We start from the raw sequence: 183,294 nt of genomic DNA, 5'->3' as shown, positions 1-183,294 counted from the left end.
GCCGTTGACGTTCTCGGCGTTGCAGGCCGGCACGATCTCGTGGCAGCACGCGAGGATCATGGTCGATGAAACCGTGAACCTGGACCCTGCCGGCAAGCRCGCGTTGGAGGCGCATTTCCTGGATCCTGACGCGGTGAACAGGGCCCGGGGTGGCCYGGCCGGGGAAATGGTCCCAGGCCGGTTCCGKSMYAAGGCMCGGRCCTGGCGGGAACGGCATCATCCGGTCAGCATCGAAAAACGCCACACCCGCAGCGCCGCTGASCGGCGGGTGGAGTAYKCCCCGGACCGGGACGGCATGGCCTGGCTCTCCGCCTACCTYCCYGCCGATCAGGCAGCCGGGATCTGGAACCGSACCACCACCGCAGCCCGSGCCCTGCAGGGCCCCGACGAATCCCGGACCCTCACCCAACTGCGGGCGGACGTGGCCGCTACCTGGCTCCTCGGCAACAACATCGCCGGCGCCGGCGCCGGAACCGGTGGCATGACGGACGTGACCGGCGGAACCGGTGATGCAGCCGGGGAAAGGAGCAGCGGTCTTGCCGATGTTGTTCCCTCACCGAAGGCGCAGGTCCTCGTCACGGTCCCGGTCCTCTCGCTGCTGGGCCTCACCGATGAACCGGCCATGCTCGACGGGTACGGGCCGATCCCGCCGTCCATGGCCCGGCAACTGATCGCMGACGGCGCGGAGTCCTTCCACCGGGTCCTGACCGACCCGCGCGACGGGGCGCCGCTGGAGATCGGGCGGACCAGCTACCGGGTCACCAAAGCCCAACGCCAATGGCTACGGCTGCGCGACGGAAAATGCCCGTTCCCCGGCTGCAGCAACCAATCCCTGGACAACGAAGCGGACCACCTCCTCGCCTGGGCCCACGGCGGCACCACCGGAATCTCAAACCTCGGCCAGCCGTGCCCACGCCACCACAGACTCAAACACACCACAGCCTGGAAACCCACCACCGCCACTAAGAACGAACCACCCGGCTGGATATCACCGTCCGGACGGCACTACACCAGCGAACACCCCGACTGGGAACCACCCCACTGGCCAGCCAACATCCCCATGCCCGGCGCCGGCGCCGGCACCAGCACCGGTTCGGTCCTGGACGCGGACCTGGACCTGGACCTGGAACTCGATCTGGACCTGGACCTAGGCCCGGGCCTGGACCTGGGCCTACCACCGGCACGGAGCTGAATCGCGTTTCGGTTACTGGGCCGTTCCCATCGCCAGGGCCAACAACGTCGCGCGGCTATGGACGCCGCACGTATCGAAAATCTGTTTGAACTGATCCTGAACGGTGTACGCCCCAATCCCCAAGGCAGCCGCCATCGCATTGGTGTCGGCGCCACTGGCAGCAAGCTCAAGCAATTCCCGCTGCCGCGTTGTCAGCCCGAAACTCCGGGCGAACATGTCAAGCCTCGCCTCCGGAGGGCATGCCTGGATGGTAACGGCCAACGGCGGAATGGCCGCTTTGCCGGTGGAGTCGATCCGGCTGGCCTGGAGTATGGCCCATTGGCCCGATCCTATGTGCACACGAGCCGAGGCAGGATGATGATCCACGCCAGCCTCACGCGCCAGCAACTGGGCAGCGACGTTGAGGACCTCGGCCGGGACCCGTTCAAAGGGTCGCGGGCCAGCCTGAAGCAGTCCCAGCCATTCCTCCACAGAAGCAGTTCCACCCACAACCGACATATGCGCATCCAGAGTCAGCACAGCCTGCGGTGGCAGATCCGGCCTCGGACCTCCGCCGGCGTCTGACTCCCGCGCCCGGATTACCTCGTGTCCTACGGGGTGGGGTCCGCCGGCCACATCCCTGAGAAACTGCCGGGCTATCGACCAACGAAGAGCCGGCGTCACTTCGTGCACCACGGCAGCGACGTATCCCACTTCATCGACAGTAAAGGGATCGTCCGGATCCGTTCGCCAGAGGTCAAGCCAACCCCAGCAGCCCTGTTTGTCTGCCAGGACTGCGAACAGGACATCGGTCACTCCGTAGCGCTTCATCAGGCCATCCCATATCAGGCTCCGTGATGGATTGCCGGCAGTTTCGCGCAGCAGCGTCGTCACCGGCGACGGGCTGATCGCCAACTGCGTCCACCGACCTGCCAGCGTCAGATACTTGAGCCTGATCAGCAACGGCAGTTCCTCCGGGCACGGAATTCTGGCAATGGGCGACATGCCCGTCGCCGTCAGCGGATCTGAGAGCGGCCACACGAAAGCACTGAACGGAAGCACCCGGCCCAACTCAGCGAGCGCGGCAGTGCGTAACGAGTGGTGATTCGGGGCGGAGTCGCCGATGAGCCGGATCCGTTCAAGGCTCCTGGTCCAGGGCGCGCCGGGGGTCATTCCCCCAGTATGCCCTCTGTGGACAGCGCCGGGGTTTTCTACCAAGACCCCAGATTTCTGGGATACCCGCCATCTCGTCCAGTGGTTACCGTGACAGGACCGACTGACTAAGGAGAGACCTCCGCAGCGCCAGCCTTGAACGGCGCACCGCGGACAAGGATTCTGGAATCAGCCGGCTGACGGTCCGAATTCTGCATGGCCCCAAGTGTCCGTTCGCGCGGCAGGTGGGACGAAGTCGGGATGGGGTCAGACGCGGCGGCACTCGGAGGTCATGAACGGGACAAAGTCCTGGCCGTCGCCGAGGCGCAACTCGGCGGTGTGGATCAGCACGTCGTTGTCCACTCGGAAAGTATGGCGGGCAGTCCCCCGGTCACTGTGGCGCTCGACGCGCAGCACACCGTCCACCCATGTGCAGCGGGCCGGGGCTCCCGGCGGCAGGCCCATGCTGTCCACGTGGTACCAGAGGATGTCGTTGTGGTCACGGTCGACAGTAAAAACGCCGTGGCCTTCAAAGTGCGTGCCATCGGCTTCGGTGTGTCTGTAACTTTGCACGACGGCGTAGCCCCCGGCAGCCCGGGTGTAACTGATTTCCGCCGAGGCCGTGCGCTTGGGCCCCCAGGCCGACGCGTCCAGCCGGGTGGTGCCGCGCCAATGGCCCAGGAAGTTCTCCAGGACGGCGTGCACCGTGCCCGGCTGCGGAAAGTTCATAGGTTCATTATGGCGGGCGCAGGCCTGCCGGTCAGAGACCGAAGGTTTCGGTCTCCTCGAATGGGCCCACCACGGTGACAGTCCGCGGGGCGGCTGCCAGTTCCCTGGCAAGCTCCTGGACCTCCTGCGCAGTGACCGCCTTGATCTGGCGCAAGGTCTCGTCGATGTCCTGGTATTCACCGGACACGAGTTCAGCACGGCCAAGGCGGGACATGCGGGAACCCGTGTCCTCCAGTGCCAAGACAATTCCACCGCACAGCTGGCCCACGGCCTTGCGCAGTTCGTCGTCGGAGATGCCGCCTTCGGCAAGCTTGTCCAGCTCGAGCCCCAGCAGGTCCAGCACCTGGCGGACCTTGGACGGAGTGCATCCTGCGTACATCCCGAAGTAGCCGGCGTCCGCGTAGGAGGAGGCAAAGGAGTACGTGGAGTACACCAGACCACGCTTTTCTCGGATTTCCTGGAACAGCCGTGAGGACATCCCGCCGCCCAAGACGGCGTTGAGGACGCTCATGACGTAGCGACGTTCATCCGTGGCCACAATCGTGGGGCAGCCCATGATGATATTCGCCTGCTCCACCGCACGCTTGACCACATGCAGCCCGGCAGTGCCGGTGATGTCCGCCCGCTCGGTGGAGCGGCGATCCACCGGGGCGGCGTCCGGCTCAAGTGACCACCCGGCAGTGTGGAGGGCGTCCACCACAAGGCTGCAGACGACGTCGTGCTCCAGGCCCCCGGCGGCGGTGATGACCAGCTCATCCGGGCGGTAGTAACGGCGGTAGTGCTCCCAGACGGAGTCGCGGGCGACGGCGCGGATCGCGGCGGGCGTGCCGCCGATGGGGCGGCCCAGCGGGTGGGTGCCCAGGACGGCAGCCACAAAATTTTCATGTGCAACGTCCGTGGGGTCGTCGCTGTCCATGGCGATTTCCTCCAGGATGACGTCGCGCTCCTGCTCCATCTCGGCCGGATCCAGGACGGCACCGGTGATCATGTCGGCAATGACGTCGATGGCCATGGGCAGGTCCGTGTCCAGCACGCGCGCGAAATAGCACGTACTCTCCTTGGCCGTGGCTGCGTTGGACTCCCCGCCCACCTCGTCAAAGGCCGAGGCGATCTCCAGGGCAGTGCGGCGCTTCGTCCCCTTGAACAGCAGGTGCTCCAGGAAATGTGTGGAGCCGTGCTGGCCCGGGGCTTCATCGCGTGACCCGACGCCCACCCAGAAACCGATGGTCGCCGAACGCTGGCCCGGCATCGCTTCGGTGAGCACCCGCACGCCGCCCGGCAGCACCGAACGCCGGACAACGGAGCCGCCGTCGGAGCCGTGGACCAGGGTGTCGCCGGGCTGGTTCTGCTCAAGCGGCAGGGGTACAACAGTCATTGAAGCCTTTCAGGAGCGGCAGCCGGATCTGGCTCGGGGCCGGTGGATCATCCACCGGCCCCGCCGATTCATGCTGTGTGGAGGAGGATGCTACTCCGCGTCAGTGGACTACTCCGCTTCGGCAGCGCCCTCTGCAGCGGAAGCGTCAACGCTCTCGGCGCCTTCTTCTTCAGCCACTACGGGGGACAGCGACAGCTTGCCACGGTCATCGATCTTGGTGATTTCCACCTGGATCTTCTGGCCGACGGAAACCACGTCATCAACGTTGTCCACGCGCTTGCCGTTGGCCAGCTTGCGCAGCTCGGAGATGTGCAGCAGGCCGTCCTTGCCCGGAGTCAGGGAAATGAAGGCACCGAAGGTGGTGGTCTTGACGACCGTACCCAGGTAACGCTCGCCGATTTCCGGGATCTGCGGGTTGGCGATGGCGTTGATGGCGGAGCGTGCTGCGTCAGCAGACGGACCGTTGGTGGCGCCAATGTAGACCGTGCCGTCGTCCTCGATGGAGATGTCGGCGCCGGTGTCTTCCTGGATCTGGTTGATCATCTTGCCCTTGGGCCCAATGACCTCGCCGATCTTGTCAACCGGGATCTTGACCGCAATGACGCGCGGCGCGAACTCGGAGAGCTCATCCGGGGTGTCGATCGCGGAGTTCAGGACGTCCAGGATGTGCAGGCGGGCTTCGCGGGCCTGCTTCAGTGCTGCTGCCAGCACGGAAGCGGGGATGCCGTCGAGCTTCGTGTCCAGCTGGATGGCCGTAACGAATTCGGCGGTGCCGGCAACCTTGAAGTCCATGTCGCCGAAAGCATCTTCGGCGCCGAGGATATCGGTCAGGGCTGCGTAACGGGTCTGGCCGTCAACCTGGTCGGAGACCAGGCCCATGGCGATACCTGCAACAGCTGCCTTCAGCGGCACGCCTGCATTGAGCAGGGACAGCGTCGAGGCGCAGACGGAACCCATCGACGTCGAACCGTTGGAGCTGAGAGCCTCAGACACCTGGCGGATCGCGTAGGGGAATTCCTCTCGGGACGGCAGCACCGGCATGATGGCGCGCTCTGCGAGGGCGCCGTGGCCGATTTCGCGGCGCTTGGGCGAACCCACGCGGCCGGTCTCGCCGGTGGAGTACGGCGGGAAGTTGTAGTTGTGCATGTAGCGCTTGCGCGTGACGGGCGACAGCGAATCGATCTGCTGTTCCATCTTGAGCATGTTCAGCGTGGTGACACCCATGATCTGGGTTTCGCCGCGCTCGAAGATTGCCGAGCCGTGCACGCGGGGCAGAACCTCAACCTCGGCGGTGAGCTGGCGGATGTCCGTCAGGCCACGGCCGTCGATGCGGATCTGGTCCTTGAGGATGCGCTGGCGCACAACCTGCTTGGTGACCGAGCGGAATGCTGCGGACAGCTCCTTGTCGCGGCCTTCGAACTGGCCGGCCAGGGAAGAAGTGACTTCGTCCTTGAGCGAATCCGTTGCAGCGTCGCGTTCCTGCTTGTCGGCGATCTGGAAGATAGCGGCCAGCTTCTCAGCGGCAGCGGACTCGACAGCGGCGTAGACGTCATCCTGGTAGTCCAGGAAGACCGGGAACTCAACGGTGGGCTTGGCAGCGCGTGCAGCCAGGTCCGCCTGGGCGTCGCAGAGTGCCTTGATGAACGGCTTGGCAGCCTCGAGGCCCTCGGAGACAACCTCTTCGGTGGGAGCGGTGGCGCCCTGTTCCTTGATGAGGTTCCAGGAGTTGTCGGTTGCTTCGGCTTCGACCATCATGATGGCGACGTCGTCACCGGCAACACGGCCGGCCACAACCATGTTGAACACGGAGTTCTCGAGCTGGGAGTGCTTGGGGAAAGCAACCCACTGTGAACCGTGCTCGTCAGCGACGAGGGCAACGCGGACGCCGCCGATCGGGCCGGAGAACGGCAGGCCCGAGAGCTGGGTGGACATGGAGGAGGCGTTGATGGCCACCACGTCGTAGAGCTCGTCGGGGTTGATGGCCAGGACGGTCACCACGATCTGGACCTCGTTGCGCAGGCCCTTGACGAAGGCCGGACGCAGCGGGCGGTCCATGAGGCGGCAGGCCAGGATGGCCTCGGTGGACGGGCGGCCTTCACGGCGGAAGAACGAGCCCGGGATGCGGCCGGCGGCGTACATGCGCTCTTCAACGTCAACCGTCAGCGGGAAGAAGTCGAAGCCTTCGCGCGGGTGCTTGCCTGCGGTGGTGGCGGACAGCAGCGCGGTGTCTTCGTCGATGTACACCATGGCTGCGCCGGCTGCCTGCTTGGCAAGACGGCCGGTTTCAAAGCGGATTACACGCTTGCCAAAGCGGCCATTGTCAATGACTGCTTCTGAGAACTGGATTTCGGGACCCTCCAAGAGAGTCACCTCCGTTTCTTGTTTCACGGAGTCCAGCCGCATCAACCCAAACCAGCATCTGTCTACTGGCCTGCACTGCACCCGGTCATCGATCGAGACCCACGGGCCGAGGGCTTCATTCTTCGAAGCCGTTCCCGGGGATCACTACCGAGGACCGCGAATGCGTGATGCGGTTGATCCTCCTGTTTAGTTTTCTTCTGAAGAAGGCGGCCCTTTCCGTCACGGAAGGGGCCGCCCCTTAAAGCTGACTAGCGGCGCAGGCCGAGACGCTCGATGAGCGCACGGTAGCGGGTGATGTCAGTGTTCTTGAGGTAGGTGAGCATACGCTTGCGACGACCAACCATGGCCAGCAGACCGCGCTGGGTGTGGTAATCGTGCTTGTGCACCTTCATGTGCTCAGTCAGATCCTTGATCCGCTGAGTCAGGACTGCAACCTGGACCTCCGGCGAACCGGTGTCGCCCTCGGACGTTGCGAAATCCTGGATGATGGACTGCTTTACAGCGGCGTCAAGTGCCACAATAACTCCTAGAGATGTGCCGTGAGGCCCGATTCAGTACTTCACTGCCGGGTCTGCCCGCGCGGGATTCCCCGGAAACCAGGGAATTTCCACACATGGCAGGAACCAGCCGCCACGGACTGCAGCCGGATCCATCTGTTAGTTTACCGGCCCCGCCGCAATCTTGTCGAAACAGCCGCCGCCGTCAGCCGCGGCCGTCACCAAAAGGCCGTAGCTCAGCGACCCAGCTGGTCACGGATGGCGGCCATCCCCCGGAACAGCTCCGCGAAGCTGGTGCTCAAGGGGGACAACCCCACGCGGATCCCGTGGGGTGCGCGGAAGTCCGGGATGACGTCCTGTTCCCACAGCGCCGCCGTCACGTTCCGGAACGCCGGATGATCCAGGGTGATGTGGCTCCCGCGAAGCTCCGGATCGCGTGGCGATGCCAGCTCCACGCCCGCCGGCTCCAGCCATGCCTCAAACAGCTGCACGGCGTACGCGGTGAGTTTCAGGGACTTCTCCCGGATGGCAGCCATGCCGGCCTCTTCGATGAGGTCAAGGGTCCCACGCATGGCCAGCATCCCGAAGATGGCCGGCGTGCCGCTGAGGAAACTCCGGATCCCGGGCGCCGGCTCGTAGCCCGAGGCCATCTCGAACGCGTCCTTGCGCCCCATCCAGCCCCAGATGGGCTGCTTCAGTCCGGGCAGGTGCCGGCGGTTGACATAGGCGAACGCCGGCGAGCCCGGTCCCCCGTTGAGGTACTTGTAGGTGCAGCCCGCGGCAAAATCCACGTTTGCCCCGTCCAGGTCCAGCTCCACGGATCCGGCGGAGTGGCACAGGTCCCAGACCACCAGCGCCCCCGCGCTGTGTGCAACTTCCGTAATGCCCGCAAGGTCGGCCAGGAAGCCTGAGCGGTAGGCCACGTGGCTCAAAAGTACGACGGCGGTGGCCGGGCCGGTTGCGTCCCGCACCTGTTCGACGGTGACTCCGGACGCTGGATCCGCTTCGATCCACCGCAGGGTGAGTCCTTCCTCGCGGGCGATGCCCTCGACCAGGTAGCGGTCCGTGGGGAAGTTATCCGTGTCCAGGACAATCGCTGTGCGGGCCGGGTCAGCCACGGTGGCCAGCGCAGCGCGGATCAGCTTGTAGAGCACCACCGTAGTGGAGTCGGCGATGACGGTCTGGCCCGGGGCTGCGCCGAGGACAGCGCGGCCCAGCTGATCGCCGATGGCCTGGGGCAGGTCCAGCCATTCCTCATCCCAGCCACGGATGAGCCGGCCGCCCCAGCCTTCCCCAATAAAGGTGCTGATGTCCCGCTGTGTCCGCTTCAACGGGCGCCCCAGGGAATTGCCGTCGAGGTAGGAAAGGTCCGTGTCCGTCCCGATGAAGAGGCCGCGGTAGCGCGCCAACGGGTCAGCTGCGTCCAGTTGCGCTGCCTGCTCAAGGAGGGTGGCGCCGTCGTGATTTTCCATGTTCTCGTCCATTGCGCTGTTCACTGGCCGATCTCCGTCCGTACCGCGAACAGTTCCGGGAAGAAGGTGAGCTCAAGGGCTTTTTGCAGAAAGGCAGCGCCGCTGGATCCCCCGGTTCCCGACTTCATCCCGATGGTCCGCTGGACCGTGCGGAGGTGCCGGAACCGCCAAAGCTGGAAATTATCTTCAAGGTCCACGAGTTCCTCGCAGGCCTCGTAGGCGCCCCAGTTATCCGCGGCGTTTTCGTAGATGTGTTTGAACAGCGGTACAAGTTCGGGGCAGAACTCGTGGGCGCGGGTGACGTCCCGCTCCAGCACGGAGTGTGGAACATCGAAGCCCTGCCGGGCCAGGTAGGCCAGGAACTCGTCGTAGATGCTGGGCGCGTTCAGCAACTCCTCCAGCATGGCGTGCGCTTCCGGGTCCGATTCGAACACCGGCAGCATTTTGCGGTTCTTGTTGCCGAGGACAAACTCGACGGCCCGGTATTGGCTGGACTGGAAGCCGGACGAGTTGCCCAGGAACCCGCGGAACTGGGAGTACTCCGTGGGCGTCAGCGTGGCCAGGACCGACCACTGCTCCGTCAGGGTTTTCTGGATGTGCTTGACCCGTGCGATGCCCTTGAGGGCGGAGCCGAGATCGTCTGCGCGCAGCCAGGCCGCGGCGCTGCGGAGCTCGTGCAGGACCAGCTTCAGCCACAGCTCGGTGGTCTGGTGCTGGATGATGAACAGCAGCTCGTCGTGGTGTTCGGGCGCGCTGACCGGCTGCTGTGCACTGAGCAGGGTGGGCAGTTGGAGGTAAGACGCGTAGCTCATCCGGGAACTGAAATCGCGGACTATGCCCTTGTCCAGTTTGCGGGTGTTCTTCTCGACGGCCACTGTGCTGCCTCTCTGGCTATTCGTTGCGGGTGGGACCCGGTCAGCGCCGCACCAGGAGATCGTGGGCCTGAATAACGTCCAGACGCATCTGGTCAACAAGCGCCTCCGGCCCACGGTATGCCACCATGCCGCGGAGCCGTGACACAAATTCGACGACTACTGTCTGGCCGTACAGATCGAAATCCTCCACGGCCTCGTGCGGACGGTCGATCACATGGGCTTCGACCTGGCGGCTGACGCCGTCGAACGTGGGATTGGACCCCACCGAGATGGCGGCGGGCCAGCGCGTGCCGGCCTGGTCCACCAGCCAGCCGGCATAGATTCCGTCCGCGGGGATGAACCCGCTGGCCTGAGGGGCAAGGTTGGCGGTGGGGAACCCGAGCACACGGCCGCGGGCAGCACCGTGGACAACCTCGCCGCGCATACGGTGCGGTCGTCCCAGCACCGCGGCGGCGGTGGCGACGTCGCCTTCCTGCAATGCCTCACGCACCCAGGTGGAGGAGCAGCGGCGGTCGGTGCCGCCGTCGTCATGGAGCGGGTAGCCTTCAGAACCGAACTCGCTGATGACCTGGACGTCGAAGTCGAACTTTTCGCCCAACTGCTTCATGGTGTCAAGGTCACCGGAGTTGCCGCGGCCGAACCGGGAATCGTGACCGATCACCACGTGGCTGGCGTGCAGGCTGTCCACCAGGACCTGGCTGACAAATTCCTCAGGGGTGAGACTGGCCAGGTTCAGCGAGTACTTCATCACCAAAATGGCATCCAGGCCCAGCTCCCCCAATGCCACCAGTTTGTCCTGCAGGCCCATGATCATTTCCGGCGCGGACTCCGGGCGGTGGATCAGGGCCGGGTGCGGGTCAAAGGTGACGGCAACGGCTTTGGTCTTGTTGAGCCGGGCCGAGCGGATGAGCTCGGAGAGCACCTGCTGGTGCCCGCGGTGGACGCCGTCGAAGTTGCCAAAAGTGACAACGGAGGGACCAAAGTCCGCCGGGACTTCGGACGGATCGTTCCAGATGTAGACCATCACCCTCGCCTTTTACTGCCTAAAACTGACATCTCTCCGAACGCACCGGCGCCGGAACTATCTAAGATTACCCGCTAACACGGGTGCCTCCGGACGGCGCCGCAGTCCGTGGCGGGCGGCCGGGCCATGGCCGGAAAGGGACTAGGCGGCGTCCTGCCGTTTGCCTGGCCGGCGCCTGTACAACCACACCAGGCCCAGAATCGGCAGCACGAGCGGGATGAAGGCGTAGCCCCGGCCGAACAGGGACCAGACGGTCTCATGCGGGAACGCCACCGGATCGAAGACACTCAACGCCCCCACCACCAGCACCCCGACAAGCTCCACCAGGACGGCGGCCAACGATACCTTGAACCACGTGCGGCCGGGTTTGGCCAGCGACACCGTGGCCACCAAGTAGACCAGCGCCGCGAACGCGGAAAGCAGGTACGCGAGCGGAGCCTCGGAGAACTTGGTCAGGATCTGGTAGCCGGCGCGTGCGGTCGCAGAAATGGCAAACACCGCATAGACGGCGATGAGCAGACGTCCGGGGCCGGTGTTCCGGGTGTCCTTGCCGCCGGCCTTGGCCTCTGCCTTGGCACGGGCTGCTTCGGAACGAGGTGCTTTCACGTTGCGTACTTCTTCCATTTCAGTACCAGATCTGGTTCATGCGGGCGGCCATCACCAAGGCCGTGACACCGACGGCGCCGAGGACAAAGTTGCTCCAGCGGGTCCGTTCCAGGATGGACCAGTACACCGCTGCCGGCGGCAGGAGCATCGCGGTGGCCAGGTATCCCCAGAATTCCCAGGCTTCGCCGGCAATCGGTTCGCCCGCGATGACCCTTACGATCGAGCCCACCAGGTAAACCAGCAGTGCCAGCTCGACGGCGGCCACGGAGAGGATGGTGAGGTCGTTGGGGGCTTTTTTGAGGATGCCGGCACCGAGGCAGATTCCGCTGGAGAGCAAGCCGACCACCAGGATGATGTAGAAATAGGCGTCCATGCCTTAGGCGTCCCCGCCCGCAGCATCCCCAGGCGCAGTATCCCCGCCCGCTGCTTTCCCGGCCGCAGCATTCCCAGACGCTGTATTTCCGGACGCACCGTTGCCCGGCGCGAACACCAGGACGGGCTTGGCAAAGTCTCCGGAGTCCGCCAGGAGCGCCACGAGGCTGCCGTCAGGCGCGAACGCCGCCGCTGGGTGCTCTGCGGTGGCGGCCGCGGGATCGCCCGCTTCCGCTCCGGCTGCGATCCGGCGGCCGAAGGAAATCTCGGTGGTCTCCTCCGCCGTGAGTTCGCGGTTGGGCATCAGTGCCCTGGCTGCCTGGGACATTTCCAGGACATTAAGCTCCTCGGCCAGCTGTTCCAGCGTCCGGGCCTGATCCAGTGAGTACGGGCCAACGTGGGTCCGGCGGAGGGCGGTGAGGTGGCCGCCCACTCCCAGCCCGTCGCCAAGGTCGCGGGCGAGGGCCCGGATATATGTACCGGAGGAGCACTCCACCGTGACTTCAACGTCCACGACCTCGCCGCCGGCTTCCCGGTTAATGGCGTGAATTTCGAAACGGTGGATGGTGACCGGGCGCGCCGCGAGCTTTACTTCTTCACCGGAGCGGACCCGGGCGTAGGCACGTTCACCGTTGACCTTAATGGCACTGACGCTGCTGGGCACCTGCTGGATTTCACCCGTGAGGGCGGCGACGCCGTCGTGAATTGCTTCGTCGGCGACGGCGGCGGCACTGACGGCGGCAATCACGTCACCTTCGGCGTCGTCCGTGATGGTGGACTGGCCCAGCCGGATGGTTGCCGTGTACGTCTTGGACGTGCCCACAATGTAAGTCAGGAGCCGGGTGGCCTTGTTGATGCCGACCACCAGGACGCCGGTAGCCATGGGATCGAGGGTGCCGGCGTGCCCCACTTTCCGGGTCCCGGCGAGACGCCGCATCCGACCAACCACATCATGGCTGGTCCATCCCTGCGGTTTGTCCACTATCACCAGTCCAGAAAGCACGCTTCCCAGTATATCGGCGCTGGCGACGGTCCCCGCCCAGGTGCGCCGGTGGCGGCTAGGATGGCATCCATGCCTGAGCTTGCGGCGCATGCGCGCGACGTCCCCGTCAACCAGATCCGGGAAATCACCGAGGCCGCCTGGCATACTCCCGGGGCCATCGTCCTGAGCATTGGCGAGCCGGGGTTCGCGCTCCCCCGCCACATCCTGGAAGCCGGCATGGCGTGCCTTGACCGGGACGAAACAAACTACACGCCCAACGCCGGCATCCCGGCCCTCCGTGAAGCGTTCGCCGCCAGGTTCCGTGAACGCGCCGGACTCAACACCAGCCTCGGTGCCGAGCGGGTGTACGTGGTGGACGGCGCGCAGCAGGGCCTGCACTTCGCCATGAGCCTCCTGCTCTCCCCCGGCGACGAGATCCTGATCCCGAACCCCGGCTACCCCACCTTCGCGATGACCAGCCGGCTCCTGAATGCCGTGCCGGTGGGCTATCCGCTGTATCCCGAGCATGACTTCCAGCCGCGGATCCAGGACGTTGAGGCGCTCATCACGGACCGGACCCGGGTGCTCATCCTGAACTCCCCATCGAACCCGCTGGGCGCCGTCCTCGGCGGGGACCTGACCCGGCAGCTTGTGGACCTGGCCCGCAAGCACGATCTCTGGATCATTTCCGACGAATGCTACGAGGCCTTCACCTACGACGTCCCCCACGTCAGCCCCGCGCGGTTCGACAGCGACGTCCCCGGCGAGGCGCGCGTGTTCACGTCGCTGACTCTCTCGAAGACGTACGGCCTGACGGGCCTGAGGATCGGCGCCCTGGTCTGTCCGCCGGGGCTGGAACAGAAGATGAACAACGTGATGGAAGCGATTGTCTCCTGCGTTGCATCCCCGTCGCAGTATGCGGCGCTCGCGGCCCTGACAGGCCCGCAGGACTACGTCCGTCACGCCCAGGACCACTACCGGGCCAACCGGGACGCGGCCTCAGCAGTGCTGGCGGCCAAAGGAATCCCGTACCTGAGCGCACAGGGAGCCTTCTATCTTTGGGCCGATGTCTCCCACGTCAGCGACGGGGACGTCCGCAGCTGGACCCGACGGTTCCTCGCCGATTCCAGCGTCGCGTTCGCGCCGGGAACTGCGTTTGGCTCGATTGGCGAGGGCTGGGTGCGGATCGCGCTGTGCGGGAGCCGGCCGGAGCTCGTCGTAGGCCTGGGCCGCTTGCCAGAGCGCAATTAGAACCTCGGCGTTTAGCCTCGGCTGGCCAGCGCTGAATCGAGCCAGGACCGTAGGGTCGCAGCGGGCGCTGCCCCTGCTTGCCTGGCCAGCACCTTGCCCCCATCCATGACCATCAAGGTGGGAATGGCCTGTACATCGAACCGGCCCGAAAGTCGCGGCGCCCGGTCAACATCAACTTTCACAAGCTTGATTGCACCGGCCCGTTCCGTGGCCAATTTGTCCAGGACTGGACTCACCATCCGGCAAGGCCCGCACCAGGCTGCCCAGAAATCAACGAGCACAGGAACCGGAGATTGCTCCGCCACGGCGGCGAAGTCATCGTCCCCGGCCGCGGTGATCCAAGGCAGCCCCAGCTTGCAGTTGCCGCAGCGCGGACGGCCGGAAGCGGCGGCCGGGACGCGGTTCGTCTTGCCGCAACTGGGGCATTTGATCAGCGCAGGTGCCACCGGTGCCACCGGGCTCAGTACTCAGTGCGGTGCGCATAGGCGCGCCACGCGTCAAACGGAGCGTCCGACGTCGTAATGGCCGTTTGGGCGACCGGCAGCAGTTCCGGACGGGTGCCGTTGAAATACTCGTAGAACACGGCGTCGTCAAAACCGGCCGCGGCAGCCCCATGACGGTCGGCCGCAAAATAGACACGATCAATCCGCGCCCACAGCGCGGCTGACAGGCACAGCGGGCACGGCTCGCAGCTGGTGTACAGCACGGCACCGCTCAGGTCGAACGTGGTGCTTGCGGCTGCCGCCGCGCGGATTGCCACCACTTCGGCATGCGCGGTGGGGTCGTTGTCCCGGGTGACCCGGTTGATGCCTTCATGGACCCGGCCATCCGGGGTCACCACCAGCGCACCAAACGGCCCGCCGCCGTCGGAGACGTTCCGGACAGCCAGCTCAATGGCCTGTTCCAGGTAGCGGGTGGCCTCGTGGTTGTCGCTTGCCTGCGTCATAACTAGATCCTAGCCATGACCCAGGTTTTCCGGTTCAAAATAGGGGGCACATTAGGGGGAAATGCCGTCGACGTCATCCCTTTCGCGGGATTAACCTAGCGCCGGGGGTAGTTCGGATCGCATTGACTTGGTCTCAGGCCAGACCCCGGCGACGGGGTGCACGTCAACTCCGGAGGATCCAATGAACAAGAAGTTTCCGATCGTCGCGTGCCTGGCAGCAGCGGCGATGATCATCCCGGTCGCGCCCGCCACGGCTACGCAGAAACCGTCCGGACCCGAAACCCTGGCGGAGCACCTGATGACGCCGTTGAGCCTGGCTTTTGGGCCTGGTAAGAGCGTCCTGGTCACGCAGAACTTTGCTGGCACGCTGGACCGCGTCGACGATGACGGACATATCAGCAACATTTACACAAACTCCGGCTGGGACGTCAGCGGCGTTGAGACACGGGGCACCACCACGTTTTTCGTCGAAAGCGTCGGGGGTGGCCAGGGGGTGCCTGACGAGTTGGCCGGTTATTTGAAGTCGATCAACAAGCGCGGGGAGGTCAGGACCATTGTGGACCTCGCGGCCTTTGAACGTAAGAACAATGCGGACGGATTCCAGGACTACGGCTTCGGATCCGATGTGACCGACGAGTGCCTGGCCCAAATTACGGCGCCGTTCCCGCCGGCACAATATTCCGGGGCGGTCGATTCACACCCCTATGCCACAGCGGTTTACGGCAATACCGTCTTCGTGGCCGACGCCGGGATGAATGCCATCCTCAAGGTCAACGCCGCCACCGGGGAGACTTCCACCCTCGCGGTCCTGCCTCCGCGTCCGGCGGAAGCCACTGCAGAGGCTGCCGCGGCTGTTGGCTTCCCGTCCTGCGTTGTCGGACACGACTACGCATTTGAACCGGTGCCCACCGATGTAGAGATCGGCCCCGACGGATGGCTGTACGTCTCGTCGCTGCCGGGCGGTCCGGAGGATCCCTCCCTGGGCCACCGCGGTGCCATCTTCCGGGTCAATCCATGGACCGGGGCGATCCACCTGTGGGCCGATGAGATCCTGAGCCCCACCGGCATCGCGGTATCCGGCAGTGGGGACGTCTACGCAGCTTCGATGTTCGGCAATGAGATCGTCAGGATCGACGTCTGGACCCGCGAACAGTCACAGTTCCTGGCCGTCGACGGTCCTGCCGCGGTGGAGCTGAGAGGGAAAACCCTCTATGCCACAGCCGGTTTCAGCTTCGCTGACCTCACCGCGGGAACGGTCCTGAAGGCCAGTATCCGGTAGGAATCGCAGGGAACATCCCGCAGACGAAAAAGACCCGGACCCCAACTTCGGGTCCGGGCCTTCTTCGCGTGAAGCTACTTGTTGGCGTCTTCGTCGAGGTCTTCGTCGTCCGTGAGGTCAATATCCTCTTCGTCGAAGTCGTCCTCGTCGATCTCCACATCGGCGGGAATGTCGCTCTTATACGGATCGGCGTCGCCGGCGTGCTTGGCGTTTTCGGCCAGCGCAGCCACCTCGGCGTCGCGCTTCTTGGCGGCCCGGAGCAGGTCCTCCAGGTTCGAGGCAACGACGGGGATCTGGTCCGCCACAAATTCCAGCGTCGGCGTCAGGCGGACAGTAACGTTGCGCCCCACCTCCTGGCGGAGCACACCCTTGGCCTTCTCCAGGCCCTTGGCAGCATCAGCCTGGATCGCCTGGTCGCCGAAAACGGTGTAGTAGATCGTGGCATGCTGCAGATCATTGGTCACCCGGGCATCGGTAACAGTAATGCCCTCCAGCCGAGGGTCCTTGACCTTCCGGCCCAAAGCCTCCGCAACAACAACCTTAATCCGCTGCGCCAACTTGGCAGCCCGTGCGGGATCAGCCATTTCCACTCCTAAAAATTTGGAACGTACGACGGCGGCTTGGCGGCTGCGTCGGACGTTTAGTTTGGATGCCACGCGCCTAAGGCAAGCCTACGACGGACCCCGTTGGGATTCTTCCGGCGGCCTGGGAGTGGCATCGGGCCTGCCGAAGCTGGGTGGCCGGCGTCGTAAGACGTTGGCCACCCAGCGAAGGGGCGGGGCCGCCGGAAGAATCCCAGCGGCCCCGCACCTGTAAAGCTAAGACAACTTAGACGCGCGGCTTTTCGCGCATCTCGAAGGTCTCGATGATGTCGCCCTCGGTGATGTCGTTGAACGAACCAAGACCGATACCACACTCGAAGTCCGTGCGGACCTCAGTGGCGTCGTCCTTGAAGCGCTTGAGCGTCTCAACGGTGAGGTTCTCACCGATGATCTTGCCGTCGCGGCTGATGCGGGCCTTCGTGTTGCGTCGGATGATCCCCGAGCGAACGATGGAACCGGCGATGTTTCCGAACTTGGAAGAGCGGAACACTTCGCGGACCTCGGCGGTGCCCAGCTGGACCTCTTCGTACTCCGGCTTGAGCATGCCCTTGAGGGCCATCTCGATGTCATCGATTGCTGCGTAGATGACGGAGTAGAAGCGCATGTCCACGCCTTCGCGGTCTGCCAGTTCGGCAACACGCTCGGCAGGCTTGACGTTGAAGCCGATGATAACGGCGCTGTCGACCGTTGCCAGGTTGACGTCGTTCTGCGTGATGGCACCAACACCGCGGTGGATGACGCGCAGCTGCACGCCTTCGCCGACGTCGATCTTGAGCAGTGCGTCTTCGAGGGCTTCCACGGCACCGGACACGTCACCCTTGAGGATGAGGTTGAGGGTGTCGATCTTGCCGTCGGCCACGGCCTGGTCGAAGTCTTCCAGGCTGATGCGCTTGCGGCGCTTGGCGAGGGCGGCGTTGCGGTCGGCTGCTTCACGCTTCTCGGCAATCTGGCGGGCGGTGCGCTCGTCAGCGGTCACAAAGAAGGTGTCGCCGGCGCGCGGCACGTTGGACAGACCCAGAACCTGCACGGGGCGGGACGGGCCGGCCTCGGTCAGGACACTGCCGTCGTCGTCGAACATGGCGCGGACGCGGCCGTGAGCCGTACCGGCCACGATCGTGTCACCGACACGCAGGGTGCCGGACTGCACCAGGACGGTGGCCACGGAACCGCGGCCCTTGTCCAGGTTGGCTTCGATCGCGATACCGCGGGCGTCCTTGTTCGGGTTGGCGCGCATGTCCAGGGCAGCGTCCGCGGTGAGCAGGACAGCCTCGAGCAGCTCGTCAATGTTGAGGTTCTGGCGGGCAGAGACCTCCACGAACATGGTGTCGCCACCGTATTCTTCGGGAACCAGGCCGTACTCGGTCAGCTGGCCGCGGACCTTCTCCGGGTTGGCGCCTTCCTTGTCGATCTTGTTCACAGCCACCACGATCGGCACATTTGCTGCCTGCGCGTGGTTGAGTGCCTCAACGGTCTGCGGCATTACGCCGTCGTCCGCTGCGACCACCAGGATGGCGATGTCGGTGACCTTCGCACCACGGGCACGCATGGCGGTGAACGCCTCGTGGCCCGGAGTATCGATGAAGGTGATCTTACGATCGATGTCTTCGTGGGTGTGCGTGACCTGGTAAGCACCGATGTGCTGCGTGATGCCGCCGTGTTCGCCCGCCATAACGTCGGACTTGCGGATGGCATCGAGCAGGCGGGTTTTACCGTGGTCAACGTGGCCCATAACGGTGACAACCGGAGGACGTGCCTCGAGGTCTTCGTCGCCTTCGGCTTCGAGTTCTGCTTCGAAGTCGATGTCGAAGCCGGAGAGCAGCTCGCGCTCCTCGTCCTCCGGCGAGACAACCTGGAGCTTGTAGCCAAGCTCCTCGCCAAGCAGTGCGAAGGTCTCTTCATCCAGCGACTGCGTGGCCGTGGCCATTTCGCCGAGGTGGAAGAGGACCGTCACCAGTGCTGCGGGGTTTGCCTCAATCTTGTCGGCAAAGTCCGTAATGGACGAGCCACGGCGAAGCCGGACTACGGTGTTGCCGTCGCCGCGGGGTACGCTCACGCCGCCCAGCGACGGAGCACTCATCTGCTCGAGTTCCTGGCGCTTGGCACGCTTCGACTTGCGCTGCTTGCCACGGCCTGCGCCGCCCTTACCGAAAGCACCCTGGGTGCCACCGCGACCGCGGCCGCCCTTGCCGAAGCCACCGCCGGCCGGAGCGCCGCCACCGGCACCCGGTGCGCCACCAGTGCCTGGAGCGCCACCCGGACGTCCGGGACCACGGGCGCCGCCACCGGGACGGCCTGCACCAGCGGGTGCGGGACGCTCAGTGCGGTTGGGCATCATGCCCGGAGTAGGACGGTTTCCACCGGCACCTGCCGGACGGGGACCGCCGGCGCCTGCTGCGGGACGCGGACCACCCGGACGGGGGCCACCGGCACCTGCTGCGGGACGCGGACCACCCGGACGGGGGCCACCGGCACCGGCCGCGGGACGCGGACCACCCGGACGGTCGCCGTCGGGACGGCTTCCACCCGCGCGGGGCATGCCCTGCGAAGGAGCGAACGGGTTGTTACCCGGACGGGGAGCACGCTCTCCGTCGCCACCGCGGCCGCGGGGCATGCCCTGGGACGTGGCGAACGGGTTGTTGCCCGGACGGGGACCGCCGGGACGAGGTGCGGAGCCGCCCTGCGAACCACCCTGTGCTGATCCGCCGGAGCGGGTCGGTGCGGCCGGGGCTTCAGCCTTCGGTGCCGGACGGGCACCGGGCTTGGCGCCGGTGGACGGTGCACTTGCGGCGGGGGCTGACGCAACGGGTGCTGCCGCAGGTGCGGCAGGAGCTGCGGAAACCGGAGCGGGTGCAGCCGGAGCCGCAGCAGCTGGTGCCGCCGGGGCTGAGGGAGCTGCGGGGCCCGGAGCAGGTGCTGCGGGTCGTGTGTCGGCCGACGGGGCAGGCGCCTTGGGCGCTGCTGCCGGAGCTGCGGTTTTGGCAGCTGCGTCGGGGTAGGCGTTACGGAGTTTCCGCACCACCGGGGCCTCAATGGTTGAAGAGGCGGAGCGAACGAATTCGCCCAGTTCCTGCAGTTTGGTTACTGCATCTTTGGAAGTAATACCGAGCTCTTTAGCAAGCTCATGTACGCGGACCTTGGCCACATTTCTCCTGTCTCGGTCCGCACCGAGCCAGGCACGAACCGTCTACTTCTTACTGCGGGCCCCAGCCGCGGTTGCAACTACAGGGCCCATTGCAGAGCGCAACAAAGTTGTCATCGTTGCGCACTCATCGCTGGGAACTCATCGGGTTTCCATCAGTTTTCTGACCCGCTTTCAGGTTGGACGGTTTTTGCTGCAGCTACCAGGGGCATCTGCAACGGGCCGGCGTCCTGCTTGCCTGCCATGATCCGGCGTTCGACGGCGGTGGACCCGGTTGCGCCGTTGAGGGCCCTTCCGAATGCTCGCCGCTTGACCGCCAGGGCCAGGCACGCTTCGCTGGGGTGCAGCCATGCACCCCTGCCAGCCATCCGGCGTCGTTCGTCTACCAGCACTGCGGTGGAACCGCTGCCTTCGGCGACGAGCCGGAGTAACTCAGACCGCGGAGCCTTTTTCCGGCATCCGATGCAGGTACGCTGCGGTTGATCCTCGGTGTGAAGCACTTCTGCCACGGTGAGTATCTTCCTGACGTTCATAACTGCCGGCCCTCAGGTCCCCACCGCACATTGGCGGAACGGGAATTCTCAGGGCACACGAATACCGGCCGTTAGGCGCGGTCATGTCTATTCTAGCCCCTCGGGGCAGTTCTGCCCGAAACCGGGGCTTGGGCCGAAGGCATGCGCCGCCGGCCGTCGCCCCGGAAGGGGCTTAGCTTTCGCGCTGCGGGGCAGCGTCAGAGACGATATCGATCCGCCAGCCCGTGAGCTTGGCCGCCAGCCGGGCGTTCTGGCCCTCTTTGCCGATGGCCAGCGAGAGCTGGTAGTCCGGGACCACCACACGCGCGGAGCGGGTGGCCTCGTCCACGATGGTGACCGAATTCACACGCGAAGGCGAAAGTGCACTGGCAATAAACGTAGCCGGATCCTCGCTGAAGTCGACGATGTCGATTTTTTCGTCGTTCAGTTCCGTCATAACGGCGCGGACGCGGGAACCCATTTCGCCGATGCAGGCGCCCTTGGCGTTGATGCCCTGGGTGTGGGCCTTGACCGCGATCTTGGTACGGTGGCCGGCCTCGCGGGCCAGTGCCACGATCTCAACAGAGCGGTCCGCGATCTCCGGGACCTCCAGTTCGAAGAGCTTCCGGACGAGGCCCGGGTGTGAACGGGACAGGGTGACGGACGGGCCCTTGGTGCCGCGGTGGACATCGATAACGATGGCGCGGAGCCGGTTGCCGTGGGTGTACTTCTCCCCCGGCACCTGTTCGGGCGGCGGCAGCAGGGCCTCCACCGAACCCAGGTTGACCTGGATCATGTGCGGGTTGTTGCCCTGCTGGATCAGGCCGGCCACAAGTTCACCCTCGCGGCCCTTGAACTCACCCAGGATGGCGTCGTCCTCGACGTCGCGCAGGCGCTGCAGGATGATCTGGCGAGCGGTGCTCGCCGCGATACGGCCGAAGCCGGCAGGCGTGTCCTCGAACTCGCCGATGGGGGCGCCGTCGTCGTCGATCTCCACTGCCCAGATGGTTACGTGGCCGCTCTTGCGGTCCAGCTCGGCCCGGGCCTTCTCGAAGGCGCCGGGCGATTTGTGGTACGCCACCAAAAGCGCCTGCTCGATGGTGGGGATCAGGAGGTCCAGCGGAATTTCGCGCTCACGCTCCAGTAGTCTCAGCGCGCTCATGTCAATATCCATCAGGCCTCCTCAGAAGGTCCATTGTGCTCAGGTTCCAGACCAGCTTCTTCGAGGTGGCTGAATTCGATCTCGACTTTTCCGTTGCGGATCCTGTCGAAAGGAAGAATCTGGGGCTCGCCCTGCTTGGGCTTCATGCCCTTCTTGACGGCGATCTCCGGGATGATGGTGACGCCGGAATCGTCCACGGACTGGACCCTGCCGGTGACGTTTTCGCCCTGGATGACGTTTACCTTGACCATCCGGCCCCGGGCGCGGTGCCAGTGCCGGACTTCGGTGAGGGGACGCGCGACGCCCGGGGAGGAAACCTCGAGATCGTAGGGGCGCCCGTCGTCTGCGGGATCATTGTCCAGGACGTCGGAGAGGACCCTGGAGATGTCAGAGATGACATCAAGGTTCACGCCGCCGGTTTCCTCCTGCGGCAGGTCGACCACCACGTGGACCACGCGGTGTGAACCGGCCAGGATGGATACGTCCTCGAGGTACAGGCGGTTGGCCTGGACCGCCGGTTCCAACAGCGCCCGGAGCCTTACGGCTTCGGGATTGTTGGCGGGCGCAGCAACAGCGGTACCCGTTCCGGTAGCGTCTGATGAAGTCGTGGCTTCTGCATTACTCACGATGCCGGCCGCCTTCCAATAGATGATGTTGTGACTACTAGCCTAACGATTTTCCGGCCACAGTGGTGCACGAAGATTCGCATCAGGCGTGAGAACATGGTCTGTTGTGAAAGACGACACGCAGGAATCCGGCCGCCGCAGGCGTTATTTCCAGTACGCCGTTTTTGCGCTGGCCGCGCTTCTGGTGGTGAGCCTCGGAGTGGTGCTCATCCCCCGCGAACCGTCCCCGCCTGCGGTGCCGCCGTTTTCCGAGCAGGCAAGGGCATCCGCGTTCGCGGATTCCCTGACCCTCAGGGCCGCTGGCCTGGACCTCGAAGGCACTGCCGGCGCCACCGCGCCGGCTTCGCAAGCCTCCGCCCTGGCCCGGATTGTGACTTTGCTGACTGTCCAGGCACAGGCGCTGATGCTGCCGGATGTTGCGTCCGGCAATCCTGCCCTGGACGGCGCGGCTGCTTCCCCGGCCACGGCGCTGGCCACGGTCACGCCGCCGTCGACCACCGCGGACTTCGCCGCCGCCCTCCAGGCAAGCGGGGCACAGCGGCTCCAGGACGCTGAAATAGCCGACGGCGGAATGGCCCGCCTTCTCGCCGGCACCGGCACTGCCCAGCTCCTGGCCGCAGAGGACCTGGCCTCGGCGGCCGGGATCACGTTGGCACCTCTTGCAGACGCTGACTCCTCCCCCACCGCATCGCCGGCGCCCACCACACCTGTTACGGCCTCGGCAGCCACCAACTGTCCCAGCGAAGCAGCTGCCGCCGACGCCAGCACTGGCGTGGACCTCGGCTCAGCCTTGGCCCTAGCCGTGGAGAGCGAGCTGGAACTGGTCTACGCGTACCAGGCAGCGCTGACCAGGCTTAACTCCGGGTCCGCTGCACCGGCGTCGATCTTCCTGGCCCAGCACGGCGTCCTCCGGGGCGAAGCGGAGGCCATGGGCAGGTCCCGCTGCGCCACGGTACCCCCGAGGCAGCCCGGCTATGTCCTGAGCCAGGCGTTCCTGGCCGACCCTGCAGTTGGGCTGGGAACCCTGGAGTCGGGGACACTTCCGGTACTCGGCGACGTGGTGGCACTCAGCGAGGGGCGCGAACGCGTATGGGCACTCTCAGCACTTCAGTCGGCGGCCCGGCGAACCGTCCATTGGCGTGCGTCGCCAGGCCCGGTCCCCGGCATGGTCCTGGACGAAGCGCTCCTGCCGCCACTGCCGGAGCCTGTCTCAACTCTGGGGACTTCCACAACCAGCACTCCCGGCAATTCGTAGCCAAGGCACGGCACACTGGCCAGCCGCAGGCACTAATGCTTTGCTTGGGGCATGGACAGTGCCGGCGCCCCCGCCCTTCATGAGAATGAGCCCCACCAAAACGACGTCGCTCAGCGCCTGAACTGGCTGCGAGCCGGCGTGCTGGGTGCCAATGACGGCATCGTCTCGGTCGCCGCAATCGTGGTGGGCGTCGCCGGTGTCACCACGCAGTCCGGACCGATCCTCGTCGCCGGCACGGCCGGCCTGGTGGGTGGAGCGGTATCCATGGCCTTGGGCGAGTACGTGTCCGTCAGCAGCCAGAAGGACAGCCAGCGGGCCCTGATCGAAAAGGAACGCCTGGAGCTGCAGGAACAGCCGGAGGAAGAGCTGGAAGAACTCGCGGCGATCTACCAGGGCAAGGGGCTGAGCCTGGACACAGCAAGGAAAGTAGCGCGGGAGCTGACGGCCCACGATGCCCTGGGCGCGCACCTCTCCGCCGAACTGAACATCGACGAAACAGACATTGTGAGTCCCTGGAATGCAGCCTTTGCTTCAGCGATTGCATTCGTCACCGGCGCCATCCTGCCGATGGCCGCCATCCTGCTGCCGCCGGAGAACATCCGGGTCCCCCTGACCTTCGCGGCGGTGCTGCTGGCCCTTGCTGCCACCGGGGCGCTGGGCGCCTGGATCGGCGGCAGCTCGAAGGTGCGGGCCGCCGCCAGGGTGGTGGCGGGCGGGGCTTTGGCCTTGGCTGCCACGTTCTCCATCGGCAACCTGCTCGGCGCAAGCGGCGTCCTGTGAGTGTCCAGATTGGCGTGCCGATCCCGCCAGCCCTCAGCGGGCGTTACAGCCACAGCAGCGCGGGACGGGCCTGGCTTTCCTCCCTCCCCGGGCTGGTGCAGGGGCGGCTGGAGCATTGGGAACTGGCTGTTGACCTGGAAGCCGGTGCCCTCCCGTGGCATGGCCACGGCGGCGTTGTGGTTCCGGTCCGCCGGACGGACGGGACTCCGGCGGCGCTCAAGATCGCGTTTCCCCACGATGAGGCACGGGTGGAACGCCATGCGCTGGCACTCTGGGACGGATCCGGCGCCGTCCGGCTCTTGGAATCCGACGCCGGAACGTGCGCCATGCTGCTGGAGCGGCTGAATGCGGACTCCTCGCTCCAGACCCTTCCGCTGGATGACGCGGCGGTGGCCTGGGGAAGCACCATGCGGCAGCTGGGCCTGGTGCCGGACGGCCGGCCGCAATGGCAGGAATTCGACCACATCGCCGGGCGGGCCGAACAATGGAGCGATGACCTGCCCGCCGACTGGGAACAGCAGGGCCGCCCGTTCCCGCGCTGGCTGCTGGAGGCGGCCCTGGAAGTCTGCCAGACCCGGGGCGCCGTGGGCCGCCGCTCCGGCCGCGATGTCCTGGTCCATACGGACCTGCATTTCCTGAACATCCTGGCCCGGCCCCAGACCATCAGCGGAGGGCTGCCCGGCGAGGCCTTCGTCGCCATCGACCCGCAGCCCATGATCGGCGAACCGGAGTTCGCGGTGGCACCGCTGCTGTGGAACCGTCTCGGCGACTTGCCCCGGAGCGATCCGGCAGGAGGGTTGAGGCGGCGGTGCCAGGACTTCAGCGCCGCGGCTGGCCTCAATGCCGAAGCTGCGCGCCAGTGGGCCGTGGCACGCGAAGTGGAGAACGCCCTCTGCTACGCCGCTGTGCCGCGCCACCAAGGCGATCTGGCCCGCTCCCTCTGGGTGGCCAGCACCCTTGCCGGGCGGACCCTCGACGGTCTCCCCTCGGCACATGCCCTGCCTGAACCGGGCCACGGCGACAGCTGACGACGGCTATCTCCCGGGGACGGCTACATCCCGCGTGGAACGGTGCCTCCCGGGCCATCAGCCTGCTGCCCGCACCGCTGCCAAAGCGGAGCTGACCGCCTCGACGGCCGTGCCGACGTCGTCCGCGTCAGTGCTCCAGTCGCTGACCGAGACGCGCAGGACATCCCTGCCCTGCCAGTGTGAACCGGACATCCAGACCTTGCCGTCCTCGATCACCCTGGCTGTGACGGCGCGGGTGGTGGCGTCGTCCCCGAAGGCGAGCGAAACCTGGGTGTAGTCCACCGTGTTGAGCACCTCGACGCCGTCCAGTGCGGACAGCTGCTCTGCCATTTGCGAGGCGCGCAGCACGACGTCCCGCCGATCACCCAGCCAAAAAAGCGCCCCGAGCGCATCGCCATCAGCCCCGGTTCGGCCTTGTCCGCCAGGTACTCAACCACAGCTGCGGCGGATACCGGCTGCGAGGGTTCCGCTACGCCGGTCCGGCGAAGTTTTCCTGCCAGACGTCGACGCCGAGTTTGATGATCAGGGCACCCACTACCAGCAGGAACACAACGCGGATGAAGCGGCTTCCCTGCTTCACGGCGGTCCGCGCGCCCAGGTAGCCGCCGGCCATGTTGGCCAGGCCCAGCAGCAGCCCGACACCCCAGAGGATTGACCCATGGGGCAGGAAGAACAGCAGGGCGCCGGCGTTGGTGGCCATGTTCACGATCTTGGCTTTGGCGCTTGCCTCCAGGAAGGCATAGCCCATCGCCGAGACGAGCGCGATGATGAGGAAGGAGCCGGTGCCCGGACCAATCAGGCCGTCATAGAAGCCAATCACGGCCCCGATCATGCATGCCACCACGTAGTGCGTGCGGCCATCGTGCCGCAGCACGGTGAGGTCACCGACGTTGGGCTTCAGCGCCGTAAAAAGCGCCACGACGACCAGCGCCACCACGATGATCGGCTTGAAGACACTCGCCGGCAGCGTGGCGGCGAGCACCGCCCCGGCGAAGCTGCCGGCAAGGGCGATCACCGCCATGGGCACGGCTGTCCGAAGGTCCGGTTTCACCCGCCCGTAGTACGTCACCGCACTCGTGGCGGTGCCGAAAATAGACCCCATCTTGTTGGTGGCCAAGGCCTGGACCGGCGTGATTCCCGGAACCAGCAGCATGGCCGGCAGCTGGAGCAGACCGCCGCCGCCCACCACGGCGTCCACCCAGCCTGCAGCAAATCCAGCCACCACAATCAGGATGATTGTGGTGAGCTGGATCGACTCGAACCCGGAAATCACCGCCCCAGGTCAGCTGCGGACGGCGGTGACCACATAGTCAACGGCCTTGTCCACGGCCACGTTCTCCGCTTCGCCGCTGCGGCGGTCCTTGATCTCGACAACGCCGTCCACCAGGCCGCGGCCGACGGCCAGGATGGTGGGGACGCCGACGAGTTCCGCGTCGCCGAACTTTACGCCCGGGGAGACCTTCGGCCGGTCATCGTAGATGACGTCCAGGCCGGCGGCCTCGAGTTCCAGGGCCAGCTGCTCGGCGGTGGCAAAGATTTCCTCGCCGCGGCCGACAGCCACTACATGGACATCGGCGGGGGCAACGGCGCGGGGCCAGACCAGACCCTTGTCATCGTGGTTGGATTCGGCCAGTGCGGCGACGGCACGGGTGACACCAACACCGTAGGAGCCCATGGTAACCACCACCTGCTTGCCGTTCTGGTCCAGGACCTTCAGCTCGAGGGCCTCAGCGTATTTGCGGCCCAGCTGGAAGATGTGGCCCATTTCGATGCCGCGGGCCGTCTCCAGCGGACCGGAGCCGTCCGGAGCCGGGTCACCCGCGCGGACGTCGGTGCACTCGATGACGCCGTCCCAGGCGAAGTCGCGGCCGGCGACCAGGCCGTACACGTGCTTTCCTGCTTCGTTGGCCCCGGTGATCCAGGCAGTGCCGCTGACAACGCGGGGATCCACCAGGTAGAGGAGCTTGGTTGAGCTTTCGCTGCCCAGCAGGGGTTGGTCCAGCGTCAGGCCGGGTCCAAGGTAGCCCTTGACGATGAGGGGCTGCTTCTTGAGGTCGTCGTCGTTGGCTGCTTCGAGCGTGATCTCGCCGCCGATGGGTAGGAAGGAACCGATGTTGGCTTCCACGCGCTTCAAGTCAACGCCGCGGTCACCCGGCAGGCCGATGACCACAAGCTGGCGCTCACCAGTGGGCAGGGTGACGGCAAGAACCACGTTCTTGAGGGTGTCGGCGCCAGTCCACGCGCCGCCGTCGGCCTCGCTCCGGGGAGCCAGTTCGTTGGACGCGGCAACCAGCGTGTCGATGGTGGGCGTGTTCGGGGTATCGAGGACCTCGGCGGCAGGGGCGTTGCTGAAGTCGATGTCGGCCGGAACAACGGTGGTGACGGCCTCAACGTTGGCTGCATAACCGCCGGCGGAGCGTACGAAAGTGTCTTCGCCGATCTCGGTGGGGTGCAGGAACTCTTCGCTCTTGGACCCACCCATGGCGCCGGCGGTGGCCGCAACGGGAATGACTTCCAGGCCCAGGCGCGCAAAGATCTTCAGGTAGGCGCCACGGTGGGCGGCGTAGCTGGCGTCCAGGCCTGCGTCGTCCACGTCGAAGGAGTAGGAATCCTTCATGATGAACTCGCGGCCGCGCAGCAGGCCCGCGCGGGGGCGTGCTTCGTCGCGGTATTTGTTCTGGATCTGATACAGGCTCAGGGGCAGGTCCTTGTAGGACGAGTACAGGTCCTTGACCAGAAGCGTGAACATTTCCTCGTGCGTGGGGGCCAGCAGGTAGTCGGCACCCTTACGGTCCTGGAGCCGGAACAGACCTTCGCCGTATTCGGTCCAGCGGTTGGTGACCTCGTAGGGCTCTCGCGGCAGCAGCGCCGGGAAGTGGACTTCCTGGGCACCGATGGCGTCCATTTCCTCGCGGACGACGGCCTCGACCTTGCGCAGCACACTCAGCCCCAGCGGAAGCCAGGTGTAGATGCCGGGCGCCGCGCGGCGGATGTAGCCGGCCCGGACCAGGAGCCGGTGGCTGGCGACCTCAGCGTCGACGGGATCTTCACGCAAGGTGCGCAGGAAAAGCTTGGACATTCTTGTGACCACGGGTGGGTTATCCGTTTCTGGGGAGTAACTGCTGGAAAGCAGAGCCGGGCAATTCTTCTGGGTACTAATCTACCGGCTATCCACGGCACGCCAGGCGGCGGAACCTGAGCCGGGCCAGAGACCGCGGGGGGGCGGGACGCAATAGAGCCACGCCCGGCATGCAAAGCCCCTGGCCGTAAACGGCTGGTCATTACATGCGGACGTGGCTCCATGGCCGTTGACGCCTAGGTACTGGTGAGGACTGGTGAGACCGCCCACCCACTCCAGCGCAGCTAGATCGAACATATGTGATAGCCGACACATCCACAAGGGTTTTTCCATTCGAAGTAATTGACGGCCGCCTTTGGCAGGTCTAGTTTTAATTCATCACCTGGTGAATTCAAACGCGGACTCCCAGCATTCGGAGGCATTAATGTCCCATTCAGCAGCTACCGCCCCGGCCGTCACGGAAGCCAGCATCGCTGTGGCCGCCACCACCCTGCACGTCATACGGGGAAAGGTTCCCGTCCTGCGCGGCTTGGACTTTGCCGTCCAGGCAGGCGAGATCACCGGGCTGCTGGGCCCGTCCGGCAGCGGCAAGACTACGCTCATGCGGGCCATCATGGGCGTCCAGGTGCTCACGTCCGGCTTGGTCCAAGTGCTGGGGCTGCCCGCCGGGCACCCTGACCTGCGACACCGGGTGGGTTACGTGACCCAGTCCCCCAGCGTGTATCCGGACCTGACGGTCGAAGCCAATGTCCGCTACTTCGGCGCCATGCACCGCAAGGGCCGCACCGAGGCCGCAGAGGCGATCGCCGCCGTCGGGCTTGAACCGCAGGCCAGGCAGAAAACCGGTGACCTCTCCGGCGGACAGCTGAGCCGGGTGTCGTTGGCCTGTGCCCTGGTGGCTCGCCCCAGCCTGCTCGTCCTGGATGAGCCAACCGTGGGCCTTGATCCGGTGCTCCGGGCTGACCTGTGGGACCGTTTCCGGTCCATGGCCGCGTCCGGGACCACCCTGCTGGTTTCCAGCCATGTGATGGAGGAAGCCAGCCATTGCGGATCACTCCTCCTACTGCGGGAAGGAAAGCTCCTGGCGCAGCTGACGCCGGCGGAATTGAGTCAACGCGGGCACAGTGCCGATCTGGAGAAGGCTTTCCTGCACATCATCCAGGACACCGCCGAAGTGCCCAGCGGTTCCCCCGAAAGGACGGTACGGTCATGAACCTGTTGATGCTGTTGGCCACCACCCGGCGCGTCCTGGACCAGCTCCGGCACGACCACCGCAGCATCGCGCTGATCCTGGTGGTCCCTGCGCTTCTGCTCACCGCCGTGTACTTTCTCTATGAGAATGAAACGCTGCCGCCGGGCGTGCCCAGGACTTTTGACCGGGTTGGCCTGATGATGCTGGCGATCTTCCCGTTTGTGGTTATGTTCCTGGTTACGTCCATCACGATGCTGCGGGAACGCACCTCGGGGACCCTGGAACGGCTGCTGACCACTCCCATCCACAAGGCGGACCTGCTGTTCGGCTATGGGCTGGCATTTTCCATCATGGCCGCCCTGCAGTCGCTGGTTGCTACCGCCGTCGCCTACTGGATCTTCGGGCTCGACATCCAAGGCAGCCCTGGGCTGGTGGTCATGATTGCCGTGATCAACGCGGTTCTTGGCGTCGCGCTGGGGCTGCTCTGTTCGGCCTTCGCCCGAACGGAATTCCAGGCCGTGCAGTTCATGCCGGTGGTGGTGGTCCCGCAGATCCTGCTCTGTGGCCTCTTTGTGGCCCGCGAAAGGATGAACGAGGCCCTCGAGGCTGTGTCGAATGTCCTTCCATTGACTTTTTCGGTGGATGCACTGCAGGAGATCGCCGCCAACACCGAGCCCACAGACCAGCTGTGGATGGATGCCGGAGTCATCGTGGCCATTGTCCTGGCGGTCCTGGTGCTCGCATCCCTGACCCTGCGGCGGCGGACCGCGTGAACGGACAGCATGATCCGGCGGACGGCCCGGGTCCCGCAGGCAGCGCGGCTGGCACGGGACGGCGGGGCCGGCGCGGCGGGGCAACCGAGTCGAGGGAACAGATCCTGGACACAGCCCGGCGGCTTTTCGCCGAACACGGCTTCGAAGGGACCAGCCTGCGCCAGATCGCCCGGGAAACCGGCGTGGACCCCGCCATGGTCCACCATTTCTTCAAGGGCAAGGACGAGCTTTTTGCGCTGAGTGTGGCACTGCCGGCCGACCCGGAGAAGGTCCTGGCGGGCGTTGACGGCTACTCGCCAGAGGACCGGGCAGAGGCGATCGTGCGGGCCGTGCTGCGCTTGTGGGAAAGCCCGGCCCAGCACAGTCTGGTGGCCTTCCTCAGGGGAACCATCGGCTCCAAGGCCAAGACGTTGCTGCTGCGGGAACTGGTGCAGCGGACCATCCTCGGCCGGATCATGGCAGGAGTCCCCGGCCCGCCCGAAGAAGTGGCCATGCGCGGAAACCTTGTGGCCACGCAGATGGTTGGGGTGATGCTGGTCCGGTATGTGGTGCGGCTGGAACCACTCGCGTCTGCCTCGCCCGACGACCTTGTGCGGCTCGTGGCTCCGAACGTCCAGCACTACCTGACGGGTGACCTGAAAGCTGACGGGTGAACCGGCGGCGGGCGGCCTGAAAGGCGGCGACGCTGAGGCCAGCGAGCTGGCGGCTAGAACAGAACCGTAGCGAAGGTGCCAACCTGGCGGAAGCCCACGCGCTCGTACGTGGACCGCGCCCGGAGGTTGAATCCGTTGACGTACAGGCTGGTGACGGGGGCAAGCGTGCGCGCCTTCTCCACCACGGCGGCCATGTAGCCGGCGCTCAGACCCTGTCCGCGGTAACCGGGGTTCATCCATACACCCTGGATCTGCGTGACGTCGGCCGTCACAGCTCCCAGCTCGGCCTTGAACACAACATCGCCGGAGTCGTTGACGTGTGCCAATGAATGGCCTTGCCGGATGAGGCCTTCCACGCGGCGGCTGTAGAACTCCTTGCCCCCGAGGAACGGCGAGTAGCCCACTTCCTCTTCGAACATGGCCGCGCAGGCGGGAAGGATCCGGTCAAAATCGGCCAGCCGGCCGAGCCCCAGATCCGCGTTCGGCTCCACCGACGGCGGCCCACACAGCGTCATCAGCGGCTGTTCATCCCGCACCTCGTGGGCCGCATGCCCCAGTTCAGCCAGCTCAGCATGGAGGGCAAGGACGGCATCTGCGGGGCCAAAGGCGGAGGCGAAACGGCGGCCGGAATTGCTTGCTGCGGCAGCGACAAGCCCGGCAAATTCGGGGTCAAGCTGGACCGGGACCAGGTTTGCCCCTGCCCAGCACGCGCCGACCAGGATGCCGTCGTCGAAAACTCCCAGGACGCCGGCACCACCAGCGGTGGGCGCGGCAGAGCCCGCCGCCCGGAGGTGCGCCAGGATAAAGACATTGGCCACCGGATCCTGCGACGCCAGGCGCCGCAGGGAAGCGGTGTCCGCGCCGGCGAGGGTCCGGACGGATATTCCCGCCGGCGCGGCGTCCTCTTTATGAGACGCTAACCACGGGGCTACCCTTGACAGCATCTTCGCCATCGGCCTCCCCCATCTCTTCAGCTATGCGCATGGCCTCTTCGATCAGTGTCTCAACAATCTCGCTCTCAGGCACAGTCTTAATGACTTGGCCCTTCACAAAGATCTGCCCCTTGCCGTTGCCGGACGCCACACCCAGATCGGCTTCGCGGGCTTCGCCCGGTCCGTTGACAACACAGCCCATCACTGCCACGCGGAGCGGAATTTCCATGCCTTCCAGCCCTGCGGTGACCTGTTCGGCAAGGGTGTACACGTCCACCTGGGCACGGCCGCATGACGGGCAGGAGACGATTTCGAGCTTGCGCGGGCGCAGGTTCAGGGACTGCAGGATCTGGTTGCCCACCTTGATTTCCTCTACCGGCGGGGCCGACAGGGAAACCCTGATGGTGTCGCCGATGCCCCTGGCCAGGAGCGCCCCGAAGGCTGTCGCGGACTTGATGGTGCCCTGGAAGGCGGGCCCGGCTTCGGTGACGCCCAGGTGCAGGGGCCAGTCGCCCTGCTCGGCCAGCATCTCGTAGGCAGCAACCATGATGACCGGGTCGTTGTGCTTGACCGAGATCTTGAAGTCGTTGAAACCGTGCTCTTCGAACAGCGACGCTTCCCAGACGGCGGATTCCACGAGCGCCTCGGGGGTGGCCTTGCCATACTTCTTCAGGATGCCGGGCTCCAGCGATCCGGCGTTGATGCCGATCCGGATGGAGGTCCCGTGGTCCTTCGCCGCGCGAGCGATTTCCTTGACCTGGTCATCGAACTTGCGGATATTGCCCGGGTTCACCCGCACTGCCGCGCAGCCGGCCTCAATCGCCGCGAACACGTACTTCGGCTGGAAGTGGATGTCCGCAATGACCGGAATCTGGGACTTGCGAGCGATAATGGGCAGGGCCTCTGCATCATCGGCCGACGGGCAGGCGACGCGCACGATATCGCAACCGGAGGCGGTGAGTTCCGCGATCTGCTGCAGGGTGGCGTTGATGTCCGTGGTGGGCGTGGTGGTCATGGACTGCACACTGATGGGCGAGTCCGAACCGACCCCGACGGAACCCACCTTGATCTGCCGCGTCTTACGGCGGGGGGCGAGAACGGGCGGCGGTGCTGACGGCATTCCCAGGCTGACCGAGGTCACGTGGACTCCTTGGGTAGGTGTTTCAGTAGTAAAAAAGGTCCGGGAATCAGGATGCGTGCGCGGCCAGGAGGCCGATCACGGGAGTCCACTCGGTTGTCCGGATCCCGGCAATGGTGCCGGCGACGGCGAACGGGTCCTGCTTGAGGAGATCGTTCAGCTGGGTTTCGTCCTGGACCTTGAAGATCAGCAGGGCGCCTGCCCCGTCACCATAGGGTCCGCTGGTCAGCAGCTGGCCCTCGTCCGCCAGACCCGCCAGCCAGGCGCGGTGTGCGGGGCGGTGATCATCACGGACGGCGGAGGAATCGGCGGCGTACACATACTCAACGGCAAAAACAGTCATAAAGACACCCTATCCCCAGGGGTGGGCTGTCGCCGATCCGGGCAGTCAGCAAGACTCACTGCAGGAACACCACCTTGATCACTGCCGCCGTTCCCGCAGCCCACAGCATGGACGTGAGCGTTCCGATGATGAACCGCTCCGCAGCTACGGGGGTCTCTTTCAATTCGGCGAACCTGCCCAGGCCCTTGATGGCCACGATGTAGGCAATGGCCACCGGCTGTCCGGTCAGGATGGCCACGCAGACGCCCAACCGTTCCAGGACTCCGATGATTGCCCCACCCCGCAGGATCCGCTGGGCCGGCAGCGCCGGCGCCACGTGGGAAGCGTCCGACGGCGGCCGGCCGCCACCCGTGGTCAGCTCGCCGTCGACCGTTTGCCCCGTACCGGCCCGCGGGGCTTCCGAAACTGTGTCCACCGTGACATCGGCTGAAGGATCCTGGGCTGATGCATCCTGGTCCGGTTTGGTGGCCGCGTCCGCTTTGTCGTCTATGGTCCTGGCGAGCCGGAACACCAGCGCGGTCACGGGCCAACCTGCGAATCCGGCCACCAGCAGGGCAACTGCGATCCATAGTGCGTTCACCGGTCTCCTTCAATCTGGGAATGCGCGTACTCGAGGAGCATGGCCGCGGCGGGCCTGGCGGCCCATTCTTCCTGCCAGCCGGACCTGAGCACAGCACGGCTCACCGACTGCTCCGTGATTCCCAAGTCCTGGGCCACGTGTTTCTGGCTGCCGTGCTTTCCATCGCCGCCCTGGAGGGCGCGCAACCGGTCCACCACGCGCCACTGGGCTGGTGTGCGTTGCTGCACCACCCGGCCGATCAGGCGAAGCACCGCCTGGGCATTTGCAGTGGTCATGGCTCCTTCCTTGGCGTGGGGAGGCGTCTCCCGGCCACGGCCAATACTGCCGGACACCACCGACAATGGCACCTGGCCAGCCGCACCCTTGGCGAGTTCCACGGCCCTTCGCGCCGCCACAAAGCCGCTCCCGGAACCTTCCCGGGGGCTTCCGCCCGGGGTGAGCTGCACGGCCCCGATCCCGATCCCGACGTACCAGTGCCCGCTCCGGAGCGCGTACAAGGCGATCTCCACGACGTCCTCGGCCTGTTCCACCACACCCTGGAGTTCATCACCCACGGACCGTTCGAAGGGCGCCGGTGTGAGGCTGCGCAGTGCGGCGATCAGATCGGGAACACGGTCGACGTCGGCAGTGCTGCCTCGCTGGTCGATGGTCAGTACGTACATGCCTTAACCGTACGCAGGTGATAACTCATAATCAATCATGAATGGCTGATTATTAAATATCAGCCAATAAAGGCTGATTTGCGAGAATCACCCGATCCGATCAGGCGCTGTCGTGGCCTGCCGGGATCCGCTCCAGGCGATCCACCCACCGGCGCCCGCCATCAGTACGGCCCCGGCGGCCTGGGTCGGCAGGCTGCTTCCCGTAGTTGCCTGCCCCAGGACAACGCCCAGAACGTAGAACACCACAGCGCCGGCCGCCCAGAGGGCCCCGGCCCAGTGCGGCAGCACGTGGGAATGCCATACCGCGATCCCCAGCAGCACCGTGCCAAAGAATGCGAGCAGCAGGCCCAGCAGGAACGCCCCGGTCATGGACGCCGGGAATTCCAACTGCATCACGTCCTGGTTTCCGCCCAGGTATGCCTTTCCGATGGCGGGGGTGGCAAACGTGGAAATCACCGCCGGCACAAGCAGCAAAGCCGTGCCGGCAACAGCTGTGACCATCGAGGCGATTGCCAGGCGCCCCGTCCTGCTGTTGGCCATGGAACAGCCCAAAGCAAAAGCAGGAGTCAGCCGAACAGGTTCACCGGCTTCACGATGTCGGCATAGATCAGCAGCAAACTCATGCCCATCAGCAACGTGGCCACCACGTAAGTCACGGGAAGCAGTTTGGCGATGTCGAAAGCGCCCGGATCCGGTTTGCCGAACAGCTTGGCCACCCGTCGCCGCGCCCCCTCGTACAGCGCTCCGGCCACATGGCCGCCGTCGAGCGGAAGCAGCGGGATCAGGTTGAAGACCGCGAGCGCGAAGTTCAGGCCGGCGAGCAGCCCTATCAGGGCGCCAATCCTGGACTGCAGCGGCACCTCCTCCATGGCGGCCACTTCACCGGCCACGCGCCCCACGCCCACCACGCTGATGGGGCCGTTGGGGTCGCGCTCTTCCTCGCTGAAGGCCGCCTTGGCAACGCCCACCACCCGGGCGGGCAGATTGAAGACGACGCCGGCCACTTGCTTGATGTTTTCGCCCGCCATGGGCAGGACGGACGACGCCGGCTGGGGAACCAGTTCGGTCTGCGCGCCGATGCCCAGGAATCCGACGTCCTGGTACAGGAGGGTGCCGGCGTCGTCCTTTGCCTGCCGTCCGTCCACGCCGACGACGGGGCGGGCGGAGAGCACCGGCGTCACCGTGGTGGTGACGGGCGCGCCGTCGCGCTCCACAGTGATGCTGACTTCCCTGCCCGCGGAGGCCCGGATCCATTCGGTCAGCTCGTCCCAGCCGGTGACAGCTTTCCCGTCAAAGGAGGTGACCACGTCGTTGGGCAGGAGCCCGGCGGCGGCGGCGGGGGTCAGCTGGCAGTCCGGGGAATCGGGGTCAACGGTTTCGCCGGCCGCCACCTGGCATTTGGAGACGTCGGCGATGGTGGTGGTGGCCGTGGCCATGCCGAAGCCCATCAGCAGGACGGCGGTCAGGACCACGCCGATCAGCAGGTTCATGGCCGGCCCGCCCAGCATCACGATGATTTTCTTCCACACCGGGAGCCGGTAGAACACGCGGTTAGCGTCCTCCGGGCCCACTTCCTCGTGTGCCATGGACCGGGCTTCCGTGGCCAGTGTCTGGAACATGCCGGTGCTGGAGGGGCGGACGGTTCCGTCGTCCTTGTTGGGCGGATACATGCCGATCATGGACACGTAGCCACCCAGCGGGATCGCTTTTACGCCGTATTCAGTTTCGCCCTTCCGCTTGGACCACAGGGTGGTGCCGAAGCCGATCATGTACTTGGTGACGCGCACCTTGAACAGCTTGGCGGGCACCAGGTGCCCCACTTCGTGCAGCGCAATGGACGCGGCAATGCCGATCGCCACAAAGACGACGCCGAGGATAAAGAGGAGGACGGGGCTCATGCGTGGATCTGCTGCTTCCTAGAGACTGCTGACTGCTAAACGTTCGTGGGCGCGCGTGCGTGCCCAGTCTTCAGCATCCAGTACCGACTCCAGCGTCAGCCCGGAGGATCCTGAATGTTCGCTGAGGACAGCATCGATGGTGTCCACGATTTCGGTGAAGCGGATGCGTCCCGAGTGGAACGCCATGACTGCTTCCTCGTTTGCCGCGTTAAAGACGGCGGGAAAAGTGCTCCCCTGCTTGGCGGCGTCCTTGGCCAGGTCCACGGCCGGGAAAGCGACAGTGTCCAGCGGTTCGAACGTCCAGCTGGTGGCTTTGGTCCAGTCACACGGGGAGGCCGCTTTGGGGACCCTGTCCGGCCAGCCAAGCCCTAAGGCAATGGGGAGGCGCATGTCCGGCGGGGACGCCTGGGCGATGACGGACCCGTCGATGAACTGGACCATGGAGTGGACCACCGACTGCGGGTGGACCACAACGTCGATCCGGTCCAGCGGCACGTCGAACAGCAGATGGGCCTCTATGAGCTCAAGGCCCTTGTTGACGAGCGTGGCCGAGTTGGTGGTGACCATCAGCCCCATGTCCCATGTGGGGTGCGCCAGGGCCTCTTTCGGCGTCACGTCGTGGAGCTGTTCCCTTGTCCGACCGCGGAAAGGCCCTCCGGAGGCCGTCAGGATGAGCTTCTCAACCTCGGCCGCGGAGCCTGAGCGCAGGCACTGCGCTATCGCTGAGTGCTCGGAATCCACCGGCACGATTTGCCCCTCGCGGGCGGCGGCCTTGACGAGCGCTCCACCGACGATCAGCGATTCCTTGTTGGCCAGCGCCAGCGTTGCACCTGATTTCAGGGCGGCGAGGGTGGGGGCGAGCCCGATGGAGCCGGTAATGCCGTTGAGCACCACGTCCGCTTCTACTGCGGCGATGCGGGCTGAGGCGTTCGGGCCGGCGATGATTTCGGGGCGGTAGTCCTGCCGCCCGGCGAGGCGGGCGGCCTCGGAGATCAGGTCCTGCAGCTTGCGCGGATCCCCGGCGGCGATGCCCACAGCGGCGGCACCGGTGTGGACGGCCTGCCTGGCCAGGAGCTGCAGGTTCCCTCCGCCGGCACTGAGCGCCACTACCTCAAAAAGGTGCGGGGCGCCGTCGACGACGTCAATCGCCTGGGTGCCGATGGAACCGGTGGATCCGAGGATGACGATTCTGCGAGGCTGCATTGGTTAAGTATCCCGCACCCCGGCCCGCACCTGGCCCGCGGTCCGGTCAGCCCGCCGCCAGCTCGATGAAACCTTTGGCCAGCGTGGACACGGCGCCGATGTAGGCGATGGCCACAACGATCCGCCGCACGGCAGCCGGTTTGACCTTGCCGGACAGCAGGTCGCCCGCGATGATTCCCGCCACCATGGCGGCCAGGATGCTGAGCCATTGCCAGCCGTCCAGGCCGGGAACATGTCCACCGGAAAGTATGTACTTGATCACCAGGGAAGAGAGTCCGGTGGTCACGAAATAGGGCTGGAGGGTGGCGCCGAAACTCTTCTGCTCCCACCCGGTGGCAATGGCGTACGCGGTGATGGCCGGTCCGCCGACGCCCGCTGCCGCGTTCATCAGTCCGCTGGTGAAGCCGAGGGAGACCATGGGAACGGGGCCACTGGCGCGCCATGAGCTGCGGGTCAGCCGTTGCGAAGCCAGCAGGGCGATGATGAGGAGGATGCCGATGCAGATCTCCAGCGGCGCTTCGGCCACGTTGCTGGCCATCCAGGCTCCCGGCAATACCCCTGCGAGGGCCGCGAGCGCCAGTCCGAAGTACCGCTTCCACTCCACATGCCGCCAGACCCTGGAGAGGATCAGGAGGGATGAGGCTGCGCCGCACAGGTTGATGATCATGACGCCGTCGAAGGGGCCGAGCAGCACCACCAGGACGGGAGAGACGAGAAGGCCGAATCCGAGGCCGGCCAGCCGCTGGGCCAGTGCCCCTGCAACAACGGCAATGAGCACCAATGCAAACACCATCCGATCCTAGTGGGCGGACAGCGACGCCGGGCGTAACGTGGATTGCGTGGACTGGGTTTCCTGGTTCGATGCGCCGGAGTACGGATTCGCCCGGCAGGTGCTGCAGCGAGGTGTGGCGGCACTGTTCTTCGTTGCGTTCCTGTCCTCCCTGAACCAGTTCCCTGCGCTGCTGGGCGAACGTGGCCTGTTGCCGGTTCCGGACTATCTGGATGGGTTCAGCGCGCGACGGCGGCCCACGCTGTTCCGTTGGCGCTATTCGGACCGGCTGCTGCGTGGTGTCTGCCTCACCGGACTGGCAATTTCCGCCCTCCTGGTGGCCGGCATCCCCCAGCTTGGGCCGCCGTGGGTTCCGCTGATTGGATTTCTGGCCCTGTGGCTGCTTTACATGTCGATCGTCAACGTGGGGCAGACGTTTTATGGCTTCGGCTGGGAAATGCTGCTGCTGGAGGCCGGGTTCACGGTGGCGTTCCTTGGCTCGGACCAGACGGAGCCGCCGCGCACCATCCTGATCCTGTTGGCCTGGCTCGTGTTCCGGCTGGAGTTCGGCGCCGGGATGATCAAGATCCGCGGCGGCCGGGAGTGGCGTGACCTGACCGCCCTCTACTATCACCATGAAACGCAGCCGATGCCGGGGCCGCTGAGCCGCCAGGCTCATCTCCTGCCCAAACCCTTCCACCGGCTGGAGGTCCTGGGGAACCACTTCGCCCAGCTCGTGGTGCCGTTCTTCCTCTTCGCACCGCAACCCGTGGCAAGCGCCGCAGCCGGAATCGTCATCTTCACCCAGCTGTGGCTGGTGGCCAGCGGCAACTTCGCGTGGCTTAACTGGATGGCCGTTGTGCTGGCCTTCGCCGCGGTCAGCGACCCCGTGGCCCACGCGGTAATGCCGTTCCTGCCGCTGGATTGGAATCCCCAGGAAGGCAGCCGCGGCAATCCCCCGTACTGGCTTGCCATCACCCTGGTGGCCACAATGCTGCTGGTAGTCCTCAGCTACTGGCCCGTGCGCAACCTGCTCTCCAAGGGGCAGCTGATGAATGCCAGCTTCAACCGCTGGCAGCTGGTCAACACGTACGGTGCGTTTGGCACCGTGACCAAGCACCGCGTCGAGATCGTCGTGGAGGGCACCCTGGACGAAGAACCTGAGGACTCAGCAGACTGGCGCGAATACGCGTTTAAGGGCAAACCCGGAGATCTCCGCCGGCTGCCCCGCCAGTGGGCGCCCTACCACCTGCGGCTGGACTGGCTGATGTGGTTCCTGCCGTTGCGCACCGTCCACGAGGTGTGGTTTTACGCGTTCCTCACGAAACTGCTGGAGGCGGACCAGCGGACGCTGCGGCTTCTCCGCGCCGACCCGTTCGACGGCGATCCGCCGCGCTGGGTGCGTGTCAACAGCTACCTGTACCGTTTCGCCACCAGGGCTGAGTTCCGGGAGACGGGCGAGCGCTGGGTCCGGATGCCGCTCTATGAGGCCATCCCGCCGCTTTCGCTCGGCGGTTCCCGGAGGCGGCGGCGGTGATTCCGGCCCTGGTGATACGGCGCTCTTGTGATTCCTGCCCCGGTGGCCCTAGGAGTGGATGCCTGCCCGGCGGATGGTGGCTTCGGCGTGCTTGAGGATGGGGCCGTCGATCATTTTGCCGCCGTGCTGGAACACGCCCGATCCGGCAGCAGCCGCGACCTGCAGCAGTTCTGTGGCGGCGGCGACGTCGGCCGCGGACGGGGCGTAGGCGCCCCGGACCACGGCCGCCTGCGTGGGATGGATGCAGGCTTTGGAGCCGAATCCTGACGCTGCAGCATCGGCTGCCTCCAGCGCCAGCCCGTCAAGGTCCGGGATGTTGACGTACACGGCGTCCACGGCTTCTTTCCCGAAAGCCCGGGCGGCGAGCAGCACCGCGGACCGGGCGTGCAGCGCCACGGCGCGGTAGCCGCCGTCGTCCGCTCTGCTGGACGTACCGCTGAGGGAAGCCAGGAGGTCCTCGGCGCCCCACATCAGGGCCACCACGTTGGGGGCCGCCGCGATGGCGGGCGCGTTCAGGACCCCGACGGCGGTCTCGCACAGGGCGATGACGTGGTAGTCCGCCAGGGCTTCGAGCTGGGCCGCACTCTCAGCCTTGGCCAGCATCACCGTGCGGTACGGCGTGTGGGCCAGGCAATGCAGGTCCTTCTCGAACTCGTCGGTGCCCGCCGGATTGATCCTTATGATGGTGCGGCTGGGATCAAGTTCGGGCCCCTCCCCGGCAGCGCCCAACTGGGCCAGGATGGCGCCGCGCGCCCGCTGCTTGTCCGCAGGTGCCACGGCGTCCTCGAGGTCCACGATGACAGCGTCGGCGCGTTGGGCGGCCTTGGGGAAGCGCTCCGGACGGTCGGCAGGGCAGAAGAGCAGGGCGGGACCCATCACAAATGTCATACGGACATTGTCCTCTTTTCGGGGCCCGGCACGCTCCCCTTTTCAGCTCCCGCAGGCTGCACGTTTTGTCCAGAAGACTGCGCCACATGGGCGTCCCGGGTCCACATCAGGCAGCTCCGCGTGGCCAGCGCCACCACGGTGCCGTCCTGGTTCCGGCCAGTGTGCTGCATGGTCACAATCCCCTGGCCGGGTCGCGATCCCGAGAGCCGTTTTCCGGTGATCACCGTCTCGGTGTAGAGCGTGTCCCCGTGGTACAGCGGGTGCGGGAAGGAGACGTCCGTCAGGCCCAGCTGGGCGATGATGGTGCCCTGGGTGAGCTGCGATACGGACTGCCCCACCAGGGTGGACAGCGTGAACATGGAGTTGACCAGCCGCTGGCCGAACGGCTGCCCTGCGCTCCAGGCGGCGTCCAGATGCAGGGCCTGGGTGTTCATGGTGAGCGTGGTGAACAGCACGTTGTCCGCCTCGGTTACGGTGCGGCCGGGCCGGTGCGCGTAGACAACGCCTTCTTCGAGTTCGTCAAAGTACAGGCCGCGCTGCTCGATGACGCGGGGGGCGGCGGTGGTTGCGCCCGGACTGTCGGGGGTTGAGCCCGCCGAAGCCCCGCTCATACGGTGAGCTCCTGGTCCTCTTCGAACAGCTCGGCGCCGGTGGCCGCCGCCACGTCCTCCACGGAGACGTTGGGGGCCAGCTCGCGGAGAACCAACCGGGAACGCCCGCCTTCGGTGACGACGTCGATCACGGCGAGGTCGGTGATGATCCGGTCCACGCAGGCCTTGCCGGTCAGCGGCAGCGAGCAGTGCTCCACGATCTTGGGGTTGCCGTTGCGGTCCACGTGTTCCATCATCACGATCACCTTCTTGGCGCCGAAGACCAGGTCCATGGCCCCGCCCATGCCTTTGACCATCTTGCCCGGGATCATCCAGTTGGCCAGGTCGCCGTTCTGCGCCACTTCCATGGCGCCGAGCACGGCCACGTCCACATGCCCGCCGCGGATCATGCCGAACGACGAGGCGGAGTCGAAGAACGCGGCCCCCTTGTTGACCGTGACGGTTTCCTTGCCGGCGTTGATGAGGTCCGGATCCACCGCGTCCTCGCTGGGGTATGGCCCCACGCCCAGGATCCCGTTCTCCGAGTGGAGCACCACCTCGACGCCTGCCGGGATGTAGTTGGGAATGAGCGTGGGCATGCCGATGCCGAGGTTGACGTACTGCCCGTTGCTGAGCTCCCGGGCCACCCGGGCGGCCAGTTCGTTGCGCGTCCAGCCTTTGGCCTCCGGATTGGTGCCTTCCGGATGGCCGACGGTGGCACGCCGGTATTCGGGCCGGACGGCTTCGGGGCGGGGAGGCGCTCCCTGCGTGCTGTTGGACTCCATGGCTACGCTCCTGCCTGTTCGGTGGCGCTTTCGGTTCCGGCGGCCTGTGCAAGGGCAACAGTCCGCTTTTCGATCCGCTTCTCACCGGCGGGCACAACCACTACCCGCTGGACAAAGATGCCGGGAGTGTGGACGTGTTCGGGGTCCAGCTCCCCCGGTTCCACCAGCTCCTCCACCTCGGCGATGGTGATTTTTCCCGCCATGGCGCAGAGCGGGTTGAAGTTCATGGCGGTAGCGTGGAAAACCAGGTTGCCGTGGCGGTCACCCTTCCAGGCGTGGACCAGCCCGAAGTCGGGTGTCAGGGATTCCTCCAGGACGTAGTCCACACCGTGGAAAGTCCGCACTTCCTTGGCGGCGGAGGCAATCGCGATGCCGCCGTCGGCGTCGTACTTCTGCGGCAGGCCGCCGTCGGACACCTGCGTGCCGACCCCCGCCTTGGTGTAGAAAGCGGGGATCCCGGCGCCGCCGGCACGGAGCTTTTCCGCCAGCGTCCCCTGCGGGGTGAGGACCACCTCAAGCTCGCCGGACAGGTACTGGCGCGCGAACTCCTTGTTCTCGCCGACGTAGGAACTGACGGTCCGCCGGATTCTGCCGTCACGGAGCAGGACGCCCAGCCCCCAGTCGTCCACGCCGCAGTTGTTACTGACGGTCTCGAGGTCCTTGGTGCCGTGCCGGTGCAGGGCATCGATCAAGGCCACCGGGATTCCGCAGAGGCCGAACCCTCCCACCGCGAGCGACGCGCCGTCGGGAATGTCCGCAATGGCTTCCTCGGCGCTGGCAACAACCTTGTTGATCATCGTTGGTCCTTTCAGGCCGGTTACAGTCCGAGTTCGCGGGCGATGAGCATCAGCTGGACTTCCGTGGTTCCCTCACCGACTTCAAGGATCTTGGAGTCGCGGTAGTGGCGTGCCACGGTGAATTCGTTGATGAAGCCATAGCCGCCGAATACCTGGGTGGCATCCCGCGCATTGTCCATGGCCGCCTCGCCTGCGACCATCTTAGCGATGGCCGCCTGCGTCTTGAACGGCTTCCCCGCCAGCATCCTCGACGCGGCGTCGTAGTACGCCAAGCGGGCCGTATGGGCGCGGGCCTGCATGCGGGCGATCTTGAACGAGATTGCCTGGTACTTGCCGATGTGATGGCCAAAGGCGCTGCGTTCCTTGGCGTACTTCACCGACAAATCAACACAGCCCTGCGCCGCCCCGGTCGCCAAAGCCGCGATGGCGATCCGGCCCTCGTCCAGGATGGAAAGGAAGTTCGCGTAACCCCGCCCCTCCGCACCGAGCAGGTTCGCTTCCGGCACCCGGACGTCCTTGAGCGTCAGCGGGTGGGTGTCCGAGGCGTTCCAGCCCACTTTGTTGTATGCCTTCTCCGCCCTGAAACCCGCAGTGGTGGTGGGCACCAGGATGGTGGAAATCTGCTTCTTAAGGCTGCCATCCTTGCGTTCCTTCTGACCCGTCACCGCGGTAACCGTGACCAGGCGCGTGATGTCGGTCCCGGAGTTGGTGATGAATTCCTTGTTGCCGTTGATCACCCAGTCGCCGTTCTCACGATGGGCGTGGGTTTTGGTCCCGCCGGCGTCAGAGCCTGCTTCCGGCTCCGTGAGTCCGAAGCCGGCGAGCGCCTTGCCCGAGGCCAGCAGCGGGAGCCACTCCTCTTTCTGGGCCTCGGTACCGAACCGGTACACCGGCATTGCGCCGAGGGAGACGCCTGCTTCCAGCGTGATGGCCACGGACTGGTCCACCCGGCCAAGCTGTTCGAGGGCGAGTGCCAAAGCGAAGTAGTCCCCGCCCATCCCACCGTGCTCTTCCGGGAACGGCAGTCCGAACAAGCCCATGTCCGCCATCTGGGACACCACCTCGTACGGGAAGCTGTGCTCCTCATCGTGCTTGGCCGAGACCGGCGCCACCACGTTGTCCGCGAAATCCCGGACGGTGTCGCTGAGGTCCTGGTATTCCTCGCTGAGCTCAAAATCTGCCATGGCTAGGCTCCCTTGCCTGTGTTGTTGGAGTCCTTGTTGGAATCCTTGTTCGACTCCGTGTTGGAATCCTGAAGTGAATCTGCGTCTGAATCGGTGGTTGAAGGGTGGATAGTGGCCAGCACCTGGTCTGCTTTGACCGGCTGACCGGCCTTGATGCTGATGTGGACCGTGCCGGCCACCTCTGCCACCAGCTGGTGTTCCATCTTCATGGCTTCCACGGAGAGGAGAACCTGGCCGGCTTCCACGGTGTCGCCGTTGCTGACCGCAACGGATACCACCGTGCCGGGCATGGGCGAGCGCACCTCCGGGTCCGCGGTGCCTTCCTCGCGCTCGACGGCGGCGAGAACCCGGACAAGCCGGGACTCCCGCGTCAGCGCCTCCAGCCGGCAGGACCAGCCTCCGTTGCCGAGGAACAGTTCCGCGGGAACTCCTGAGGGCAGGTTGTCCGGGGTGAGGTTGACCGGGCCCGCGTCCGCCGACGCCAGCGAGTAGTCCGTGGTTTCGCCGTCCAGGGTAAGGACCAGGCTCCCGCGGCCCGGCAGTCGCAGCGAGGCCGTCCGCCATGGCCCGTCACCGACACAGACCTGGACCGGGCCGGCGGCCACACGGCCTGTGACACTCACTGTTGCGATGCCGCCGTCGGGCGTTCCCAGGCTGATCCGCCGGGGCGCCGGCGCGCCGATCCGCCAGCCGTTGCCGGCCTGCCACGGACCGGGTGGCGTCCCCGTTCCGTCCTGTTCCCCGCTCGCAACGGCGTACAAGGCGGCCGCGACCAGTTCGGCGTCGTCAATCCGACGGAAGGCGAAGTCCGGCATCCTGCGCTCGATCAGGCCGGTGTCGAGATGCCCGGCGCGGACGTCGTCGTCGTTGATCAGCAGCCTCAGGTACTCAACATTCGTGTCGATGCCAAGGGCTGTGTAGCCGGCGAGTGCCGCGTCCAGGGTATCCAGGGCAACGGTGCGGTCCGGGCCCCACGCGATGACTTTGGAGATCATCGGATCGTAGCTGGAGGAGATCTCGAGCCCCTCGAGCAGGGCCGAATCCACCCGGATCATGCCAGCCCCGTGATCGGGCATTTCGTCCAGCAGGAGCACGGTCCCGGTGGAAGGCATGAAGTTCCGCTCCGGGATTTCCGCGTAGACGCGGGCTTCGACGGCGTGCCCGTTGAGTTCGACGTCGGCCTGGCGGACAGTCAGTTCCTCACCGGCGGCGATGCGGACCTGCCATTCCACCAGGTCTACGCCGGTGACCATTTCGGTCACCGGGTGCTCCACCTGGAGGCGGGTGTTCATCTCCATAAAGAAAAACTCGTCCGGGGCCTCGTCGGAGACCAGGAATTCCACAGTTCCCGCGCCGCTGTAGTGGACGCTCCGGGCCGCCTGGCAGGCGGCCTCGCCGATCCGAGCCCGGGTGGCCCCGCCGTCGTGCAATGACTCCAGCAGCGGCGACGGAGCTTCCTCAATCACCTTCTGGTGGCGGCGCTGCAGCGAGCACTCGCGCTCCCCCAGGTGGATGACGTTGCCGTGGTTGTCGGCCAGGATCTGGACCTCGATGTGTCGGGGCAGGCGGACCAGCCGCTCCAGGAACAAAGTGTCATCGCCGAAGGCACTGGCGGCGACGCGGCGGGCCGTTTCCAAGGTGGCGCGCAGGTCCGCGGCCCGTTCCACGATGTGCATGCCCTTGCCGCCGCCGCCCGCTGACGGTTTGATGAGCAGCGGGAATCCGACGGCGTCCGCGGCCTCGACCAGCTGCGCGTCAGTCATACCCGGTTCGGCGATGCCCGGCACCACCGGCACTCCGTAGCCGGCCACGTGGTTCTTGGAGCGGATCTTGTCACCCATAACGTTCAGGGACTCGACGCCGGGGCCGATGAAGGTGATGCCGGCCGCTTCGAGGGCGCGGGCAAAGTCCACGTTCTCGCTGAGGAAGCCGTAGCCGGGGTGGACTGCCCCCGCGCCGGTGTCGCGGCAGGCCTGGATGATCGCCTCGATCTTCAGGTAGCTCTCTGCAGCGGCAGCAGGGCCGATCCGCACGGCAGTGTCAGCCTCGCGGACATGCCGGGCTCCGGCGTCGGCGTCGCTGTAGACGGCAACGGAGCGGATGCCCAGGGCACGCAGTGTGCGGATGACGCGGCAGGCGATCTCCCCGCGGTTGGCGACAAGCACGGTGCTGAACAGCGGCTTCTGCCTGATTGCGGAAGGAACGGCGGGCATGGAAACGGTCATGGCTGGCTCACATCCGGAAAAGGCCGAAGGAGGTCTCCGGCAGGGGGGTGCGGGAGACGACGTCGAGCGCCAGTCCCAGAACGGTGCGGGTATCCGCGGGGTCGATCACACCGTCGTCCCAGAGGCGGGCGGTGGAATAGTACGGGCTGCCCTGGTCCTCGTACTGCTGTTTGATCGGGGCCTTGAAGGCTTCCTCGTCCGCTGCGGACCATTCCTCGCCACGGGTCTCGTACTGGTCACGCTTGACGGTTGCGAGAACGCCGGAGGCCTGGTTCCCTCCCATCACCGAGATGCGGCTTGCCGGCCACATCCACAGGAAGCGCGGCGAGTACGCCCGCCCGCACATGGAGTAGTTGCCGGCGCCGAAGGACCCGCCGATGACGACGGTCAGCTTGGGCACCCGGGCGGTGGCGACGGCGGTGACCATCTTGGCGCCGTTTTTGGCAATGCCACCCTGCTCGGAATCCCTGCCCACCATAAACCCGGAAATGTTCTGCAGGAAAATAAGCGGAATGCCGCGCTGGTCGCAGAGTTCGATGAAGTGCGCGCCCTTGAGCGAGGACTCGCTGAAGAGCACGCCGTTGTTGGCCACGATCCCCACCGGATGCCCGTGCAGCCTCGCAAAACCTGTGACCAGGGTGGTGCCGTACTCCTTCTTGAACTCGTGGAACCTGCTGCCGTCCACCAGCCGGGCAATGACCTCGTGGACGTCGTACTGCGCGTTGACGTCCGTCGGGACGGCGCCGTACAACTCCGCCGGATCCGCGAGGGGCTCGACGACGGTGTCCACATCCCAGGCAGGGGCAGCCGGCCTCGGCAGGGTGGAGACGATGTCCCGGACGATCTGCAGGGCATGCTCATCGTTCTCCGCAAGGTGGTCGGTGACGCCGGAGACTTTCGAGTGCACGTCACCGCCGCCCAGTTCCTCCGCCGTGACGATCTCCCCGATGGCAGCCTTCACCAGCGGCGGACCGCCCAGGAAGATAGTGCCCTGGTTCCGCACGATCACCGTCTCATCGCTCATCGCCGGAACGTAAGCACCGCCTGCCGTGCAGGAGCCCATCACCGAGGCGATCTGCGGGATCTTCGCGGCAGACATCTTCGCCTGGTTAAAGAAGATCCGGCCGAAATGCTCCTTGTCAGGAAAGACTTCGTCCTGCTTCGGGAGGAACGCCCCGCCCGAATCCACCAGATAGATGCACGGCAGCCGGTTCTCCAGCGCTATCTCCTGGGCGCGGAGGTGCTTCTTCACGGTCATCGGGTAGTAGGTGCCGCCCTTGACGGTGGCGTCGTTGGAGATCACCAGCACCTGGCGGCCGTGGACCAGGCCGATGCCGGCAATAACCCCGGCTCCCGGCGAGTCGTTGTTGTACATGCCGTTGGCTGCCAGCGGCGCGATCTCCAGGAACGGGCTGCCATCATCCAGCAGCCGGTCAATGCGCTCCCGGGGCAGCAGCTTCCCGCGCCCCACATGGCGCTCCCGCGAACTCTCCGGCCCGCCCAACGCCGCCTCAGCCAGCCTGCTCCGGAGCTCGGCGGCCAGCGCGAGCTGGGCAGCGTTGTTTGCAGCAAACGCTTCACTTGCGGCATCAAGCCGGCTGGCGAGAGTCTCCATCGACTGCATCCGTTCGTCATCTATTGAAAGCCACCAAGGCTCCGGCGAGAGCCGGAAAAGCCAGCTCGGTTAATGCTTTATAACTGGAATTCAGGTTAGTCTTTATTAACTGTGATGTCCAACACAACAGGACATTGCTAGAATCGGCTGTTCCTAGGAGGAAAAGCGTGCCCACCACCCGACCGGTCAAGCCGTCCGCACCGGCCCAGTCTGAGCATCCGAACTCGGCAACACAACCCGTTTCGGCAGCGCAGGCCGCTTCGGCGACGCCGGCAGCTCCTGGAACACCCGAGGCCGCGGCAGCTCCTGGAACGCCCCGCAGCCAGGCGAAGGAGAACCGCCGCCAGGCGCTGCTTGCCGCCGCCGCGGCGCTCTTCGCCCTGCACGGATTCAACCGGGTATCGCTGGAAGACCTGGGCGCGGCAGCCGGTGTCAGCGGCCCGGCCGTCTATCGCCACTTCCAGGGCAAGCAGGCGGTGTTGGGAGACCTGCTGCTTACCGTCAGCCGCGAGCTGCTCGACGGCGGCCGGCGCGTCATTGCCGAGACCACGGACCCCCTCGCAGCGCTCCGCAGGCTGGTGGGGTTCCACGTGGCGTTTGCCCTTGGCAAGCCCGACGTGATCCGGGTGCAGGACCGGGATTTCAGCAACCTCTCCCAGAAGGACCAGTCCGAGGTACGGGCACTGCAGCGGAACTACGTGGAGATTTGGGTGGAGGTCCTGGCGCTGCTGCATCCGGGCACCGACGCCGTCGAACTGCGGATGCGGGCGCACGCTACGTTCGGCCTGATCAACTCCACGCCACACTCGGTGCGCAACCACGGACGGAAAATCGCGCCCAAAACGGCCCGGCCGCTTCTCGAGAGCATGGCGCTTGCGGCGCTCATGGTGAACGTTCCCCAAGCCTCCTGACCAGGACACGATTTCAAGAGCGGGCGCTCAGAGGCTCCCGGCCACAGGAGCGGCTCTGGCCCGCATAACCGGCGCTGGGCCCCTGTGTGTCAGCACCGCTAATGCGGGCCAAGGCCGCACTTACGAATCACGACATGACGCTGGACGTTGCGCAGGCCCAGACCCTGGAGTTTTTGTCCAGATAAACTGAGTTAGACTCGCCCAAAACCCGGAATATCTGGACAAAAACTCGTGGGTTAGACCATCGTGAGCACCATGCCGGGTTCGGCCAGGATGGCGCCAATATCGGCGAGGAACCGCGAGCCCTGCTCCCCGTCCACCAGGCGATGGTCAAAGGACAGGCTCAGCGTCATGACCTGGCGCAGGGCCACCTCATCCTGGAATTCCCACGGCATTTTCCGCACGGCCCCCATGGCCAGGATGGCAGCCTCGCCGGGGTTCAGGATGGGAGTGCCCGCGTCGATGCCGAAGACCCCGATATTCGTGATGGAGATAGTGCCGCCGGACAGGTCTGCCGGCGCGGTCTTGCCGGCCCGTGCCGTCTCGGTCAGCCCGGTCAGGGCTGCGGAGAGTTCCAGCAGCGACAGGGTATCCGCGTCCTTGATATTCGGCACCGTGAGCCCGCGCGGAGTTGCGGCGGCGATGCCCAGGTTCACGTAGTTGAACTGCACGATCTCCTGGCTGGCTTCCTCCCACCGCGAATTCAGCGACGGGTTCCGCCGCAGCGCGATCAGCACAGCCTTCGCCACCAGCGTCAGCGGTGTGAGCTTGTAGCCGGAAAAGGCCCGGCTCGTCTTCAGCTTGGCCAGCAGGTCCATGGTGGGCGTGACATCCACCGTGAGGAATTCCGTCGCGTGGGGAGCCGTGAACGCACTTGCCACCATCGCGGCGGCCGTGAACTTGCGGACACCCTTGATGGGAGTCCTGACTTCCCGCCCACCCTGTGGCGCCAGTCCCGCGGGGGAACCCGAATCGGATACGGCGGAAAGATGGCGTACCGGTGCCGACAATTCGCCGCCGCCAACAAAATTCTGGACATCCTCCCGCGTGATCAGGCCGCCGGCTCCGGTGCCCGCGACCGCGGCCAGTTCGACGCCGAGGTCCTTGGCCAGTTTCCGGACCGGCGGGGTGGAGCGTGGACGCTCCGCGGTGTCGGTTTCGACAGGCTCAACCACAGGGTTTTCGGGTCGGACAGGCTCAACCACCGGGCCGCGAACATGCTCAACCGCCGGGGTGGTGAAAGTGCGGGCCCGGCGGGCGGGACGGCCCGAGCTTTCGACGACGGCGCCGTACCCAACCAGGTTCGGCTCGCGTTTCGCGGCCCCCGCCGCAGCAGTGGCCACCCCGGCGGGCGCAGCCCCTGAAGGCGAGGCGCCGCCGTCGTCCGCTACTTCGAAGGAGACGATCGGCTTGCCTACCTCCACGATTGTTCCCGGCTCTTCATGGAGCGCAGTGATCACGCCCGCGAACGGTGACGGCAGCTCCACCACGGCCTTTGCGGTTTCCACCTCGGCGATGACCTGGTTCAGCGTCACCGTGTCCCCCACTGCCACTTTCCAGCTGAGGATTTCTGATTCCGTGAGGCCTTCGCCGAGGTCCGGGAGCCTGAATTCCTTGATCATGGTGGCGCTCATCCTTCCAACCCGCTGAGAGAGTTCGGGCGTCCGAGGGCGCGGTCCACGCCGTCGAGGATCCGGTCCAGGCCGGGCAGATGGTGCATTTCGAGTTTGGAGTACGGGTAGGGAATATCGAACCCGGTGATACGGACGGGGGCGGTTTCGAGGTGGTAGAAGCACCGCTCGGTGATGCTGGCCGCAACTTCGGCGCCCAGGCCACCGGACTGGCCGGCTTCATGGGTGACCACCAGCCTGCCTGTTTTCCGGACGGATGCTTCAACGGTGGCGTAGTCCACGGGTGCCAGCGAGCGCAGGTCGATGACCTCGATGGAGATGCCTTCGTCGGCGGCCGCGGTTGCTGCGTCCTTGGCCGTCTTCACCAACGGCCCGTAGGCCACGAGCGTCACGTCCGTGCCCTCGGCGACAACGCGGGCGGAGTCCATGGGCAGCGCGGTGCGCGGATCGATGCCTTCATCCACTTCACCCTTGTCGTGGTAGCGGCGCTTGGGCTCGAAGTACAGTACCGGGTCATCGGACAGGATGGCCTGCTGGATCACGGTGTGGGCATCCTGCGGGTTGGAGACGCTGACCACGCGAAGCCCCGAGGTATGCGTGAAGTACGCCTCGGGCGACTCGGAGTGGTGCTCGGGTGAGCCGATGCCGCCTCCGAACGGGACGCGGATGGTGATGGGCATCTTCACGGCCCCCTGTGTGCGGTAGTGCAACTTTGCCACCTGGCTCACGATCTGGTCGAAGGCAGGGTAGATAAAGCCGTCGAACTGGATCTCCACCACCGGGCGGTAACCGCGGTAGGCGAGGCCGACGGCGGTGCCCATGATGGCCGATTCGGCCAGCGGCGTGTCCACCACACGGTGGGTGCCGAAATCCTTCTGGAGGCCGTCAGTCACCCGGAAAACACCGCCGAGGGTACCGATGTCCTCGCCCATGAGGATGACTTTTGGATCGTTTTCGAGGGATTTGCGCAGGCCGGAATTGATGGCGCGGGCAAAGGTCATCTGGGTCATCAGCGTGCACCTTCTTCTGGGGTGGCTCCCGCGGGATCGCCGAAGGAAGCCAGGTAACGGGCGTAGTGGTCCTGCTGCCGGTCCAGCCACGAGTTGGGCTCGCTGTACACGTGCTTGAAGATGTCCATCGGCTCCGGATCCGGCATGCCGATGCAGCCCGAACGGATTTCGCGGGCGACTGACTCTGCCTTGTCGTGAACGTGCTGTTGGACCTGATCCGTCAGGAGTCCTTTGCGTTCCAGCAGGGCCTTGACCCGCAGGATGGGGTCCTTCGCAGCCCAGTCCTCCAGTTCATTGGCGTCACGGTAACGGGTGGGATCGTCGGCGGTGGTGTGCGGTCCCATGCGGTAGGTGACCGCTTCGATGAAGGTGGGTCCGCCACCGTGCCGGGCACGGTCCAATGCCACGCGCGTGGCTGCCATAACGGCCAGCACATCATTGCCGTCCACCCGGAGGCTCGGAATGCCGAATCCGGCGGCCCGGTCCGCGATCTGAATGTGGGACTGCAACCGCACGGGCTCCGAAATTGCCCAGTGGTTGTTCGAGCAGAAGAAGACGACGGGCGCCTGGAAGCTGGCGGCAAAGACCAAGGCCTCATTGACGTCGCCTTCGCTGATGGCACCGTCGCCGAAGTATGTCACCGCCACCGAGTCCGCGCCGTCGTTCTGGATGCCCATGGCGTAACCGGTGGCATGCAGGGTCTGCGCGCCGATGATGATCTGCGGGGTGGCCATATTCACGGTGTACGGATCCCACCCGGAGGAGGCCGTGCCACGCCACACCCGCGTAATGTCCGTCAGGTCCACGCCGCGGCAGTACGCCACACCGTTTTCCCGGTAGCTGGAGAAGACAAAGTCGTCCTCGCGCAGGGCCCTGCCGGAACCGACTTGCGCCGCCTCCTGCCCCAGCAACGGGGGCCAGAGACCGAGCTCGCCCTGGCGCTGGAGGGCGGTGGCCTCAACATCGATCCGCCGGATGACCGTCAGGTCCTCGTAGAGGGAACACAACTGCTCATCCCCGATGTCCTTCACCCAGGGATCAAACTCCGGGTGGCTGATCCGTTCCCCTGCCGGGGTAACCAGCTGGATCAGGTTCCTGTCTGTAGACACGATGGCACGCAACCTTCTCACGTCGTTTGACCGGAGCCTGGGGATTTGTGGTCCCGCCCGCCGCCGGCCGCCCGGGCGCCGTTGCCCCGGATATTTGTGACCCTACTCACAATGTTCAATGGGTACAACCGCCGCCGCGGATATTGCGCATAATGCCCTGTTTGCACTGCCCTCACCGTGCTAACGTTGCGCATTATGCAAGCTTTGGATGGCACGGACACACGGCTACTCTCGGCGCTGGCCCGCGACCCCCGGCGGACCGTGGTGGCGTTGGCCCAGAAGCTGGGGCTGTCCCGGAACACCGTGCAGGCGCGCATGGCCCAGCTGGAGAAGAAGCACGTCTTCCTGTCCTTCGAACGGCGTATCAACCCTGCATCCCTGGGCTATCCGCTCATGGCGTTCATTTCCGTCCACGTCCAGCAGCAGAAACTGGGACAGCTGGCCCATGACCTCGCCGGCATTCCGGAAATCCTGGAAGGCTACGGCCTCACCGGCTCTGCTGACCTCCTGCTCCGGGTAGTGGCCCTGGACGCCGAGGACCTCTTCCGGATCAACGGGAAAATCCTCGCGTGCAATGGGGTGGACAGGACGGACACCGCACTGGCCATGAGCGAACTCATCCCGTTCCGCATCCAGCCGCTGCTCGAGCGGGGATCCGGAGACGCTTAGGGTCAGCAGCCCTTATTACCGCCCCGGTACCCAGCCCCGGCGGGCTGGGTTATAGGCTGTTCCAAGGTGAATCCACGGGTGCCGTTCAGCGGGTCCCAACAATAAGGCAGTGCCAGTGCGTTGCCGGAAAGGCTCCATCGTGAGCAATCCTCAGGGACCGTACCAGCCGGTCCAGCCGGCGGCTTGGCCCGCGCAACCAACGGGGCAGCCCGCGCAACCAACGGGGCAGCCCGGCAACCCCGGGGAGGATGGCGCGCCACCGCTGCCCGGCAACCCGCCACAGCACGGTGCGCCGGGGCAATACGGTGCACCGTCGCAGTTCCTCCCGCCCGAGCAATACGGTGCACCCGGGCAATACTCGTCCCAGGGGCCATTCGGCCTGCCCGGACAAGAGCCCCCGGCGCAAAGCCGCCGGAGGCTGTGGACCATCCTCGGCGTTGTGGGCGGTGTCCTGCTGCTGGCGGTGGTCGGTGTCCTCATCCTGGTCAACATTGTCAACGGAGCCACCAACCATGCCCGGGGCCTGGCTGACAGCTTCACCAAGCTGGTGATTGCCGGCGACAGTTCCAAGGCTTACGACGACTATCTTGACCCCGCCCTCCATGAGCAGCTGACCAAGGAGGACTTCATTGCCGGCATCAAGACCCTGGAGATGGACAGCACCTGCAAGACTGCCTACAACGAAGTTAAGGCCAGCACCGAGAACGGCACCAAGGCGGCCGACGTCGCCGGCCTCATCACCTGCGACGGCGACAAGAAGATCGACCTCGTTTACCGCTTCGAAGGCACCGACGAGCTGAAAATGATCAACATCAAGCTCAAGCCCCAGGCCTAGCGCCACACAACCCAAGCCCGCATCCCATCCGCACGGGGACATGGTCCGAATTGCTTCTACGAGGATCCCATCCGGGATCCCGCAGTCTGGCCGGGACAAAACGTCCCCGCCTTACCGGAAGGATTCGGGCCATCCTCACTTCTCCGAACCGCCTTGTCGCCACCGTCTTCGGTGCCGTTTATCTTCTTGTCGGCCTCCTGGGTTTCGTGGTGACCTCCGGCATCGGCTTCTTCGCCACGGAAGGCGCCAACCTCATCATTTTTGAAGTGAATCCGCTGCACAATGTCATCCACCTCGCCATCGGCGGCGCACTTCTGTACGCGGGCCTGACAAGCACGGCCATGGCCCGTACGGTCAACACCGGCGTGGGTGCCGTCTATCTCCTGGTCGGTGTGCTTGGGCTGTTCCTGCTGACCTCGCCACTGAACATCATCGCGCTCAACGGTGCCGACAACGTCCTCCACTTGGCCAGCGCGGTCCTGCTGCTGGGCATGGGTCTGTCCATGGACAAGTCCGCAACAGCCGTCCGGGCATAGCCGGCCATGGCTGCCGAGCCACGAGAGGGATGGGCCGTCCCGGCCGTCCGGCTCTTCGGCGGCTTCGCAGGATTCGGGGCCGGCTCAGTGAACCTCGCCGTTTCCTCAAGCCTCCTCGCGGAGCCGGGAGTGTCCGGCTCCGTCTGGCAGCCAGCCCTGGCGGTCGTCTCCGGCGGCTGGGGAGCGGCCCTGATCCTCTGGACGGTCCTGGCCTTGCACCGCGGACGGATTGTCGGGTCCGGGCGGACCGTGGCGTTCCTACTGACGGCATCCGGGGCGCACGTGGCGGCCCTTGCCTTCAGCAGCGCCACGTCCAGCCTTCACCTCAGCCACCTCGCGGCGCTCCTTCTGACGCTCATGATTGTCGCGTCGGGCGCCTGGCTGAAGGGGCGCCGGCTCCGCGGAATGGACGACGACGGCATGGCGCCCGCCGCTGCCCGCCCCGGCATCCTGCTGCTCACCGCTTTCGCCGGTGCCGTGCTGGTGGCCGGGATCGCGACGCCGGGACTCGCCGCTTCCACAGCGGGCCAGTTTGCGGTGCCGCATGGTCAGCACGGTGGTCCGGCCATGCCGGTGGGCCACCATCAGCGCTGACGCCACCGCCTTTTGAACGTCGCCCTCAGCTGAGCGTCGCCTGCGCTGGAACGTCAGAGAGCCCCTGTGCCTTGCGGCACAGGGGCTCTCTGACTGTCAGCCGGTTCCGAAGTCCCAGTTTTCTCCGGACTGTCGGCTTGTTCGGTACTCAGCCTTCAATCAGTGGTCCACGGCTTTCTCCGCACCCACGCCGGTCAGGGAGCGTACTTCCATCTCGGCCTGCTTGGCCGAGTCCTCGCGCTTCTTGTCCAGCACCGTACCCAGCCAGCCGAGCAGGAACGCCAGCGGGATGGACACAATGCCGGGGTTGCTCAAGGGGAAGAAGGCGAAGTTGGCGCCCGGGATCATGGAGGTCTTCAGGCCGGAAACCACCGGCGAGAAGGCGATCAGGATAATGGCCGAGCCCAAACCGCCGTACATGCTCCAGACCGCACCCTGGGTGGTGAACCGGCGCCAGAACAGCGAGTAGACGATCGTCGGGAGGTTCGCCGACGCCGCGACGGCGAAGGCGAGCGCCACCAGGAAGGCCACGTTCTGGCCGTTGGCGAAGATGCCGCCCAGGATGGCCATGACTCCGATGACCACCACGGTGCGCCGCGCCACCTTGACCTCGGTGTCGGCGTCGGCCTTGCCCTTGGAGATAACGCTGGCGTAGATGTCGTGGGCGAAGGACGCTGCGGCGGTGATGGTCAGGCCGGCCACCACTGCCAGGATGGTGGCGAAGGCCACCGCGGAAATAAAGCCCAGGAGCAGCGGTCCGCCGAGATGGAAGGCCAGCAGCGGGGCCGCCGAATTAACGCCGCCGGGGGCTGACTTGATGGTTTCGGCTCCCACCAGTGCTGCAGCGCCGTAACCCAGGACCAGGGTGAACAGGTAGAAAAGTCCGATCAGGCCGATGGACCAGACAACGGATTTGCGGGCTTCCTTGGCGGTCGGAACCGTGTAGAAGCGCATCAGCACGTGGGGAAGGGCAGCCGTTCCCAGGACCAGGGCGAGGGCCAAGGACATGAAGTCCAGCTTGGACGTCTCGGTCTTGCCGTACTGCAGGCCGGGGTTGAGCATATTCGAGTTGCCGGAGGTTTGCACGGCGCCGCCCAGCAGGTCGGAGAGGTTGAAGCCGTAGATGGCGAGAACCCAGAAGGTCATCACGGCCGCGCCGGCAATCAGCAGGATCGCCTTGATGATCTGGACCCAGGTGGTGCCCTTCATCCCGCCGATCAGGACGTACATGATCATCAGGGCGCCGACGACGATGATCACCAGTGCCTGTCCGCCCCAGTCGCTGATGCCCAGCAGCAGCGAAATGAGGCTGCCTGCTCCAGCCATCTGCGCGAGCAGGTAGAAGAAGCAAACCGCGAGGGTGGAGATGGCGGCCGCGATGCGGACCGGCCGCTGCTTGAGCCGGAAGGAGAGGACGTCGGCCATGGTGAACTTTCCGGTGTTCCGGAGGAGCTCTGCCACGAGCAGGAGCGCCACCAGCCAGGCCACCAGGAAACCGATGGAGTACATAAAGCCGTCATAGCCGTTAATGGCGATGGCGCCGGTGATCCCCAGGAAGGATGCGGCGGACAGGTAATCCCCGGCAATGGCCGTTCCGTTCTGGGAACCGGTGAACGAGCGGCCGGCAGCGTAGTAGTCCGCCGCGGTTTTGTTGTTCCGGCTGGCCCGCAGCACAATCACCATGGTGACAGCGACGAACAGCCCGAAGATGCCCATGTTGAGCAGCGTGGTTTCTTTCAGGTCGGCAACGTCTACGGCCGTGGCAATCCCGATCATTTGGTCACTCCGCTCAGGATGTTGCCGTCCTTATCAAACTCATGGCCTTCGATTTCGTTGCGGATCTCCGCCGCGATGGGGTCCAGCTTCCGGTTGGAGTAGCTGACGTACCAGCCGGTGATGGCGAACGTGGAGATGAACTGCAGCAGGCCCAGGATCAGGCCGACGTTGATGTTGCCCCACACTTTGGTGGACATAAACTCGACGGCGTAGTCAGCCAGGAGGACATACGCGAAATACCACAGCAGGAATGCCACGGCCATTGGGAACACAAAGCTGCGGTGACGTTTGCGCAGTTCCTGGAACCGCTCTGTCGACTGGACCTGTTCGAAGTCCACGGACGCCGCTGCGTCCGGAGTGTGGGCATCGTTACCCATCGTTCCTCCTCATTGAGACTTGCTTGGTTCACACGGGCCAGCCTGCGGGCAGGATGCGGACAATGTGACTGCAATCACTCTGCGGTGTGGCGGGTGTCCATTCCAGAGCCATGGCCGGAACGGTCGCTCAGCGGTTACGATGCTGCGACTAACGGCACCCGCCGCTACGCTGGGCACCATGCCGGACTCCCCCCTCCTGACCGCGGCCGCCATCGCGGTGATCACCCTGGCGATCGCCGTCGTCGTCGGTGCTGGCATCAAGCTGCTCCGGTCCTTCCGTGAGCTTGGCACCGACGCCGAGCGCGCCACGTACAACACCCTCCACGCTGCATCGAGTGCCGGGCAGCATCTGCGTACGGGCCTCAATCCGGCGGGCGCCGCCAAGGCGAGCCGACAGCTCAGGAACTTGCTGGGCTGTGATGCGCTGGCCATCACCGATACGACCGGCGTGCTGGCCTGGGACGGTGCCGCCGAGGAACTGAAGCCCCGGTTGATGGAACTGGCCGCTGACGTCCTGATCGGCGGGCGGACGGCGGTGCTCCAGGCGCGGGACCTGGGGACGGGCCTAGCCTCCGGAAGCTTCGCCGCCGTCATCGCGCCGGTCCGTGCCGGCTCACGGGTGGTGGGCGTCGTGGCGGCGTTTGCCCCGGCAGCGGGCGCAGGCCTGGTCCGTGCCACCAGCGAAGTGGCGGACTGGGTGGCCGTCCAGGTGGAGCTGGCTGAGCTGGACGCATCCCGGACGCTGCTGATGGAAGCCGAAGTGCGGGCGCTGCGTGCCCAGATCAGTCCGCATTTCATCTACAACTCGCTGAACGCGATCGCGTCGTTCATCAACACGGATCCGGAGCGGGCGCGCGAGTTGGTGGTGGAGTTCGCCGATTTTACGAGGTACTCGTTCCGGCGCCACGGTGACTTCACCACGCTGGCGGAGGAACTGCGCTGCATCGACCGGTACCTGCTGCTGGAGCGCGCCCGTTTCGGTGACCGCGTCCAGGTCAGCCTGCGGATCGCGCCTGAAGTCCTGAGCACCGTCATCCCGTTCCTGAGCCTGCAGCCGCTGGTGGAGAACGCCGTCAGGCACGGCCTGGAGGCCAAGGAAGGGGCGGGCCACATCACCATCACGGCCAATGATTCGGGCGCCTATGCGGAAGTGACCATAGAGGACGACGGCGTGGGGATGGACCCTGCCGAGCTCCAGTCGATGTTGGCCGGGCACCACGACGGCGACCACGTGGGGCTGCGCAACGTGGACGCCCGGCTCCGGCAGGTTTACGGGGACCAGCACGGCCTGGTGATCGAGACGGCCCCGGGCGAGGGAACGCTGATCACCATGCGGGTGCCCAAGTCCCAGCCCGGCCACGACGCCTGAACCCAAGCTTTCTGATCTCAGCCGCCTGATTCCATCCGCCATCGGCGGCTACTGTAGGACCATGATTAATGTCCTCGTCGCCGACGACGAGTTACCCGCCGTGGAGGAACTGGCCTATCTCCTGGGCAAGGATGACCGGATCGGGGTCATCCACCGGGCCATTTCGGGCACGGAGGCGTTGCGGGCCCTGAACACTGCAACGGTTGACGCCGTCTTCCTGGATATTCACATGCCCGCCGTGTCCGGCCTTGATGTTGCCCGCGCCATCGCGCGCAGCAGCAAACCGCCGGTGGTGGTGTTTGTCACCGCGGACGAGGACTGCGCCCTGGAGGCGTTCGAGCTTGCCGCCGTGGACTACCTCCTCAAGCCCGTCCGGGCCGAGCGGCTGTCCCGGACGGTGGGACGGATCAGCGAGCTACTGCGCGACGGCGGCGGCCCCGCCCCCGAGATGATCACCGTTGACCAGGGCGGCACCACCAGGATGATCAGGCGCGACGACGTCACGTACGTCCAGGCGCAGGGCGACTACGCCCGGCTGCACACCGCGGATGCCAGCTATCTCATCCGGGTTCCGCTGGCAGACCTGGAGCAGCAGTGGGCCGAGGCCGGGTTTATCCGGACGCACCGGTCCTACCTCGTCGCGCTGAAGCATGTGCAGTCCATGAAGCTGACGGCGGACAAACCCAGCGTCTCGGTGGCCGGTGCCGTCCTGCCCATCAGCCGCCGCCACCTTCCCACGGTCAGGGAAAAACTCGAAGCCACCCGCATCCGGCCGCAGGCATGACCCGGGTCCGTGTCACTGCTCCGCGCTCGGCGTCCCGGCCGGCCCGGGAGTCGCGCGAGGCGGCGGAGGAATCCGAGGTGGGGCAGGTCTTCGTCCGCTCCCTGATCCGTTCCCAGCTGCGGCTGGCCCTGGTGGTGGCCATCGACTTTATGCTGATCCTGTGCGCGTTCCCGTTGCTGCTGGCAGCCCTACCGGGCCTCGCCGAGACCCGGATCGCGGGGATCCCGTTCGACTGGATCCTGCTCGGTGCAGGCATTTATCCCGTCATCGGCCTCAGCGCCTGGCTGTATATCCGGACCGCCGCACGGAACGAGGCCCGCTACCGGGACCTGGCCGGGGACGAGTGACCACCTCATGAATCCCGCAGTGGGTGTGATCGCTCTCGTGCTGGTTTCGCTGGCAACGGCCGCCATCGGGTTTTACGGCCTGCGGATTTCCCGGACCACCGGCGATTTCTACGTGGCTTCCCGGACCGTCAAGCCATGGTGGAACGCCTCGGCCATCGGCGGGGAGTACCTCTCGGCGGCGAGTTTCCTGGGCGTGGCCGGGCTGATCCTGCTGTCCGGTACCGACGCGCTGTGGTTTCCCGTGGGCTACACCGCCGGCTACCTGATGCTGCTGCTGTTTGTGGCCGCACCACTGCGCCGCTCCGGCGCCTACACCATCCCGGACTTCACCGAGGCGAGGCTGGATTCGCGCGCAGTCCGCCGTGTGACCAGCGTGGTGGTTGTTGTGGTGGGCTGGCTGTACATTGTGCCGCAGCTCCACGGCGCGGCCTTGACCATCCGGATCACCACGGGACTGCCGGCCTGGGTGGGCTCTGTGGCCGTGGTGGTTGTGGTGTGCCTGACCGTTGTGGCCGGCGGCATGCGCTCCATTACGTTTGTTCAGGCGTTCCAGTTCTGGCTGAAGCTCACCGCCCTTGCCGTGCCCGTCCTGTTCATCGTGTTCACGCTCGCCGGTGACGGGAGTGCCGCCGTGGCCCCCGCCGTCGTGAATCCCACCGGGCTGGCCCCCGCCGGGCCGTACCAGAACATCTCGCTGCTGGTGGCGCTGCTGTTCGGCACGCTGGGGCTCCCCCATGTCCTGGTCCGCTTCTACACGAATCCGGACGGACACTCGGCACGGCGGACCACGCTGATCGTGCTCGGGCTGCTCTCCGTTTTTTACCTGTTTCCCACCGCCTACGGGCTGGTGGGGCGGATGTTCGCGCCCGAACTTGCCCGGTCAGGGCAGGCGGACGCGGTGGTTCTCCTGCTGCCGGGGCAGCTGATCGGTGGAACCGCGGGCGACCTGCTCTCAGCGTTGGTGGTGGCCGGGGCCTTCGCCGCGTTCCTGTCCACCACCTCGGGCCTGGTGGTCTCGCTGGCTGGTGTGATCAGCCAGGACGTCCTGGGCGGCAGCGTGCGGGGATTCCGGCTCGCCGCCGTCGTCTCCGCTGTGGTTCCGCTGGGATTTGCCGTGATGACTGATTCCTTGGCTCTGGCCGGCAGTGTGGGCCTGGTGTTCGCGTTTACCGCCTCCACTGTGTGCCCGGTGCTCCTGCTGGGCATCTGGTGGCGGGGACTCACCGATGCCGGCGCCATTGCCGGAATGGTGACCGGCGGCGTCCTCTGCGGCGGCGCCATGGTGTGGGGAACGGTCCTGGGCGCTGCCGGCACGCCCTTCTGGCTGGCCCAGCCGGCGGCGTGGACGGTTCCCGCCGCCTTCGCCGTGACGGTGCTCGTCTCCCGGGCGACAAAACACCGGATTCCGCGGACTATGAGCCGCGTCATGACCCGGCTGCACACTCCCGAACGGCCGTTGGTGACCGAACGCTGAGTCCCGTGACCGGCTAACGGGCAGTCAGTCTATGGCCGCCATGAGTTCAACCACGCGGTCCAGGAAGGCATCAACCTGGGTCTCTTCGTAACCGTCCTTGCCCACGGCGGGACGGAAGACCACCCGGCGGACATTGTCCACGCTGAGCGGCTTGTCCTCTTCGAGGTAGCCGATCAGGTCGTAGCAAAGATTGTCGACGTCCAGGATGTTGTAACTGCGGGCCTTCTTTTTTGACGGGCGCCGGAAGCGCTCACCGTCCGGCCGGTGGAGGCGGCCCCGGAGGATCCCGGAGAGGCTGCCGATCTCCCGCAGCCAGGCATCCTCGCCCTTGGCGGCGATCAGTTCGTCCCGTTCGCGGCGGGCGAAGGCGTCTTCGAGCCGGTCCAGGGCTGCGTCGACGACGGCGGCAGCGTAACCTCCCTTGACCGGGTCAAAGGAGACGCTCCGGACATCGGCGCTGGTGACGGCGTGGATGGCGGCCTTCGGCGTCTCTAATGCCACCCTGGCCCGCTGGAGGAACTGGTCCACCTGTTTGGCGTTGTACCCGAATTCGTTGCCCCGCACGCGCTCAAACGACGCGGGGATTTTCCGTTGAAAGTCCAATGCCACTGTTGATCCTTTGTTGCTTCAGCTGGGTCAGGTTACGCACCAGTTTATTGGCGCTGCCGGCGGTCCGGCGAAGATAGTCCGAGAGGGTCGCGTCAGACGCCCGCAACCAGTGCGAACAGCACAAAGGCTACGGGACAGGCGAAGACGATGGAGTCCAGGCGGTCCATGACGCCCCCATGTCCGGGCAGGATGCTGCTCATGTCCTTGATCCCGAGTTCACGTTTGACCATCGACTCCGCCAGGTCTCCTGCGGTGGATGCTGCAACGACGCCCACGGCGAGGATCACACCCACCCACCAGGGTTTGTCCAGCAGGAAAATGCTGGCAAGGATGCCGATCAGCATGGCCCCGGCAATGGAGCCGGCGAAGCCTTCCCATGATTTCTTGGGGCTGATCTTCGGGGCCATGGGGTGTTTGCCCAGCGATGCGCCCACGAGGTAGCCGAACGTGTCGTTCGAGACCACCAGCAGCAGCATCACGGCCACCTGCCAGGCCCCGGGCGGCACGGTGCCGCCAGGCCAGAGACCCACCGGGGTGGCGACGCCTACGGCGTGCAGCGGCAGCGTGGCGAAACTGATGAAGAACGGGACCCAGCCCAGCGTGAACACGCCGGCAAAGATGCTGTTCGCTGATCCGGCGGGGTTCTCCACTGAACGCCAGAGGAGGACTGCCACGCAGCTCAGGAGCATGGCGAAAAGCAGGCTCTCAAGACCCCCGAGGTAGGCGGCGAACGGCATGGCGACTGTACCCACCATGACCGGGACGATGGGCATCCTGGTCCCGTTCGCCTCCAGGGCACGGAAGATCTCCCAGACTCCGAAGACCGCGAACCCGGTGGTGACAGCCACGAATCCGAGCGGGAGGAAAACCAGGCCGCCCAGCACGCCGATCAGCATGGCCAGGCCGACAACAATGGCTGCCGGAAGATTCCGGCCGGCCTTGGGCGTCGGATTGCTCCGCAACTGTTTCCCCCCGGTGCGCGCCCTTTGGGTGGGGGCCTGCTCTGCCTGGCTCATCAGACTTCGAGCAGCTCTGCTTCCTTGCGCTTGAGCAGCTCGTCGATGCCGTCCACGTGCGATTTGGTCAGGCCATCCAGTTCCTTTTCGGCGCGGCTGCCTTCGTCCTCGCCGGCTTCGCCGTCTTTGACGAGCTTGTCCAGCGTTTCCTTGGCCTTGCGCCGGATGTTGCGGATGGAGATCTTCGCGTCCTCGCCCTTGGTCTTGACGATCTTGACGTATTCCTTGCGGCGTTCCTGGGTCAGGTCCGGGATGGTGATCCTGATGACGTTGCCGTCGTTGGAGGGGTTGGCGCCCACCTCGGAATCGCTCAGGGCCCGCTCGATGTCCCGCAGTGCGGTCTTATCGAACGGCGTGATGAGGATGGTGCGCGCATCCGGAATGGCGAAGGAGGCAAGCTGCTGCAGCGGGGTGGGCGAACCGTAGTAGTCCACGAGGACCTTGTTGTAAAGGCCCGGGTTTGCCCGTCCGGTGCGGATCGAGGCGAAGTCTTCCTTGGCTACCTCTACCGCCTTGTCCATCTTCTCTTCGGCTTCGAGCAAGGTTTCTTCGATCACTGTCTCTCCTCAGAAATCAGTGCAGTCCGGGTACCGGTTCCCTGCACAATCTTGGTTCATGGTTCCTGGTTCCAGGTTGCCCGGTTGCGGGCATGGAACCGTGCTCAGATCATCCTAGCTGCAGCTACGGGGTCACCAGGGTACCGAGCTTTTCGCCCAGGATGGCGCGGGTGACGTTCCCTTCGCCTTCCATCCCGAAAACCACCATGGACAGGTTGTTGTCCTTGCACATGGTCATTGCGGTCTGGTCCATGACCCTGATGTCGCGGCGCAGGGCGTCGTCGTAGCTCAGCGTGTCCAGCTTCTCGGCAGTGGGGTCCTTCTTGGGATCCGCGGTGTAGACGGCGTCCACGCCGCTCTTGGCCATCAGGACGACGTCCGCGTGGACCTCCAGGGCGCGCTGGGCGGCCACTGTGTCGGTGGAGAAGTACGGCAGGCCGGCTCCGGCGCCGAAGATGACCACGCGGCCCTTTTCCATGTGGCGGATGGCCCGGCGGGGAATGTACGCCTCGGCGACCTGCCCCATGGTGATGGCGCTCTGGACACGGGTTTCAACGCCGGCCTGCTCCAGGAAGTCCTGCAGTGCCAGGCAGTTCATGACGGTGCCGAGCATGCCCATGTAGTCGGCGCGCGAGCGGTCCATGCCGCTCTGGGACAGTTCCGCGCCGCGGAAGAAGTTGCCGCCGCCGACGACGATGGCAACTTCCACTTCGGGGACCGCTGCGGCGATCTGCTTTGCGACGTCGCGCACGGTGTCGGGATCAACGCCCAGCTTGCCGCCGCCGAAGACCTCGCCCGACAACTTCAGGAGGACGCGGCGCCTGCTTTTCTCTGGCTGGCTTGAAGAATTGACGGCTTCCATGGGTGCCTTCCCGTTGGTGAACTCTGAAAAAGGTTATCGTGTCGGGTGGCCAAAGGTCTCATCGGACGTCTAGCCGGTGCATGCAAAAGGGGCGGCCACCGAAGTGGCCACCCCTTTGCGGATTCGACTAGGAGCCGACGCGGAAACGTGCGAAGGACGTGCCCTTGACGCCGGCCTCTTCGAGGACCTGCGCCACAGACTTCTTGGCGTCCTTGGCGAAAGCCTGGTCAACCAGGACCTCACCCTTGTAGAAGCCCGTAACGCGGCCTTCCACAATCTTGGACATTGCGGCTTCGGGCTTGCCTTCAGCCTTGGCGGTCTCTTCGGCGATGCGACGCTCGGACTCGACCAGATCGGACGGAACGTCTTCGCGGGTCAGGTAGTTCGGGGACATCGCTGCGATGTGCACTGCAATGTCGTGTGCGGCGGTGGCGGCGGCTTCGCCTTCACCGTCAACAGCGAACAGGACGCCGACCTGGGCCGGGAGGTCCTTGGACGTCTTGTGCAGGTAAGCGTCAACAGTGCCGCCCTCAATGCGGGACAGCTTGCGGACAACAACCTTTTCGCCGAGGATTGCGCCTTCTTCGACGACAACCTCGGACAGCGGCTTGCCGTCAACTTCGATGGCCAGGAGGGTGTCGAGGTCGGCAGCGCCGGACTCCACAGCCACGGCCAGGACCTTGTCGGCCAGCTGGATGAACTTGTCAGCCTTGGCGACGAAGTCGGTCTCGCAGTTGACCTCGATCATCACGCCGACGCCGTTGCTGACCTTTGCGGCCACCAGGCCTTCAGCGGTGGAGCGGCCTTCGCGCTTGGTAGCGCCCTTGAGGCCCTTGATGCGGATGATCTCGATGGCCTTTTCGGCGTCACCGTTGGCTTCGTCAAGAGCCTTCTTGACATCCATCATGCCGGCGCCGGTGCGCTCGCGCAGAGCCTTGATATCAGCGGCAGTGTAGTTCGCCATGTGAACCCCTCTGTCTAGAAAATGTATGTGGTGTACGGACCGACAGGACAGCGGCTCACCGGGTGAGCCGCCATCCTGTCAGGTGCTCCGGCGCTGCAGGCAGCGCCGGAGAATCCGGATTTACTAGTGTTACTTGTCAGCGTCGGCGGCGGGAGCCTCGGCAGCAGCCGGAGCTTCCTCGGCAACCGGAGCAGCTTCTTCGGCTGCCGGAGCGGCAGCTTCTTCAGCAGCCGGAGCAGCCTCAGCGGCAGGTGCTTCTTCAGTCTTGCTGCCTTCGAGGAGTTCGCGCTCCCACTCAGCCAGCGGCTCTTCCGGAGCTTCCGTGGTGCCCGTGGCGCGGTTGTGGCGGGCGATGAGGCCCTCAGCAACGGCGTCGGCGACAACGCGGGTCAGCAGGTTCACGGAGCGGATGGCGTCGTCGTTGCCCGGGATCGGGAAGTCGACTTCGTCAGGATCGCAGTTGGTGTCCAGGATGGCCACAACCGGGATGTTCAGCTTCTTGGCTTCGTCAACGGCCAGGTGTTCCTTCTTGGTGTCCACGATCCAGAGCACGGAAGGTGCTTTGGTCAGGTTGCGGATACCGCCGAGGTTGGTTTCCAGCTTGGTGAGTTCACGGCGAAGGAGCAGCAGTTCCTTCTTGGTGTACGCGGAACCGGCGACGTCGTCGAAGTCGATCTCTTCCAGTTCCTTCATGCGCTGGATGCGCTTGGAAACGGTCTGGAAGTTGGTCAGCATACCGCCGAGCCAGCGCTGGTTCACGTAAGGCTGTCCAACACGGGTAGCCTGCTCAGCGATGGATTCCTGGGCCTGCTTCTTGGTGCCGACGAAGAGTACGGTGCCGCCGTGTGCAACGGTGGCCTTTACGAACTCGTAGGCACGGTCGATGTAGGACAGCGACTGCTGAAGGTCAATGATGTAGATGCCGTTGCGCTCCGTGAAGATGAATCGCTTCATCTTCGGGTTCCAACGGCGGGTCTGGTGTCCAAAGTGGACGCCGCTGTCAAGCAGCTGGCGCATAGTTACGACGGGCATGCCGGCGCTCCTTCCGGCAGGTCATTCATGAGAGAGCCTTTCAGGCCCTCTTACCCTGCCAATAGTTGACGGTTATTTAGCGTGGCCCAAGGCGGGCCGTGCTCCTGGCATCCATTGCGACTCTCATCAGGACCGCGAGGCCCTGACCGCAAGAGACACAATCCTCCTCATACAAAGCCGGGGCTTCAGATTTGGAGGGCTGGATACGCGTAGTCAGTTGCTGTTCCCCCGCATTCCTGAATGAGGCGTGCCGACGCAAGCGTTGAGGGCACAGCAAACTGCTCCATCAAGTGTACAACAGGAGCCAATAGCCGAAGGACAACCCGAGGGCCTTCGACGGGCGTTTTCCACATGGCCAAAGTGCGCACTCCCGCTGAGGGATCCGGCACGCAAAGCTGGGTTTATGAAAGCAATAGTTGCCCTCGCGGCAGTGCTCTTACTGCCGGCCGCGGCGGCTCCAGCGGATACAGCGCCGCGCGCCACCTGGGAGTGGCCGCTCTCCCCCGGGCCCGCGGTGCTGCGCGCCTTTGACCCGCCGGACAAGCCGTGGATGAGCGGGCACCGTGGCGTGGACCTTGAGGCAACGCACGACGGCGTCCCGGTCGCCTCGCCGGAGTCCGGCACCGTCAGTTTCGTGGGAGTAGTGGTGGACCGCCCCGTGATCACCATCGATCACGGGGGCGGTCTCCGCAGCAGTTTTGAGCCGGTCGAAAGCCCGCTCGCAGCCGGGGCCGTGGTGGCGAAGGGCGAGATCATCGGAACGCTGCAATCCGGGCACTGCGGCGCTCTTGCCTGCGTCCATTGGGGCGTGAGGCAGGAGGACGCCTACATCAATCCGCTGGAATTCGTTACCGACCTCCGCCCGTCCATCCTGCTGCCCCTGGGGCTGGACACTGGCTGACCGCCGAGCGCTGACGGCTGACGGCTGACGGCTGACGGCTGACGGCTCTAGACGATCGCCGAGATCCCGGTGATGGCGCGGCCGGTCACGAGGGTGTTGATCTCGTGGGTTCCCTCATAGGAGTAGATGGCTTCCGCGTCCGCAAAGATCTTGGCCATCTCGAAGTCGGTCACGATGCCGTTGCCGCCCAGGAGGCTACGGCCGATCGCCACGCTTTCGCGCATCCGGGCGGTGGTAAATGCCTTGGCCAGGGCGGACTGTTCATCCTTGGCCTGGCCGGCATCCTCCAGCTGGGAAAGCCGGACCATCATGCCCCATGGAGCTCACGGCGTTCCCGAGGATCTGCACCAGCTGGCTTTGGACGAGCTGGAACGACGCGAGCGGGCGGCCGAATTGGTGGCGTTCCACGGCATAGCGGCGGGCCACGTCGAAGGCGGCCAGCTGCTGGCCGACTGCCTGCCAGCCGACGGAGAGCCGCGTGACCTTCAAGACCTTGTTGGTGTCGCGGAAGCTGTTGGCGCCCGCCAGCTTGAAGAAGTCCGGAACCACCACGTTCTCCAGGACGATATCCGCGTTCTGGACGGTCCGAAGGGAGATCTTGTTTTCAATCTTGGTGGCACTGAAGCCGGGCAGCGCCGTATCCACGAGGAAACCCTTGACCTGGTTGTCGGCGATGTCCCGGGCGTAGACGACCACCCAATCCGAGAAAGTGGCGTTGCCGATCCAGCGCTTGGCGCCATTGAGGATCCACGTGTCGCCGTTCCGCTGTGCCGTGGTGCGCGTGCCGCCGGCTACGTCGGAACCTCCCAGCGGCTCCGTAAGACCGAACGCGCCGATCTTCTTCAGCGAATAGATATCCGGGAGCCAGGCGTCCTGCTGTTCCTGCGAGGCCAGGGCTTCGATAGAGCCGGTAAACAGTCCGTCGTGCACGCCCATGAAGGTGGCGATGGAGGTATCGGCGCGCGTGGCCTCGGCATGGACCAGGCCGGCAAACAGGTTGGAGTAGCCCTGGCGCCTGACCGGACTCACCAGGTCGATTTCGGCCAGCTTGGGAATGAGCTCCATGGGGAACTCGCCGCGGTTCCAGCAGTCCACGGCAATCGGCCGGACTTCGCGGGCGAGGAAGCCCCGGATCTCGGCGAGCCGGTCCTGCTCCTTGGCGGTGAGAAGCTGCTCGAAGGCGAAGAAGTCGCCGTCGGCGTACGGAAGGTTGTTGATGTCAACAGAGGCTTTGGACATTTGGTTCCCTCGCAAAGATCAGCAGCGCGGACAGGCCAGCCATGGCAGGACAGGCCGGGACTCAGCGGCACGGTAAGTTACTGGTCAGTAACATACCGCAGATTGCGGGAAAACAAAAGAAACCGCGGCCGACGATCTCTCGTCAGCCGCGGTTCCACGGTGGTTTGGTTCCTGCGGTGTCGTGCTTGGGTAGGGCTACTCGGACTTGAACCGAGGACCTTAGGATTATGAGTCCCGCGCTCTAACCAGCTGAGCTATAGCCCCCTGCCCTTGCCGGCGTGGTCCGCGGAGGACTTCGGCTTCAGCAGGGCAAAAACACTCTAGCAAACAGTGGCGGGCATCAGGACCACGCAGTAAGGATGCCAAGGCCTGCCCAGGCTGGGGCGGCCACTGCGAGACCGCTGTCAGAGGGCTTTGTCGTCGTAGCTTGCACCCCGGTAGAGGTCCTCGAAGGTCTGCAGCGTGCCCTCGATGCTGTGCGGTTCCACCATCCGCCGGCTGGCCTGGCCCATTGCCGCCCGTTCCTCGTCTGGCAGCTGGAGGATCCGCGTGATCTTGGCTGCGAGATCGTCGCTGTCGTTGGGTGTGAACAGATAGCCGTTCTCGCCGTCGCGCACCAGGTGCGGCAGGGCCATGGCATCCGCCAACAGGACGGGCGTGGAAGCAGACATCGCCTCCAGGGTCACCAGGGACTGAAGCTCGGCGGTCCCCGGCATGCAGAACAGATCCGCCTTGATGTAGGCCTCCCGGAGGTCCTCATCGCTGGCCAGTCCCAGGAATTTCACCCGCTCCCCAAGTCCGAGCCGTTCCGCATGCGCTTCAAGAGCGGCGCGGACTTCGCCGCCGCCCACAATTTCCAGGTGGACGTTGAGCTCTGCGGGCGTCTTGGACACAGCATTGATGAGCACGTCCACGTGCTTTTCCTCGGCCAGCCGCCCCACAAATACCACTGTTGGGTGGGCGTGCGGTTCGATCACTTCGCCGGGCTGCAGCTCATAGGCTGCGGAGTCAATGCCGTTGGAGAGTGGCAGCACCTTGTGCAGGAAAGCGTGCTGGTGCATGGCTTTGGCGGCCAGGGGGGTGGGCGTTGTGACGACGTCAGCCTGCCCCATGACCTTGCCCATGTCCTTCCAGGAGATCTTGCCGATGATGTCCTTGAACCACTGCGGGAACGGCAGGAACGGGTTCAGGTTCTCCGGCATGAAGTGGTTGGTGGCCACGATCCTGATGCCCCGCTTCGCCGCTTCGTAGAGGACGTGCTCACCGATCATGTAGTGGCTTTGGATGTGCACCACATCGGGCTTGATCCGATCGAAAAGGAGGCCGATCTCCTTCTTGATTTCCCAGGGGAAGCAGATACGGAAGTACTCGTGGGTGAAGACCCCGTGGGAACGGAGCCGGTGCACGGTGGCCTCGGAGCGGAACTCGGTGAAGCTCGCGCCGTCGTCCGCCCGGCAAGCCAGCACATGCACGTTGTGGCCGCGTCCGCTCATGCCGTTGGCCAGGCGGTAGCTGAACTGGGCGGCCCCGTTGATGTGGGGCGGATACGTATCCGCGGCGATCAGGATGGTCAGGGGAGGCTGGTCAGAGGGCGTTGTCACGTGAAGAGCTCCTGAAGGTCACGGCACGGGCAGCTGTCGCTGGCCGCACCGGTTGGCCGCCGGCACGTTAGCGCGGGGCCTCTTGGAATCGGCTGGTCATGAAAGTGCGCGAGTTGGGTAACAAGCTAGTGGGACGCCCTGCCCGCCGCCTTCCGCGCATCTTTCCTGCGCTTGGTGACCTCGGGATGGTGCCTGGAAAGGGCGATCACCCCCACGATAGCAAGCGAAGCAGCCGTAGCCATGGCAATCGCCATCACGGCGTGGACGTCCGGGCGAAGCTCGCCCAGGATCACGATGCCGATGGCGATGCCCACGATCGGGTCGATGACTGTCAGCCCGGCGATGACAAGGTCCGGCGGGCCGCCCGAGTAGGCGCTCTGCACAAACCAGGAACCCAGGCCGCCGGCCGCCGCGATGGCCACCACCGAATACCACTGGACATTGAGCAGCGCCAGCCCGTTCGGGTCCAGCAGGTGCTTGCCGATGATACGCGTCAGTACCGCGACAAAGCCGAACAGGACGCCGGCGCCGAGGATGTAGACAAACGCGCTCATCCGGTGCCGGAACATGACCGCCAAGGTGCCGAACACGCCGACGGCCAGTGCCAGCAGCAGCACAATGGTGAGCTCGTCCTCCTGGCTCACGTGGTGGTTCTCCTGCGTCACGTTGACGGCGAGCAGGACAAAAAGTGCGGAGCCGGTCACGCAGGCCGCGATGGACACCATCGTGGCCCGGTTGATGGTGATGTCCTGGTCGCGGGCGTTCACCACGGTGGTAATGACCAGCGCAATGGCGCCGATCGGCTGCACCACCGTCAGCGGCGCGGAGACCAGGGCCACCGCGTTCATTCCCATCCCGACGCACAGCAGGAGAAGTCCCAGCACCCACCGCGGATTGCGGAGCAGGCGGAGGAAGCCGTTTGAATTCAGCGCCAGCCCGCCGGTGTCGGCTTTGACGGCGCTCCCCTGCTTCTGCGCACCCAGGGCAAGGCAGAATGCCCCAAGCACCGCGAGCAGGACCGCCACCCATACCATCAGGCGGTGCCGCCGTCGTGATGGGACTGCTGACGGCCCTTCCGCAGAATGGCCCAGAAATAGTTGTACGCGGCAATCCAGTGGCCGGTGAGCCCAAGTCCCAGCACGATCCAGGCTGCAATGTGCAGCGGCCCGGCAAACGGGGTGTCCAATCGCGACAGGACCAGCAGGGGTGTGCCCATGAGCAGGAGCCCGGTGCGGACTTTGCCCACACGGCTCACTGGCAGGTCCGGATGGCCCCGGAAGTAGGAGAGCGTCAGCACCAGGAGCACGGCGTCAGGCACCAGGAGTGCGGCCAGGTACAGCCAATGGACGACGCCGGCAATCACCAGGGTGACCGCCACCGCGATCAGGGCAAGCCGGTCAGCCAGCGGATCCATGACGCGGCCGAGCTTGGACGCCTGGTCGAAGCGGCGGGCCACGTAGCCATCAATCCAGTCGGTTCCCGCCATGACCACCAGGACCACAACGGCGGTCCCATATTCCTTCCGGGCCAGCACGAGCCAGACAAAAAGCGGCACGCCCATAAAGCGCAGCACTGTCAGGGCGTTGGGGATGGTGAAGACGCGGTCGTGGTCAACCTGGGGGCGGCCGGGCCGCGCACCAGCGCCGATGAACCTCAATCCGTCCCCCTTCCTTAGAGCCCAGTATGACTTCAGAGCCCAGTGTGACGTGTTGTGTTGTTAGGGGTTCCGCAGCAGCCTGCGGAGGAGCACCACAAGGATCGTTGCGGAGGCTGCAAGTGCGGCAAGGGGCTTCCAGCGGAGGCCGGCGCCGTCCGTGGATCCGGAGAAGTCAGCGTACTTTTGGCTGGCCGTGGCAGCGCCACGTTCAACGGCAGCCTTGCCCTCCCCCAGTTTTTCCTTGGCAGTGCCCAGCAGGAACATGGCCTGCGGCTTGATGTCGAGCTCGGTATCCAGTTCGTCGCGGACCTGGGTCAGGTGGCGCCGGCGCTGTTCCAGGCGGCGGTGAAGCTCGGGCTCGGACGCGTGCGGGAACTCTTTTTTGTGCGCCTCGGCCTTGGCTTCCTTCTCGGCCTTGGCCTTCGCGGCAGCCTCGTCCTTGGCAGCCTTGGCGGCCTTGGCCTCAGGGCTGGCCGGATCGAGCAGCGCGGCGTTGAAGTCCGAGCCTTCCTTGACGATGCCGAGATCGTGTTTGATGCCGCGGATGGTCTCGGCCGGGACCAGAGGCATGGCCTGCTTGAATTTGCGGACGCCGATCAGGCCGCCGATGAGGGCAATGACCAGAAACAGGGCGCAGACGAGCAGCGCGGCAAGCCACGCCGGCATGATGGTGGCCAGGCCCATAATGGCGGCCACGATCAGGCCAACCACCAGGAAAGCCACAAAAACAAGCGCAACAGCGAAGAAAGCGGCGGCGACACCTACCTGGATGCCCTTGCGCTTGAGCTCGATCTTGGCGAAGGCGATTTCATCGTTGAGTTGGCGAGGGGCCAGACGGAAAAGAAGTTTCAGCGTCCTGGGCAGCGCGGTGATCCGCAATCCCTGGCTGGTGCGCCCGGTGTGACGTCCGCTCATCGGTTCCCGCCTAACTTGTTGCGTAGTGTGCTGCCTGGTCGGTTCGGCATCCGTGTGCTGTGGGAGCCCGCGGCAGCACGGTCCCGCCCCCAAAACTATCATTCAGGTTCAGGGCAAACTTCCGGGTTGGCCGCACGGCGCGCCTGCAACCCCGGAAAGATGGAACTTCCGGGCCTAGGATTGATCTCCGTGACCACTCCCTCGAATCCGGGCGATTCGCTGACCCGCCGCCGGAAACTGTTGTACATCCTGCTCCTCGGCGCCCTCACCGCGTTGGGTCCGTTCACGATCGACCTGTACCTGCCTGCGTTTCCGGCACTGGAAGCGAGCCTTGGGGTCACCGAGGCCCAGGTCCAGCTGACCCTGGCCGGCACCACCGTGGGCTTTGCCCTCGGCCAGCTGGTGGTGGGCCCCTTCAGCGATAAGTTCGGCCGGCGACTCCCGCTGATCCTGGCCACCGCCCTGCACATCGCCTCCTCCGTGGGAGCAGCCCTGTCCACCGATATCTCCACGCTGGGCCTCTTCCGCGTCCTCATGGGCGTGGGTGCTGCGGGCGGCGGCGTGGTGGCGATGGCAATGGTGCGGGACCTGTTCTCCGGCTATGCGATGGTCCGGATGTTCTCGCGCATGGCCCTGGTGAACGGGCTGGCACCGATCCTGGCCCCGGTGATCGGATCGCAGCTGCTCCTGGTGATGCCCTGGCCGGGAATCTTCGTGTTCCTGGCCGGCTACGGCACCCTGGTGATCATCGCGGCGCTCGTTTTGGTCCGCGAAACACTGCCACCGGAGAAGCGCGGCCTGACCGGAATGACCGCCGGCCAGCGCTACAAAGTGCTTTTTACGGACCGGATCTTCGTGGGCCTGTTGGTGGTGGGCGGCATGAACTTCGCTGGCCTCTTCACCTACCTGTCCGCGTCGCCGTTCCTGTTCCAGGACATTTTCGGGTTCTCGCCGCAGGAATACGGCCTGCTGTTCGGCATCAATTCCCTGGGCATTGTGGCCGGCGTCCAGACCAGCTCCAGGCTCATCCGTACTGTCCCGCCGCAATGGATCCTTGCTTGTTCCACGGCCTGGATGTTCCTTATGGCCCTGCTGATCGTGGTCTTTGACCAGGCCGGCCTGGGGCTCTGGGGCGTGATGGTTCCGCTCTGGTTCTACATCATGGGCGCAGGCTTTACATTCCCCTGCGTGCAGGTGTTGGCCCTGAGCAGCCACGGCGCACAGGCCGGGACGGCCGCGTCCCTCCTCGGTGCCGCGACCTTCCTGATGGCCGGCCTGGTTTCACCGGTGGCGGGGTGGCTGGGCATCACCAGCTCCACGCCCATGGGCGCCGTGCAGGCCGCGTGCATACTGGTGGCGATAGCGGGCCTCTGGCTGGTCGTCAGGCCCCGCACCGTGCCGTCGATCCACTGAACCCCGTCGACCCAATGATGAAACCCATAAAACGCAAACCGCACCGCAACCCCCGGGGACTGTTCCTCGGGGCGGTGCTGGGCGCCGTCGCCGGTTACTTCCTGGGGCGCGTGTTCGGCAGTGGCGCCATCGGCATCATCCTCGGCGCGCTGGCAGGTGCTGCCCTGCTGTACCGGGTGAACCCGGGCCCCTGGAACCGTCCCTAGCTGTTGGGACGTGGCGCCCAATCCCGGTCCACCGGGGAGGGCCCACCCCTGCCGCCCGGGAGCTTTCCCACGATAAAATAAATCCGTGCCCAGCTGGCAGTTCCACTCGCCGCCCTCGGCCACATGGCAACGTTGCGACTCAGGCATATTGCCCATGTGGTGGGACCGGCTGTGCGCCCAAACCGGCCAGCAGTCCGCAGCCCTCTATGCCGCCGGACTCTTCACGGACGACCGGCGGCGGCCCATCGCGCAGTGGTTCAACGCCGCCTTCAACGCCGCCCTCCTGGTGGCCCCGGAGACCTCGCCTGAGTGGCCCGTGCAGCGCTTCGGGATCTTCTACGCACCACCGGCCTCCGGCTTCGTCCGCGTGTACTCAGCACCCCATGAATGGCATCCGCGCGAGCCCCGCAAGTACCCCACCGAGCAGGACGCCTTCCGCGCGGCCATTGCCGAGGCTGAGCGCTTCCTGCAGGTGGAAATGGACTTTGTGTGAATGCAAAAAATCCCCGCCCTCACAGAGAGGCCGGGGATCTTTTGTTTGTTTGCTCCTCCTGCTGGACTTGAACCAGCAACCCTTCGATTAACAGTCGAATGCTCTGCCAATTGAGCTAAGGAGGAATGAAGCAGGTATGACATTAGCAAAGGTTTCCCGGGAATGTGAAATCGGCGGCGGTGCACCACGAAATACCCTCCCCGGGTATAAAAAAATCCCCGTTCCGGAGACCCGGAACGGGGATTGTGCGCTCCTCCTGCTGGACTTGAACCAGCAACCCTTCGATTAACAGTCGAATGCTCTGCCAATTGAGCTAAGGAGGAATGAAGCGGGTACCAGCCTAGCAAAGACACCGGCTGGAAGCGAAATCAGGAGTGAAATCGGCGCGTTTCAGGCGTCCGAGCGCAGTGCCCGGCGCTCCATTTCGAGCATCATCAGTTCCCTGTTGAGCCGCTGGAAATCCTCCGGGTTCGCTGCCGGATCCAGCCGTTGCAGCTGGCCCATCTTGTCCGCCTTGACCCGCGTGATCTGGAGCTCGAACAGCCGGGACAGAATGTCCTTGCAGTACTTCTGGACGGCTTCAGCGGTGCTCGCGGGAAGCGGCACCACAGCAAGCTCGGACACCAGCGGCCGGAGGGGTTCCGGGACTTCGTGCATCACCTGCTCCACCCAGCGCAGGGGCTCACCGATAAGTCCGGGACCCGAGGCGCGCATGGCGTCGTGCACGGCCTGGAACGCCGGCGTGACGAACCGTGCGGCCGCGAAGCGCTCCCAGATGCCGCCGCCCAGAAGGGCGGACTCCTGCAGCGCCACTTCCAGCGCCTGCCGCTCCATGGAGGCCACGGGGTCGCGGGGGTCGGGCCGCTGGTAGGAAGGGACAGCGCCCGACGTCGGCCCGGCAGCCACGCCGGGTCCGCCCGCTTGGGCGGAACCCGCCGCGGCGGACGGCATCTGACCCGGGGCGCCGGCGGGCGTCCCGGGTGCAGCCGGCCCGCCCGGGGCGGCACGCTTCATGGCGACGCCCACAGCCCGGCTGACGTCTTCAACCGAGATGCCGAGCCACCCGGCCAGCTCCCGGGCATACTCGGGCCTGATGGCTGCGTCGCGGATCTGGGCCACCACCGGAGCGGATTCCCGCAGCGCGGCCACCCGGCCCTCCACGGTGTCCAGGTTGTGGCGCCTGAGCGTGGCCTTGATGGCAAACTCGAACAGGGGCCGGCGGGTGGCGATCAGGTCCCGCACGGCAGCATCGCCCCTGCTTTGGCGCAGGTCGCAGGGGTCGGCACCGGTGGGCTCCACCGCCACGTACGTCTGGGCGGTGAAGCGCTGGTCTTCCTCGAAGGCGCGCAGTGCCGCCTTCTGTCCGGCGGCGTCACCGTCGAAGGTGAAGATGACCTCTCCCCCGGTGCCGTCGTCGGACAGCAGCCGGCGGGCGATCTTGATGTGCTCGGTGCCGAATGCTGTGCCGCAGGTGGCCACCGCCGTCGGGATTCCCGCCAGGTGGCAGGCCATCACGTCCGTGTATCCCTCCACCACCACGAGCTGCCGGTCTTTGGCGATGCTGCGCTTGGCGAGGTCGATCCCGTAAAGCACCTGGGACTTTTTGTAGAGGGTGGTTTCGGGGGTGTTGAGGTATTTGGGGCCCTGGTCGTCCTCATACAGCTTGCGGGCGCCGAAGCCGATGGTGTCGCCTGCGATGTCGCGGATGGGCCAGATGAGCCTGCCGCGGAACCGGTCGTAGATACCCCGGTTACCCTCGGAGAACATCCCCGTCAGCTTGAGCTCCTGGTCCGTGAAGCCACGGCCGCGCAGGTGCTTCAGGAGCGCGTCCCAGCCCTGCGGCGCGTAGCCCACGCCGAACTGCTCCGAGGCGGCGCGGTCAAAGCCACGGCCGAACAGGAAGTTCCGGCCTTCGGCGGCGCCGGGCGTCAGCAGCTGGGCGCGGAAGAACTCATCGGCGATTTTGTGGGCGTCCAGGAGGCGCTGGCGCTTGCCCACTTCCTCCCGGTTGGGGCCGGTGCCGCCGTCTTCGTAGCGCAGTTCGTACCCGATGCGTGCAGCCAGCTTTTCCACGGCCTCATGGAACGAGGTGTGGTCCTGCTTCTGCACAAAGGCGATGACGTCCCCGTCTTCGCCGCAGCCGAAGCAGTGGTACCTGCCCACCTGGGGGCGCACGGTGAACGACGGCGACCGCTCGTCGTGGAAGGGGCACAGGCCCTTGTAGGTTCCCAGCCCGGCACCCTTGAGCGTGACGTAGCCGTCAACCACTTCCTTGATGTCCGTGCGCTGGCGTACTTCGTCTATGTCTTCACGTTTGATCAGGCCAGCCACAGAGCCATCCTAGTCCCGGGGCCTGACAGTGAAGGCCGCCCTATGGTGTCTGTCACCACAGCGAGGGAAGGCTCCCCACGAGCCGTTCGTACATTGCCAGGGCCGAGCCGTCTGTCAGCGACGCCACCTGGTCGATGACCACCCTGAGCCGTGCGCCGTCGTCGGGCGCGTCCCGCCAGTCGGCCGCGAACATCGGCTCCAGGTGGCGGTCCCCCGTGGCATTCAGGGCGGTGACGAGGGCGTGCAGCACCTCGCGCTGGCGCTCGTAGATGGGCTGGCGGTGTTCGGTGGTCATCACAAACGTGGTGGCCAGGCCCTTCATCACCGCGATCTCCATGACCGTCTCGTCCGGGACCATCAGCTCAGCGCTGTACCGGGTGAGGTTTTCCGGGCCGTAGACGGCACGCGTGGCCTCCAGGGCGCTCTGGCAGAACCGGCCGATCAGCTGGCTGGTCATGTCCTTCAGGGCGGCCATGGACTTGCGGCTGCCATCGGCCTCGCGGACCCACACGTCGGTGGCTTCCAACCGGGCCAGGGCGGCATCGATCGCGGCGGGGTCGTTGTGCGGGAGGTACCACTGCTTGGCGTAGCCCACCACGCGGGCCCGGTGGTCCGGGTTGTCCATCCAGCGCAGCTGGAAGTGCCCGGCCACGATCGCGTCCTCGACGTCGTGCACGGAATAGGAAATGTCGTCGGCCAGGTCCATAACCTGCGCCTCCAGGCACGAGCGGCGTTCCGGCGCACCCTCCCGGATCCAGTTGAAGATGGGCAGATCGTCCTCGTAGGCACCGAACTTGCTGGTGCGCTGGCCGTGGATCACCGGTGCGTTCAGCGCGGACCACGGGTATTTCGCTGCCGCGTCCAGGCTGGCCCTCGTGAGGTTCAGGCCGGCCGGGCGCCCGTCGGTGGCCAGGACCTTGGGCTCCAACCGGGTGAGGAGCCGGAGGGTCTGGGCGTTGCCTTCGAAGCCGCCGATGGCATGGGCCACTTCATTCAGGGCGGACTCGCCGTTGTGCCCGAACGGCGGGTGCCCCAGGTCATGGCTCAGGCAGGCGGTGTCGACCACGTCCGGGTCGCAGCCCAGGGCGCGGCCCAGTTCCCGTCCCACCTGGGCAACCTCAAGGCTGTGGGTCAGGCGGGTGCGGACAAAGTCGTCGGTGTCCGGGGCAACTACCTGCGTTTTCGCGCCGAGGCGGCGCAGGGCGGAAGAGTGCAGCACCCGGGCGCGGTCCCGCTCAAAGTCGGAGCGGTAGTTGTTTTTGGGCGGTTCCTCCACCCAGCGGGCGGAATCGTGGGCCTCGTAGCCCGGCAAGGCCTGTGCCGTGGTGCGCGTTTCAGCCACCGGAAACATCCAGTTCCGCGGCGGAGATGTCCTGGGACTGCGCGGCGTTCAGGGCACGGGATTCCAGCCAGTCCTTGGGCAGGGCCGGCTTTTTGGGCGAGCCTGCGCGGCCGCGCGGGCCCTCGGCGTCAACGCCGGGGTACGGGGAATCAAGGTCCAGCTGGTCCAGGGTCTCGCGGAGGATTTCCAGGCTGGTCACGAGCGCCAGCTTGGTTCGCAGTTCGCCGCCCACCACGTAGCCCTTGAAATACCACGCCATGTGCTTGCGGATCTCGCGGAGCGCCTTGCCTTCGTCGTTGCCGAAGGTCTCGACCATCAGCTCAGCATGGCGGTACACGCCTTCCGCGACCTGGCGCAGGGCCGGCTTGTGCCGCGCGTCGCTTCCCTCGAAGGCCGCCATCAGGTCGCCGAACAGCCACGGGCGGCCCTGGCAGCCGCGGCCCACCACTACGCCGTCGACACCGGTCTCGCGGACCATCCGGATGGCATCCTCCGCGGACCAGATATCGCCGTTGCCCAGGACTGGAACGTCCGGCAGCGCCTCGCGCAGGCGGGCGATCGCGGTCCAGTCGGCCTGGCCGGAGTAGAACTGCGCCGCGGTGCGGCCGTGAAGCGCGACGGCGGCGACCCCGGCATCGCGGGCGATCCGGCCGGCGTCGAGGTAGGTCAGGTGGTCATCGTCGATGCCCTTGCGCATCTTGATGGTGAGCGGGACATTGCCCTTGGACGCTTCCTTGACCGCGGTCTGGACAATCGACGTGAAGAGGTCGGTTTTCCAGGGCAGGGCGGATCCGCCGCCACGTCGGGTCACCTTGGGAACGGGGCAGCCGAAGTTCAGGTCGATGTGGTCCGCACGGTCCTCTTCGACAAGCATGCGCACTGCCTGGCCCACCGTAACGGGGTCCACCCCGTACAGCTGGACGGAGCGGACTTTTTCGTCGTCGTCGTGCGAGATGATGCGCAGTGATTCGGGTGTGCGTTCAACGAGGGCGCGCGAGGTGACCATCTCCGCCACGTACAGGCCGCCGCCGTATTCACGGCACAAACGACGAAAAGCGGAGTTGGTGATGCCCGCCATAGGAGCCAGGATCACGGGGGTGTCCACCGTGATGGGGCCCAGCTTCAGGGGCGGGAGTTCCAGCTTGGGGGCGGGAGGCGTTGCGGTAACAGTCACTTGTCCATTGTCGCAAAGGCGGGCAAATCGGCGAGCCGGGCCCATTTGGGTCGCCCTGGCTTCATTCAGCTGCGGTTCAGCCGCGGTCTGCCCGGCGTCCCCTCCCGGTGATGGCGGGATCGGCGGAATCGTCCGTGGACTGCCGTGACCGCCTCTCGAAGGCGGCCGCCGCGAGCGCACCGGTATCGTCGACGTCGTCCGCGTTGATGGCGGCGGCGCCCGAGGTGCCGTCGGGGCGGCGGTCTCCGTCCGGGACGCCGACGGCGGACTGTCCGGCCGCCCGGACGCCGGTGGCCTTGACCACCAGCACGGCGATCAGGGTGGTCACGGGAATGGCGAGGACCAGGCCTATGGAGCCGACGAGCGTGCGGATGACTTCTTCGGACAGTTCGGCGCTGGTCAGGGTGTCCCCCAGCGGCCGGTCGTACAGCATCACAATGATCAGGATGGGCAGGGCTGCGCCGGCGTAGGCGAACGCGATGGTGTAGACCGTGGAGGCGATGTGGTCCCGGCCGATCCGCATGGCGGAGGTGAAGAGCTTGCGGGCGCTGGTGCCGGGGGCCAGCTCGTAGAGTTCCCAGACGGCGGACGACTGCGTGATGGTGACGTCGTTGAGGACACCCAGGCCGGAGATGATGAGGCCGCACAGGATCACGCCGGAAATGGAGATGTTGGCCGAGGTGTTGATCAGGGTGGTGGCGTCATGGCTGCCCACTCCGGCGAGGTTGGCGGCGTCGGTGGCCCAGGCCGCGAGCAGCGCCGTGATGCCCAGACCGAACATGGTGCCCAGCAGCGCCGTGGATGTCCGCGCGGAGAAGCCGTGGGCAAAATACAGGACCCCGATCATGATCACCGTTGATCCCACCAGCGCCAGGAGCAGGGGAGGTTTCCCCTCCACCAGTCCGGGCAGCATAAAGCTGGCCAGGACGAAATACGCGCCCACCAGCCCCAGGAGTGCCCGGAGTCCCCGCCAGCGAGCCACCGCGATGACCACCAAGGCATAAAGGAGCGCCAGGATCACGATGGGCAGGGTCCGGACGAAGTCAACGAAAATGTAGGCCGGGGAGCCCTGCGACGCGGCGGCGCCCTGGGCATTGGAAAGGTTGAGGTACCTGATCTGGTCACCCGGCTTCACGCCATGGGATTGTGCCACGTCCGGGCTGATCACCACTTTGACGGGGCTGCCGCCCTGGTCCGGTTCCGTGAAGGCAAACATACAGTCGGAGCCGGCGGGGGCGGGCTGGCCGCTGGTGTCCGAGGATTGGCCGGGGGCGGTGGAGCCCTGCATGCAGCTTTCTTCCACCACGCTCTGGATCTTGCCCGTATCGAACGTGACGCCGGGCGCCGCCGAATAGGGGTTGGCGAGGGAGATGCCGTCCTTGGACCCGGACGGCCACAGCATGGCCATGCCCGCCAGGGTCAGAAGCGTCAGCGGCACCAGCACCGCGGCCAGGATGCGGTTTGCCTTCCGGCGGGCAGCAATCGCCTGGGCCGTCGGCTCCGAATGATCTGTTGAAACGTGGGTGTGACCGGAGCCCATCAGCAGTTGAACCTCATACCTTGAACTCTACGTCCGGCGCCTTAGGGTTGGTAAATGGCAGGAACCGGGAGGAACCACGCGTGACGGACCGCAGGACTGAATTCCACACCAACGAGCCTGCTGCGAGGCGGGAGGCGGCACTTACTGTGCTGGCGGCCCCCGGGACAACGCGGGGCGTGGCACTGGTCCTGCACGGGGGCAAGGCACACAGCTTTGAGCCCGTGGAGGCCCGCCACCTGAGCCCGCTGCGCATGGTCACGTTCGCCCGACACCTGCACCGTGCCGGGAAGGACCACGGGCTGGCAGTGTGGTCCCTGCGAAACAGCGTGCGTGGCTGGAACGGGCCGGACAGGTCCGCACTGCAGGATGCCCGCTGGGCCCTCCAGCAAATCAGTGCGCAGCACCCTGGGGTTCCCGTGTATCTGGTGGGGCATTCCATGGGCGGCCTCACCGCCGTGACCGCCGCGGACCATCCTCAGGTAGACGCCGTGGTGGCGCTTGCCCCGTGGCTCAGCCCGGAGACACCCGCCACCCCGCTCGCCGGACGCAAGGTCCTGATTGTCCACGGCACGGGCGACCATATGACCAGCCCGTCCCAGTCCTTGGCGTTTGCGCGCCGAGCCACCGGGACAGCAGCCTCCATGCAGTATGTTTCGCTGCGCGGTTCCGGGCATTTTATGGTGCGCCGCGGCCGGCTGTGGCACACGTTGGCCACCGGTTTTGTGATGAAGGCTTTCGCCGGACGCACCGGATTCACGCACCAGGCCTCGAGGAAGCTGGCTGAGCTGGTGCCCGGGTCCGCCGGTGAGGTGGCCCTGTGAGCTCTTTTCCCTGGCCGGCGTTCGCCGCGTCGTTGCCCTGGACAGCACTGGCAGTCCTGGCGGTCCTGGCGCTGACGTTTGGCGTGGCCGTCCGGCAGGGCCGGCACTCGGTGATGGACATCGCGTGGGGCCCCGGCTTCGTTGCGGTGGCCGTGGTGTCCTGGTTCCTGTCGGCCGGATCGGGCGATGACACCCGCAGGTTCCTGTTGCTTCTGCTGACGGCCGTCTGGGGGTTGCGGCTCGGAGTCCATATCGGCTGGCGGGCGCGCGACGGACATGAAGACCCGCGCTACAAGGCCCTGCTGGACCCGGCGCCCGGATCCAGGAACGCCTATGCGCTCCGCCGCGTGTACCTGCCGCAGGGCCTCGTCATGTTTTTTGTGTCCCTGACGCTGCAGGTGGGGATGTTCGCCACCGGGCCTGTGGGGTGGGTGGCCGTGCTCGGCGTCCTGCTGTGGATGACCGGGTTTGTGTTCGAGACCGTAGGCGACTGGCAGCTGGCCCGGTTCAAAAAGGACCCGGCCCGCCGCGGCACGGTGCTGGATACCGGTTTGTGGCGGTACACCCGGCATCCCAACTATTTCGGCGATGCGGCCATCTGGACGGGCCTCTTCCTCATTAGCGCAGACTCCTGGCCGGGCATCCTGACCATCCTGTCCCCGGCATTGATGGTGTGGACGCTGGCCGGGAAGACCGGGAAGCCCCTGACGGAAAAGGCGATGTCCGGACGGCCCGGTTACCGGGAATATGTCGAGGCCACGAGCGGCTTCATCCCGTGGCCGCCCAAACGCCGGTGACCTCCCCCAACTAGGGATGGTGGGGTCAGTCCGAGACGACCAGCGTTTCGCCGCCGGCCTGGCGCGCTTTGCCGGTTTCCAGCAAGGGCTCGACGGCGGCGCGCAGCGCTGTCATCGAATCGTCCAGTTCCAGCATGACCGGGTGCTGGTACGCGAGGAGCGAAAGCAGGTCACGGACGGCGGCTGCGGCGTCGTCTGCCTCAAGCGCGGGCTCGTGGCCGACAAACACATCCGTGGCCTTCGCGCCCTGCGCCGACGCATCCGCGGCCGGGTCCTGGGCTGCCTCCGCATAGCTCACCGCAAAGGCGCGGATCCGGCCCTTCTTGCTGGGGGAAACCCCGGCGCCAAAAGCGGATCCCGGCTCGGCGCGCAGCACCAGCGCACCGTGGGCGCCGGTGAGGTCATCCAGGAACAGCTTCTGCACCTGCCCCACCGACAGCACGCCCGGCGAATCCCAGCCGTGGATGGACGTGTAATACCGCCCCACGACGTCGGTCAGCTCAACCGAGCCGGTGGCGAGGTCCATCACGACGTCGGAGCCGGCGTTTTCGTCGTTGGCCAGCCCGCCGCCGTCGTTCTTTGCTGGGAACACTGGCAGCTTCAGGGCGCCCGGCTCCACCACCACCAGCCGGGAACGCTGGATGGGCGCGAGCCCGAACGCTTCGGCGAACGCGGCGCCCGGAGTGCCCGGCTGCACCTTCGCGCGCAGCCGGGTAACGCCCGACGGCGCCTGCTCGGCTTCGCGGCGCAGCATGGTCAGGAGCGTGGCACCGATGCCGGCGCGGCGGTGATCGCGCGCCACCTCGATGTAGGTCCACAGCCGCTCCGGGTGCAGCGAGGCCTCGTAAACCACACCCGCCGCCACCGGAATACCGACGCCGTCAATGACGTCCTCGGCCACGATGCAGCGCCGCCAGGGGGTGCCGTCCGTGCCGGCCGAGGAGACGGCCAGGGCGCCGCGGAACTGGCGGGCCTGTTCGGTCTCCGGGCCGCCCCAGACTTCCAGCAGCGTCAGGTCATCGCCTTCAAGCCATTCGCGGTATTCGATGGCCATGTTCAGGCGCCGATCAGGCGGGCGGCCAGGTAGCCTTCCACCTTGTCCAGCGAGACGCGTTCCTGGCTCATCGTGTCGCGTTCGCGGATGGTCACGGCCTGGTCCTCGAGGGTGTCGAAGTCCACGGTGATGCAGAACGGGGTGCCGATCTCGTCCTGGCGGCGGTAGCGGCGGCCGATCGCGCCGGCGTCGTCGAAGTCGATGTTCCAGTTCTTGCGCAGCTGCGCGCCCAGGTCCTTGGCCTTCGGCGAGAGGTCCTCGTTGCGGCTCAGCGGCAGCACCGCAGCCTTGACGGGGGCCAGGCGCGGGTCAAGGCGCAGGACGGTACGGACGTCGACGCCGCCCTTGGCGTTGGGTGCCTCGTCCTCGGTGTACGCATCCACCAGGAACGCCATGAAGGAACGGGTCAGGCCAGCGGCCGGCTCGATCACATACGGGGTGTAGCGCTCGTTGGTGGCCTGGTTGAAGTAGCTCAGGTCCTGGCCGGAGGCCTTGGAGTGCGTGGAGAGGTCGAAGTCGGTACGGTTGGCGATGCCTTCGAGCTCGCCCCATTCGGAGCCCTGGAAGCCGAAGCGGTATTCGATGTCCGTGGTGCCCTTGGAGTAGTGGCTGAGCTTGTCCAGCGGGTGCTCGAAGAAGCGCAGGTTCTCTTCCCGGATGCCCAGGCCGGTGTACCAGGACATGCGCTCTTTCATCCAGTACTGGTGCCACTCTTCGTCCGTGCCGGGCTCGACGAAGAACTCCATTTCCATCTGCTCGAACTCACGGGTGCGGAAGATGAAGTTGCCCGGTGTGATCTCGTTGCGGAAGGACTTGCCGATCTGGCCGATGCCGAAGGGCGGCTTCTTGCGGGAGGTGGTCAGGACGTTGCTGAAGTTCACGAATATGCCCTGGGCCGTTTCGGGGCGCAGGTAGTGCATGCCTTCGTCGCTGGCCACCGGGCCGAGGAAGGTCTTGAGCAGGCCGGAGAACTCCTGGGGTTCGGTCCATTCGCCGCGCGTGCCGCAGTTGACGCAGGCAATGTCCTTCAGGCCGTTCTCGGCGGGGCGGCCCTTCTTTTCCTCGTACTCTTCCTCGAGGTGGTCTGCACGGTAGCGCTTGTGGCAGGAGAGGCACTCCACGAGCGGGTCCGAGAAGACATCAACGTGGCCGGAAGCCTCCCATACCTGGCGGGGCAGGATGACGGAGGAATCCAGGCCCACCACGTCCTCGCGGCCGCGGACCATGGACTGCCACCACTGGCGCTTGATGTTTTCCTTCAGCTCAGCGCCGAGGGGTCCGTAGTCCCAGGCAGAGCGCGAGCCTCCGTAGATTTCACCGGCCTGGAACACAAAGCCCCTTCGCTTGGAAAGGGAAATGACCTGGTCGAGTACGGATTTTGCTGCCATGGTGGACTCCAATTTCTACAGGGCCGCTGGGTGCGGTCCGCGGGTATCTGGCCCCGCTGCACGTGGGTGCATCACCGCTGGGTGCGGGCGGGGCGGGCGAAGGAACAAGATGCAGAGAACTGCGTGTCCTAGCCTACCGGGCGCTACCTCCGGAAGGCGCCCCGCGGCCACGGCAGTGTGGCCAGGATGATGGCGGCCAGCGCCAGCAGTGTGCCCAGACCGATGAAGACGCAGCCCATGGGCCCACCACCAGGCCGGTGCTGAAACCCACCACGGCCGCGGCGATTCCGTCGTTGAGCCGGACGCCGAGGGCCCCGTTGATCCGGCCCTGGACGGGAATGGCCAGTCCGGCGCCGACGGCCAGCGGGAGCCCCGCGAAGCGCGGCAGCCGTGGGGTGTGGGTCATTGGCTTCACCTTACGTCAGGCATTATTGCTTGTATGAGCAACCAGGACATTCAAGAGATCCCCATCCGCGACAGCATGATCCGTCTTGGCCAGCTCCTGAAGCTCGCCAGCCTGGTGGAGGACGGTGTGGAAGCCGCTGAGCTGATCAAGAACGGACTCGTCAAGGTCAACGGCGAGATCGACGACCGCCGCGGACGCCAGCTGCACAACGGCGACACCGTCACCGTCAACGGGCAGACCGTGCAGGTTGTGGCCCCCGAAGCCTGATTTAGCAGGCCTGGCTCAGCCCCAGTCGGTAAGCACAGCGTAAGCCGCCGGCGGCACTGTGCCGCCGGCCGCCGTCGTACGCTTATTTGTTCAGCACCTCGTGCGTCAGGAACTCGGAGACGTGCCCGATTTCCTGCTGGTTGATGCCGTGCCACATGCCCGTGTAGAGCACCTTGGTGAGCTTGACGTGCCCACGCACCCAGCCCATGGTGTAGTCGATTTTGTCGGGGGTGATCACGGGGTCCTGCTGGTCCCGGCCCCAGAAGAGCGGCACTGTGCCGTCCAGTTCGCCATCCTTGAACGTGGGGTCCCCGTCCGCGTTGACCACAAAACCGGAAAGCCCGACGACGGCGGCGTAGTCAGCGGGGCGCTGCCGGAGCAGCGTGGTGGCCATCGCCATTCCCATGGAGAAGCCGAGCAGCGTCACCGTCGGGTGGTCGGCTTTGACGGTGTCGATCCAGTCCTGCACGTAACGGGCTCCAGCCTTGACGGCGTCGAGCGTGTACTCGATGGAGGCCGTCAGGGGGAACCACATAAACCCGGGGCCCGTGGCCAATGGCGCCCGGAGCGAGGCAACAACAAAGTCTTCAGGAAGCATATCCGCCAGGCTAAGCAGGTCCTGTTCGTTGGCGCCGTAGCCGTGGAGCAGCACCAGCAGAGGCTTTCCGGAGCGCTGGTCCAGCGGCCGGGACCACAGAACAACGGGGGCAGGAAATACTTGGGCGTCAGTCATGGTTTCCATTCTTACAGTTACCCGGCGGTAACTACCTACGGTGGCGTAGCTTGTGAGCAAGGAGGCAGGATAGGACCGTGAATGAAGCAAAAGCCATGCAGAGCCCGCCCAGGGTCACGGAAGCCCACCCCTGGAGCCGCTATGTGGCGATGGGAGATTCGTTCACCGAGGGCATCGGCGACCCGGACCCCACAAGCCCCGGCGGCTTCCGCGGCTGGGCGGACCGGGTGGCCGAGGAACTGGGCAGGGGCCAGGCCGACTTCGCCTATGCCAACCTGGCGGTCCGCGGCCGGCTGCTGCAGCAGATCGTGGACCAGCAGCTCGCTCCGTGCCTGGCGCTTAAGCCGGACCTGATAACTCTTTCCGCCGGCGGCAACGATCTCATCAGGCCCGGCGGCGACCCCGACGCCCTCGCCGAAAAACTTGATTCAGTGGTCCAGATCCTGGCCATGGGCGGCGCCACGGTGGTGCTGTTCAACGGTCCGGATACCGGTTCCTCGGTCCTGGGACGGATCCGCAGCAAGGTGGCCATCTACAACGAGAACCTCCGCACAGTGGCCGCCCGCCATGACGCCATCATCGCCGACATGTGGTCGCTCAAGCAGCTGAACGATCCGCAGATGTGGGACGAGGACCGCCTGCATTTTTCGCCGCTGGGACACCACACCATCGCCGCCATGGTGCTGGAATCGCTGAACGTGGACCACACGCTTGAGCCGCTCCGGCCCAAGCCCCTGCCCGCCCGCACGTGGCGGGCAGCCCGCTCCGAGGACCTGGTGTGGGCCCGCGAGTACTTTGTCCCGTGGGTGGTGCGGCGGCTGCGCCACCGCTCTTCCGGCGACGGAATCACCGCAAAACGCCCGACGCCGGGACCCGTGTTCGGCCCGGGCGTTCCGTTGGGTTCCGGCGAGGGGCCGCTGGGCACCACCGACGCCCGGCGCTAGCGGCGGCCCGGCGTGACCCAGGGACAGCTCCCCCGGACAGGCATGGATCCGGACGAGGTGGTGCGGCGCCGGCTTCACGCCCAACGGCTGCGCGGGCCCGGCGTGAACGCCCCGGAGGACGCCGTCCGGCACCTGCTGGCGGTCCAGGCGCAGGAGTTTCCCTACGCCCGTTGGAGCCTGGCGCAAAGGACCGGCAGTCTTGGAGCTGCCTCCGAGGCTCCGTCTCATCGTGTTGCTGCCGAGGCTGCGGTGGCCACCGCCGCGGAGGTGGAGGAGGCGGTGTCCGACGGGCGCATCCTGCGCACCCATATCCTGCGGCCCACCTGGCATTTTGTGCACCGCGAGGATCTTCGCTGGCTGACCGCCTTGTCCGCGCCGCGGCTTCACCAGGGCAACGCGGGCATGTACCGGCAGGCCGGGATTGATGCCGCCGCTGACCGGAGCGGACAGGTCCTGGCCGAAGCCGTCCGGGGCGGGTCACACCTGACCCGTGAACAGCTGGCCGCACGGCTGCAGGACGAAGGGTTCGCGGCCACCGGCTTCGGGCTGGCCTACCTGATCATGCATGCCGAGATCAGCGGGATCCTGACCAGCGGGTCGCCGGTGCGCAGTCGGGGCGGGGCCCTGAAGCAGACCTACGCCCTTTTTGACGAGCGTGTACCTGCCGGCCCGGCCATGCCGCCCACCCGGGCCGAAGCGCTCAGCGAGCTTGTCCGGCGCTACTTCACCAGCCGCGGTCCGGCCACGGTCAAGGACTGCGCCGATTGGTCCGGGCTCACCATGGCCGACGTGCGCCTCGGCCTTCAACAGTCCATGGCGGCAGCTCCCGAAACGCTCGCAACGTCGGTGATTGACGGCGTCGAGCATTACTTCGACGCCGGCACGGAAGGCGGGGCGGATGGCGGCAATGCCACACCGGCGGCCGGACCGCGGATCGACCTGATCCAGTGCTACGACGAATACGTGATGGGCTATTCAGCAACCCGGCACTATCTGGGCGGCAGCGCTCCGGCATTCCCGGTCGACGGGGATCCGATGCACGTGGTGCTGCTGGACGGGCGGATGGCCGGCTGCTGGCGGCACACCATGTTCTCCGGCCGCTGTGAGCTGGATATCCGGCTGTCCGCTGCCGCGGACCCGGTACTGGATGCGGCGGTGCAGGACGCCGTGGACCGGTACGGGGCCTTCCTGGGGATCCCGGCCGCGCGTGTGGGCTCCGGGGTTAAGCTGGAAGGACACATATGAGAGGCGCTACACCGTGAACAGCTTGTTTTTCTGGATCATCATTCTGGCGTTCGTAATACCGATGGCGATGCGGATGTACCGGAAATCCGTGAACAAACGGAACCAGGAGCAGAGCTTTTCCGGGCGCTACCCCGAGCAGTTTCCAGGCGGCGGGCAGTACCCCGGCAGCGATCAGTACCCCGGGGCTCAGAACAAACAGCCCCGTGACGGCTACACGCAGCAGGACTACATGAGTGGCGGCTTCCGGCAGATCATGAGCCCGCAGCCCCTGCCGCCGAGCCAGCCGTTGCCGCCCATGCAGCCGATTCCTTCTGCGGATCAGCAGTTCCCGCCGTACGGCCAGCCGCAACCCAACGGCCAGCCGGTGCCGGAGCAGCGCGCGGAAGCACCGCAGCAGCCTGCCGCCCCCGGCATTCCCCTGCCGCCGTCGGGCCCGCAGGGATACCGTGCCCGGAAGCTGGCCGAACTCGACCAGCAGTACAGCAACGGCGAGCTGGCCATGGAGGACTACATGAAGCGCCGCTCCGACATCATGAACGGCTGATTCCTTAGACAGCGCGAACGAACACTTGAGGCCTTGATTCCAGGGCCTCAAGTGTCCTTTCGCGTTTAGAGCAGGGGCTCGGGTGTCCCCTGGCGCTTAGATGAGGAACGTGTCTCGGAGTTGGACGCCGAGCTGGCCGATCTCAGTCAGGAAGCCGTCGTGGCCGATCGGGGCCTCAATAACGTGCACGTCCACGTCGCCCGGGAGCGCGTCAGCCAGCTCACGGGACTGGGACGGGAAGTACAGCCGGTCGCTGTCCACGGCAGCCACGAAGAACCTGGCGGTGGCACGGCCCAAGGCCTCGTTCAGCGAGCCGCGCCCGCGGCAGACGTCGTGGCTCATCAGGGCGTCGGTGATGGCGATGTAGCTGTTGGCATCAAAGCGCCGCACGAGCTTTCTGCCTTGGTGGTCCAGGTAGCTTTCCACCTGGTAGCGGCCCCGCTCCCCCAGCGCTGCCGCCTGGAACGGCGACTCCGGGTGCTGGGCCGACCGTCCGAAGCGGCCATGGAATTCCTCGGCGGAGCGGTAGGTGATGTGCGCGATGCGCCGCGCCAGGGCCAGTCCATCCTCCGGCAGCGGACCGCCGTAGTAGTCGCCGTCGTTGAAATTGCTGTCCTGGCGGATGGCGAGCGTCTGCGCCTGGGCGAACGCGATCTGTTCGGCCGTGCTGGCGGCACCGATCGAGATGACGGCGCACCGCTGAACCCGTTCCGGGTAGGTGACCGCCCATTCCAGGGCCCGCGCGCCGCCCATGGAACCGCCCAGCACGGCGTACCAGCTCGGGATTCCCAGCTGGTCAGCCAGCCTGGCCTCGGCCGCGGTGGTGTCCCGCAGCGTTACCAACGGAAAGCGGGACCCCCAGGGCTTGCCGTCCGGGGCATCCGAGGACGGCCCGGTGGAGCCGTAGCAGCCGCCCACGATGTTGATGGAGACCACAAAGAACCGGTCCGTGTCCACCGGCGCACCCGGCCCGGCCAGCTGTTCCCACCAGCCGGGCTCGTCACTGTCGCCGCGGGTCACGTGTGTGCTTCCGGTCAGGGCGTGCTCAATCAGGACGGCGTTGGAGCCGTCCGCGTTGAGGGTTCCCCACGTTTCATAGCCGAGGGTGACTTCCGGGAGGTAGCCGCCGGCTTCGAGCTCGAGTCCGCCGATGCTGGCGTACCGGACCACCCCGTTTCCGGGTGCTGCAGTACGGGAAATCGTAATCGTCATGGAAGGACCTTTTCTATGCGCTTGCCCGCCGTCAATTGACCGGCAGGCCAGGTCCTCACCCGGGGCACCCCACCGCAAAAGAGGGTTGCCGGCCAGCAAGCCGGGGCTGTCGCTGGCACTCATGACCTGCTTCGAGTGTACGAACAGCCCCGGTCTATTGCTAAGCGTGTGACTGGTTATGACTTCGCGGGAGCCCTACGGCGGCTGGCCGGCCGCGTCCTTGCCAGGGTCCGCCGCGCCCTTGGCCGCCCGGAAATGTCCACTCGTGACGCATCAGGATTCCGGTAAGGCTACCCTTAGCTGAGAGCCGGATCACAAAGTGCCAAGATGATGGCATGCGCATGGATCACGTCTCTTACGCCTGTGAACAAGATGGCCTCGTTGCCACCACCGAACGAATTTCGTCCGCCCTCGGCGTTGAAGCCGTGAAGGGTGGCGTGCACCCCCGGTTTGGAACCCGGAACATGATTATTCCCCTCGCGGGCCATAAATACCTGGAAGTCGTGGAGGTCCTGAACCACCCGGCATCGGACAAGGCTCCCTTCGGGCAGGCTGTCCGGGCCCGGTCCGAAGCCGGCGGCGGCTGGATGGGCTGGTGCGTCGAAGTGGACGACCTCGCTCCGTTCGAAGACCGCCTGGGCCGTGCCGCCGTCAACGGCAACCGCAAGTTCCCGGACGGCCGCGAGCTGGTCTGGAAGCAGATCGGCATCCTGGGCCTGATCGCGGACCCACAGGTCCCGTACATGCTCAAGTGGGAGGGCGACCCCGCCCTGCACCCGTCCAACGCCTATGAGAGCAACGTCAAGATGAGCTGCCTGACCATAGCCGGTTCCGCCGAACGCGTGACGGAATGGCTAGGCGAACCCGTCGAGAAGCCGCTGGAGGATGTGGCCGTTGACTGGGTGGCTCCGCATGGAACCCCGGGCATCCTGTCCGTAACCTTCGAAACCGCTACCGGAGCAGTCACCATCTGATTGCACCTTCAATAGCTTCGGCCGCCATCAGCGGGTGCCAATGATGCCACCCACCGATGGCGGCCGAATCCTTTTAGGGCCGGACCCGGTTCAGTTCACGTGTGCGGCACAGGAACCACGGCCGTCTTACCCCAGGCCCACAGCCCGGCCAAAGAGGCTGAAGCCAACAAAGGCAGCGATGTCCAGCAGCGCATGCGCGATGACCAGCGGCATAATCCGCTTGGTTTTCGTGTAGAGCCAGGCGAAGACCACACCCATCACGGCGTTGCCGATGAACGGCCCGAAGCCCTGGTACAGGTGGTAGCTGCCGCGGAGCATCGAGCTGGTGAAGATGGCCAGGGGCATGCTCCAGCCGAACTTGCCGAACCGGTCCAGGAGGTAGCCCACCACAATGACCTCCTCCACAACGGCGTGCCGCAGCGCGGACAGGATCAGGACGGGAACTGTCCACCAGTACGAGTCGAGTGCGCTGGGGATGATGGTGGTGGTGATCCCCAGGGCACGTCCCGCGGCGTAGAGGCCCAGCGACGGGATCCCGATCAGCGCCGCGAGGCCAAAGCCCTGCAGCAGGTCACGGCCCGGCCGGGCGAAGTTGAACCCCAGCTTCCGGAAGGCCGACCCGCTTTGGGGGCTCACTCCGGCGCCGGATTGCCGCTGGTCCGTGAGGAAGTAGATGACCAGCAGCACGGGCACGAGGGCGAAAATGATGTCCAGCAGCTGGTAGGTGAGGTCGAAGTATTCGCGGGGGCTCTGTGACCGGTTCAGCGTGGACGTGCCTTCGGCCAGCGGTGCACGCGTCATCTTGTCCAGCAGCTGCACCACCGAATAGACGGCGGACTGCCCCAGGGAAAGGCCCAGCACAATCCAGACTTCAATCCGCAGCCGACGGCGGGAGGGAACCAACATGGTTCCATCTTGCCTGTAGTTTCTGGTTCTTCGCTGATTGGGGGGTGGCCAGCTCGCCGGGGCTGACCAAAGTGGGAGAGCGTCCGCCAAAAACCCACCAAAAGTGAGAGAGCGTCCGCCAAAAACCCACCAAAAGTGAGAGAGCGTCCATGCGGCGGCACCTATGCTTGGGGCTTATGAGCGCGCCAGGGAAAATCTTCATGATCCGGCACGGCCAGTCCGCGGCCAATGTCGATACGTCCATCTACAACAGGGTCCCGGACTACCGGATTCCGTTGACTCCCCGGGGCCTGGCGCAGGCCACGGCGGCCGGGGAACGGATCCGCCGCGAGCTGGACGGCCGCCAGGTCTGTGTTTATGTGTCGCCGTACCTGCGGGCGCACCAGACCCTGGAGGCACTCAACCTCGGCAATCTCACGGAGCGGGTGATCGAAGAGCCGCGCCTCCGTGAGCAGGACTGGGCCAATTTCCAGATCACCGGCGACATCGAGGACCAGAAGGAACTCCGCAACGCCTACGGCCATTTCTTCTACCGGTTCCGGGAGGGCGAATCCGGCTCCGACGTCTACGACCGGATCTCATCCTTTATGGAAACGCTGTACCGGCACTGGTCCAAACCGGACTACGCCCCCAACACCCTGCTGGTGACCCACGGGCTCACCATGCGCCTGTTCTGCATGCGCTGGTTCCACTGGTCGGTGGAGTATTTCGAATCGCTCAACAATCCGGACAATGCCGCGGTGCGGACCCTCCTGCGCACCGATCTGGGCAAGTACGAACTCGATATTCCGTTCAGCCAATGGGTGGACCGCCGGGTGGACGAGACCGTCCTGGATGCGCCGCCGGTGATCTTCTAGGCGTTGTTGCAGGTCCCTTAGTGCGGGGCCACGATCACTTCGGTGCCATTGGCTTCGAATGCTGCCTTGTCCTCGGCGGAGATCCCGGAGTCAGTGATCAGGCGGGTGAACGCGTAACCGTCCATGGTGGCGAAGGCTCTGACGCCCACCTTGGAGGAGTCGGCCAGCACGTACGAGATCCGGGCCCGGCTGGCCAGCAGGGCATTCACGGAGGCTTCGCCCTCCCCCGTGTTGGTGGGACCGACCTCGGGGTCAATGCCGTTCACGCCGATGAAGGCGATGTCCATGACCACCTTCTGCATGATGATGTCGGTGTACGGTCCCACCAGTTCGTACGAGCGGGGGTTCAGGATGCCGCCGGTCACCATGACTTTGATGTTGGGGCGGACAGCCAACTGCGCAGCGATGTTGATGGCGTTGGTGACCACAGTCAGGGTGGACTGGTGGCCGGGAGCGTTGAGGTCCTCGCGCGTGGCCAGGATCTGAGCCAGGGCCGTGCTGGTGGTGCCGCCGCAGAGACCGATTACCGCGCCGGGAAAAATCAGCGCCGAGGCGGTCTGGGCGATCTGCTCCTTGGCTTCGGCGTGGTCGTCACGGTTGTACCGCCCGGGGAGGTCGTAGGCCAGGGCGCCGGTGGTGGCCCCGCCCCGGGTCCGGGTCAGCAGCCGCCGCTTGGCCAGGCTGTCCAGGTCCCGCCGCGCCGTGGCCGGCGAGACCGCAAGCTGCGTGACAATCTCCTCCACCTCCACCTGGCCGGTCTTGGCGAGAATGTCCAGGATGGCCGTCAGACGGTCAGTGCGTGTCATGGGGGCCTCTCAGCGATCAAACAGTCACCAATATATGACGTTATCTGATCATAACAGGCACAAATGATCACCTCGCAATCACTAAGTGCGACTGTACTTAGCGCGCCCGTACACCTGCCCGCCACACGGCGTAGGTAAGCGGCATGCCCGGGCGGTAAGCGAGATGCGTTGCTGAGGGGGCGTTCAGCATGTGCAGGTCCGCACGATGCCCGACGGCGAGCGAACCCACCGCCCGTTCGCCGTCGGCGTCGTACCCTGCCTCCCGGTGCAGCGCCAGCGCACCCACATACGTGGCGGCCCGCACCGCTTCGTGGACACTGAGGCGCATCTGCAGCACAGCCGTCGCCACGTTGAACGCCATGGAACTGGTGTACGAGGTGCCCGGGTTGCAGTTGGAGGCCAGCGCCACCTGCACGCCGGCGTCCAGCAGTTCACGCCCCGGGGCCAGCGGCTGCCGGGTGGAGAGATCGCACGCGGGGAGGCAGGTTGCCACGGTGCCGCGGGCACCAGTGCCGCTCTCCGGATTCCAGCCGGACCAGCTTTCCGCCAGCATCGCCACATCACGGGACGACAGGTAGTTCACGTGGTCCACGCTGGCTGCCCCGAGTTCCACCGCCAGCTGCACGCCGGGACCCTGGCCGAGCTGGTTGCCGTGGACGCGGATCCCCAGTCCGGCGGCCCGGCACGCCTCCAGCACACGGCGGGCCTGCTCCGCAGTGAAGGCGCCTTCCTCGCAGAACACGTCCGCCCACCGGACGTAGGGCCGGACGGCGTCAAGCATGGGCCCGCAGACGAGATCCGTGTAGGCCTCCGCGTCGGTGCCCGCGGGGACAAGGTGGGCGCCCAGGTAGGTGACTTCGTCTGCGACGGTGGACGCGATCCGGGCGCTCCGGGCCTCGTGCTCAATATCCAGCCCGTACCCGGTCTTGGTTTCGAGGTAGGTGGTGCCCTGCGACACGGCCTCGGACACACGCGCCATCGCCAGCCGGGTGAGGTCGAAATCGGAGGCCCGCCGGGTAGCGTTCATCGTGACCGCGATGCCGCCGGCCGAATACGACTCCCCTGCCATCCGCGCCTCGAACTCCGCAGTGCGGTCGCCGGCGAAGACCAGGTGCGTGTGCGAATCCACCCAGCCCGGCAACACGGCCCGGCCGCCGGCGTCCACGGCGTCATCGGCCGCCGGCGCGTCCGCGGCGGAACCGAGCCAGGCGATCCGTTCGCCCTCGATCACCACGGCGGCCTTTTTAAGGACGCGGTGTTCCAGGTCCTGGGTCATCAGCTCGGCGATGTTGGTGATCAGGGTGCTCATGGGTTCCATTGTTCAGCGCCGGACGGACCAGCGCGTGGCGGCCAGCGCCTCCGCTGTCCGGGATGCCGGACCGTGGGCCGGAGCGGCCGCCCGGTGCCCGGCGCCCTGTCCGGCCAGGATCTGGGCGGCGGCGAGCTCCGCCATGGCCGATGACGTCTGGAAACCGTAACCGCCCTGACCGGCCAGCCAGTAGAACCCGGGGGCCTCGGCGTCGAACCCGGCTACGGGGACGCCGTCGGCTGCCTCGGTCCGGAGGCCGGTCCACGCGCTCCGGACTCCGCGGATTCCCAATGTGGTCAGCTGGTTCAGCTTCACGATCAGCCGCTCGATATCGCCGGGCCTCGGCCGGGCGTCCTCGGGTCCGCTGGGCACCGTTTCGGACGGCGAGATCAGCACGTCCGTGCCCTCCCGGCGGAAATAGAACGTGTGGTCAGCTGCGGCCACCATGGGGCTTTGCTCGGGAAGGGGATGTTCGACGTCGACAATCGCCGCGGTGCGCCGGTACGGCTGCAGCCCGAGCTTCTCAACGCCACTGATCACGGCGATTTCATCGGCCCAGGCGCCGGCGGCGTTGACGAGCACACCGGCTTCGAAGGCTTCCTGCCCGGCGCCGACCTCCCAGGCCGAGCCCAGCCGCTGGGCGGAATGTACGCGGGCGCCGGTGATGATGTCGGCGCCGGCGGCCTCAGCCCGCTGCCGGTGGTCGGCCAGCAGCAGCGGAGCGTTGCAGCCGAAGGATCCGGTGTCCAGGCCTGCTGCGGAGAAAGCCCGGGGGACCAGCGCCGGGCACAGCTCCAGTGCCCGGTCATGCGTGATGGCGCTCATATTGCCGCTGGCCTCGGCGCGGACGGATTGCTCGGTGCCGATGAGCATAAAGCTCCGCGGCGTCAGGACAGGTTCTGGCAGTTGCGCGTCCCGGGCTGCCATCAGCTCCAGGGTCCGGACCGTGAGTTCCTGGACCACTTCGGGGCCGAAACTCGGAATGAGCTGGCGGGCGGAGCGGGAGGACGTGTGGTACGCCAGCTCCTGCTCCGCTTCCACCAGCGCCACGCTGCAGCTGCCGGCGAGCGCGGAGGCCAGGGACAGGCCGGCGATGCCGCCGCCCACAATCAGGACGTCGTAGTGTGCTGCCATGGCTCCATCCTTGCAGAGTTGCCCTGCGTCCGCGCCGGTCCTGCTCTGTAAGGTTTAGCCCGGCTGGGTTAAACCCGGCTGGGTTAGCCTGCTACCGCCGCACGGCTGGCGACGAACGCACGCACGCACGCTTCGACGTCGTCCGCTGAGTGAGACGCTGAAAGCTGCACACGGATCCGGGCGGCGCCGCGCGGGACCACCGGGAAGCTGAAGGCGGTGACAAAGACGCCGTGCTGGAGCATCTGGTCCGCCACCTTGGCGGCCATTACGGCGTCCCCGAACATCACGGGGACAATCGCGTGTTCGCCGTCGAGGAGTTCAAAACCTTCTTCGGTCATCCGGCGGCGGAACAGCCGGGCGTTCTCGAAGAGCCGGGTCCGCAGGTCACCGGAATTCTCCACCAGGTCAAGCGCCTTGATGGTGGCGGCGACGATCGCGGGGGCCAGGGAATTGGAGAACAGGTACGGGCGCGCTTTCTGGCGGAGCATGGCCACCACTTCACTGCGGCCGGACACATAGCCGCCGGACGCGCCGCCCAGGGCCTTGCCGAACGTTCCGGTGTAGATGTCCACGCGCTGGGACACGCCTGCGTGCTCGGGGGTTCCGGCACCGGTGGCACCCATAAAGCCGACGGCGTGGGAGTCGTCCACCATCACCAGGGCGTCGTGCTTCTCGGCGAGGTCGCAGATGGCCTCCAGCGGTGCCAGGTAGCCGTCCATGGAGAACACGCCGTCGGTGACGATGATCTTGCGCCGCGCATCCTTCGCTTCAAGGAGCTTGGCCTCGAGGTCCGCCATGTCCTGGTTGGCGTAGCGGAACCGCTGGGCCTTGCAGAGCCGGATGCCGTCGATGATGGAGGCGTGGTTGAGGGCATCGGAGATGATGGCGTCCTCGGGGCCGAAGAGGGATTCGAAGACCCCGCCGTTGGCATCAAAGCAGCTGGAGAACAGGATCGTGTCCTCGGTCCCGAGGAACCTGGAGACCCTGGCTTCCAGTTCAAGGTGCAGGTCCTGGGTGCCGCAGATGAAGCGGACGCTGGCCATGCCGAAGCCGCGTGAGTCCATGGCCGCTTTGGCCGCGGCGATGATGTCCGGGTGGTCCGCGAGGCCCAGGTAGTTGTTGGCGCAGAAGTTCAGGACGGTGGCGCCGGGTTGGCCGATCTGCCCTGCCGTGATGTGGCTGGACTGCGGGGAGTTGATGCTGCGTTCGGTCTTGAAGAGCCCGGCGGTACGGATGTCGTCCAGCTCAGTCTGCAGCTGGTCCTTGATGGAGGTGTACATGGTGCTCCTTAGAGTTCGGTCCAGTCGAGGACAACTTTTCCGCCGACGCCGGCGCGGGCGGTGGCGAAGCCTTTTTCCCATTCTGCGGCGGGCAGCTTGTCCGTCACTACAGCTGAGATGCCGGCGTGCAGCACGGGGTTGGAGGAGAGCATGGCGCTCATGGCGTACCACGTCTCATACATTTCCCGGCCGTAGATGCCCTTCAGGGTCAGCATGTGCGTGACCACTTTGCCCCAGTCGATGGTGATGTCCTGGCTGGGCAGTCCGAGCATGGCGATGCGGCCGCCGTGGTTCATGTTGTTGATCATCTCAGGCAGGGCGGTGGGGTGGCCGGACATTTCCATGCCGATGTCGAAACCCTCGCGCATCCCGAGTTCACGCTGGGCATCCTTGACGCGCGTGGTGGAGACGTCGATGGTGAGGTCCACGCCGAGCTGGCGTGCCAGCTCGAGCCGCGGCTGGGAGACATCGGTGATGGCGATCTTGCGTGCCCCGGCGTGGCGGGCCACCGCGATGGCCATCAGGCCGATGGGGCCTGCCCCGGTGATGAGCACGTCCTCGCCCACCAGCGGGAAGCTGAGGGCGGTGTGCACGGCGTTCCCGAACGGATCGAAGATGGCGCCCAGTTCCGGGGTGATGGAGGGGTCATGGTGAACCCAGACGTTGGTCTCCGGGATGACAACGTACTCGGCGAAGGCGCCGTCCCGCTGCACACCGACGCTGACGGTGTGGATGCACATCTGGCGGCGGCCTGCGCGGCAGTTCCTGCAGATCCCGCAGACCACGTGGCCTTCGCCGGATACCCGGTCCCCCACCTTGACGTCGCGGACGCCGTCGCCGATTTCCACTACTTCACCGTAAAATTCATGGCCCGCGATGAGCGGCGCCTGGATCATGCCCCGCGCCCAGGCATCCCAGGACTGGATGTGCAGGTCGGTGCCGCAGATCCCGGTGGTCATGACCCGGATCTTGACGTCGCTGGGGCCGGCCTCGGGCTCGGGCCGGTCAACCAGCTCGAACCCGGCGTGTGCACCGGACTTGTAGAGTGCCTTCATTGGCTTCCTGACTGTTGGCAGCAACCCGCGGCCTGCGGGTGTGGTCTCCCTATCATTAGAGCCACTTCGAAGCATTAGCACAAGCAGTATTCTCTCAATCGACGATGAAGTGATCGCTAATGCATAGACTGGACGGATGGAAATTCATCAGCTGGAAATCCTCCGCGAACTCGGAGCCCTGGGCAGCGTGAAAGCGGTGGCGGAGACGCTGATGGTCACGCCCTCCGCGGTGTCCCAGCAACTGGCACTGCTGCAGCGCAACGTAGACGTTCCGCTGACCCGGAAAGAGGGCCGCAACCTGGTGCTGACTGAGGCGGGCCAGGTGCTCGCCGACGCAGGTGCCGCCGTCGTCAGTGCCATGGCGGACGCCCGGACCGCGATCGGCGCCTATCACGGCTCGCCCGTTGGCCCCGTGACCATCAGCGGTTTCCACAGTGCGGGCCAGGCGCTGTTCGCGCCGCTTGCACGCATGCTGGACGCCCCCGGCCAGCCGCGGATCCAGCTTTCCGACGAGGACGTGGCGCAGCAGGACTTCCCGGCGCTGACGGCGCGGTACGACCTGGTGCTGGCGCACCGGATGGACCACAGCCCGCGCTGGCCGGAGGAGCGTGTTGCGGTGATTCCGCTGGCGCACGAACCGCTGGATGTTGCCTTGCCGGCTGACCATCGATTGGCCCGCCAAGGCACTGTCACCGCGGCCGACGTCGTGGGCGAACCTTGGGTGACCAGCCACACCGGATACTCCCCCGCCGACGTCCTGTCCGCCGTCGCGGCCGTCTCCAGCAAGGAACTGAACATCGTCCACCGGATCAACGACTACTCCACCGTGGCCGCGCTGGTGGCGGCGGGCGGTGTGGTGGGCCTGCTGCCGCGGCATACGGCGCGGCCCGTGCTCAACCCGGGCATTGTGCTGCGGCCGCTGGAGGGCATCAGCACCCGGCGGCGGATCGACATCCTGGCCCGACCGGAGAACCTGAAGCGCCGCTCGGTGATGATTGTGTGCGAGGCGCTGCAGGCGATCATGACCGGGCTGGTGGAACAGGGCTAACCCAACTGAGTAGCCGCAACTGTCGTTTTCAGGCTCAGAACGAAAGTTGGCGCTATTTACTTGGGGGCAAGCCGCTTGGCGTGGCCGAGGCCCTTGCCCCACCCGTGACCGTGCCCTTTGCCCAGGCCTTTTCCGTGGCCCGGACCCGTGCCTTCGACGATCTGCCGGGCGGTGGCGTTGTCACCGTTCTTCACACCGGAGACCCTGACGGCCTCACCCGTGGCGATTTCCGCGATGGTGACCTCTGACCGCTTCAGCCGTTTGCCGTCGTCGCCCGTTGCCGGCAAACCGTCCGCAGCCGGGGCGGGGAACTTGATAATCCTGGTCTCCGCGTTGACGGCGTAGGTCTGGGTGAAACCGTCCTCGCTCTTGACTGTGAGCGAGGTTTCGCTGACGGCCTCCACGGTGCCCTGCTGGGCCAGCACGGTTTCGAACGTCCCGTCCGCCTTCTTCACCACACTTTCACTGTGCAGGTGCTGCGGGCGCTGGGCCTTGGCCGGCTTCTGGTGGCCCTTGGCCTTGTCCGATTTCCCCGGCGCGGAGGCCGACGGCGACGGCGATGGCGATGGCGTGTCTGTGGCGGACCAGGCGATGGCCACACCCGTGCCGGTCAGCGCCAGCGCTATGACGCCGGCCAGCAAAGCCTTGCGGAATCTCAACGGTTCTTGGACCGACATGGCCATTCCTCCCACAGCACGGGCAGGGCTCCGGCGCCCTGGATCTTCAGTCTAGAACCGGCAGGCTCCGCTGAATACGCGTACTTTGCGGGCGGGAAGTGAGTACTTAAAGCCAAACTGGGTCGCAGTAGACGTCGTCATGAGCGCTCATAACGACGTTAACTGCGACCCAGTTGGGTTAAAACAGGTGGCTTAGCGCCTGGCTTGGCCTACGGCTCAGCCCTCAACTCCAAGCTTCGCGAGGATCAGCTCCTTGACGCGGCCGGCGTCGGCCTGCCCGCGGGTCGCCTTCATAACGCCGCCGACGATGGCGCCGATCGCCTGGAGTTTGCCGGCGCGGATCTTGTCCGCGACGTCCGGCTGCGCGGCGAGGGCGGCGTCGATGGCTTCCAGGAGGGGGCCGTCGTCGGAAACGACGGCGAGGCCGCGCTTCTCCACGATCTCCGCCGGGGTGCCTTCACCGGCGAGCACGCCGTCCAGGACTTCGGTGGCCATCTTGTTGTTGATCTTGCCGTCCTCGACCAGCCGGTTCAGCTCCACGATGGTGGCGGGCTGGACGCCCAGCTGGCCGGGATCGACGTCGGCGTTCTTGGCACGGCCAACGATCTCGCCCATCCACCACTTACGGGCCACGGTGGCTGTGGCGCCTGCGGCGATGGTTTCCTCGATCTCATCCATCACGCCGGCGTTGACGACGTCGCGGAATTCCAGGTCCGAGTAGCCCCAGTCCGACTGCAGCCGCTTGCGGCGGGCCGCCGGCGGCTCGGGCAGGGTGGCGCGGAGCTCCTCCACCCATTCGCGGGACGCCACGATCGGAACCAGGTCGGGCTCCGGGAAGTAGCGGTAGTCATCGGCGTCCGACTTGGGCCGGCCCGAGGTGGTGGTGCGCGTGTCCTCGTGCCAGTGGCGGGTTTCCTGGATGATCGGGTTGCCGGCATCCAGGACGGCTGCGTGCCGCTGGATCTCGTAGCGGACGGCGTGTTCGACGGCGCGCAGCGAGTTGACGTTCTTCGTTTCGGAGCGGATGCCGAAGCGTTCGCGGCCGTGCGGGCGCAGCGAAACGTTCGCGTCGCAGCGCACGTTGCCGCGTTCCATCTTCGCGTCCGACACACCAAGGTTCTTGACAATCTCCCGGACGGCGGCCACGTAGGCCTTGGCCAGCTCCGGGGCTCGGGAACCCGCACCCTCGATTGGCTTGGTGACAATCTCCACCAGCGGAACGCCGGAACGGTTGTAGTCCACCAGCGAGAAGTCGGCACCCTGGATGCGGCCGGCGGCCCCGCCCATGTGCGTCAGCTTGCCGGCGTCCTCTTCCATGTGGGCGCGCTCGATCTCCACGCGGAAGATGGTCCCGTCCGACAGTTCGATGTCCAGGTAGCCGTCGTACGCGATGGGGTCCTCGTACTGTGACGTCTGGAAGTTCTTGGGAGTGTCCGGATAGAAGTACTGCTTCCGGGCGAACGTGCAGGATTCCGCGATCTTGCAGTTCAGGGCAAGGCCGATCTTGATCGAGGACTCGATCGCGACCCTGTTCACTACCGGCAGCACGCCGGGCATGCCCAAGTCCACCTCGTTGACGTTGGTGTTCGGCTCATCGCCGAAGACGTTGGGCGCGGAGGAGAACATCTTGGACTTGGTGTTGAGTTCCACGTGGACCTCAAAACCCAGGACGGGATCGTACTTCTCCATGGCCTCTTCGAAGCTCAGGGTTGCGTCCATGCTCATTATTTTGCCTCCTTGGCGTCAACAAGGGTCTCAACCAACGGCGGCGCCTTGTCCAGGAGCGGGCCGCCCCACTGTGCCTCAAGCAGGGATTCCAGGACAGCACCCACCCGGTAGAGCCGGGCATCCTCGCGGGCCGGAGCCAGCAGCTGGATGCCGACGGGAAGGCCGTCCTCGTCCGCCAGGCCGCCGGGCAGGGTCAGCCCGGGCACGCCGGCCAGGTTGGCGGGGATGGTGGCGACGTCGTTGAGGTACATCGCCAGCGGGTCATGCAGTTTCTCCCCGAGCTTGAACGCCGTGGTGGGCGCCGTGGGAGAGATCAGGACGTCGGCCTGCGCGAACGCGGCCTCGAAGTCGCGCTGCACCAGGGTGCGCACCTTCTGGGCCGACCCGTAGTACGCGTCGTAGTAGCCGGCGCTCAGGGCATAGGTGCCCAGGATGATGCGGCGCTTGACTTCGTCGCCGAAGCCGGCGGCGCGCGTGGCTCCCATAACGCGTTCGATGGTCATGGGTCCGTCCTCGGGGAGGACACGCAGGCCGTACCGGACGCCGTCGAACTTTGCCAGGTTGGAGGAGGCCTCCGACGGCATGATCAGGTAGTAGGCCCCGAGGGCGTACCGGAAGTTGGGGCAGGACACCTCAACAATTTGCGCACCGGCCTGCTTCAGCAGTTCCAGGGATTCGTTGAAGCGGTTCTCGACGCCGGCCTGGTAGCCCTCGCCGTGGAGTTCCTTGATGATGCCGATCCGCATGCCTTCGACATTGCCCACGCGGGCAGCGGCGACGAGGTCTTCCAGGGGATCGGGCAGGGAGGTGGAGTCAAAGGGATCATGCCCGCCGATGACCTGGTGCAGCAGTGCCGAGTCCAGGACGGTACGGGACACCGGGCCGATCTGGTCCAGCGAGGAAGCCATGGCGATGGCACCGTAACGGGAAACACCGCCGTAGGTGGGCTTGACTCCCACGGTGCCGGTGACGGCGCCGGGCTGGCGGATGGATCCGCCGGTGTCCGTGCCGAGGGCCAGCGGGGCCTCAAAAGCAGCAACGGCCGCAGCCGAACCGCCGCCGGAGCCCCCGGGGATCCGGTCCAGGTCCCACGGGTTGCGGGTGGGGCCGTAGGCGGAGTGCTCGGTGGAGGAACCCATGGCGAATTCGTCCAGGTTGGTCTTCCCCAGGATGGGCATTTTTGCGGCACGGAGACGCTTGACCACCGTGGCGTCGTAGGGGCTGTGCCAGCCCTCGAGGATCTTGGAGCCTGCCGTGGTGGGCTGGCCGATGGTGACGATGAGGTCCTTGACCGCGATCGGCACGCCGGCGAGTACGTGGAGTTCCTCGGCCGCGGCGCCGCCGGCGGCACGGATGGCGTCCACCTCGGCGGCGACGGCGAGCGCTTCTTCGGTGTTGACGTGCAGGAACGCGTTCACGCCGCGTTCGCCGCCGTCGACAGCTGCGATCCGGTCCAGGTAAGCCTGCGTGACCTCGACGGAGGTGACCTCGCCGGCGGCCAGCATGCCGGCCAGCTGCGCGGCGGACAGGCGGATGAGTTCGTTGGTGTCAGTCATTGGTTATGCCTCATCCAGGATTGCCGGGACCTTGAAACGGTTCTCATCGGAATCCGGAGCCCCCGAGAGTGCCTGCTCCGCGGTGAATGTGTGGCCCACAACGTCCTCGCGGAACACGTTGGTCAGCGGGATCGGGTGGGAGGTTGCCGGGACGTCATCACCGGCGGCTTCGCTCACGGACTTCACTGAATCAACGATGACGGCGAGTTCGCCGGCCATCCTGTCCAGCTCTTCAGCACTCATCTCGATGTGAGCGAGCTGCGCGAGGTGCGCAACATCGTCACGGTTGATCGCAGCCATGGATCTCCCCTGCAGGTTCGGATTGTTTTCCGAACCAGTCTAGTGGGGAAACGTCAGTGCCCGTCTGACGACCCCCAGCGGGCATCAGACGGGCACCTCGGTGCCGTGGTCCCGGTCACGGGGACCGGCCACAGGCAGCTACAGACTAACCGATCCCGATGGCTCCCGTCAGCATTCCCACACCCAACATGACGAGGGAAACCACTGCGGTGCGCCACAGGACCTTCTTGTGGTGGTCGCCCAGGTCCACCTTGGCCAGCGAAACGAGCAAGAGGATGGCCGGAACCAGCGGGCTCTGCAGGTGGAACGGCTGGCCGGTGATGGAGGCACGCGCCATCTCGGCGGCGCTGATTCCGTAGTGCGCGGCGGTCTCGCTGAGCACGGGCAGGACGCCGAAGTAGAAGGCGTCGTTGCTCATGAAGAACGTCATCGGGATGCTGAGCACGCCGGTGATCACTGCCATGAAGGGGCCCATGTCGGAAGGGATGATCTGGACCAGCCACGCGGACATCGCTTCCACCATGCCGGTGCCCTTGAGGACACCCGTCAGGACTGCCGCTGCCATCACCATGCTGACCACTGCCACGATGGACGGTGCGTGGGCGATCAGTTGCGCGCCCTGCTCCTTGACCCTGGGGAAGTTCACCATCAGGGCGATGGCCGAGCCGACCATAAAGACGAACGGCAGCGGCACAAGGTCTGCCACCAGCATCACCATCACGGCGACCGTCAGGACAAGGTTGAACCAGGACAGTTTCGGGCGGAGCGTGGAGCGGTTGGGGTCCAGGGCGGTATCGGCAAGCCCGCCGTCCTGTTCTTCCACCAGCCTTTCGGTGCGTTCCAGGACAGCCACTGACGAACCTTCCGGAGAGTAGCCGCCGACGGCGGGACTTCCGGTTCCGGGCGTACGTGACCCACTGCGGCCGGTACCGGCGGAGGCAGCGGCGGTGCCGCCGTCGGAAGTGCCGCCGGTGAACTTTTCAGCAGTGAACGGCTCTGCCGTGTCCGGCGTTCCCCAGATTTCCGGTGCGATGGCGCGGAGGCGGTTGCGTTCCTGCAGGCCCAGCAGCCAGGCGAAGCCGAAGACCACTACCAGGCCGGCGATGAGGGACGGGATCATGGGGACAAAAACGTCGTTGACGTCCAGCTTGAGGGCGGTGGCGGCGCGGGCCGTGGGACCGCCCCACGGCAGGATGTTCATGGTGCCGTTGGCCAGGCCGGCCACGCAGGTCAGGACCACCGGGCTCATCTTCAGGCGGAGGTAGACCGGCAGCATGGCTGCGGTGGTGAGGATGAAGGTGGTGGAGCCGTCGCCGTCCAGGGACACAGCGGCCGCCAGGATGGCAGTGCCGAGGACCACCTTGGCTGGGTCGTTGCCCAGCTTGCGGAGGATGAACTTCACCAGCGGGTCAAAGAGCCCGACGTCGATCATCAGGCCGAAGTAGATGATGGCGAACATCAGCAGGGCTGCGGTGGACGTCATGGACTTCATCGAGTCCAGTACCATGTCCCCGATGCCAAGACCGGCGCCTGCAAACAGGCCAAAAACGGTGGGGACGATGATCAGCGCCAGCACTGGCGTCAACTTCTTCGTCATGATCAGCACCATGAATACCGCGATCATGGCGAATCCAAGTAATACCAGCACGGCCGGCTCCTTCGTGTGAACGGCGACACTACGGTGTGACGCGTGCTACAGACGTTATAGTGGCGGACGTCACCGCCGTGCCTTTGGCTCATTTGATTGGCATACTGCTTATTCGAAGCATTTTGCGCATTGTGCTCACGCCAATACCTGAGGAAGGGAGAACCATGCCGCGTTCTGCACGCACACCGCCTTTGCGGTTCTCCACGCAGACCCTCCTCCTTCAGCTGGGCGTGGTCCTGCTGGTGGTGCTGCTCAGCGCCGCCGTCCACGCCTGGCTGACCTACGAACGGGTGGGCCGCGAGGCGGAAAACCAGGCCCTGACGCTCGCCCGCGCCGTCGCCGCGGATCCTTCCGTGCAGGCTGACGTGCTGGCCATCAGCGCGGGCGCGGGCACTCCCCCGCCCGCCGTGCTCCTCGCCGGGCCGCTGATGGCAGCCGCCGAGGCGATCCGGACCCGTACCGGGGCACTGTTTGTGGTGATCACCGACGAAACAGGCCTGCGCCTGGCGCACCCGGATCCGGACCGGCTGGGTGAGAAGGTCAGCACCGACCCGTCGCAGGCCCTCGCCGGCCAGGAGGTCACCACCAGGAACACCGGGACACTGGGCCCGTCTGCCGGCGCCAAGGTTCCTGTTTACGCGCCCGGCACTGGCACGGGCACCGTTGTCGGGGAGGTCAGCGTGGGCTACTCCATGGAGAGCGTGGGTCAGAGCGTTTCGCGCGACGTCGGACCCGTAGGGCTGACCGCAGGCGGTTCCCTGTTGGCGGGCGTGCTGGCCTCGTTCCTGCTGCGGCGCCGTCTCCAGCGCCTGACGCTGGGCCTGGAGCCTGAGGAAATCAGCATGCTGGTCCACGACCAGATTGCCGTTTTGCAGGGCGTGGACGACGGCGTCATCGGCGTTTCGGCCGACGGCAGGATCAGCGTGTTCAACGCAGCGGCGCAGCGCCTTTTGGAGCAGCCGGACCTTTCCGGGACGCCGTGGGCGGACGCTCCGGTGCCTGAACAGCTCAGGGCCCTGACGCGGCCGGACGCTGCAGAGGCGGACGCCATTGTGCTGGTGGCTGGCGGCAGCGTCCTGGTGGCCAGCGCCCGCAAGGCCCTGCATCGAAGTGAGGACCTGGGGTGGGTGGTGATGCTCCGGGACCGCACCGAACTCCAGCAGCTCACCCGGCAGCTCGACGCCGTGGGCACCATGTCCACGGCCCTGCGCGCCCAGCGCCACGAATTCGCCAACCAGCTGCACACTATCGCCGGCCTCATGAGCATCGGGCAGCACCAACAGGCCCGCGAGTACCTGACCGGGCTGGCCGCCACGGGGCCGCTGAAGTTCCCGGTGGACCAGGCGGAACTGTTGCAGGACCCGTACCTGCAGGCCTTTGTGGGTGCCAAAGGTGTGGAGGCCGATGAGCGCGGTGTGACGCTGCGGATCGGCCCCGAAACCCTGGTCCGCGGCCAGGTCACCGAGCCGCAGGACGTGACCACCGTACTGGGCAACCTGATCGACAACGCGGTGAACGCCGCCGTCGCTGGCTCCTCCCCGGATCGCTGGGTGGAGCTGGAGGTGCTGGATGAACCGCACGACGACGGCGGGACGCTGCACATCGTCGTCGCCGATTCCGGCGACGGGCTGGCCGCCGGGACGAATGCGGAAGCGGTCTTCGCCGAGGGATTTACGACGGCGGCTGGCCCAGTGGTGCCGGCTCCGGCGGCTGCCGGTGGACGGAGTGGCGGACAGGGGCTGGGCCTGGCCCTGGCCCGGAAGCTGGCCAGGCGCCGCGGCGGGGACGTCCGCTTGCTGGAGCCGGGGACACCAGGCGGACCCGGTGCCGTGTTTATGGCTTCCCTGCCACGCACAACGGCCGGGACCACCGCCGGGACACCTGCGGGGACCCAGGATTTAGCTGGAAAGGACAATGATGCCTGAGGACTTCAGGGTGCTGATTGTGGACGACGATTTCCACGTGGCCAAGCTGCACGCAACGTATGTGGATTCGGTGGCGGGATTCCTGGCCCTGGCGCCGGTGGGGTCGGCATCCATGGCGCTGCAGGCGATCCACAGCCTCCGCCCGGACCTGGTGCTGCTGGATGTCTACCTGCCGGACGCCTCAGGCCTCGACCTGCTGCAGCAGCTGGACGTGGACACCATGATCCTCAGTGCCGCATCGGACGCCGAGTCGCTGCGGAAAGCGTTCCGCCGCGGCGCCCTCGGGTACCTGTTGAAGCCCTTTACCGCCGAGTCGCTCTCGCAGCAGCTACGTTCGTATGCCCGGTACCGCAGGCTGCTTGGCCAGCCCGGGGCCCTGGACCAGGGCTCCGTGGAGCGGGCCAAACGGGCGCTGATCCCGGGGGACGGGACGCCGGCGGCCAAACCCCGCTCCGCCACCGAGGCCGCGGTGTTGGAATCGCTGGTTGCCGGCGAACAGTATTCGGCGGTGGAGGTGGCCACCCGCGTGGGGGTTTCCCGGGCCACGGCGCAAAGGTACCTGTCCTCGCTGGCCGACGACGGCGCCGTCGACATCCAACTGCGTTACGGAACCACCGGACGCCCGGAGCACCGCTACAGCCTCCCGGCCCAGTAGCTGCACCCCCTTGAGCGAGGCCTGCTAGCCGGCGCTCTTCTGGGCCACGAGCTCAATTTCGACGAGCATCTTCGGGTCAAGGAACGGCAGGACGTGCACGAGGGCAAGCGTGGGGCGGATCTCGCCGAAGACTTCGCCGTGGGCGCGGCCGGCCTCTTCCCATTTGCTGATGTCCGTCAGGTACAGCTTGGACTGGACCACGTCTTCGAAGCTGAAGCCGGCATCGGCCAGGACCACGCCGAGCTTCTGCAGGACGTACTGGGTCTGCGTGTAGAAGTCCTCGCCCACGATGCCGTCCTCGCCGCTGGCGGCCGTGGCGGAAATGTAGAGCGTGTTGTCCACCTGGACGGCGCGGGAGTAGCCGAGGGTCTGCTCCCAGACGGAGCCGGTGCCGAATGTTTTACGCATGGTGGGCCTTTCAGTGCCGAAAACGAGTCGGCACCACTTTAGGTTGGCTGGACGTCAAGCCGGTAAACCAGCAGCTTTATGTCGGTGCCCGGAATCAGCCAGTCACGCTCGGGGACTCGTTTGAAGCCTGTCTTCCGGTAGAGGCCATGGGCGCTCTCCCAGGTCCCGCCGGTGGTGAGGGCCACGCCCGTGATCCCCTCCAGCGATTTCGCATGCGCAATGATGGCTTCCACCATGGCCTTGCCTGCGCCGCTGCGCTGAACCGCCGGATCCACCACCAGCATCCGGAACTCCAGCTCATCCGGCAGGGCGATGTCGGCGAACGGTTCACCTGCCAGTGCCAGCGTCACGGAACCCACCACTTGCCGGTCCCGCTCGGCCACCCAGATCGTGGCCTTCGCGGCACGTGCGGCAACATCCTGGATCTGCTGCATATAGGGATGGTCCGCGCTGTCGAAATACCCTGCTGCCAGGTACGAGTCCACGGTGATCCTGGCGATGGCCTGGAAGTCTGCCTCAACGGCCGGTCGGATGGTTATTTGCGATTGCACCTGACAATGTTAGTGGCGCAGCACCGTCACAGCGGAAACTTGCCGGACAGCGCCAAGGTCCCGGCGCAGGTCCAGGCGGCCAGCCTGTCCTCGTCGGCGGGTCCGCCGTCCAGCGGACTGGCCAGCCGGGGACGCCGGACCCAGCAACCGGCTTCCTCGGCAATCAGCGCACCGGCGGAGAAGTCATGTTCGTTGAGCCCGCGTTCGCCGTAGGCGTCGTGGGTCCCGTCAGCCACCATGCAGAGGTCCAGCGCCGCGGAGCCCAGCCGCCGGACGTCGGCGAATCCATCCATGAGACTGCCCAGCAGTGCAGCCTGCTCGGCGCGGATGGCGGGGTCGTAACTGAAGCCGGTGGCGAGGATCTGCCCGGCGCGGTCCGGCGCCGGGCCCTGGAGCTGCTTCACCCGGCCGCCTTCTTCCAGCCACGCACCCTGGCCGCGGGCAGCGTAGTAGACGCGGCCCAGCGCCGGGGCGTTGACGACGCCGGCCAGCCAGACGCCGTCGGCATCCGCCACTGCCACGGAGGTGGCGTAGTAGACGATGTTCCGGATGAAGTTGGTGGTACCGTCCAGCGGGTCGATGGACCAGCGGTAGCCGGTGGGGGCAGCGGGCCGGGTGGTGCCGTGCTCCTCCCCCGTGATGGTGTCCTGTGGACGGGCGGCCGTGATGGCATCCCGGACGGCATTCTCCGCGGCGACATCAAAGGCCGTAACCCAGTCGCCGGCGTCGCCTTTGTTGCTGACGTCCAGCGTCTCGCCATTGCGGGAAGCCAGCACGGCGGCGCCGGCGGCGGCTGCTTGCCGGGCCACCGCAAGCAGTTCGGTGTTGAGGTCCGGATGGCTCATACGGCTGCCTCTTCTGATTCTGTGGGCGTTGGTATGGGCGTGGCTTCGGCAGCGGGGGCCGGGCCGTTCGCAAGGAGTTCCCGGAAGCCGTCTTCGTCCAGGACGGGAATTCCAAGCTGTTCGGCTTTGTCCAGTTTGGTGCCCGCGCTTTCGCCGGCGACGACGTAGCTGGTGTTTTTGGAGACCGAGCCGGCAGCTTTGCCACCCCTGGTGAGGATGGCTTCCTTGGCCTCGTCCCGGCTGAAGTTCGGCAGGGAGCCGGTAACCACAATGGTCAAGCCTTCCAGGGTCCGCGGCATGGATTCGTCGCGCTCGTCCGCCATGCGGACCCCGGCCGCGGCCCAGCGCTCAATGATTTCCACGTGCCAGTCCTCGGCGAACCACTCCTTCAGTGCGGCCGCGATGGTTGGGCCGACGCCGTCCACATGGGCCAGGTCTTCCTCGGAGGCGTTCCGGATGCCGTCCATGGTGCCGAACGCGGTGGCAAGGGCCCGTGAGGCGCGGGGACCAACGTGCCGGATGGACAGGGCAACGAGCACCCTCCACAGCGGCTGCGTCTTAGCTTTGGTCAGTTCGTCGAAGAGCTTGTTCGTGGTTGCAGTGGGCTTGGACGGTGTTTTGGCCGTTGCCTTTGTCCAGAAGTACGGGACCAGCTCGAAGACGCCGGTGCCCACGCCCTTGGAACGCTTCTCGCGCAGGATCCGCACGTGCTCCAGGTCCGCCGCGGTTAGGGAGAAGAGCTCCGATTCGCTCACCAGCGGGCCTGGCCTGGGCTCGGCCGGATCGGTAAGTGCCACGGCAGCTTCCCCGCCGAGGGCCTCGATGTCGAAGGCACCGCGGCCGGCCAGGTGCGCCACGCGCTCCGTCAGCTGGATGGGACAGGATCTGGAATTGGGACAGCGGATGTCGATGTCGCCCTCCTTGGAGGGGGCGAGCTCCGTGCCGCAGGAGGGGCATTCGGTGGGCATCACGAACTCGCGCAGTTCGCCCTCACGGCCTTTGCGCAGCGCCAAAACGGGGCCAACGATCTCCGGGATGACGTCTCCGGCCTTGCGCAGCACCACGACGTCGCCGATCAGCACGCCCTTGGCCTTGACCACGTCCTGGTTGTGCAGCGTGGCACGGGCCACGGTGGAACCGGCCACCTTCACCGGCTCCAGCACCCCGAACGGGGTCACACGGCCGGTACGGCCCACCTGGACACGGATGTCCAGCAGCCGGGTGTGGACCTCTTCCGGCGGGTACTTGTAGGCGACGGCCCAGCGGGGAACGCGTGAGGTGTAGCCCAAGGCACGCTGGGTGGCGAGATCGTCAACCTTGACCACAATGCCGTCGATTTCATGCATGAGGTTGTGCCGTTGTTCGCCATAGCGCTTGATGAAGGCAAGGATCTCCGGCAGGCCCCCGAGAACCTCGAAGTACGGGCTGACGGGAAGGCCCCATTCTTCCAGCACGGCGTAGGTCTGGGACTGGCTCAGGGTTTCCAGCCCTTCGCGCGCACCGATGCCATGGACAAACATCCGCAACGGACGCTTGGCGGTTTCCGCCGGATCCTTTTGCCTGATCGAACCGGCGGCGGCATTCCGGGGGTTGGCCAGCGGCGCCTTGCCGGCTTCGATCAGTGCCTCATTGAATTCCGCAAAAGCCTTGGAAGGGATAAAGACCTCGCCCCGGATTTCCACCTCCGAGGGAAAGCCGGTGCCTGTCAGTTCCGTCGGGATTTCCTTGATCGTCAGGACGTTGTGCGTGATGTCCTCACCCGTGGTTCCGTCACCCCTGGTGGCCGCCCGGACCAGTTTCCCGTCGCGGTACAACAGGTTGACCGCGAGGCCGTCAATCTTCAGTTCCGTGAGCCACGCGAGCTGAGCCGTGTCCCCCAGCTTGCTGACGCCGGCCTCGGCTTTGGTGATCCAGGCCTCCAGCTCCTCCAGGGAAAAGACGTCCTCGAGGCTGTACATCCGCTGCAGATGTTCGACCGCGGCGAACGCGGCTGAGACTTCCCCGCCAACCTCCTGCGTAGGCGAATCATTGGCTACCAGCTCCGGATGAAGGGCCTCGATCTCCTCCAGGCGCCGGAACAGTTCGTCGAATTCAGCGTCGGAGACCAGGGGTTCGTCCTCCTGGTAGTACGCAAACCGGTACTTCCTGACCAGGTCCGTCAGGTTCTCATATTCTTCGCGCACTGACCCAGCGGGGATGGCGTCCGGCTCGGTTAGTTCCTCAGTGCTGTTTGCTTTTTCCTCTGCGGGGACCGGTGCTGTGCTCACAGACCTATCTTGCCTTACCGCCCCGACATTGCGCCCAAACGCCCACTGCGCCGCCGTGCCCCTGCCGTTAAATGCCGCGGGGCAGGACAAGCTCGATCACCGGATAACAAAGGTCAGTGTGAGGAGAGGCGGTTCCGGCTCCACCAGGCGAAGGCGAGGCCGGCGACTCCCACCAGCACTACGCCCGCCATGATGGCCAGCAGGCCGGGGCCGCCGAAGAGGCCGGAGCCGTCGTTCCGGGAAACGGCGGCGGCCTGTGTGGGCTTGGCCGACTTGGCGACTGGCTTGTTCCAGTTCGATTCCGTGGACGAAGTTGCGGACGACGGCGGGCTGGGGATGGTGGTGCTGGGCGCGGCCGACGGCGATTCCTCAGTCGGCGAAACGCTCGGTTCCGGGGCGAGGCTGGGAACCGGTACCGGTGCTGGCGCCACGGGCGCGGGTGCCGGGGGCTGGGTTGGGCCAACTGGGGACGGGACTACCGGCGGCACTTCAGGTTTGCCCTTGCCCGGATCCCTGGGCTCAGTGCTGGCCGTTTCACAGTTCAGCAGGCACAACTGCGGCGTGGGTTCGCCGTCTTCGGCCTGCGCCGGGACCGCCGCCGAAAGGCCAACCAGGAGCGCCAGCACCGCAGCGGCCGCAGCAGCGGACACGTCGCGGAGCACGGATGTGGATCGGATCATGGTTACCTTTTCGACAGCGCGCGGCACCCCCCTGCCGGAGCGAACAGTGTTTCCGGTAGTCTCCTACAACGCGGCACGGGCCCGCAAATCCAATAGATTTACGGGCCCGTGGGAAGCAACGGCTCAGCCCCTGTTTTCCGGCGGCAGCGCGATCTGCAGTTTCCGTGCCTTGCCGCGGCCCACGATGTAGCCGCGGCCCGGTATGAACTCCGGGCTGACCCGGCCCAGCGACGTGTTGAGCAGGCTGTCCCCTTCGATGTCGCCCGGGTTGATGAGCAGGCCCCGGCGTCCGGATTTGAAGGGCTGCGACAGCGACCAGGCGGAGGACCAGGTTGACGTTTCCGATTCCCCGATGACCCACTGATCGGCCTTGATGGACGCCGTCACGAGCTGCGAAACGCCCGATTCCGCCACGGTATCCGTGAACTCGGTCAGGCCCTCGATGAAGATCGCCAGCTTCCCGGGGTTCCCGGAAGAGTGCTCCGTGAGGTCCTCGATGATCTCGGCCAGGTCATCGGCACCCACCACGGAACGGTTCCAGAGCGGCAGCGACGCCACCGCGGACCGGCGCGAGCCGATGTACACGAGCTCCGTGTCCGGGTTGGAGCGGCGCAGCGCGTAGGCCAGGGTCACCAGCGCCACCGTCCTGCCGGCCCCTGGCGGACCCGCCAGCAGCAGCGGTCCCTGGGCCATGATCTCGGCCGGCTGCAAGGTTTCGTCGTCGACGCCGATGACGGGAAGGTCCGGGCTGCCGGGAGGCAGCACGTCCAGATCCACCTGTTCGGGAAGCCGCTGGATTTTCGGTGCCGATTCCAGCCCCTGGCGCAGCATCGCCTGGCTGAGCTTGTGGACTTCGCGGGCCTGCAGCGCCAGGTTGGAGTTGCCGCCCAGGACGGCCAGCTGGACCTCGTAGCCGCCCAGCATGCCGCGCCCCGGCGGCGAGGAGCTGGTGAGGACGTCCTTGGCGACGTCCATGGACATGTAGTCGTCCTCGGACGTCAGCCGCAGCACCAGCCGGCGCTGGATGGAAGCCAGCAATGTCGCCGGTACGGCGTTCGGCCGGTCACCGGTGACCACCAAGTGGATCCCCAGGGGACGGCCGTCGGTGGCCAGCTGCAGGAAGACGTCCCAGAGTGCGGACAGGCGGCTGAATTCGTACGTTTCGCGGAACGCCGATATGCCGTCCAGCAGCACGAAGATCCGCTTCTCGTCCGGGCGGTTGGCCAGGGTCCGGTATTCGACGATCGTGGAGGCCCTGACCTCGGCGAACCGGGCGGACCTTTCGTCGGCGATGTCCCGGAGCAGGCGGAGCAGCCGGCCGACGCGTTCGACGTCGTCACCGTTGATGATCTCGCCGACGTGCGGCAGCTCTTCGAGCATCTTCAGCCCGGAGGAACCGCAATCGATCCCGTAGATGTGCACGGGCCCGCCCCGGGGCGTGACGGCGGCGGCAATCGCGATACCGCGCAGGGCAGCGGACTTTCCGGAGCCGCCCGTGCCGTAGATGGCCATGTTGCCGTCCTGGTCCGGCTCGTAGAACACGGTGGGCTGTTCCTGGCGGGCAGGATCATCCGCCACGCCCAGCAGCAGCCGTTCGTCCGTCCGGGGGTTCGGCAGCTTGGAGAAGTCGTACGTCTTGGCCAGCTCGTCCAGCCACGGTTTGCGCGGTGGCCGGATGGCCAGCGATTCCGCGGCCCGGACGATGTTGGTGGTCATCCTGGCGATGTCGTTGGGGCCGGCCGGAGCTTCCGTGACGGGCTTCTCGGGGGCGGGCGCCTCCCAGCTGGGCCCCGACCCGAAGGCCATTTCCACGATGTCGATCTGCGGACGCTGGGGCTTCTCGGTAGTCCAGCCGCCGGCATATCCGGTCTGGAACCCCTGGATCCGCCCGGGCCCGGTCTTGGCGGCGCCGCGGCCCGGGACGGACGGGTCAAAGTATGCCGCATCAGGCACGCCGAGGATGTCGGTGGCATCGTCCTCGTCCGCCATGCGCAGGGCAACCCGGAGGTTGGTGTTGGCGCGCAGGCTGTCCTTGATGACGCCGGCGGGACGCTGTGTGGCCAGGATCAGGTGCAGGCCCAGGGACCGGCCACGGGCGGCAACGTCCACCACGCCGTCCACAAATTCGGGGACCTCGGTGGCGAGCGCCGCGAATTCGTCCACAACGATGATCAGGTACGGCGGCGCCTCCGGGTCGGCCTCGCGCTGGAGCCCGAGCAGATCCTTGGCCTTCTTGCGGTTGAGCAGATGCTCGCGGTAGTGCAGCTCCGCACGGAGGGAGGTCAGGGCGCGGCGGACCAGGTGCTGGGACAGGTCGGTGACCAGGCCCACGGTGTGGGGCAGGCTGAGGCAATCGGCAAAGGCCGCGCCGCCCTTGTAATCCACAAACAGGAAGCTCACCCGGTCCGGGCTGTAAGCCGCGGCCATGCCCATGACCCAGGACTGCAGGAACTCCGATTTGCCGGCGCCGGTGGTGCCGCCCACCAGCGCGTGCGGGCCCTCGTTTTTCAGGTCCAGGTAAAGCGGCTCGATGCCCTTGGAACCCACCAGGGCCCGGAGGGTACCTTTGTCCTTCCGGTTGGGGACCGCCGAGGCGTGGACTGAATTGTTCTCCACCCAGCGCTCCGCCACGGCCTGCGGGTTGTCCAGGAAGTCCTTGCCGATCAGGGTGGCGTAGGACACCGCACGCGGCAGGTCGGAGTCGTCGCTGACCGGCTTGCCAACGTCCACCACGGGCGCCAGCATCCGGGCCAGCTGCGCGGCCAGGTCGGAGTCAAGGCTTTCGCAGCTCACGGGGTACGTGTGCCGTCCCAGCCGTACCTGCCCTGTGGTGGTGCCGTTTTCGCCGTCCACCACCATAAAGTCCCGGCAGGCGGCCGGGAGTGCCTGGATGTCGGTGGCCACCCACATCACGTGGACGCCGGAGTCCGGCCCGCGCTCGGCGAGGCGGGTCAGCCTGCCCCGGTCCACCGGAGCGTCGTCCTCGACGATGACCAGGACCGCCGGCAGCACCGGAGCCGGGATCTCGTCCTTGGCAGGGTCCACGGATCCGCGGTGTTCGGGGGTGGAGCGCTTTGCCATGGCTTCCCGTGCGTCAAGCAGGTCCTCGAGCCTGGCCACGAGGGATGACCCGCTGGCTGAACCGGCGGCGAGATGGTCGCCGTTGAGGGGGCTGTGGCCGGAGCCCACGTGGGGCAGCCACTGCAGCCAGTCCCAGCGCTGCCGGGACTGCGCCGACGTTATGGCTGTCACCACGGCCTCCGCGGGCGAATGCAGCCCCACAAACTGCAGGACCATGCCGCGGGCAACGTCGTCAACCAGGCCCCGGGCCCCAGCCACGCCGAAGGACCCGGCGCTGCGCAGCTGGGAGACCACCGGGACACCCTCGATGTCCCTGAACTGCTTCAGGCAGTCCTGGATCTCGCGCATGAATTCAGCTTCGGTGTCGTTGCTGTTGGGTTCCTCGAACAGGATGCGTGACGTACCGGTGCCGAGCCCGAACCGCAGGCCCAGGAACCCGGTGTGCTCGGGGCGGTGTGTCCACAGCAGCGGACCGAGTTTGTAGATGGAATCCACGGTGTCGCTGACGGACGGCGCTTCCTGCAGGCGGACCGCGCGTTCCACGTGCTGCAGTTCGGTGATGTCCTGCCGGAACGCCGCCATGGACTCCCGGAACTGTTTGAGCTGTTCCTTCTGCTGGCGCCTGGTCTGCATCTTGTGGTCCACATAGTGACCCACAATGAACAGCGGCATCATCATCATGAACACCACCGACAGGATGTTCCGCGTGACCGCGAACATGATGCCGCCCATCAGCAGCGGCGCCATCAGCATGATGTACGGGAACGGCTGGTGGTCCGGACGCTTGGGTCCGGCGGGGGGCACGCGCTTGGGCGCCTCAAAGCGCGGAACGACCCGCGGGGAGCGGTTGAAATCGACAAGGGGCGACGTCGGTGCTGCCGCTTGGTTGCGGCCCAGCGGCACCACGGTCACGGTGGTCTCCCCCAGCGTCACCGTGTCCGAGGAGTTCAGGGTGGCCCGGGTGACCGGAAGACCGTCCATCAGGAGGCCGTTGGCGGAGTTCGTATCCACGATCTCCACGCTCTCGCCCACGGTGATGCGGGCGTGGCGTTTGGAGGTCAGCGGGTCCGTGAGCCGGATGTCCACGTCCCTGTCCCGCCCGATGTAGCTGGTGCCGGAGGGCAGCGAAAATTCCTGGCCGACGTCGGGCCCGGAAAGGATCCGCAGGGTGGCCGCCGCGGGTCCGCGGTTGGCGCCGGGTGCGTTGAAGAGTTCGCTGACCTCGGTCAGGGACACCACGGACCCCGGCCGCAGGCCCGATTCCAACAGGTTGTCCGCGCGGGTCAGGACGCTGCCGCGCATGCCGCCGCCTACAAAGGCCTCGTCGATGCGGAGCGAAAGGTTTTCCGGTGCCGGTGATCCCTTGCGGTCGGGGTCCGCGACCCACAGCTGGGTGGCGATATCCGCCACCGTGGCCAGACCGTCGACGGTGACGGCCAGGTCCTTGGTTTCCGCCGGGTCCCGGCGGAGTGTCAGCCGGATCCTCATCCTTCGTCCACGCCCCTCATCTTTTCCAGTAAGTACAAATCATCGGGAGTGACCAGGTGCGACGTGACTGCGTGCTCGACGAGCCTCGCGCGCCGGTTGGTGGCCAGTTTCCCGCCGCCGCCGCGGAGGCCCACTACCCCCACGCGGTCAAGTTTGTCGCAGACGTTATCGAGCTTTCGGTTGAACCGGGTGAGTGCCCAGCCCAGGGTCCTGGCCGCTGCGGCCGAGGACGGGATGGCGCTGAATCCGGTCCCTTCCCGCCGCAGCATGGGTTCGGCCAGGGCCACGATGAGGGCCTTCTGCGAGTCGGTGAAGACCACGGGGCCGATGGTGGTGTCGCCGTTGCTGTCGTCCTCCCGTGATTCCTGGCGGAAGGACGGCGTCTTGAGGTGGACGGCGAACTCATATGTGGTGGGCCCGGCGGTGAAAATGACGTTCGTGTGGCGGAACACCAGCGGGATGCGCGCACCCGGCGACAGCCAGGCCTGCATCCCGCCGGAACCGTCGGCGACCGTGGCGGACAGCATCCCGCCCACGTTGCTCAGCCACCAGATCCCGTCGTAGCGGGCCACCTGCAGGAACTGGCGGTGAAGGTATGGGTTGTCATCCACTTCAAGGTCGCCCTCGCGGCCGATGTTGAAGATTTCCTCATCGGACGGTTCGTACCATTCACCACAGAAATCTATTGCTAGATCCCCCATTTTCCGTGCCTCCTCGTCGGGCGGTGCCCGCGTTCACTAACGATTCCGGTCTGCTCTGCCGTCACTTGCGGATGCAGGCGATCGAGTCTTCTTCCAAAGGTGAGAACGCGCCGTCGCTCCTGACGATCATCACCTGGATACAGGTGGGTTCCGTCGGATTCAACGCCACCTGGGCGGTTGGCTCGGCAGTGGACTGGTACTCGCCGTTGCTACCCAAGGCGTAGACCCGCCATTTATAGGCGTCACCCGATTTCGGCTGCGGATTGGTCCACGTGAAGCTTGCCTTACCGGTGGCGTCCACCGTCCCCACCAAGTCCGCGACGTCGGGGACTGTCCCGTTGTCCAGAGCATCCGCCGGGGGTTTGCTGACTTGGCCGGTCTCTTCGACCTTCGGCGCCGGAGCCGAGGACGCCAGCACGATTCCGACGATGATGGCGAGGACCAGCAGCGTTCCGCCCGCCGCGGCGAGCCACAAGTTGCGCTTGCCGTGGTCGGGCGCCGGCTCAGGGGCGGTTTCCGTGACGGGGGCCGGACGGCTGATCGTCGCGTCGATCTCGGGCTCGGCCGCTGCCGCCCGGTGGCCGGGCGCGCCGGGCCGGGTGGCCTGCTGGCCTGCCTGCTGTCCGGTTTGTCGGCCGGGCTCCTGGCCGGCCTGTGCAGGAAGGAGCCCGGGGCGCTGGACCGTTGCATCCGCCGCGGAGCCGTACTCCGCGGCGGGTGCACTGCCGCGAAGCATTGTCGCGTGGGCCCACTCGTCTCCGGGGCTGCTGCCGGCCTGGTTGCCGCCATCGCGCTGGCCGTCCTGGCCGGCAAAGAGGTTGCCCGGAACCTGCGGCCTGGGTCCTGCCGGGGCCGCAGCAGCCGGGGGTAATCCGCCAGCTGGAAGGCCCGACGGCGGCGCACCGGTTCCGGGGCGTTGCGGCCGCGTGCGTGCCGGGAAGGTAGGGGCGCTGCCGGTCCGCTCCGGATCGATGGCAGCGATACTCCGGACGCGGGTTTCCTCGAAGCCGTCATCGGGGTGGTTTTCTTCCAGTTGCTGCTCTTCGAGTACCTCGAAGGGCGTGACGGAAAGGTTCAGTTCGGCCTGGATCCGCTGCAGGGCAAGGGCAAACGCGTGGGCTGAGGAGTAGCGGGACGCCGCGGACTTGGCCATTGCCGTGGACAGTGCCCGTTCCAGTGACTCCGGAACGTCGGCCCGGCCCAGGCGCGGCAGTGCCGCGCTGGTGATCCGCGAGATCAGTTCGCGCTGGGAATTATCGGTACCGGGCATCACGAACGGCGACCTGCCGGCCAGCAGCGTGTACAGCGTGGCGCCCAACGCCCAGACATCCACCATCACGCCGTCCACTGGGCCGTCCGCGAACTGTTCCGGCGGCGACCACGGAATGGACATCCCGGCGTCCTCGTCGGCGTCGCCGCCCAGGGTGCCCGAGATTCCGAAGTCCGTCAGGGCCGGCCGGTTGTAGTCCGTCACCAGGATGTTGGCGGGCTTGATGTCCCGGTGGGCGATGCCGGCCCGGTGGGCGGTCTCGACGGCGGAGGCCACCTGGATGCCGACGGCCAGCACCTCATCAACGCTGAAGCGCTGACGGCGGTACCGGACGTCCAGGCTGGGCCTGGAGCAATACTCCATGGCCAGGTAGGAGTGACCGGCCTCGGTCACCTCGGCCTCGAAGATGGTCACGATGTAGGGGTGGGAGGAGAGCTGGGCCATCAGGTTGGCCTCGGACTCGAACCTGCGCCGGGCACCCTCGGTCTTCAGATCCGACAAAAGGACCTTGACCGCCACCTTCCGGCGCGGCCGGTCCTGTTCATAGAGATAGACGTCCGAAAACCCGCCGGAGCCGAGCAGGCTGAGGTACGAAAACCCCGGAATGTGGGGCGGCGGCGCAACCGGCCGTTTGGAACTCAAAGAATCTCCTCAAAACGCAATGAGATGTCGTCACCCAGTTCGGCGATGTCGCCGTCGAGCAGGATGGCCATTTCGTTCTGGGCCAGGCGGCGGGGCGGCTGGCCCTGGCGGACCAGGACCGTGCCGTTGGTGGCCTTCAGATCGCAGAGCATCACGTGCCAGCCTTCGAGCCGCACTTCCACGTGGGAGCGCGAGATGTCGCCGCTGGGGCTGGCCACTTGGACCAGCCGAGGCATCACACCACCCTGGACCCGGGAAACGGACGGCTGACGCCCAATGACCAGCGACTGGTCAAGGTCAACCAGTGCACCCGTAGAGACCCGCATCCGGCCCAGCCGTGGCCGGGCCACCTGGACGGCATCGGCGGGCAGCGGCGAGCCGCAGGCAGCGCACTGCGCCTGGGTGGGCGGATTGGCGTGTCCCCGGTTGCAGACCCGGGCCAGCACCAGCGGGCCGGCGGCCGAATCCGGCTCCGGAACCGAGGCGGGATGCGCGGCCATTCCGGCGAGGTCACTCTTCATGATCGTGTGGCCGTCGTGGTCACCGTCGAAGGCGTCCGGGTCTGCTGCCGGCTGCCCTGCGCGCACTTCTGCCTGGACGTCCGCCGGGGGCTGATTCAACAGGAGCTGATTCAACAGGGGCTGATTCGACGGGGACAGGTTCGACGGCGGCGGAATCAACGCCGGCAGATTGGACGACGGCGCGGCCTGGGCAGCAGGTGTGCTCCCGCCGGTCCGCCACGGGACCGAGTCGATGAGCCCGCCGATCGTCCGGGCGGCCGCTGTGGCCGCTGCGGCCGCAGGCGGTGTGGCAGGTGGACCTGCGGGTTCGGGGGCGCGGTGTGCAGGAGCCAGGCTGGCCGCTGCCTCCGGCTGTCCTGGAGCGTTCGTCGGTGCCGCATCGACCGGTGCCGGAGAAGCGCCAACAGGTGCCGCGGGGACGGCGTGATCTTCTCCGGGTTCGTCGCGGACGGCTGCGTCCTCGATGCGGCGGATAACAGTCCGCTCCCAGAGGTGGTCGTAGCTGCCGGTCATTTCGTGCGTCGGGACCTGGTCAGGATGGGCGGTGCGCTCCGGGGCCGGCTCCATCTCCGGCTCGGGCTCCGGCGCTTCGGCAGCAAAGTTGGCGTCATCGTCCATGAGCCCCACTACGGTTTCGGCGGAGACCTCCCGGTCAGGTTCCTGCTCTGGTTCAGGCGCCGGTTCAGCGTCCGTTGCCAGGACGACGCCGCCGACAGCGGTGGGTGCCTCGACCTCAGCGGGCGTGGCAGCCGGAGCCGCCACCTCGTCCACGGGAATTCCGGTGAGCGACACTGTCAACGACCCCAGCAGGACCACGCCTTCGCTGAGCGGCAACACGTTCCCGGGCTGGCCGTCCCCGGGCGGGCTGTCCCCGGGCACGGTGAGGCGGTACCACTCGGGTGTGTCCAGGCGGCGTTCCGTCCAGGTGGTGACGTCCCGCCCGTGCAGTTCCACGGGGCCGCCGGGCAGCTGTACGGTCATGTCAAGATCGCCGCGGAGGAAAATCCGGAGCGCGTCACCGGCATCGACTATCCCGAACGACGGTATCTGTGCCAGGGAAACGCCGAAGCTGCTGGTGACGGCATGAAGGACCTGGTGGACTTCCGGGGCGTGCTCCAGCAGTTCCCACAGGGACTGGGCCAGGGAGGGCGCGGTCCCGGGCCCCAGCAGGACAACAGTATTGGCCCGGACAACACCGAGCCAGGTGCCCGCGACGTAAGTGGTTGTGCCCATGTCAGTATTCCCCTCTTTCGTCGTCCTGGCCGGCCGGCCGGCTGGCGTCAACAATCCGTGCCCGCGGCAGGGTGACCTCCTCCTCCGCATCAGCGGCGGGGCGGGGCGCCGTGGTGGCGATGCCGCCGTCGTTCATCACGTTCCTGGCGTCCACCACTATGACGGTGACGTTGTCCCTTCCGCCATTGCGGAGCGCAGCCTGGATCAGGGCATCCACCGCGTCCTGCGGGTGGCCCACGGTGCTCAGGATCCGGGAGATGTGCTCGTCCGTGAGCTCGCCATTAAGTCCGTCGGAGCAGACCATGATCCGGTCGCCCTCCTCAACGGGCAGGAGCCAGTAGTCAGCTTCGATCTCGTCCCCGGTGCCCAGCGCCCTGGTGACCACGTGGCGGCGGGGATGGACGGTGGCCTGCTCCGGCGTGATTTCACCGGCATCCACGAGTTCCTGGACCTCAGAATGGTCCACACTGACCTGCTCGAAGTGCCCTTGGCTCAGCCGGTACGTGCGGGAATCCCCGATGTTCATGACCAGCCAGTACGGCATGCCCATCTGTTCCACCACAACGGCTCCGGTGAGTGTGGTCCCGGCGCGGGCACCGGTCACCTCCCGGATGGAGCTGTCGGCGCGGAGCAGGTATTGCTGGAGTACTGCCGCCGTGATGCTGCGCTCCCCGGTGGCCAGTTGTGGCATGGCAGCGAGGGCGCGGACGCACATGCCGCTGGCAATCTCGCCGGCTTCATGCCCGCCCATGCCGTCTGCCACGGCGAAGACGGGGTCGGAGGCTATGAAGGAATCCTCGTTCAATTCCCGGCGCAGCCCACGGTCCGTGCCGTAGCCGTAGCTCAGGCTGAGGCCGGTTCCGTGGTTTGCGTCGGCTGGGTCACTGGCGGGCTGGGAGTTCATGCCTGTCCTAGGTGGAAGGAACGGTCACCAAAGTGGACAGTGGATCCCGGGCTGACAAAAGCGGGCACGCCCGGCTGCAGTGGGGTGCGCCGGCCGTCCGGTGTAGTTACGGCGCTGCCGTTGGTGGAGTTCCGGTCCGTCACCCAAATGCCGGCACCGTCGGTCAGCAGGTGGAGGTGCGTCTTGGAGATCGAGCGGCCGGGATCACTGACCGCCAGGAGCTGGGCCTGCTGCTCCCCCGCCTGGCCAAGGGGGTTCCTGCCCAACAGGACGTTGCGGTCGAGCTGGAAGTCCCGGCCGTCGTCGAGCTTTATCCGCAGCACGGCGACGGGCGCTGCATACGCTGCCCCGCCGCGCATCTGTGTGCGGTCAAGGTCGTTATCGGGGTGGGACTGGGCTGCAGGCGCGGGAACCACAGGGGCCGCGTACGGGACACCCGGCTGGAAAGGAGTGGACGACGGCGGCGCGTCCGGCTGGGGTGCGAACGGCGGCGGCGCGGCTGACGGTTGAGCCGTGTACGGCTGCGGGGCGGACGGCTGCACGGGTGCTTGGACCGGCGGCTGCTGTACGGTCACAACCTGGGGCGGCTTTGCGGCTCCGGCCACGGGCGACGCGACAAACTGGACCGGCGGGAGGTCCAGGGGCGCGAAACTGTACGGGCCCTGGATGCCGCCGGAGGTGATGGGGTTCCGGCCGACCTTGACGTCGAACACCAGCGTTTTGGCCGCAGTATCGTGCCAGCCGCGGAGCCTGCCCTTGCGGTCCCAGGTGTTGGACACGACCACCAGCACGGCCCACACCGCGCCGGCCATAAGCAGCGGGCCAAGGACGAAGACGGCCACATCGAACCATTTGAAAGTGACGATGGCAACGGCGGCCAGGAGAGTAAGGATGATGCCCGCGCCGGTGATGAGGCCGCGCAGGAACACTCCCCCGGCGCCGGGTGCGTAACCATCCTTGTCAGCGCTGCGGATGCCCATGACGTGGTTGCCGAGGGTCTTCCCGGAGCGGCCTTCCATGCCCACCAGGACCGCCAGGTAGACCAGCGTCAGTCCCAGGCCCATGCTGCCGAACAGGACCAGCGAACCGGTGTCATAGATGATGAAGCCGCCGCTTTGGGTGCGGGTGATTCCCGCGAACCCGATGGCGAAAGTCACCACCAGGACCGCGACGGGGGCCAGCCAGTCGAGCACTGCTGCGCCGAGCCGTTTCCCCGCCGTGGCCGGAACCAGCTCAAGATTGGCTGCCATTCCCGTTCCTCCCCCTGGAGCCGTTTGTACTACCGGGATAGTACCGGGATTCTGGCTGGCGTGCGCCGCCGCACGCTCCATCATGGCCCGCTGTGCATGGTCCACGTTGCGTCCGCTGCGTGCCGCCCTGTTGGGCAGCGGAGCACCGCACGCTGTGCAGAACGTGGCGCCGCCCCGGATCAGTTGCTGGCACTGCTGGCAGCGCTCGGCCTCGTTCATCATGCGTCAGTGGGGTTCTTCCTGCCAGGGTTCCGCAGAACGGTGGACTCATCAGGTTCGGGCGCCGCCGCCGTCGTCCGGGGTCCGCTGTCCTGAACTGCCGGATTCGGGGTTCCGGCACCGTCCGGACCGGTCTCCACCCTACCGGTGGCGGACCGCCATCCCGGGGAACCCTGGCCGGGCGGACGCACCAGCGGGCCCAGCCCGAGCCTGGTTCCACGCAGCTTAAGGGCGTTGCGGCCATCAGCGAGCAGCGACCGGGGCGAGAAGCGGGCCTGCTGGCGGCGCCAGAACCCCAACGTCCCGGTCATTTCCTTCAGGGAGCCGTCCACGATGGTCCAGTATTCCCGGACCTCATCCTCGCTGGGCTGGCCGGCGCCGAAGATGGAGGCATCCGCACGGTGCGCCAGCATGGTGGTGGTCTGCCCGGTGGCCGGGAACGAATCGGCAAGCACCACTGCGCTTTCGCGCCGGGTTGCACGGGTGTCGATGCCGGCGCCCAAATCAGTGGCGAGGCTCACCACCTCGTTCCAGCCGCCGCCCACACGCTGGGCCGGGGGCCCCTCCGTGAGGCGGGCCTTCCGGCGTCGTGATTTAAGGAGCGCAATCAGCAACAGCGGCAGGGCAAGGATGGACAGCGGGATCAGGGCAATGCCCAGGGCCCCGAGCAGGGCACCCCAGAAGAGCCACGGATTGTTCTTCTTCTCGTCGGCGTCCAGGGCGTCCGGCGAGGAATCCGGCGGCAGGTCTGCCGGTTCCTGCGGCGGGGGCGGCGGCTGCAGCACCTGGGGCTTGGGTTTGGACTTGTTTTCGGGGTCCGGCGGGATGGGCACGTTGTCCTTGGGCGGTGTGGGGTCGAAGCTGACCCAGCCCACCCGGTCGAAGGCCACTTCAACCCAGGCGTGGACGTCCTTGCCCGTGACCTTTACCTCGCCGGCACCGTTCTCCGGGCTGGTCGGCTCGGGGTAGAAGCCCATGACCACGCGTGACGGGATGCCCAGGTGGCGGAGCATCAGCGACATGGACACGGCATACTGCTCGTCGTCGCCGAGCATCTGCTTGGCGGTCAGCAGGTTCCTGATCCGCGACGAGCTGTGGCCGGACACGCTGGGCAGCTGACCGTCGGCGACCAGGCCGTTGCTGAAGGCGCCCGTCTTTTGGAAATGCGCCTCGATCTGGCGGACCCGGTCAATCGCGGTGGGCGCATCGGCGGAGAGGTCGTTGGCCTGTGACCCCACCACCGGCGGGACCTCGACGGCGTCCGGCAGCGTAATCTTCGCGAAGTCGTACTGGGTCAGCTGACCGTGTTCGAGCTTCACGGGATCGGACACCTGGACACTGTAGGAATCGCCCTTGGACAGGCCCTGCGTGGTCACGGCCGTGTCTGTGCCCGCGTTGAAATACAGGCCCGACGCCGCGGCGGAGGCGCTCTGGTCAAAGCTCAGGCCGGTGGTCTTCCGGCCTCCCGGGACAAAGTAGCCCTGGTAATCCTGGATGGTGATGTCGATGGAGTAGTCATTCGAGGGGACGATGCCCGAGGTGTCGGCCAGGGTGTTGATGGACTCGGTGTCGCCCACCTTGCTGAAGCTGCCGGAGCCGTTGGGATCCATGTTGTAGTTGGTGCCGTTGAAGGCATCCAAAGCCCCCAGCCGGACACGGCCGTCCCGGGGCAGTCCTTTGACCACAAACAGGGTGTCGTCTTTTTTGTCCTTGACGAACGTCCGGAAGCTTGCCAGGGGCGTGACGTAGTCCTTGGGATCGAACGGCGGAACCACCACGTTGCGCAGGACCTTGCGGTCACCGCTGGCGGTGACCAGGGGCGCCGCCACCGCGGTAATGGCGACGCTTGCGGCGATCACGGCAGCGGCCGTGCCCAGCCGGCGGAGCTTGGCCCGCTGGGCTGTGGCCGCATCGGTCTGCGGACGGTTGACTGAGACTTTTCGCGTGTCGCTGCGCCGCAGCGCGTCACGGCGGATGGTGGCCCAGGCAATCGCAATGACGGTGAGTCCGATGCCGCGCTCCACGGTGAGGAAGGCAGCGTTGGTGCTGAAAGCTATGCCGGTGACGAAAAGCACCAGCACGGGAAGCAGTGGCCAGTACGGGGTCTTCAGCCGCCAGGTGAGGATGCCGGCAACCAAGGCGGTGAGCAGCGAACTCAGGAACGGGACGATCAGGACGCCGCCGGCAGACCCTACCGGAACGCCCACGGTGAGCATGTCCTTCCAGGCGAACACAACCCCCAGGAGCAGGGTGCGCAAGGAGTCAAGACTGGGAACAAAACCGGCAATCGCCGTATCCGGGACCGCCAGGAGCGTGCCGAACACCAGGTAGGCCCCCAGCGCGAGGGCTGTGGTGATCAGCAAACCCAGGCGCAGGTGCGCGTTGGCGGCGGCGATGCCGAGGCCCAGGAGGATGCCGCCGAAGCCCGAAACCATGTAGTAGGGGTCGCCGCCGAAGCTGAGGCTGAAGCCCAGCAGGCCCAACCCCAGCAGGACGGTGAGGGCGCCGGCGTCGAGCACAAAATGCCAGACCGGCTGGCCATCGGCGAACGATGATTCGTACTTCCGCTGCTGCGGGCGCGGCCGGAGGCCCGGGGCGGAGCTCATGCGGCCGCCTTTCTGAGGACGATGGCGAGGTCAGCGAGGTCGCCGAGGGTCAGCACTGTCAGGTCCGCAATGTTGGCGCGGCCCGGTGCAGCACCGATTTGGAGGCGCACGGCCAGGCTCCTGACGCCGAGCGGCACGCAGGCCGCGGCCGATCGGAGCTGGGAGGGTGTCACGTTGCTGCCCACCACAAAAAAGACCACCGACGCGTTGGGGACGGTGTCGGCCAGTGTCCGGGCGAGGTCGACGGCGGTCCGGCGCATGGGTGCCCCGGCGATCCGTGTCATGTCATCCAGCATGTTCCGCCCGGTTTCACAGCGCAGCGGCCCCATTTGCGTCAGGACGTCCAGCTCGCGCTGCTCGCGGATGGCCTGCCGGCCGATCGAGGCGGCCGCTGAGATGGCCATTTCGAATTCCTGCTCTGAAGCGTACTCATCCGTGTTGATCGACAGTGAGATGGCCAGGTGGGCGCGTCGGGTCTCCTCGAACTGGCGCACCATCAGCTTGTTGGTCCGTGCGGTGGTCTTCCAGTGGATGTGCCGCCGGTCATCACCCGGGACGTAGTCACGCAGGGCATGGAAGGACACGTCCGCACTGGACAGGTCGGTGGTGGGCATGCCCTCGAGGTCGCGGATGAATCCCGCCGCGGAACCGGCCAGGGCCACTGTCTTCGGGTGCACAAACAGATCCTCCGGTTCCGTCCACAGCACCTGCCGGCGGAGGAGGTGCAGGGGGTCGGCACGGACCGAGCGGACAGGTCCCACCACGATGACGGCGCGGCGGGCGGTTGGAATGGTGAACAGGTCCTCATGCACCTGCGCGGGCTTCATCCGGGGCAGGTGGAAGACGGCGGTGGCGTTGCCCACCGGCAGTTCCAGGGCGGCGGGCAACAGTGGCCTGGCCGAGGTGTTGGAGACGGCGATGCTTCCTACCGCACTGTCCCCGACGGCCACACGGGTCCGGGCAAGGTCCAGGATCACGCCGTAGGATGACCGGCCCAGGATGAACCCGACGGCGATCAGGAAAAGAACAAACGCCGCGATGGCCGCCGCCTTGGCCTCCTGCCAGCCGAAGGCCTGGCCGGCAGTCCACAACAGGATGGAGGTCGCCAGGACGGACCAGCCCAGGACACTGACCACCGAAAGGACAGGCCACACGTAGCGCAGCCACAGGCCACGGACCCTCTCCCACGCCGGGGTGAGGGCGAGGGCGGCGGTGCTGGTGGCCTCGGCCCAAACGGACGAGGGATGCAGCCTGGTGGGTCTGCCGTCCCGGCGGAAGGGTTGCCGGAGGCGTTCAGCAAGCCGGGTCAACGGAGTGCTGCTGGACATAAATGTGCCTTTGTTCGCGCTGGTCAGTGGTGGTCGGAGCTCCGCCGGAGCCTCAGACGGCGGCGCGCTGCTGCGGTGCCGCGATGTCGGACAAGACCCGGGCCAGGACGGCCTCGGGGGTGGCGCCGGAGAACTCAGCTTCCGGGTCCATCACAAACCGGTGCGTCCACACAACGGCGGCCAGTTCCTTGATGTCGTCAGGCAGGACGAAGTTCCGTCCCTGCCCCGCGGCCCAGACCTTCGCGGCGCGGACCATGGCGATGGCGCCACGCACGGAAACGCCCAGCCGGGTCTCGGGCGCGTTGCGGGTCTCCTCGCAGAGCCGGGAAATGTATTCAAGGACGGCCGTGTCCACGTGCACGGTGGCTGCGAGGTCAGCCATGTCCGCCACGGCCTGCGTGGTGATAACTGCGGAGATCTCCTTGGAGCGGTCTTTCAGGTTCGAGCCACCGAGCAGCTGGACCGTGGAGGCGTGGTCCGGATAGCCGATGGAGGTCTTGATCAGGAAGCGGTCCAGCTGCGCCTCCGGCAGGCGGTAGGTGCCGGCCTGCTCGATCGGGTTCTGCGTGGCCATCACCATGAACGGCCGGCCTGCCTCGTAGGTCACGCCGTCCACGGTGACCCGGGATTCCTCCATGACCTCCAGCAGTGCCGACTGCGTCTTCGGCGAAGCGCGGTTGATCTCATCGGCCAGGACGATGTTGTTGAAGATCGGTCCCTTGTGGAACTCGAACTTCTGCGTCTTCTGGTCGTAGATGGTCACACCCGTGACGTCCGAGGGCAGGAGGTCGGGGGTGAACTGGATGCGGTTGTTGGACCCCTGGACGGTGGCGGCCATCGCCCGGGCCAGCATGGTCTTGCCGGTGCCGGGGGCGTCCTCGAACAAGACATGGCCCTCGGCCAGCATCGCAGTGAAGGTGAGCCGGATGACGTGGTCCTTGCCCAGGACCGCCTGTCCCACGTTGGCAACGAGCTTGTCGAAAGTGCCTGCAAACCATTCGGCCTGCTCGGTGGTCATGGTCATGAAGTGAGTCCTTTTCTTGTGGTGCTGGTCTGATGACGCCGTTTTGGAGGGACTGGCGAAGGTGTCAGCATTCGCCGACGTCCGCGCCGCTGATATCGATGGTGGCGAGCTTGACGTACCAGCCTGCGTGGGGGCCGCCGTCCATGCGGTACCACTTGTAGTACCCGGGGTCCGCTGTTGGCGAACCGTAGATGTTCATCCAGCAGGCGCTGTTGATCCAGCCGTCCGAGAAGGAGACCCAGTTCGCGTCATTGCCGCCGCAATCGGGGCTTCCATTCACGTATCCAAAGCGGTCTGGAACTCCGGGCTTGCCGGGACAGCTGTTGTTGGTGGCAGGCTTGACCCGGACCTTGGTGGGGGCGGGCGGCGGGGTGGGATCGGCGCCGGACGTGGAGGTGGCTGGTCCGCCAATAGCGCCGTCCACCACAGTCACGGCACGGACACGCAAGTTATGGCTCTTGCTCCAGCCTCCAGCACCGGCATCGAAGCTGTTGGCCTGGCCCACGTTCTGCCAGCCGCCACCATCCATGCTGACCTCGTAGTGGTTGAGCGCACGTCCATTGGTGGCGGGGTTGTTCCAGGTCCAGTGCACCTGGCCGTCCCCCTTGGCAGAGGTCCTGCCGTCCACGTTGGGCGCATTCGGCGGCCCGTAGGGGTTCCCGGCGCCAATGTTCTTGGCGTCACCGGACACGTTGTTCTTGGTGGACGTGGCAATGATGGTCACGGCGATGTCCCTGCCGTTGGTCAGCCCGTTGATGGTTCCGCCGCCAACCGGGATGCTTCCGGACTTTCCGTCAGCGTTGTAGGTGTACCGGATTTCCGTCTCCGTTGATCCGTTCCGCTGGGCCTGGGTGAGCGGTGTAAACGTCACCCTGAGCTGTCCGCTGGTGCCGGTGTCAGCCACGGTTCCGCTGCTTACCTGGCCTGGCTTGCCGGCTGCCCGGATCTGGGCCGACGGGTTGCTGGTGCCGCTGGTGCCCGCCTTGTTGGTGGCCGAAACCGTGAACGTGTAGTCGGACTCGGAGTTGTCCACGGTGACGTTCTGCGTGGTGCCTGAAACTACCGGCTGAGTGGCCACCACGGCCCCGCCCTGCAGGGTAGTCAGGGTATACGACGAGATCGCATCACCGTTGTTGTTCGGCGCAGTCCAGCTGACACGCAGCTGGCTTTGGGTCCCCAGGGAACCGGCATCTGCAGCGGTAGGCGCAGCAGGGGTGGCAGGTACTCCGGCAGGCACTTCCGCCGCCGAGTAGGGGCTCCACTCGGACGGATCCTTGGCATCATTGCGGGCCAGGACGCGAACCTTGTAGGAGACGCCGTTCTGGAGTCCCTTCCAGACATAGCTCACCGCTGCCAGGTTCTGGATCTGGGCGTTCTGCCCTGGCGGGGCCGGCGAGATTTCCAGATCGTAGGTCTTGACGGGTGATCCCTTGCTGGCCGGTGCCACCCAGTTCACGGAAAGCTGCTTGTCACCGAACTTCAGGGTGGGCGCCAGCGGCGTGTCCGGCTTTACGTCCGGGCGGACCTCGGCGGATGCCGGGGAACGTTCAGATTCGCCGAACTCGTTAGTGGCGGTGACTTCGAAGTGGTACTTCGTGTTGTTGGCCAGCCCGGTCAGCGTGCAGGTGTTCGCCGGGCAGTCCTGCCTGAAGCCCGATTCGCCGTAGACCGTGTACTTGGTAATGGGCGCACCGCGGTCTGCCGGGGCAGACCAGGTGAGCAGCGCCGTCTTGTCCCCGACGCTCTGCGCCTGCGGGGTAGTCGGCGCCAGGGGTTTGTCCTTGACGGTGAGCCGGATGCGCGCCGTGGCATTGCGGGAATCGTCTCCCGTCTTGTCTGCCACGGTGTAAGCCACCACCATGGTGCCCGTGAAACCGGACGACGGCGTCACCGTCACCGAGTCCCCGGACACCGTTGCGCCGCCCTGTCCCGTCTCGGTTGCTGCGGAAATGATCTTCAAGGCGGTCTCGGGAAACGGGTTAGCGTCGTTGGCCAGGACCTTCACGTTGACCGGATTCCCCGCAGCCGCGTTCGGCTCCAGGTCGTCGTTCGCCACTGGTTTGGGCCGGTTGGAGGCCGTGACGGCCAACCGGTAAGTAGCCGTTGCCTCCAGTCCGCGCGAGTCCTTGGCCTTGACCTGGACCGCACCGGTGGTGCCGGTGGCAGTGGCGCCGTCCACGGATGTCTTGAGGATCTTGCCGTCTATCCGGGCATTGAAGCTGGCCGGGCTCCCGCCCACCAGTTCGTACTTCATGTTGTCCAGATCGTCCCGATCGGGGTCCGCGGTGAGCCGGCTCAGGTCCAGGTCTGCAGACTCGCCTTTCGGCACCTCAACTTTCGCGCCCAGGAGTTCGGGCGGGTTGTTGCGGTTGGGGTCCGGCAGCACCTTGGTGCGGATGCTCAGGGTGGATTTCAGCCCTGCAGGATCATCCGGCCCGGTGCCGTCGGTGACCTCAAAGCTGAGCGACCCCGGACCCACGTAGTCAACGCCCGCCGTGTACTTCAGCGCCGTTCCGTCGCCGGAAACGGGGTTGCTGCCATCCGAACCGATGAGCTTGATCCGGTCAGTCTGGGTCAGGCGCGGTGAGCGGCCTTCCCGGACCTTGACCCATTCTTTGAGGTCAACGTTCACGGATTGTCCGGCGATGACCTCGATGACCTCGTCTTTGGCGAGGGTGGGAACCTGCTGCCCCAGCCCCGGCGCCCAGATGATGGCTGTGGACTTTTGGCCGTCCACGTCTTCGACGGTGTATGGGATCAGCTGCGGCTGTTCGGTCAGGTCTACGAGCATGGTGCCGTCAGGCCCCGGGCGGGCGGTGAGGGACTCGGTGCTCAGCTTGAGGTTCTCGCCGACGCCGTCGGGGTCTTCATCGTTCTTGAGGACCGGCACATCCACGGCAGTCTTGCCCATCGCCTGCGCCGAGGTGACCCGGTCGTCGCGGGCAATGGGCGCCTTCAGCGGAACCTCGTTGTCCACCACCACACGGATGGTGGCTTGGGCGGTGGCGTCGCGGTCGTCGGCGACGGTGTACCGGACGTTGACCGTCCCGGCAGCGCCGGGAGCCGTCAGGATGATGCGGCCGCTGGTCTTGCTGACGGTGGCCTGGAGGGCGTCGTCGGCCTCGATACCGTCCGTGAGGATGCGGATGATGTCGCCGTCGGGATCGGTGTCGTTGCCGGTGGCGTCGACGGCGATCTGCCGTCCCGGCCGGACCTTCACTTCGTCATCCACGGGGGTGGGGTTCTGGTTCGTTTCGCCACGGGGGGCGATGCCCACCGTCACGGTCCCGGTGTTGACGGCGCCCTGGCGGTCCACCACCTTGTAGCGGAACGTATCTGTACCGGCGCCATCGCCGGCAGCGGTGAAGTCGATGAAGTTGCTGCCCACGGTGGCGGTTCCCATGGCCGGGGTGCTGTCGATACCGGTCAGCTGAACGGAGTCGCCGTCGGGATCGATGCCGTCCAGGGGAACCGGGATGCGCACAGTTCCGGCGGCAACCACACGGGCGGTGAGATTCTGAGGCTGGGGCCTCGAATTCTCGGCCCCCTCCAGCGGAAGGATGTGGATGGTGACGGCGGCGGCGCTCTTCTGCCCCTGCGGGTCCACCGCGTTGTAGATGGCGCGCACCGTCTTGGGCTGCGGCCCGGCGATGAAGCGCAGGGTGTTTTCCGAGACGAAGCTCTTGCCGTCCAGTTCATCCACGGCTTGCGGCAGGACGGGGTCCACGCTCAGCTCCAGGCCCTGCGGGTGCGTGTCGTTGTCCAGCACCGGGATGGTGACGACGTCGTTGACCCTGACGTTCACTTCGTCGGGTTTGGGCTGGGGGGCCTCGACGACGGCGGGGGCCGGGACGGGGACCACGGAGACGCTGCCGGTGGCTGATTTCCTGCCGTTGGACATGGTGTATTCAAAAAGGAACGGGTCCTTGGTGCCCAGCACATCGGTGATGCGCAGGACGCTGTGGTCGATCACGCTGACCGAGGCCGTGGTGTTGTCCGGGAGTTTCACGGACTGCAGCACCAGCACGCCGCCGGAAGGATCCGAGTCGTTGGCCAGCGGGTCCAGCAGCACGCTGCCTCCGGTGGGCATCAGCGCAACGTCATGCACGGCCACGGGGTCACCGGCGTCCTTGCCGGACTCCACATCAACCCGGATCAGGCCCTGACTGCTCTGCGGGCCGTTGCTGGCGATGTAGGTCAGGTAGACGGGACCGGGAGTGGTGCTGCGGAACGTGAAGGTACCGCCGTCGGTGACCGGGCCAAGTTCGGCAGGACCGTTGGCCTCCACCTGCGCGAGGCGGAGGGCGCCGCCGTTGGGATCGACGTCGTTTTTCAGGGGCGCGATCACCAGGTCCTGGCCCACCACGGCAGTGACGTGATCGGCGTTGACCACCGGCGCCAGGGCGCCCGGCGGCTGGACGTTCACAACGACCTTTCCGGTGACCGTTGCCCGGCCGTCCCAGATGGTGACTTCCACGTTTTTCTTGCCGGCGGTGGCTCCGGAGTCCTGGAACGTCAGCAATCCGTCACGCCGGACCTTGACCTGGTCCTGGTCGTTGTCTGCCTTGGCGTCCAGCAGGACGAGGTCGTCGCCGTCGGGATCCACCCAGTCGGTGAGGATGTTCTGGCTGACGGTTTTGCCCTGTTCCACCAGCATGGTGGTGGAGTCTCCGCCGCGCTTGAATGCGGGCGGCTTGTTTTCATCGGCGGCCACCACGTTGAGCGTGACCTGTCCGCCTGCTGAAAGTCCCCGGCCGTCCGCGGCGTTGTAGCTGAACGTCTCGGCGCCGGGCCGAGCGTCCGCGGGAACGGAGATCTGGAACGCGGTGCCGCCGTAGATGCTCTCCAGCGTTCCGGCTTTGGGCCCTGAATCGCCGACGGCGGCGGTCAGGACGTCGCCGTCAGGATCCGAATCGTTGTCCAGGACGCTGAGGATGGTGGTCCGCCCCGGACGAACGCCCAGGGTGTCCGGTTTGGTTTCCGGCGGCCGGTTCGGTTTGGTGCGGTCCGGCAGGACGTTGATGGTGTTGTTGTCCGCCGATTCCTGATCCTGCTCATCGGATTCGTTCTTCGGAGGAACAACGTCGTCCCAGTTGTTCACGAGCTGCATGTTCTGGTTCACCAGCCACACATTCCCGGAGTTCACATCGTTCAGGACCACCAGGTCCCGGTTCACGCGGAAAACGTACGACGGCGACGCACTCGCCTTGGGCACGTCAACGTTCTTGTCGTCAGCATCATTGGTGCAGTCACGGACATACTTGTTCACCCCGGACCACGCAGCATGCACACACCCGGCCAGCTGCACCGGAGCCGCCGGCACACCCTCGCCGTCGAACGTGACGGTCTTCGCCGTCGAACCGTCCAGCGGCTGCTTCAACAACGCCTTCTGCGTCGAAACCGCCACAAAATCACTCGCCGGACCGCCCTGCTGCAGCTTCGCGTCCCGCGCGTTCTCCAGCTGCAGCCGCTTACCGCCCGGCAGGAACAGCTTCCCCGCCGCAGCATCCAACACCACCGGCTTATCCCCCACCACCGTGATCTGCAGATCGCCTGCACCCTTAAGCTCACCCCAGCTACTGGAATCGGTGGACACCACTTCGCCGTTTGCGTCCACCGAAGTGACCGTCACTGCGCCCGACTTGGGATCGGCACTGTAGATCCGGTCATCGGTGCCCACGGCCGAGACCAGGCCTTCGGAGCCAACCATCACAGGTTCGGAGGCTTCCTGGTCAAAACCATTTACCGTGGACGGCGACACCGCCCAGACCTTCCCCGATGCGGCGTCCGTTACTGAGATCACGCTGGCACCGAAGCTCACATCGGCCGAACCCGGCAGCTGCTTGTCCCCGCCGAGGCGCATGTTCGCAGGAGAAACCTGGTTCAACGTCGAACCCGTCTCATCATCCACAAACACATCCCCGGCATTCTGGAGAATATCGAAGGTGGTACTCGCCGGCGTCACCGCACCATCCAACACACGCGAGGGATAATTCAGCCGACCCACGGCATTCTTGGACTTGGAGACTACCCACACGCCGCCGTCGTTCAACTCCACCTCAGTGGTCTTAAACCCCGGATAGATGATCGCGCCGGCAACCAGCACAGCGCCGGCCGCGGCAAAGGCCGAACCCGTAATGATCTTGTTGTGGCGCTTCTTGAGACCGAACTTCCCCAGCAGTGATGTCACAGCGTTACTAATCCCTCAATTGTGTCGCGGCCCCCAGCGGCCCCTCCAAAGACCCGATACCGGGCTCTCTGTTCCCCGCGTCAGCCTACCGAAGCATGGCTGCTGCCGCGATGGGGAGCGCTCCCCTGGCGCTGCGGGACAGGCCGCCGCCAGGGTCGACTATATCGCGATACGCCAACAACTGGATAAACCCGCAGGTCAGGACAAACACGTCCCTGACGCTCAGCAATGGGGTATTCCATGGCTCGCGGACCGTCCCGGTTCCGGCTAGTCGAGGACCAGGCCTTTTCCTTGACCGCGCGCCAAGAGCACGGGATGGATTTCGCCGAACCCACGGACATTTTCAGCAGGCTGCGGAACGAGAATGAAGCGCTTGTCCTGGTCCAGCGCGGACGCAGTCATGGAGTCGATCAGGACCGTTCCCGGATCCGCCAACGTGGTAAGCCTGGCGGCGAGGTTGACCGTGGGGCCGTAGATGTCCCCCAGCCGGGACAGGATCCTGCCCCAGACCATCGCCACGCGCGCTTCCGGCAGGATCTCGTCTTCGGTGAACGCCTGTGCCAGGGCCAGCGAGATCTCGGCTCCGGCAGCCGGAGTTTCCGCGATATACAGGACTTCGTCGCCTACCGTCTTGACCAGCCGCCCGCCGCCAACGGAAATGATCTCGGCGCATTTGTTCTCAAAGCGCTGGACCAGCCGGGCGAGGGTCTTTTCATTCATCCGGCGGGAGAGACTCGTATAGGAAACCAGGTCAGCAAAGCCGACGGCGCGGGCCAACGGCAGCGGGGCGTCGTCTTCATCGCCGTCGCGGCCTTCTTCGCTGGCCTGCAGGCCGGCCTCGGCGCGCACGGCCAGGCGTTGCACGCCGGCATTGAGTTGCCGCCGCCACGAATAGACCAGCATCTCCTCCAGTGCATCCAGCAGGGAGGGAAGTTCCTTCACCAGGCGTTTGCGGGCCACAGCGTCCGTGACGCCCTGCTCGTGGACCATGTCCTCCACGAGGGCCTCGATCTGCCAGACCACCATGCGGTCTGTCATCTGCCCGATGGACCGGGTCACGGAGATGGCGGCTTCCTCGGTCAGCACCCCGGTGCGGACCAGGTCAACCACGGTGGACAGCGCAGCCTGATCCCGTTCGGTGAAGGCGACGTCTTCGTCGCCGAAGTTCGGGAAGCCGAGGGCACGCCACAGCTTCCGGGCCGAAAGGAGGGACAGCCCTGCACCGGCAGCCACCTCACGGCGCCGCAGCTTCCGTTCGCCGCCCAGCAGCCGGGTCTCCAGAGCCTTGGCAGCCACTCGTTCCGGAGAGAGTGTGCCTGTTGCCGGGTGGGCAGTTTCGGGTACGGCGGGAGCCGGCAGGTCCGCTTCGTCCCGCTGGTCCTCATCGTTCATCGTCTCCACCTTCTCTCAACTCCCACGGCAACGCTTCGTCTGTGTAATCCGATATCTCATCAGTCCCCGGGTCCCCGCCCGCAGGCAGTTCGTCAATCGCATCCAGCACGAAGTCCCGGAACCGTACTGCTTCCGGGACGTCCTGGATGTTCACCACACCTTGGTACCCGGTTTCCAAGGATATATTCCCGGAGCGCAATATGCGCTGCAGCACCGACTGGTGGACCGTCACGTTGCGGATCGCCGCGAGGTTGACCTGCTCGCCCCGGCGCCGCATCATGCCGTAGCGGGCAACAATCCGCCTGCTCGTGAGGATGTACCGGGTTGCCTGCCACCGCAGCAGCCGAGGCAGGCAATATGCCAACCATATCCACGCAGCGGCCAGGACGCATGCCAGGACGATCCACGGTGTCCAGTCGGCGGAAGCCACCGGCACCAGCCGGGTAGCCTCACCCCGCACGGTCCAGGCACTGGCAAAAGCTGCAGCGGCAGGTGCCGCAATGAAGGCTGCGGCCGGGCCGGCCAGCTTCCTCGGCTGCGGGCGGGTGATTGTAATGACCTGCTCGCCCGGCACGAGGCCTTTACGCATAGCCGCTTTCGGTGCCCTGGCCCGGCGGGGTCCATGGGCGCAGGTGGACAACATCGCCGGCGGTGACCACATGCTCGCGGCGGTCCTTGTCCACCACCAGCAGTGAGCCGTACTCGTCCAGCCTCGAAGCGTGCCCGATGATCTCGTGGTCACCGGGCAGCTGCGCGCGCACTTGCTTGCCCAGTGTCACCATGGCGGACTCCACCCGTTTGTGGAGCGAAGGGCCGCCGGCAATCCCGGCGGTGGGGTCGCCGTCGGCATTGCAGAAGCTGCGGTAGAGCACGGCGAAATGGGCGAGGTAGCTCTTGAGCAGCACGGTCCGATCAACGGTCAGCGGTTCTTCCAGGGCAACCGACGTCGCTGTGGGCACCGGGAGTTCCGACGCGGTTAAAGTCACGTTCAGGCCGGTCCCCAAAATGACCGGAGGAACAGAGCCGTCCCCCATGGGCCCCAGCTGGGCCAGGATCCCGGCGATCTTGCGGCCACGGACCAGGACGTCATTGGGCCACTTGAGCTCGGCCGGAATACCCGCGGTCTCAAGAAGCGTCTCCCGCAGCGCCAGCGCGCCGAGCAGTGACAGCCATGAATACGTGTGCGTGGGCAGGGGCCTGCCTTCGGCATTGGCGGGCCGCAGGACCAGGGACACCGACACCGAGCTCAGCGGCGGCGCTTCCCACCGCCGGTCCAGGCGTCCGCGGGCGGCGGTCTGGTACTCGGCCGTCAGCACTGACAGGTCCGGCCACTCCTTTGGCTCAACCGTCACCGAGCGCAGGAGGTCAGCGTTGGTGGAACCGGTGGAGTCCACCACCACCACCTTGGCGATGCCTGTGGCCGCCAGGAAATCCTGGTCCGCCAAGGCTCCACGATCCAACGGATTTCCTGGGGTGTGTGAGTCATCCATGGTTGAATCCTATCGACTCAGGCGCCGCCGCTGGCGGTTCCCACAGCCACATGACTGGAACCCGTGGCTCAGAGGAATATGTCCGGAACCAGGCGATCCTCCGCGGCCCCGAGGCTGTACGGACGGAAGTCGGTGACACCCGCCGCGCGGAGCACCTGTTCGTCCGTATAGAAGTTGCCGCTGGGTGCACCGGCGCCGGCCAGGTTGCTGCCGGTCAGGACGGCGTGGGCTGCGTCGGCCATGATCTGCGGTCCGCGCGCGGCCTGGACGATCTCCTGGCCGCCGGGCATGTTCCGGATGGCCGCGGTATCGATGAGGGTGCACGGCCAGAGCGAGTTGACGTTGATTCCGTCGGCCTTGAGTTCTTCGGCAAGGCCCAGCGTGGTGAGGCTCATCCCGTATTTGGCCATGGTGTAGGCCAGGTGCCTGCCTGCCCAGTGGGGGTCAAGGTTCAGGGGCGGCGACAGCGTCAGGATGTGCGCGTGGGCCGATTTGCGGAGGGCGGGCAGTGACAGCTTGGACAGCAGGAACGTGCCGCGGACATTGATGTCCTGCATCAGGTCGTAGCGTTTCATGTCCACGTCGTCGGTGGTGGAGAGATCAATAGCGGATGCATTGTTGAGCACGATGTCGATCCCGCCGAAGCGTTCGACGGCGGCCGCCACGGCTCCTGCGACGTCTTCGTCGCTGCGCACATCACCGACGATTGCCAGGGCCTGGCCCCCGGCGGCCTCCACCTGCTCGGCGGCGCTGAAGACGGTGCCTGCCAGCTTGGCGTGGGGCTGGCCGGTCTTGGCCATCAGGACAATATTGGCACCGTCCTGTGCGGCCCGGGTGGCAATGGCCAGCCCGATGCCGCGGCTGCCGCCGGACATCAGAATGGTGCGGCCCCGAAGGGACCCGGTGGCCTGGTAGGGCCCTGCGGCAGTGGACCTTGCATCGTTGCTGGAAGTCATGGCTCCACTGTAGCCGAGCTATGTTACTGGCAAGTAACATAGCGCTGACCGCTGGAAAGTGCGGAAAATTGTAGGTTTTCTACAGTCGTCCCACGCAGATGCGTCATTAGACTAGCCAGCAGGGTTCGTCTTTTGTGTGGAATCTACTTAAATCCCGCACCTGACCTGCCAGTTACCACCGCACGCAGCACCACATTGTTACAGCACCAATCTGCTACAGAGCCGGAGACACTTGATGAGCCACGATCTGACAACGACAGCGGGAAAGATCGCCGATTTCCGCGACCGCCAGGCCCGTGCAGAACAACCCTCCGGCCCCGAAGCCATCGAGAAGCAGCATGCCCGCGGCAAGAACACTGCCCGCGAGCGCGTTGACCTGCTGCTGGACGAAGGCTCGTTCGTGGAGCTTGACGCGCTGGCGGTGCACCGCTCCACCGCCTTCGGCATGGAAAAGAAGAAGCCGCTCGGCGACGGGCTGGTCTCGGGCTACGGCACCGTGGACGGGCGTCCCGTTGCCGTCTACAGCCAGGACTTCTCGGTTTACGGCGGATCGTTGAGCCAGGTCAACGGCGAGAAGATCGTCAAGGTCCAGGAATTCGCCCTGCGCAACGGCTGCCCCGTAGTGGGCATCCTCGACGGCGGCGGTGCCCGCATCCAGGAAGGTGTGGCCTCCCTGGCCATGTTTGCCGACATCTTCCGCAATAACGTCCACGCTTCCGGCGTCGTCCCGCAGATCTCGCTCATCATGGGACCGTCCGCCGGCGGCGCGGCCTACTCCCCCGCCCTCACGGACTACGTGGTGATGGTGGACAAGACCTCGCACATGTTCATCACGGGACCGGACGTCATCAAGACCGTCACGGGCGAAGACGTGGACATGGAAACCCTCGGCGGCGCCCGCCAGCACAATGCCACGACAGGCACCTCCACGTACCTCGCCTCCGACGAAGCCGATGCCATCGAGTTCGTCCGCGAGCTGCTGGACTTCCTGCCGTCCAACAACCTCGCAGAGGCCCCGGTTCTGGAGCACCAGCAGGAGCTGGAGATCAACGACGACGACCTCGCCCTGGACACGCTCGTCCCGGACTCTGCCAACCAGCCGTACGACATGCGCACAGTCATCGAGCAGATCGTTGACGACGCACACTTCCTGGAGATGCAGTCCCTGTATGCCCCCAACGTGATGATCGGCTACGGCCGGGTTGAGGGACACACCGTGGGGATCGTGGCCAACCAGCCGCTGCAGTTCGCCGGCACGCTGGACATTGCCGCCTCGGAGAAGGCCGCCCGCTTTGTCCGCCACTGCGACGCCTTCAACATCCCCATCATCACCCTCGTTGACGTTCCGGGATTCCTGCCCGGAAAGGACCAGGAGTTCCAGGGCATCATTCGCCGCGGCGCCAAGCTGCTGTACGCCTACGCCGAAGCCACCGTCCCCAAGCTGACGGTCATCACCCGCAAGGCTTACGGCGGAGCGTACATCGTGATGGGCTCCAAGAAGCTCGGCGCGGACCTGAACCTGGCGTGGCCCACGGCGCAGATCGGCGTGATGGGTGCCCAGGGCGCCGTCAACATCCTGTACCGCCGCGACCTGGCCGCCGTTGCCGAGGCCGGCGGGGACGTTGAGGCCCGGCGCGCCGAAGTGATCCGCCAGTACGAAGAAGAGTTGCTGAACCCCTACCAGGCCGCCCAGCTGGGCTACGTGGACGCGGTCATCGCACCGTCCGATACCCGGGGCCAGATCATCAGGGGCCTCCGCGCCCTCCGCGACAAGCGGGCGAGCCTGCCCACCAAGAAGCACGGGAACATCCCGCTGTGATCGCGAAAGATCCGCCGGTCGGAGCCCCGTTGGTTGAGCCTGTAGAAACCAACGCGCCCGCCGATGCCCCCGTGCTTTCTGTAGTCAAAGGGCAACCGTCGGCCGAGGAGCTCGCGGCGCTGACCGCCGTCGTGCTTTCCCTGGGCAGCGCGGACGCCGTGGCCGACGGGAAGCCCACCGCCCGCGACTGGGTGCGCCGCCAGCAGCTGCGGCTCGCCCCGACGCCGGGTCCTGGCGCCTGGAGGCGGAGCCGGGGTTAGGCTCGTGGGGTGACTACCGATGCCGCCCCCGCCGCCCGTCCGCACTCCGCCATCGATGCCGTGGCGGATGGCTATACCGACACACTTATCCGCCTGAACCCGTCGCTTGCCACCGAGTTGGGGCTGCCGGGGCATGAGACCGAGTACCCGGATTACTCCCCCGCCGGCATCGCCGGTTTCGCAGCGGAAGCCCGCAAGGCCCTTGCTGCCCTGGAGGGCCTCGCGCCCCAGGACGACGTCGATACCGTCACCCTGGACGCCATGCGGGAACGGCTGGGCCTCCAGCTGGAAATCCACGAGTCCGGCTGGGACGTGGCGGAGCTGAACAACATCGCCTCCCCCGCACAGGACATCCGGGCCATTTTCGACCTGATGCCCACAGACACGGCTGAGCACTGGGAACACATCGCCGGCCGCGCGCTGAACGTCCCGGGCGCCCTCCGCGGCTACACCGAATCACTGCGCCAGGCCCGGGACGCGGGCAGGGTCGCGTCCGAACGCCAGGTCTCAATTGTCATCGAGCAGACCGCCAAATACGCCGCCGAAGACGGCTTCTTCGCCAAGCTCGCCGCCGAGGCCCGGACTGCGGACGGTCCCCTGCCGGGCGAAACGCAGGAAACGCTCGACGCCGGCGCTGCCGCTGCCCGGGGTGCCTACCGGGAGCTCGCGGAGTTCCTCCGCACGGAACTGCTCCCTGCCGCGCCGCAGCAGGACGCCGTCGGCCGGGAACGCTACGCCCTGGCCTCGCGCTCCTTCCTGGGCGCCGCCGTCGACCTCGAAGAGACCTACGCGTGGGGAGTCCAGGAACTCGACCGGCTCATCGCCGAGCAGGAAAATGTTGCGTCCATCATCAAGCCTGGGGCCAGCATCGAGGAGGCCAAGGATGTCCTCAACAACGACCCTGCCCGCCAACTCAAGGGCACGGAGGCCCTCAAGGCGTGGATGCAGGAACTCTCGGACAAGGCAGTTGCCGAGCTTGCCGGCGTGCACTTCGAGATCCCGGACGTGATGAAGAAGCTCGAATGCCTCATCGCCCCGACCGACGAGGGTGGCATTTACTACACGGGCCCCTCCGATGATTTCAGCCGTCCCGGCCGGATGTGGTGGTCAGTTCCCGCCGGCGAAGACACTTTCACCACCTGGGCCGAGACCACCACGGTCTTCCATGAAGGCGTCCCCGGCCACCACCTGCAGGTGGCCACCGCCACCTACCGGCGGGAACTGCTGAACAAGTGGCGGCGGAACATCTGCTGGACTTCCGGCCACGGCGAGGGCTGGGCCCTGTACGCCGAAAAGCTTATGCAGGAACTCGGCTACCTGGCCGATCCCGGCGACCACATGGGCATGCTGGACATGCAGCGGATGCGGGCGGCCCGCGTGGTGTTCGACATCGGCGTCCATCTGGAACTTGAGATCCCCGAACGCTGGGGCAGCGGAACATGGACCCCGGAGGCGGGCTACGACTTCCTCAAGGAGAACCTTCCCATCAGCGAAGGCCAGCTCAAATTCGAGTTCACCCGCTACCTCGGCTGGCCCGGCCAGGCCCCGTCCTACAAAGTGGGACAGCGCCTCTGGGAACAGATCCGGGCCGACCTCGAAACCCGGCCCGGCTTCGACCTCAAGGCCTTCCACACGCGAGCGCTGAACATCGGCTCCGTAGGCCTCGATACCCTCCGCCGGGCGCTGCTCAGCTAACTGCTCCGCCGGGTGAGGCCCTGAGGGGCCATATCCTCGGCGTGCTGCTCCTTCGTCGCTTTGACGCACGCTGCCGGATGTGTCCCCTCCGCGCCTCTTGGGGGTGACTTTTGGCACATGGCCGCTGGGAATAACTTCACAATTGCCTTGATTGGTACGGGATTTTCGGGGTTCCTGGCCTGTTGTGGCACTGGGGCGGCGTAACATTTCTCAACATCTGTTCGCCGTGATAAGAAACCCGGGCCTAGCGTGTTCTGGTGAGCACTCAAACCCGCACCCCCGAATCCGCAGGAAAGACCGGCTTCCAGCTGCCCAAGTGGGCCGGCTCGTTCGGTTTCCAGATCATCGCCGCCCTCATTGTGGGCCTGGGCCTCGGCCTGCTGGCCAAGTACACGGGCAGCACCAAGGAGGCCCCCAACGGCCTCGGCGCCACGCTGCAGACCATTGGCTCCAGCTACGTTTCACTGCTGCAGACTGCGGTGGTTCCTCTGATCTTCACCGCCGTGGTGAGCTCGATCTCGAACCTGCGCCAAGTCTCCAACGCCGCCAAGCTGGCCTGGAACACCCTGCTGTGGTTCGCCATCACGTCCCTGATCGCTGTCGTGATCGGCATCGGCCTCGGCGTGCTCCTGCAGCCCGGCGCCAACACCGGCATCACCCAGGAGGCCAAGTACGCCGGCAAGTCCGGTGACTGGTGGTCCTTCCTGATCGGACTGTTCCCCAAGAACTTCCTCGGACTGGGTGCCAGCTCCACCGTGACTGAAAGCGCCACCGCGGCCACCACAGTCAGCACCTCCCTCAGCTTCAACGTGCTCCAGATCCTGGTGATTGCCATCGCCGTCGGCGTCGCCGCCCTCAAGGTGGGCAAGGCTGCCGAGCCGTTCCTGAACCTCAACGCGTCGGCGCTGGCCGTCATCCAGAAGGTCCTCTGGTGGATCATCCGCATCGCCCCGCTCGGCACGGTGGGCCTGATCGGCAACGCCGCGGCCGTGTACGGCTGGGACACCATCGGCGCGCTCGGCAAGTTCACGTTCGCCATCTACGTTGGCCTGGCCCTGGTGCTGTTTGTGGTTTACCCGGCCCTGATCCGCTCGCACGGCCTGTCCGTGAAGCAGTACTTCTCCGGGGTATGGCCCGCCGTGCAGCTCGCGTTTGTGTCCCGCTCCTCGATCGGAACCCTGCCGCTGACCCAGCGCGTCACCGAGCGCAGCCTCGGCGTTCCCCGCGCCTACGCTTCCTTCGCCGTGCCCCTGGGCGCCACCACCAAGATGGACGGCTGCGCTGCGATCTACCCCGCGATCTCCGCCATCTTTGTGGCCCAGTTCTTCGGCGTCCAGCTGGAGGTCAGCCACTACCTCCTCATCGGCCTCGTCTCGGTCCTCGGTTCCGCCGCAACGGCCGGCACCACCGGCGCCGTGGTGATGCTCACCCTGACGCTCTCCACGCTGGGACTGCCCCTGGCCGGCGTCGGACTCCTGCTCGCGGTGGACCCCATCCTGGACATGGGGCGCACCGCGGTCAACGTGGCGGGCCAGGCCCTCGTGCCCACCATCGTGGCCAAGCGGCAGGGCATGCTCGACGAGGCGCTCTACAACGCACCCCGCAACGGCACTCCGTTTGTGGACGACGACGCCGACTCCTCAGCCACGGACCCCTCCGCCATCGCCGGAGGTACTGAAGCGCCGGAGGCCGGACGCGAACTGGCCGACGCGAAGGCCTGACGCTCCAGCCCCGCCAAAGAGACACCCCGCCCCCTGAGCTTGTCCAGGGGGTGGGGTGTCTTGTTTGTTAGCGGCCGCCACCTCCGATGACTCCGCTCTGGACAGCCTTGGTCACGGCGTCGGCCTCGGCCTGGGTCAGCTTGCCGTCGGTGACGGCCTGGTCCAGGCGGGTCTTCAGAGCCGCGGCGCGATCTGCCTGTTCGGCGGTGCGCAGCTCTTCAAGCGCCGCCGTGACCTTGGCCTCGTCGATGCCGAGCGTCGCCGCGAGGGACTTCGCGAGCTCAGCCTGCTTCGCGGCCGGGTCCGGCCGGGTTCCTTCAGTTCCGTCGGCCGGCGGGGTGGTGGGCTTGTTGGCCTCGCGGTAGGCCTTCAGGGCCTCCGTCACCTTGGCCTCGTCCACGCCCAGCTTGGTGGCAAGTTCCGCTGCGTCCACGCCGCGGAAGCCGCCGTGGCCATGGCCACCCCGCATGCCCTTCCCTTCAGCTGGGGCAGTGCCGGTGCTCCCGTCGGCCGAGGCGCTTGAGCTGGCGCTGGGGGTGGGCGTCGGCGTCGTGGTTGCGGACGCCATGCCGGCGACGCCGATCCCGGCGCCAAGGGCCAGCGCGGTGGCCGTGAGGCCAAGGGCAATTCTCTTTGTGCGTACCATTCTTGTCTCCTGGATCTGCCGTCCGGTGACGGCTGGTGAAGATGTCCCAGACGGGACTCTTCCAGTCTTCGGCGGCAGGTTCAGGCTCAGCTGTCGGGAACCTTTCATCTTCCTGTGAATCAACTTGCGCGGCGTGCAAACTTGCACGTAGTGTAATTTCATGCCCGAACTTCTCTCGCGCCGTGAGCTGAACAAAGCCGCCACGCGCCAGGCCATTACCGATGCCGCGTTGACCTTGCTGCGCGCCCAGGGACCCGGGAATTTCACGGTGGAAGACATTGCCGAATCAGCCGGGATCTCGCGCCGCACCTTCTTCAACTACTTCAGCAGCACCGAGGCCGCCCTGGCCTCGATGACGCACGGGTTTCTGGACAACGCACTTCAGCAGTTCCGGCAGCGGCCCGCCGACGAGCCCATCCTCGAATCCGCGCGCGCGGCCCTGATGCAGCTGGCCGACCCCATGACGGTGGCGCCGCTGGCTGAGCTCTTCACCCTCACCCAGGACAACGCGGTCCTGTCCCGGTCCGAACTTGAGGCGTGGGATCACTGCACCGAAGAGATCATCAGCGCGGCCCGGGAGCGTTTCGCCGGAACCCCGGGCGCCGTCGTCGACGAACTGTACCTGCGCGCCCTCGCAGGCTCCGTCATCTCCTGCGGGAAGGCGGCCATGGACGTGTGGTTCGCCCGATGCGGCGCCGATCTCTCCCCCGCATCACTCGCTGTCCTGCGGCAACTGCTCATTGACGCCATGGGCCACCTCGGCTCCGGCTTTGGCAGCCCCGTTCCGGCAGCCGGCCCCTCCGCGACGTCCACAACCGCCACTACCCACCTCAACAAAGAACGGCTCTGACATGGCCCTGCTGCTCTACCGCCTCGGCAAGTTCTCCTACCGCCACCGCTGGCTGGTCATTTCGCTCTGGCTCGCGGCGCTGGTGGCCGTCGGCGGCTCAGCAGCCGCCTTCCACGGCACGCTGTCCAACAACTTCCAGATTCCAGGCACTGAAACGCAGCGGATCGCGGACAAGCTGAAGCAGGAACTGCCGGCAGCGTCGGGCGGCTCGGCCACGATCGTCTTTGAAGCCCCGGAAGGCGGCTTTACTGACGGCAGCCGCGCCGCCGTCACGGCTGCCCTCACCAAGCTTGGTGACCTGCCTGACGTCAAGGCCACGGTGGATCCCTTCTCCACGCAGGCCCAGCTGGACCAGGCCGGGCAGGCCATCGCCGACGGCGAGCAGAAGCTTGCCGCGGGCCAGGCCCGCCTGGATGCCTCACGTGCCGAGCTCGGCGCCGGCAACGCGCAGCTGAACGCCGCGGAGCAGCAGCTCGCTGCCGGCGGCGCAACAGCAGCCATGATCGAGGCCCAGCTCGGAGCGCAGAAGGCCGCCCTGGCACAGGGCCAGGCGCAGCTCGACGCCGGCACACAGGAATGGGAGGCCGCCAAGGCCAAGCTCGATCTGGGCAAGCGGCAGGCGGAGGCATCCGGCGGGATCCGGTTTGTCTCGGCGGACGGCCAGGCTGCCGTGGCACAGGTGCAGTTCAACACCTCCATCAACGCCCTCACCCCGGCGGTGCGCCAGCAGGTCCAGGACATCGTGCATCAGACTTCGTCCGCGGGCGTAACGGCACTGGCCAGCAAGGAAATCACCGAAGACATTTCAGAACTCTTCGGCACGGCCGAAATCATCGGCATCGGGGTGGCGGCCCTGGTCCTGATCCTGATGCTGGGCACGCTCATTGCCGCGGGCCTGCCGCTGCTGATGGCCGTCATCGGCGTTGGCGTCGGGGTGGGCATCACGTTCGCCCTGTCCGGCGCCTTCGAGATGAGCTCCATCTCCCCCATGCTCGCGCTGATGCTTGGCCTCGCCGTGGGCATTGACTACTCCCTGTTCATCGTAAACCGGCACCGGACCCAGCTGCTGGCAGGCTTGGACCCCGGGGAGTCCGTGGCACGCGCCACCGGAACCTCGGGCAACGCCGTGCTTTTTGCCGGCCTGACGGTCATCATTGCCCTGGCCGCCTTGGTGGTGCCCGGGTTGCCGTTTCTGAGCGTGATGGGCCTGGCAGCAGCAGGCACCGTCGCGGTTGCCGTCCTTGTGGCGCTCACCCTGACCCCGGCTCTGCTGTCCCTGATCGGCCGGCGCATCATTTCCCGGCGGGCGTGGGCCAAGGCCGAAGCCCACAACGCCGAGGCCGGCCACGAGGTTGCCGACCACGCCAAGGATGAGGAAAAGAGCACCCGGGGCTGGGGCGGCCTGGTTACCAGGCACCCCGTCGTGGCGCTCGTCGCCGGCGTACTCCTGCTGGGAACGCTGGCCCTGCCCGCCGCTCAGCTCCAGTTGGCGCTGCCCGACGGCGGCTCCGAACCGGTGGACTCCGAGGCCTACCAGGCCTATGACGTCACCGCACGGAGCTTCGGCGAAGGCGTCACTGGCCCCATTGTGGTGGTGGGTGAATTCCCGGCCGGCCTGGACGAAGCCCAGGCCCAGGAACTGCAGTATGACGTCGCGGACCTGATCCGCGGCGTGGACAACGTAGTGGCAACAGTGCCCGTGGCACTGAGTGAAGACCGCCGCACCGCCGTATTCCAGGTCATCCCGGAAGAGGGGCCCGCCAAGGCCGGCACGGTGCAGGTGGTGAGCGAACTCCGCGAACGCGGCACCCAGATCCAGGCCGAAACGGGGGTCACCATCGGCCTGACCGGGCAGACCGCCGGCAACATCGATGTCTCCACAAAACTCGGTGACGCCCTGCCGCCGTACCTGGCGATCGTCGTCGGGCTTTCCCTCATCCTGTTGCTGCTGGTATTCCGCTCCATTGTGGTTCCCCTCCTGGCAACCGGCGGTTTCCTGCTGTCCCTGGCCGCCGCTTTCGGCCTGGTGGTGGCCGTATACCAGTGGGGCTGGCTGGGTGGAGTGTTCGACGTCGCCAATCCCGGCGCGGTCCTGAGCTTCCTGCCGATCATCCTGATCGGTGTGCTGTTCGGCCTGGCGATGGACTACCAGGTGTTCATCGCGTCGGGCATGCGTGAGTCCTATATGCATGGCGCCCCGGCCAAAAAGGCCGTACGCATCGGCTTCAGCCATGCCGGCGCCGTGGTGACCGCCGCCGCTATCATCATGGTCAGCGTGTTCGCCGGCTTCATCTTCAGCCACCTGACCATGGTCCGGCCGCTGGGCTTCGCCATGGCGTTCGGTGTGCTGCTGGACGCGTTTGTGGTCCGCATGACCATCGTGCCGGCTGTGATGTACCTGCTGGGCGAAAAGACCTGGTGGCTGCCCAAGTGGCTGGACCGGATCCTGCCGGACGTGGACGTGGAGGGCGCCCGGCTGGAACGCCGCGAAAACGAGCCGCAGAAGCTGACCGAGCCCGTCCACTAGGCAACGCTCTCTCACGTTTGGGCCCTTTTCGGGGAACGCTCTCTCACCTTTGAGGCCATATTGCTGAACCCTCCTGCACCCTTAAGGCCGCGGCTGAGAGAGCGTTGGGGAAAAACGCGCCAAAAGTGAGAGAGCGTTGGGTGGGATGGTGATGAAGCTACGCTTGAGCGGTGACCCGCCTGATCCTCGCCTCCCAGTCCCCCGCCCGCACCAAACTCCTGGCCGACGCCGGCATCCGGCACTCCGTGCTCGTCTCCGATGTGGACGAAGACGCGGTCCAGGCCCGGTACGGCGTCACCGATCCGCACGATACCGCGCTGCTGCTGGCCCGCGCCAAGGCCGAGGCGGTAGCCGCGTTGCCGGAAGCGGAGGGCGCGCTGGTCATCGGCTGCGACTCCGTCTTCGAGTTCGACGGCGAGGCGCACGGCAAACCGTACACGGCCGCCGTCGCCCGCGAACGGATGCTGCGGATGAGCGGCAACAGCGGTGTCCTGCACACCGGGCACTGGCTGGTGGACTGCCGCGCGACGGCAGCCGATGACGAGCCCGCCGAGATAAGCACCGACGCAGCGGCCGACGGCGGCATCACGGCACCGGGATCCGGCGCCACGCTCGGGGCAGTCGCCTCCGCCGAGGTCCACTTCACGGAGATGGATCCGGAAGAGATCGACGCGTACATCGCCACGGGCGAACCGCTGCACTGCGCCGGCTCGTTTACGATCGACGGCCTGGGCGGGGCGTTCATCCGGAAGGTGGACGGGGACCCGCACGCCGTCGTCGGGCTGTCAGTCTCCACGCTGCGCAGTCTCCTCGGGCACGCAAACGTACGCATCACGGACCTGTGGTCCGACGAATAATTGCGGCGATTTTCCGACCAATTGTAGGTTCCCTACAAAGCCGCGCCCGTTTACACGCGGAAACCGCAAGTAACATCGGCGGAACCCACAAAATCGCGCTAGGCTCCCTGAAGGAAAGAAGGAGACGCCTTGTCAGCAAATTTGGAGCAGTCCGCTAGTCCCGTGCAGTCGAACCTCACCAAGGTGCTGATCGCAAACCGAGGCGAAATCGCAGTGCGCATCATCCGCGCGGCACGCGACGAGGGCATTGCCTCCGTGGCTGTCTACGCCGATCCGGACCGCGACGCGCTCCATGTCAGGCTGGCCGACGAGGCCTACTCCCTCGGTGGCAACACCGCCGCGGAGTCCTACCTGGTGATGGACAAGATCATTGACGTTGCCCGCCAGTCCGGTGCCGACGGCATCCACCCCGGTTACGGCTTCCTCGCCGAAAACGCCGAGTTCGCCGCCAAGGTCATCGCGGCCGGCATCACCTGGATCGGCCCGTCCCCCGAGGCCATCTCGGCCCTCGGCGACAAGGTGCAGGCCCGCCACATCGCGGAGAAAGTGGGAGCCCCCCAGGTCCCCGGCACCGCCGATCCTGTGCAGTCGGCCGAGGAAATCCTCGAGTTCGTGGACAAGTTCGGCCTGCCCGTGGCCATCAAGGCAGCCTTCGGCGGCGGCGGCCGTGGCATCAAAGTGGCCCGCACCCGCGAAGAAATCCCGGAGCTCTTCGAGTCTGCCGTCCGTGAGGCCACTGCAGCCTTCGGCCGCGGCGAGTGCTTCATCGAACGCTTCCTGGACGCCCCGCGCCACGTCGAAACGCAGTGCCTCGCGGACGCCCACGGCAACGTCGTGGTCGTCTCCACGCGTGACTGCTCGCTGCAGCGCCGCAACCAGAAGCTCGTTGAAGAAGCACCGGCCCCGTTCCTCACCGAAGAGCAGAACCGCCGCCTCTACGAATCCTCCAAGGCGATCCTGAAGGAAGCCGGTTACCTCGGCGCCGGAACCTGCGAGTTCCTGGTGGGCCAGGACGGCACCATCTCCTTCCTCGAGGTCAACACCCGCCTCCAGGTGGAGCACTGCGTCTCCGAAGAGGTCACGGGCATCGACCTGGTCCGCGAACAGTTCCGGCTGGCGCGCGGCGAGGAGCTCGGCTACGGCGACCCCGAGGTCCGCGGCCACTCGTTCGAATTCCGCATCACCGGCGAGGACCCGGGCCGCAACTTCATGCCCGCCCCCGGTACCATCACCACCCTGAAGAACCCCACAGGCCCCGGCATCCGGATCGATTCCGGCGTGGAGGAGGGCGATGTCATCAGCGGCAACTTCGACTCGATGCTCTCCAAGCTGATCGTCACCGGCGCCACCCGCGCCCAGGCCCTGCAGCGTTCGCGACGCGCTTTGGAAGAAATGGTGGTAGGGGGCATCCCCACCGTTATCCCGTTCGACCTCGCCGTTGTTTCGGACCCCGCTTTTGCGCCCGCGGAAGGGCCTTTCAGCATCCACACCCTCTGGATTGAAACCGAATTCGTCAACAACATTCCCGCCTGGACGCCGGACGGAACCGCTGAAGCCAGTGGCGACGCCGGTGAACGCCAGCGCGTGGTGGTTGAAGTGGGGGGCAAGCGCCTCGAGGTTGTCCTGCCGGCCTCCCTTGGTTCGATCGGGGCGGGTTCCGCCGCCGGCGCGAAGTCCAACAAGTCCAAGAAACGCCTCCGTTCAGGCGGAGCGGCTGCGGCCGCCGCCGGCGACGCGCTGACCTCCCCAATGCAGGGCACCATCGTCAAGGTTGCCGTGGCCAACGGCGACGTTGTGTCCGAGGGTGACCTGGTAGTGGTTCTCGAAGCGATGAAGATGGAACAGCCCCTGACCGCGCACCGTTCCGGCATCATCACCGGACTCAACGCAGTGGCCGGTGAGACGGTTTCGGCCGGCGCCGTCATCGCCACGATCGAAGACTAGACCCTGCCGGAGGCACCCCATGCTCGCACCCAGTTTTGAAGAAGAAGTAGACCGCTACCACCTGGCGGTTCCGGAAATCACCCGCGGGAATCCCGGTGCCGTCAAGGACCTGTATTCCAGGCTCGACGACGTCACGCTGGCCAACCCGTTCGGCGGCATTGCACGTGGCTGGGCCCAGGTGGAGGCCCGGCTGGACCAGGCGTCCCGGCAGTTCCAGGACGGCGAGATGCTGGGGTTCGACACCATCACCTCCTACACCGCACGCGACACGGCCTACCTGGTGGAAACGGAACACTTCCGTGCCCGGCTGGAGAGCGCCGCAGCGCCAGAGGAATTCGCGCTCCGTGTGACCAGCATCTTCCGGCGCGAAGAAGGCTACTGGAAGCTGGTCCACCGCCACGCAGACCCGGCCGCGCAGCCGCAGTCCCGGCGATCCTTCGCGCAGCCCGTCAGCCACTGACAGCGTTCGTGCCTCTGGCGCCGGGGCTGTGCTCCGGCGCCAACCGCAGGCTGGCGCTGTGTCCTCTGGCGTTGAGCTGGGGCGAAAGGCACACTTAGCGTGTGAAGCCTTTCCTCCTCCTTGCCTCCCGGGCTGAAGACGCCGCCGCAGAGGAAGAGTATGAGGCATACCTGACGTATGGCGGGCTGACCCCTTCGCAGCTGAGGCGTGTCCGGCTTGAGGCTGCTCCCCTGCCGCAACTGGACCTGAACGAATTCTCAGGCGTGATTGTGGGCGGGAGTCCCTTCACGTCCAGCGACCCGTCAGACCACAAGACCGAAACCCAGCACCGGGTGGAGCGGGAACTGGCCGGGTTGCTGGACCGGATCGTTGCCCTCGACTTTCCGTTTCTGGGCGCCTGCTACGGCGTGGGGACGCTGGGCAGGCATCAGGGCGCCGTGATCGACAGGACCTTTGGCGAACAGCTGGGCGGGGTGGAAATCGAGCTGACGGAGGCGGGGCTCGCGGATCCGCTCCTGCACGGGATGCCACGGCGTTTCACCGCCTTCACCGGGCACAAGGAGGCGTGCACTAGACTGCCCTCCCACGCGGTGCTGCTGGCCTCCTCCCACGCATGCCCCGTCCACATGTTCCGCATCAAGCAGAACCTGTACGCCACACAGTTTCACCCGGAACTGGACGCGGAGGGGCTGGTCACACGGATCGATATCTACCGGCATGCCGGATATTTCCCGCCGGAGTCCGCCGAGGAGCTCATGGCTGACGCGCGGACGTACACGGCCACGGAGCCCATGAAGATCCTCCGAAACTTCGTGGCCCGCTACGCCGGCTGAGCCTGCCGACGGGTAGCGAGCGCCGCCGTCGTACGCTCCTCCCCAATTGGTCCCGCCCGGAAACAGCAATGCCCGGCGCGTTCCCCGAAATAACGGGGAACACGCCGGGCATTTCTGTCAGCAACCGGGCTGGAACGCCCGACGGCGGGGCGTCAGGCTACGTTGTTCTCGTAGTCCAGGTCGCGGGTTTCCTTGCTCACGAACAGCGCAATCAGCGTCAACACCGACATCACAGTCAGGTAGACACCCACCAGGACCGGACTGCCGTCAGCCAGCTCCCAGAGCGCAACGGCGATGAACGGGGCCACCGCAGCACCCAGGATGCTGGACACGTTGTAACTGACGGCGGATCCCGTGTAGCGCACGTTGGTGGGGAACAGTTCCGGCAGCAGCGCACCCATGGGGCCAAATGTGAGGCCCATCAGCGAGAAGCCGATGACCAGGAGCGCCATGGTGCCCACAAAGCCGCCGCTGAACAGCGGGACGAACAGCAGGCCGAAGACGAAGATGCCGCCTGTTACGGTCAACAGCATCTTGCGGCGGCCGTACTTCTCCGCCAGCGGTCCGGAAACCAGGGTGAAGATGCCGAAGAACACGACGCCGGCAATCAGCATCCAGAGGAAGTCGTTGCGGGTGAAGCCCAGGCCGGGAACAAACGCGGCCGCGGCGGCCTCGGACATCGGCTTGCCTGCCTTCTCGGCGGCAGCCTTGGCGGCATCCAGGGTGGACGCGCGGGTGCCGTAGGTCAGCGTGAACGTGGTCATCAGGTAGAAGAGCACGTACGTGGCGAGCATGATGAACGTGCCCAGGATAAGCGGGCGCGAGCTGGTCTTGAAGACCCGGGCCAGGGGCAGCTTGGCCACCTCATTGGATTCGAGCACCTTGGTGAAGGCAGGCGTTTCGATCAGCTTGAGGCGGACGTAGAGGCCGATGATCACCATAACGGCGCTGAGCAGGAACGGCACGCGCCAGCCCCAGGCCAGGAAGTCGGCCGGCGTCAGCGCGTAGCTGGCCACCAGGAAGATCACGTTGGCGATGATGAAGCCGATGGGCGCCCCCAGCTGCGGGAACGTGCCGTAGATGGCGCGCTTGTTGGCCGGAGCGTTTTCGGTGGCCAGCAGGGCCGCGCCGCTCCATTCGCCGCCAAGGGCCAGGCCCTGGGCGAAGCGCATGACCACCAGCAGTGCCGGGGCCCAGAACTGCCAGCCCGGGACAAGCGCTGTGGGCAGGCAGCCGATGAGGAACGTGGCAATGCCCATGGTCAGCAGCGAGGCCACCAGGGTGCCCTTGCGGCCGAACTTGTCGCCGAAGTGGCCAAAGACGATGGAACCCAGCGGGCGGGCAACAAAGGCCACCCCGAAGACAGCGAAGGAGCTGAGCAGCTGGGTGGTCTCGTTCTGGTTGGGGAAGAACAGCGCCGGGAAGACCAGCACGGCGGCGGTGGCGTAGACGTAGAAGTCGTAGAACTCAACGGTAGTGCCGATCAGGCTGGCCACAATCACGCGGCCGCGTGAGTTCACCGCCTTGGGGGATCCTGGCTCCACGGTGGTTTGTATGGATGACATAGGAACTCCTTCCTGAGAACCGGCCGGACCTGGTGAGACCCGGCGCACAGTAGTTAGAGTTCGATATTACTTCCAGCCGTCCAGTAAATGGACGGCTGGTCCAGCATCTGGACTAGTGGCGCATGTCTCATCCTTCGGTCCGTTAACTCTCCTCACGCCGCCGGCCGGCTGCCGATAGGCAAATGTCACAGCGCGTTAACAAACGGCGACCGTCCGTGAAACGCACGTTCTCTACCGTGGAAGAACAACATCCCCCATGAGGAGGTCCACCGTGACTGTTGACCGCAACGCAGATGCCGGCACCGGCAATTCCGTAGATATAGACACCGACCCGCTGCACGAAGGCCTGTCCTCATCCGCCAGCGCCCAGCCCTCCACCCGTACAACCGACGCCCCCGCCCTTGAATTCCGCCCTGGCCGCTGGATCGCCAACTGGAATGCGGAAAACAAGGAACAGTGGGAGTCCGCCGGCCGCACCATCGCCCGCCGCAACCTGAACTGGTCCATCTTCGCCGAGTTCCTCGGCTTTGTGGTCTGGCAGCTCTGGTCCATCGTGGTGGTCCAGCTTCCGGCAGCCGGCTTCACGTTCACCACCTCGGAAATCTTCTGGCTGATCTCGATGCCCAGCCTGGTAGGCGCCACGCTCCGGATCCCCTACACCTTTATGATTCCCCGCTTCGGCGGCCGGAACTGGACCATCGTGTCCGCTCTCCTCCTTCTCATTCCCGCCATCGGTCTGGGACTCTGCGTCTCCAACCCCGAAACCCCGTTCGGTGTCATGCTCCTCGTGGCAGCACTCGCAGGCTTCGGCGGGGGCAACTTCGCCAGCTCCATGGCCAACATCACGTTCTTCTACCCGGCCCGTGAAAAGGGCTGGGCTCTCGGCCTGAACGCCGCCGGCGGCAACATGGGTGCCGCCGTCGCACAGCTCGCCGTCCCGATTGCGATCACCCTGCTCGCGGTCGGCAGCGTCAACCTGCCGATGGCCGGCTGGATGTGGATCCCCTTCATCCTGATCGCCGCCTTCGGTGCATGGAAGTACATGGACAACCTCACCAGCGCCAAGGGTGACGTGGCCGGCTCGGTCGCGGCGCTCAAGGAACCGCACCTCTGGATCATGGCGCTGCTGTACATCGGCACCTTCGGTTCGTTCATCGGCTTCGCCGGCGTGTTCCCTAAGCTCATCAAGGACTACTTCCCGGCCTTCTCCTCCATCGGAGTCGGCACCGTGGCACTCTCGCTGGCCTTCCTCGGCCCGCTGGTCGGTTCACTCGCCCGCCCCTACGGCGGACGCATGGCTGACCGCATGGGCGGGGCCCGGATGACCGTGGCGGCCTTCGCCTCCATGGCCGTCATCACCCTGACCATGATCTGGACCCTGCCGCTGAAGAACTTCTGGCTCTTCCTGGTCCTGTTCCTGATGCTCTTCACTGCCAGCGGCTTCGGCAACGGCGCAACCTACCGGATGATCCCCATCATCTTCGCCACGTCCAGCCGGGCAGCGAAGTCCGGAGCCAGCACGGTCCAGACCCAGCGGCTCGCGTCCTCGGCCCTCGGCCTCATCTCGGCCATCGGCGCCTACGGCGGCTTCGTTATCCCGCAGGTCCTGAACGCCTCCAACACCGCCAGCGGATCCTACACGCCGGCCTTCTACGGATTCGTCGGAGCCTACGTCGTGATGCTGGTCGTCTGCTGGGCCTTCTACATCCGCAACGCCAACCGAAACGCGATGGGACACGTCTAACATGACCAAAAGCGCCGACACGCACTGCCCTTACTGCGCCCTGCAGTGCGCCATGACGCTCACGTCACCAGCGGTACTGACCCCGGCTTCCGAGCCGGGGTCAGCCCCCGTGCCGGCTGAATCCGCAGCGCTGGCCGCTGCGGACGCCACCATCAAAGTCCCCCTCCTCCAAGTGCCCCTCGACGTCCAAGGACGCGATTTCCCCACCAACCGGGGCGGCCTCTGCCGCAAGGGCTGGACCTCAGCCACGCTCCTCAACCACCCCGGACGGGTCACCGAACCCCTCCTCAAGGGCGCCGACGGCGTCCATCGCCCCATCGGCTGGGACCAGGCCCTGGCGCTGGTCACCACCGCCGTGAAGGACACGCAGGCACGCTACGGCAAGGACGCCGTCGGGGTTTTCGGCGGCGGCGGCCTCACCAACGAGAAGGCCTACATGCTGGGCAAGTTCGCCCGCCTGGCCCTGGGCACCTCACGCATCGACTACAACGGCCGCTTCTGCATGTCCTCCGCCGCGGCCGCCGGGATACGAGCCTTCGGCCTGGACCGTGGCCTTCCGTTCCCGCTGACCGACCTGGCCTCCGCCAGCACCATCCTGATGCTCGGCTCCAACGTGGCCGAAACCATGCCGCCGTTTGTGCAGCACCTCCAGGGCGCCCGCGACGCCGGCGGGCTGATCGTGGTGGATCCCCGCCGTTCAGCCACGGCCAAGTTCACGGCCGACGGCGGTGGCCTTCACCTCCAGCCCCTGCCGGGCACCGACCTCACCCTCCTGCTGGGCCTCTCGCACGTGATCATCCACGAGGGTCTGGCAGACGACGAATTCATCGCGGCACGCACCACCGGCTACGAAGCAGTGGTCCGCAGCGTCAACTCGTTCTGGCCCGAACGCGTCCAGTCCCTCACCGGCGTCCCCGCTGAGCTCATCCGGGAAACGGCCCGCAGGCTCGCCGACGGCGCGGGCAAGGGCGGCAGCTACATCCTCACCGGACGCGGTGTGGAGCAGCACGTGGACGGCACGGACACCGCCACCGCCGCGATCAACCTCAGCCTCCTCTTGGGCCTGCCCGGTTCACGCCGCAGCGGCTACGGCACCCTCACCGGCCAGGGCAACGGCCAGGGCGGCCGCGAGCACGGCCAGAAGGCCGACCAGCTCCCCGGCTACCGAAAGATCACCGACCCCGCCGCGCGCGCCCACATGGCCGGCGTCTGGGGTGTCCCGGAGGAAACCATTCCCGGTCCGGGACTGCCCGCCGTCCAGTTGCTGAAGTCGCTGGGACAGCCCGACGGCGTCCGGTGCCTTTTTGTGCATGCCTCCAACATTGCGGTGGCTTCCCCCGACGCGAACGCCGTCATCGCCGGGCTCCGCAGCCTGGATTTCCTGGTGGTCTGCGACTTCTTTATGTCCGAGACCGCCGCCGAAGCCGACCTCATCCTCCCGGTCCTGCAGTGGGCCGAGGAGGAGGGCACGCTCACCAACCTCGAGGGACGCGTGCTCCGCCGCCGCCGGGCCTTGCAGCCGCCCGCCGGCGCACGCAGCGAACTGTGGATCATGGCACGGCTCGCCGAAGCGCTCGAAGCCCCGTCCACGTACAGCGAAGATCCGGAAACGGTCTTCGAGGAGCTGCGGCTGGCCTCGGCCGGCGGGCATGCCGACTACTCCGGCATTGATTACGCCATGCTGGACCGCGGTGAGGCCGCCTACTGGCCGTACCCCGCAGGCAGCACCGGCACGCCCCGGCTATTCCTGGACACGTTCGCCCACGCCGGCGGCAAGGCGGTCATGACCCCGGTGACGCCCCGCCGTCGTCGTACGCCAGCCGCCAACCCGGACCCGGCCGCGAAAACCATGACCCTCATCACCGGCCGCCTCCTGGAGCACTACCAGTCCGGGACGCAAACCCGGCGGGTGTCCGAGCTGCTGGCCACCCAGCCCGAAGCAAAAATGCAGATCCACCCCGCCGCAGCGGCCGCCATGGGCATCACCGAAGGGGCTTTTGTCTCGGTGGCCAATGAACGCGGCGAGGTGGTCTGCCGTGCGGAACTCAGCACCGCGATCCGGCCCGAGACAGTCTTCCTGCCGTTCCATTTCCCGGAGCTTGAAAGCGCCAACCGCCTCACCGAGGCGGCAACGGATCCCATTTCCGGGATGCCCGAATTCAAGTTCAACAAGGTGTGGGTCCGGGCGGTCGCAACCGGACTTCAGAACAGTGTTCTTCAGACATCGGAGGCCTCATGAGTGAGCAGATTGTCGTTGTTGGTTTCGGTCCCGTGGCTGCCCGCCTGATCGATGAACTGCTGCCCGCGGTCCGCGACGGGCACGTCAGCCTGACCGTGGTGGGCGAAGAGGCCGAGGCCGCGTACAACCGTGTGCTGGTGGCCGATCTGGGCGTGGGACGCACCACCGCCGATGCCCTGGCGCTCTCCGACGCGGCCGCCTTGACGGCGGACGGCGTGGACGTCCGGCTTGGCGTCCGGGTCCGCCGCGTGGACCGCGCCCGCCAGCAGGTGATCCTCACCGACGGCACCTCCGTCCACTATGAGCGGCTGGTCTTCGCCACCGGTTCCCGGCCTGTCATTCCCAACCTGACCGGCATCAACCCGGATCCGGCCTCCCCCGTCCTTCCCGCCGGCGTCACAGCCCTCCGGGACCTTCGCGACGCTTCGGTTCTGCGCGCAGCGGTGGACGGCGGCAAGCGTGTTGTGGTGCTGGGCGGCGGTGTCTTGGGCCTAGAGACAGCCCTTGCCGCTGCCGAGGAAGGCGCCACCGTCACGGTGGTGCACAACGGGCCGCACCCGCTGGGGCGCAACATCGACCGCGGCGGCGGAGCGGTCCTTGCGGCCAGCCTGCGCCGGTGCGGCGTCCGGATGGCCGGCAACGCCCGGTCCACCGGAGTGGAGCACAACGCGCCCGACGGCGGATTCTCGGCACTGCTGCTCAATGACGGTTCGGCGATCGACGGCGACCTCTTGGTGATCTCGTGCGGTGTCCGTCCCCGGACCGAGCTGGCCGAAGGCTGCGGACTGTCCACCGGCACCGGCATCCTGGTGGACCACCGGCTGCGGGCCCACCACGAGCCGCACATCTTCGCGATCGGCGACTGCGCCGAGGTCCGCTGCCCGGACCCCGCCTGCGGCGAATGCCGCACGGCGAAGGGCCCGTCCGGCCTGGTGGGACCCGGGTGGCGGCAGGCAGAATGGCTGGCCGAATACCTGACGCTGCTGGCCACCGGCACGCAGGAAGAGGCCGAGGCGTTGCAGGAGCTGCCGCAGGAACAGGCCGCCGTGATTGTGCTGAAGGCACGTGGCATGAACATGGCTGTGGCCGGCGACAACGGTGCCGAGCCGTGGGACGAAGACGTGCTCACCGCTGGCGCGGTGAACGGCCGGCCGCGGCTGCAGATCGCCCAGTGGGCCGATCCGGAACACGGCCGCTACGTGAAGATGACCACCCGCGGCGGAGTGCTGGAAGGTCTGGTGGCCGTGGGCATGCCGCGGACCGCCGCCGAGCTTGTTGGACTGTTCGAACGCGGTGCGGAACTGCCGGCCGACAGGTCGCTGTTGCTCCGGCTCGATGGCCCGGACCAGCTGGCCGCGTCCGGTCCCGCCGATCCGGCTGGCACCGTATGCCGCTGCGCCGGAGTCAGCGGCGCCAAGATCCAGGGTGCCGTGGCGGATGGCTGCTCCACGGTGGCCGAGGTGTCGAAGGCAACCCGCGCCGGCACCGGCTGCGGCGGCTGCCACGAGGACATCAAGGGGCTCATCGAAAAACACTTCCAGGCGGCTCCCGCCGCCTGACTTGTCCTGAAGCCGGGGAGCCCGGATTTGTGCGCGTCACGCGAATCGGACGAGGGACCGATGGCAGGTAGCATCGGGGCCATGAATGCCGACGAAGAAGACGACATCACCGAAGAGCTACTGGCGGACGCTGGGAAACTGACGGGGCTGAGCCTGGAGCTGCTGGGGCTAGATCCCCACCCGGATGACATGACGCCGGAACAGCGGCTGCAGTTCGAGCCGGAAGACCTGGACGAAATGGCCGCAGTCTCGCCGGAGGACCGGACAACAGCTGTGAACCAGACACTCCTGCTGGCAGGCCTCCTGTGGAACTCGTCGGGCATTCTCGTGGACCAGCTCTTCCGCGATCTGGGGACCCTGACCTCCCTGGATGCGGTCACCCCGTCTGACGTCGCCGGTTCCTCTGTGCTGTCCTCGCTGCCGCCTCAGTTCGCCGCCAGCTACGACGCGACGTTTACCCGGAAGTTCCTCGTGGTCGCTTCCGATGTGACGGCATCGCTGGTCCGCGGCTGGACAGCCCCCGGATGCCTGGCAGCAGAGCTCGCCGTCCGCTGCCTGCTCGATCAGGCGGAAATCACCGAGGACATTTATGAACTCGACCTACCGGAAGACTGGCGTGCGCAGGTCGAGGAAGTCCTGTTGGAGGAGGCCGATAGTCCAGCTCTCTACTCGGACAGCCCCGACCTCACGGAAATCGACGCCGGGAAGCTGGGTATCGAAGGCTGGTTCACGCCGTTTGCAGCCGGAAGCACGGTCCCGCCCTACGCCCTGGCCTAGGCGTCGAGGCCGGGAATCCGGGCGGTCTTTAGGCCGGGGCCTTCGGGATCATGATCCACAGCGCGATGTAGACGAGCTCGCCGATCCCCACCAGGCCAAAGATCACAAAGCCGAGCCTGACCAGGAACTTCGGGATCCCGAATCGGGCTGAAAGCGCGGCACAAACGCCACCGATGATTTTTCCGCGGCGTGGCCGCTCCAGTGCTGTAGTCATGCCCGCCACGCTACCCGAGAATCCCGGCGGCGGAGACTGCCGGGATTCTCGGGTTTCGCTACATGCGGACGTGCAGGCGCCGGGCGGCTTCCGAGATGGACCCGCTCAGTGACGGATAGACCGTGAAGGTGCTGGCGACGTCGTCGACGTGGAGCTTCTGGGTGACCGCAAGGGAGATCGCGAAGATCAGCTCGGAAGCGTTCGGCCCCACCACAACACCGCCAATCACGGTGCCGGAGCCCTTACGCGCGAAGATCTTGACGAACCCGTCCTTGTGATTGCGCATTTTGGCGCGGGCATTGCTCTTGAGCGAGAGCTTGACGATGTCGCCCTGGTATTTGCCGGACTGGATCTCGGCTTCGGAGACGCCCACGTTCGCGATCTCGGGTGAGGTGAAGATGTTGGACGCCACCTGGTGAAGCTTGAGCGGCATAACGCTGTCGCCAAGGAAATGGGCTATCGCGATCCGGCCCTGCATGGCGGCTACCGAGGCCAGGGCCAGCACCCCGGTGCAGTCGCCGGCGGCGTAGATGTTCGGCGCCGTGGTGCGGGAGACGCCGTCGACCTTTACATGGCCGCTCTCGGTGAGTGCCACGCCGGCCTCTTCAAGGCCGATGCCGGCGGTGTTCGGGATGGAGCCCACGCAGACCAGGCAGTGGCTGCCGGTGACTTTCGATCCGTCACCCAGGGTGACCACCACGCCGTCGTCGGTCCGCTCCACGGTTTCGGCACGGGCGCGGGACAGCACGCGCACACCGCGGCGCTCGAAGACTTCCTCCAGCACCTCCGCGGCGTCGGTGTCCGAGCCGGGCAGCACCCGGTCACGGCTGGAGATCAGGGTGACTTTGGAGCCCAGGCCGTTGTAGGCGGAGGCGAACTCGGCACCGGTCACACCGGAGCCCACGACAATCAGTTCCTCGGGAAGCTCGTCAAGGTTGTAGATCTGCGCCCAGTTCAGGATGCGTTCCCCGTCCGGCCGCGCGGTGGGCAGCTCGCGGGGGTGCGCGCCGACGGCCAGCAAAATGGTGTCAGCTTCCACGATTTCGGTGCCGTCAGCGGTCACGACTTCGATGGTGTGGCTGTCCAGGAGCTTGCCCGAACCGAGCAGGATGCGCACGTTCTGGTGCTCCAGCCCAGTGGAGATGTCCGTGGACTGTTGGCGGGCAAGGCCCAGCAGGCGGTCGTTGATGTGTTTGAGGTCGGCGCGCATCGCCGGCACAAAGTCGCCGCCGTCGACGTCGAACTTCACTCCCAGCTCGCCCGCCTCACCGACGCGGGTCATCAGATCCGCCGTCGCGATCAGGGTCTTGGAAGGCACGACGTCGGTCAGCACGGCCGAGCCGCCCATGCCCGCGCGTTCGATGATGGTGACCTGCGCTCCCAGCGAGGCAGCGACCATGGCGGCTTCGTATCCGCCGGGGCCACCTCCGAGGATTGCGATCCGAGGGGAGCTGAAATCAGGGTGCGTAGTCACAATCAACCATTCTCGCGCATCTGCACAGGGACCACCAATAAAGGAGTGGCCCGTCACGATGCCAGCCGCAGCCCGAAGTGACTCCGTTACCACTGTGCACAGCAGCAACAGCACGATAACTTATACCAGTGAGTAATACAGACTTCCAGAACACGGACCCTTTCGACGCCGCGCGCTCCGCCGCTGACTACATCGCCCAGGAGACCGGGGTGGACAGCCACGACGTCGCCCTCGTCCTGGGCTCAGGCTGGGCCGAAGCCGCCGACCTCATCGGCGAGACCACCGCCACCTTGACCGCTGACACGGTCCCGGGCTTCCATGCCCCGGCAGTGGAGGGCCATGTGGGCACCATCCGCTCCGTCCTGACCAAAGAGGGCAAACGCGCGCTGGTCCTGGGTGCACGGACGCACTACTACGAGGGCAAAGGCGTCCGCGCCGTGGTCCACGGCATCCGCACCGCTGCGGCCGCCGGCTGCAAGACCCTGGTCCTCACCAACGGCTGCGGAGGACTGAAGGAAGACTGGACGCCCGGCACCCCGGTGCTCATCAAAGATCACATCAACCTCACCGCCACGTCCCCGCTGGAAGGCGCAACGTTTGTTGACCTGACAGATCTGTACAGCTCACGCATCCGTGCCCTCGCCCGTGAAGTGGACGGCTCGCTGGAGGAAGGCGTCTATGCCCAGTTCAGCGGGCCGCATTACGAAACGCCGGCCGAGGTCCAGTACGCCAAGCGGATCGGCGCGGACCTGGTGGGCATGTCCACAGCTTTGGAAGCGATCGCCGGCCGGCACGCAGGCATGGAAGTGTTCGGAATTTCACTGGTCACCAACCTCGCGGCCGGCATCAGCGCCATGCCGCTGAGCCACCAGGAAGTCATCGAGTCCGGCCAGGCCGCCGGACCACGGATTTCCAAACTGCTGGCTGGGATCATCGCCAAGCTTTAGGACAACGCGGGGTCACTTAGCGCCCAACGGAGGCTTTCCCATGGGCGTCCAGTGACCCCGCGTTGCTGTAGGGCTGGTCAGGTTCGCGGACCGACGAGCTGCAGGACGGTGGACTCCCGGGCTTCGGGAAAGCGGCGTTCGATGGACTGGGCGATCCCGGCAATGCTCTGCCGTGACAGCTCAGTCCGCCAGGTGACTTCGGCGTGGCGCATGGTCTGCGAAATGAGGCAGGTGCGGGCGTAGTCGGCGTCCATGCTCGCGCCCGGGGCGTCCTTGGCGATGCCTTCGCACCGGAAGGCATGGTCATTTCCTTCGATGGCCAGGACCACGTCAAGGACGGAAATCCGGTCCGGACGCCTGGCAAGCGAGAAGCCGCCCCGCGGGCCGGATACCGAGGTCAGGATTCCGGCCCGCACCAGGGCCTGGAGCTGCTTGTTCAGGTATGCGGCGGGAAGCTTGTAGAACTCGGCCAACCGTGCGCTGCTCACGGCCTCCCCCGGCGCGGTCCAGGACATGTTGACGCAGCTGTGCAGCCCCCACTCAACGCCCTGCCCCAGTTTCATATTCGCGACATTACTTGTCCAGAAAATTTCCTGCAACGATTTCGCTGCTTTCAGCTGTCACAGGCGGGTGTTCAGCCACAGTTCCTGAAGCAATGACGATAGCGTTGACCGCATGACGTCCTCCGATGCCGCTTCCTTGTTCAGCCACGCCCGCGAATGGGCGGCCAAAGATCCGGATCCCGCCACAGCCGCAGAGCTCACAGAACTGCTGCAACTTGCGGAGGAGGGCTCCCCCGCAGCGTCACAGGAGCTCGCCGACAGCTTCAGCGGCACCCTGCAGTTCGGCACCGCAGGCCTCCGCGCCGCCCTGGGCGCCGGGCCGAACCGGATGAACCGCGTGGTGGTGCGCCGGGCCGCCGCCGGCCTCGCCGACTTCCTGGTTGGTGCGGTGGGTGAGGCGGCCCCCGGGACCCGGCCACGCGCCGTCGTCGGCTATGACGCCCGCTATAACTCGGACATCTTCGCCGAGGAAACGGCGGCCATCTTCACCGCCGCCGGGATTGAAACCTTCCTGATGCCGTCGGCCCTGCCCACCCCGCTGCTCGCTTTCGCCGTGCGGGCCCTCGATTGCGACGGCGGTGTGATGGTGACGGCAAGCCACAATCCCCCGCAGGACAACGGATACAAGGTGTACCTGGGCCGTCATGCCGTGGAGGGCAGCGGCCGCGGAGCACAGATCGTGGCGCCCTACGATGCCAGGATCGCCGCGCGGATCGATGCCGTGGGCGCCCTGGAATCCATCACCCTTGCCGCCGGCGGCTGGACAGTGCTGGACCCGTCGGTTGCGTCGGATTATGAACGCGCGACGGCGGCACTCGCCGATGCGGCCCGCTTCCCGTCCCGTGACCTGCGGATTGTCCTGACCCCCATGCACGGTGTCGGCGGCGAGACTGCCGTGGCCGTGCTGAATGCTGCCGGCTTTGCCGATGTCACCCTCGTGGCCGAACAGGCTGAGCCGGATCCCGACTTTCCCACGGTGAACTTTCCCAATCCGGAAGAACCGGGCGCCTTGGACCTGGCCCTGGAGACCGCCGCCCGCGTGGACGCCGATATCGTCCTGGCCAACGATCCGGATGCGGACCGCGCTGCAGTGGCGGCGAAAGATCCTGACACCGGCGCCTGGCGCATGCTGCGCGGCGACGAGGTGGGCGCGCTGCTGGGGGCACACATTGTGGCCCGGCTGGCGCCCGGCTCCGACGAAACCTCCGGCAGTTCGGTTGAAGCAGCCAGTGCCGAAGGGGCTGGCGTCTTCGCAAATTCGATTGTGTCCTCGCGCCTGCTCTCCCGCATCGCCGCCGCGGCAGGCTACGAGCATGAGGAAACGCTGACCGGGTTCAAGTGGATTTCCCGGGTGCCGGGGCTGGTCTACGGCTACGAGGAAGCCCTGGGCTATTGCGTTGCACCGGAACTGGTCCGGGACAAGGACGGGATCTCCGCCGCTGTCCTCATCGCGGAACTGGCTGCCGCCGCAAAGGCGGACGGAAAAACCATCTTCGACACCCTGGACGAGCTCTATCTTCAGCACGGGCTGCACGCCAGTGACCAGCTGAGCATCCGGGTGGCGGATCTGGGCCTGCTGGACGCCATGATGAACCGGCTCCGGGTCAGCCCGCCCGATTCGTTCGGTTCGTCCGCGGTTGAAACCTTCGTGGACCTGGCCGAAGGGAGCGAGCACCTGCCGCCCACCGATGGCCTGCTGTATCTGACCCGGGACGAAACCCGGGTCATCATCCGGCCCAGCGGCACCGAGCCCAAGCTCAAGTGCTACCTGGAAGTCATCCTCCCGGTGGAGTCAGCGGCCGAACTGCCGGAAGCCCGGCAGGCAGCCCGGACCGCCTTGGACAATGTGCTCGACGATGTCCGCGAGGCCCTCGGGCTCTGACGGGTCGTTAGACCGCGACTTCGATGAAACCGTCTGAAATGCGGGTGCTGAACGTTTCCAGGCGCACCGCGGCGGTTCCGAAGCATTCGCCGGTTTCCAGGTCGTAGACCTCTTTGTGCAGCGGCGAAGCTATGGTGGGGCGGGTGCCGCGTGAGCCCAGGATGCCGCGGGCCATAACGTGGGCGCCGGTGGCCGGATCTTCGTGGGCCACGGCAAAAACCTCACTGGGCCCGGTCCGGAAGAGTGCCACCTGGCGGCCTTCAATGAGTGCGGCTTCGCCCCAGGCAAGCTCAAGCTCGTCTACGGCGCAGACCCGGTGCCAGGTAACGGTATCGGCGGCGAGCGCCCCAAGTTCCAGTGTTGCCGTCATGTCCGGCTCCTCTCCCCGTGCTTGATTGGCCACCTCTATGGCCGTAGTAAACAACTTAGGCAACGGGTGTTTCAAAGGCGTGCAGTGAATGTGTCCGGCGCGTAAAAGAGACCTCACCCGATCGGAAACGCGTTCGTGATGCAGAAGTTAAGCCTACGAAACATAAGGGAAACTGAAGCGAAACTGCGGCTACCTAGTCTGGATGCATACCTCGTCAGAGAATGTCGCAGAACACCGTCTGCGGCACATGCGAAAGGCCCACAGTGACCGAACAGACTTCAAGCACAGAGACTCCGCGCCGCATCGTCGTCGCCGGTGGCGGCCCTGCCGCCCACCGCTTCGCCGATGCCATGCACACCCGGGGCCTTGAGGGCTGGGAAGTCACGGTCCTCACGGAAGAAGCCCACCTCCCCTACGACCGCGTGGCGCTCTCCAAGGCACTGACGGACAGCAGCGTGGACCTGACCCTGGGCTCTGCCTCCATGTGGGACCACGACTCCCTGACTCTGAAGACCGGCGAGCGCGTGGTCAAGATCAATGCCGAAGCAAAGACGGTTGAGACCGCTGCCGGCAGCATTTTTGAATACGACGACCTGGTGGTCGCCACCGGCTCGAATGCCGCACGCCTCCCCATCCCCGGTGCCGAGCACACGCACGTCTACCGCACACTCGAAGACGTCTGGGCCATCAACGAGGCCATTACCGGGCTCACGGAGAAGCTGGGCCGCAAGGTCAACGCCGTCACTATCGGTGGAGGCCTCCTCGGCCTCGAATCGGCCGCCGGCACGGAGCAGCTGGGCGCCAACCCGATTGTCATCGACGGATCGCAGTGGCTGATGGCCACACAGCTGGACGAAGGCGCTGGCCAGGCAATGGGCCGGCTCATCAAGGCCAAAGGCTTCGCGGTCCACGGCGGCGTGTTCCCTTCGGAAGTATTGTCCGACGACGACGGCCAGGTCACTGGTGTCCTCATGGCAGACGGCCGCATTATCGACGCTGACCTCGTGATCGTCGCCATCGGCGTCCGGCCGCGCGATGAACTCTTCCGCGCAGCCGAAGGGGAAGAGCAGGTGTTCAGCCTGGGCCAGCGCGGCGGCGTTGTCATCAACGATTTCTGCGCCACCGAAGTGGAAGGCATCTGGGCCATCGGTGAGGTCGCTAACTACGGTGGCATGTGCCTGGGCCTCGTTGCGCCGGCCAACACCATGGCGGAGATCGTGGCAGACCGTCTCCACGGCGGCCAGGCAACGTTCCCCGGATTCGATACTGCCACCAAGCTCAAGCTCTCCGGCGTGGACGTTGCCAGCTTCGGTGACGGGTTCGCCAAGACCGAGCACTCGCTCGAGATCGTTTATGCCGACCCCGCCCGCGGCGTCTACCAGAAGATCGTCACCACCGATGATGCCAAGACCCTCCTGGGCGGCATCTTCGTGGGCGACGCATCCCCCTACATGAGCCTGCGCCCGCTCCTGGGCCGCGAGCTCGCTGCTGAACCCGGCGCTTACCTCACGGCAGCCGGCGGCGGCGACGCCCCGGACACCGAACTCCCGGACGACGCCATCCTGTGTTCCTGCAACAACGTGGCCGCCGGCACCATCCGCGACACCATCAACGGCTGCGGCGCCTGCGACGGCAACGCCCCCGTCCAGGAACTTGGCGAACTCAAGGGCTGCACCCGCGCCGGCACCAGCTGCGGTTCCTGCGTCCCGATGCTCAAGAAGCTGCTGGAAACCGAACTCACCAAGTCCGGAGTCGAGGTCTCCAAGGCCCTCTGCGAGCACATCGAGCTGTCCCGCCAGGAACTCTTCGACGCCATCCGCGTCCTGGAACTGACCTCCTTCGAGGAGATCATGGCCAAATACGGTACCGGCGCCGGCTGCGACATCTGCAAGCCCACCATCGCCAACATCCTGGCCAGCCAGAACAGCGCCTACGTCCTGGACGCCGGCCGGGGGACCCTGCAGGACACCAACGACCGCGCCCTCGCCAACATGCAGAAGGACGGCACCTACTCGGTGGTCCCCCGCATCGCCGGCGGAGAAATCACCCCCAAGAAGCTCGGCGTCATCGCCGCCGTGGCCGAGAAGTACAACCTGTACACCAAGATCACCGGCGGCCAGCGGATCGACATGTTCGGTGCCCGGCTGGAAGAGCTGCCGGAAATCTGGAAAGAACTCGTGGACGCCGGCTTCGAATCCGGCCAAGCATACGGCAAGAGCCTGCGCACGGTGAAGTCCTGCGTTGGTTCCACCTGGTGCCGCTTCGGTGTCCAGGACTCTGTGGCCATGGCCATCCAGCTCGAACTCCGCTACCGCGGCCTCCGCAGCCCGCACAAGCTCAAGATGGGCGTCTCCGGCTGCGCCCGCGAATGCGCCGAGGCCCGCGGCAAGGACGTCGGCGTCATCGCCACGGCCGACGGCTGGAACCTGTACGTCGGCGGCAACGGCGGCGCCACCCCGGCCCACGCCCAGCTGCTGGCCAAGGACCTCGACGACGAAACCCTGCTCAAGTACATCGACCGCTACTTCATGTACTACATCCGCACGGCGGACCGCCTGCAGCGCACCGCGCGCTGGCAGGAAGAGCTCGACGGCGGCATCAAGCACGTCGAGGACGTGGTGGTCAAGGACACCCTGGGCATCGCCGAGGAACTTGAAGCCGCCATGGCCAAGCACGTTGACACCTACGTGGACGAGTGGGCAGACACGCTGAAGGACCCCGAGCGCCTGCGGCGGTTCCGTTCCTTCGTGAACGCCCCCGACCAGAAGGACGACTCCATCACCTTCGTCTCCGACGAGCGTGGCCAGATGCGGCCTGCCACTGCGGAGGAAAAGAGCCGCGCCAGCCAACAGCCGGTCCTGATCGGCGCCTCCATCCCCATGCGGCCCCGCGCCGAGAACGAGGTATAGCCATGCAGCTCAGCATCGATCTCACCGGCCACGAAGTCCTGGTCACCGGCTCCGACCACGCCGCCCGCCAGGCGGTCCGCCGCTACGAGGCCGCGGGCGCCGTCGTCTACCGCCTCAGCACCCCTGCGGGTGCACCGCATGACGGCCCGCTTCCCGAGCGCCCCTTCCTGGTCGCAGCGGTCGACGACGGCCAGCCCGGCTGGGAGGCCCTGCTCGAGCGGTGCCGTATCACTGGCATTCCGGTGGCGGCCGAGCCGGCCGCCGGTCCCGTCGGCCACGTCACCCTGGTGGGTGGCGGTCCGGGCACCACCGAGCTGCTGACTGTCGCCGCCGTGAAGGCCCTCCGCGATGCGGACGTGGTGTTCTTCGACCGGCTGGCGCCCTGCCAGGACCTGCCGGACCTGACCTCCGCCGAACTGGTGGATGTGGGCAAGAAGCCCGGCCACCACAAGGTGGGCCAGGCCGACATCGAGAAGCTGATGGTCGCCGCCGCCCTGGAAGGCAATAACGTCGTCCGGCTCAAAGGCGGCGATCCCTACGTCTTTGGCCGCGGCGGCGAAGAAGTCGCCGCCTGCGTCGCGGCCGGCGTCAAGGTCCGCGTCATCTCGGGTGTCACCAGCGCCATCTCCGTGCCGGCGGCAGCCGGCATCCCCGTCACGCACCGCGAGGTCAGCCACATGTTCACCGTGGTCTCCGGCCACGCGCCGCTGACCGAAAAGGAACACACGCACCTGGCCGGACTGGGCGGCACCATTGTGGTCCTGATGGGCATCGGCACCCTGCACCAGCTCGCGGCCGGGCTCCGCAAAGCCGGTATGCGCCCCGACATGCCCATGGCCGTCGTCGAACGCGGTTACCGCCCCGGCCAGCGCACCACCATCGCGGACCTGGGCACCATCACCTCCGCAGCTGCCGGGTGCAGCAATCCCGCTGTGCTGGTCATCGGCGAGGTGGTTCGCGTGGCGGAAGCCAACCGCGGGCATGCTGAGGCCGCCGCCGACCTCGACCGGCTGGCGGCCTCGCTGCTCGGTTCATGAAAGGATTGACCCCCATGACCGCACTGGCACCCGCTGAACCCGCCCAGCTTGAAGAGACCTCCGGGCCGGAGGCTGCGGGCTCCCCGCTGGAGGGCTTCCGCATCGGAGTCACCTCGCACCGGCGCTCCCGGGACCTCATCGAGGCCTTGGAACGCCGCGGCGCGGAAGTACTGCACGCGCCGGCCCTCAAGATCGCCCCGGTGCAGGAGGACATCCGCCTCATCGAGGACACCAAGGCCATCATCGCCGCGCGCCCCGACCTGTGCATCGCCACCACGGCGTACGGCATGCGCCGCTGGTGCGAAGCTGCCGATTCCTTTGGGATCGGTGAGCAGCTGCTGGAAACCCTCGGGGCCTGCCGGATGTTCGTCCGGGGCCCCAAAGCCCGCGGCGCCGTCCGCGCGGCCGGACTCGCCGACGTCGGAATCAGCAGCGACGAAACCACCGCAACGCTGGTGGACATGCTGCTCGCCGAGGGCGTGCGCGGCAAGACCGTGGCCGTGCAGCTGCACGGCTACACGGACGTCCGGCAGCTTGAACGCCTGCGTATGTCAGGCGCCACGGTCCTGACGGTCACCCCCTACCGCTGGGTAAAGCCCGACGGCGAAGACCGGCTTCCCCGCCTCATCGAGGCTGTGTGCAGCGGCAACCTGGACGTGCTCACCTTCACCAGCGCCCCCGCCGTCGACGCCGTGTGGAGCACCGCCCACGAAATGGGCGTCTACAAGCAGCTCATCGAAAGCCTGAAAACCAACGTCACCACGGCAGTGGTGGGGCCCGTCACGGCCCAGCCCCTGCTCGACGCCGGTATCTCGCCGCTCATTCCGGAACGGTTCCGGATGGGCGCCCTCATCCGGCTGGTGTGCGAGCACCTCGCCCTGAACCATGTGCGGCGGCTGGACACCGCGTCCGGCAATCTTGAGCTGCGCGGCCGCAGCCTGCGCGTCGACGGAGCGCAGGTTGAGCTGGCGCCTGCGCCGCTGCTGCTGCTGCGGGCCCTCCTGGGGGCCGGTGGGGCCGTGCTTTCCCGGGAATCGCTGTCGGAGCTGCTCGAGCTGAAGGGCTCGGTCCACGCCCTGGACATGACTGTCAGCCGCCTGCGGTCATCGCTGCCGGACGGCCGCCTGGTGGAGACTGTGGTCAAGAGGGGTTACCGGATCCGCGTCTAGGGACGCGGGCTCCGGCCGCGTTTGTGTCATTCCGGAGCGCACTGAGAGGTGCGTCACGGGTTCTGTTACCGGCCGGTAAACGTTGGCGAACAAAGGGCGTTTTCCCAGCAACAGCGGGGAAACACGGTGGAAAAACGGGCAGCCTACGCTGGGATTCATCACGAAGTCCCGGCCGCTCCAGCGGCCGCCAGCGAAAGGGCCAGCACATGTCCGCTCCGGCACCGTCCACGTCAGTTTCCCCGGCTCCGCGCATCGTCATTGCCGGGGCCGGGCCCGCCGCACAGGCGCTGGTCCGCCAGCTGGACGGTGCCCGCTTTCGCGGCACCGTCACCGTCCTCAGCAACCGGGACGACGCTCCCGCCGAACTCCTGGAGCTCGCAGAGCTGCCGCAGGTATCATTCCGCTTCGGCCAGCCAGCCAGCTTCATCGACGCGGAGAACCGCTCCGTCACCACCGCCGACGGCATGGAACTCAGCTACGACGAACTGGTCATCGCCACCGGATCAGCGCCCGTTGCGTCCCCCGTGGCGGGCGCCGGCCGCTGCCTGAGCTACTCCACGATCGACGATGCCGCCCGGATCGGCGACGCCGTCAAGGAAGTGACGCGGGAACTGGGCCGGCGGCCACTGGGGATCCTCGTGGGAACCGGCGCGGCAGCGGGCCAGGCCGAAGCGGTGCTGCGGGCCCGCGGCGTCAGGCCCATCCGCACAACGGTCCGGCCGGCCGCCGTTGTGCACTCCATCGCCGGCTCGGGCCTGACCGCTTCCGGCATTGTCTTCGAGGACGGCAGCAGCATGAACGGCGACCTGGTTGTCCTGGCCGAAGAGCGGGTTGCCCGCGATGGACTCGCCGCCAGCGCCAGACTCGCCACCGCCCCCAACGGCGGAATCGCCATCAGCAAGGACTTCAGGACATCGGTCGCCGGCATCTGGGCGATTGGTGACGCCGCAGCGTTCGACGGCGTCCGGCTGGGACTGCTGGTCGCCGCGGCTTCTGCCGCTGGAGCCTGCGCCGCGCAGCTGATGACGGCTACATCAGCGGCGGAAGGTGTGGCTGAGCGCGTGCCTGCGGCCGCGTAAGCGTCCGCCCGCCGCAACACCCGCTGTGACAAGATGGTCACCTGAACAGCCACGCACCGCGTGGCTCCGGCGGCCCACAAGGCCACATGGAAAGGACCATCATGAGCAACGCAGCCACTCCTACCGACCAAACTGGAGCCGGTACGGTCTCAGCGTCGGGCAACATCGCTTCCTACATCGACCACACGCTCCTCAAGCCCGAGGCCAGCGAAGCGGAGATCCTCAAAGTCTGTGCCGAGGCCGCTGAGTACCACTTCAAGTCGGTCTGCGTGAACCCCCTCTGGGTCAAGACAGTCAAGACCGCGCTTAAGCGGTCCGGCGTCCTGACGTGCTCGGTGATCGGCTTTCCCCTGGGTGCCACGCCCAGCGACGTGAAGGCTTTTGAAGCCCGCGGCGCGGTACTGGATGGTGCGGACGAGATCGACATGGTCATCAACATCGCAGCAGCCCGCGCCGGTGACAAGGGCGCGCTGGTGGACGATATCGCCGCCGTCGCGGAGGCGGTCCACACGGGCGGAGCCATCCTGAAGGTCATCATCGAAACCGCATTGCTCAGCGACGACCAGAAGGTCCTTGCCTGCCAGGCGTCCGTTGAAGCCGGGGCGGATTTCGTCAAGACATCCACGGGGTTCAACGGCGGGGGTGCCACGGCCGAGGACATCGCCCTGATGCGCCGCACAGTCGGCCCCGATCTCGGCGTCAAGGCGTCCGGCGGCGTACGTTCCCTCGCCGACGCGCAGGCTATGATTGCTGCAGGTGCAACACGTATTGGTGCCAGCTCCGGCATTGCCATCGTCAAGGGTGAACAGGGTTCATCCAGCTACTGACGCCGGCCCGGAGCCGCCACAGTTTGAGCCCCGCGGGGCCGAGGAGGAAACAATGTCCAGCAAGACCACCGAGTCCGGCAACGCCACGGTACAGACCCCCCAGAACGAGAACAGCCTCCTGGGCAGCGTCCTTCTGTTTGTGACCATGATGGCGCTGTTCCTGGGCTCCATCTACTCCCTGTCCTTCCTCACGCTCGGCAACCCGTGGCCGATGGCCGCCTGCCTGGGCATGTTTTTCCTGGCGTTCTGGATCCCGCAGACCATCACCGGCCGCTCCGATTCAGCCGGCGGCAAGTAAGAACCCTCGGTAACTTAAAAGGCTGCGGCCCCGGATATTCCGGGGCCGCAGCCTTTTAAGTCATGGACTTAGAGCACGGACGCCAGAGACCGGCCGCTGAAGTTCAGGCCGTGCTGCCCGCGTCAGCCCGCGCCAAGCAGGCGGCTGACCGTGGTCTTTCCGATCGCCATGGCGGCCGGGAAATGTGCCTTCGCCAACGACCAGGCAGCTACGCACATGCCCACCATCGCGTAGGCGCTCACCGGGATCAGCACCAGCCACTCGCGGCGGGAACCCGCGCGGCCCAGCAGCGGCAGGGAAAAGGCGCCGTTGGCTTTCCAGACGTCGTTGAGCACCGGCAGCTTCCGGAGAAACTTCGGTGGCTTGATGACAATCGGCCAGAGCAGCGGCACGCCCCCGGTGGTGATCATGTCCCCCACGATGTGGACCACTACACCGGTCAGCATCGATACGGGCAGCCAGGTCCACTGCTCCGGCGCGAACCAGGTCACCAGTCCGGCCATGGCCAGGGCAAAGATCCAGTTGCTGATAAATCCTGACTTGGGAAACAGCTTCAGCGCCTTGGCCGCAATGTTGATCATGAACATGCACAGCAGGCCGGCACCCACGGACAGCAGGCCCCAGTCCGTCTGCAGCTGGAACTGCCCGGCCATCATGGCCAGCAGCACAAAGAACGCGGCACCGAGCACCGAGTGGGTGCCTTGCCGGTGCCCGCCGCTGGCGTTCTCAATACCCACGGCAATCAGGTTGGAGAGCGGCGGCAGCGAGTTGGCCACGGTGCTGTGGCGGTGGTCCCAATCGCACACCAGCGCAGTCCCCGCCGTCGCCATCCCGCCGATGACGATTCCCGTGGCGTCCAGCGGATACCAGCCCAGCGTGTACGGCCCCGTTGAGGCAATAGCTACCCACGCCGCGGCCCCAGACGCGGCGTGATGTCCTCCCATCAAGCTCTAACTCACCGCCAGTGGTGCGTCGGAGAAGATGTTGCGGATGACCCCGTTGGCCCATTCCAGGATTTCGGCGTCCTGCAGGTCGCGGCCGCCGATCCTCGCCGTCTTGGGCTTCGGAATCAGCACCGCGTCCAGGGCGGGCTTGGACTGGGACCCCGGGTACATCCGGGTCAGCCGCATCAGCTTCGACTCCGGCAGCTGCGCGGGCGAGAACTTGATGAAGTTCCCCTGGAGCGCGACGTCGGACAGGCCGGCTTCGCGGGCACCCACCCGGAAGCGGGCCACGGCAATGAGGTTCTGGACCGGCAGCGGCGGCTCACCGTAACGGTCCACAAGCTCGGCCAGGACCTCCTCGATGGCCTCGTACGTCAACGCGGAGGCCAGCTTGCGGTAGGCCTCCAGGCGGAGCCGCTCCCCCGGCACATAATCGTGCGGGAGGTGGGCGTTGACCGGCAGCTCGATCTTCATTTCGGCGGCCTTTTCCTCGGCGTCGCCGCGGAAGTCGGCCACCGCCTCACCCACCAGGCGGATGTAGAGGTCGAAGCCGACGCCCTGGATGTGGCCGGACTGCTCGCCGCCCAGCAGGTTGCCGGCGCCGCGGATTTCGAGGTCCTTCATGGCCAGCTGCATGCCGGCTCCGAGCTCGTTGTGTGTGGCCACGGCCTTGAGGCGTTCCAGGGCCACCTCGCCCAGGGGCTTCTCGGACGGGTACAGGAAGTAGGCATAGGCGCGTTCACGGCCGCGGCCCACCCGGCCGCGGAGCTGGTGCAGCTGGGAGAGGCCGTACTTGTCGGCCCCGTCCACGATCAGCGTGTTGGCGTTGGAGATGTCCAGGCCGGTTTCGATGATGGTGGTGCACACCAGGACGTCAAAGCGCTTTTCCCAGAAATCCACGATGATCTGCTCCAGCCGGCTCTCGGACATCTGTCCGTGTGCCACCTCAACACGTGCTTCCGGAACCAGTTCACGGATCTTCGCGGCTGTCCGGTCGATGGTGGACACCCGGTTGTGCACAAAGAACATCTGGCCTTCGCGCATCAGCTCACGCCGGATGGCCGCCGAGGTCTGCTTGTCCGTGTACGGGCCCACATATGTGAGGACGGGGTGGCGTTCCTCCGGCGGGGTGGCCAGCGTGGACGTTTCCCGGATGCCCGTCAGTGACATCTCCAGGGTCCGCGGAATCGGGGTAGCGCTCATGGCCAGCACGTCCACGTTGGTCCGCATTTTCTTCAGTGCTTCCTTATGCTCCACACCGAAGCGCTGCTCCTCGTCCACGATCACCAGGCCCAGATCCTTGAACGCGAAGTCCTTGGACAACAGGCGGTGGGTGCCGATGACGACGTCAACGGAGCCGCTCTTGACCCCCTCAACGGTCTCTTTGGTTTCCTTGGTCCCCTGGAACCTGGACAAGGCCTTGACCCGCAAAGGGAAGCCGGAGAAGCGCTCGGTGAACGTTTCGAAGTGCTGCTGGGCGAGCAGGGTGGTGGGCACCAGGATCGCCACCTGCTTCCCGTCCTGGACCGCCTTGAACGCGGCCCGGACGGCGATCTCGGTTTTGCCGTAGCCCACGTCGCCGGACACCAGGCGGTCCATGGGGATCTCGCGCTCCATGTCCGCCTTGACCTCATTGATGGTGGTCAGCTGGTCCGGCGTCTCCACGTACGGGAAGGCCTCCTCCAGCTCACGCTGCCACGGAGTGTCCGGCCCGAAGGCATGGCCCTTGGAGGCCATCCGCGCGGAGTACAGCCGGATGAGCTCGCCGGCGATCTCCTTGACGGCCTTGCGTGCCTTGGACTTGGTGCTGGCCCAGTCGGAGCCGCCCATCTTGCTGAGCACAGGGGTATCGCCGCCAACGTAGCGGGTCACCTGGTCCAGCTGGTCGGTGGGGACAAACAGGCGGTCCCCGGGGGCGCCGCGCTTGGACGGGGCGTATTCCAGGACCAGGTACTCGCGGACGCCGTCTCCGCCGCCGGCCACCTTGCGCTGGATGAGTTCGATGAAGCGGCCAATGCCGTGCTGTTCGTGCACCACGGAATCGCCGTTGACCAGCTGCAACGGGTCCACGGCGTTCCGCCGCTTGGACGGCATGCGCCGCATGTCCTTGGTGGAGCCTGCGGAGGTCCGTCCCAGCAGATCCGCTTCGGTGAGCAGCCCCAGCTTGAGGCTGTCCAGGACAAAACCGCGTCCGACGGCGGCAGTGGTCACCTCGATGATGCCCGCCTGCGGCTCCTTCTCAAGGGTGTCCACCCTGGCGCAGGGGATGTCGGCGTCGTGGAAAAGTTCCGCCAGGCGCTGCGCCGGGCCGGGACCCTCCGTGGCCACTACGATCCGCCACTGGTCCCGGACGTGGGAGCCGATGAAGTCCATCATCTCGGCCACATCACCCTGGTACCCGCGCGGTTCGCGGGCGCGGAGGTTCAGGACGTCAATCTCGGGCAGCAGCTCCTCGTCAGTGGCCAGCGACGTGATGGACCACCAGGACACCTCGTGCTCCAGCGAGAAGCTCCGGGTTTCGGCCAGGGAACGGAAGCTGGCTGAGTGCAAAGCTGCCGACGCCTGCGAACTGAGGTCCAGTGGAGCCGTGCCGCCATCCGAGGCCGTGGACCAGGCTGCTTCCAGGAACTCCTCGTTGGTGGCCGCAAGATCATGTGCGCGCCGGCGGACCTTTTCCGGTTCAATGATCACCGAGATGGACCCGGCGGGCAGCTGCTCCACGAACGGGACCATAGCGTCCACCAACACCGGGGCCAGGGATTCCATCCCTTCCACGGCGATGCCGCCGGCGATCTTCTCCAGCATGTCCGCGGCCGCGGGAAGCTGCGCCTTCAGGGTGGCCGCGCGCGACATCACCGACGGCGTGATGAGGATTTCGCGGCAGGGCGGGGCGTGGAGCTCGGCGGGGTGGTGCACCCCGGGCGCCGCCAGCGAGCGCTGGTCGGCCACCGCGAACCAGCGCATCTGGTCCACCTCGTCACCGAAGAACTCCACGCGGATCGGATGGTCCTCGGTGGGCGGGAAGACGTCGATGATGCCGCCGCGGACGGCAAACTCGCCACGGCGGGTGACCATGTCCACGCGTGCGTAGGCGGCATCGGCAAGGCTCCGCACCACGCTGGAGAACGGCATGTCCTGTCCCACCTTCAGGGTGACCGGAACCAGGTCACCCAGCCCGGCGACGATCGGCTGGACCACCGCGCGGACCGGTGCCACCACTACACGCAACCGGCCCGCCGTCGAACTTTCCGGGTGCGCCAGGCGGCGCAGGACGGACAGCCGGCGGCCCACGGTGTCCGAGCGGGGCGAGAGCCGTTCGTGCGGCAGGGTTTCCCAACTGGGAAACTCGGCCACTGAATCGGCCGGCAGGTAAGCGCGCAGGGCTGATGTCAGATCCTCCGCTTCGCGTCCCGTAGCGGTGACCGCCAGAACTACAGGAGGGAGCCCGCCTTCGGGAGTTCCTTCGTCGGAGCCGGCGTCCAGGCCGTCTGCCATTTCCGCCAGCAGGACGGCGCGGAGTCCGGCCGGCGCGCTGATCTGGTAGTCCTGGCCCCGGACGTCAAAACCCCTGGCCGCCTCCGCCTGGACCCGCGCGAACGTCTGGTCTTCTGCCAGGACACGGCGCAGTCCGGTCAGCGAGGGACCACCGTTGGACGGGCCAGGATGGGACGGGCCAGTGGGGCTCATGGCGGAAACTCCTGTGGGTTCATGGGATCGCAGGCAACACGAAAGCCCGAAATTCACTTCGAATCCCGGGTCATCCCAGCCTACCCCTGCCCCGGGGCCCGCCGGGCACCCCGTTGCTAAGCTTGCTGAGGAAGCGCGCCTGTTGTGCGCCTCCGCCTGCCGGCCTGAGGAGCTTTCAGTGAGCGATAGCAATAGTCCGAGCGACACTCCCCCCACCGTGGCACCGGGGATGGCGCGAACCGTCCTGGTGACCGGCGCCACCGGCTACATCGGCGGCCGCCTGGTCCCCCGGCTGCTGGAGGCCGGGCACACCGTCAAGGTCCTGGTCAGGACCCCGGCAAAGATCGCCGGCGTGCCGTGGCTGGGCAAGGTTGAGGTCATCGAGAGCAGTCTCGACGACGGCGGAGCCCTGGAGCAGGCGCTGGCCGGCGTCGACGTGCTCTACTACCTCGTCCACTCCATGGCCTCCGGCGCCGGCTTCGAATCCAAGGAAAAGGCCATGGCGGAAACGGCGGCCACAGCCGCTGCCGCAGCCGGCGTGGGCCGGATCGTCTACCTGGGCGGCCTGCACCCGGCCAACGTGGAACTGTCCACCCACATGCGGTCCCGGGAAGCCGTGGGAAAGATGTTCCTGGACAGCACGGTGGACGCGGTGGTCTTCCAGGCCGGGGTGGTGATCGGTTCCGGGTCCGCGTCCTTCGAAATGATCCGCCACCTGTCCGAAACGCTTCCGCTGATGCCGGCCCCGAGCTGGGTGCGCAACAAGATCGAGGCAATCGCCGTCCGGGACGTGCTGCACTACCTGGTGGGCGCCGCATCCTTGGACGGGCCCGTCAACCGCACCTTCGACATCGGCTGCCGGCAGGTCCTGAGCTACGCGGGCATGATGAAGGAATACGCCGCCGAGGCCGGGCTGCCGTACCGGGTGGTGCTGGCTCTGCCCATTCCCGCCCCGAGGCTCGCCGGCATGTGGGTGGCCCTGACCACGCCCATCCCGCTGTCCATGTCGCTCCCGCTCGTCGAGTCGCTGCAGCACGATGCCGTGTCCCGCGAGCACGACATCGACGCCCATATCCCGGTGCCGGCGGGCGGCCTGACCCCGTACCGGCGGGCCGTTGCCCTCGCCCTGGGCAAGGAGCGTGACGGCCAGGTGGAAACCACATGGTCAAATGCCGGGGCCGACGCCGATCCGCTGCCCAGCGATCCGGACTGGGCAGGCCACACGGTCTACGTGGATGAGCGGACCTTCCACGGCGATGTTGATCCCGCCCACGTGTGGACCATCATCGAAGGAATCGGCGGCCGGAACGGCTGGTATTCCCTGCCGCTGGCATGGCGGGTACGTGGCTGGCTGGACAAGCTCACCGGCGGCGCGGGCCTGCTGCGGGGACGAAGGCACCCCGGCACCCTGGCCTCGGGCGAAGTGGTGGACTGGTGGCGCGTGGAACAGATCGAGCGTGGAAAACTGTTGCGCCTCCGCGCGGAGATGCGCGCCCCCGGACGCGCCTGGCTTGAACTGTCCGTGGAACCTGACGGGACGGGCAGCCGCTACCGGCAGCGGGCCATTTTCTTCCCCAAGGGCCTGAGCGGAAAGCTCTACTGGCTTGCCGTGCTGCCCTTCCACAGCCTCATATTTCCGGCCATGGCACGGAACATCACCACGGCGGCACAGAAAATCGCCAGCGCCGACAGCGCGGAAGCCGGTTCCAACAACACGCATCGCTCCCCGTAGGATGTGGGGAGCAAAAGCGTTCTGACCTACACATCACTGGAGGACCCATGGCACTGAGTGCAACCACTACCCTTCCGCACGCCGTCGACAGCGTCGCTGCCGTCTTTATCAACGAGGACTTCCAGCGGCACACGAGCCAATTCGTTGGCGGAACACTTGAATCCTTCGAGGTGGCCGGAGACGTTGACGGAGTGTTCAGCACCACCTCGGTCCGCACGCTGCCCACAACCCGGCTGCCGGAAATCGCCCGTAAGTTCGTGGGCGAAAAGCTCACGGTGACGCAGGTGGAGAACTGGGACGCCCCGGCGGCCGACGGTTCCCGCCAGAGCAACATCACGCTGAAGATCGCCGGCGCCCCCCTTGATGTGACCGCGGTCCAGCGGCTCGTCGCGGAGGGCGGCAGCACGCGCATTGAACTCGAAGGCAACGTGACCTCCTCCGTCCCGTTCCTGGGCGGCAAGATCGCCGAGGCAGCTGAGCCCATGGTGGCCAAGGCCCTGAACATCCAGTCACAGCAGGCCCAGGCCTGGCTCGAAAGCCACTAGGGCCCATGCAACTCCCCCTGTTTGCGGGCGTGGTCCTGACCATCGCCGGCCTCTGGTCCCTGGTGGTCTGGCCGCAGTTCCTGCGCCGCGTGATGAAGGATCCCAGGGCGCGGGACGCTGCCGGCAAGGCCACAAAGTTCCTCACCGTTCACGTGGTGCTGGTCAGCATCTCGATGGTGCTGGGAGCTGCCACTGCCGTGATCGGGGTTATGGGCCTGCTCGGGTAGGCTGGACACAGGTGCGCCGGGAAGTCTGGTCGGCAACAGTTTTGCCGACCCCTTAATTCCAGGAGCCACCCATGGCCAAGCGCCCGTCCCGCCCCGCCTTCACTGCCAAAGTCCTCAGCCGCTCAAGCTACGCCGAATTCCTGCGGATCTCAGAGATCCTCAGGCTGGAAACAGCCGGCGGTGCCCTCCTTTTGCTGGCCACAGCCGCGGCCCTCATCTGGGCCAACTCGCCGGCGGCTGAGGGCTACTTCGCGCTGCGTGACCTGAAAATCGGCTATGAGCCCTGGCACCTCCGGCTCTCCGTGGGGCATTGGGCGTCAGACGGTCTTCTGGCCATCTTCTTCTTCCTGGCCGGCCTGGAACTCAAGCGGGAGTTTGTTACCGGTGAACTCCGCAAAGTGTCCAAGGCGGTGGTTCCGGTGGCCGCGGCCGTGGGCGGCGTGGCAGTTCCGGCCCTGATCTACACGCTGCTGAACCTGGGCCAGGACGCCGAGAGCCTGCGGGGCTGGGCCATTCCCACAGCCACCGATATCGCCTTTGCCCTGGCCGTGCTGGCCGTCATCAACACGCACCTGCCTGCGGCCCTCCGGACCTTCCTGCTCACCTTGGCCGTAGTGGATGACCTGCTGGCCATCGGCATCATCGCCTTCTTCTACTCGTCCGGACTGCAGCCGCTCTTCCTGTTGGCGGCACTGGTTCCGCTGGGGCTGTTTACCCTGCTGGCCCAGAGGAGGGTCCGCAGCTGGTACCTGTTGCTGCCGCTGGCCGCCGCCACCTGGGGACTCGTGCACGCTTCCGGCATCCACTCCACGGTGGCCGGTGTGCTGCTCGCTTTTGCCGTCCCGGTGCTGGCGTCGCGGAAACGCGGTGAGGCGGGTTCCGGTATGGCTGAGTCCCTGGAACACCGGCTCCGCCCGCTTTCGGCAGGTTTCGCCGTCCCGGTCTTCGCCTTCTTTTCCGCCGGAGTTGCCGTGGGTGGCCTCGACGGCTTCCGGTCTGCCCTGGCGGATCCGGTGGCGGTGGGAATTGTGGCCGCCTTGGTGGCCGGTAAAACGATTGGAGTGTTCGGCACTACCTACCTGATCACTAAGACCACCAGGGCAAAGCTCGACGACGGCCTGGCCTGGATCGATGTTGCCGGCCTTGCGATGTTGGCCGGAGTGGGCTTCACGGTGTCGCTGCTGATCGCCGAGCTGAGCTTTGGTGCGGGCTCGGCCCACGATGACCACGCGAAGGTGGCCATCCTCACCGGATCACTGGTTGCCGCCCTGCTCGCCGCCGTGGTGCTCCGGCTGCGGAACCGGCATTACCGCGCAGTGGAACTTGCGGAACGGCATGATGCTGACGGCGACGGCATCCCGGACGTTTTCGAGCACCGGGGCTGAAGGCCGCGGTTGGGCTCCGGCCCGGGTTCGGGCTGGCTTAGGACGGTGAAGGCCTAGGCTGCCTGGTTCAGGGCGTCCTCGGCGGCAACCCAGGAAATCATGGCGCACTTAACGCGCGCGGCGTAGCGGGCCACACCCTCGAAAGCCGCGGCGTCGCCCAGGATCTCGGGATCGGCATGGATCTTCCCGCGTGAGCGGAGCACTTCGCGGAAGTTGCCAATGACGGCGTGGAGCTCGTCCACGGTCATTCCCTCCGCGAGTTCGCTGAGGACCGACGCCGATGCCATCGAGATGGAACACCCTTCGCCGTCCCAGGAAATCTGCGCCACCTTGCCGTCTTCCACAGCCACCCGCAGCGTTACTTCGTCGCCGCAGACCGGGTTGAGTTGGTGGGACTGACCCATGGACGCCCCCGCGGGCGCGGCGATGCCTGCCAGTCCGCTGCCGTGACGGGCTTTGGAATGGTCAAGGATGATCTGCTGATACAGCTGGTCAAGGCTCATGGTGGTGTACCTTCGGTGATCGCGCTAGACGCGGAAGTAGGAGCGGACTCCGGCGACGGCTTCCAGGAAGGCATCGACGTCGTCGGTGGTGTTGTACAAGTAGGCGCTTGCCCTGGTGGTTGCGGTCAGGCCCAAGCGGCGGTGCAGCGGCTGGGCGCAATGGTGACCCACGCGGACGGCGATGCCCCGGGAATCCAGGAACTGCCCGACGTCGTGCGCGTGCACACCGTCGACGTGGAACGCGGCAAGGCCGATCCGTTCCTGTCCCGCGGCGGGCCCCAGGACCCGGATGCCGGGAATGGACTCCAGCCCCGCCACCATCCGCTGGCCGAGCTCCGATTCCCAGCGGTGCACGCGGTCCAGGCCGGTTTCCGTGAG

Annotated in this window: 160 protein-coding genes, 3 tRNA genes, 2 pseudogenes and 1 riboswitch (1 of these 166 cut by a window edge); of the genes and pseudogenes, 60 read left to right on the top strand and 105 right to left on the bottom strand. The window is 66.2% G+C overall.

Annotation, left to right across the window (positions count from 1 at the left end; genetic code table 11):
* Positions 1 to 1,192: HNH endonuclease signature motif containing protein (locus ASG77_RS18810; RefSeq protein WP_082576153.1), on the top strand; the 1,192-nt coding region annotated here is incomplete at its 5' end.
* Positions 1,193 to 1,204: 12 nt separating this feature from the next.
* Here the strand turns inward: ASG77_RS18810 and ASG77_RS18805 are convergent.
* The 11 genes from ASG77_RS18805 to truB all read right to left on the bottom strand — a co-directional run bounded on the left by ASG77_RS18805 (position 1,205) and on the right by truB (position 12,637).
* Positions 1,205 to 2,344 carry a helix-turn-helix transcriptional regulator gene (locus ASG77_RS18805; RefSeq protein WP_056348427.1) on the bottom strand — a complete coding sequence of 380 codons (1,140 nt, stop codon included), beginning with the start codon at positions 2,342 to 2,344 and terminating at the stop codon, positions 1,205 to 1,207.
* Between the two features lie 246 nt (positions 2,345 to 2,590).
* Complete coding sequence (locus ASG77_RS18800) at positions 2,591 to 3,052, bottom strand: DUF1579 family protein (protein WP_056348425.1); 462 nt, start codon at positions 3,050 to 3,052, stop codon at positions 2,591 to 2,593.
* A 31-nt stretch (positions 3,053 to 3,083) separates the two neighbouring features.
* Positions 3,084 to 4,427, bottom strand: a complete 1,344-nt coding sequence (locus ASG77_RS18795; RefSeq protein WP_056348420.1) for a M16 family metallopeptidase — start codon at positions 4,425 to 4,427, stop codon at positions 3,084 to 3,086.
* Between the two features lie 108 nt (positions 4,428 to 4,535).
* Positions 4,536 to 6,788, bottom strand: a complete 2,253-nt coding sequence (locus ASG77_RS18790) for a polyribonucleotide nucleotidyltransferase (protein ID WP_056348496.1) — start codon at positions 6,786 to 6,788, stop codon at positions 4,536 to 4,538.
* Positions 6,789 to 7,036: 248 nt separating this feature from the next.
* Complete coding sequence (gene rpsO, locus ASG77_RS18785; RefSeq protein ID WP_056348417.1) at positions 7,037 to 7,306, bottom strand: 30S ribosomal protein S15; 270 nt, start codon at positions 7,304 to 7,306, stop codon at positions 7,037 to 7,039.
* 215 nt (positions 7,307 to 7,521) lie between these two features.
* Positions 7,522 to 8,769, bottom strand: a complete 1,248-nt coding sequence (gene kynU / locus ASG77_RS18780) for a kynureninase (protein WP_056348491.1) — start codon at positions 8,767 to 8,769, stop codon at positions 7,522 to 7,524.
* A gap of 8 nt (positions 8,770 to 8,777) precedes the next feature.
* Complete coding sequence (gene kynA / locus ASG77_RS18775; protein WP_056348416.1) at positions 8,778 to 9,632, bottom strand: tryptophan 2,3-dioxygenase; 855 nt, start codon at positions 9,630 to 9,632, stop codon at positions 8,778 to 8,780.
* A gap of 40 nt (positions 9,633 to 9,672) precedes the next feature.
* On the bottom strand, positions 9,673 to 10,656 hold the full coding sequence (locus ASG77_RS18770) for a bifunctional riboflavin kinase/FAD synthetase (RefSeq protein ID WP_056348413.1): 984 nt from the start codon (positions 10,654 to 10,656) through the stop codon (positions 9,673 to 9,675).
* Between the two features lie 141 nt (positions 10,657 to 10,797).
* Positions 10,798 to 11,280, bottom strand: coding sequence for a hypothetical protein (locus ASG77_RS18765; RefSeq protein WP_056348410.1), 483 nt, complete (start codon positions 11,278 to 11,280; stop codon positions 10,798 to 10,800).
* A gap of 1 nt (position 11,281) precedes the next feature.
* Positions 11,282 to 11,635 carry a hypothetical protein gene (locus ASG77_RS18760; protein ID WP_056348408.1) on the bottom strand — a complete coding sequence of 118 codons (354 nt, stop codon included), beginning with the start codon at positions 11,633 to 11,635 and terminating at the stop codon, positions 11,282 to 11,284.
* Positions 11,636 to 11,638: 3 nt separating this feature from the next.
* The gene (gene truB, locus ASG77_RS18755) at positions 11,639 to 12,637 is read right to left on the bottom strand and encodes a tRNA pseudouridine(55) synthase TruB (RefSeq protein WP_235564663.1); all 999 of its coding nucleotides are present in this window, start codon (positions 12,635 to 12,637) and stop codon (positions 11,639 to 11,641) included.
* A gap of 69 nt (positions 12,638 to 12,706) precedes the next feature.
* On the opposite strand from truB, the gene ASG77_RS18750 reads away from it, so the two are divergent.
* Positions 12,707 to 13,867: a pyridoxal phosphate-dependent aminotransferase gene (locus tag ASG77_RS18750; RefSeq protein ID WP_200950802.1), complete on the top strand. Its 1,161-nt coding sequence runs from the start codon at positions 12,707 to 12,709 to the stop codon at positions 13,865 to 13,867.
* A gap of 11 nt (positions 13,868 to 13,878) precedes the next feature.
* Here ASG77_RS18750 and trxA read toward each other — a convergent pair whose 3' ends face one another.
* Both trxA and ASG77_RS18740 read right to left on the bottom strand, forming a co-directional pair.
* Complete coding sequence (trxA, locus tag ASG77_RS18745; RefSeq protein WP_056348490.1) at positions 13,879 to 14,313, bottom strand: thioredoxin; 435 nt, start codon at positions 14,311 to 14,313, stop codon at positions 13,879 to 13,881.
* A 14-nt stretch (positions 14,314 to 14,327) separates the two neighbouring features.
* A complete protein-coding gene (locus ASG77_RS18740; protein WP_056348399.1) occupies positions 14,328 to 14,813 on the bottom strand; it encodes a nucleoside deaminase in 486 nt (161 codons plus the stop codon).
* A 181-nt stretch (positions 14,814 to 14,994) separates the two neighbouring features.
* Between ASG77_RS18740 and ASG77_RS18735 the strand changes: the two genes are divergently transcribed.
* Positions 14,995 to 16,092 carry a ScyD/ScyE family protein gene (locus ASG77_RS18735; protein ID WP_056348395.1) on the top strand — a complete coding sequence of 366 codons (1,098 nt, stop codon included), beginning with the start codon at positions 14,995 to 14,997 and terminating at the stop codon, positions 16,090 to 16,092.
* A 74-nt stretch (positions 16,093 to 16,166) separates the two neighbouring features.
* Here ASG77_RS18735 and rbfA read toward each other — a convergent pair whose 3' ends face one another.
* The 5 genes from rbfA to rimP all read right to left on the bottom strand — a co-directional run bounded on the left by rbfA (position 16,167) and on the right by rimP (position 22,133).
* Positions 16,167 to 16,676 carry a 30S ribosome-binding factor RbfA gene (gene rbfA / locus ASG77_RS18730; protein ID WP_056348392.1) on the bottom strand — a complete coding sequence of 170 codons (510 nt, stop codon included), beginning with the start codon at positions 16,674 to 16,676 and terminating at the stop codon, positions 16,167 to 16,169.
* Positions 16,677 to 16,920: 244 nt separating this feature from the next.
* Positions 16,921 to 19,836: a translation initiation factor IF-2 gene (gene infB / locus ASG77_RS18725; RefSeq protein ID WP_056348389.1), complete on the bottom strand. Its 2,916-nt coding sequence runs from the start codon at positions 19,834 to 19,836 to the stop codon at positions 16,921 to 16,923.
* Positions 19,837 to 19,988: 152 nt separating this feature from the next.
* Positions 19,989 to 20,366, bottom strand: a complete 378-nt coding sequence (locus ASG77_RS18720) for a YlxR family protein (RefSeq protein WP_056348386.1) — start codon at positions 20,364 to 20,366, stop codon at positions 19,989 to 19,991.
* A gap of 172 nt (positions 20,367 to 20,538) precedes the next feature.
* A complete protein-coding gene (nusA, locus tag ASG77_RS18715) occupies positions 20,539 to 21,519 on the bottom strand; it encodes a transcription termination factor NusA (RefSeq protein ID WP_056348384.1) in 981 nt (326 codons plus the stop codon).
* Positions 21,519 to 22,133, bottom strand: coding sequence for a ribosome maturation factor RimP (gene rimP, locus ASG77_RS18710; protein ID WP_056348381.1), 615 nt, complete (start codon positions 22,131 to 22,133; stop codon positions 21,519 to 21,521). The genes nusA and rimP overlap by 1 nt, the downstream gene beginning before the upstream one ends.
* A gap of 106 nt (positions 22,134 to 22,239) precedes the next feature.
* On the opposite strand from rimP, the gene ASG77_RS18705 reads away from it, so the two are divergent.
* The 3 genes from ASG77_RS18705 to ASG77_RS18695 are packed head-to-tail and all read left to right on the top strand — an operon-like array spanning position 22,240 to position 25,196.
* Complete coding sequence (locus ASG77_RS18705) at positions 22,240 to 23,388, top strand: DUF4439 domain-containing protein (RefSeq protein ID WP_056348378.1); 1,149 nt, start codon at positions 22,240 to 22,242, stop codon at positions 23,386 to 23,388.
* 51 nt (positions 23,389 to 23,439) lie between these two features.
* Positions 23,440 to 24,168, top strand: coding sequence for a VIT1/CCC1 transporter family protein (locus tag ASG77_RS18700; RefSeq protein WP_056348375.1), 729 nt, complete (start codon positions 23,440 to 23,442; stop codon positions 24,166 to 24,168).
* Entirely contained in the window at positions 24,165 to 25,196 is a 1,032-nt protein-coding gene (locus ASG77_RS18695; protein WP_056348372.1) for an aminoglycoside phosphotransferase family protein, read from the top strand. Before ASG77_RS18700 ends, ASG77_RS18695 begins: the two co-directional genes overlap by 4 nt.
* A gap of 57 nt (positions 25,197 to 25,253) precedes the next feature.
* Here ASG77_RS18695 and ASG77_RS18690 read toward each other — a convergent pair whose 3' ends face one another.
* From ASG77_RS18690 to ASG77_RS18680, 3 genes are all read right to left on the bottom strand, one after another.
* A complete protein-coding gene (locus ASG77_RS18690) occupies positions 25,254 to 25,526 on the bottom strand; it encodes a hypothetical protein (RefSeq protein ID WP_056348369.1) in 273 nt (90 codons plus the stop codon).
* Positions 25,527 to 25,665: 139 nt separating this feature from the next.
* A complete protein-coding gene (locus ASG77_RS18685; RefSeq protein ID WP_056348366.1) occupies positions 25,666 to 26,469 on the bottom strand; it encodes a sulfite exporter TauE/SafE family protein in 804 nt (267 codons plus the stop codon).
* Between the two features lie 9 nt (positions 26,470 to 26,478).
* On the bottom strand, positions 26,479 to 28,287 hold the full coding sequence (locus ASG77_RS18680; RefSeq protein ID WP_056348363.1) for a proline--tRNA ligase: 1,809 nt from the start codon (positions 28,285 to 28,287) through the stop codon (positions 26,479 to 26,481).
* A 412-nt stretch (positions 28,288 to 28,699) separates the two neighbouring features.
* Between ASG77_RS18680 and ASG77_RS18675 the strand changes: the two genes are divergently transcribed.
* The 3 genes from ASG77_RS18675 to ASG77_RS18665 are packed head-to-tail and all read left to right on the top strand — an operon-like array spanning position 28,700 to position 30,893.
* Positions 28,700 to 29,488 carry an ABC transporter ATP-binding protein gene (locus ASG77_RS18675; protein WP_056348360.1) on the top strand — a complete coding sequence of 263 codons (789 nt, stop codon included), beginning with the start codon at positions 28,700 to 28,702 and terminating at the stop codon, positions 29,486 to 29,488.
* Positions 29,489 to 29,496: 8 nt separating this feature from the next.
* Positions 29,497 to 30,240 (top strand): ABC transporter permease, encoded by a 744-nt coding sequence (locus ASG77_RS18670; protein WP_056348486.1) that lies wholly within the window; start codon positions 29,497 to 29,499, stop codon positions 30,238 to 30,240.
* Positions 30,237 to 30,893, top strand: a complete 657-nt coding sequence (locus ASG77_RS18665) for a TetR/AcrR family transcriptional regulator (RefSeq protein ID WP_082576148.1) — start codon at positions 30,237 to 30,239, stop codon at positions 30,891 to 30,893. Before ASG77_RS18670 ends, ASG77_RS18665 begins: the two co-directional genes overlap by 4 nt.
* A gap of 53 nt (positions 30,894 to 30,946) precedes the next feature.
* Here ASG77_RS18665 and ASG77_RS18660 read toward each other — a convergent pair whose 3' ends face one another.
* From ASG77_RS18660 to ASG77_RS18620, 9 genes are all read right to left on the bottom strand, one after another.
* Positions 30,947 to 31,837, bottom strand: coding sequence for a GNAT family N-acetyltransferase (locus ASG77_RS18660; RefSeq protein WP_056348358.1), 891 nt, complete (start codon positions 31,835 to 31,837; stop codon positions 30,947 to 30,949).
* Positions 31,800 to 32,966 (bottom strand): flavodoxin-dependent (E)-4-hydroxy-3-methylbut-2-enyl-diphosphate synthase, encoded by a 1,167-nt coding sequence (gene ispG, locus ASG77_RS18655; protein ID WP_056348354.1) that lies wholly within the window; start codon positions 32,964 to 32,966, stop codon positions 31,800 to 31,802. Before ispG ends, ASG77_RS18660 begins: the two co-directional genes overlap by 38 nt.
* 46 nt (positions 32,967 to 33,012) lie before the next feature.
* Entirely contained in the window at positions 33,013 to 33,306 is a 294-nt protein-coding gene (locus ASG77_RS18650) for a YciI family protein (RefSeq protein ID WP_056348350.1), read from the bottom strand.
* Positions 33,307 to 33,361: 55 nt separating this feature from the next.
* The gene (locus ASG77_RS18645; RefSeq protein ID WP_056348347.1) at positions 33,362 to 33,886 is read right to left on the bottom strand and encodes a hypothetical protein; all 525 of its coding nucleotides are present in this window, start codon (positions 33,884 to 33,886) and stop codon (positions 33,362 to 33,364) included.
* The gene (locus ASG77_RS18640; RefSeq protein WP_056348346.1) at positions 33,883 to 34,548 is read right to left on the bottom strand and encodes a hypothetical protein; all 666 of its coding nucleotides are present in this window, start codon (positions 34,546 to 34,548) and stop codon (positions 33,883 to 33,885) included. Before ASG77_RS18640 ends, ASG77_RS18645 begins: the two co-directional genes overlap by 4 nt.
* An 87-nt stretch (positions 34,549 to 34,635) precedes the next feature.
* Positions 34,636 to 35,088 carry a hypothetical protein gene (locus ASG77_RS18635; protein ID WP_156380376.1) on the bottom strand — a complete coding sequence of 151 codons (453 nt, stop codon included), beginning with the start codon at positions 35,086 to 35,088 and terminating at the stop codon, positions 34,636 to 34,638.
* 26 nt (positions 35,089 to 35,114) lie between these two features.
* Positions 35,115 to 36,446, bottom strand: a complete 1,332-nt coding sequence (locus tag ASG77_RS18630; protein WP_056348341.1) for a M50 family metallopeptidase — start codon at positions 36,444 to 36,446, stop codon at positions 35,115 to 35,117.
* 18 nt (positions 36,447 to 36,464) lie between these two features.
* Positions 36,465 to 37,649 (bottom strand): 1-deoxy-D-xylulose-5-phosphate reductoisomerase, encoded by a 1,185-nt coding sequence (gene dxr, locus ASG77_RS18625; protein WP_056348337.1) that lies wholly within the window; start codon positions 37,647 to 37,649, stop codon positions 36,465 to 36,467.
* 46 nt (positions 37,650 to 37,695) lie between these two features.
* Positions 37,696 to 38,442 (bottom strand): TSUP family transporter, encoded by a 747-nt coding sequence (locus tag ASG77_RS18620; protein ID WP_235564662.1) that lies wholly within the window; start codon positions 38,440 to 38,442, stop codon positions 37,696 to 37,698.
* Between the two features lie 46 nt (positions 38,443 to 38,488).
* Between ASG77_RS18620 and ASG77_RS18615 the strand changes: the two genes are divergently transcribed.
* Entirely contained in the window at positions 38,489 to 39,955 is a 1,467-nt protein-coding gene (locus ASG77_RS18615; protein WP_056348335.1) for a lipase maturation factor family protein, read from the top strand.
* A gap of 48 nt (positions 39,956 to 40,003) precedes the next feature.
* Here the strand turns inward: ASG77_RS18615 and ASG77_RS18610 are convergent, their stop codons facing one another.
* The 7 genes from ASG77_RS18610 to ASG77_RS18580 are packed head-to-tail and all read right to left on the bottom strand — an operon-like array spanning position 40,004 to position 48,039.
* A complete protein-coding gene (locus tag ASG77_RS18610; protein ID WP_056348332.1) occupies positions 40,004 to 40,843 on the bottom strand; it encodes an HpcH/HpaI aldolase/citrate lyase family protein in 840 nt (279 codons plus the stop codon).
* Positions 40,840 to 41,454 carry a MaoC family dehydratase gene (locus tag ASG77_RS18605; protein ID WP_056348329.1) on the bottom strand — a complete coding sequence of 205 codons (615 nt, stop codon included), beginning with the start codon at positions 41,452 to 41,454 and terminating at the stop codon, positions 40,840 to 40,842. Before ASG77_RS18605 ends, ASG77_RS18610 begins: the two co-directional genes overlap by 4 nt.
* Entirely contained in the window at positions 41,451 to 42,218 is a 768-nt protein-coding gene (locus tag ASG77_RS18600; protein WP_056348326.1) for a CoA transferase subunit B, read from the bottom strand. Before ASG77_RS18600 ends, ASG77_RS18605 begins: the two co-directional genes overlap by 4 nt.
* Positions 42,219 to 42,220: 2 nt before the next feature.
* Positions 42,221 to 43,015, bottom strand: coding sequence for a CoA transferase subunit A (locus ASG77_RS18595; protein ID WP_056348323.1), 795 nt, complete (start codon positions 43,013 to 43,015; stop codon positions 42,221 to 42,223).
* A gap of 20 nt (positions 43,016 to 43,035) precedes the next feature.
* Positions 43,036 to 44,199 carry an acyl-CoA dehydrogenase family protein gene (locus ASG77_RS18590; protein WP_056348319.1) on the bottom strand — a complete coding sequence of 388 codons (1,164 nt, stop codon included), beginning with the start codon at positions 44,197 to 44,199 and terminating at the stop codon, positions 43,036 to 43,038.
* A gap of 2 nt (positions 44,200 to 44,201) precedes the next feature.
* Positions 44,202 to 46,424 (bottom strand): ATP-binding protein, encoded by a 2,223-nt coding sequence (locus tag ASG77_RS18585; RefSeq protein WP_056348317.1) that lies wholly within the window; start codon positions 46,422 to 46,424, stop codon positions 44,202 to 44,204.
* Positions 46,425 to 46,431: 7 nt separating this feature from the next.
* Positions 46,432 to 48,039 (bottom strand): carboxyl transferase domain-containing protein, encoded by a 1,608-nt coding sequence (locus ASG77_RS18580; RefSeq protein WP_056348313.1) that lies wholly within the window; start codon positions 48,037 to 48,039, stop codon positions 46,432 to 46,434.
* Between the two features lie 167 nt (positions 48,040 to 48,206).
* On the opposite strand from ASG77_RS18580, the gene ASG77_RS18575 reads away from it, so the two are divergent.
* Positions 48,207 to 48,950 carry an SACE_7040 family transcriptional regulator gene (locus tag ASG77_RS18575; RefSeq protein WP_056348309.1) on the top strand — a complete coding sequence of 248 codons (744 nt, stop codon included), beginning with the start codon at positions 48,207 to 48,209 and terminating at the stop codon, positions 48,948 to 48,950.
* Between the two features lie 236 nt (positions 48,951 to 49,186).
* Here ASG77_RS18575 and ASG77_RS18570 read toward each other — a convergent pair whose 3' ends face one another.
* Genes ASG77_RS18570 through pdhA form a run of 3 tightly spaced genes read right to left on the bottom strand, consistent with a single transcriptional unit; the run spans position 49,187 to position 52,700 of the window.
* Positions 49,187 to 50,572, bottom strand: coding sequence for a dihydrolipoamide acetyltransferase family protein (locus ASG77_RS18570; RefSeq protein ID WP_235564661.1), 1,386 nt, complete (start codon positions 50,570 to 50,572; stop codon positions 49,187 to 49,189).
* 8 nt (positions 50,573 to 50,580) lie between these two features.
* Positions 50,581 to 51,591, bottom strand: coding sequence for an alpha-ketoacid dehydrogenase subunit beta (locus ASG77_RS18565; protein ID WP_056348302.1), 1,011 nt, complete (start codon positions 51,589 to 51,591; stop codon positions 50,581 to 50,583).
* Complete coding sequence (gene pdhA / locus ASG77_RS18560; RefSeq protein ID WP_200950801.1) at positions 51,591 to 52,700, bottom strand: pyruvate dehydrogenase (acetyl-transferring) E1 component subunit alpha; 1,110 nt, start codon at positions 52,698 to 52,700, stop codon at positions 51,591 to 51,593. Before pdhA ends, ASG77_RS18565 begins: the two co-directional genes overlap by 1 nt.
* A gap of 195 nt (positions 52,701 to 52,895) precedes the next feature.
* Here pdhA and ASG77_RS18555 point away from each other — a divergent pair, with 195 nt between their 5' ends.
* The 4 genes from ASG77_RS18555 (at position 52,896) to ASG77_RS18540 (ending at position 55,334) form a co-directional block, all read left to right on the top strand.
* A complete protein-coding gene (locus tag ASG77_RS18555) occupies positions 52,896 to 53,369 on the top strand; it encodes an Lrp/AsnC family transcriptional regulator (protein ID WP_056348298.1) in 474 nt (157 codons plus the stop codon).
* A 139-nt stretch (positions 53,370 to 53,508) separates the two neighbouring features.
* A complete protein-coding gene (locus ASG77_RS18550) occupies positions 53,509 to 54,204 on the top strand; it encodes a hypothetical protein (RefSeq protein ID WP_235564659.1) in 696 nt (231 codons plus the stop codon).
* A gap of 131 nt (positions 54,205 to 54,335) precedes the next feature.
* Entirely contained in the window at positions 54,336 to 54,740 is a 405-nt protein-coding gene (locus ASG77_RS18545) for a DUF4383 domain-containing protein (protein ID WP_056348474.1), read from the top strand.
* 6 nt (positions 54,741 to 54,746) lie between these two features.
* The gene (locus tag ASG77_RS18540; protein WP_056348295.1) at positions 54,747 to 55,334 is read left to right on the top strand and encodes a hypothetical protein; all 588 of its coding nucleotides are present in this window, start codon (positions 54,747 to 54,749) and stop codon (positions 55,332 to 55,334) included.
* 159 nt (positions 55,335 to 55,493) lie between these two features.
* Here the strand turns inward: ASG77_RS18540 and ASG77_RS18535 are convergent, their stop codons facing one another.
* Complete coding sequence (locus ASG77_RS18535; protein ID WP_056348292.1) at positions 55,494 to 57,110, bottom strand: solute symporter family protein; 1,617 nt, start codon at positions 57,108 to 57,110, stop codon at positions 55,494 to 55,496.
* Positions 57,107 to 57,487: a DUF485 domain-containing protein gene (locus tag ASG77_RS18530; RefSeq protein ID WP_056348289.1), complete on the bottom strand. Its 381-nt coding sequence runs from the start codon at positions 57,485 to 57,487 to the stop codon at positions 57,107 to 57,109. Before ASG77_RS18530 ends, ASG77_RS18535 begins: the two co-directional genes overlap by 4 nt.
* Positions 57,488 to 57,665: 178 nt before the next feature.
* On the opposite strand from ASG77_RS18530, the gene ASG77_RS18525 reads away from it, so the two are divergent.
* The 4 genes from ASG77_RS18525 (at position 57,666) to ASG77_RS18510 (ending at position 61,461) form a co-directional block, all read left to right on the top strand.
* The gene (locus ASG77_RS18525; RefSeq protein ID WP_056348471.1) at positions 57,666 to 58,856 is read left to right on the top strand and encodes a sensor histidine kinase; all 1,191 of its coding nucleotides are present in this window, start codon (positions 57,666 to 57,668) and stop codon (positions 58,854 to 58,856) included.
* 61 nt (positions 58,857 to 58,917) lie between these two features.
* Positions 58,918 to 59,640: a LytR/AlgR family response regulator transcription factor gene (locus ASG77_RS18520; RefSeq protein WP_056348285.1), complete on the top strand. Its 723-nt coding sequence runs from the start codon at positions 58,918 to 58,920 to the stop codon at positions 59,638 to 59,640.
* Positions 59,637 to 59,987, top strand: a complete 351-nt coding sequence (locus tag ASG77_RS18515; RefSeq protein ID WP_056348284.1) for a hypothetical protein — start codon at positions 59,637 to 59,639, stop codon at positions 59,985 to 59,987. Before ASG77_RS18520 ends, ASG77_RS18515 begins: the two co-directional genes overlap by 4 nt.
* Before the next feature lie 7 nt (positions 59,988 to 59,994).
* Positions 59,995 to 61,461: a sodium/solute symporter gene (locus ASG77_RS18510; protein WP_056348281.1), complete on the top strand. Its 1,467-nt coding sequence runs from the start codon at positions 59,995 to 59,997 to the stop codon at positions 61,459 to 61,461.
* Positions 61,462 to 61,485: 24 nt separating this feature from the next.
* Here the strand turns inward: ASG77_RS18510 and ASG77_RS18505 are convergent, their stop codons facing one another.
* The 6 genes from ASG77_RS18505 to rpsB form a co-directional block, all read right to left on the bottom strand.
* A complete protein-coding gene (locus ASG77_RS18505) occupies positions 61,486 to 62,070 on the bottom strand; it encodes a DivIVA domain-containing protein (RefSeq protein ID WP_056348278.1) in 585 nt (194 codons plus the stop codon).
* Between the two features lie 92 nt (positions 62,071 to 62,162).
* Complete coding sequence (locus tag ASG77_RS18500) at positions 62,163 to 63,086, bottom strand: phosphatidate cytidylyltransferase (protein ID WP_056348275.1); 924 nt, start codon at positions 63,084 to 63,086, stop codon at positions 62,163 to 62,165.
* On the bottom strand, positions 63,086 to 63,643 hold the full coding sequence (gene frr, locus ASG77_RS18495; RefSeq protein WP_056348274.1) for a ribosome recycling factor: 558 nt from the start codon (positions 63,641 to 63,643) through the stop codon (positions 63,086 to 63,088). The genes ASG77_RS18500 and frr overlap by 1 nt, the downstream gene beginning before the upstream one ends.
* 124 nt (positions 63,644 to 63,767) lie before the next feature.
* Positions 63,768 to 64,505, bottom strand: a complete 738-nt coding sequence (gene pyrH, locus ASG77_RS18490) for a UMP kinase (RefSeq protein WP_056348271.1) — start codon at positions 64,503 to 64,505, stop codon at positions 63,768 to 63,770.
* A 127-nt stretch (positions 64,506 to 64,632) separates the two neighbouring features.
* A complete protein-coding gene (gene tsf, locus ASG77_RS18485; RefSeq protein WP_056348268.1) occupies positions 64,633 to 65,469 on the bottom strand; it encodes a translation elongation factor Ts in 837 nt (278 codons plus the stop codon).
* Positions 65,470 to 65,598: 129 nt separating this feature from the next.
* The gene (gene rpsB, locus ASG77_RS18480) at positions 65,599 to 66,501 is read right to left on the bottom strand and encodes a 30S ribosomal protein S2 (protein ID WP_056348267.1); all 903 of its coding nucleotides are present in this window, start codon (positions 66,499 to 66,501) and stop codon (positions 65,599 to 65,601) included.
* 403 nt (positions 66,502 to 66,904) lie between these two features.
* Here rpsB and ASG77_RS18475 point away from each other — a divergent pair, with 403 nt between their 5' ends.
* On the top strand, positions 66,905 to 67,402 hold the full coding sequence (locus ASG77_RS18475; RefSeq protein ID WP_056348266.1) for a M23 family metallopeptidase: 498 nt from the start codon (positions 66,905 to 66,907) through the stop codon (positions 67,400 to 67,402).
* A gap of 47 nt (positions 67,403 to 67,449) precedes the next feature.
* Here ASG77_RS18475 and ASG77_RS18470 read toward each other — a convergent pair.
* The 6 genes and pseudogenes from ASG77_RS18470 to ASG77_RS18445 form a co-directional block, all read right to left on the bottom strand.
* Positions 67,450 to 68,641 (bottom strand): annotated as a pseudogene (locus ASG77_RS18470) (acyl-CoA dehydrogenase family protein).
* Between the two features lie 190 nt (positions 68,642 to 68,831).
* A tRNA-Ile gene (locus ASG77_RS18465) sits at positions 68,832 to 68,905 on the bottom strand.
* 140 nt (positions 68,906 to 69,045) lie between these two features.
* Positions 69,046 to 70,242 carry a glycosyltransferase gene (locus ASG77_RS18460; RefSeq protein ID WP_056348265.1) on the bottom strand — a complete coding sequence of 399 codons (1,197 nt, stop codon included), beginning with the start codon at positions 70,240 to 70,242 and terminating at the stop codon, positions 69,046 to 69,048.
* 125 nt (positions 70,243 to 70,367) lie between these two features.
* Positions 70,368 to 71,276 (bottom strand): DMT family transporter, encoded by a 909-nt coding sequence (locus tag ASG77_RS18455; RefSeq protein ID WP_056348264.1) that lies wholly within the window; start codon positions 71,274 to 71,276, stop codon positions 70,368 to 70,370.
* Positions 71,276 to 71,899 carry a CDP-alcohol phosphatidyltransferase family protein gene (locus ASG77_RS18450; RefSeq protein WP_056348261.1) on the bottom strand — a complete coding sequence of 208 codons (624 nt, stop codon included), beginning with the start codon at positions 71,897 to 71,899 and terminating at the stop codon, positions 71,276 to 71,278. The genes ASG77_RS18455 and ASG77_RS18450 overlap by 1 nt, the downstream gene beginning before the upstream one ends.
* Before the next feature lie 60 nt (positions 71,900 to 71,959).
* Positions 71,960 to 72,814: a phage holin family protein gene (locus ASG77_RS18445; protein WP_056348258.1), complete on the bottom strand. Its 855-nt coding sequence runs from the start codon at positions 72,812 to 72,814 to the stop codon at positions 71,960 to 71,962.
* A 189-nt stretch (positions 72,815 to 73,003) separates the two neighbouring features.
* On the opposite strand from ASG77_RS18445, the gene ASG77_RS18440 reads away from it, so the two are divergent.
* The 3 genes from ASG77_RS18440 (at position 73,004) to ASG77_RS18430 (ending at position 74,926) form a co-directional block, all read left to right on the top strand.
* Positions 73,004 to 74,227: a multidrug effflux MFS transporter gene (locus ASG77_RS18440; RefSeq protein WP_210412416.1), complete on the top strand. Its 1,224-nt coding sequence runs from the start codon at positions 73,004 to 73,006 to the stop codon at positions 74,225 to 74,227.
* 14 nt (positions 74,228 to 74,241) lie between these two features.
* The gene (locus tag ASG77_RS18435) at positions 74,242 to 74,433 is read left to right on the top strand and encodes a hypothetical protein (protein WP_056348256.1); all 192 of its coding nucleotides are present in this window, start codon (positions 74,242 to 74,244) and stop codon (positions 74,431 to 74,433) included.
* An 85-nt stretch (positions 74,434 to 74,518) separates the two neighbouring features.
* Positions 74,519 to 74,926, top strand: a complete 408-nt coding sequence (locus ASG77_RS18430; protein WP_056348253.1) for a hypothetical protein — start codon at positions 74,519 to 74,521, stop codon at positions 74,924 to 74,926.
* A 52-nt stretch (positions 74,927 to 74,978) separates the two neighbouring features.
* Here ASG77_RS18430 and ASG77_RS18425 read toward each other — a convergent pair.
* The 6 genes from ASG77_RS18425 to ASG77_RS18400 all read right to left on the bottom strand — a co-directional run bounded on the left by ASG77_RS18425 (position 74,979) and on the right by ASG77_RS18400 (position 81,313).
* Positions 74,979 to 75,051 (bottom strand) — tRNA-Asn (locus ASG77_RS18425).
* A gap of 125 nt (positions 75,052 to 75,176) precedes the next feature.
* Positions 75,177 to 75,249, bottom strand: a tRNA-Asn gene (locus tag ASG77_RS18420).
* A 67-nt stretch (positions 75,250 to 75,316) separates the two neighbouring features.
* Positions 75,317 to 77,257 carry a DNA primase gene (gene dnaG / locus ASG77_RS18415; protein ID WP_056348251.1) on the bottom strand — a complete coding sequence of 647 codons (1,941 nt, stop codon included), beginning with the start codon at positions 77,255 to 77,257 and terminating at the stop codon, positions 75,317 to 75,319.
* 52 nt (positions 77,258 to 77,309) lie between these two features.
* Entirely contained in the window at positions 77,310 to 78,608 is a 1,299-nt protein-coding gene (locus ASG77_RS18410) for a deoxyguanosinetriphosphate triphosphohydrolase (RefSeq protein ID WP_056348248.1), read from the bottom strand.
* Entirely contained in the window at positions 78,592 to 79,773 is a 1,182-nt protein-coding gene (dusB, locus tag ASG77_RS18405; RefSeq protein WP_056348245.1) for a tRNA dihydrouridine synthase DusB, read from the bottom strand. Before dusB ends, ASG77_RS18410 begins: the two co-directional genes overlap by 17 nt.
* A 76-nt stretch (positions 79,774 to 79,849) precedes the next feature.
* Complete coding sequence (locus ASG77_RS18400) at positions 79,850 to 81,313, bottom strand: YibE/F family protein (RefSeq protein ID WP_082576147.1); 1,464 nt, start codon at positions 81,311 to 81,313, stop codon at positions 79,850 to 79,852.
* Positions 81,314 to 81,393: 80 nt separating this feature from the next.
* Here ASG77_RS18400 and ASG77_RS18395 point away from each other — a divergent pair, with 80 nt between their 5' ends.
* Positions 81,394 to 82,134 (top strand): alpha/beta hydrolase, encoded by a 741-nt coding sequence (locus ASG77_RS18395; RefSeq protein ID WP_056348238.1) that lies wholly within the window; start codon positions 81,394 to 81,396, stop codon positions 82,132 to 82,134.
* Complete coding sequence (locus ASG77_RS18390; protein ID WP_056348235.1) at positions 82,131 to 82,931, top strand: DUF1295 domain-containing protein; 801 nt, start codon at positions 82,131 to 82,133, stop codon at positions 82,929 to 82,931. The genes ASG77_RS18395 and ASG77_RS18390 overlap by 4 nt, the downstream gene beginning before the upstream one ends.
* 25 nt (positions 82,932 to 82,956) lie before the next feature.
* Here the strand turns inward: ASG77_RS18390 and ASG77_RS18385 are convergent, their stop codons facing one another.
* The 3 genes and pseudogenes from ASG77_RS18385 to ASG77_RS21530 all read right to left on the bottom strand — a co-directional run.
* Positions 82,957 to 83,985 carry a GNAT family N-acetyltransferase gene (locus tag ASG77_RS18385; RefSeq protein ID WP_056348232.1) on the bottom strand — a complete coding sequence of 343 codons (1,029 nt, stop codon included), beginning with the start codon at positions 83,983 to 83,985 and terminating at the stop codon, positions 82,957 to 82,959.
* Between the two features lie 2 nt (positions 83,986 to 83,987).
* Positions 83,988 to 85,373, bottom strand: a complete 1,386-nt coding sequence (locus ASG77_RS18380) for a glycine--tRNA ligase (protein WP_056348229.1) — start codon at positions 85,371 to 85,373, stop codon at positions 83,988 to 83,990.
* A 244-nt stretch (positions 85,374 to 85,617) separates the two neighbouring features.
* Positions 85,618 to 85,779, bottom strand: a pseudogene (locus ASG77_RS21530) (DMT family transporter); the annotation flags it as partial.
* A gap of 33 nt (positions 85,780 to 85,812) precedes the next feature.
* Between ASG77_RS21530 and ASG77_RS18375 the strand changes: the two are divergent.
* On the top strand, positions 85,813 to 86,046 hold the full coding sequence (locus ASG77_RS18375; protein ID WP_056348226.1) for an RNA-binding S4 domain-containing protein: 234 nt from the start codon (positions 85,813 to 85,815) through the stop codon (positions 86,044 to 86,046).
* A gap of 82 nt (positions 86,047 to 86,128) precedes the next feature.
* Here the strand turns inward: ASG77_RS18375 and ASG77_RS18370 are convergent, their stop codons facing one another.
* Positions 86,129 to 86,779: an alpha/beta hydrolase gene (locus ASG77_RS18370; protein ID WP_056348223.1), complete on the bottom strand. Its 651-nt coding sequence runs from the start codon at positions 86,777 to 86,779 to the stop codon at positions 86,129 to 86,131.
* A 95-nt stretch (positions 86,780 to 86,874) separates the two neighbouring features.
* Here ASG77_RS18370 and ASG77_RS18365 point away from each other — a divergent pair, with 95 nt between their 5' ends.
* Genes ASG77_RS18365 through ASG77_RS18355 form a run of 3 tightly spaced genes read left to right on the top strand, consistent with a single transcriptional unit; the run spans position 86,875 to position 89,512 of the window.
* On the top strand, positions 86,875 to 87,723 hold the full coding sequence (locus ASG77_RS18365) for an SGNH/GDSL hydrolase family protein (protein WP_156380380.1): 849 nt from the start codon (positions 86,875 to 86,877) through the stop codon (positions 87,721 to 87,723).
* A 12-nt stretch (positions 87,724 to 87,735) separates the two neighbouring features.
* Positions 87,736 to 88,968, top strand: a complete 1,233-nt coding sequence (locus tag ASG77_RS18360; RefSeq protein WP_327019629.1) for a winged helix DNA-binding domain-containing protein — start codon at positions 87,736 to 87,738, stop codon at positions 88,966 to 88,968.
* Positions 88,969 to 88,981: 13 nt separating this feature from the next.
* Complete coding sequence (locus ASG77_RS18355; RefSeq protein WP_056348214.1) at positions 88,982 to 89,512, top strand: hypothetical protein; 531 nt, start codon at positions 88,982 to 88,984, stop codon at positions 89,510 to 89,512.
* Positions 89,513 to 89,608: 96 nt separating this feature from the next.
* Here ASG77_RS18355 and metX read toward each other — a convergent pair whose 3' ends face one another.
* Entirely contained in the window at positions 89,609 to 90,724 is a 1,116-nt protein-coding gene (gene metX / locus ASG77_RS18350; RefSeq protein ID WP_200950800.1) for a homoserine O-acetyltransferase MetX, read from the bottom strand.
* A 12-nt stretch (positions 90,725 to 90,736) separates the two neighbouring features.
* Positions 90,737 to 90,851: riboswitch (SAM riboswitch) on the bottom strand.
* Between the two features lie 208 nt (positions 90,852 to 91,059).
* On the opposite strand from metX, the gene ASG77_RS18345 reads away from it, so the two are divergent.
* Complete coding sequence (locus ASG77_RS18345) at positions 91,060 to 91,698, top strand: VOC family protein (RefSeq protein ID WP_056348211.1); 639 nt, start codon at positions 91,060 to 91,062, stop codon at positions 91,696 to 91,698.
* A 126-nt stretch (positions 91,699 to 91,824) separates the two neighbouring features.
* Here the strand turns inward: ASG77_RS18345 and ASG77_RS18340 are convergent, their stop codons facing one another.
* Complete coding sequence (locus ASG77_RS18340; RefSeq protein ID WP_056348209.1) at positions 91,825 to 92,604, bottom strand: CPBP family intramembrane glutamic endopeptidase; 780 nt, start codon at positions 92,602 to 92,604, stop codon at positions 91,825 to 91,827.
* Positions 92,605 to 92,780: 176 nt separating this feature from the next.
* Here ASG77_RS18340 and ASG77_RS18335 point away from each other — a divergent pair, with 176 nt between their 5' ends.
* Entirely contained in the window at positions 92,781 to 93,461 is a 681-nt protein-coding gene (locus ASG77_RS18335; RefSeq protein WP_056348207.1) for a histidine phosphatase family protein, read from the top strand.
* 17 nt (positions 93,462 to 93,478) lie between these two features.
* Here the strand turns inward: ASG77_RS18335 and ASG77_RS18330 are convergent, their stop codons facing one another.
* The 5 genes from ASG77_RS18330 to tdh all read right to left on the bottom strand — a co-directional run bounded on the left by ASG77_RS18330 (position 93,479) and on the right by tdh (position 99,045).
* The gene (locus ASG77_RS18330; protein WP_056348205.1) at positions 93,479 to 94,267 is read right to left on the bottom strand and encodes a DeoR/GlpR family DNA-binding transcription regulator; all 789 of its coding nucleotides are present in this window, start codon (positions 94,265 to 94,267) and stop codon (positions 93,479 to 93,481) included.
* Between the two features lie 97 nt (positions 94,268 to 94,364).
* Positions 94,365 to 95,576 (bottom strand): imidazolonepropionase, encoded by a 1,212-nt coding sequence (gene hutI, locus ASG77_RS18325; protein WP_056348203.1) that lies wholly within the window; start codon positions 95,574 to 95,576, stop codon positions 94,365 to 94,367.
* Positions 95,577 to 95,588: 12 nt separating this feature from the next.
* Positions 95,589 to 96,710: an NAD(P)/FAD-dependent oxidoreductase gene (locus ASG77_RS18320; RefSeq protein ID WP_056348202.1), complete on the bottom strand. Its 1,122-nt coding sequence runs from the start codon at positions 96,708 to 96,710 to the stop codon at positions 95,589 to 95,591.
* A gap of 83 nt (positions 96,711 to 96,793) precedes the next feature.
* Positions 96,794 to 97,990 carry a glycine C-acetyltransferase gene (locus ASG77_RS18315; protein ID WP_056348200.1) on the bottom strand — a complete coding sequence of 399 codons (1,197 nt, stop codon included), beginning with the start codon at positions 97,988 to 97,990 and terminating at the stop codon, positions 96,794 to 96,796.
* Positions 97,991 to 97,998: 8 nt separating this feature from the next.
* Positions 97,999 to 99,045 (bottom strand): L-threonine 3-dehydrogenase, encoded by a 1,047-nt coding sequence (tdh, locus tag ASG77_RS18310; RefSeq protein WP_056348198.1) that lies wholly within the window; start codon positions 99,043 to 99,045, stop codon positions 97,999 to 98,001.
* Positions 99,046 to 99,181: 136 nt separating this feature from the next.
* Between tdh and ASG77_RS18305 the strand changes: the two genes are divergently transcribed.
* Entirely contained in the window at positions 99,182 to 100,093 is a 912-nt protein-coding gene (locus ASG77_RS18305) for a LysR family transcriptional regulator (RefSeq protein WP_056348196.1), read from the top strand.
* A gap of 56 nt (positions 100,094 to 100,149) precedes the next feature.
* Here ASG77_RS18305 and ASG77_RS18300 read toward each other — a convergent pair whose 3' ends face one another.
* From ASG77_RS18300 to ASG77_RS18280, 5 genes are all read right to left on the bottom strand, one after another.
* Positions 100,150 to 100,770: a hypothetical protein gene (locus ASG77_RS18300; RefSeq protein WP_056348193.1), complete on the bottom strand. Its 621-nt coding sequence runs from the start codon at positions 100,768 to 100,770 to the stop codon at positions 100,150 to 100,152.
* A 216-nt stretch (positions 100,771 to 100,986) separates the two neighbouring features.
* Positions 100,987 to 102,495, bottom strand: coding sequence for an Asp-tRNA(Asn)/Glu-tRNA(Gln) amidotransferase subunit GatB (gene gatB, locus ASG77_RS18295; protein ID WP_056348191.1), 1,509 nt, complete (start codon positions 102,493 to 102,495; stop codon positions 100,987 to 100,989).
* Positions 102,495 to 104,054 (bottom strand): Asp-tRNA(Asn)/Glu-tRNA(Gln) amidotransferase subunit GatA, encoded by a 1,560-nt coding sequence (gatA, locus tag ASG77_RS18290; protein WP_056348189.1) that lies wholly within the window; start codon positions 104,052 to 104,054, stop codon positions 102,495 to 102,497. The genes gatB and gatA overlap by 1 nt, the downstream gene beginning before the upstream one ends.
* A 3-nt stretch (positions 104,055 to 104,057) precedes the next feature.
* Positions 104,058 to 104,354 (bottom strand): Asp-tRNA(Asn)/Glu-tRNA(Gln) amidotransferase subunit GatC, encoded by a 297-nt coding sequence (gene gatC, locus ASG77_RS18285; protein WP_056348187.1) that lies wholly within the window; start codon positions 104,352 to 104,354, stop codon positions 104,058 to 104,060.
* A 145-nt stretch (positions 104,355 to 104,499) separates the two neighbouring features.
* On the bottom strand, positions 104,500 to 106,002 hold the full coding sequence (locus ASG77_RS18280) for a CitMHS family transporter (protein ID WP_056348185.1): 1,503 nt from the start codon (positions 106,000 to 106,002) through the stop codon (positions 104,500 to 104,502).
* A 164-nt stretch (positions 106,003 to 106,166) separates the two neighbouring features.
* Here ASG77_RS18280 and ASG77_RS18275 point away from each other — a divergent pair, with 164 nt between their 5' ends.
* Positions 106,167 to 107,927, top strand: coding sequence for a sensor histidine kinase (locus ASG77_RS18275; RefSeq protein WP_056348183.1), 1,761 nt, complete (start codon positions 106,167 to 106,169; stop codon positions 107,925 to 107,927).
* Positions 107,920 to 108,582, top strand: coding sequence for a response regulator (locus ASG77_RS18270; protein ID WP_056348460.1), 663 nt, complete (start codon positions 107,920 to 107,922; stop codon positions 108,580 to 108,582). The genes ASG77_RS18275 and ASG77_RS18270 overlap by 8 nt, the downstream gene beginning before the upstream one ends.
* Positions 108,583 to 108,606: 24 nt before the next feature.
* Here the strand turns inward: ASG77_RS18270 and ASG77_RS18265 are convergent, their stop codons facing one another.
* From ASG77_RS18265 to ASG77_RS18175, 19 genes are all read right to left on the bottom strand, one after another.
* Entirely contained in the window at positions 108,607 to 108,990 is a 384-nt protein-coding gene (locus ASG77_RS18265; protein WP_056348182.1) for a RidA family protein, read from the bottom strand.
* A 38-nt stretch (positions 108,991 to 109,028) separates the two neighbouring features.
* Positions 109,029 to 109,541 (bottom strand): GNAT family N-acetyltransferase, encoded by a 513-nt coding sequence (locus tag ASG77_RS18260; protein ID WP_056348181.1) that lies wholly within the window; start codon positions 109,539 to 109,541, stop codon positions 109,029 to 109,031.
* A gap of 26 nt (positions 109,542 to 109,567) precedes the next feature.
* Positions 109,568 to 110,386, bottom strand: coding sequence for an inositol monophosphatase family protein (locus tag ASG77_RS18255; RefSeq protein WP_056348176.1), 819 nt, complete (start codon positions 110,384 to 110,386; stop codon positions 109,568 to 109,570).
* A complete protein-coding gene (gene ligA, locus ASG77_RS18250) occupies positions 110,383 to 112,653 on the bottom strand; it encodes an NAD-dependent DNA ligase LigA (protein WP_056348175.1) in 2,271 nt (756 codons plus the stop codon). Before ligA ends, ASG77_RS18255 begins: the two co-directional genes overlap by 4 nt.
* 113 nt (positions 112,654 to 112,766) lie before the next feature.
* Positions 112,767 to 113,333 (bottom strand): hypothetical protein, encoded by a 567-nt coding sequence (locus ASG77_RS18245; protein ID WP_156380375.1) that lies wholly within the window; start codon positions 113,331 to 113,333, stop codon positions 112,767 to 112,769.
* 123 nt (positions 113,334 to 113,456) lie between these two features.
* Positions 113,457 to 117,902: an FtsK/SpoIIIE domain-containing protein gene (locus ASG77_RS18240; protein WP_056348171.1), complete on the bottom strand. Its 4,446-nt coding sequence runs from the start codon at positions 117,900 to 117,902 to the stop codon at positions 113,457 to 113,459.
* The gene (locus tag ASG77_RS18235; protein ID WP_056348169.1) at positions 117,899 to 118,603 is read right to left on the bottom strand and encodes a hypothetical protein; all 705 of its coding nucleotides are present in this window, start codon (positions 118,601 to 118,603) and stop codon (positions 117,899 to 117,901) included. The genes ASG77_RS18240 and ASG77_RS18235 overlap by 4 nt, the downstream gene beginning before the upstream one ends.
* A 61-nt stretch (positions 118,604 to 118,664) precedes the next feature.
* Entirely contained in the window at positions 118,665 to 120,515 is a 1,851-nt protein-coding gene (locus tag ASG77_RS18230) for a serine/threonine-protein kinase (protein WP_056348167.1), read from the bottom strand.
* Positions 120,512 to 122,269, bottom strand: a complete 1,758-nt coding sequence (locus ASG77_RS18225; RefSeq protein WP_056348165.1) for an FHA domain-containing protein — start codon at positions 122,267 to 122,269, stop codon at positions 120,512 to 120,514. Before ASG77_RS18225 ends, ASG77_RS18230 begins: the two co-directional genes overlap by 4 nt.
* 1 nt (position 122,270) lies before the next feature.
* Positions 122,271 to 123,173, bottom strand: coding sequence for a PP2C family protein-serine/threonine phosphatase (locus ASG77_RS18220; RefSeq protein WP_056348163.1), 903 nt, complete (start codon positions 123,171 to 123,173; stop codon positions 122,271 to 122,273).
* A complete protein-coding gene (locus ASG77_RS18215) occupies positions 123,170 to 124,645 on the bottom strand; it encodes an RDD family protein (protein ID WP_056348161.1) in 1,476 nt (491 codons plus the stop codon). The genes ASG77_RS18220 and ASG77_RS18215 overlap by 4 nt, the downstream gene beginning before the upstream one ends.
* The gene (locus tag ASG77_RS18210) at positions 124,642 to 127,248 is read right to left on the bottom strand and encodes a transglutaminase-like domain-containing protein (RefSeq protein ID WP_056348159.1); all 2,607 of its coding nucleotides are present in this window, start codon (positions 127,246 to 127,248) and stop codon (positions 124,642 to 124,644) included. Before ASG77_RS18210 ends, ASG77_RS18215 begins: the two co-directional genes overlap by 4 nt.
* Positions 127,245 to 128,576 carry a DUF58 domain-containing protein gene (locus ASG77_RS18205; protein ID WP_056348157.1) on the bottom strand — a complete coding sequence of 444 codons (1,332 nt, stop codon included), beginning with the start codon at positions 128,574 to 128,576 and terminating at the stop codon, positions 127,245 to 127,247. Before ASG77_RS18205 ends, ASG77_RS18210 begins: the two co-directional genes overlap by 4 nt.
* A gap of 52 nt (positions 128,577 to 128,628) precedes the next feature.
* Positions 128,629 to 129,600 carry an AAA family ATPase gene (locus tag ASG77_RS18200; RefSeq protein ID WP_056348155.1) on the bottom strand — a complete coding sequence of 324 codons (972 nt, stop codon included), beginning with the start codon at positions 129,598 to 129,600 and terminating at the stop codon, positions 128,629 to 128,631.
* A 64-nt stretch (positions 129,601 to 129,664) separates the two neighbouring features.
* Complete coding sequence (locus ASG77_RS18195) at positions 129,665 to 135,790, bottom strand: Ig-like domain-containing protein (protein WP_056348152.1); 6,126 nt, start codon at positions 135,788 to 135,790, stop codon at positions 129,665 to 129,667.
* A gap of 267 nt (positions 135,791 to 136,057) precedes the next feature.
* Positions 136,058 to 137,182, bottom strand: a complete 1,125-nt coding sequence (locus tag ASG77_RS18190; protein ID WP_056348150.1) for an adenylate/guanylate cyclase domain-containing protein — start codon at positions 137,180 to 137,182, stop codon at positions 136,058 to 136,060.
* A complete protein-coding gene (locus tag ASG77_RS18185; protein ID WP_056348149.1) occupies positions 137,172 to 137,771 on the bottom strand; it encodes a PH domain-containing protein in 600 nt (199 codons plus the stop codon). Before ASG77_RS18185 ends, ASG77_RS18190 begins: the two co-directional genes overlap by 11 nt.
* Positions 137,764 to 138,672 (bottom strand): biotin--[acetyl-CoA-carboxylase] ligase, encoded by a 909-nt coding sequence (locus tag ASG77_RS18180; protein WP_056348146.1) that lies wholly within the window; start codon positions 138,670 to 138,672, stop codon positions 137,764 to 137,766. Before ASG77_RS18180 ends, ASG77_RS18185 begins: the two co-directional genes overlap by 8 nt.
* A 68-nt stretch (positions 138,673 to 138,740) precedes the next feature.
* Positions 138,741 to 139,628 (bottom strand): SDR family oxidoreductase, encoded by an 888-nt coding sequence (locus ASG77_RS18175; RefSeq protein ID WP_056348145.1) that lies wholly within the window; start codon positions 139,626 to 139,628, stop codon positions 138,741 to 138,743.
* Positions 139,629 to 139,863: 235 nt separating this feature from the next.
* On the opposite strand from ASG77_RS18175, the gene ASG77_RS18170 reads away from it, so the two are divergent.
* The 4 genes from ASG77_RS18170 to ASG77_RS18155 all read left to right on the top strand — a co-directional run bounded on the left by ASG77_RS18170 (position 139,864) and on the right by ASG77_RS18155 (position 145,123).
* Positions 139,864 to 141,447, top strand: a complete 1,584-nt coding sequence (locus ASG77_RS18170; RefSeq protein WP_056348142.1) for an acyl-CoA carboxylase subunit beta — start codon at positions 139,864 to 139,866, stop codon at positions 141,445 to 141,447.
* A complete protein-coding gene (locus ASG77_RS18165; protein WP_235564657.1) occupies positions 141,444 to 141,707 on the top strand; it encodes an acyl-CoA carboxylase subunit epsilon in 264 nt (87 codons plus the stop codon). Before ASG77_RS18170 ends, ASG77_RS18165 begins: the two co-directional genes overlap by 4 nt.
* Positions 141,708 to 141,716: 9 nt before the next feature.
* Positions 141,717 to 143,402, top strand: coding sequence for a DUF885 domain-containing protein (locus tag ASG77_RS18160; RefSeq protein WP_056348140.1), 1,686 nt, complete (start codon positions 141,717 to 141,719; stop codon positions 143,400 to 143,402).
* A gap of 257 nt (positions 143,403 to 143,659) precedes the next feature.
* Positions 143,660 to 145,123: a dicarboxylate/amino acid:cation symporter gene (locus ASG77_RS18155; protein ID WP_056348138.1), complete on the top strand. Its 1,464-nt coding sequence runs from the start codon at positions 143,660 to 143,662 to the stop codon at positions 145,121 to 145,123.
* A gap of 67 nt (positions 145,124 to 145,190) precedes the next feature.
* Here ASG77_RS18155 and ASG77_RS18150 read toward each other — a convergent pair whose 3' ends face one another.
* On the bottom strand, positions 145,191 to 145,769 hold the full coding sequence (locus ASG77_RS18150; RefSeq protein WP_056348136.1) for a hypothetical protein: 579 nt from the start codon (positions 145,767 to 145,769) through the stop codon (positions 145,191 to 145,193).
* 160 nt (positions 145,770 to 145,929) lie between these two features.
* Between ASG77_RS18150 and ASG77_RS18145 the strand changes: the two genes are divergently transcribed.
* The 6 genes from ASG77_RS18145 to ASG77_RS18120 all read left to right on the top strand — a co-directional run bounded on the left by ASG77_RS18145 (position 145,930) and on the right by ASG77_RS18120 (position 153,240).
* Entirely contained in the window at positions 145,930 to 146,619 is a 690-nt protein-coding gene (locus ASG77_RS18145) for a TetR/AcrR family transcriptional regulator (protein ID WP_056348134.1), read from the top strand.
* Position 146,620: 1 nt separating this feature from the next.
* Positions 146,621 to 149,146 (top strand): MMPL family transporter, encoded by a 2,526-nt coding sequence (locus ASG77_RS18140; protein WP_056348132.1) that lies wholly within the window; start codon positions 146,621 to 146,623, stop codon positions 149,144 to 149,146.
* Positions 149,147 to 149,316: 170 nt separating this feature from the next.
* Positions 149,317 to 150,003 (top strand): Maf family protein, encoded by a 687-nt coding sequence (locus tag ASG77_RS18135; RefSeq protein ID WP_056348130.1) that lies wholly within the window; start codon positions 149,317 to 149,319, stop codon positions 150,001 to 150,003.
* Positions 150,004 to 150,132: 129 nt separating this feature from the next.
* The gene (locus ASG77_RS18130; protein ID WP_056348128.1) at positions 150,133 to 151,947 is read left to right on the top strand and encodes an acetyl/propionyl/methylcrotonyl-CoA carboxylase subunit alpha; all 1,815 of its coding nucleotides are present in this window, start codon (positions 150,133 to 150,135) and stop codon (positions 151,945 to 151,947) included.
* Positions 151,948 to 151,966: 19 nt separating this feature from the next.
* On the top strand, positions 151,967 to 152,407 hold the full coding sequence (locus tag ASG77_RS18125) for a YybH family protein (RefSeq protein WP_056348126.1): 441 nt from the start codon (positions 151,967 to 151,969) through the stop codon (positions 152,405 to 152,407).
* Positions 152,408 to 152,508: 101 nt separating this feature from the next.
* A complete protein-coding gene (locus ASG77_RS18120; RefSeq protein ID WP_056348124.1) occupies positions 152,509 to 153,240 on the top strand; it encodes a glutamine amidotransferase in 732 nt (243 codons plus the stop codon).
* Positions 153,241 to 153,392: 152 nt separating this feature from the next.
* On the opposite strand, the gene ASG77_RS18115 is transcribed toward ASG77_RS18120, so the two are convergent.
* Positions 153,393 to 154,805: an MFS transporter gene (locus tag ASG77_RS18115; RefSeq protein ID WP_056348122.1), complete on the bottom strand. Its 1,413-nt coding sequence runs from the start codon at positions 154,803 to 154,805 to the stop codon at positions 153,393 to 153,395.
* Between the two features lie 271 nt (positions 154,806 to 155,076).
* Here ASG77_RS18115 and ASG77_RS18110 point away from each other — a divergent pair, with 271 nt between their 5' ends.
* The 4 genes from ASG77_RS18110 (at position 155,077) to ASG77_RS18095 (ending at position 161,124) form a co-directional block, all read left to right on the top strand.
* Entirely contained in the window at positions 155,077 to 156,549 is a 1,473-nt protein-coding gene (locus ASG77_RS18110) for an MFS transporter (protein WP_056348119.1), read from the top strand.
* Position 156,550: 1 nt separating this feature from the next.
* Positions 156,551 to 158,788, top strand: coding sequence for a molybdopterin oxidoreductase family protein (locus ASG77_RS18105; protein WP_056348117.1), 2,238 nt, complete (start codon positions 156,551 to 156,553; stop codon positions 158,786 to 158,788).
* Complete coding sequence (locus ASG77_RS18100; protein WP_056348115.1) at positions 158,785 to 160,347, top strand: FAD-dependent oxidoreductase; 1,563 nt, start codon at positions 158,785 to 158,787, stop codon at positions 160,345 to 160,347. The genes ASG77_RS18105 and ASG77_RS18100 overlap by 4 nt, the downstream gene beginning before the upstream one ends.
* An 81-nt stretch (positions 160,348 to 160,428) precedes the next feature.
* A complete protein-coding gene (locus tag ASG77_RS18095) occupies positions 160,429 to 161,124 on the top strand; it encodes a hypothetical protein (protein WP_056348454.1) in 696 nt (231 codons plus the stop codon).
* 28 nt (positions 161,125 to 161,152) lie between these two features.
* Here ASG77_RS18095 and ASG77_RS18090 read toward each other — a convergent pair whose 3' ends face one another.
* Together ASG77_RS18090 and ASG77_RS18085 are read right to left on the bottom strand one after the other, a co-directional pair.
* The gene (locus ASG77_RS18090) at positions 161,153 to 161,338 is read right to left on the bottom strand and encodes a PspC domain-containing protein (RefSeq protein ID WP_056348113.1); all 186 of its coding nucleotides are present in this window, start codon (positions 161,336 to 161,338) and stop codon (positions 161,153 to 161,155) included.
* A 58-nt stretch (positions 161,339 to 161,396) separates the two neighbouring features.
* Positions 161,397 to 162,812: an NAD(P)H-quinone dehydrogenase gene (locus tag ASG77_RS18085; RefSeq protein ID WP_056348451.1), complete on the bottom strand. Its 1,416-nt coding sequence runs from the start codon at positions 162,810 to 162,812 to the stop codon at positions 161,397 to 161,399.
* Positions 162,813 to 162,940: 128 nt separating this feature from the next.
* Between ASG77_RS18085 and ASG77_RS18080 the strand changes: the two genes are divergently transcribed.
* Positions 162,941 to 163,759, top strand: coding sequence for a purine-nucleoside phosphorylase (locus tag ASG77_RS18080; protein WP_056348111.1), 819 nt, complete (start codon positions 162,941 to 162,943; stop codon positions 163,757 to 163,759).
* Between the two features lie 77 nt (positions 163,760 to 163,836).
* On the opposite strand, the gene ASG77_RS18075 is transcribed toward ASG77_RS18080, so the two are convergent.
* Positions 163,837 to 164,322 (bottom strand): RrF2 family transcriptional regulator, encoded by a 486-nt coding sequence (locus tag ASG77_RS18075; protein WP_056348109.1) that lies wholly within the window; start codon positions 164,320 to 164,322, stop codon positions 163,837 to 163,839.
* 112 nt (positions 164,323 to 164,434) lie between these two features.
* Between ASG77_RS18075 and ASG77_RS18070 the strand changes: the two genes are divergently transcribed.
* Positions 164,435 to 166,204 carry a phospho-sugar mutase gene (locus ASG77_RS18070; protein WP_056348107.1) on the top strand — a complete coding sequence of 590 codons (1,770 nt, stop codon included), beginning with the start codon at positions 164,435 to 164,437 and terminating at the stop codon, positions 166,202 to 166,204.
* A 7-nt stretch (positions 166,205 to 166,211) separates the two neighbouring features.
* On the opposite strand, the gene nirD is transcribed toward ASG77_RS18070, so the two are convergent.
* Positions 166,212 to 166,574 (bottom strand): nitrite reductase small subunit NirD, encoded by a 363-nt coding sequence (gene nirD / locus ASG77_RS18065; RefSeq protein ID WP_056348105.1) that lies wholly within the window; start codon positions 166,572 to 166,574, stop codon positions 166,212 to 166,214.
* 263 nt (positions 166,575 to 166,837) lie between these two features.
* Between nirD and nirB the strand changes: the two genes are divergently transcribed.
* The 6 genes from nirB (at position 166,838) to ASG77_RS18035 (ending at position 173,893) form a co-directional block, all read left to right on the top strand.
* The gene (gene nirB / locus ASG77_RS18060; RefSeq protein WP_056348448.1) at positions 166,838 to 169,483 is read left to right on the top strand and encodes a nitrite reductase large subunit NirB; all 2,646 of its coding nucleotides are present in this window, start codon (positions 166,838 to 166,840) and stop codon (positions 169,481 to 169,483) included.
* 2 nt (positions 169,484 to 169,485) lie between these two features.
* Positions 169,486 to 170,520, top strand: a complete 1,035-nt coding sequence (cobA, locus tag ASG77_RS18055) for a uroporphyrinogen-III C-methyltransferase (protein WP_056348103.1) — start codon at positions 169,486 to 169,488, stop codon at positions 170,518 to 170,520.
* A 14-nt stretch (positions 170,521 to 170,534) separates the two neighbouring features.
* A complete protein-coding gene (locus ASG77_RS18050; RefSeq protein WP_056348101.1) occupies positions 170,535 to 171,689 on the top strand; it encodes a uroporphyrinogen-III synthase in 1,155 nt (384 codons plus the stop codon).
* Positions 171,690 to 171,895: 206 nt separating this feature from the next.
* On the top strand, positions 171,896 to 172,768 hold the full coding sequence (locus ASG77_RS18045) for an FAD-dependent oxidoreductase (RefSeq protein ID WP_056348099.1): 873 nt from the start codon (positions 171,896 to 171,898) through the stop codon (positions 172,766 to 172,768).
* A 101-nt stretch (positions 172,769 to 172,869) separates the two neighbouring features.
* Positions 172,870 to 173,595, top strand: coding sequence for a deoxyribose-phosphate aldolase (gene deoC, locus ASG77_RS18040; protein ID WP_056348098.1), 726 nt, complete (start codon positions 172,870 to 172,872; stop codon positions 173,593 to 173,595).
* 52 nt (positions 173,596 to 173,647) lie between these two features.
* The gene (locus tag ASG77_RS18035) at positions 173,648 to 173,893 is read left to right on the top strand and encodes a hypothetical protein (protein WP_056348095.1); all 246 of its coding nucleotides are present in this window, start codon (positions 173,648 to 173,650) and stop codon (positions 173,891 to 173,893) included.
* A 122-nt stretch (positions 173,894 to 174,015) separates the two neighbouring features.
* Here ASG77_RS18035 and ASG77_RS18030 read toward each other — a convergent pair whose 3' ends face one another.
* Positions 174,016 to 174,837, bottom strand: a complete 822-nt coding sequence (locus ASG77_RS18030) for a metal-dependent hydrolase (RefSeq protein WP_056348093.1) — start codon at positions 174,835 to 174,837, stop codon at positions 174,016 to 174,018.
* Positions 174,838 to 174,843: 6 nt separating this feature from the next.
* A complete protein-coding gene (gene mfd, locus ASG77_RS18025; RefSeq protein ID WP_056348091.1) occupies positions 174,844 to 178,524 on the bottom strand; it encodes a transcription-repair coupling factor in 3,681 nt (1,226 codons plus the stop codon).
* A 229-nt stretch (positions 178,525 to 178,753) separates the two neighbouring features.
* On the opposite strand from mfd, the gene ASG77_RS18020 reads away from it, so the two are divergent.
* The 4 genes from ASG77_RS18020 (at position 178,754) to nhaA (ending at position 182,413) form a co-directional block, all read left to right on the top strand.
* A complete protein-coding gene (locus ASG77_RS18020) occupies positions 178,754 to 180,256 on the top strand; it encodes an SDR family oxidoreductase (protein WP_156380379.1) in 1,503 nt (500 codons plus the stop codon).
* A gap of 47 nt (positions 180,257 to 180,303) precedes the next feature.
* The gene (locus tag ASG77_RS18015; RefSeq protein ID WP_056348089.1) at positions 180,304 to 180,801 is read left to right on the top strand and encodes a DUF2505 domain-containing protein; all 498 of its coding nucleotides are present in this window, start codon (positions 180,304 to 180,306) and stop codon (positions 180,799 to 180,801) included.
* Between the two features lie 5 nt (positions 180,802 to 180,806).
* A complete protein-coding gene (locus tag ASG77_RS18010; protein WP_056348087.1) occupies positions 180,807 to 181,028 on the top strand; it encodes an SCO4848 family membrane protein in 222 nt (73 codons plus the stop codon).
* A 71-nt stretch (positions 181,029 to 181,099) separates the two neighbouring features.
* Entirely contained in the window at positions 181,100 to 182,413 is a 1,314-nt protein-coding gene (gene nhaA / locus ASG77_RS18005) for a Na+/H+ antiporter NhaA (protein WP_056348085.1), read from the top strand.
* A gap of 53 nt (positions 182,414 to 182,466) precedes the next feature.
* On the opposite strand, the gene sufU is transcribed toward nhaA, so the two are convergent.
* Both sufU and ASG77_RS17995 read right to left on the bottom strand, forming a co-directional pair.
* Positions 182,467 to 182,916, bottom strand: coding sequence for a Fe-S cluster assembly sulfur transfer protein SufU (sufU, locus tag ASG77_RS18000; RefSeq protein ID WP_056348083.1), 450 nt, complete (start codon positions 182,914 to 182,916; stop codon positions 182,467 to 182,469).
* Between the two features lie 24 nt (positions 182,917 to 182,940).
* On the bottom strand, positions 182,941 to 183,294 hold the final stretch of the coding sequence (locus ASG77_RS17995) for a SufS family cysteine desulfurase (RefSeq protein ID WP_056348080.1). It continues 972 nt past the right edge of the window; the window shows 354 of its 1,326 coding nt (coding positions 973-1,326); the start codon falls outside the window, past its right edge; the stop codon is at positions 182,941 to 182,943.

The sequence above is a fragment of the Arthrobacter sp. Soil762 genome (assembly GCF_001428335.1).
GTDB lineage: Bacteria > Actinomycetota > Actinomycetes > Actinomycetales > Micrococcaceae > Arthrobacter.
The sequence above is the reverse complement of the archived record's forward strand: the minus strand, read 5'-3'. Positions and strand labels throughout refer to the sequence as shown.

Coding starts and splice junctions, on each gene's coding strand:
- ASG77_RS18805 (WP_056348427.1), bottom strand. CDS start 2,344: ATGACCCCCGGCGCGCCCTGGACCAGGAGCCTTGAACGGATCCGGCTC.
- ASG77_RS18800 (WP_056348425.1), bottom strand. CDS start 3,052: ATGAACTTTCCGCAGCCGGGCACGGTGCACGCCGTCCTGGAGAACTTC.
- ASG77_RS18795 (WP_056348420.1), bottom strand. CDS start 4,427: ATGACTGTTGTACCCCTGCCGCTTGAGCAGAACCAGCCCGGCGACACC.
- kynU (WP_056348491.1), bottom strand. CDS start 8,769: ATGGACGAGAACATGGAAAATCACGACGGCGCCACCCTCCTTGAGCAG.
- ASG77_RS18770 (WP_056348413.1), bottom strand. CDS start 10,656: ATGGTCTACATCTGGAACGATCCGTCCGAAGTCCCGGCGGACTTTGGT.
- ASG77_RS18765 (WP_056348410.1), bottom strand. CDS start 11,280: ATGGAAGAAGTACGCAACGTGAAAGCACCTCGTTCCGAAGCAGCCCGT.
- ASG77_RS18760 (WP_056348408.1), bottom strand. CDS start 11,635: ATGGACGCCTATTTCTACATCATCCTGGTGGTCGGCTTGCTCTCCAGC.
- ASG77_RS18750 (WP_200950802.1), top strand. CDS start 12,707: ATGCCTGAGCTTGCGGCGCATGCGCGCGACGTCCCCGTCAACCAGATC.
- ASG77_RS18740 (WP_056348399.1), bottom strand. CDS start 14,813: ATGACGCAGGCAAGCGACAACCACGAGGCCACCCGCTACCTGGAACAG.
- ASG77_RS18735 (WP_056348395.1), top strand. CDS start 14,995: ATGAACAAGAAGTTTCCGATCGTCGCGTGCCTGGCAGCAGCGGCGATG.
- rbfA (WP_056348392.1), bottom strand. CDS start 16,676: ATGGCTGATCCCGCACGGGCTGCCAAGTTGGCGCAGCGGATTAAGGTT.
- ASG77_RS18720 (WP_056348386.1), bottom strand. CDS start 20,366: ATGAACGTCAGGAAGATACTCACCGTGGCAGAAGTGCTTCACACCGAG.
- nusA (WP_056348384.1), bottom strand. CDS start 21,519: ATGGATATTGACATGAGCGCGCTGAGACTACTGGAGCGTGAGCGCGAA.
- ASG77_RS18700 (WP_056348375.1), top strand. CDS start 23,440: ATGGACAGTGCCGGCGCCCCCGCCCTTCATGAGAATGAGCCCCACCAA.
- ASG77_RS18690 (WP_056348369.1), bottom strand. CDS start 25,526: ATGGCAGAGCAGCTGTCCGCACTGGACGGCGTCGAGGTGCTCAACACG.
- ASG77_RS18675 (WP_056348360.1), top strand. CDS start 28,700: ATGTCCCATTCAGCAGCTACCGCCCCGGCCGTCACGGAAGCCAGCATC.
- ASG77_RS18670 (WP_056348486.1), top strand. CDS start 29,497: ATGCTGTTGGCCACCACCCGGCGCGTCCTGGACCAGCTCCGGCACGAC.
- ASG77_RS18660 (WP_056348358.1), bottom strand. CDS start 31,837: ATGCTGTCAAGGGTAGCCCCGTGGTTAGCGTCTCATAAAGAGGACGCC.
- ASG77_RS18650 (WP_056348350.1), bottom strand. CDS start 33,306: ATGACTGTTTTTGCCGTTGAGTATGTGTACGCCGCCGATTCCTCCGCC.
- ASG77_RS18640 (WP_056348346.1), bottom strand. CDS start 34,548: ATGTACGTACTGACCATCGACCAGCGAGGCAGCACTGCCGACGTCGAC.
- ASG77_RS18635 (WP_156380376.1), bottom strand. CDS start 35,088: ATGGCCAACAGCAGGACGGGGCGCCTGGCAATCGCCTCGATGGTCACA.
- ASG77_RS18630 (WP_056348341.1), bottom strand. CDS start 36,446: ATGAGCCCCGTCCTCCTCTTTATCCTCGGCGTCGTCTTTGTGGCGATC.
- dxr (WP_056348337.1), bottom strand. CDS start 37,649: ATGCAGCCTCGCAGAATCGTCATCCTCGGATCCACCGGTTCCATCGGC.
- ASG77_RS18620 (WP_235564662.1), bottom strand. CDS start 38,442: ATGGTGTTTGCATTGGTGCTCATTGCCGTTGTTGCAGGGGCACTGGCC.
- ASG77_RS18610 (WP_056348332.1), bottom strand. CDS start 40,843: ATGACATTTGTGATGGGTCCCGCCCTGCTCTTCTGCCCTGCCGACCGT.
- ASG77_RS18605 (WP_056348329.1), bottom strand. CDS start 41,454: ATGAGCGGGGCTTCGGCGGGCTCAACCCCCGACAGTCCGGGCGCAACC.
- ASG77_RS18600 (WP_056348326.1), bottom strand. CDS start 42,218: ATGGAGTCCAACAGCACGCAGGGAGCGCCTCCCCGCCCCGAAGCCGTC.
- ASG77_RS18595 (WP_056348323.1), bottom strand. CDS start 43,015: ATGATCAACAAGGTTGTTGCCAGCGCCGAGGAAGCCATTGCGGACATT.
- ASG77_RS18590 (WP_056348319.1), bottom strand. CDS start 44,199: ATGGCAGATTTTGAGCTCAGCGAGGAATACCAGGACCTCAGCGACACC.
- ASG77_RS18585 (WP_056348317.1), bottom strand. CDS start 46,424: ATGACCGTTTCCATGCCCGCCGTTCCTTCCGCAATCAGGCAGAAGCCG.
- ASG77_RS18580 (WP_056348313.1), bottom strand. CDS start 48,039: ATGGAGACTCTCGCCAGCCGGCTTGATGCCGCAAGTGAAGCGTTTGCT.
- ASG77_RS18570 (WP_235564661.1), bottom strand. CDS start 50,572: ATGATCAAGGAATTCAGGCTCCCGGACCTCGGCGAAGGCCTCACGGAA.
- ASG77_RS18565 (WP_056348302.1), bottom strand. CDS start 51,591: ATGACCCAGATGACCTTTGCCCGCGCCATCAATTCCGGCCTGCGCAAA.
- ASG77_RS18555 (WP_056348298.1), top strand. CDS start 52,896: ATGCAAGCTTTGGATGGCACGGACACACGGCTACTCTCGGCGCTGGCC.
- ASG77_RS18540 (WP_056348295.1), top strand. CDS start 54,747: ATGGCTGCCGAGCCACGAGAGGGATGGGCCGTCCCGGCCGTCCGGCTC.
- ASG77_RS18535 (WP_056348292.1), bottom strand. CDS start 57,110: ATGATCGGGATTGCCACGGCCGTAGACGTTGCCGACCTGAAAGAAACC.
- ASG77_RS18530 (WP_056348289.1), bottom strand. CDS start 57,487: ATGGGTAACGATGCCCACACTCCGGACGCAGCGGCGTCCGTGGACTTC.
- ASG77_RS18525 (WP_056348471.1), top strand. CDS start 57,666: ATGCCGGACTCCCCCCTCCTGACCGCGGCCGCCATCGCGGTGATCACC.
- ASG77_RS18520 (WP_056348285.1), top strand. CDS start 58,918: ATGATTAATGTCCTCGTCGCCGACGACGAGTTACCCGCCGTGGAGGAA.
- ASG77_RS18515 (WP_056348284.1), top strand. CDS start 59,637: ATGACCCGGGTCCGTGTCACTGCTCCGCGCTCGGCGTCCCGGCCGGCC.
- ASG77_RS18510 (WP_056348281.1), top strand. CDS start 59,995: ATGAATCCCGCAGTGGGTGTGATCGCTCTCGTGCTGGTTTCGCTGGCA.
- ASG77_RS18500 (WP_056348275.1), bottom strand. CDS start 63,086: ATGAGCCAGGCAGAGCAGGCCCCCACCCAAAGGGCGCGCACCGGGGGG.
- pyrH (WP_056348271.1), bottom strand. CDS start 64,505: ATGGAAGCCGTCAATTCTTCAAGCCAGCCAGAGAAAAGCAGGCGCCGC.
- tsf (WP_056348268.1), bottom strand. CDS start 65,469: ATGGCGAACTACACTGCCGCTGATATCAAGGCTCTGCGCGAGCGCACC.
- rpsB (WP_056348267.1), bottom strand. CDS start 66,501: ATGCCCGTCGTAACTATGCGCCAGCTGCTTGACAGCGGCGTCCACTTT.
- ASG77_RS18475 (WP_056348266.1), top strand. CDS start 66,905: ATGAAAGCAATAGTTGCCCTCGCGGCAGTGCTCTTACTGCCGGCCGCG.
- ASG77_RS18455 (WP_056348264.1), bottom strand. CDS start 71,276: ATGGTATGGGTGGCGGTCCTGCTCGCGGTGCTTGGGGCATTCTGCCTT.
- ASG77_RS18445 (WP_056348258.1), bottom strand. CDS start 72,814: ATGAGCGGACGTCACACCGGGCGCACCAGCCAGGGATTGCGGATCACC.
- ASG77_RS18435 (WP_056348256.1), top strand. CDS start 74,242: ATGATGAAACCCATAAAACGCAAACCGCACCGCAACCCCCGGGGACTG.
- ASG77_RS18410 (WP_056348248.1), bottom strand. CDS start 78,608: ATGTTTCCGGTGGCTGAAACGCGCACCACGGCACAGGCCTTGCCGGGC.
- ASG77_RS18400 (WP_082576147.1), bottom strand. CDS start 81,313: ATGGGCTCCGGTCACACCCACGTTTCAACAGATCATTCGGAGCCGACG.
- ASG77_RS18385 (WP_056348232.1), bottom strand. CDS start 83,985: ATGGCCATCGAATACCGCGAATGGCTTGAAGGCGATGACCTGACGCTG.
- ASG77_RS18380 (WP_056348229.1), bottom strand. CDS start 85,373: ATGGCAGCAAAATCCGTACTCGACCAGGTCATTTCCCTTTCCAAGCGA.
- ASG77_RS18375 (WP_056348226.1), top strand. CDS start 85,813: ATGAGCAACCAGGACATTCAAGAGATCCCCATCCGCGACAGCATGATC.
- ASG77_RS18370 (WP_056348223.1), bottom strand. CDS start 86,779: ATGACTGACGCCCAAGTATTTCCTGCCCCCGTTGTTCTGTGGTCCCGG.
- ASG77_RS18365 (WP_156380380.1), top strand. CDS start 86,875: ATGCAGAGCCCGCCCAGGGTCACGGAAGCCCACCCCTGGAGCCGCTAT.
- metX (WP_200950800.1), bottom strand. CDS start 90,724: ATGACGATTACGATTTCCCGTACTGCAGCACCCGGAAACGGGGTGGTC.
- ASG77_RS18345 (WP_056348211.1), top strand. CDS start 91,060: ATGCGCATGGATCACGTCTCTTACGCCTGTGAACAAGATGGCCTCGTT.
- ASG77_RS18340 (WP_056348209.1), bottom strand. CDS start 92,604: ATGTTGGTTCCCTCCCGCCGTCGGCTGCGGATTGAAGTCTGGATTGTG.
- ASG77_RS18335 (WP_056348207.1), top strand. CDS start 92,781: ATGAGCGCGCCAGGGAAAATCTTCATGATCCGGCACGGCCAGTCCGCG.
- ASG77_RS18330 (WP_056348205.1), bottom strand. CDS start 94,267: ATGACACGCACTGACCGTCTGACGGCCATCCTGGACATTCTCGCCAAG.
- hutI (WP_056348203.1), bottom strand. CDS start 95,576: ATGAGCACCCTGATCACCAACATCGCCGAGCTGATGACCCAGGACCTG.
- ASG77_RS18320 (WP_056348202.1), bottom strand. CDS start 96,710: ATGGCAGCACACTACGACGTCCTGATTGTGGGCGGCGGCATCGCCGGC.
- ASG77_RS18315 (WP_056348200.1), bottom strand. CDS start 97,990: ATGTACACCTCCATCAAGGACCAGCTGCAGACTGAGCTGGACGACATC.
- tdh (WP_056348198.1), bottom strand. CDS start 99,045: ATGAAGGCACTCTACAAGTCCGGTGCACACGCCGGGTTCGAGCTGGTT.
- ASG77_RS18305 (WP_056348196.1), top strand. CDS start 99,182: ATGGAAATTCATCAGCTGGAAATCCTCCGCGAACTCGGAGCCCTGGGC.
- ASG77_RS18300 (WP_056348193.1), bottom strand. CDS start 100,770: ATGTCGGTCCAAGAACCGTTGAGATTCCGCAAGGCTTTGCTGGCCGGC.
- gatB (WP_056348191.1), bottom strand. CDS start 102,495: ATGAGCATGGACGCAACCCTGAGCTTCGAAGAGGCCATGGAGAAGTAC.
- gatA (WP_056348189.1), bottom strand. CDS start 104,054: ATGACTGACACCAACGAACTCATCCGCCTGTCCGCCGCGCAGCTGGCC.
- gatC (WP_056348187.1), bottom strand. CDS start 104,354: ATGGCTGCGATCAACCGTGACGATGTTGCGCACCTCGCGCAGCTCGCT.
- ASG77_RS18275 (WP_056348183.1), top strand. CDS start 106,167: ATGCCGCGTTCTGCACGCACACCGCCTTTGCGGTTCTCCACGCAGACC.
- ASG77_RS18270 (WP_056348460.1), top strand. CDS start 107,920: ATGCCTGAGGACTTCAGGGTGCTGATTGTGGACGACGATTTCCACGTG.
- ASG77_RS18265 (WP_056348182.1), bottom strand. CDS start 108,990: ATGCGTAAAACATTCGGCACCGGCTCCGTCTGGGAGCAGACCCTCGGC.
- ASG77_RS18255 (WP_056348176.1), bottom strand. CDS start 110,386: ATGAGCCATCCGGACCTCAACACCGAACTGCTTGCGGTGGCCCGGCAA.
- ASG77_RS18245 (WP_156380375.1), bottom strand. CDS start 113,333: ATGATCCGATCCACATCCGTGCTCCGCGACGTGTCCGCTGCTGCGGCC.
- ASG77_RS18240 (WP_056348171.1), bottom strand. CDS start 117,902: ATGAGGATCCGGCTGACACTCCGCCGGGACCCGGCGGAAACCAAGGAC.
- ASG77_RS18235 (WP_056348169.1), bottom strand. CDS start 118,603: ATGGGGGATCTAGCAATAGATTTCTGTGGTGAATGGTACGAACCGTCC.
- ASG77_RS18225 (WP_056348165.1), bottom strand. CDS start 122,269: ATGGGCACAACCACTTACGTCGCGGGCACCTGGCTCGGTGTTGTCCGG.
- ASG77_RS18220 (WP_056348163.1), bottom strand. CDS start 123,173: ATGAACTCCCAGCCCGCCAGTGACCCAGCCGACGCAAACCACGGAACC.
- ASG77_RS18215 (WP_056348161.1), bottom strand. CDS start 124,645: ATGATGAACGAGGCCGAGCGCTGCCAGCAGTGCCAGCAACTGATCCGG.
- ASG77_RS18210 (WP_056348159.1), bottom strand. CDS start 127,248: ATGAGCTCCGCCCCGGGCCTCCGGCCGCGCCCGCAGCAGCGGAAGTAC.
- ASG77_RS18205 (WP_056348157.1), bottom strand. CDS start 128,576: ATGTCCAGCAGCACTCCGTTGACCCGGCTTGCTGAACGCCTCCGGCAA.
- ASG77_RS18200 (WP_056348155.1), bottom strand. CDS start 129,600: ATGACCATGACCACCGAGCAGGCCGAATGGTTTGCAGGCACTTTCGAC.
- ASG77_RS18190 (WP_056348150.1), bottom strand. CDS start 137,182: ATGAACGATGAGGACCAGCGGGACGAAGCGGACCTGCCGGCTCCCGCC.
- ASG77_RS18185 (WP_056348149.1), bottom strand. CDS start 137,771: ATGCGTAAAGGCCTCGTGCCGGGCGAGCAGGTCATTACAATCACCCGC.
- ASG77_RS18180 (WP_056348146.1), bottom strand. CDS start 138,672: ATGGATGACTCACACACCCCAGGAAATCCGTTGGATCGTGGAGCCTTG.
- ASG77_RS18175 (WP_056348145.1), bottom strand. CDS start 139,628: ATGACTTCCAGCAACGATGCAAGGTCCACTGCCGCAGGGCCCTACCAG.
- ASG77_RS18170 (WP_056348142.1), top strand. CDS start 139,864: ATGAGCCACGATCTGACAACGACAGCGGGAAAGATCGCCGATTTCCGC.
- ASG77_RS18150 (WP_056348136.1), bottom strand. CDS start 145,769: ATGGTACGCACAAAGAGAATTGCCCTTGGCCTCACGGCCACCGCGCTG.
- ASG77_RS18145 (WP_056348134.1), top strand. CDS start 145,930: ATGCCCGAACTTCTCTCGCGCCGTGAGCTGAACAAAGCCGCCACGCGC.
- ASG77_RS18140 (WP_056348132.1), top strand. CDS start 146,621: ATGGCCCTGCTGCTCTACCGCCTCGGCAAGTTCTCCTACCGCCACCGC.
- ASG77_RS18125 (WP_056348126.1), top strand. CDS start 151,967: ATGCTCGCACCCAGTTTTGAAGAAGAAGTAGACCGCTACCACCTGGCG.
- ASG77_RS18115 (WP_056348122.1), bottom strand. CDS start 154,805: ATGTCATCCATACAAACCACCGTGGAGCCAGGATCCCCCAAGGCGGTG.
- ASG77_RS18105 (WP_056348117.1), top strand. CDS start 156,551: ATGACCAAAAGCGCCGACACGCACTGCCCTTACTGCGCCCTGCAGTGC.
- ASG77_RS18100 (WP_056348115.1), top strand. CDS start 158,785: ATGAGTGAGCAGATTGTCGTTGTTGGTTTCGGTCCCGTGGCTGCCCGC.
- ASG77_RS18095 (WP_056348454.1), top strand. CDS start 160,429: ATGAATGCCGACGAAGAAGACGACATCACCGAAGAGCTACTGGCGGAC.
- ASG77_RS18090 (WP_056348113.1), bottom strand. CDS start 161,338: ATGACTACAGCACTGGAGCGGCCACGCCGCGGAAAAATCATCGGTGGC.
- ASG77_RS18075 (WP_056348109.1), bottom strand. CDS start 164,322: ATGAAACTGGGGCAGGGCGTTGAGTGGGGGCTGCACAGCTGCGTCAAC.
- ASG77_RS18070 (WP_056348107.1), top strand. CDS start 164,435: ATGACGTCCTCCGATGCCGCTTCCTTGTTCAGCCACGCCCGCGAATGG.
- nirD (WP_056348105.1), bottom strand. CDS start 166,574: ATGACGGCAACACTGGAACTTGGGGCGCTCGCCGCCGATACCGTTACC.
- cobA (WP_056348103.1), top strand. CDS start 169,486: ATGCAGCTCAGCATCGATCTCACCGGCCACGAAGTCCTGGTCACCGGC.
- ASG77_RS18050 (WP_056348101.1), top strand. CDS start 170,535: ATGACCGCACTGGCACCCGCTGAACCCGCCCAGCTTGAAGAGACCTCC.
- ASG77_RS18045 (WP_056348099.1), top strand. CDS start 171,896: ATGTCCGCTCCGGCACCGTCCACGTCAGTTTCCCCGGCTCCGCGCATC.
- deoC (WP_056348098.1), top strand. CDS start 172,870: ATGAGCAACGCAGCCACTCCTACCGACCAAACTGGAGCCGGTACGGTC.
- ASG77_RS18035 (WP_056348095.1), top strand. CDS start 173,648: ATGTCCAGCAAGACCACCGAGTCCGGCAACGCCACGGTACAGACCCCC.
- ASG77_RS18030 (WP_056348093.1), bottom strand. CDS start 174,837: ATGGGAGGACATCACGCCGCGTCTGGGGCCGCGGCGTGGGTAGCTATT.
- mfd (WP_056348091.1), bottom strand. CDS start 178,524: ATGAGCCCCACTGGCCCGTCCCATCCTGGCCCGTCCAACGGTGGTCCC.
- ASG77_RS18020 (WP_156380379.1), top strand. CDS start 178,754: ATGGCGCGAACCGTCCTGGTGACCGGCGCCACCGGCTACATCGGCGGC.
- ASG77_RS18015 (WP_056348089.1), top strand. CDS start 180,304: ATGGCACTGAGTGCAACCACTACCCTTCCGCACGCCGTCGACAGCGTC.
- ASG77_RS18010 (WP_056348087.1), top strand. CDS start 180,807: ATGCAACTCCCCCTGTTTGCGGGCGTGGTCCTGACCATCGCCGGCCTC.
- nhaA (WP_056348085.1), top strand. CDS start 181,100: ATGGCCAAGCGCCCGTCCCGCCCCGCCTTCACTGCCAAAGTCCTCAGC.
- sufU (WP_056348083.1), bottom strand. CDS start 182,916: ATGAGCCTTGACCAGCTGTATCAGCAGATCATCCTTGACCATTCCAAA.